This window comes from Bradyrhizobium manausense, from assembly GCF_018131105.1.
Classification (GTDB): domain Bacteria; phylum Pseudomonadota; class Alphaproteobacteria; order Rhizobiales; family Xanthobacteraceae; genus Bradyrhizobium; species Bradyrhizobium manausense_B.
Genome location: NZ_JAFCJI010000002.1, coordinates 1,137,992 through 1,336,366 on the forward strand (window position 1 = coordinate 1,137,992; position 198,375 = coordinate 1,336,366).

The following is a 198,375-nucleotide window of genomic DNA, read 5'->3' on the forward strand; positions in this document are numbered from 1 at the left end:
TCAAAACTCGTTGGCGATCTTCGAGAGCATCTCGATCAGGGCTTCGCGGTTGGCTTGCCCGAGCAGCTCGTTGAGCCGCGATTCGTGCTTTGTGGCGACGAGTTTCTTCGCGCGCGTCAGCACGGTCTTGCCCTTGTCGGTCAGAACCAGGATGTGCGAGCGGCGATCGTTGGTGGAACGGATCCGGGCGCAGAGGTCGCGGCTCTCGAGATTGTCGAGCATGGCGACGAAATTCGGCCTGAGGATACCGAGGGTGGAGGCGATCTCGGTCTGGTTACGACCCGGGTTCTTCTCGACCAGCAGCAGCACCGAGAACTGCGCCGGCGTGAGCTGGAGCGAGGCCATGCAGCGCAGAAAGTTCTCGAACACCTTGAGCTGCGCACGCTTCAGCACGTAGCCGAGCTGCTCCGAGAGCTCGCCGAGCTGGAGGGCTTCGGCCAGCCCCTCGGGCGCATCCTTGCGGCCCTTGGTCGCCTCGGAAGGCTTTTCAGCGGTTTTGGAAACGGTCATCGCCTCGTGCTCGCAATCCCGCTAAATTCGGGACGGGTCGTTCGCCCGCCCTTGATGTTATATTTGATAATTGTTATGGACCATATCAAATATCGTCAGCGCATTTCAATGGCTGTGAGGGGACCATCCACCGCAATCGCGGAGACCGGTCCCTCATCTTAAGGGGGAGCGTCCGGTCTTGAACACCACCATCATGCTGTTCCTGCTACAGGACGGCATCACCAATGGCGCGATCTATGCGCTGCTCGGATTGGCACTGGTGCTGGTGTTTGCCGTCACCCGCGTCATCCTCATCCCCCAGGGCGAATTCGTCACCTATGGCGCGCTGACCTACGCATCGCTGGCCTCGGGGCAGATGCCGGGCACCGCCCAGCTGGCGCTGGCTATGGGCATCGCCGCCTGCGCCTTCGACCTGTTCGTGGCGCGCAAGACGCTGCACGCCCGGCTGATCCTGCGCAGCGTCCTCGCCAACATCGTGCTGCCCGCCATCGTGCTGGTGCTGACGATCTACTTTGCGGCCCAAAAACCGCCGGTCGCGGTCTGCATCGCGCTGTCGCTGGTGATCGTCGCGATGATCGGCCTCTATCTTTACCGCATCGCGTTCCAGCCGCTGGCGCACACCTCGGTGCTGGTGCTGCTGATCGCCTCGGTCGGCGTGCACCTGGCGCTTCAGGGGCTGGGCCTCTTGTTTTTCGGCGCCGAGGGCCAGCGCGGACCGGCGGTGCTCTCCGGTGCCTTCACGGCGGGCTCGCTGCGCTTCACCGGCCAGAGCCTCACCGTCTACGGCATCACCATCGCCTTCATCGTCGGCCTCTGGCTGTTCTTCGGCCTGACGCTGTACGGCAAGGCGCTGCGTGCCACCGCCGTCAACCGGCTGGGCGCGCGGCTCGCCGGCATCCGCACCACGCTGTCAGGCCAGATCGCTTTCCTGCTCGCCTCCGTCATCGGCGCGCTGTCTGGCATCATGATCGTGCCGATCACGACGCTCTACTATGACTCGGGCTTCCTGATCGGCCTGAAGGGCTTTGTCGCGGCGATCATCGGCGGCCTCGTCAGCTATCCCCTCACCGCCGTCGCCGCCCTGTTCGTCGGCATCGTCGAGGCGTTCTCGTCCTTCTATGCCTCCAACTACAAGGAGGTGATCGTGTTCATGCTCCTGATCCCCGTGCTGCTGCTGCGCTCGCTCGCCGCGCCCGCGGTCGAAGAAGAGAAGGACTGAGGCCACGATGCAGAGCCGGCTTCCCATCCTCGTCTTCGCAGCTCTCATGGCGGCGATCCCGTTCATCCCGGGCATGCCGCCGTTCTGGATCGTGCTGCTCGACAATATCGGTCTCGCCGCACTGGTCGCGATGGGCCTTGTGCTGCTGACCGGCGTCGGCGGCCTCACCTCGTTCGGACAAGCCGCCTTCGTCGGCTTCGGCGCCTACACCACGGCGGTGCTGACGACGTCCTATGGCCTGTCGCCGTGGCTGACGCTGCCGCTGTCGCTGGTGGTCAGCGGCCTGTTCGCGGTGCTGCTCGGCCTGATCACGGTCCGGCTCTCCGGCCACTACCTGCCTCTTGGCACGCTCGCCTGGGGGCTCGGCCTGTTCTATCTCTTCAGCAAGCTGGCATTCCTCGGCCGCAACGACGGCATCTCGGCAATTCCACCGCTGTCGATCGGCACGCTCAGGATGCTCTCGCCCGGCTCGATCTACTATGCGATCTGGGTCGCCGTCCTGATCTCGGCCCTGCTCACCATGAACCTGCTGGACTCCCGCACCGGCCGCGCCATCCGCGCGCTCAGGCGCGGCCATGTCGCAGCCGAGGCGTTCGGCGTGCACACGCCGCGCGCCAAGCTTCTGGTCTTCATCCATGCCGCCGTGCTCGCCGGCCTCTCCGGCTGGCTCTATGCCCATCTCCAGCGCGCCGTGACGCCGACGCCGTTCGGCGCCCACGCCGGCATCGAGTATCTCTTCATCGCGGTGGTCGGCGGCGCCGGCTATGTCTGGGGCGGCGTGCTGGGCGCGGCGATCGTCGTGATCCTGAAGGAGGTGCTGCAAAGCTACCTGCCGCTGATCCTGCCCGGCTCCGGCCAGGTCGAGACCATCGTGTTCGGCATCATGCTGGTGGCGCTGCTTCAGCTCGCCCCTGGCGGCGTCTGGCCCTGGCTGATGTCGCTGCTGCCCGAGCGCAGCGACGGCGAGAAGCCCGACACCTCGCTGCAACTGGAGCAGCGTCCGCGGTCGCCCGGCCAATCCAACATCCTTCTTCAGGTCGAGAAGGCGCGCAAGCAATTCGGCGGCGTGGTCGCGGTCAACAACGTCTCCTTCGACGTCCAGGCCCGCGAGATCGTCGCGCTGATCGGGCCTAACGGCGCCGGCAAGAGCACCACCTTCAACCTTATCACTGGCGTGCTGTCGGCGACCTCGGGCTCGATCTCGGTGCTCGGCAACAAGGTCGACGGCGCACCGCCGCAGGAGATTGTCAAGCTCGGCATCAGCAGGACCTTCCAGCACGTCAAGCTCGTCCCCGACATGACCGTGCTGGAAAACGTCGCGATCGGCGCACACCTGCGCGGCCAATCCGGGCCGCTCGCCTCGATGCTGCGGCTCGACCGCGCCGACGAGGCAAGACTGCTTGCGGAGGCCGCCCGGCAGATCGAGCGCGTCGGCCTCTCTGACCAGATGCATCAGCTCGCAGGATCGCTGTCGCTCGGCCAGCAGCGCATCGTCGAGATCGCGCGTGCACTGTGCGTCGATCCGATGCTGCTGCTGCTCGACGAGCCCGCCGCGGGCCTGCGCCACATGGAGAAGCAGCAGCTTGCCAAACTGCTGCGCGACCTGCGCGACGGCGGCATGTCCGTTCTTTTGGTCGAGCACGACATGGGCTTCGTGATGAACCTCGCCGACCGCATCGTGGTGCTCGATTTCGGCACCAAGATCGCGGAAGGATCGCCCGCCACGATCAAGACCAATCCCGAAGTGATCAAGGCCTATCTCGGAGTGGCGGCATGAGCGCGCTGTTGTCCGTCACCGACGCGCATGTCGCCTACGGCAAGGTGGAGGCCGTGCGCTCGGTGGCGCTCGAGGTCGGCGAGAACGAGATCGTCACCATCGTCGGCGCCAACGGCGCCGGCAAGACCACGCTGCTCTCGGCTATCATGGGCATTCTGCCGTTGAAGGGCCGCGTGACCTTTGCCGGTCAGGATCTTGCCCGGCTCGACATCGAGGATCGCGTCGCGATGGGGCTCGGCCTCGTGCCGGAGCATCGCGAATTGTTCGTCACGATGAACGTCGAGGACAATCTCGAGCTGGGCGCTTTCCGCATCGAGCGGAGCAAGGCGAAAGCCTCGATCGAGCGCATCTACACGCTGTTTCCGCGCCTCAAGGAGCGTCGCAAGCAGCTCGCCGGCACCTTGTCCGGCGGCGAGCAGCAGATGCTGGCGATGGGGCGCGCGCTGATGGGCGAGCCGAAACTCCTGATGCTGGACGAGCCGAGCCTCGGCCTTGCGCCGATCATCGTCGCCGACATCTTCCGCATCGTCACGGAGCTGCGCGCCAGCGGGGTGTCCGTGCTGCTGGTCGAGCAGAACGCGCAGGCTGCGCTGAAGATCGCGGACCATGCCTATGTGATGGAGCTCGGCGAATTCGTGCTCAGCGGCAAGGCCAGCGACATCGCGGCGAACGAGCGGGTGGCGGCGAGCTATCTCGGCTTCCAGCACGAAGGCGCGAGCGTGATCTAGGCTCCTTGTTTGAGCATGATCTTTTCGGAGAACCGCTTCGCACTTTGCGCCAACGCGGCCCTCCGGGTCCGGATCATGCTCTAGCGGCTCGCGGTCCGCGCAAAGCCCCAAGCGGCAATCGCGGCCATCAGCAGCGAGATCAGCACATTGTAGCCGGCGAGCGAGAGGCCGAGGAAGCGCCACTGCACCTCGTCGCAGCGTACCACCTTGACGGTATCGAGCCGCGACAGCAGATCGCCGGCGTTGCCGAGATTGACGACTGGACCGGAGCAGTCGGTCGGTCCCTTCCAGAACCCCCATTCGACGCCGGAATGGTAGGTGCCGAGCCCGGCATTGGCGAGCGCCGCCAGCGCGAGGATCGCCAGACCGGCCAGCAGCAGCGGCCGTGGCGCGCCGCCTCGCGCCGCAAGCACCATGAGCACACCGAGCGGGACCGCGAGGTAATAGGCGTAGCGCTGCTCCAGGCAGAGCGGACAGGGCACGATCCCCAAGACGAGCTGGAAGAACCAGGCGCCCGCAATCGTCGCCGCCGCAATCAGGGTGACGGCCAGCGCAGCCGTCAGGGCGGGGTTGCCGGCAGTCGGTCCGAAAGCGGGCATTGCGGCACTCTGGGTCGTCACGGCGGCCTCTTCATATCGGTGCGTGGCTTTAAGCCTCTAACCCCGCCCCAAGCGCCTGTCGAGAACGTCGGGGATCACTTTGGCGCGGGTTGACCCCGCTTTTTCCATGGCTATAGTCCGCCGGCTTCGCGAGGCTCCTTCCAGGGACCGACCGAGGGCCCCTGTGGCGGAACTGGTAGACGCGCTCGACTCAAAATCGAGTTCCGCAAGGAGTGCTGGTTCGATTCCGGCCAGGGGCACCACGCTTCGCCCGTTGGGCTTCGCGTGGCGCGGCCGTGCCAAGCCCAACGGGCAAAGCGTGTCCGGCGAAGCCTCTTGGCGAAGACGCGGGTTCAGCATAGCTGCCTCTCTCTCCTTTCCCTCCCAATCGTCGCGTCCTCACTGTATAAGTCCGTAGCTTCTTCTCTCACTCGAAGGAGCTCATATGAACGACCTGCACGCGTGGCTTTCCGAACAGCACCACGGTTTGCGGACCTTCCAAAACTTTCAGCAGAAGCTCGAAACGCTCGGCCGGGACGATCCCGCCCAGCGCGGTCTATGCCGGCTGCTCAGCGAACTCGTCGGCAGCTATGTCGAGGCGTTTGATGAGGCGCCGCTGCCGGTCGAGGTTGCCGACAGCACCTATCATCGCCTGCTGACGCTGGTCGCAAGCCTCGACCTCCGCGGCGATGCCGAGCGCCGCCTGATCGACATCAACCGGGTTGCGACGTGCGAGCTATGGCGGTGACGGCGGCAACGCACCGCGCGTGTAGCTCGTGATCATCGTGTAGTCCTTGCGAGGGCCCGACACGACATGACGAATGACGAAGCCACCGTCGACGCGGAACGTGTAGGTCGACTGATAATGGTCGAGATTGCAGACATGGCCGGCGCTTCCGCTCAAGGCGCCGTCGCCGGATGCGGACAGTAAGATTGCGTGGAAGAGCCGCGGCGGGGTCTCCTTGAAGAAGACGTCGAATCCGCAGTCGCCGTTGCGGAAGACGTACTCGCGCTCGGCCTCGAGCTCGGTGCCGTTCAGCAGCTTTAGCCGTCCCTGCTCGCGGTAACCGAGGCTCTCCGGGTCCAACGGCGTGAGGGTCGCGATGCCCTGCATGCTCCCCTGACCGTCGATCACCCGGTCGAACAACCAGGCGCCGGCCAGCCGCGCCATCACCTGCGATGCATCACGCCAAGCATCGATCAATGTTTCGCTCATGCTCTCTGGACCCAAGCGCCCCGTCGATCGGCGGCTTCGCGGCGTTCGACTTCGCCGCGGCAATACCTATATCCTGAGCTGAGCGCGTGTCGATGCAGTGAGTATGTGATGGCCAGGAGACCTACGACCGCTACGGACGCCGACGACCTGCCGCGCTATTTCGTCTGGGTGCGCGGCCTCGACGGGCCCGAACCTCAGAAATGGATCGACATGGATTTCGGCGTCGGCGACTGGAAGCGACCGCTGGTGCTGGCCTGGCGGGAGCTGCTGGCCGACGAGCGGCGCCTGTCGCTGTCGATGCTGGCGCGGCGCTATCCGCCGCCGAAGGCGGAGCCGCTCTAAGCGCACTCTCACTTGCCCCGCGCCGCGGTCGGGGTCAGGCCGAACCTGCGGCGAAAGCAGCGGTTGAAATATGAGAGGTCGTTGAAGCCGCAGGCGAACGCGATGTCGCTGATGCGGCCTTCGCGATGGGCGAGCAGGTCGGCCGCCTTGCGCAGGCGCAGCTCGGTCAGGCGCGTGGTGAAACTGGCGCCGGCCTCGAACAGGAGTTCATTGACATAGCGCTCGGACAGACCGGCCGCGGTAGCGAGCTTCTGCGCGGAAAAATCCGGCTCGTGGAAGCGTGCTTCGAGGATCGACAGCACGGCCTTGAGCCGCACCACGCGCAGCCCCCGGCGGCGCGCCGCGGTGGCGACGTCGCTGCGGGCCCCGAGACCGATCGAAGCGAGATCGAGCAGATGGGACGCGATCGCCATGCCGGCCTCGTCGGCGGCCGCGGGGTGACGAAGCAGCAGATCGCTGTAGTCCATCACCAGCGACAATGCGCCGCCGGGCTCGAGCTCGCAGCCGACGAGCTCATCGACGTCGGCGACCATCGCGCGCAGTGAATCGACCGGCAGATGCACGTTGGTGAAACGCTTCTGGCTCGCGCCGTCGGCGGCGAAGAACGGCTCGTCGAGCTTGAGCAGCACGATCGATCCCGGCCGCAGAATGAATTCGCGGCCGCGATGGATCACCTGCGAGGAACGATCGCCGGTGTTGCGTACGAGACAGAAGCGATCGTCGCCTGTCTCGATCACCTGGCGCTTTTCCCGCCGCACCGTGACGAAGCTGCCGTCGCAACGGCCGAGCATGGTGGTGCCGATATGGATCGAGTTCATCGCGGCACGAAACGGCACGTCGGACGCCGGGTCGAGCTCGCCGGTGTTGGAAAAATGCTCGAACAGCTCCGCGAAGCGGATGAAGCGTTGCCGGTCGGACAGATCCTGCGGCAACATCTCGGTCGAGAGCGACTTCCTGATGACAGACATCGAGAACGACTTTTCGAGAATGGTTTTTCTAAGTTTCTTTAAAAAAAACGCTTAGGCGCTCGCAAAACGTCGCAGGCCGGACATGAACGCCCGCTGAAGTCAGGCGCGCGCAAGCTATCAGCACGCTGACGTGAATCAAGCTGCGCCGGTCAGTCCAAGCAGCAGGGCCTTCGGCGCCGGACAGTCCAAGACGGCGTGCACACCCCCATCCTATTCAATCACAGGATGCGACATCCCGCCACACGCGAATCGCGTCCGGGCAATCGGGCGGCCCCGGCCTGACGCCCGCTGGAGGAGACATCGACATGCGAACCTCTCTACCCCGCAGCCTCGTGCTCGGCGGCGCCATCGCGACCAGCCTCTGCATCGGCTACGCGCTCGGCGCGCAGCCGCACATGGACCAGGCGGTGGCGATCCTGCAAACGGCCCGCGCCGAGCTTGCCAAGGCCGAGCCCAACAAGGGCGGTCATCGCGAACGGGCGCTGGGATTGATCGACCAGGCGATCACCGAAGTGCGCGCCGGCATCACATTCGCAGCCACTCACTGACACGACAGCATCAGGGATCAAGACGCATGATACGAATCGCTTTTGCCGCGGCGCTCGCGCTCGGCGCCATTGTGAGCTCCGCCCAGGCCATGCCGCTGGCGCCGTTCGGCGCACCGGCCAGTGACGTTGTCATCCCCGTCGCCGGCGGCTGCGGCACCGGCTGGCACCGCGGCCCCTATGGCGGCTGCCTGAGAAACTATGCCAACCCCGCCGCGCATGCCTGTCCGCGCGGCTATCATATCGGCCCCGGCGGCGCCTGCCGCGGCAACGGCAAGTAGCGGCCGGCCGCACCGCGCAAGCGCGATCGCTTCGCAAACAGGAAAATGCCCGGCCTTGCCGGGCATTTCTTTTGCCGATTGTGGCGCAGATCATAGACGCTGGTGGGGACGGCATGATCCCTATTGCTACCTCGGCGCGCTTATGGGCGAAATACATCTATTACTTCATATCGCAATCACTGATTGAATTTTTGGGATGCCGCCCGAGGGGACTTCAGGCATCCCCAACTGAATTTTCGGAGGAGTCCATGACGCACCAGGACGCGGCGCTGCATGGCGGTGCTGCAAGGCCAGACCCGACGCACGACGAACTGGATGCCGCGACGCCCGCGGCCGGCGCGCAGGAAGGACGCAAGCTGGTGCTGTTCGCCGACGGCACCGGCAACGCCTTCACGACCCAGGAATCCAGCGTCTGGCGTCTCTACGAGGCGCTCGACCACACCCAGCCGGACCAGATCGCCTACTACATCAAGGGCGTCGGCACCGCCGGCTGGGCTCCGCTCGCGGCCCTCGACGGCGCCACCGGCATCGGCGTGCCGGCCAACGTCCGCAAGCTGTACCGCTTCCTCTGCTTGAACTGGCGCGAGGGCGACGAGATCTACATCTTCGGCTTCAGCCGCGGCGCCTTCACCGCGCGCACGCTGGCAGCCCTGATTGCGAGCCAGGGGCTGGTGCCCGCGGTGATCGGGGGCGAGCCGGTCTCGCATGAGGAGATGGCGCGCAACGTCATGTCCGCGTGGCGGGAATATCGCCGCGAGACCGTGCCATGGAAGAAGAGCCTGCCGACGATCTGGATCGCACGCTTGATCCGCGACATCGTGCTCTATGTCTACCATCTGATCTGCCGACATCGCCCCTACACCGATGTCCGCGCAGCGATGAACGGCCGCAAGGACGTCAACATCGAATTCCTCGGGCTGTTCGACACGGTCGAGGCCTTCGGCGTCCCGATCGAGGAGCTGCGTGTCGCGATCGACTGGGCGATCTGGCCGATCTCGTTCCGCAATCACCGGCCTTCACACAAGGTGAAGCACATCTGTCACGCGGTCGCGCTCGACGACGAGCGCACCACCTTCCATCCGCTGCGGATCGACCAGAGCCATCTGGCGGCCGACCAGACGGTCAAGGAAGTCTGGTTCGCCGGCGTCCATTCCGACATCGGGGGCGGCTATCCGGAATCCACGTTGTCCTTCGTACCGCTGGTCTGGATGACCGATCAACTCGGCGAAGATCTCCGATTCCAGGACGGTGAGATCGAGCATTTCAGGGAGTATCAATCGGCGATCGGCCCGATGCACGATTCGCGCAGCGGCGCGGCGATCCTCTATCGCTACGGACCACGCCCGGTCCTCGCGGGTGCGGTCAATGGCGGGCTGCCGGTCGTGCACTTCGCCGTCATCGAACGCATGCTGTTCGGCTGCGACGACTACGCGCCGATCATGCTGCCGGCGGAATCGCTGGTGCTGATGCCTGATGGCACCAAGCTGAACCTCACCGACGACACCACGCGCGAAGCGATGAAAGAGGCCTATCTGGCGGTAGCCGATGGTGCGCGGCGCACGGCGGAGGCCGAAGCGTTTACGCTCATGAGCACGCCAAGCGCCGAGATGGCGAAGCTCACGCGCGACACTGTGTGGTGGCGGCGCGTCGCTTATTTCTCGCTCGTGTTCATGGTCGGCGTGATTGTGGTCTGGCCGTGGATTGCGCGCAGCCTGGTCGGCGTGTCGAAGGACCACGGCTTGCAAGGCACCCCCTTGCTCCACATCGTCGCCGCCATCGATTGGGTCGTCGGCGGGGTCCTGGGACCGCTCGCCAAGCTGGTCGGAAACATCCTGCCGTCCTATGCGGCGCCGTGGCTCAACATCACGCTGTATTACCCGACCATCACGGCGATCGTGCTGATCATCACCTATCTGGTGTGGCGCAGGAATACGGTGCTGCGTGACGCCATTCAGGAACGTGCGCGCCTCGCCTGGAGCCGGCCGCGACGAATGGCAAGCCAGAAACACGTCGACGAGCCTGGAATGCTGCTCCGCTTCGCCCGATGGATGCGGCTGAATGCGGAGCCCGCGCGCTGGCTCTTCTCCAGACTCGTGCTGCCCTTCATCTTCCTGTTCGCCATCTATTACGCTGCCCTGCTCATCGGATCGACAAGCATCTTCACGGCCCGCGTCGCGACTGGAAACGTCTGCACCGCTCCGACGATCAAGGCTTCAGCCCCGCCGGTGCCCGAAGTCGGAACACCGGTTCTCGACGAGCCGACCGACGCCCGCGGCCTGTTCGAAACGAAGGCGTTTTGCTGGTGGAGCGGCCTCGCGGTCGAGAAGGGCCGCAAATACCGCGTCTGGGTCCAGATCGAGGACCCCTGGTTCGACAGCACCATCATGAGCGGGACAGACGGCTTCACGACCTTTTCCCTGCCGCATTATCTCGCGTTGCCGACCCTCCGGCAGTTCGGCGCTGACTGGTTCCAGCCCGTGGTGCGCATCGGCACGAAGGGCATGAGCGACATCCCGCTGAAGGCCATCAACGTCATGTCGGCGGAGGAGCTGCCGCGCCGCCTCAATCCAACGATTCCACCCGAAGACGATCCGCCGACCGACGATGTCGGCAACAGTCGAAGATATCCGGTCCTGCTTGAGGACACGAAGGAATTCGCAGCGCTTCCCGCGAGCGATCCTTTCAAGACCGCGGTGAACGAGCTTGGGCATTTCAAGTCGATGCCGAGGGATCCCACGGCGCGCGCAATCTGGCAGAGCCAGAAACTGGAAGGACGGCTGGTCGCGGAATTCGTCGCGCCCGACGCCGGCGACCTATTCTTCTACGTCAATGACGCGGTCCAGATTTACCCAACCCTGCTCCCGTCGCGGCTGCGCCCGGCGTGGCTGGACCCGCTCCAGGGGCCGTACGAGCAGTTCTACAAGAACAATGGCGGCACTGCGCGTATCATCGTCCAGCGGCTGCCAGGTCCGCCCATGCCGCCGGAGAAGCAGGCGGCGAAACCGTAGGTACAGGCGGCGCCCCGCTGCCGTCTCGATGAGCGCCGAAGCGAGCTTCGGCCATGCCGCTCCGTTCGCGTGCGCGACGGCGTAAGCTGCTAGTCATCGTCGTCGGGGCCAAACAGCTGGATTTGCGGGCCGCGCGGGCGGCTGCCATAGTCGCGCGCGTCGGAATCCTCGCGGACGCTGCGCGCGACATCATCCCAATTGGTCTGATCGCGCGTCGCGCGTGCATCACGTTGGTCATAGCGATGGCGCTGGGCCCAGCGCTCGTGCCGGCTCGCCCGCCGGCGCTCGGATGCGGCGCGCTTCACATCAGAGCTGCTGGCCTTTGCATAGGCGTTGTCAGGAGAGGAGGCCGGTTCGGTCGAGGCCTGCTGCTCGGCAGGCTTTGTCGCTTGCGGAGACGGTGAAGGCGTTGGCTTTGGTGGTTCGACTGCGGCCGTAGTCTGCGCGGGTGGCGCCGGCGGTTCAGCATTGGCCTGGGTGGTCCCCACGCCAGCCTTGGCGACGGGTTTCGCTTCGCCCTGCGCTTGCGCAGGTGCCGCGATCATCGTGCTGAACGCCTGCGAGCCCGTGACGTACTGCACGCGCTCGGATGGCGCGTTGGTCGTGGCCGGCGCGTTGGCTTCCGCGCGCTGCGCCATCTTGCTGGTGTCGGGCCCCTGCTTGGGCGCGATCGGATTCATGATATTGCCGGCAACGATGCCGCCGCCGAGACCAATGGCAATGGCGGCGATGATCGTTCCGGCACCGACGAAATAAGCTGTCGCTGCGCGCATTGGTCCACTCCCTGTTCGGAGCGAGCAACGCCCGACGATTGCCGGATGTTCCTGATAGAAGAGGTTCCTGAGAGGGAACGCCGTATCAGATCTGCTGCGCGACTTTCTCAAGCCCGATGACGCGGGCGAGCTTGCGCACTTCTTCCTTCTGATCGTCACGCAGCTGGAACAGCAGCGGCATCGCGGCCGACTTCAACTGCTGCACCTCGTCGCAATTCGGATCGATCTGCACGTTTGGTCCGTTCGGATTGGACAGCTTGTTCGCCGAGATCTTGCGAACGACATTGCGCAGCGCAGTCTCGACCGACGGCCAGTAATATTCCTGCGACGACGACAGCTTCAGGCGATCCCTGATGCCGGCGATCTGCACGTCGGAGAGCAGCGAATAGGTCTTTTGCGGCTGCGGCTTCGCGACGGCCTTCGGCTTGGCCGGGGCTTCGTGGAGCGAGCCGGTCGGCACCTCTGCGGTGACTGATGGTTCCAGCGAGGCAACCTTGACCTCGCCAGCTTTTGACTCAGCCGGCTTGGCTTCAGCCGTCTGGGGCATCGGGAAATCGGACGGGGTCGCCGCGGCAAAGGCCTGGCGCAGCGGCTCGGTCAAAACGGGGGCTTGGAACAGCCTGTCGGCCGGCACCTGAACCGGGGTGATCGCGGCGGAGGCGAGCGCCAGCGTCGGAACCAGCCGGTCGGCCTTGGCGGCGCGGTTGGCGGCAAGCGGCTTCGGCGGGGCCTCGGTGATCATCTCGGCACCGACGCTGGGCACGCTGTCACGGCCGAGAATTGCAGTGGTGGCGGCACCGAGGACGAGGAAACAGGTCAGCACGATGATGGTGATGGCTCTGGACAAACGTCCCTCCGGGAGGCCGCTTCACGATGTTGTTAGAGATGCCCGGCAAAAAGGCACGAATTAAGGCTTGAGTGTGCCTTTAGGGCGACAATCACCTTGCCTGCCGCGACAAAGACAAAATAGCCAATGAAATCAGGCGGCTAGCGTCAGATCATAGGCGTCCTGGATGTCGGCGACGATCTCCGAGGCCTCCCAGACCGCGCGCGGCTCGACCGATTGCAGCGTCACCGTCCAATTGCCGCCCCGGCGGGTGCGCGCGACGCTGACGATGTCGAAGCGGACATTGCGGCACAGCGGGTGACGAGCCAGCGCGTGGGCGACGCGGACGCGAATTTCATCCAGCGTTGCGGCTGTCTTGCTGTTGAGAAAATCGAAATCCATCGCCTGTCCCTCTCGTCCTGATTGGCGGCCGTGAGGGGATTCTTGGCGGGCGATGGTTAATCTGGCGTTAAGTGCCGGCTTGCGGAGCCATGCGGGATTAACCGTGCTGGGCGGCGCTGGACCTTAGCGACCGCGTGCCTTGCGGTATTCGGCGACCGTCCGCGCAACGAGGTCATCGACGTCATTCACGTCGGTCACACCCGATGTCGAATGGCCGCCGCTCCAGATATCGCGCCAGCGCTTGGGCCTGTTCTCGCGCGCGGTGACGTCGATGTCCTTGCCGATGTCGATCGCACCGCGCGCCGGCAGGTCATTGGGGTCGAGCCCGGCAGCGACGATCGACGGCGTCAGCATGCTGGTCTGCAGACCCGTGAACGCCGTGGTGAGCAGGATGTCGTCGGCGCTGCTCTCGACCAGCATCTGCTTGTGGCGCTCGTCCGCCATGCTCTCGCGCGTCGCGATGAACTTTGTGCCCATGTAGCCGAGATCGCAGCCGAGCACTTCGGCGGCATGCAGTGCGCAGCCATCGCTGATGCCGCCGGCGAGCACGATGATGCCGTCGTAGAACGCGCGCACCGCGCGGACGAAGGCGAAGGGATTGAGCCAGCCGGTTTGTCCGCCGGCGCCTGCGGTCAGCAGAACGAGCCCGTCCGCGCCAGCTGCCGCTGCGCGCTCAGCGTGGCGAATGGAAGCGACATCCGCAAACACCATCGCGCCGGCGTCATGCAACGGCTTCAACACCGGTGCCGGCGAACCGACGGAGGTGATGACGATCTCGGGCTCATGCCGCAGCAGCACGGCGAGATCCTGCTCGAGCCTCACATTGGAACGATGCACGATCAGGTTCGGACAGAGCGGCGCGGCCTTGCGGCCGGTCTGATCTTCGTGCTGCCGCAACCGCGTTGCGATCCCGGTGAGCCAATCATCGAGCTGTTCCGTGCTGCGGCAATTCACGGTTGGGAAGCTGCCGATCACGCCGCTGCGGCAGGCCGCGACCATGAGTTCGACGCCTGAGACGAGAAACATCGGCGCTGCGATCAGCGGCAGGCTGAGGCGATCGCGGAAGCGTTGCAATCGATCGGATGTCACTCACGCCTCCTGATCACTCTTGTCTCTCGCCGGGGCTTTGCCGTTCCATCCCGCATTCTCTGTGCTAGCGTCGTCAGCAACATTGGCACGCGAGAAGCCGATGACAAAGCAACGAGGAAACATATGTCCGATCCGCTCCACGCATCGTCCCCGACTTGTGCGCAGACGCTACGGGCGCTGGCACGCTATCCCGGCCGCACTGCTTTTGCATGGCCCGGCGGATCGCTGAGCTATCAGGGCACACTCGATCTGATCGGACGCATCCAGGGCGTGTTGATGCGGCTCGGCCTGCAGCCCGGCGCACGCGTCGCCTTTCTCACCGCGAACCGCGCCGACACCTGGTGCGCCGGTGTCGCCGCGCAATTGTCGCGATGCTGCACCACCTGGCTGCATCCGCTCGGATCGCAAGCAGACCAGCTGTTTCAGCTCGAAGACTCCGAAGCCGAAGTGCTGGTGGTCGATACAGCCGCCTTCCGCGATCGCGGCGGCGAGCTCGCCGCGCAAGCGACGTGGCTCAAGGCGGTCTTCACCATGGGGCCGGCCGACTACGGCGTTGATCTGCTGGCGACGGTCGAAAGCGCGGGGCATGCCAGCGCGCAGTGCCTTGCAAGTCTCGACGATCTCTCCACGCTGAACTACACCGGCGGCACGACCGGCAAGTCCAAAGGCGCGCTGCGCTACCACCGCGAAAACGCCGGAGCGGCCGGCGCGATCCTCGCCGACTTCGAGATTCCCGACGCGGCGCGCTATCTCACGGTCGCGCCGATCAGCCACGTCGCCGGCACGAAAGTGCTGCCGACGCTGATGCGCGGCGGCACCGTGCATATGCTGAAAGGTTTCGATCCCGAGGCCGTACTGACGACGATCGCGCGCGAGCGCATCAACTTCACGCTGTTCGTGCCGACCATGATCTACATGCTGCTCGATCATCCTGCGCTTGATAAAACCGATCTCTCCTCGCTCGAGCTCGTGCTCTACGGGGCGTCGGCGATGTCGCCGAGCCGGCTGGTCGAGGGCATCGAGCGCATCGGTCCGGTGTTCTCGCAACTCTATGGCCAGACCGAATGCTATCCCGTCTCGGTGTTGCGCAAGAGGGATCACGATCCCAGGACGCCGGAGCTGTTCCTGTCCTGCGGCTTCCCGATCGCGGCGTGCGAGGTCAAGATCCTCGACGACAACGACGATGAGGTGAAGACGGGCGATGCCGGCGAGATCTGCGTGCGCGCGCCGCATGCGATGGCGGAATACTGGAAGCGGCCCGATATCACCGCCGAGACGCTGAAGAATGGCTGGGTGCACACCGGCGACATCGCCCGCCAGGACGAGCGCGGCTACATGTTCATTCTCGACCGCAAGAAGGACATGATCGTCACCGGCGGCTTCAACATCTTTCCGCGCGAGATCGAGGACGTGCTGTCGCAACATGCAGACGTCGCAATGGTCGCGGTCGTCGGCATCCCCGACGAAAAATGGGGCGAGGCTGTCACCGCGATCGTCGTGCCGCGCGAAGGCGCCAAGCCCGATCCGGACGAGCTGATCAACATGGTGCGTGTGCGCAAGGGCTCGGCCCATGCGCCGAAGCAGATCCAGTTCGTCAAGCAGCTACCGATGACCGGCGTCGGCAAGGTCGACAAGAAAGTGCTGCGCGCCGGCTTCTGGAGCGGCCGGGACCGGATGGTGGGGTAATCTCCCTGATTGCAGCGACGGGTTCGGAATACACGCATCGCGCGAAATTCCGGGATCGAGCAGTGCTTTACCCGGGGTTTTACGGTGTGATTGTGGCCCCGGCACCACAATGCGCGACGGAGTGCACGTCCGCAGCGCCTGCGCGATTGTCGGCGAATCAGGGAATCAAATAGACCGCTGATGGGGCTGGGAAGCGGAGTGGGACATGAGAGTCGCTTCCCTGGAAAGTGCAGTCGCCGCGGTCACGTTGATCACGGCTATCATCGTGGTGTTGTGGGAGATCAAGATCTTCTACGGACTATGACAAGGCAGGATGGCAAGCATCCCTTCCGCGGCGGCGGAAGCCTGCCGTTCCATCGACCCTCGAGTGGTCGCAGCGCTAGCCGGCACTCTCACCGCTTCTCAATCACCAGGCTCTGAACCGCGCGGCCGAAATAGCCATGCCGATCGGCCAACCGCGACATCGCGAGCCCGACACCGCGAGGGCCGATCCAGGATTCACCGTCGAGCAAAATCCAGTCACCAACCGGCTGACGCGCCATGCTCACCGTGAGGTCTGCGTTGATGTAGGTCCAACTGCGGAAGTCGAGCGTCGAGGCGGTGCCGTTGGAGAAATCGGCGGCGACCACGGCGCGCATCGCCTGCGAGACCGCTTCGCCCGCGACCAGCGGATGGTCGAGCCGAAACCAGATCGCGCCGGCGCCGGCCTGGCCAAAGCGGCCGCGCGCGGCACGCATCGACATCATTCCCGCGAACGGACTGGTGGCGCCGTGGCCGTCCTCGACCAGCGAGTCCTCGGGCGACGGCAGCGTGACCGGCAATTCCTTGACGTCATCTGGCAGCGGTTGTGACTGCTGCTTGATCTTGAGCACGGTGGCGCCGACGACCTGCACGTCATCAGCAAACAACTTGACCTCGCAAAGCTGGATCTTGCGACCCTCACGCAAGACTTCAGTCTCGATCGCGAGCGGCGCGACAGGCACCGGGCGCATCAGGTCGATGGTGACGCGCGCGACGTTCATCGGCACCGGGGTCGCAATCCGCTCCGCCGCCCACGTCACCAGCGCCGATGGCGCCGAGCCGTGCTGCATCCGCCGGTCCCATGGGCCGGCGGCATCGGGGCTGGTGACGACGCTGTTGCCGTCGACGCGGTAGATGGCGGGCATGGCGACGGCCATCACAACGGCAGATCAACCGCCTCGTCGTATTCCCTCTTGAAGCGCGCGATCATTTCGGCGGCGGGGACGATGCCCTCGACGCTGCCGATGCCCTGGCCCGAGCCCCAGATTTCCTTCCAGGCCTTCGGCTTGGCCCGTTCGCCGGAGGCATCGGTGCCGAAATTCATCTTGGAGGGATCTGACGTCGGCAGGTTCTCCGGATCCATGCCGGCGGCGAGGATCGAGGGCTTCAGATAATTGCCATGCACGCCGGTGAAGAGGTTGGAATAGACGATGTCGTCGGCCGTCGAGCCCGCGATCATCTCCTTGTACTTCTCGACCGCGTTGGCTTCCTTGGTCGCGATGAAGGCCGAGCCGATATAGGCGAAGTCGGCGCCGAGAATGCGCGCGGCGCGGATCGCCTTGCCGTTGCCGATGGCGCCCGACAGCGCGATCGGACCGTCGAACCATTTGCGCGTTTCGGCAACGAAGGCGAGCGGCGAGATGGTGCCGGCATGACCGCCGGCGCCGGCCGCAACCAGGATCAGGCCGTCGGCGCCCTTCTCGATCGCCTTGTGGGCGAATTTCTGGTTGATCACGTCGTGAAAGACGATGCCGCCCCAACCATGAACGGCCTGGTTGAGCTCCTCGCGCGCGCCGAGCGAGGAGATGATCATCGGCACCTTGTACTTGGCGCAGAGTTGCATGTCGTGGTCGAGCCGGTTGTTCGACTTGTGCACGATCTGGTTGACCGCAAACGGCGCCGACGGCTTGTCGGGATGGGCACGGTCGTAGGCGGCGAGCTCTTCGGTGATCCGCGCCAGCCATTCGTCGAGCAACTCCGGCGGCCGCGCGTTCAGCGACGGGAACGAACCGACCACGCCGGCCTTGCACTGCGCGATCACGAGGTCGGGCACCGAGATGATGAAGAGCGGCGAACCGATGACGGGGATCGACAGTCGTCCCTTGAACAGAGCAGGCATGGACATTGCGGAGCGATCCTTTGCTGGCAGACGCATGAGAGGTTGGGACCATACCAACAAGGCAATCTTTCCACTGTCAAGTATTGCGTTTTGGCGCCGTGGCGGACGCCGTTACCGCAATTCCAACGCGCGGAATTCCTTCGCTGTCATTCCGGGACGACGCGCAGCGTCGAGCCCGGAATGACAGCGAGCACCTATCCCACCAGATCCGGATTGATCAGCCGCTCGAACGAGAACATCTCGTCCCATTTCTCCTGCGTCAGCAGATTGCGCTCGGTCACCACGATCTGATGCAGCGACTTGCCGCTCTTGTAGCCCTCGCGCGCGATCTCGGCGCATTGCTTGTAGCCGAGCAGCGGCTTCAGCACGGTGACGATGCCGAGCGAGTTCAGCACCATGTTGCGGGTGTGCTCTTCGTTGGCGGTGATGCCGACGACGCAGTTTTCGCGCAGGCTGTTGACTGCGCGCTCCATGGTGCGGATCGAGAAGAACAGCGCGAACGAGATCACCGGCTCCATCACGTTGAGCTGGAGCTGGCCGGCGGAAGCGGCCAGCGTCACCGTGGTGTCGAGGCCGATGACGAGGAAGCTGGTCTGGTTGACGACCTCGGGGATCACAGGATTGACCTTGCCCGGCATGATCGAAGAGCCCGGCTGCAATTGCGGCAGGTTGATCTCGTTGAAGCCGGCGCGCGGGCCCGAGGCGAGCAGGCGAATGTCGTTGCAGATCTTCGTCAGCTTGCTGGCAGTGCGTTTCAGTACGCCGGAGAGCTGCACATAGGCACCGGTGTCTGACGTCGCCTCGACCAGATCGCCGGCGAGGATAAAATCGACGCCTGTCAGCGCGCTCAAATGCCGGACCGCGAGCTTGGGATAGCCGACCGCCGCGGTGACCGAGGTGCCGATCGCGGTGGCGCCGAGATTGATCTCGCGCAGCAGCGCGCGTGCCTCCGAAATGCGATCGACCTCCTCGCCGATCGTTGTGCCCCATCCCCTGAATTCGGCACCGAGCGACATCGGCACCGCATCCTGAAGATGCGTGCGGCCCATCTTCAGCACGCGGTCGAATTCGCGGCCCTTGGCGAAGAAGGCCTCCTGAAGCTGGCGCAACGCCGTCATGTAGCTCTCGAGCCGCAGGATCAGCGCCAGCCGGAATGCGGTCGGATAGGTGTCGTTGGTCGACTGGCCGTAATTGACGTGGTCGTTCGGGCTGACGTGCTGGTAGTCGCCCTTGTTGAAGCCAAGCGACTCCAGCGCGAGGTTGGCAATCACTTCGTTGGCGTTCATGTTGGTCGAGGTACCGGCGCCGCCCTGGATGAAGTCGGTGACGAATTGATCCATCATGTCGCCGGCGATGACGCGATCGCAGCCGAGGATGATCGCATCGGCCACCTTGGCGTCGATCGCGCCGAGGTCGCGGTTGGCCATCGCGGCGGCCTTCTTCACGTAACCCAGCGCCTTCACGAAGTAAGGCTCCTGGTTCATGGGAATGCCGGTGATGTGGAAGTTCTCCTTACCCCGGATGGTCTGGACGCCGTAATAGATGTCGTCGGCGATCTCACGCTGTCCGAGGAAGTCCTGCTCGTAGCGGCTCATGGGCGCTCCTTGCTGCTCGCGCGACGTCCTCAGTTCTGGCACAGCGCGCTGGTGACGACGGTATCGGTGCGGCAATCGTCCGGTTTGCGTTGCCTGCCCGGAATGAGAACCTTGGCCGAGCACTTCTCAGTGGCGTCGGTGTTGAGGCTCCTGCCTTCCTTGTAGCCCTTGCTCTGGCATAGCTGGACGGCAGCCGGCTTGCAGTCGGGCCCGCCGCCTGGCGAGACCGGGCAGGCCACGCGCCCGGAAACCATGGTCGACGGCGTTGCCAGCCGTGACAAGTCGTTCATGGTCTCGCGCGGGCTTTTGATCGGCGGCAGGATCGAGGGCAGCTTGTCGAACAGCTTGCCCATTTCGTGGATCAGACCGGGATTGTCCTCACTCGCCGGCGGTGCGGGCGCCGAGGGTGGCGGCGCGGCCTGTGGTTCCTGCGCCTGGAGACCGAGCGTGGGTGGTGCCGATTGCGCCCACCCCGTCCCGCCGTCGCCGAGCAGGAGCGAAAGCGCCGCAAACATCAACGTCGCCAGTCGCAGGACCGGATTGCCGGATCGAGCCATCATGCGGCCAACCGTAACCGAAGCCGGCGCGGCGTCAAAGTGCTCTGGATCCAGGCCTCAGATCAACTTGATCGCCACCACGAAGCCGAGCACCAGCACCGCCGCGCCGAGCGCGACCCACAGGCCGAGATGCTCCTCGAGCTTGTGCCGGATCCAGTCGCCATAACGGTTGAGCAGGATTGCCACGATGAAGAAGCGCCCGCCGCGCGCGACGATCGAGCACAGGATGAAAAGAACGAGATTGTAGCCGGCAAAGCCCGAGGTGATGGTGACGAGCTTGTAGGGAATCGGCGTCAGCCCCTTCAGCAGGATGATCACCGCGCCCCACTCCGCATAGGAGGCGCGGAAGGCATCGACCTTGTCGCCGAGGCCATAGACCTGGATCAGCCAGTGGCCGACCGAGTCGAACAGCAGCGCACCGATGGCGTAGCCGAGCAGGCCGCCCAGCACCGAGGTCGCGGTGCAGACCGCCGCATAGACCCAGGCGCGCTGCGGGCGCGCCAGCGACATCGGGATCAACATCACGTCCGGGGGAACGGGAAAGAAGGAGCTTTCTGCGAAAGCCACGGCACCCATGATCCAGAGCGCATAGGGCTTGTGAGCGGCGTCGATGCACCAGTCGTAGATACGTTTCAGCATGGCGCCGCGATGAAGCACCATGGGACGGATTTGTCCATCGCGAGTTTTATGACGATTTAGTGCCGTTTCCGGGTCGCTCGGCCCTCGAGAGCGACAATCGGCCGCCGGGCAGAGATGCGCGGTGAGGCGACTTTGGGCAGCTTCACCGACGATTTCGGCAGCTTTTCCGCGATACCGAGCATGTCTTCACGACGCGACATTTCACGCCAGACGTCCTCGGGGCGCACGCCGGCGGAGGCCCAGAGCACTGTGAGATTATAGAGCAGGTCGGCGCTCTCCCGAACCACGGCTTCGGTGTCGCCGTTGACCGCATCGATCACGACTTCGATGGCCTCTTCGGCCAGCTTCTTCGCCATTTTGGAGGGGCCGCGCTGAAATAGCCGCGCGGTGCGCGATGTTGCCGGATCAAGATCCCTGGCCGCGAGCACAGCCAGATATAGCCGCTCAAGCGAATCACTCATGGACTCAAAACTACTCTAAACAAATGGTCGACGCGTTAATGCTTGACAATAAGAGGCAAAAAGGGCGGGCGCGGCAAGCACGCCCGCCTTTCGTGGTCAACGGCTCACCAACAGCCCGCGCCGCTTCGGCTGCACGAGGCAAAGGGGTCGCGACTGCCACTACCATTGTTGCCCAAATATTCGTGACCGTTCCTGTAGTAGCCCGGGCCACCATAGTAGACGGGGCCTTCATCGTAATAGACCGGACCACCGCCATAATAGGCCGGGGCATCGTAGGCGTAGGCGTCACGGGTCGCGGCGATCGCAAGCCCGGTGCCGATGGCGGCAATCGCCGCACCAGCGAACGCCGCGCCGCCGCCACCATGCCAATGGCGGCCGCCGGCAAACGATGCGGTCGGAGCGACTGATGTCAGCGCCAGCACCGTGGCGGTGGCGAGAACGGCCTTGCGGCCGGCAAACTTCGAAAATCGGTCAAACATGACGTGGACCCTCCTTGGGACCTTCAATGGTGCCTCGAGACAGGCTCATGTCCTTCAAAACACCCGTAACCTAAGTTAGGTTCCCCAACCCCAACACAAGCTGAACGGGCTTGCGTGATCATGACGCAACCCCTGCTCATCTGCCGTTCAGGTTGGACGATGCACGTCGTCGTCCCGGCCCGCGCCAGCTTCGCCGCGCCCACAAGACATCAACCGAAGATACCAAAAGCTTCCGCTGTATCTCGCTGACGATCCCTGCTTAAAATGTAGCCCCACCGCGACATCGTTTGTCTGGATCAGCGCCCGCCTCATGCCCATCCTCCGCCTCTACACCCGCGTTCTCGAACTGCTCGGCAAGGAGGCCCGGCTCGGCTGGCTGCTTGCGGTGGCCAATCTTCTGCTGGCGGCTTCGCAGTTTGCCGAACCCGTGCTGTTCGGCCGGATCGTCGACGTGCTCTCCGGAAAGACCGTGGCGGGCTCCAACTCGGCCTGGCCGTTCCTCGCCGCCTGGGTGGCGTTCGGACTGTTCACCATCGGCTGCAGCGCAATCGTGGCGCTCCAGGCCGACCGCCTGTCCCACCGCCAGCGCCAGGCGGTATTGACCAGCTATTTCGAGCATATTTTGCAGCTGCCGCTGACCTTTCATTCCGGCACCCATTCGGGCCGGCTGATGAAGGTGATGCTGAACGGCACGGATGCGCTGTGGCGGCTCTGGCTCGGCTTCTTCCGCGAGCACTTCGCCGCAATCCTGTCCGTCGTGGTGCTGCTGCCGCTGTCGCTCTATCTGAACTGGCGGCTCGCGATCCTGCTGTTCGTGCTCTGCGTCGTCTTCACCGCGCTGACGACCTTCGTCGTGCGCAAGACCTTCGGCATGCAGATGGCGGTCGAGGAACAATACAGCGAGCTTTCCGCGCGCGCCTCCGATGCGCTCGGCAATGTCGCGCTGGTGCAGAGCTTCGTTCGCGTCGAGTCCGAGGTGCAGGGCCTGCGCTCCGTCGCCGACCAGCTGCTCGCCGCGCAAATGCCGGTGTTGTCCTGGTGGGCGGTCGTCACCGTGATCACGCGCGCTTCCACCACCATCACCGTGCTCGCGATCTTCACACTCGGCATCGCGCTGCACGACCAGGGCAAGACCTCGGTCGGCGAGATCGTGATGTTCGTGAGCTTCGCGACGATGCTGATCCAGAAGCTCGAGCAGGTCGTGAGCTTCATCAACAACGTTTTCATGGAAGCGCCGCGCCTGCGCGAGTTCTTCAACGTGCTCGATGCCGTGCCGGCGGTGCACGACCGGCCCGATGCCATCGATGCGGGGCGGCTCTCCGGCCTCGTCGAGTTTAACGACGTCACCTTCTCCTACGATGGCAAGCGCCCGGCGATCGAGGACCTTACCTTCACTGCGCTGCCGGGCCAGACCATCGCGCTGGTCGGCCCGACCGGCGCCGGCAAGTCGACCGCGATCGCACTCCTGCATCGCGCCTTCGATCCGCAATCCGGTTTCATCAAGATCGACGGCATGGATGTCCGCGGCGTCACGCTGACCTCGCTGCGTCGGAACATCGGCGTGGTGTTCCAGGAAGCGCTGCTGTTCAACCGCTCGATCGAGGAGAATCTGCACGTCGGCAAGCCGGATGCGACCGAAGCCGAGATGCGCAAGGCGGCGGAACGCGCGCAGGCGCTCGACTTCATCGAGCGCAGCGGCGGCTTTGGGACCAATGCCGGCGAGCGCGGCCGCATGCTCTCCGGCGGCGAGCGGCAGCGGCTGTCGATCGCACGTGCGCTGCTGAAGGATCCGCCGATCCTGATCCTGGACGAAGCGACCAGCGCGCTCGATGCCGTCACCGAGGCCAAGGTGAACGCCGCTCTCGATGAAGTGATGAAGGGCCGCACCACCTTCGTGATCGCGCACCGCCTCTCCACCATTCGCAATGCGACGCGGATCCTCGTGTTCGAGAACGGGCGCGTGATCGAAAGCGGAACTTTCGATGAACTCGTGGCCAAAGGCGGCCATTTCGCCGAACTCGCCAGAGCCCAGTTCATGGTGCAGGAACAGGCACAAGCAGAAGCGAAGGCCGGCGTCAGTGCCGCCGAGGCTGCGGCGTCTGCCGTCAGATCCCCTTAACAAGTCCCGGTGGCACCGTCGAAATTCGGCCTATTTCATTGCGGAATACGCAAGGGAAGCCCCTATTCTCGACGCACGAGCCGGTATAGGTTTGCGACGCCGCAAGCGGCGGCGCTGGATTTCAGAACCGAACATCAGATCACGAGAACCGTCGGGAACCGCCGGATCTCCAAGGACCGGAATCGGATAGTGCACGCCTTTCGCCCGCTGCTTCGCAAATCCCTGTTCAACCTCTTCGCTGCGACGCTCGCCGTCGGCGCGCTTGTCGTGCCGCGCGTCGCCAATGCCGAAGCGCTGCTGCTGATCGAAGCCGACAGCGGCAAGGTGCTCCAGGCCGACAACGCCACCATCCCTTGGTATCCGGCATCGGTCACCAAGATCATGACCGCTTATGTGACGCTGAAGGCGGTGAAGGAGGGCAAGATCACGCTCGACACGCTGTTGACGGTGTCGCCGACAGCCGCCTCGCAGGCACCTTCGAAGATGGGCCTCCGTCCGGGAACACAGCTCACCGTCGACAATGCGCTGAAGATGATGATGGTCAAGTCGGCGAACGACATGGCCGTGGTGCTGGCCGAAGGCATCGGTGGCTCGATCGACGGCTTCGCCGCGATCATGAATGACAATGCGAAGCGGCTCGGCATGACGCAGACGAACTACGTCAATCCGAACGGCCTGCCCGCTGACGGTCACGTTACCTCGGCGCGCGACCTCGGCATTCTCGCGCGCTCGTTCCTGCGCGACTTGCCCGAATACGAGTCTTACGTGCACATCCCGGCGATCCGCTTCGGCAAGCGCGTCACCGGCAATTTCAACAAGCTGATCGGCCGCTATCCCGGCGCCGATGGTTTCAAGACCGGTTTCATCTGCGCCTCCGGCTACAATCTGGTGGCATCGGCCACGCGCAACGGTCGCCGCCTGATCGCGGTCGTGCTCGGCGCCAACTCCGGCACCGCGCGCGCGGTGAAGGCGGCGCAGCTGCTCGAGCGCGGCTTCAGCCAGGACAGTCTGTCGTGGCTGCGCCCCTCGCTCGGCACCGTCGAAAACCTCGTGCCGGTCGACGCCTCGCCGCCGAATCTGCGCGAGGAGATGTGCGGCGGTCACCGCAAGCGTCCGGCCAGCGACGACGACGATGCGCTGATCGCGACCAATGGCGCTGCCGGCGGATCCGGCGCCTTAACCGGCGGCGCGGCGCAGGTGACCTTCTTCACCGCAGGCCTCCAGCCGCCGCTGATGAAAGCGTCCGAGCTGATGGCCTCGGCACCTGCGGCCGCGGAGCCCGTGGTGGTGTATACCGGCCCGACCCGCACCGGCGCAGCCCTGGTCGCGGCGGTCGCAGCCGACAGCGATCAGCAGAACCCGCCGAAGGCGCGTGGCAAGAAGTCGCGTGTTGCCAAGAAGCCTGACGCCAGCAGCGATGCCAAGACGGCGGCCGCGAAGCCTGACGCCAAGAGCGATGCCAAGAGCGACGCCAAGAGCGACGCCAAGACCGCGGCGAAGCCGGCGGCACGTAAGCATGCCGCGGCCAAGCCCGACGCGGCGGCCAAGCCTGCTGCGAGCAGCGATCAGGCGGCCGCCAAGCCGGCCAAGCCCAAGGCTGCCACCAAGCCGAAGCCCGCGCCCAACAACAGCTAGGGTCACGGACCAAGCCCTTCAGGTCGCGACCGTACTTCGCAGGTGCGGCAGCCGTCTGCGCCGATTCCGGTAGCCACTCTCCAGCCTTTGCCCTAAGCCTCGGCCCAAAGCCTCGACCGCTTGCCAGCCGTTCCGGCAGGCTCGATACTGCCGGCAATGAGGCAAGCCCGAGACACAACGGGCTCCGAAGCCAAGAGAGGGGAGTTTCCATGGAGCGCATCTGGCTCAAGCAATACCCGCCCGGCGTGCCCGCTGATATCGAGCCGACGCAATACGCATCGCTGGTCGATCTCCTCGAGGAGAGTTTTGCGAAGTTCGCCGACCGCAAGGCGTTCATCTGCATGGACAAGGCGATCAGCTATCGCGACCTCGACCAGATGTCGCTGGCGCTCGCATCCTATCTGCAGGGCCGAGGTCTCCAACGCGGCGCCCGCGTCGCGATCATGATGCCGAACGTGCTGCAATATCCGGTGGCCACCGCCGCCGTGCTGCGCGCCGGCTTTGCCGTGGTCAACGTCAACCCGCTCTACACCCCGCGCGAGCTCGAGCATCAGCTCAAGGATTCAGGCGCCGAAGCCGTCATCGTGCTGGAGAACTTCGCCCACACCGTCGAACAGGTGATCGCGAAGACGCCGGTCAAGCACGTCATCGTCGCCAGCATGGGCGATCTGCTCGGCTTCAAGGGCATGATCGTCAACCTCGTCGTGCGCCGCGTGAAGAAGATGGTGCCGGCCTGGTCATTGCCGGGAGCCGTGTCGTTCAACGATGCGCTCGCGGCCGGCCGCGGTCAGACCTTCAACAAGCCGAAGCTGTCGCCCGGCGACGTCGCCTTCCTGCAATATACCGGCGGCACCACCGGCGTCTCCAAGGGCGCCACGCTGCTCCACCGCAACATCGTCGCCAACGTGCTGCAGAACGACGCCTGGCTGCAGCCGGCGCTCAATGCGCCGCCGCATGTCGAGCAGCTGATGATCGTGTGCGCGCTGCCGCTCTATCACATCTTCGCGCTGACCGCCTGCTATCTGCTCGCAGTCCGCGCCGGCGGCTGCAATCTGTTGATCCCGAACCCGCGCGACATCGCCGGCTTCGTCAAGGAGCTGGCCAAGTATCAGGTCAACAGCTTCCCCGCCGTCAACACGCTCTACAACGGCCTGATGCACCATCCTGATTTCAAGAAGCTCGACTTCTCCAAGCTGAAGATCTCGAACGGCGGCGGCATGGCGGTGCAGCGCCCGGTGGCCGAGCAGTGGAAGAACGTGACCGGCTGCTTCATCGCCGAAGGCTACGGCCTGTCGGAGACCTCGCCGACGCTGACCTGCAATCCCGCGACCACGACCGAATTCTCGGGATCCATCGGCATCCCCGTGCCGTCGACCTGGATCTCGATCCGCGACGATGACGGCAATGAGCTCCCGCTGGGCCAGGCCGGCGAGATCTGTGCCAAGGGCCCGCAGGTGATGTCGGGCTATTGGAACAGGCCGGAGGAGACGGCGAAGGTGATGACGCCGGACGGCTATTTCCGCACCGGCGACATCGGCGTGATGGACGAGAAGGGTTTTACCAAGATCGTCGACCGCAAGAAGGACATGATCCTGGTCTCCGGCTTCAACGTCTATCCGAACGAGATCGAGGAAGTGATCGCGAGCCATCCGGGCGTGCTCGAATGTGCCGTGATCGGCGTCCCCGACAGCGGGTCCGGTGAAGCGGTCAAGGCCTTCGTGGTCAAGAAGGACCCGAACCTTGCGCCGGAGGACGTCATCAAGTTCTGCCGCGAGCAGCTCACCGGCTACAAGGTGCCCAAGCAGATCGAATTCCGCACCGATCTGCCCAAGACCAATGTCGGCAAGATCCTGCGCCGCGAGTTGCGCGACGAGAAAAAGGCTCAGGCGGCCTGAGGCCGCCTCGCGTTCATGACCGGGATCGACGACGTCACGCCATCAGGCATCCTCGCGTTCTGGCGCGAGGCCGGCCGCGAGCGCTGGTACAAGCGCAATGATGCTTTCGACGCGGAGGTTCGACGCCGCTTTCTCGCGCTCTGGCAGCAGGCCACCGCCGGCGAGTTGGCCGCATGGGAAGACAGCGATGACGGCGCGCTCGCGCTCGTCATCGTGCTCGACCAGTTTCCCCGCAACATGTTCCGCGGCACACCGCAGGCCTTTGCCAGCGATGCGCTGGCGCGCGACGTCGCTCACCGTGCCATCGCGCGGGGTGTCGATGTCAGGATCGATCCCGTCCTGCTCGAATTCCTCTACATGCCCTTCATGCATTCCGAGCATTTGCCCGACCAGTTGCATTGCGTCGCGCTGTTCGAAAACACCGACAATGCCGAAAACCTGAAATACGCCCGGGAGCACGCCGACATCATCCAGCGGTTCGGCCGCTTCCCCCACCGCAACCGCCTGCTCGGCCGCGACACCACCGCGGAGGAGCAGGCCTTCCTCGACGGCGGCGGTTTTGCCGGCTGATGACATAACGGTGAAGGGCTAAAGCCCCCGCCAGCAATGTTGTGCGGGCCCGCGCCACGGTCTAAAAAGCGGGACCGATTTTCAAGGAGACAGACGATGGCGATCCAGACTGGCGACAAGCTGCCCGAGGCGAAATTCCGCGTGATGACGGCGGAAGGCCCGCAGGTGAAGACCACCGACGATATCTTCAAGGGCAAGAAGGTGGCGCTGTTCGCGGTGCCCGGCGCCTACACCGGCACCTGCCACAAGATGCATCTGCCGAGCATCTTCCTCAACGCCTATGCCATGAAGGACAAGGGCGTCGACACCATCGCGATCGTCTCGGTCAACGACGCTTTCGTCATGAACGCCTGGAAGCGCGACACCGACCAGCGCGACGAGGCGATCTTCCTCGCCGACGGCAATGCCGACTTCGCCAAGGCGATCGGCATGGAGCTCGACGCCTCCGGCAACGGTCTCGGCATCCGCTCCAAGCGCTACTCGATGCTGGTCGAGGACGGCGTGGTCAAGAAGCTGAACCTCGAAGCGATGCCCGGCAAGGTCGAGGTGTCGGGCGGCGATACGCTGCTGGGGCAGCTGTAAGCTTTACGCGCAATTGTTTCCAAGGACGACGTCATGCCCGGGCTTGTCCCGGGCATCCACGTTCTTGGTGCTAGCGGGAAGACGTGGATGGCCGGGTCAAGCCCGGCCATGACGAGCGGAGAGACAGCGCCGTAGGGTGGGCAAAGGCGCGTGAGCGCCGTGCCCACGATCTGTTCTTGATTTGAAAGGGGCCGTGGGCACGCTTCGCTTTGCCCGCCCTACGAAACCTGAGAGTGGAGCGCCGTCGACGCCCTACTCCGCCACCCGCTGCTGCGTCCTGGCCTTCACGATCCCGTCACGCGCCAGCTGATCGGCCCGCTCGTTCTCGGGATGCCCCGCGTGGCCTTTCACCCAGTGCCAGCGCACGTCATGCGCCTTCAGCGCGGCATCGAGGCGCTGCCATAGCTCGACATTCTTCACCGGCTTCCTGTCGGCGGTGCGCCAGCCGTTGCGCTTCCAGCCGTGGATCCAGCCGGTGATGCCCTGCCGGACATACTGGCTGTCGGTGTAGAGATCGACGGTGCACGGCTTCTTCAGCGCTTCCAGCGCGGAGATCGCCGCCATCAATTCCATCTGGTTGTTGGTGGTGTGCGGCTGGCCGCCGTTCAGCTCTTTTTCCTTGTCGCCAAACTTCAGGATCGCGCCCCAGCCGCCGGGCCCGGGATTCCCCGAGCACGCGCCGTCGGTGAAGATCGTGACATTGGGAAGCTCGCTCACGCGACCAGTCCTGACGGCATCAGCCCGTAATCGCGCACGCTGGAGACGCTCTGGTGGAAGCGCAGCTTGCGGACATATTCGAGCGGATCCTTCGGCTTGACCAGCGCGCCCGGCGGCACGTTGAGCCAGTCGACCAGCCGGGTCAGCAGGAAGCGGATCGCAGCACCGCGCGCCAGCAGCGGCAGCGCGGCCTCTTCCGCCTCCGAGAGTTTTCGCATCCGGCCATAGGCGTTGAGGAAAGCGCGCGCCTTGGTGACGTTGAAGGAATGATCCGGCTCGAAGCACCAGGCGTTGAGGCAGATCGCGACGTCATAGGCCAGCATGTCGTTGCAGGCGAAGGTGAAGTCGATGATCCCCGACAGCTTGTCGCCGAGAAAGAAGACGTTGTCGTTGAAGAGGTCGGCGTGGATCACGCCTTCAGGGAGACTGGTCGGCCAGACGCCGCCCGAGAGATAGTCGAGCTCGGCGGCGAGAAACGCGCGCAGGCCCGGCTGCACTTCATCGGCGCGGTCGGCCGCCGCATCGAACAGCGGCCGCCAGCCGGCAACCGAAAGCGCGTTCGCGCGCTTGATCGCAAAGTTCGTGCCTGCCAGATGCATTCTCGCCAACCCCTCGCCGACGCCGGCGCAATGGGTTGCATTCGGCTTGCGCGGCCAGATGCCTTCGAGAAAGGTGATGATCGCGGCGGGACGTCCCTGCAACTCGTGCAGTGCCTCGCCGTCTTTCGCCCGCACCGGCAGCGGGCAGTTCACGCCGTGCTCGGCGAGATGCGTCATCAGCGCGAGGAAGAACGGCAGATCGTTCTTCGCCACGCGTTTCTCATAGAGCGTGAGGATGAACGCGCCTTTGCTGGTGTGCAGCAGGAAGTTGGTGTTTTCGACGCCCTCGGCGATGCCCTTGTAGGAGAGCAATTCGCCGAGATCGTACTGTCTCAGGAAATCCGCGAGCTCATCGGCGGCAACGTCGGTGTAGACCGCCATCAAAGCTTACTCGGCGGCGGCTTCGGGGCGCACCTGACGCGGCAGCGGGAAGAACTCGTTCTCTTCCGCGGCCGAGACCGTTTCCACGTGCAGCGTGTAACGCTCGGCGAAGGCGTCCATGATCTCCTCGACGATCACTTCCGGCGCGGACGCGCCCGCAGTGATGCCGAGGCTCTTGATGTTGCCGAACTTGTCCCAGTCGATGTCGGAGGCACGCTGCGCCAGAACCGCGATTCCGCAGCCCTCGCGCTCGGCGACCTCGCGCAAACGCTGCGAGTTCGACGAATTGGGGGCACCGACAACGATGAGCGCGTCGACCACCGGCGCCACCTTCTTCACCGCGAGCTGGCGGTTGGTGGTGGCGTAGCAGATGTCTTCCTTGTGCGGCCCGTTGATGTTCGGGAAGCGCTCCTTGAGCAGCGCCACGATCTCCGCGGTGTCGTCGATCGACAGCGTGGTCTGGGTCACGAAGGCGATGTTGTCGGGGTTCTTCGGGACGATGGTCTTGGCGTCCTCGGCGGTCTCGATCAGCGTGACCGCGCCGACCGGCAACTGACCGAGCGTGCCGACGACTTCGGGATGATGCGAATGGCCGATCAGGAAGATCTCGCGGCCGCGCTTGAAGTGGATCGCGGCCTCGCGGTGCACCTTGGTCACCAGCGGGCAGGTCGCATCGAGCGAGAACAAGTTGCGGGACGTCGCGTCGGCTGGAACCGACTTCGGCACGCCATGGGCCGAGAACACCACCGGCGCGGTGGTATTTTCGGGGATTTCGGCCAGCTCCTCGACGAAGATCGCGCCCTTCTTCTTCAACCCGTCGACGACGTATTTGTTGTGCACAATCTCGTGGCGAACATAGACGGGGGCGCCATACTTATCGAGCGCCCGTTCCACGGTGTCGATCGCCCGGACCACCCCTGCACAGAAGCCACGGGGAGAACAAAGCACGATCTTGAGGTCTGGTTTGGCTGACATTGAGTGATCTCGGGACCGAATCACCCATCGCCTTCTGGCGGGGGACGGTCGATGGAATGGAAAAGGGCCTAAAACGGTCTGCTTGGACGTTATAGCGACTTGAGAGGGAATTGGGCCCCCTTTCGGGCGCTGTCAAGGCACTATCTATAGCAGAACCATTGCGTGGCTACCCCCTCCGGGCTTATATAGCGCGAATTCCCTGTCATCGCTGATGACCACCGGTTTCGCCTCCAAAAGGGGTGGGCGAAGCACAAAGGAGATTTGCCATGAGCAACGCACCTCTGATGCCCAAGGCGACCGCCGTCTGGCTGCTCGACAACACCGCGCTGACCTTCGACCAGGTCGCCGATTTCACCAAGATGCACCCCCTCGAGGTGCGCGCGATCGCCGACGGCGACGCGGCGCAGGGCATCAAGGGCAGCGACCCGATCTCCAACGGCCAGCTCACCCGCGAGGAGATCGAGAAGGGCGAGAAGAACCAAGACTACCGGCTCCGTCTCCAGGAGAGCAAGGTCGTGCTGCCGCCGCAGCCCAAGCGCAAGGGCCCGCGCTACACCCCGGTGTCGCGCCGTCACGAGCGCCCCAGCGCGATCCTCTGGCTGCTGCGCAGCCATCCGGAGCTCAAGGACGCCCAGGTCATGCGCCTGGTCGGCACCACCAAGAGCACCATCGCAAGCGTCCGCGACCGCACCCACTGGAACACGTCGCAGCTGACCCCGATCGATCCTGTGACCCTCGGCCTCTGCTCGCAGATCGAGCTCGATTTCGAAGTGGCGCGCGCGGCCAAGGAAAAGCCGATCGACGCAGCCTATGGCGGCGCGACGCTGCTGCCGGCTTCGGAGACCACCAAAAAGGACGAGTACGAGACGTCGGAGAAGTCGAGCGACGACCTCAACGTCGACGCCGTGTTCGCCAAGCTCAAGACCCTCGGCGGCAAGAAGCACGAGGAAGAGGAGGAGTAATCCTCGCTCCCTTTCGTCATCGAAACACAAAACGCGGCGGGAAAATCCGCCGCGTTTTTGTTTTGGGCTGCTCCCACACCTTCCACTGTCGTCCCGGCGAAGGCCGGGAATCATAATCACAGGGAGGAGTTTTGGCGACGATCCGCAGTTCGGTACAGCTACTGCCCACAATCGATAGATCACGCGGTATGGGTCCCGGCCTTCGCCGGGACGACAGAGTGATCTACGGCCGGTCCGGATGGTTCAGCATGTATTCGCCGAGATCGCGCTGACGGCGATCGGCGCGGGAAATCGCCGCATTGCGCTGGACGTCGCGGTCCTTGCGGCAGGCCACGTATTCGGGCGAACCGGACGCATAGCCGCGGCTCTGGCACACCGCGTCATCGTCGTCACCGCCCATGGCGACCGGCGTCTGGTAACGCGCGGAGCAGGCGGAGAGGGCCATGGCGAGCAGGACAGCTGCAAGCAGGCGCGGCGCGGTGGCGAGTGGCATACGTGGTCCTTTGCTGACCAAGCCTGTTTAGCGCGGAATGAGGAGATTGTAAGTCCCTGACGCTATCCCTCACGCGCCGTCATTTCCCGCGAAAGCGGGTGATGACGGCGGTGATCTCCTCACACCCTCCCCTTCAACGCCTCCCCGATCTCGTCCAGCACCTTGGGATCCTCGATCGTGGCCGGCATGGTCCAGGCCTCGCCGTCGGCGATCTTCTTGATCGTGCCGCGCAGGATCTTGCCCGAGCGCGTCTTGGGCAGACGACCCACGGTGATGGCGAGCTTGAACGCGGCGACCGGGCCAAGCCGGTCGCGCACCAGCGCGACGATCTCCTTCTCGATCTCGGCCGGCGCACGTTTCACGCCGGCTTTCAGCACCAGGAAGCCGCAGGGCACCTCGCCCTTGATCGAATCCTTGATGCCGAGCACGGCGCATTCGGCGACATCAGCGTGCGACGCCAGAATCTCCTCCATGCCGCCGGTGGAGAGGCGGTGGCCCGCGACATTGATGATGTCGTCGGTGCGGCCCATGACGAAGATATAGCCGTCCTCGTCCTTGTAGCCGGCGTCCGAGGTTTTGTAGTAGCCGGGGAATTCGCTCAGATACGCTTCCTTGAAGCGCGCATCCTGATTCCACAGCGTCGGCAAACAGCCCGGCGGCATCGGCAGTTTGATCACGATCGAGCCCATGGTGTTCGCAGGCAACGGCTTCGATGCCTCATCCACCACGTCCACCTGATAACCCGGCATCGGCACCGTCGGCGAACCATGCTTCACCGGCAGCATCCCGAGACCCACCGGATTGCCGGCGATGCACCAGCCGGTCTCGGTCTGCCACCAATGGTCGATCACGGGCACTTTCAGCTGCTGCTCGGCCCATTCCACCGTCGGCGGATCGGCGCGTTCGCCGGCAAGGAATAGCGTGCGGAAGTTCGACAGATCGTATTGCCGGATGAACTTGCCGTCCGGATCCTCTTTCCGGATGGCGCGGAACGCGGTCGGCGCGGTGAAGAAGGCGACCGCCTTGTGCTCGGAGATCACGCGCCAGAACGCGCCGGCGTCGGGCGTGCCGATCGGCTTGCCCTCATACATGATCGAGGTCGCCCCATGCAGCAGCGGGCCATAGATGATGTAGCTGTGGCCGACCACCCAGCCGATATCGGAGCCGCACCACCAGACCTCTCCCGGCTTGACGCCATAGAGGTTGAACATCGACCATTTCACCGCGACCAGATGCCCGCCATTGTCGCGCACCACGCCTTTGGGAATGCCGGTCGTGCCCGACGTGTAGAGAATGTAGAGCGGGTCGGTCGCCGCGACCGGCACGCAAGCCGCCTTCTTGCCGTCATTCATCGCCTTGCGGCGCAGGCTCGCCCAATCATAGTCGCGCTTCGGCGCGAGATCGCAGATCAGTTGCGGACGCTGAAGCACGATGCAGGCCTTGGGCTTCGCCGTCGCGAGCTTGATCGCCTCGTCGAGCAGCGGCTTGTACTGCACGATCCGGCCGGGCTCGACGCCGCAGCTCGCCGAGAGAATGAGCTTCGGCTGCGCATCGTCGATGCGGGTGGCGAGCTCCTTCGCAGCAAAGCCGCCGAACACCACGGAATGCACCGCGCCGATCCGGGCGCAGGCCAGCATCGCGACCACGGCCTCCGGCACCATCGGCATATAGAGGATGACACGATCGCCCTTGGCGACGCCGAAATCCTGCATGATCGCAGCGAGCGCCTGCACTTCGTGCAGCAGTTCGCCATAGGTGAATTTGGTGACGCTGCCCGTCAGCGGCGAATCATGGATCAGCGCGACCTGATCGGCACGGCCGCGATCGACATGGCGATCGAGCGCGTTGTAGCAGGTGTTGACGACGCCGCCGGCGAACCAGCGGCCGTAGACGCCCTGGGTGGCATCGAAGATTGTCTTCGGTGGCTCGATCCAGTCGATCTCCTTCGCCGCCTCGGCCCAAAAACCTTCGGGATCGGCCAGCGAGCGCGCATGGACCTCGTGATATCGACTCTTTCCCTGGACGTTCATTCCCGGCGCTCCCGTTCCCTTTGTTCGCCTGGCCTCGACCTGACCGGCAGGACGAGCCTCCCGCCATGACTGGGATCAAGGACCGGCGTCATTTGAGGGGTATTTTCCCGGGAACGGGCCGCGGTTCAAGCTGAAAAGGATGAGCCTTTTGGAGGAGGCGCAGCGGTTGCGCGGATGGTGTGCTCCTCGCTCGGCTTGCTGGAAGAGGCGAAGAGCCCCTAGCCCGCCATTGCATTCAACCGCTGCAACCGGTCCTGCATGACCTTCTTCAGATCGTAGCCGGGACGGCGGAAGCTGGCGTCGCGGATGGCGAGGAACTCGTGCTGGGATTTGCGCAGATCAGCGGCCGAGCGCCGGCTCATCGATTTCAGCACCCGCTCATAGGTCTCGGCGAGTTGGCGGTCGAGCGCGCCCAACTGCGGATCGGCGCAGATTACCTTCTCGACCTCGCGCTTGGCATCGGCGCAATCGAATGACGGGCCGTTGCCTGAATTCGCGGCCAGCGGCTGCGGCGGCGCGGCGCCGAATTTCGCGATCTCCGCCATCATGGTGCGGCGGCCATCCGCGGCATTCGTGTTACCGGGGTCGAGCCGCAGCGCCGTCTCGTAATCGGCCAGCGCCTTCTTGCGGTCGCCCATCTTGGAATAGAGCACGGCGCGGTTGTTGTAGGTCTTCGCGAAGTTGGGATCGAGTTTCAGCGCGGCCTCGTAGTCGCTGAGCGCTGCGCCGAACTCGCCCTTGAACTGGTAGGAATCGCCACGGTTGGTGAAGAAGTTCGGCCGCGGGGCCAGACGCAGCGCCTGGTCATAGTCGGCGATCGCCTTGTCGTAGTCTTTCATCGCGGCATAGGAGAGCCCGCGATTATCATAATACTCCGGCACTTTCGGATCGAGCCGGATCGCCTCGCTGTCGTCGGCAACCGACTTGTCGAGCTGGCCGAGCTTCTTGTAGGCGGCGCCGCGATTGGTGTAGCTGCGCGCCCGGTTCGGATCGAGCAGCAAGGCCTGGCTGAGATCGGCAACCGCCTTGTCGTTGTCGCCGTTGAGGTAATAGGTCGCGCCGCGATCGGACCAGGCCTGCGCGTAGTCCGGCTTCAGCTTGATGGCCTGATCGTAATCGGCGATCGCCCGATCGAGCCGGCGCTGGTTGGTGTAGGCGACGCCGCGCAGCTCATAGGCCTCGGCGTCCTGCGGATCGAGCTCGATCGCCTTGCTGAGATCTGATGTGGCGCGGTTGAGATCGCCGCCGGCCTCGCGCAAAAGGTCTCCGCGCAGGCGCCAGGCGCGCGAATTCTTGCCATCGAGCGCGATGGCGCGGTCGATATCCCGCAGCGCCTGCGTGAGACCACCGGAGGTCCTCGCATTGGCGTCGGCCCGAACCAGTAGCGCTGCAACGCGGTCGGAATTCGGATTTGAGGCCTGGTCAATGATGGCGCTGCACGCCGAAATGACGTCCACCGGAGCAGCTTTGCTGCCCGTCGCGCAGTCGGCCGCCGATGCCGGCGCGGCGAAGGCAAGGCTGATCGCCGCGCCGAGGAGAAAGGTGCGTAGCGGGCTATTTGCGAGCGAGGACATTTGCGCGGAAGAACGCGTGCCGCACATGGCGAAAACTCCGTGACATCAGGTTTTCCAATTGTCGCGGCGGGCATGGGATGGGTTCAAATTGGGGCGTTTCTCACCGTCATGGCCGGGCTTGTCCCGGCATGACCACCTCCTATGGGGTCAACTTAATACCCGTCCACCCCATTCAGTCGCTGCAGCCTGTCCTGCATCGCCTTCTTCAGATCATATCCTGGCCGGCCGAAGCCGGCGTTGCGGCGGGCGATGAAGTCATCCTGCTCGTGCTGGAGCTTCTTCGCCTCGCCCGCGTTGCGCGCCTCGCGGATCACGCGCGCATTGGCGGCATATACCTCCCTGTCGAGATCCGCGAGCTCGCGATTTCCGCAGATCGCCTTCTCGACGGGGCGGCGCACGCCCGAGCAAGGGAAGCTCGGCTTGCCGGCGACCGCCATCTGCGCGCCGATCCGCTCGATCTCGCGCGCCATCGCCTTGTGATTGGCTTTTTTCGTGGTTCGGATCGATCCGGAGCGCCGCGCCGAAATCCAGCACCGCCTTGGGCTTGTCACCCTTCTTCAGCCAGAGCTCGCCACGCGCATTAAAGACGTCGGCCAGCGCCGGATCGAGCAGCAATGCGCGGCTGTCATCCGCGATGGCGCGGTCGATCTGGTCGTGCAGCGCCAGCAGCGCGCCGCGCGCAACCAGCGCCTTGATCAGATCGGGCTTTGCGGTCTTCTCGTTGTCGATGACGGCGGCGCAGGCCGGGCCTGCCTTGTCCATGTCGTCGGTGGCCGTCGCGGCGAGGCATGCCGCGATGTCGACTTGCACGACGGCGGCCGGCTCGCCCCCGGTTGCGGCATGAGCCGCGTCGGACGAGAGCATAATGAGCACAACGGCCCCTGACATCTGAATGAATTTCTGAAAACGCATGCTCGCTGCAGTCGGAAGGTCTTGCTTTCTGGCTGCACTATCCACCATACGGCCGGATTGGTGCTAGCCTGTGGCGCCGCTCACATCGGTTTCGGGGACCCACTTGTCGACATTCGAATGGATCATCGTGCTTCTGCTCGGCGCCGTTGCATTATCGGCGCTGGCACGGCGGATCAAGGTCCCCTACCCGACCTTTCTCGCCATTGGCGGCGCGCTGATCGCCTTCGTGCCGAACAGCCCGTCCTGGACGCTCGAACCCGATCTGGCGTTGGCCCTTTTTGTCGCACCGGTCCTGCTCGATGCCGCCTTCGACACCTCGCTGCGCGATCTGCGCAAGAACTGGGTTCCGGTCTCGACCCTGGTCGTGGCCGCGGTCGGTCTGACCACGGTCGGCGTGGCCTATGTCGCGCATCGACTCTTCCCGGACATGCCCTGGGCCGCCGCAGTGGCGCTGGGCGCCATCGTCGCGCCGCCGGATGCTGCGGCTGCGGTCGCGATCCTGAGCCAGGTGAAGCTGCCCTACCGCATGGTCAAGGTGCTGGAGGGCGAGAGCCTGCTCAACGACGCCAGTGCGCTCCTGATCTATCGCATCGCGGTCGGCGCGGTCGTCATGGAGCACCTCAAATGGAGCGAGGTCGCGCCGACGATTGCGCTGGGGCTGGTCGGCAGCGTGATCGCCGGTCTTGTCGCGGGCCGCATCATTCCGCTGTTCATGGAACGCGTGAAGGAAGCGCCGAGCGCGATCATCGTGCAGTTCGCCACCACTTTCATGGTGTGGATCGCCGCCGAGCATCTCGGCCTCTCCGGCATCCTCACCATCGTCGTCTACGCCATGACGATCGCGCGCTCGGCAGGGCTGCGCATGCCGGCGCGGCTGCGGGTGCCCTCTTATGCGGTGTGGGAAACGACGGTGTTCGTGCTCAACGTGCTCGCCTTCATGCTGATCGGCATGCAGATGCGGCCGATCTGGACGAAGCTCGACGCTGACGTCCGCTGGGAATATTGCGTGGCTGCGGCCTGGATCCTGGCGACGGTCATTCTGGTCCGGCTGCTCTGGATCACATTCTATCGCACCACGCTGCGCTTCCTGATCGCGCGGGGCATCTATCATCCCAAGGATCCCAAGCAGGTCGCCTCGCCCAAGGGCGGCCTCATCATCTCCTGGTGCGGCATGCGCGGCCTGGTCACGCTCGCAACCGCCTTTGCGCTGCCCGAAAACTTTCCCTATCGCGACTTCATCGTCTTCATCGCCTTCGCGGTGGTGCTGGGCTCGCTGGTGATCCAGGGCCTGACACTGCGGCCGCTGATCCTGGCCTTCGGCCTCAAGGACGACGATCCCGTCGGTATCGAGGTCGCGCGCGCCCGCGCGATCGCCTATCGCGCCGCGCTCGACGCGATCGAGGACGATCCGTCGGAGGAAGCCGAAATCCTCAGGCTCGAGTACCGCGCCATCCTGATGCAGGCCGACGACGATCCGCACGGCGGCATCGCCAACGGCGAACTCCCCGCCGATCCCCTGCGCCGTCGCGCCATTGAGGCCGCGCGCAAAACGATCTTCGATCTGCGTGCCACCGAAGTGATCGGCGATGATGCGTTTCACCGGATCGAGGAAGAGCTGGATCGGGCGGAATTGAGCGCGGGGGGATAGCGGAGCGTGGGGCGGAGCTTAGGCCCCCGCCTTGCTCGTGATCCCGCCGTCGACCACCAGCTCGATCCCCGTCACATATTTCGACTCGTCCGACGCCAGGAACAGCGCAGCGTTGGCGACGTCGAAGGCGTCGCCCATGTGGCCCATCGGCACCTGCGCATCGCGCGCACGCCACATCGCCTCGACATCGCCCTTGGCGTAGCTGTTGGCGAGGCCGGCGGAATGCTCGACCATCGGCGTCTTCATCAGGCCGGGCAGGATCGCGTTCACCCGCACATGATGCCGCGCGAACTCGATCGCGGTGGTGCGCGTCATCTGGTTCATTGCCGCCTTGCTGGCGTTGTAGCTGACATAGGAGATCCCGACATGGCGAATCGAGGCGATCGAGGAGATGTTGATGATCGAGCCGCCGCCCTGCTTCACCATCACGGGGATGACGTGCTTCATGGTGAGAAAGGCACTCTTGAGATTGACGGTGAAGACGCGGTCCCAGCTCTCCTCGCCGGCGTCGACCACGCTGCCCATCTCGGCGATACCGACATTGTTGTCGAGCACGTCGATGCGGCCATAAGCCTTGAGGCACGCAGCGACCATCGCCTCGATTTCGCTCGCGCGCGAGACGTCAGCCGTGAACGCGGTCGCCTTGCCGCCTTCGCCGGTGATGATCCCGGCGGTCTCCTCGGCGGCAGCGCCGTTGCGGTCGACACAAAACACCTGCGCGCCCTCGCGCGCAAAGGTCACCGCGGTCGCCTTGCCGTTGCCCCAGCCGGGCCCGATCGAGCCGGCGCCCACCACCATCGCAATCCTGCCCTTGAGCCGGTCCATCGCGCGTCTCCTTTATTTCTGCTGTTCGTCGCAGATGCTCATCTTCGTCACGTTAGCACCGATGGGATGGCCGACAATGTCCGAAAGCGTCCGGCACGTGCCGTCATGGCATAGCCGCCATTCGCCGGCCGCGCCGGAATTGCCGAGGATCACTTCCTGCATCGGCGCGCGTTTCGGTTGCCATTGAAACCAGCCATCGACCAGCCGCGCCTCGGGCGGCGGCTCCATGCCGGGACCGGTGCCCTTGACGCGGGCCTGCACCAGCTCGAGGCCGGCCGGCGTCACGCGCCAGTCTTCCTGCCAGTCGACCTTCGCAATCGAATGCGTCCACACCAGCGTGAACGCGGAGAGCGCCAGCGCCTTCACGCCGCCGGCTGTCGCGAAGCAGAGGCTCACGCGGCCTCGATGACTGCAGGCGGACGCTGCCGCCATTGCCACAGCACGATCGCTGCGGAGAGAATGAAGCCCGCAGTGTCGCTGAACGGAAAGTCGCCGAGCAGGCACATCGCGGCGCCGAGCGCGACGACGCGTTCAAGCAGCGACAGCCGCGTAAACAGGAAACCGATCGCGACCATCCCGAACAGCGCGATCGCCACCAGCGCCTTGAAGGTCGCCAGCGCCACCGCGCCATAGAAGCCGAGCGTGGCCACCATGGGATCGCCCGCCTGCAGCATCAGCGCCGGCGAATAGACGAAGATGAAGGGGATGACGTAGCCGGCAAGCGCGATGCGCATCGCCTCCCAGCCGATCTTGTCCGGATTCTCCTTGGCGATCGGTGCGGCAGCAAGCGCAGCCAGCGCAACCGGCGGCGAGAGGTCGGCCATGATGCCGTAGTAGAACGCGAACATGTGGCTCGCGATCAGGGGCACGCCGAGCTTCGCCAGCGCGGGCGCTGCGAGCGCGGCGGTGATGATGTAGGTCGGGATCGTCGGAATGCCGGTGCCGAGCAGGATCGACAGCAGCATGGTCATGATCAGCGCCAGGAACAGGCTCTTCTCGCCGAGCCCGATCACCCAGCTTCCGAAGATGGTGCCGACACCGGTCTGCGACATCATGCCGATGATGACGCCGACGATGGCGCAGGCCATGCCGACGGTGATCGCGGATTTAGCGCTCTCGGCGAGAGCATCGCGGCATTCACGCAGGGCCTTGAGACCGCCGCGGATGAAGGCCGTGATCACGATCAGTCCGACGACGACACTGGCGACCGGCACGATCTGGAGGCCGTCGCGCGACAGCGCGGCCACGACCAGCGCAAGCCCGACCCAGAAAATGGTACGGATCACCATGGAGGACGCGCCGGCCGTGATGCTGGCGCCGAGAATCAGCGTCACCGTCAGCGCAAGCCCCATGCTGCCGGCATAGAGCGGGGTAAAGCCCTCGAACAGCATGTAGACCAAAGCTGCAAGCGGCAGCACGAGGTACCAGCGCGTCACCAGCGCCTTCCAGGCGCTCGGGATCTCCGAGCGCTTCATGCCGACGAGCCCGTGCTTGCCGGCTTCTAGATGCACCATCCAGAACGCGGAGGCGAAATAGAGCACCGCAGGGATCGCGGCCGCCTTCACGATCTCCGAGTACTGGACGCCGAGCGTCTCCGCCATGATGAAGGCGACCGCGCCCATCACCGGCGGCATGATCTGCCCGCCCATCGAAGCCGTCGCCTCGACGCCGGCGGCAAACGCGCGGCGGTAGCCGAACCTGATCATCAAGGGAATCGTGAACTGGCCCACGGTGACGACGTTGGCCACGCCGGAACCGGAGATCGTGCCCATCATGCCCGATGCAAACACCGCGACCTTGGCCGGACCGCCGCGGGTGCGGCCGAACAGGCCGAGCGAGACGTCGGTAAAGAGCTGGATCATGCCGGCGCGCTCCAGGAACGAGCCGAACAGGATGAACAGGAAGATATAGGTCGCCGAGACGTAGATCGGCACGCCGTAAAAGCCTTCGGTGCCGTAGGACAGATGCGTGATGATCTGGTCGAAATCATAGCCGCGATGATTCAGCGGCGACGGCAGATACTGTCCGAAGAACCAGTAGACCAGACACGCACCGCACATCAGCGGCAGCGCCGCGCCCATCAGCCGCCGAGTGCCCTCGAAGATCAGCACTGCGAGCAGCGTGCCGACGACGAGGTCGAGCCTGGTCGGATCGCCGTCACGCGCGATCAAATCGGCGTAGAATATCCATTGATAGAGGCCGCAGAAGAATCCGGCGCCGCCGATCAGCCAGCCGAGCGCGCGGCCGGCGTTGCTCTTCGCGGTGAAATTGGCGATCAGGCCGAAGGTCAGCAGGACCAGGAAGCCGACATGGACACCGCGCACCACCTGGCTCGGCAGATAGTTGAACGCCGCGACATAGAGCTGGAAGGTCGCAAAGGCGATACCGATCCAGTAGGAGAGCGTGCCCCACCAGCCCGGGCCAAAGCCTTCCGGAAAACCGTGCTCGAAATTGTCGAATTCAACCTTGATGGGCGCCGCGTCGGTACCCTCTGCCTTTTCCAGCATTTTTCGAATCGCCCCAGTCCAGCATGACGTCTAACGACTTTGGCACGGTGTCCCCCGCGCCGTCATGCCCGGGCTTGTCCCGGGCATCAATGAAACTTCGCAGTATGGCTTCAGAACGTGGATGGCCGGGACAAGCCCGGCCATGACGCGTCCTGTTGAGAGAACTGACCCTACTTGATCAGGCCCTTTTCCTTGTAATAGCGGATCGCGCCGGGATGCAGCGGGATCGGGCTGCCGGTGGCCGCCGTCTCGAGCTTGATCTCCTTGCCCGCCGCATGCGCGTTGGCGAGCTCCGGCAGCGATTCGTAGACCAGCTTTGTCATCTGATAGGCGAGATCGTCCGACACCGCCGAAGAGGTGACGAGGTAGTTGACCACGGCCGCGGTCGGCACGTCCTTGTCCTGGCCGGTATAGGTGTTGGCCGGGATGGTCGCCGAGATGAAGGGCGGGCCGATCTTGTCGACGGCCTCCTTCGGGACCGCCACCACCGTGATCGGGGCCGAGGTCGAGAGATCCTTCAGCGAGGCCACGCCGAGGCCGGCCGATTGCAGGGTCGCTGCGAGCTGGCGGTTCTTCATCAGATCGACCGATTCGGCGAACGGCAGATATTCGACCTTGCCGAGATCCTTGTAGGTCATGCCGGCGGCGGCCAGGATCGCGCGCGAGTTCAGTTCGGTGCCCGACTTCGGCGCGCCGACCGAGAGGCTCTTGCCCTTGAGGTCGGCCAGCGTCTTGATGCCGCTCTCGGCGGTCGCGACGATCTGGATGTAGTTCGGATAGATCGCGCCGATCGTCCGGAGCTTGTCGAGCTTGGTCTTGAAGCCCGCTTCCTCGTCGCCTTCCCAGGCGGCTTTCAGCGAGTCGCCCAGCGTGAACGCCAGCTCACCGCGGCCCTGCTGGAGCAGAATGAGATTTTCGACCGACGCCTTGGTGGCCTGCACCTGCGTCTTCACGTTCGGAATCTTGTCGCCGTAGATCTTTCCGATCGCGACGCCCAGCGGATAGTAGACGCCGGAGGTGCCCCCGGTCAGCACGTTGATGAAGGATTGCGCTTGCGCGCAAGGTGCCGACGCCGCCAGAGCAAGAGCCGCGGCCGCGCCGAAAATCGTCCGTTTCATGGTTGTTATTCTCCCCAAACCGGCGGCGAAATTGGCCGGATGAGGCGAGCGGGTCAACCCATCCAAAAGGCAAAACAGGGCTGCGGAAGCATTTGTTTTAGCTGGGTTTTGATGGAACCCGGCGGGTGCGGCGACGTGGCGCAGCCGATCGCCGGCCTGCGCCTTGCCGACGTCGAGGCCCTCACTGGAAGGTCATGTCCAGGCACTTGGAGATGTCGGAGCCGAGGCCGGAGGAAATGGTGATGCAGCCGCGGATCTTCTGCGCCGTCATATCAGCCGCCCAGACCGAATAGCCGCCGGGGCCGAAGAAGGAGTTGGTGTTCGGCGGCTCGGTTTCGGTCGCGTCGAAATCATACTTGCCGTCGGTCTCGAAGATGCGCGGCTTCTTGGTGCAGCCGCCGTCGGTCTGGACGTTGATGACCTCTTTGTTGTCGCGGGTCAGCGCCAGCGAGACCTGGCAGCGGAAATATTCCGAGGTCTTGGTGTTGAAGAGATAGGTGTAGGACTTGCAGGTCGCGGTGTTGAGCTTGCCCGGGGCAAGGCCGCGGCTGCACGAAATGCGCTGGTTGTGGCTGAGCTGGAAGTCATCGGCCCGGGCGGCCGGCGCCAGTGCCGTCAGCGACATCAAAGCGATTCCGCAAAGTTTAATGACATGGCGCATTCGAATCATCCCCACCAATATCTTTGTCGTGTTGCGTTCTAGACTGAAAGCGGAACATAGTCGCGAGGGGACGAAGGGAAAATCACAAACTGCTGGGCAAGACGTGATGCGCTGCGGCGTCATCGCGAATTGACCCGGAGACACCGTTCGTGATTTGTTCAAACGGGCACCCCGCTGGTGGTGAGGATGGATGATGGCATTTTCAATCAAGACATTTGCGATCGCGGCCGCGCTGGGCGCGCTGGTCGCTCCCGCATGCGCACAAAAAGCGGCAACGCCGTGGGAGCTCAAGCCGGACACGGGCTATGCCTATGACAAGGAAGGCAAGACCTTCTCTTACAAGATGGGCACCAGCAATGCCGGTGAGCTGCTGAAGGGCGCCAAGAAGGTGCCCAAGGGCACATTGTTCTTCATCGGCCAGAACGGCCAGCTCTACATGCGCAGCGGGCAATATCTGGAAGGCGACGGCCGGTTCAAGTTCGGGCCGGATCAGTAGGGGCGCGCCGGCTGCACAAACTCGGTGTCGTCCCGGCCTCGCCGGGATGACGGTTTCAAAACGCCGCCGCCAGCTCCCGTGCGCCGGCATTGTTGCTGTTCGAATCCATCCGCGCGTCCGTGACCGCGAGCAGCTTCGCCACCGTGTTGTGGCGGATCGCCACCGGGTTGCGCTCGTAGCCGCCACGCTGGAAGAAATTCGAGGTCGGCACCTGCTCGCGCATCGCCTGCGGCATCGTCACCATGTCGAGGCCTGTGCCGTCGCCGGTGAGGTTCATCATCTCGAGCTCGGCGGCCGTGAGCGGACGGGTGTAGCCCTTGGCGCGGGCGAACAGCACCGAGGTCAGCAGTTTATGAGTCTGCAGCATCGGCCCGATGTCGACGTCGAGCACCATCGCATGCATGGCCCAGCCCTGCGCCGTGTCGCCGATCTTCTCATGCTCCGACCAGGAGTCCGGCACCGACTTCGCGTGCGCCACCATTTTCTTCAGAACAGCAAGCTTGTGCTCGAGCGACTGGCGCGCCGGCCCTGAGCTGCGCGCCACCTTGTCGGACAGCGCACGGATCAACTCATGGCCCTGCTCGGCCAGCAGCTCGACGCTGTTGGTGGTGAGCAGCTGGTTGTAACCCATCGCTGTCGAGATCGCGCGCTTGCCGCCATGCTCGATGCCCGCCTGCACGTCGAAATTGCCGGTACCGCCGGTCTCGAACGAATAGACGCGCACGGCTTGTTCGCGCGTGAGCCCGGAGGCCAGCGCGTAGCGTGCATAGGCGCGCTTGAACTCGACCTCGGAGGTCGGTCGCTGCGGCGTGAATTGATACAGGTCCTGCGCGGCGCGGAGCAGATCGGAGGCGACCGGAAGCGGCTTGCGGGGCGGACGGGTCGGCGTTTCCTCCGGCTCCGGATTCACCGGCCGCTTCGGCCCGGTATAAACCGGCGGCTGGTCCAGCACGTAATCGTCGAGCGTGATCTGCTGTCCGCTGCGCCGTTTGGCGTTACGCCCTTTGCGCTTCTCCGTGACCTGGCTCCAATAGGCGCCGGCCTCGGCATCGAAGGCGCCGCGGATCTGCTGATACTCGGCCAGCTTGCGACGATATTCGAGCACGGCGGGCGATGCGCCTCCGCCTTGCGCAAAAAACTGCGACAGCAGCTGGGCGTTGGCATTGCGGACGGCTGATGGCAGCGCATCGGCCTCGCCGCCACGCGCAGCGGGGACGAGCAGGACGAGCGCGAGTGGAACCAGCGCCAGATGTATTCGAATCGAATGATGCATGCTGCCCTCTTAGCAGGCATCCGGTAACCGTCACGTTAACGTGCCGTTTACCATCGCTATTTCCAGGCGAACACCGGCTGTTCCAGATCGGTGACGCGGGTGTGGCGGCCCGCCAGCACCTCGCGGAACTGGTAGATCAGCGCCGCGGTCGGCGCGTGAATAAGGCTCATCTGGTGATGGAAGCGGATCACGCGCCGGGTGCTTTCGGGAATCGCGGTGAAGTCGAAGGCGTCGTCGCGCTCGATCGTGTCGAGCGCGATGCGATGCACGGAGGCGACTTCGTCCGGGTTCGGCTTGATCGCGGCACTGTTCGCAGCCCAGACCACGACCGGCGTGATCAGATAGCCCGAGCGGGTCGGATAGTCGTCGAGCAAGCCGAGCACGGCGTCGGCGGGAAGCCCGAGCGCGAGCTCCTCGTCGAGTTCGCGCAGCGCCGCCTCGACCGGCGTCTCGCCGGCATCGCAGCGTCCGCCGGGCAGTGCCCACTGGCCGCGATGGGAGCGCAAGCTCGATGCGCGTCTGGTCAGCAGAAACGCCGTGTCGTCGCCGTCGTTCGCTTCGGTCAGCGCCAGCACCACCGCGGCGCGCTTCAGCGTCGACGGCTCGGCCGCATCCGGCAGCCGCGCAAAGGAGGCGCAGGCGTCCGCGATATTCCGTCTGGTGGCATCGCCGAAGGCTCTCATGATGCTTGACTACACCAGGACCGCGCTCGATGAAACGAGGAGAGATCAAGCGTTGCAAGGATGAACGGAGCGATGACCAGCAAGACCGCCGCAAAGCTCAAATCAGACGGCTGGACCATCATGGAGACCACAGGCTTCATGCACCTGGTCGGGCCGTTGTGGGAGCGCAAGGTCGATGGCCAGTACGAGTTCGCGCTCGCGACCGAAGACAAGCACCACAACCGCCGCGGCATGGTCCAGGGCGGCGTGATGATGACCTTCGCGGACCGCACCTGCGGCATGACCGCCCGCTACGTCTCGGGCAAGGAGTATATGGCGACGGTGCAGCTCGACACCCATTTCGTCGAGGCCGGCCAGATCGGCGACATCCTGATCTCCCGCCCCCACGTGGTGCGCTCGACCCGCAGCCTGATCTTCATGAGCACCGAGGTGACCGTCGACGGTCGCTGCGTGGTGATGGCCAATGGTGTGTTCAAGATTTTGAAGGGGCCGGCGTAGGGCACGTTCGGCGAGACTGCCACCGCTGCACATCGCACACTCCGCTGTCGTCCCGGCGCAGGCCGGGACCCATAACCCCAGGCAGTAGTTGTAGCGCGAAACAGGCAACTCCGAGTCTTCGCCAAACCTCTCCCTGTGGTTATGGGTCCCGGATCTGCGCTTCGCTTGTCCGGGGCGACGAGAGAAAGCAGCATTGCTGGATTGCTTCGCTGCGCTCGCAATGACGGAACCGGGCGGCTATGGTGAGCCACAACAGAAGCCTCGAGGAAACCGTCCATGCAATACCGCCAACTCGGCCGCAGCGGCCTGAAAGTCTCGCCGATCTGTTTGGGCTCCATGATGTTCGGCGGGCCGACGGACGAGGCGGCATCAAAGCGGATCATCTCGAAGGCGCATGAGGCCGGCATCAACTTCATCGACACCGCGGACGCCTATTCGAAAGGAGCGTCCGAGGAGGTCGTCGGCCGTGCCATCGGCAACGTCAGGCACGCCTGGGTGCTCGCCACCAAGCTCGCGAACCCCATGGGCAGTGATCCCAATCGCGTCGGGCTGTCGCGGCGCTGGGTGTTGCAGGCGGCCGACGAGAGCCTGAAGCGGCTCGGCACAGACCACATCGACATCTATTATCTGCACAAGGAAGACCATGCGACGCCGCTGGAGGAGACGGTGCGCGCGATGGGCGATCTGATCCGATCAGGCAAGATCCGCTATTTCGGCGTCTCCAACTATCGCGCCTGGCGCGTCGCCGAAATCTGCAACATCTGCGACCGGCTCGGCATCGACCGTCCCGTGGTGAGCCAGCCCTACTACAACGCGATGAACCGGATGCCCGAGGTCGAGCATTTTCCGGCCTGCTCCTATTACGGCCTCGGCATCGTCCCCTATAGCCCGCTGGCGCGCGGCGTGCTCACCGGCAAGTACAAGCCTGATGCTGCTCCCGACAAGGAGACACGCGCGGGCCGCAACGACACACGCATGATGCAGACGGAATGGCGGCCGGAATCGCTTCAGCTTGCACAGGAGATCAAGGTTCACGCCGAGAAGAATGGCATCACCGCCGGCCAGTTCGCGGTCGCCTGGGTGCTCAACTCCGCCTTCGTCTCGTCGATCGTCGCGGGCCCGCGCACCGAGGAGCAGTGGGACGGCTATATCCGCGCGCTCGACTACCGCTTCACCGCGGAGGACGAGGCGTTGATCGACCGGCTGGTCGTGCCTGGCCATCCGTCGACGCCGGGCTACAATGACCCCGCCTATCCGATCGAGGGACGTCGCGCGCGGACGGCGTGAGAGCGGGAGACGGCAATGGCGTTTGAAGACCGCTACGGACTGCCGCTCTCCACCAGCTCCGATCAGGCTGCGTCCGCCTATCGCGAAGGCGTCGATCTCATGCTTGCCGGCTGGACCGGCACGGCGGAAATGCTGGAGCGCGCGATCGCCGCCGATCCGGATTTCGCGCTGGCCCACATCGCGCGCGCCCGGGTGCACGCGTTCTACCAGCAGGGCGAACTTGCGCGGCAGAAGGCGGCACTGGCGCGCGAGGTTGTGGCCACGCGCGGCACCGAGCGCGAGCGATCGCATGTCGAGACGCTGGCGCTTGCGATCGAGGGACGCGGGCCCGACGCGATCGCAGCCATGTTCAGGCATATTGAAAGCTGGCCGCGCGACGCCGTCGTGCTGTCGCTGCCGCTCGGCGCGTTCGGCCTGTTCGCGTTCTCCGGCATGGCCGACCACGACCGCGCGCGGCATGAGCTGTGCGAGCGCGTCGCGCGTCACTACGGCGAGGACTGGTGGTTTCTCACCATGTCTGGCTGGGCGATGACCGAGAATGGCGACGTCGCGCGCGGCCGCACTGTTACCGAGCGCGGTTTTGATCTGCGCCGGGCCAATGCTCATGCAGCGCACGCCGTGCTGCATGCAATGTTCGAGGATGGCTCGATCGACGCGGCAGACCGCCTCGTCGACGAATGGATCCCGACCTATGACCGTGCCGGAATCCTGCACGGCCATATCCTCTGGCACCAGGCACTCGGTGCGCTCGAGCATGGCGATGCGGCGCGTGCGCTCCAGATCTATGCCGACGTGCTCCAACCCGCCGCCACGCAGGCGCCACCGCTCAATGTCGTCACCGACAGCGCCTCGCTGCTCTGGCGTCTGTCGGCTTATGGCCACGCCGTGCCGAAGCCGCTCTGGGTCGAGGCCGACGCCACCGCGCAAAAGCTGTTCCCGAAGTCGGGCCTGCCCTTCGCCGACGTCCACATGGCGCTGTTCGCGGCCGCGACGCGGAACAACGATGCGCTCGCCGCGCGCCTTGCCGTGATCGAGCAGCGCCTTGCCGACGGCAAGCTGCCGGCCGGCCCCGTGGTGCCGGCGATCTGTCGCGCGCTGGCGGCCTTCGCGGATGAGAATTACGCCGCTTGCGTGCGCGAGCTTGCGCCTGTCCTCCACGAGGTCGTTCGCATCGGCGGCAGCCACGCCCAGCGCGAACTGGTCGAGGACGCGTACCTCGTCGCTCTCATGCGCAGCGGCGAGCTGCCGCGCGCCCGCAAGCTCCTCGACGCCCGCCTGCACCGCCGCCCGTCCTTGCGCGATACGCGCTGGCAGACGGCGATGGCCTGAGGCAGGATGGAGCAAACACGACCGGAGGACGCCCATGACCGAGATCGTCGCGCTGGAGGCACTGGCCGCGCGCGTTACGCCAGGACAGTCGCTGGCAATCCCCGTCGATGGTTCGGGCGTGGCGATGGCGGCGACCGCGACCCTGCTCGAAGCGGGCATACGTGGCCTCAAGCTGATCTGCGTCCCGATCTCCGGCATGCAGGCCGATCTCCTGATCGGCGCAGGCGCGATTGCTTCGCTGGAGACCAGCGCAGTGTCGCTCGGGGAAGCCGGCGCCGCGCCGCGCTTCACTGCCGCCGTCAAGAGCGGCGCCTTCACCATGCGCGATTCCACCTGCCCGGCGATCTATGCCGGTCTGCTCGCCGCGCAAAAGGGCGTGCCGTTCATGCCGATTGCCGGCATCATCGGCAGCGACCTCCTCAACGTGCGGCCTGACTGGCAGGTGATCGACAGTCCGGTCGGCGAAGCGCGCAAGGTGGTCGTGGTGCCCGCGATCGCGCCTGATGTCGCGCTGTTTCACGCGCCCGAGGCCGACCGCGCCGGCAATGTCCGCATCGGCCGGCATCGCGAGCTCGCCGACCTCGCTTATGCAGCGAAGTGCACGCTGGTCACCGTGGAGCGCATCGTCGACCGCAATCTGCTCGGAAACGAGGATTCCGCCGCCGGCGTGCTGCCCTCGCTCTATGTCGACAGCATCGCGGTCGCCGCACGCGGCGCCTGGCCGTTGGCGCTGTGGGACGAATATCCCGCCGACGAGGCCGAGATCGCGCGCTACGCGACGATGGCGCGCAGCGAGGACGGCTTTCGCGCCTATCTCTCGGCCTTCCTGACCCATCGCAAGCAGGTGGCCTGATGTCGACTGAGCGCGAGCGCCGCGAGATCCTGATCGCCACCATCGCCGATCTGCTGGACGGCATCCGTCACGTCGCAGTCGGCGCGTCGTCACCGATTCCCGCGGCCGGCGCCATGCTGCTGCGCGCCCGCAACGAACGCGACGGCAAGCCGCCGGTGCGCATCTCGATCCTGGGATCGCAGGCGAATAATTTCTTCACCAATGGCGGCATCGAGCTGTTCGACTGCGCCGCGCAAGGCAGGGTCGACGCCTTCTTCCTCGGCGGCGGCCAGATCGACGGCCAGGGTAACATCAATCTGGTCGGCACCGGCGAGTATCCGACGACCAGCGTACGCTGGCCCGGCTCGTTCGGCTCGGCCTATCTCTATCATCTCATCCCGCGCGTGATCCTGTTTCGCGAGGAGCATTCGCCGCGCGTGTTCGTGCCCAAGGTCGATTTCGTCAGCGCGCGCGCGATCACGCCGGAGGTGCCGCGCCGCGGCGGGCCGCATGCGCTTCTGACCAACATGGCTCTGTTCGACTTCGACCGCGAGGCGGGCGGCTTCGCGCTGCGCTCGGTGCATCCGCCCTTCACCCCGGCCGACATCAGGGAGAATACCGGCTTCACCTATCGGGAGCCGGATGTCGTGCGCGAAACGCAGCGGCCCGATCCAGCAACGCTGGCGCTGCTGCGCGGGCAGGTTTTCGACGCGCTGGCCGAGACTTATCCGGCCTTTGCGCGGACCATGAAGCAGGCGGCGTGACGCCGTCTGCCTCGAAAAAAACATCGGCCTGGCGGCAAGTGCCTGCTAGGACGGTTAGGGCGATCGGGGGCGAGTCGCCGATGGGTGGCGCGGTGGTATTCAAGACGAGGTTGGCCGGGCAAACGGGGTCGCAACCAATTTGCGATTCGACGGTTATAGGGCGGAACTTTCGCCCGTCCGTGGCCCTCTGGCACATGAGCCTGACGATGCGTCTCCGCCAACTGATCCTGGCCGCCCCCCTCGTTGCTCTCGTAAGCCCTTGTTTTGCCGACTCTTCCACCGCGATCCCGGTGAACAGCGCACCAGCCCGGCAGAATTCTCTTGTCGACATGCTCGCGTTGATCTCGGGCCACTGCAAGACGCTGAAGGTCGCCGGTCGCCCCTTTGCCTGCAAGACCGTGGCCTTTGCCCATGACGCCAAGGGCCGGGTCAATTTCGCGGTCGCCGTCGACGACCCCAGCGACGAGAACCACGTCGTCTCGTTCTCAGGTGAGAACGGCAAGCGCGCTGACGACAATTCCTACGAGTTGCCGATCGACCGCATGCTGCTCAACTCCAAGAACCGACCCAGGGTCGACGGCCTTCCGGTACCGGCGGAGCAGACCTCGATTGGCGTCTGCCGCCAGACTGGCAACTTCGCCGCTAGGAAGGTGAACGACGTCACCTGCTCGGCGACCGACAACGAGGGCCGGACCTACGAACTGCTGTTCGTCTCTGACGGCAAGCCGGTCAGCGTGCGCCGCATCAGGCAGTCGTCGCCCTCGATCCAGGATCCGTTCAAGTAACGGTCCTTCGCATCGCCGTTCGTTCATCGGGCGAGGCGCACATCCTTCCGTTGAATCTCCGTCTTAGGTGGGTATGCTCCCTCGTGTGTCCTCATGAGGAGGCGCGATTGCAACCCGAGGCGGGGCCGAGCGTCCAGCAATGCGTATCATCACCGGGCTCGCGCGCGTCCTGATCGTCCTGCTGTTCGCTTGCCTGTCGCGTGAATGCATTGCAGCCGACGGTGCCCGGCAACGCTCCATCCTGGTTCTCGAAGAAGCCGATTTTCGCTCACCATTTTATTCGGAGATCTTCGCCGGAATCCGCGCCGCTGCGAAGCAGAACGGCCATCCCCACACCGTGATCTACGGCGAGAGCCTCGATCTCGCACGCTTCCCTGGGCCGGATTACGAAGAGAGTCTCGTCGGTCACCTCAAGACCAAATATGCGCAGCGGCCGATCGACGTCATCGTTTCGATCGGCGTCGCATCGGCGAAATTCCTTCAGAAGCGCAAGCAGGACATCTGGCCCGCCGCACCCGTCGTGTACGGCTTCGTGCCCGATCTGCCCGAGGTGAGCGCGTTGTTCCTCCCCAACACGACCGCAGTTTTCTCAAGAGTGAGGCCGCTCCATCTGCTGACCGCAGCCCGCGCGATCGTTCCCAACCTAACCCGCGTCGTTCTTGTCGGTGACGCCTGGAAGAATCCGCTGGTCTATGGACACTGGAAGCAGGATTTTGCTGCGGCAATGCCGGATATCGAGGTCACCGATCTTTCGGACACCGTGTTGCGTGAGGTCCGCAAGCAGGTCGCGACGCTTCCCGACCGCTCCGCTATCCTGACTTCGGCGATATATTCCGACGGCGAAGGCACCTATTATTCTCCGGCCGCGGCACTCGCACGTATTGCCGAGAGCGCGAACCGTCCGGTCATCATCACATCGGATACATTTCTTGGAAAGTCGGGCGTGGGCGGCTTCCTGCTGCTGCCCGACATCATCGGGCGGGAAGCCGGCGATGTCGCGATGCGGATTCTCAATGGCGAAGCGCCGTCGAGCATTGCGTCTTTCAACGGCGATAACGTCAAGCCGATCTTCGACTGGCGGGAACTCAAGCGCTGGAATGTCGACGAAGCCAGTCTGCCACCCGGCAGCGAGGTGCGTTTCCGAGAACTGACTTTCTGGGAGCAGCACTACTGGCATGTGACCATCGTCGTGGGCGTGATGCTGACACAGGCACTGATGATCACCTTTCTGCTGCGCGAGCGCCGGCTGCGCTTCCTGGCCGAGGTCGAAGCACGTCAACGCATGTCGGAGCTCGCCCACATGAACCGCCGCGCTACCGCAGGCGAGATGTCGGCCTCGATCGCACACGAGCTGAACCAGCCGCTTGCCGCGATCCTGCTCAACGCCGAGACGGCCGCGCAGATGTTGCAGGGTCCCGCACCCGATCTCGTCGAAGTCGGAGACATGCTGGAGCACATCCGCCGCGACGATCATCGGGCAAGCGAGGTCCTCGGCCGGCTGCGCATGTTCCTGAAGCGGGATCCGACCGAGCGGCGCGACATCGACCTCAATGCGACCGTCGATGAGGTGTTTCGCTTCCTCTCCGTGCAGGCGCTGACCCACGATGTCGGGCTCGCGACGGAGCCGTCGTCCGCCGGCATCCGTGTCAAGGCCGACAGAGTGCAGCTCCAGCAGGTCATCCTGAATCTGGTCGTGAACGGCATGGATGCCGTGGCGCATCTTCCGGCGGATCGGCGCCGCGTCGTTGGTCGGACCAGCCTCACCGAGGGCAATCTGGCCCTGGTCTCCATCACCGATTCAGGCGACGGCATTCTTGCGGAGAAGGTGACCGAGATCTTCAAGCCGTTCTTCACGACCAAGGCGCAAGGCATGGGCATTGGTCTCTCGATCGCGCGCACCATCATCGAGGCGCATGGCGGCCGCATCTGGGCCGAGAATGCGCCATCGGGTGGCGCCGTATTTCACATCAGCCTGCCGCTGGTCGCGCCGGGATAAGCGCGAGCGCGGTCTCACGAATTCATCGTTTCCTCCCGGAGGGTCCCATGACGTGCGATCGCCTGTTTCTGCTGCGCCCCGGTTTCGAAGATCCGGCCTATCTCGGCCAGCGCTTCTTTTGCTCGCATTGCGCGCTGATCGAGGGTGTGCTGGCCTCGTTTCCGGCGCTGGCCGAAAAGCTCGACATCGCGCGCATCGCCTGGCCGAAGCCGAGGCAGGCCGTGATCGAACTTGTCGGCGAGGAGAACCAATGGCTGCCGCTGCTTGTGCTGGCCGACGGCGCGACCTCACCGCACCAGACCGGCAGCCATCAGGGGCGCGGCTTCATCGCTGACAAGGACGCCATCCTCGCCGCGTTGTCGGAGCGGCATGGATTTCCGGTTCCGCATCCGTAAGGCGACCGTCCCGAAACGAGGGAAGATCGGCATTGCGCGCTTTCCCTTCCGTCTCGCATATTCGGCTCGGCCCGCAGTCCGAAAGATTCGCCTCATGCCTCATCCCTTCCCCGCCCTCATCGTCATCGATGTCCAGCGCGCATTCGATGAATGGGAGGCGGCGGGCAAGCGGCGCAACAATCCGGATGCCGTGGCGCGCATCGTTGATCTGCTCGCAGCGTTCAGGGCGAGCGGCGCGCCGATTGTCCATGTCCGCCACGAGGGCACCAAGCCGAACTCGACGTTCCTGCCCTCGCACACCGGCTACGCCGTCAAGGACGAGGCGCGCGAGCACGCCGGCGAGCCCGTGATCGTCAAGCGCGTCAACAGCGCCTTTCATCGGCACCGACCTCGAAAGGCGCCTGCGCGGCGATGACATCGCCACGGTCGTGATCTGCGGCGCCACCACCAATCATTGCGTGGAGACGACGACGCGGATGGCCGGCAATCTCGGCTTCGACGCACGCCTCGTGCGCGACGCGACCTGGACTTTCGATCGTGTCGGCCCCGACGGCGACACCCATTCGGCCGAATCCATTCACGCGATGACGCTGTCGAATCTCAACGGCGAATTCGCCCGCATCGTGACCACGAACGAGGTGATCGCGTCGCTTGCAGCGATGCGACAATAAACCTCAGTGCGATTCTCACGTTGATCGTCTGCGTCGTTTCGACGCCCGCGCTCACCGGAACGCGAGGGATGCCCATCTGTTGTCACTCGACATCTCAACTGGAGTGATGACATGAAGTATCTCTTTGTCGCGATGGCTGTCGGCGCTGCGGCGTTGGCCGGTGGATCCGCGGCCAACGCGGCCGACGGAACGGCCAAGCCGAACGCGCAAACGCGCCAATCGACCGACATCAGCGCGCAGCACCGGCACGGCCATCACGGTTATCGCCATCACCACTGGCGTCATCACCATCATGGCTATTATCGTCCGTATTATCGCAGCTACGGCTATTATCCGCGGCACCACCGCTATTATGGTGGCGGTCCCTACGGTTATTACGGCGGCGGCGGTCCCGGCGTGACGTTCAGCTTCGGCGGCGGTCGCTGGTGAGACAAAAGGCCCGCAGAGATGCGGGCCTTCCTCTCATCCCTGCAGGATCATCCCGGCGGTCTCCAGCCCGCTCGCGAGCGCGGCTTCCACGGTGCCCATGTCGCGGCCGCGATAGAGCGCTTCGCCGGAGAACAGCACCAGGCCATCGGCGCGCGCCAGACGCTCCTGCGCCGTACGTGTCCGCAGCGTCGCCCAGGAATAGGCACCGCGGGCAAAGGGATCGTGCGCCCAGTTGACGGCGGAAGCCGCGATGAGGTCCTGCGCGATGGTCTCGCGTGGCCGACCAAAGATGGCCGCGAGCGAATCGAGCCCGCTCTCAATTAGCCCCTGCGGATCAAGGTGCGACAGTTCCGCCGTCCGCGGACCCCCGAACCATCCCGTCAGCACGGGATGCTGATCCGGTTGCCGTGTCCACCACACAGGAATCGTTTCGTCCGACAACAGGAAGAGCATGTCCGCAAGCCCTCCGCGCTCGCGCCACCATGGCCGTTTGAAGCGCAGTAGGATTTTGATGACGTTGCCGAAGCCAATATCGTCCGCGGCCGCGGCCTTCGCGCGCGCGGCTGCAGGCAGCGCGATCTCGCGCAGCAACGGCAGCGGCACGGTGACGATCACACGATCGCAAACATGCACCGCGCCGTCTGCACCGCGGACAGTGAGCCTGCCGTCGCTGTCCTCGATCGCAGAGACCACGGCACCGAAGCGAATTGCAACGCCGGACTTGTGGCACCCCGCCGCCAGGAAGTCGATCAGGCCGCCATAGCCGCCGTCGATGCGCGCCGATTTGGCGTGTCCGTCATTCATCCATTCATCGCGCAGCGCCAGCGTCGAGGCGCGCTCGGGGTCGGCCGCATCGTAGCCCTCGACCATACGTTCGACGGCGTGCCGCAACCGCGCGTACTCAGGCCCGGCAAAATGCCGGCGAAGGAAGTCGGCGACGGTGAGATCGTCAGTCAGATCCTTCACGACGGCATGAAGCTGGTCGTCATAGGGATCGCGGGGGTTCTCCCGCGAGAAGTCCGTGCCGTCAAAGCTCCATTGCGCGCCGCCGATCGGCCGCACCGTGAGCCCCGCCTCGCGCGCGAGGCCGCGCGTGACCGGCGCCTCGCCATGGACGAACTCGGCACCGCCATCGGCGGGATAGCCGAAGCTGGATGCCGGAAGCGGATGGATGCGTCCGCCGCAGCGCTCGCGTGCTTCCAGGATCGTGACGCGTTTGCCGGCGCTCCCGAGCTCGCGCGCAGCCATCAGGCCGGCCGCGCCCGCGCCGACAATGACGATGTGCTCTGACGTATCAGACATGCGGGTCGCTACCGGCCCGCGGCATCGTTCTGGATCAGATAGCGCAGCAACAGGACGCCGCCGCCGAGATCCCGCGTGCTCTCCAGCGTCATCGCGGTGAGCGGCGCGCGCTTGTCGCCATCGGCCTCGGTCGAATCGAACACGAAGGGCGCGCCCCTGGCGCCGTCGATCGCGGGACTGAGGATCAGGTTGAATTCGTCGATCAGGCCGGCACGCAGGAACGCGCCATTGGCGACGCCACCGCCCTCCACCAGCAGGCGCTTGACGCCAAGCTCGCGATTGAGGATCTCGACCGTCAATGCGAGATCGATCTCGGATTTGCCGGCGAAGAAGTAGGAGATACCCTCGCCGCGCAAGCCGGCGAGATGCGAATCCGGCACGCTCTCGGTCAACACGACGACGATGGGATCGCCGCCGATATCCGAGCGGCCCCAACCGATCTTGCCGTGCGCGTCGAGCACGACGCCATAAGTTTTGGCATCGCGCCGCGCGAACCAGTTTTCGCGCGGAAATCTTTCGCCCGAGGTCTCGGGATAGGGTTTGCCCTTGGCGAACTCCGAGCCGGTGACGCGGCCGATCACCCAGGCGTCACCGCCGAGATTGTCATGGATCTTCTCGAACCAATCGGTGCCGGCGCCCTTCGGCCGCCAGCGGCTCGGATGGGTGCGGCCGTCGAGGCTCGAATGCATCAGGCAGATGACATAGGGCTTCATGCAGGATCTCCGCGCCGGCTTCTCAGGCCGGCTTGTTGTTCTTCTCGCGATCGTTGACGATCACCGCGAGCGGATTGAGTTTTGGCGGCGCGACCAGCTTGAGCGTGTTGCTGTCGTGATGGTTGAACGGCGCGCCACGGACGAACAACGCAGTCTGGATCGCATAGCTCCAACCACCATCGTCATTAAAGCTGATGTCGCAACGGTAAGAGTCGGTACGAAAGGCTTGTTCCAGGAAGTCGGTCGAGCAGATCCCGTAGGCGGTGTCGCCGCGCTTTGCCATGACGGAGATCTTTTTGTCGTCCGGCTTGGCGTGGCCCGAGGCCAGCAGCACCTGCCCGCGCGGGATCGCCAGCGTCTGCATGATCAGCCCGGTCGCAGGCTCCCACAGCCAATAGCCGACCTGATCGTGGAAGGTGATGTCTTCCTCGGGCGTGTTGATGTGGATGTGATAGCGCAAGCCATAGAACAGTTGCGGCCCGTTGGCCTGCGGATCGATCGGGTCCATCCGGATGTGCTCGATGAAGATCCGCCGCTCGGGCCCCTCCGCCTTCGGATTGATGTCGATGCCCTTGTCGGCCTGCCAGGTGCCGGCGAGCCGGCGGAGCGGTCCGAGATTGGCAAGACTGTCAGGGGAAACGTCCTCGGGCTCGGTGAAGATGTCGGCGGGAAGGGGCAGCATGGAGACCTCGCATCGTTGCGCGCAGCAGCAATAGCACAAGGGCGGCGCCAAGCACTTGTCACGGAACCGGAAGGCTGCCCCGCGCGTTATGGGGCGTTGAGTACGAGTCCTCGAAATCCGGACTCGAATGGGCAAGGATGCCCATGTCATGCGTCACGAGGGGGTCCGGTGCTGTCGGAGACAACTGCTCGGCAGTCAATCGATCTGGGCTTCCCCTCCGACGGAGGCGGGCTGGGTGCGATGATGCGTGCCCTCGACTGGTCCGACTCGCCGCTCGGCCCTCCCCGACAATGGTCGCTGGCCCTCAAAACGACAGTCGGCATGTTGCTGGCCGCACAGGCCCAGATCGTGCTGTTCTGGGGCCCTGACTACGTCGCACTCTACAACGACGCCTATGCGCCGGGCATCGGCGCCAATCATCCCCGCGCACTCGGCCGGCCCGCGATCGAGAACTGGGGCGAACTGTGGGACGATCTCGAGCCACTCCTGTCGGGCGTGCGCCAAACGAGAAAGACCTTCGCGGCGAAGGATCGTCCCTTCTACGTCGAGCGCCACGGTTACGGCGAAACCAGCTATTGGGACGTCTCCTACTCGGCCGTGATTGACGACGACGGCTCGGTCGGCGGCGTTCTCTGCATCGTATCGGAGACGACCGAGCGCATTCTCGGCGAGGCGCAGCTGCGGGCGAGCGAAGCGCGTTACAAGGAGCTGACCGCGACGCTCGAGCAGCGCGTCGCCGAGCGCACGGCCGAGCGTCACCTGCTCGCTACCATCGTGGAAACCACTGACGGCCAGATCCAGGCGCTCGACCTCGACTATCGCTGGCTCGCCATCAACGCGTCCTGCGCCGACGCCTATCAGCGCATCTATGGCAAGCGGCCGAGGATCGGCGATTCGCTAAACGAATTCCTCGCCGACCGGCCCGAGCATCTCGCGGCGGCCAAGGCAATCTGGGGCCGCGCGCTGGCGGGCGAAGCCTTTACCAATATCGAGGAGTTCGGCGATCCGCATTTCGAGCGCCGCGTCTACGAGATGAAGTTCGAGGCATTGCGTGCGCCCGATGGCGCGCGCATCGGCGCATTCCTGACCGGGATGGACGTGACGGATCGCCTGGAGGAGCAGGCGCGCCTCGCGCAGGCCGAGGAAGCGCTTCGGCAGGCCATGAAGATGGAGGCGATGGGCCAGCTCACCGGCGGCGTCGCGCACGACTTCAACAACCTGCTGACGCCGATCGTCGGCCTGCTCGACATGTTCCAGCGCAAGGGCATCGGCGGCGAGCGCGAGCATCGCCTGATCGCCGGCGCCGCACAGGCGGCCGAGCGCGCCAAGACGCTGGTGCAGCGCCTGCTTGCGTTCGCGCGCCGGCAACCGCTTCAGGCGATATCCGTCGACATCGGCCGGCTCGTCGCCGACATGGGCGAGCTGATCTCCAGCACGACCGGGCCGCAGATCGAGGTGACGGTGGATACGCCCGAAGGGTTGCCCGAAGCCATGGCCGATCCCAACCAGATCGAGATGGCGATCCTGAATCTCAGCGTCAACGCGCGCGATGCCATGCCCGAGGGCGGCAAGCTGCGCATCTCGGCCAAGGCGCGGACGATTGAATCCGCGCAAGCCTATAGCCTGGAACCGGGTACCTATGTCTGCATCTCGGTTGCGGACAACGGCATCGGCATGAGCGAAGAGACCCTGGCTCATGCCGTCGAGCCGTTCTTTTCGACCAAGGGCATCGGACAAGGCACCGGTCTCGGCCTCTCGATGGTCCACGGTCTTGCCTCGCAGCTCGGCGGCGCGCTGATGATCAAGAGCGCTGTGGGTGCAGGCACCACAGTGGAGTTGTGGCTGCCGGTCAGCCACGCCGCCGCCGGCGCGATCGATGCCGTCCCCGAAGCCAAACTGCGACCGCTCCCCGCCGGCACGGCGCTGCTGGTGGACGACGAGCCGCTGGTGCGCATGAGCACCGCCGAGATGCTGAGCGAGCTCGGCTACCGGGTCGTCGAAGCCGGCTCCGCGGAGGATGCGCTTCAGCGCGTCAGGGACGGCCTGCGGCCGAACCTGCTCGTCACCGACCACCTGATGCCCGGCATGAACGGAACGGACCTTGGGCTCGCGCTGCGCGACCAATATCCCGACCTCCAGATCCTCGTCGTGTCAGGCTATGCCAACAACGAAGGCATCACGCCGGACCTGTCGCGACTGACGAAGCCGTTCCGAAGCGATGAGCTGGCGGCGAGCCTGGCAAATCTGGCGAAGACGGGGCGGTGAGGATCACGCATGGTCATGTCCTGACCGCGCCCCTGACTGCATCGGCCGGCAAATTTCTTCTGAAGGATCGCAGCCGGCTGGTGTTCTGACTAAATCAGCGGCGCACCCTGCCGCAGATTCATGTGCCGGTTGACGTCCTTGTAGAGAAGATAGCGGAATCGGCCGGGGCCGCCCGCGTAGCAGGCTTGCGGGCAGAACGCGCGCAGCCACATATAGTCGCCGGCCTCCACTTCCACCCAATCGCGATTGAGACGGTAGACCGCCTTGCCTTCGAGGACGTAGAGCCCGTGCTCCATGACGTGCGTCTCCATAAAGGGGATCGTTCCCCCCGGCTCGAGCGTCACGATGGTGACGTGCATGTCATGCCGCATGTCTGAGGGATCGACGAAGCGCGTGGTGGCCCACCGCCCCTCCGTATCAGGCATCGGCACCGGCGCGATGGAACCTTCGTTGGCCACGATTGGCTCGGGCTCGGCCAATCCAGGCACACGCTGATAGAGCTTGCGGATCCAGTGGAGCTGGGCCGGGCCCGGGCCGCGATTGCGAAGGCTCCACTCGCACCCCGGAGGCATATAGGCGAAGCCGCCGGCCTTCAGCTCGCTCTCCTTGCCTGCCAGCTTGAGAATGACCTGCCCGCCCACGACGAACAGCGCACCCTCGGCGTCCTTGTCGGGCTCGGGGATATCGCTTCCTCCGGCCGGTGCGATCTCCATCAGATAATGGGAGAACGTCTCGGCGAAGCCGGAGAGCGGCCGCGCCAGCACCCAGACGCGCGTATTGTCCCAGTGCGGCAGGTAACTGACGACGATATCGCGCTGGACGTTGCTCGGAATGACGGCATAGGCGGTTGTGAAGACCGCGCGGCCGCTCAGAAGGTCCGTCTGCGGCGGCAGACCGCCCTGCGGGACGTGATAGGTTCGCGATGACATCGTCAGGCCTCGTGGTGTTCAGGCATGAGTTCGAGCTGCGTGGACTCGTCCAGCCAATATTCTTCGAGATTGTTACCATCGCCCTTTCGGTCGACGACGAGGAACGCGCTTGCGTCCTTGAGCACCAGCAGCGGGTGGTGCCAGCAATTGCGCGCATAGTTCACGCCCTGATGCCCCGTCGCCGCGAACGCACGATAGCTCGCGGCGTTGCGCGGGTCCGTGCAAACCACGATCAGCCAGTCGGTGCCGCCAAGCGGCATGAACAACTGGCTGCCGAGCGGATGGCGCTCCATCAGGCGAATCGCGATGGGCGCAGGACGCATGGAGGCGACAAACCAGCTGATGCTGGTCTGTCCGCCTTCCGCGGCGACATCGATATTGGCGATGTCGTTGAAACGCTTCGCGTAACCCTGGTTGATCGACAGGGGGACCACCCCGTTCGTTTCGATGACCTCACCAAACGGCGCGAACGCCTGCTTCGTCAGGGGCTCGATCGAAAGCGTCGCCATGCCAACCTCGCGTATTTCCGCGCTCAAAGCGTTTGCAGACCCGCGACGGGAGCAACCGCACCATCAGGCTCGACCTGCAACGTCTCGCCTGAGGGAACGATCTCACCGTTCAGGATGCGATGCGCCTTGGCGCGATCGAGGTCGCCTTCCCACGAGGCGACAACGACCGTTGCGACGCAGTTTCCGACATAATTGCCGAGCGCGCGAGCGATGCCGATGAACCAGTCCACCGAAAGAATCAGCACCAGTCCGATCGCCGGAATGGCCGGGATCGCTGACAGCGTCGCGGCGAGGACGACGATGGCCGAGCCAGGAACGCCATGGGCGCCCTTGGAGGTGAGCAACGCGACGCCGAGGATCGCCAGAAGGTCACCCAGCGCCAGCGGCGTATTGGTCGCCTGCGCAATGAAGACCGCCGCCAGGGTCAGGTAGATCGAGAACGCATCCAGGTTGAAGGAATACCCGGTCGGGATGACGAGGCCGACGGTCGATCGCTTGATGCCCAGCAGCTCGAGCTTGCGCATGGTCTGCGGCAGCACGCTGTCGCCCGCGGCCGTGCCGAGCACGATCATCAGCTCCTCGCGCAGATAGGCGAGCAGCTTGAACAGGCTGAAGCCGGACAGCCGCATGATCGATCCGAGAACGATGACCACGAAAAGGACCACCGCCAGGTAGAACAACCCGACAAGGCCGCCGAGCTGCTTGAGCGAACCGATTCCGTACTTGCCGACGGTGAAGGCGATCGCGCCGAACACGCCGATCGGGGCGAGGCGGACGACGAAGTTCATCATCTTGAAGATGATCTCGTTCACGCGCTCGATGAAATCGACCACCGGCCTTGCGCGCTCGCCGCACAATGACACGGCGCAGCCGAACATGATCGAGACGATCAGGACTTGCAGCACGTCGCCGGAGCTGAACGCGCCGACGATCGTCGAGGGAATCAGCTTCATCAGGAATTCGGAGACGCCGCCGCCGGCGACCTGGGCCGCGGTCTGGCTGAACCCGCTCAGCGCCTTGGCATCCAGCGTCGCGGGATCGATGTTCATTCCGGCGCCGGGCTGGAAGTAGTAAGCCAGCGCGATGCCGAACACCAAGGCGACGGTCGTGACGGCCTCGAAGTAGAGCAGCGAGCGGATGCCGACCCTTCCGACCTTCGATAGGTCTCCGGCCGCGGAAACTCCCTGCACCACGACGCAGAACACGATGACGGGCACCAGCATCTTGATCAGCTTGATGAAGCCGTCGCCCAGCGGCTTCATCTGCAAGGCAGTATCAGGATAGGCCATGCCGAGCGCAATACCGAGCGCAAGTGCGACGACGACCTGGAAGAAGAGTGACTTGAAAATCCTGGGCATGGCGTTCCTCGCTTGCTTGTGTCTGTCTGGCTTGGTCGGCTCGAAGCCTTTCGCCATTCTTGTCATTGGCAGCGGCGCGACGCCGCTGCGTACAGGGCATCGCCGGCTGCGGGGCGGACGAACGCGCTATCCGTCATTCGTTGACCAGGTGCGACATCAAGTCCAATATATAGAACGACACGATTGATAGGCTTTCCCTATGGATGTTCGTCAGCTCCGGTACTTCATTGCGGTGGCCGAAGAGCGCAGCTTCACGCTCGCCGCCCGGCGGCTGAACCTGTCGCAGCCGCCGCTCAGCCAGCACATCCAGGCCCTGGAGGCAGAGCTCGGCACCCAGTTGCTCTACCGGACCAGCCGCAAGGTCGAGCTGACGCAGGCCGGCGAAGCGATGCTCTTGCGCGGGCGCGCCATCCTGCAACAGGTCAAGTCAGCGGAAGACGAGGTGCGCTCGATCGGCGCCGGGCTGGTGGGAACGCTGGATCTCGGCGCGACCGGCTCCATCCTGCGCGGTCGTCTCGCGGAGCTGCTTGCGGCCTACCGGAAGGTCGCGCCCCTGGTCAGGATGACGGTGCACGAGCAGGCGCCGGCGCGACAGATCGCGGCCCTGCTCAACCGGACCACCAACATTTCGCTCATTCGCGGCGTTCCCGACGAGCGCGACCTGACCAGCAAGCTAGCATGGCGGGAAGAGGTCGTGCTCGCCGTGCCTCGCAGCCACCGGCTGGCGCAACGCAAGCGCGTCGCGCTTGGCGATCTGGCGTCGGAAGAACACGTCATCCTCGACCCCGACAGCTCCGATTTCGCGCGCTATGTGCAGACATGCTGCGTCGATGCCGGCTTCCTGCCGAAGGTATCGCAGCAGGTCATCGACGCGCAGTCGATCCCGAGCCTGATTGCGGCAGGCTTCGGCGTCGCGCTGGTGCCGCAGTCGATCGCGCGTTTCACCACAGCCGATATCGCGTTTCGCCCCATCCGGCCGTCACCGCCCGCGGCCGACGTATTCCTGGTGTTCAGGGCGGACGAGACCTCGATGGTCGTACACAATTTCATCAAGCTCGCGCTGCGCTATTTGGGGCAGAGGAAGTGGGTGAGCTAGGCCGTGTACTCATTAAGCAGGCTGGCAACCCGATCTCCGCTCTCCCCCCAACAGCGGCGAAAAACCGGACATCTCCCGAGGTCGCTGAAGGGTCATGAGGCGACATTTCGGGCAAAGCTTGCTATGTTCGACGGGCTATGGCGACAAAGAGATTGGCTCGCGCAGAGACGGTTGAATATCTCGGCTTCCTGCTACTCACTACGCTGCTTGCAGGCATATTCGCCGTTTTTTGGGGGCTATCGCCTCTGGGATTTGGGTTTGCCGCCGGACCGACCAACCCGACAACTAAGATAATCGCCGTAGCGATGATCTCGGTCTCGTACTTTGGTGGAATACCCGCGCTCCTCATAGGGCAAATCGCTTCACCAATACTTTGGTTTTACGGCCGCACACGCGGCGCGTATCTCGTCCCGGTCTTAAGCATGGGATCGTTCTTGCTTTGCACAATCGCAGCGTATTTTGTCTTCACTAGATTTTAGTGTGCCTCCTCCGCATTGAACGTGTGACGTGTTCTCGCTTCGCAATGTTCGCTTCGGGTCACTCGCGTCGTTTTTGGCCCGCACCACAGATGTCCGCTTCTCCCCCGACAGCTGCGAAATAGCGGAAATCCTCCGACCGCCGCTTAGGGCCACATTCGGACATCATGTGCTAGAGTAGCCTGACCATCTTTTTGTGGACATGAGATTATGGAGCGACGGCTGGAACTGTTCGAGAGCATTGTTGGCGAAAAACTCAGCGCGATCACGTTCGTGCTGGACTACTGGCAACTGCAATTCGACGGACCGACCATCAATGCGCTCACCCGCTTGAAGGTCAGCGCCAACGGGTTAGACCTAAGCGACGAACATGGTCAGTTTAGAAATCTCATCTGTGGTCAAATCGGGAAAGTCGTTGCGGGCGTTGCGCTCGTGCAGCCAGAATCCTTCACAATCACGTTCATGGACCACTCCTCGATAAAAATCTCGCTGCGGTGGCAGGATTATCGAGGTCCCGAAGCGATGGTTTTCCATGGCCCTAACCAATCATCGCTCGTTGTGGTCCGGGCAGACTTTGGGTCCACAAGCTGACGTACCCGCAGCTTTCGAGCATGTCCGCTCTACTCCCGAAACCGGAGCCGCGGCATCTATGAGTACACGACTTAGATCGTTTGGGCGGAAGAATGCTGGATGGGATCGCGCGTGTCGAGGCCGTGCCAGCGTCTACCCCCGTGTCGCCACGCCCGCTGATAAACGGCGGTGATGACGTGCGGCAGAGACGAAGGTGCGAGTGCTGCCGCTTGCGCCTCACTTCCCCCTGAGCACGAGCGCGCTGGTCAGGTCGCCAAGCGGTTTCTGCTCGTGAGCAGCGATCGCGGCGTCACGCACGGTGATGCCATGAAGGGTCGGCAGCTCGAAGCGTCGCGTGATGAAGCGCAGGATCGACGTCGTGTCCATCGGCGAATGGTCGACATAGCCGCGGCGTGCATAGGGAGAGATGATGATGGCGGGAACGCGGGAGCCGGGGCCCCAGCGGTCGCCTTTGGGCGGCGGCACGTGATCCCACAGGCCGCCATTCTCGTCATAGGTCACGACGACAAGCATGTGCGGCCATTGCGGGCTCTTCTCGAGATGCGCGACCACGTCGGCGATGTGGGTGTCGCCGGCCTGGATATCGGCGTAGCCCGAATGCTCATTGAGATCGCCTTGCGGCTTGTAGAAGGCGACCTGCGGCAGCTTGCCGTCGTCGATCGCCTTGATGAACTCGGTGCCCGCAAGGCCACCATCGCGCAGATGCTCGGCACGCGCCGCGGTGCCGGGCGCAAAGCTCGCATAATAATTCAGCGCTTGATGGTGATACTGGAAGTTCGGAACCGGCGACTTGTTGCCATGGTCGAGTACGTCCTGCCACGCTCCGCCGTACCAGGCCCAGTTGACACGCTTGAGACTGAGCAAATCGCCGATGGTCGGTTCGGTCTGCGGCGGCAGCGTCGTCGGCTTCATGGGATCCGCATAAGCCTTGTCGCCATCCTTAACCGGAGCGTTGCCGCTGGGCTGATAAGGCGGCTGCATGGTGTTCACGGCGTAGAAGTCGGGCGTGAGGTTGCCGTCGCTGACATATTTCGGAATGCCGTCCATCGCCGATTTCGGCGAGTTGGCGGCCTGCTTCAGCGTCACGCCATCGGGCTCGACCACGGCGATCGACGGCTTCGCCGGGCTGGTGTCGGCCTTGGGATAGGTGGGGACGCAGGCGCAAACCAGCCATTGATGGTTGAGGAACGAGCCGCCGAACGCGCCCATGAAGAAATTGTCGGCCAGCACATATTTCTCGGCGACCTTCCACATCGCCGTCTTCGACCCGTCCCAGAGACTCATGACCAGCGCGCCCGAGTCGGCATGCGCGACGAATCTGTCGTTACGCCCACCGTTGATCTGCATCTGGTTCTGGTAGAAGCGGTGCCAGAGGTCGTGCGTGATGGTGCCGTAGCTGAGGTTGAAGCCCTTCTGGTCATCCAAACGAAAGGGACGATTGGGCAGATGCTCGGTCTGGGCCTGGGTCACCGGCGGCGTCACGCCCTTGGCGGTCAGGCCGTCCCAGATCGGCGGCAGTTCACGGAACGGTTTGCCATCGCGATCTCGCTGGGTCCGCGTCCAGGCCGGTGCCTTCGCCACGCCGTTCGCACCCGGAAAACTGCCATAGAGATTGTCGAAGCTGCGGTTCTCAGCAAAGATCACTACGACCGTGTCGATCAGTGTCAGATCGTCGGCGGCATTCTTCTGGGGACCCGGACCGTTACCCCCTGCCAGCGCCGGATCGAACGCACCGATGAAGACACTCGATGCACAAAGGACAAGTGTCGATTTCGTTCGCATTCAAAGCCCCCCTGCTTTCACTGATCGCCGTTATCTTTCCATCCGTCATAGCCCAGACGCTCACCGAAGGCACGCCCGGATCGCCATGACGATGTCTCGCCGTAGACCCGGTTTGCAACATGCAGATTGAGCGCTGGCTTTTCGCAGCCGCTGTCGTCCTCACGGCCCTGACCGTCGATCCGGGCCGGGCAGGTGCGGAGATGTCACGCAGCGAGGCACGTCGGCAGGCCACGCTTCTCGGGGCCCTTGGCAAGGCCTTGTTTTTCGATCCCTCTCTCTCGGGATCCGGCAGTCTCGCCTGTTCATCGTGCCACGATCCCGCCCGCGGCTTCGGCCCGGCCAACGACCGCGCGGTGCAATTGGGCGGCGGCGACATGCACCAGCTTGGGACGCGAGCCGTCCCTTCCTTGAAATATCTGCAGGTGGTGCCTTCCTTTACCGAGCATTTCCATGATTCCGAGGACGAGGCCGACGAAAGCATCGACAACGGTCCGACAGGGGGCCTCACCTGGGATGGACGGGTTGACCGCGGCGCCGACCAGGCCAGGATTCCGCTGCTCTCGGATTTCGAGATGGGCAATCGGGATGAGGCCGAGGTGGCTCGCCGGGTCATCGCTGCGGGCCATGGCAAGGCAATCGCCGCCATCGCCGGGTCCCGCGCGATTGCCAATCCCGCCACCGTCTACAAGACGGCCCTCAAGGCGCTCGAGGTCTTCCAGCAGGACCACGAGACCTTTTATCCCTATTCGAGCAAGTATGACGCGGTGCTGGCCGGCAAAGCCGAGCTCACGGCCGAAGAAGCGCGCGGGCTCGAGCTGTTCAATGCCGAGAACAAGGGCAATTGCGCGTCCTGCCATATCAGCCGCCGGGGCAATGACGGCACCCCGCCGCAGTTCACGGATTACGGCCTGATTGCGCTCGGCGTGCCGCGCAATCCCGACATTCCCGCCAACAGGAATCCGGCCTATTTCGACCTCGGCCTGTGCGGTCCCTTGCGCACCGACTTCCTGAAACGCGAGGATTATTGCGGCCTCTTTCGGACGCCGACACTTCGCAATGTCGCCCTCCGCCAGACCTTCTTTCACAACGGCGCCATGCATTCGCTGCGAGACGCCGTGCGGTTCTATGTCGAGAGGGAAACCCGGCCCGAACGTTGGTACCCACGCAAGGCTGACGGCAGCATCGATAAATATGACGATCTGCCGGACGGACCCAAGGCCAACGTCAACATGGAGCCGCCGTTTGACCTGAAGGCCGGCGATACGCCGGCGCTGACCGCGGCTGAGATCGACGATGTCGTCGCCTTTCTCGGTACGTTGACCGACGGATATCAGCCAGCGAAGTGAGGACGCAGATAGCGCGGTCGTCGACGCTCCTCAGGTCGCAGCCCTAGGCTTTGCCGGGCAGACCAAGAAGATTTGCGACCGCGTCGGCTCCCTTTCCGGACGCAGACATTTCCCCCTTGTCCCCGACTTCGAGGATGGCGCCGTTGGAGAAACTCAGGGTCCAACCATCATCCGTGCCGTTCCGGCGCCGATCGGTGAGCTCCAGCCCGGCAGCGGAAATCAGTGCGGTGGCCTTGTCGACGTCCATGGTCGTCACCTCTCGCAGGATGTCTCGAATATTGTTGGGTGGCTTATGCGCCACACGCGAAGCCTAGGCTCTTTGAGCCGTTCTGCACAGGGCAGGAGGTGTTGGACGCCGACACGGACGAGATCGCGCCGAGCCATCATGACCCTGTGCGAGGGATCTCCGGGGAAGGATTGTGCTTTAGCGGGGAAATGGTGCCCAGGGGCGGAATCGAACCACCGACACTGCGATTTTCAGTCGCATGCTCTACCAACTGAGCTACCTGGGCGTGCTCCACGAGAGGGGCCAAAGCCCATCGAGCGGGCGGTTTATAGTGGGCTCGCAGCGGCCTGTCTACCCACGCTTCACCGTCGACTTCGCGGGGCGCGGCACGGCTGTGCACAAGCCGCAGCGGCTTGCCGGGGGCAAGCCGCCACTCGCATAAGACATTGATATTACTTATTATTACTCGTCATCCACGTCGTCGTCCCGGCCGGGGATGACGTAGGAGCCTTTCAGCCAGCGGTTCAGATCGACATCGCGGCAGCGCGACGAGCAGAACGGACGGGTGGCCTGCGCCTGCGGCTTGCCGCAGATCGGGCAGGTTTTGAGGGGAGCGGCGGGTTTTTTTACGTGGTCGTCCATGATGCCGGCAGTCTACACGAAGTGACGAGGCTCAAGCGCCTCTCGGGCAAACGGGTTCCTGCCGAAGAGGCGCAGGCGTGCCGCCAGCCGATTCTACTGTGCATGGGGTTGTTTTCGAGATTTTTGTCAGATGGCCGTGGCGTTGAGCCAGCCGAAGCGAATCGGAAAGCCCTCTCCGCCGAGCAACGTCGTGGTCTCGTACAGCGGCAGGCCGACCACGTTGGTGTAGGAGCCCACCATCTTCACCACGAACGAGCCGGCGATGCCCTGCACCGCGTAGCCGCCGGCTTTGCCGCGCCATTCGCCGGAGCCGATATAGGCCTGGATATCGTCCTCCGAGAGCCGCTTGAAGCGGACCCGGGTCTCGACCAGGCGCTGGCGGAACGCCTCGCGCGGCGTCACCAGCGTGACCGCGGTGTAGACGCGGTGGTTGCGGCCCGAGAGCAACCGCAGGCACTGCGCGGCCTCGTCCACCAGATTGGCCTTGGGCAGAATGCGGCGGCCGACCGCCACCACGGTATCAGCGGACAGGATGAAGGCGCCGCGCAGTTCGTCGTCGAGCTGCACTGATTTGAGCGCCGCGTCGGCCTTGGCCCGCGCGAGCCTGTTGGCACAGGCACGCGGCAGCTCGCCCCGTCGCGGCGTCTCGTCGACATCGGCCGGCCGGAGTGCGTCCGGGTCGATGCCGGCCTGGTTGAGCAGCGACAGGCGCCGCGGCGAACCGGAGGCAAGAACGAATTTGGGGCGGCCGAGCATCAGCTGATTTTTGGGAGACGAGGCAGGGGGTGAATTGCGCGCGGAACCTATCGGAAGGGGGCTGATTTCACAACCCGGGAACCCGGACTTTGGTGATTCGAAGTCTCCGACATGCGTGTGCCCTTCATCTGTGACGCGGGTGTTACGCCCGCCCGTTGCTACCCGCTCGCGGCGCCCGCCTTGGCGAAACGCCGGCGGATCCGCATCAGCAAGAGGTCGCAGACCTCGCGATAGGCGGCAAGCTTCTGGTCGCGGCTGCCCTCGATGGTGGTGGGATCGTGCGTCGGCCAATATTCGACGTCGGCGGCGAGCGTCCGCGTCAGCTCCAGCGCCTTGTGGTGCGCCTCCGGCGAGAGCGTGATGATGAGGTCGAAATTCAGCCCCTCCCAATCCTCCAGCTCCTCGAAGGTCTGCGGCCTGTGAGCGGAGATGTCCTGGCCGAGCTCGGCCATCACGGACACCGCGAACGGATCGAGCTCGCCTTTTCTCGCGCCGGCCGACTTCACATAGAGGCCCTGCGGAAACATGTGCTGCAGCAGGCTCGCGGCCATCGGCGAGCGCACGCTGTTCATCGCGCAGGCGAACAGCACCGATTGCGGATCGCGTGTGCGTGGCGGACCCGCCATCGCACCTAGCCCTTCCAGTGCAGGACGGTGATAAGCGTGAACAGCCGGCGCGAGGTCTCGAAATCGACCCTCACCTTGCCCTTCAGTCGCTCCTGCAGCGTACGCGATCCCTCGTCATGAATGCCGCGGCGGCCCATGTCGATGGCCTCGATCTTGTCCGGAGTCGCGGTGCGGATCGCCTGGTAGTAGCTGTCGCAGATCATGAAATAGTCCTTCACGATCCGCCGGAACGGCGTCAGCGACAGCAGATGCGCGACCACCGGCGTGCCGTCCTCGCGGCGGATGTCGAACATCAGGCGGTTGCCGCTGATGCCGATATGCAGCGTGAAAGGTCCCTTGCCGTCGGCACCATTAGGCGCGAACAGATTCTGCTCGATCAGATCGTAGATCGCGATCGCACGCTCATGCTCGATGTCGGGCCCGGAACGGCCGATCGAGTCCTCGTCGAGGGTGACCGCGACGATGCGATTGGTCGAGTCGTCCTGTTCGGGCGGCTGTGTCATGGCAGATTGAGGCGCAATCCAATCGAGCGCGAATGGGCATCCAGCCCTTCCGCTTGTCCAAGCGTCATCGCGGCCGGTCCCAGCGCACGCAGCTGGTCCGGGCCGCATTTCAGAATCGAGGTGCGCTTCATGAAATCGGCGACCCCAAGGCCTGAGGAGAATCGCGCCGAGCGCGCCGTCGGCAGCACGTGGTTGGAGCCGCCGACATAATCGCCGATCGCCTCCGGCGTGTGTGCACCGAGGAACACAGCACCGGCGTTGCGGATCTGTGCGGCGAGCGCATCGGGATCGCTGGTCATGATCTCGAGATGCTCGGCCGCGATCGCGTCCGCGAGCGGAATGGCCTCAGTGAGATTCTTCACCATGATGACGGCCCCGAAATCGGCCCAGGACTTGCCGGCAATCGCGGCGCGCGGCAGCGTCTTCAGCTGTGCTTCGACGGCCTTCTCGACATCGGACGCGAGCCGCGCGGAATCGGTGATCAGGATCGATTGCGCGCTGGCATCGTGCTCGGCCTGCGCCAGCAAATCAGCAGCGATCCAGTCGGCGTTGCCGGTGTCGTCTGCGATGACAAGCACCTCGGAGGGACCGGCGATCATGTCGATGCCGACCTTGCCGAACACCAACCGTTTTGCGGCGGCAACATAGGCATTGCCGGGGCCGACGATCTTTGCGACCGGCGCAATCGTCGCGGTGCCATAAGCGAGCGCGGCCACCGCCTGTGCGCCACCGACACGGTAGATCTCGCTGACGCCGCCGAGCGATGCGGCCGCGAGTACCAGCGGGTTGAGCTTGCCGTCGGGCGACGGCACCACCATCACGAGGCGCGAGACGCCGGCGACCTTGGCCGGCACCGCATTCATCAGCACCGAGGAGGGATAGGCCGCGGTACCGCCGGGCACGTAGAGGCCGGCGGATTCGATCGCGGTGTAACGCCAGCCGAGTTCGACGCCGAGCGGATCGGTGAAGCGTTCGTCCTTCGGCAACTGGCGGCGATGGTAGGTCTCGATGCGGTCGCGCGCGAGTTTCAGGGCGTCCAGCGTCGCAGCGTCGCAGGCCTTTTTCGCGGCTTCGATCTCGGCGGCTGAGACGCGCAAGCCGGATGCATCCAGCGTCAGCCGGTCGAACTTTGCGGTGGCCTCGAGCAGGGCGGCGTCGCCTCGCTTGGCAACGTCGTCGACGATGGTGCGCGCGGCGGCTTCGACGTCGGCCGACACTTCGCGCTTGGCGGCGAGGAAGGCCTGGAATCGCTGGTCAAAATCGGCGCTGCTGCGGTCGAGACGAACGGGCATTTTTGGCTTGGCTTCTGCTGGTTTTGGGGGGCGCAGTCCGGCTCACCGGCCCCCCTGCTCAATGGCGCGGCGGGGAAGCTGCGTCAACCCTTGGCGGTCAACCCTGGACGCTACCGATCCCGCGACGGCCCGAGCCGGTTCGGCTGGTATACAGGCGACCTCACGCCTCCCCCTCGATCGCCAGCCCTGTTCCCAGTTCGTCCGTCCCCAGATCCGTCAGTTCGCATTCCAGGCATTCGACGTCGAGCCGGATGGCGCCGCCTTGGGCGAACAGCAACAGCGCGCTGCCGCCAGGCTCTTCGTCGTGACCGTCCCGGGGATGAAATTCGATGCCGACGAGGTCCAGGACCGCCTCGGGTGTCGCGAGATCGATATTGCGCGACTTGCAGGCGAGCACGCGGTCAAAGCGGAGCGCTGAGACCAGCCGGCGCGGCTCGGTCTCGCCCGCCAGTGTCTGCTCCCAGTCCAGCCGGCTCATGCCGACCACCAGGCGCTTCTCGCCCTGCCGCCAGATGATATCGGACGGCTGGACGCGGGCATCCTGCACATGGGTCGAGATCACGGCGAGATCGTCGGCATCGAGCGCAATCAGTTTGAGCTGGGGAGACATCACCAACACTTCTCCTCGGGGGCTGATACGGCTCAACGCGCGGGCCTGCCGAAATTTCCGCGCAAACTAGCGGCCCCGGGGACGACGGACTAGAGGCTATTGATATCCCTCATCTCCAGCACTCGGCGGGGATAGCCGACCCGGGCGACGTGGATCATGGCGCGGCCCATCTGCTCGGTCGAGGTGACGAGCCCCGGCGAGATCCGGCGCAGCACCGACCACAAGGGCCACGTCACGTCATAGACCGCCTGCACCCAGGCCGTCTTTGAGCGGATTCCATGCAAGGGCTGGATCGCGCCGGGACGGAACATGTAGGCGGCCTTGAACGGAAGCTTGAGCAGATCGTTCTCGGTCTTGCCCTTGACGCGCGCCCACATTCGCGAGCCCTGCTCGGTGGAGTCGGTGCCGGCGCCGGTAACATAAGTGAATGTCATCTGCGGATTGAGCCGCGCCAGCGTCGTCGCCGCCGCGAGCGTGATGTCGTAAGTGAGATGGCGGTAGCGCTCTTCGTTCATGCCGATCGAGGAAACGCCGAGGCAGAAGAAGCAGGCGTCATAGCCGGTGAGTTGCGCTTCGATCGGCGAATAGTCGGTGAAATCGCCGTGGACGATCTCGGTCAGCTTGGCGTTCCGCACGCCGGTCGGGCTGCGCCCGACCACGAGCACGCGCTCGATACCGGCATCGACCAGGCACTCGCGCAGCACACCCTGCCCGACCATGCCGGTCGCGCCGAAAATAATGACACGCATCGGGACGTCCCCACCGCGGCTCATGCAGCGGCCGCGATCTCATCGAAAGATACACCCGTCAACGTCGCCGAGACATCCCACAGCATGGCGGCCGACGCGAAATCCTTCGCCTGCGGCATGATCCGCGCCGCGACGGGCGGGCCCTTCAATTCGTAGAACCCGTTCGGGCCGTAATAGCCGCTGGGCTCCGCAGCAGAGGAGGTCGCCGCGAACAGCGTCGGTAGCGCGCCTTCGGCCGCGGATTGGCTCATCAACGGCTGGAGCAACCGGCCCACGCGCCACTGCAAGGTGTTCGCGCCCGGACCATTCGAAATGAGGTCGGTACGCGCATAGCCGGGATGAGCGGCAATGCTCTTCAAGCCCCAACCGGACGCATCGCTGCGCCGCTGCAATTCGAGCGAGAACATCAGCATGGCGAGCTTGGACTGGCAGTAAGCGCGCCAGGGACGGTAGGATCGCTGGCTCTGAAGATTGTCGAAATTGATCGCACCGGAGCGATGGGCAAGGCTCGAGAGGTTGACGATCCGGGGCGCCTTCGCGCGGCGAAGCCGCGGCAACAGACGAGCAGTCAACGCGTAATGACCGAGATAGTTGGTGCCGAGCTGCATCTCGAAACCGTCCTCGGTCTGCTGCCGCTTCGGCAGCGCCATCACGCCGGCATTGTTGACGAGGAGGTCGAGCTGGTCGTTGCTGGCGGCGAAGCGCCGGGCGAAATCGGCGACTGAGGACAGGCTGGCTAGGTCGAGAGGCTCATAGGCGATCAGGGCGTTGGGAAATCGTTCGCAAATGCCCTCGATCGCCCTCAAGCCCTTTGCGTCGTTGCGTCCGGTGAGTATGACGAAAGCTCCGGCGCCCGCCAGCGCCAGCGCCGTCTCGTAGCCGAGGCCCCCGGTTGCCCCAGTGACGACGGCGGTCATGCCGCTGAGCGAGGGGATGTCTGCCGTGGTCCAGTCGGTCATGCCATATCTCCGGTCGGGGCTGGAACGAGGCCCGCGACGGGTCTAAATGTGCACTGAGTGCAAGTTTGCAAGAGGTGAAATCATTTGAAGGTTTCGAAGCCCGCCGCGAAATCGGTCAGGACAAGCGCCAAGCCATTGCCGGCAGGGACAAAAGCCGCTGCCGGCCCCGGCCTGCGCCAGCGCAAGCAGCAGGAGACCCGCGAGCGGTTGAAGCGCGCGGCGATGGCGCTGTTCCTGGAGCGCGGCTTCGAGGCCACGACCCTCGACGATATCGCCGATGCGGCCGACATGTCGCGGCGGAGTTTTTTCCACTACTTCGCCTCCAAGGAGGACGTGGTTGCCGCCTGGCAGGAGGATGCCCAGGCGGCACTGGTCACCGAAATTCTTGCCCGGCCAGCGGACGAATCCATGCTGACGGCGGCCGAGAACGCCATCGCCACGGCGATCAAGCGGATCGATCCGACCGAGGCGGCGGCCATGTCGCGGCTCAAGCGCGACAATCCCGCGCTTCAGGCCCGCGACCAGCTCAAATACGAAAAGCTGGAGCGCGCGCTGGCGGATGGTCTTGCGCAACGCTCCGGCCGCAAATCGGATCGGCTGAAGGCCCGGCTCGTCGCCATGATCGCCACCGGCGCAATGCGCGTCGGCGGCGAGAGCTGGCTCAGCGAAGGCACGCGCGACAAGCCGGAAGCGTTCGTCAAACGGACCTTCGATGCGATCCGGGCGATCCTGGAGTGAGCGCGTCCCTCAGCTCTTGAAGAACGCGAGCAGATCCGCGTTGATGGTTTCGGCGTGCGTGGTCGGCATGCCGTGCGGAAAGCCCTTGTAGGTTTTCAGCGTGCCGTTCTTGAGCAGCTTGGCCGACAGCGGCGCGGAATCGGCGTAGGGCACGATCTGGTCGTCGTCGCCATGCATCACCAGCACCGGCACGTTGATCTTCTTCAGATCCTCGGTGAAGTCGGTCTGCGAGAACGCGACGATCCCGTCGTAATGCGCCTTCGCGCCGCCCATCATGCCCTGGCGCCACCAGTTCTGGATCACCGCTTCCGACGGTTTCGCGCCGGGACGGTTGTAGCCATAGAACGGGCCGGCTGCGACGTCGCGGTAGAACGCCGAGCGGCCGGCGGCGAGCGTGGTCTGGAAGCCGTCGAACACGTCCTTGGGCAGGCCGCCGGGATTGGCTTCGGTCTTCACCATCAGCGGCGGCACCGCTGAAAGAATCGCAGCCTTCGCCACACGAGATTCGCCGTGACGGGCGATGTAATGCACGACCTCGCCGCCGCCGGTGGAGTGGCCGACATGGATCGCGCTCTTGAGATCGAGATGCGCGGTCACCGCCGCGAGATCGTCGGCATAATGATCCATATCGTGACCGTCGGCGACCTGCGTCGAGCGGCCATGGCCGCGGCGGTCATGGGCGATGACGCGATAGCCGCGGGTGACGAAGAACATCATCTGCGCGTCCCAGTCATCGGACGACAGCGGCCAGCCATGGCTGAACACGATCGGCTGGCCCGAGCCCCAATCCTTGTAGAAAATCTCGACGCCGTCCTTGGTGGTGATCATAGGCATTGGGGACTCCCTGAAGTTCGGAAAACGATCAGGCGAACGCCATCGGCCTGTAGCGGCGCCAGGCGCCGATGGTCAGCAGCACGAAGAACACCAGCACGACACCCTGCACGACGGCGAACACCGGACCCGACGGCGGCGCCGGCGGCACGGCCGGTGCGAGCGCGGCGAGCGCCGGCACTTTCAGGAACGACTGGATCACCAGCACGAAGACGTTGAAATAGAGCGAGATCATCGCGGTCACGATGTAGATCGGCCGCCACGCGCCTTTGAGCTTCATGCCGTAGAGCGCGATGCAGGCGATCGCGAGCAGCACCAGCGAGATTCCGGCGATGATGTAGGAGGGCAGCAGTTCCTTGAACGGAAACAGGAAACCCGTCGCATTGGTCAGGATGGTGAAGAGCAGGAAGATCGCGGTGAGGCCCGGCATCGGCTTCGAGCCCAGCAGCCCGAACATCACGACGAGCCCGGCGGCGATCGCGATCAGGCTGATGACGACATGGACCAGTGTGAAGGCTTGCAGGCTCATTCCGAGAACCATGACATCTCTCCTACTCTCTGCATCGAGATCGGAAGATTGATATTATGGTCCTCATCGAATTGCCACATGCGGCACGATCACACATGCGCGTCCAGCCATGCATCATCGTGCGAATCGACAAATGCATGACTGAATTTTTTGCAGCGCTGTCACAAACGTCGGCAGCTTTCGACGAAAGTTGAATCGGGTCTTCACACCACCTTGGTGTCGAAGATCAGCAGGTCGGCGCCGCCGGTGGCGAATTTGCCTACGTCGCCCGCGGCCGCCTTGCCCGCTTCGCTGCCGAAAGCCTTCTGGATGTCGCCCACGCTGTCGAACGAGAGAATGGCGACGAGGTGAACGCCTGACGGTCCGGCGGGCGAGCCGACCGCGCCGGTGCTGACGGCGTATTTCTTCAGGCCGGGAAGTTTCTTCGCGAGCGGAATGTGGGTCTCGGCATAATGCTTGTCGAAGGCGGCGGCGTCCTTGGGCGTCTTGTAGAGCACGACGAGTTCGGCCATTTAGTCCTCCCTGGTGAATCCTTGTTTTCCACGCGCGATTGCCCTCGCGGCCGGGTGATAGTCAGGCATCACACGGCAAGATGGCAAGTCACATTCGACTTGCCGTCCGCTTGTCATATCCTTGACTAAAGCGCCGGTTTTGCGGCGTCGCCAAGATAGCCGTGGAGGGAGGCCACGACCTGCGCACCTTCGCCGATGGCGCCGCCGACGCGCTTGACCGAGCCGGAGCGGACGTCGCCGACGGCGTAGACGCCGGGCACGGAGGTCTCGAGCGGCGCCACCAGCCTGCCCTGATTCAGCTCGGACTGCGCGCCCGTGACGACGAAGCCGCCGCGATCGAGCGTGACGCCGCAGCCGTCGAGCCAGCCGGTGGCGGGATCGGCGCCGACGAACAGAAAGAGATTCTTGATGTCGGCGGTCTCTTCGTCATCAGACAGGCGGCTCTTCAAGCGAATGCGCCGCAGCAGCGAGGCCTCGTCGCCCTCGAGCGCGGAGATCTCGGTGTTGAACAGCAGCTCGATGTTCGGGGTCGCCTCGATCCGCTCGATCAGATAGCGCGACATGCTGGCGCCCAGACCCCCGCCGCGGATGATCATCAACACGCGTCTGGCGTGCCCCGACAGGAACACCGCAGCCTGCCCGGCCGAATTGCCGGCGCCGACCAGCGCCACTTCCTCGCCAGCGCACAGCTTCGCCTCGACCGGAGAGGCCCAGTACCAGACGCCACGCCCCTCGAACTTGTCGAGGTTCTCGATCTCAGGCCGGCGATAGCGTGCCCCACTTGCGACGACGATCGAGCGCGAACGCAAGGCATCGTTGCCGTCGAGCGCGACAGCGAACGCACCGTCCTTGCGCGTGCAATCAAGCGACTTCACCGTCACCGGAATCATGATATCCGCGCCGAATTTCTGCGCCTGGTTGAACGCGCGCGCGGTCAGAGCTTGTCCTGAAATGCCCGTCGGAAAGCCGAGATAGTTTTCGATGCGCGCGCTGGCGCCGGCCTGGCCACCGAAGGCTCTGATATCGAGCACGGCGACCGAAAGCCCTTCGGACGCCGCGTACACGGCAGTCGCCAGCCCTGCCGGGCCGCAGCCGACGATCGCCACATCGTAGATGCGGTCGTTGCGCGGGCCGCCGATCATGCCGATCGCGCGTGCAACCTCGGTCTCGCTGGGATTGCGCAGCACCGCGCCGTCAGGGGTGACGACCAGCGGCCAATCTTCGGGCTTCGGCGAATAGCGCGCGATCACCTCGGCGGCGTCGCGGTCGCGCTCGGGATCAAGCAGATGATGCGGCTGGCCGTTGCGGGTGAGGAAGCCTTGCAGCCGCACCACGCCGGCCGAATGCGACGGGCCGATCAGCACGATACCGCCGACGCCGGCCTGCAGCAGATTGACCCGGCGCAGGATCAGCGCGCGCATGATGCGCTCGCCAAGTTCGGCCTCGGCAACCAGCAGCGCGCGCAGGCGCTCCGGGGGCAACAGCAGCGTCTCGACCTCGCCTTCGGCGCGGCCATCGACCAGCGCCGGACGGCCGGAGAGCTGGCTGAGCTCGGCCAGAAATTGGCCGGGGCCCTGGTCGATCAGAGGGGTGACATGACCGAGACCGTCACGCTGGGTGATGGCGACATGGCCCTTCAGCACGACAAACATGCCCGGCCCCGGCTTGCCGGTCTCGAACAGCAGTTCGCCGTCCCTGTAGGTGCGGAGCTCGCCGAAATGCCTGAGCCGCTCGATTTCGGCTGACGTCAGCGCGGGAAAGGTCTGTTCGGGGCGGGTGAAACGCGCCATCTGCGCGTCCTTGCCGATCTGATCCTGTTCGTTCTGCCCCATGGCCACGTTCACGCACTCCAAAAAATTCTAGCTGCCGGCCTTGCCGGCGGTCCCCTCATCTAGGGAACCATCGCCATCTTGCGAGGGGTCGGCGCTTGCGGCGCGCTCGCGCGCCTGCGCCTTGCGCCGCTTCAGGTTCTCCCGCAGCGCCGATTTCAGGCGGTCGTCCCGCGATGTGCGGTCCTGTCTCGCGGTCTTGTCGTTCTCGTCAGCCATCACGGGTCCATACAGCGGTGGCGATAACATGCCCAGGGATTGCGGCAGCTCAAGAGGCCCCGATGGTCCCGATCGTGCGAAATCCAAAATGGGTCGAATCCGCCGCAGCGGCCAACTGGCCAGTTGGTGGGGGACGCGGAACCAAAATCGACGGAAAGCCGGTCATTTCCGGGCCAAACAGCCGTATAATCCCCGATATCGTCCCGATTTTCTCGTTTTGGCCGTCCTTGCAAGCTTGCACAGCGGGGAGGCCTGTGGCAGATATCGGCCCGCTTGGTAGGCCCCTGTGGCGGCCGATTCTTACCCCAGCATTGCTGCCGTAGCTCAGTGGTAGAGCACTCCATTGGTAATGGAGAGGTCGACAGTTCAATCCTGTCTGGCAGCACCATTTCATCTTCTTGAAGCAAGCACGGATCGGCATTCTCGCGGCACTGGACGCCCGAGTTTTGCGCGTGCCATTGCCCTCCTCGTTTGAAGAGGGCGCAGGGAAGACCGGGTGCCGACGGGCACCCGCGGTCCGCTGCGCGAAGGTGTAGCGCAAGGAGACCGCACAGCAGCATACAGGTGACGCCGAACACTCGGCCTTCCCTGCGCGATGGTTGGACGGCTTATGCCGCGCTCTCCCCGGAGACGAATTCCCTTTGCCTCCGTCGCCTCACGGAATTCACCGACACCGCGCCGGTTGACGCCAGTGCCGCCTCCGCAAGACTTGACCGTAGCGACGACGGCCGGGACCACACGGTTTTGCCGTACGCAGCGTTTCCGTCTCCGCCCTGTGGGCTTCGCCGGACACGGCCGGCTCGAGCCCAAAGCGTCTTCGGATACAGGCGCCGTTCGTTCGCCACGGCTTGCTCGGGCTCACGGGGTTCGGCTCAATCCTCTGCCCGCCCTGCCCTCGCATCCGCGCCGGCGCTGCCGCGTCCACCGCATCCCCGGCCCACGTTCGTGACGACGTACGATCGCCCCTCTCCTCGGGCCGGGATGGCGAGAGAATGCCGCAATTCCGAATTTCGGTAAAGTGGAATATTTTTATGGAGGAGGGTTGACGGCGATGTGCGGGAAACCGGGTGTTTTGCCCGACGGGCAATCGGCGTGCATGGCAAGCACAAGCAGTCGACATATCCAAAGACTTGATGCCGAGGCTCTTGCCGTTTGGACCCCGCAGGTAAGGTTAATTCTTCCTTTCGATTGTCGGTAAAATTTTATCCATTATCGTCTTCGTCATTGAAGACGAACCAGAGGCTCCAATAGTGATTGCGTGTTGCCTGATCGTGGCCGGGACTGCGTTGCTTCTCGCCGGCTTGATTGCCTTCGGCTTTCACAGAAACTCGCTGCACTCGTTGGCGCTGCTGTAGCGGCGTAGCCCGGAGGGAGCGAGGCTCACCCGATCCTGCGTCTCTATCGATTTCTTCGCCCGCCTAGTGCCCTGTGAACCGATCGTCTGCGCGACGCAGCCGGCGGCACAGCTCGCGATTGATGTTCTGCAGCACGATCACATAGGCGTGGATGTCGGCCTTGTAGCAGGCATAGAGCTTCTGGGCGGTCAGCTCGTAGAGCACGGTCGGAGACTCCGCGACCACCGTGGCGGAACGGTTCTGCATTTCGATCAGCGTCATTTCGCCGAAGAAATCGCCCGGCTCCAGAACCGAAATCGGGATCACGCTCCCCGACTCCGCCCGCTTGCTGACCGCAAGCCGGCCGGACTTGACGATGAACATCGAGCGTCCCGGCTCGCCTTCGGCCACGACAGTCGCGCCGCCATCGAAGGGACGCTCGACCAGCATCGAAATCAGGAGGTCGAGACTTGCGTCCGCGAGGCCGCCGAAGAACGGCGTGGCGAGCAGGAACGCTTTCAGATCGGGGGTGCTCACGGTCATGGCGCGAGGATATCTTCCATCGACAACGGCGGCAATCGGCCGGCGGGATGGGATCAAGCCTACGCCCTCTCGCCCCGCAATGCCCGCTTTCGCCAGAGGTCGACCATCACCTTGATCGTGGCCAACAGGACCAGCGCGCAGAGCGCCGCCTTCGAGATCGTCTCCATCGTCCCCTCGATCAGCAGGCAATGGATCACGCTGCATGCGACGATGACGATTGCGAGCGGGATATGGACGATGCGCCAGGTTTTCAGGCGCAGGCCAAGCCGCCGGCGGAGAGCCGCCAGCAGCGCAACCGCGACGATGGCCCACATCGCGATCACGCCGAAGGGGGAGAACGGCGTCGGCGAGGCGAAGGTGAGCGCATCGATCATGTCGGGCGGGCTGGTGAACCAGAGGCCGGCGACGTGGATCACCACGGCCAGAGCCAGCGCGCCACCGATCCAGTGATGGGCGCGCCTGTTACGATAGGCCGAAAGGCCCGGCAGATACCCGCCGATCAGCAGCGGCTGTACCAGCACCAGAGCGAGGGCCACAATCCCCGCGAATCCGGCGAGGATGTAGACCGGGCCGCGCCACGCGAGCTGCTCGCTCGTCGCAGCAAGCGCGACGGGCACGCCGATGGCGACAGCAAGGGCAGACCAGATCAGGGATTTCCAGCTCTGCACTTGCAACGCGGTCAGGTCGGCTGAAGCACGAAGTGCGCCTCGAGGCTGGTTTCTTTCGGGCTCCGCATGATCGGCCGCAGGAAGACGGTTTTGAACTCACCGCTGTCATAGGCGAGGTGACCGTGCGGCTGGCCGAAGATCGGAATGATCTGCGGCATCTCGAGCCGGAACGCACCGTCCTTGTCGGTCAGCGTGGCGCCGTGGCTCTGCGGCTCGTGCTCCTGGCCTTCGACCGTGTGCGCCCAGATCTGGATGCGCTGCCCGGCCAGCGGCGCACCGTCGCCGGCGCGACGCACGGTGCCGCTCATCACGAAGCCGCCTTTTCCGATCCGCTCCACGATCGGCGCGCCCTTGCGGTAGTTGTTTGCGCCACCGGTCATCGATTCCGTCGGCGCAAGACCTTCCGCATGCGCAGGCAGCAGGAGCCCGGAAGCCCCGGCGCCCAAAACGCCCGATGCAAGGACGGAGCTACCGGCAATGAGGAGGTTGCGGCGGTTGAGTACGACAAGGGTCATGTCTGTCCTCCTGGCAACCGTGCGGTTGTTTGCCCGAGGATACAACATCAAGCACGAAACGCACAGCCAAGACGACGGGCGCGACGGGGCGCTATAACAGAGTTGTGAAGCGGGCAACCGGCTCGCAGGATCGGCAGAGCGAAGCGAAACCCATCAAAGTTTCTGGTGAGGAGACATGATGGGTTTCGCAAGTGCTCTACCCATCCTACGCGGTGACATTACATGTCTTGCTTCCAGACACGCAGCCCTTCCACTCCGGTAGCTCTCTCATGATCCCCTTCTCCGTGCTCGACCTCGCTCCCATCAAGCAGGGCTCCGACGCCGCGCAAGCGTTTCGCAATTCGCTCGATCTCGCCCGGCATGCGGAAGCCCTGGGTTTCAAACGCTTCTGGCTGGCCGAGCATCACAACATGACGGGGATTGCGAGCGCGGCGACGTCGGTAGTGATCGGGCATGTCGCGGGCGGCACGAAGACGATCCGCGTCGGCTCCGGCGGCGTGATGCTGCCGAATCATTCGCCACTTGTGATCGCCGAACAGTTCGGCACGCTGGAGTCGCTCTATCCCGGGCGGATCGATCTCGGGCTCGGACGTGCGCCGGGCACCGACCAGCTCACCGCGCGGGCGATGCGGCGCGACCTTGCAACGGCTGCCGAGAACTTTCCGCATGACGTGCTGGAACTGCAGGCGCTGCTCGGTGACGTGCAACCGAACCAGGCCATCCGCGCCGTGCCGGGCATGGGGACGAACGTGCCGCTGTGGATCCTCGGCTCCAGCATGTTCGGCGCCCAGCTCGCGGCCATGCTGGGATTGCCCTTCGCGTTCGCCTCGCATTTTGCGCCGCAGATGATGATGCCGGCGCTGCGCGAATATCGCGCGCGGTTCGAGCCCTCGGCGCAGCTCGACAAGCCCTATGCGATGGTCGGCGTCAACGTATTCGCCGCCGACAGCGACGTCGAGGCGCAGCGCATGTTCACCTCGTTACAGCAGCAGTTCATCAATCTGCGCCGCGGCACGCCGGGCCCATTGCCGCCGCCGGTCGACGATATGGACGTGCTGTGGTCGCCGGCCGAGAAGGCCGGCGTGGCCCAGTCGCTCGCCTGCTCCGCCGTCGGCTCGCCCGCCGCTGTCGAAGACAAGCTGAAGGCGCTGATCGCCGACACCGCGGCGGATGAGCTGATGACGACGGGGCAGATCTACGATCACGCCGCGCGCCTGCGCTCGTTCGAGATCGCGGCCGAGGTACGGGATCGGCTGGCGAGGGCGGCTGCCTAGTCGTCATGCCCGGGCTTGTCCCGGGCATCCACGCCTTTCATCTTCACGCCAAGAACGTGGATGGCCGGGACAAGCCCGGCCATGACGGCGATCCTTGAGAAGCGTCGCTTACGCCGCCCTGATCGAGCTCATGAAGCTGGCGACGCCGCGCTTGAGGCGCGCGCTCTCGCCCGCCAGCGACTGCGCGGCCGACTGCACCTGGGCGGAGGCACCGCCGGTCTCGGACGCACCGCGCTGCACGTCGGCGATGCTGGTCTCGACCTGAGAGGTGCCTTCGGCAGCGCGCTGCACGTTGCGGGAAATCTCCTGCGTGGCGGAGCCCTGCTGCTCGACCGAAGCCGAGATCGCGGACGAGATCTCAGAGATCTTGCCGATCGTCGCGCCGATCTCCTTGATCGCCGCGACCGAGTCGCGCGTCGCCGACTGGATGTCGGCGATCTGCTGACTGATCTCACCGGTCGCCTTCGCGGTCTGCTCGGCCAGTGACTTCACCTCGGACGCGACGACTGCGAAGCCGCGGCCCGCCTCACCTGCGCGCGCGGCCTCGATGGTCGCGTTCAGCGCCAGCAAATTGGTCTGGCCGGCGATGGTCTGGATCAGATCGACGACGTCGCCGATGCGGCTGGCGGCCTGCGACAGCTCGCTGATGCGGGTGTCGGTTTTCTGCGCCTGGCTGACGGCCTCGCCCGCGATCCGCGCCGAGGTCTCGACCTGGCGGGAGATCTCACCGATGGAGGAGGCAAGCTCCTCGCTCGCTGCGGCGACCGAATGCACGTTGGCCGAGGCTTCGCCCGATGCCGTCGAGGCGCGACTGGAGACCTGTGAGACGGTGTCGGCGGTCTTCGACAGCGTCGTCGACGATGTCTCGAGCTGGCCGGCGGCGACCGAGACCAGCTCGATGATCTCGCCGACCTCGCGCTCGAACTGATCGGCGAGCCGGTTCATGTCGACCTTGCGCGCTTCGCCTTGGCGCTGCTCGGCAGCGGCCTGCTCCTCGCGGAGACGATTGGTCTCCATCATGGCGTCGCGGAACACTTGCACCGTGCGCGCCATCTCGCCGATCTCGTCGCGACGATCGGCATGAGCGACGGGCGCATCGAGCTGACCGGCGCTGAGCGAGGCCATGCGCTCCTTCAGGCCGGTGAGCGGCTTGACCACGCTGCGGCCGACGGCCCAGGCGATCATGATCGAGATCAGCATCAGGACGGCAATGACGATCGAGGCCGTCTGCGCCATCGACCAGAAGGAATTGTCGACCTCCGACATGTACTCGGCCGAAGCGATCATCAGATTCCACGGCGCGAAGCCGCGGGTGAAGGCCACCTTCGCCAGCGGGGTCGGATCGGAGCCGCTGCGGCGGAACGAATAGCGCAGTGTGCCTTGCCCCTTCTTCGCGATGCCCATCAGGGTGACGGCGAAGAAATTGCCGTCGGCGTCCTTGTTCGGACGCATGTCCTTGCCGACGAATTGCGGAATGCCGGGATTGGAGACGCAAAGGCCCGTCTCGTAATCGTAGATGTAGGCGTAGTTGCTGTGGTCCTCGTACCAGACGTAATTATTGGCTTCCTGGAAGCGCTTCTTGGCTTCTTCCTCGGTCATCTGCCCGGCCTTGTAGGCCTTGTAGTAGCCATCGGCCAGGTTCCAGACGATATCGACGGCAGCATGCGCCTTCTCGACCCGCTCGTTGACGAGCTGATTGCGTGCCAGCCACAGGATCGTGGAAGCGACCAGAGCCATGCAGATCGCGGCAACCAACGTCATGAGCGCGAGCTTGGCGCCGATCGAGCGCAGCGAAAACAGATCCTTGAGAGCCGGCATTCTGCCTCTTCGGGTTTTGTTGGGCGGCGCGCACCTTAAGGATAAGGCGACAAGCCATCACGAGGTGGGAATGCGCAAATTAGAGGCGATTCGTTAAGGAACTCATTTGCGCCACGAAGGCGACGCGGGCGTTATCGAAGGCTTAAACTGGGCCCCGCCCACCAGCGCGAGCGGCGCGAGTGCCAAGCCCTGTGCGCCCCTTCGACGCTGTCAATGGGCTGACGTCACCAGCGTTTTTATGGCACAAGAGCGCCATCGCCGACCGACCAACGAGGCCACGCATGCCCGCGCCCAAACCGCCTGCCTTCGAGACCCTGAGCCTGCATGCGGGCCAGCATCCGGATCCCGTGACCGGGGCCCGGGCGGTGCCGATCTACCAGACCACGTCCTACGTCTTCCAGGATTCCGATCACGCCGCAGCGCTGTTCAATCTGGAGCGCGCCGGGCACATCTATACGCGCATCTCCAACCCGACGACCGGTGTGCTGGAGGAGCGGCTCGCGGCGCTGGAGGGCGGCGTCGGCGCGATCTGCACCGCGAGCGGCATGGCCGCGCTGCATCTGGCCATCGCGACGCTGCTGAACGCCGGCGATCACATCGTGGCGTCGAGCTCGCTCTATGGCGGCACCATCAACCTGCTGGCGCACACGCTGCCGCGCTTCGGCATCACCACCACCTTCGTGAAGCCGCGCGATCACGATGCATTCCGGAAAGCGATCAAGCCGAACTCGAAGCTTGTGATCGGCGAGACCATCGGCAATCCCGGGCTCGAGGTGCTCGACATTCCCAAAGTCGCGGCGATCGCGCATGAAGCAGGGATTCCGCTGCTGATCGACAACACCTTCGCCACGCCCTATCTCAGCCGGCCGATCGAGCTCGGTGCCGACATCGTCATGCATTCGGCGACCAAATGGATCGGTGGCCACGGCATCGCGATCGGTGGTGCCATCGTCGACGGCGGCCGCTTCGACTGGCGGGCGTCCGGCAAATTCGGCGTGCTGACGGAGCCCTATGGCGGCTATCACGGCATCGTCTTCGACGAGCAATTCGGCACGGCGGCCTTCATCATGCGCGCGCGCACCGAGGGCCTGCGCGATTTCGGCGCCTGCCTGTCGCCGACCAATGCGTTTCAGCTCCTGCAGGGCGTCGAGACGCTCGGCGTGCGCATGGACCGGCACATGCAGAACACGCTATCCGTGCTGGAGGCGCTGAAATCCAACAAGGCTGTCGACTGGGTGCTGCATCCCTCGCTGGAGAACCACCCCGACTATCAGCTGGCCAAGACGCTGCTGCCGCGCGGCGCGGGCTCGATCGTCTCGTTCGGCATCAAGGGCGGCCGGCCCGCGGGCCGCAAGTTCATCGAGTCGCTGCGCATGATCAGCCACCTCGCCAATGTCGGCGACGCCAAGACGCTGGTGATCCACCCCGCCTCGACCACGCATCAGCAGATGGATGCCGAGCAGCTCAAGGCCGCCGGTATCGGCGAGGAGCTGGTGCGGCTCTCTGTCGGCATCGAGACCGCCGGCGACATCATCGACGATCTCGCGCAGGCGCTGCGCATCTCGCAGAAGGTTTGACCCGATGAAGCTCTCCGTCAACGGTGTTGAGGTGTTTGCCGCAACCGGCGGCCGCGAATTCGACAAGTCCCTGCCGACGGTCGTCTTCATCCATGGCGCCGGTTTCGACCATTCGACCTGGGCGCTGCATACGCGCTGGTTCGCCCATCACGGCTTTGGCGTGCTGGCGCCTGATCTGCCCGGCCATGGCCGTTCGGCCGGGCCCTCGCTCGGAAGCATCGCCGAGATGGCCGACTGGACCGCGGCGCTGCTCGATACGGCCGGCAGCGCCAAGGCGCACCTGATCGGCCACTCCATGGGATCGCTGATCTCGCTGGAGACCGCGGCGCGTCACCCCGACAAGGTGTCCGCGCTGAGCCTGATCGGCACCGCCGCGACGATGACCGTTGGCCCGGATCTGTTGAAGGCCGCCGAAGCCAATGAGCAGGACGCCAACGATATGGTCTCGATCTGGGGCCTCGGCTTCAAGGCCGAGCTCGGCGGCAGCCTCGCGCCGGGCCTGTGGATGCATGGCGGCGCGCAGGCCGTGCTCAAGCATTGCGAGCCGGGCGTGCTGTTCAGGGATCTGTCGGCCTGCAATGCCTATGCAAACGCGCTCACGGCCGCTGCAAGCGTGAAGGTGCCGACGACGCTCATCCTCGGCGAACGCGACATGATGACACCGATGAAAGCCGGCAAGGCGCTTGCTGCCGCCATCCCGCACGCGAAGACGGTGGTGGTGCCGGGCGCCGGACACATGATCATGGCCGAGCGCCCGGATGAACTGCTGGTGGCGTTGAAAGGCTGAACGAATCAATCAGGATCGATCGGAGATCCCATGGGCAGCGAGACCTTGAAAGGGCGGACGGCACTCGTCACCGGCGGTTCGCGCGGGATTGGCGCGGCGGTTTGCAGGGCGCTGGCTGAGGCTGGCGCGGCCGTCGCGATCAACTGCCGCGAGCAGATCGGGCAGGCCGAGAAGCTGGCAGGCGAGATCGGCCGGCAGGGTGGACGTGCCATCGTCGTGGCGGCCGACGTCTCGCAACGCGAGGCGGTGACTGACATGGCCGAACGCGTCACGGGCGCGCTCGGGCCGATCGACATTCTCGTCAACAATGCCGGCATCGCCATCACGCGCGGCGTCGACGATCTCACGGAGGACGATTTCGACCGCACCATCCTGGTCAATCTGAAGTCCGTGTTCCTGTGCACGCAGGCGGTGCTGCCGTCGATGCGTGCGCGGAAATGGGGCCGCATCGTCAACATCTCCTCGGGTGCCGCACGCGGCGCCGGCTCGATCGGGCCGCATTACAATGCCTCCAAGGCCGGCATGGAAGGCCTCACGCGCGGCTATGCGGCGCGTCTGGTGAAGGAAGGCATCACCGTCAACGCGGTGGCGCCCTCGCTGATCGAGACCGACATGATGAGCGGCCAGCCGCAACTCGTCAGCCGCATCCCGCTCGGCCGCTTCGGCACCGCGGACGAGGTGGCGAAAGCCGTGATGCTGCTCGTCGACAACGCCTACATGACCGGGCAGACGATCGCGCTGAGTGGCGGGATGGCGTTTAATTGAGAGGCGGACTCATCTTCCTTCTCCCCTTGCGGGAGAAGGTGGCGCGAAGCGCCGGATGAGGGGTATCTCTCCGCGAATGCAGATCGTGAGAGACGTACTCGCGGAGAGATACCCCTCACCCGTCTCGCCGCTACCGCGGCGAGCCACCCTCTCCCGCAAGGGGAGAGGGTAAGGTACTCACCACATCGTCGCGGCGGCGCGCTCGGGCCAGATGCGATCATACTCCGCACCGCCGACCTTGTTCGCGCTCATCTCGGCGAGGATCTGGCCCGGTGTCGGCAGCGTCTTCGGGTCGATGCGCTTGTCGGGATTCCAGAGGTCGGAGCGGACGATGGCGCGGGCGCACTGGAAATAGATCTCGTCCACGTTCATCACCATGACGCTGCGCGGCGCCTTGCCTTCGACCTTGAACGAGGCAAGCAGCTCCGGATCGATCGAGAGATGCGCGCGGCCGTTGGCGCGCACCGCGTTGCCCGAGCCCGGGATCAGGAACATCAGCGACACCCTGGGGTCACGCACGATGTTGCGCAGGGAATCGACCCGGTTGTTGCCGCGGCGATCCGGCAGCATCAGCGTCCTGGGATCATGGATGCGGACGAAGCCGGGAAGATCGCCGCGCGGCGAGCAATCGATGCCTTCAGGACCGATGGTGGCGAGCGCGGCGAACGGCGCCTTCTCGATGAAGATCCGATAGAGCGGGGTGACGTGGTCGGCAACTTTCACGGTCGAGGCGTCGTTGGTGGCGCCGTAGATGGCTTCCAGCTGTTCGACCGTTTCGATCACACACATTCCGCTCTCTCCTGTTCCACCAGCTACTCGCGCCAGCATTCGTTCCTGATCACGCGCAGGAGGTGGCGGCTGTGATACTCCGCGCTGCCCGCATTGAGGATGGTGACATCGGCATTGGCCGATGCGTCATCGACGCTGCGCGCGAGCCGTTCGGCGATATTGCCGTCGCTGTGACGCGCGCGGGCGGCGAGGCGCTGCGCCAGCACGTCCGGCGGCGCCGTGATCGCGACCACGACGACATTGGCGTAGGCCTGGCGCAACGTAGCGATGACCGTGCGCGAGACATTGGCGACGACGGCGCGCCCGGCACGGATGTCGTCGTTGATCTCCAGCGGCAGCGCATAGGAATGCCCGTGCGCATCCCATTGCACGGCGAAATCGCCGTGATCACGCGAGCGGGCGAATTCGTCGGGGCTCAGCGCAATGTTGTCTTCGTCGGCAGAGGACGCACGCGTCACGACACGACGCGGGAAGACGATGTCGTGATCGTCGATACAGGCCGCCTGCGCCAGCCGCAGCAGCGTATCCTTGCCGGCGCCGGACGGGCCGACCACGAGCACCAGTCGCCCGGGCCCGATCGCAGCCGCCGCGTCCCTTGCCGTCACGACGGTATCGCTCATGCGACACGGCCCCCTTCGCGCCAGACGCTGCGAACCACGGGAACGCTGCCGGCAACGTGCACGCGGATCAGATCGGCACGCTTGCCGATCGCGATCTCGCCGCGATCGGTGAGGCCGACCGCGTCGGCGGGCGCCTTCGTCACGGTGCGAACGGCCGCCGGCAGGCTGATCGAGGGCGCATGTTCGGGCAATTGCAGCGCGCCCATCAGCAGGCTGGACGGAATGTAGTCCGACGACAGGATGTCGAGCAGGCCTTCGCGGGCGAGATCGACCGCGGCGATGTTGCCGGAATGCGAGCCGCCGCGCACGACGTTGGGCGCGCCCATCAGGATGTCGATGCCCGCTTCGTGCAGACCGCGTGCAGCCTCCAGCGTCGTCGGGAACTCCGCCACCGCGACGCCGTCACGCACGGCATCCGCGACGTTCTCCTCGGTGGTATCGTCATGGCTCGCGAGCGGAATCCTGTACTGATGCGCCAGCGCCACGATCTCGCGCATGTTGGTCGGCGCATAGAGCTTCTGGTACTCGAAGCGCTTTGCGAAGAGCTCATCGAGCTCGGCATCGGTCTTGCCGCCGCCCTTGCCGCGGTAATAGTCGCGCAGCTTCACTTCATCGCGGAACTGGCGCTGGCCAGGCGTGTGATCCATCAGCGACATCAGCTTGACGTCGGGCCGGTCGATCAGCTCCTTGGCTTCCTCGACCACGCTCGGCATCGGGATCTCGCAGCGCAGATGCAGGAAATGATCGGCGCGCAGCAGCTGCGAGTCACGTGCGGTCGTGATCGCTGCGGCAAGCACCCCGGCGCGGCCGTCGACTTCCTCGGCGCCGTCCTCGCGCCAGACCCGAAGCGAGTCGAACACGGTGGTGATGCCCGAGGTGGCGAGCTGACCGTCATAGGAGACCACGGCCGCAACAGGATTCCAGAACACCTTCGGCCGCGGCACGTAATGCGCTTCGAGATGGTCGGTGTGAAGCTCGATCAGGCCGGGCATGATGAGATCGCCGCCGGCGTCCTCTGCGCCCGCGGGCGCCCTGCCCTCGCCGATCTCGGCAATGCGCCCGTCCGCAAGAGCAAGCCAGCCCTGCTCGATCACCCGGTCCGCCAGCACGATCCTGGCGTTGGCGATCACGGTATCCTTCGGCTTGGCGTTCATGTCCCTCTTCCTTCAGGCCGCGGCGGCAAAGTTGGTGACATCGACGATGCGGTCGGCAATCAAATGGCGGATTTCGTCGTCATGGACAATGGCGACCATGGCCACGCCCCGGCGTTTCTTCTCGGCGACCAGTTCGACCACGACGGCGCGGTTGGCAGCATCGAGTGACGCGGTCGGCTCGTCCAGCAACAGGATCGGCAGGTCCGAGATGAAGCCGCGCGCGATGTTGACGCGCTGCTGCTCGCCGCCGGAGAAGGTCGCGGGCGGAAGCTGCCAGAGTCTTTCGGGTATGTTGAGTCGGTGCAGCAGTTCGCCGGCGCGCGCCTGTGCATCAGCGCGCCCCATGCCGTTGACGATCAAAGGCTCGGCAACGACGTCGATGGTCGCGACGCGCGGCACGGCCCGCAGGAACTGGCTGACATAGCCGATGGTGGCGCGGCGGACATTGAGGATCTGACGCGGCTCGGCGGTGGCGAGGTCGATCACCTCGCCGCGATGGCGAATGCCGATGCGGCCGGAGTCGCAGCGGTAATTGCCGAAGATCATCTTCAGGATCGACGATTTGCCGGCGCCCGATGGCCCCGACAGCACGACGCATTCACCGGGTTCGACCTGGAAGGTCACGCCGCGCACCACCGGCAGCTCGATGCCGCCCTGCAGATGCATCGTGAAGGTCTTGTTGGCGTCGGCGATTTCGATCATGGCGGTCATCGGAGAACTCATTTTGAAAAGCTTATGGCGGCAGAATCGAGGAGACCAGGAGTTGCGTATAGGGCTCGCGCGGATCGTCCAGCACCTGGTCGGTGAGACCTGTTTCGATGACGCGACCGCCCTTCATCACCATCACGCGGTGCGACAACAGGCGCGCGACCGCGAGATCGTGGGTGACGATGACGACGGCGAGATGCAATTCGGCGACGAGGTTGCGCAGGAGGTCGAGCAGGCGGGCCTGCACTGAAACATCAAGTCCACCTGTCGGCTCGTCCATGAACACCAGCCGCGGCCCGGTGACGAGGTTGCGCGCGATCTGCAGGCGCTGGCGCATGCCGCCCGAATAGGTGCGCGGCGCATCGTCGATGCGCGCGACGTCGATCTCGACCCGCGTGAGCCAGTCGGAAGCCGACTCGCGAATGCGGCCGTAATGGTTCCAGCCCACGGCCATCAGCCGCTCGCCGACATTGGCGCCGGCCGAGACCGCCATGCGCAGACCCTGCGCCGAATCCTGATGCACAAAGCCCCAATCGGTACGAAACAGCAGGCGCCGCTCAGCCTCGCCGAGCGCCGCGAGATCGCGGGTGACGCCATCGCGCATCCGGTATGACACCTGCCCGGCGCTCGCGGCGAGCTGGCCCGAAAGGAGTTGCAGCAACGTCGACTTGCCGGAGCCGGACTCGCCGACGATCGCCAGCACTTCGCCGGGATAGAGCGAGAACGACACGTCGCGGCAGGCCGCGATGCGGCCGTAGGACTTGCTGAGGCTATCAGCAACCAGCAATGGCTGATCGGTTTCGAGCAGATCCTGATCAGCCATTTGCTTCACCTTGCGCCTTGTCCTTGTAGGGCGCAGCGCTCATGCTGCCGTGATGGCCGTCGGCCTGACGTCCCTCGCAATAATCGGTGTCCGAGCAGACGAACATGCGGCTGCCCTTGTCGTCAGTGACGATCTCGTCGAGATAGGAGTTTTCGGCGCCGCACAGCGCGCAAGGCGCGTTGAAGCGATACGGCTCGAACGGGTGATCCTGGAAATCGAGCGATACCACCTGGGTATAAGGCGGGATCGCATAGATGCGCTTCTCGCGGCCGGCGCCGAACAATTGCAACGCCGGGCAATTGTCCATCTTGGGATTGTCGAATTTCGGCGTCGGCGACGGGTCCATCACGTAGCGCGCGTTCACCTTCACCGGATAGGCGTAGGCGGTCGCGATGTGGCCGAAGCGAGCGATGTCCTCGTACAGCTTCACATGCATCAGGCCGTATTCGGCAAGCGCGTGCATGCGCCGCGTCTCGGTCTCGCGCGGCTCGAGGAAGCGCAGCGGCTCCGGGATCGGCACCTGATAGACCAGCACCTGGTTCGCGTGCAGCGACGTCTCGGGGATGCGATGGCGGGTCTGGATCACGGTCGCCTCGTCAGTCGAGGTCGTCGTGGCAACGCCGGCGGTCTTGGCGAAGAATTTGCGGATCGAGATCGCGTTGGTGGTGTCGTCCGAACCCTGGTCGATCACCTTCAGCACGTCCTGCGGCCCGAGGATCGCAGCGGTGACCTGCACGCCGCCGGTGCCCCAGCCATAGGGCATCGGCATTTCGCGGCTGGCGAACGGCACCTGATAGCCGGGGATCGCGATCGCCTTCAGGATCGCGCGGCGGATCATCCGCTTGGTCTGCTCGTCGAGATAAGCGAAGTTGTAGGAGGGCGCGTTCATTCCGCGGCCTCCTTCATGGCACCGGGCGCGTTGGCTTCAGTGGACGCTTCGGCGAATTCCTTGCGCAGCTTGCGCAAGAGGCCGAGCTCGGACTGGAAGTCGACGTAATGCGGCAGCTTCAGATGCTCGACGAAGCCGGTCGCCTGGACGTTGTCCGAATGCGACAATACGAATTCTTCATCTTGCGCCGGGGCCAGCGCCTCTTCACCGAGCTCGCGGGCACGTAGAGCACGATCGACCAGGGCCATCGACATGGTCTTGCGCTCGCTCTGGCCGAAAGCCAGGCCATAGCCGCGGGTGAAGCACGGCGCTTCCGTCGCCGAGCCCTTGAACTGGTTGACCATCTGGCACTCCGTGAGCTCGATCGAACCGAGCGGCACGGCAAAGCCGACGTCTTCGGCGGCGAACTCGACCTCCACCTCACCGAAGCGAATCTCGCCAACGAAGGGATGGTTGCGGCCATAGCCGCGCTGGGTGGAGTAGCCCATCGCCAGCAAAAACCCTTCGTCACCACGCGCGAGGTTTTGCAGTCGCAAGTCGCGGTCCGCCGGGAAGTTCAGCGGCTCGCGCGTGAGGTCGCCGACGCTGGCGCCCTCTTCGGCTTGAGGCGAGGATTCGATCAGCCCATCGCGGCCAAGAATGTCGGTTACGCGCGGCGTCGCCGTGGTCGAAGCCTCCGATATCGCCGGCGCTTCAGGTACAAAGCCCTGGGCGAGCGAGGGATCGAGCAGGCGATGCGTGTAATCGAAGGTCGGCCCGAGGATCTGGCCACCCGGAATGTCCTTGAAGGTCGCGGACACCCGCCGCTGCACACGCATCGCACCGGTGTTGACGGGCTCGCTGTTGCCGAAGCGCGGCAAGGTGGCACGGAAGGCGCGGACGAGGAATATCGCCTCGATCAGATCACCACGTGCCTGCTTGATCGCGAGCGCCGCGAGTTCGCGGTCATAAAGCGAGCCTTCGCTCATGACGCGGTCGACGGCGAGTCCAAGTTGCTCCGAGATCTGGTCCAGGGAGACTTCCGCAACGCCTTGGTCGCCGCGCCTGATATTGGCGAGCAGCCGATGGGCATTCTCGATGGCGCGTTCGCCGCCTTTGACTGCGACATACATGCCTCTAGCCTCCCTTGCTCACGACACGCGTGGTGCGCGGGATCGCGACCACGGCATCATCGGCGACCAGCACCACGTCGATTCCCCGCGGAAACAGCGTCTCGTTGACACGCAGGCGCTCGAACAGGTCGAACGGCTTGATCGAGGCATGGAGCGTCGCGACGCCATCGATGCCGGGGCCACGCAGCTCGAAACCGCGACCTGAATCCAGGCTGTCGGCCTGAATGATCACCGTGGTCGAACGATCGGGATATTCGTTGGTGCCGAGCGCAAAGCGCTCGAGCGGAAGCAACGCACCGCCGTCACTGACCAGCGCGAATGATGCGATCGACGTATCCTGCACCACCGGCGCACCGGTGTGGAACTTGAGCCATTTCAGGACGTCGGTGCTTTCCGCCATCCGCGCATCGAGCCAGAGCGGCGTGTCGTGGTCGAACAGCGTCAGCGCGATCGCGGCGGTACCGCGCATCATCGTATCAGGCGCTCCCGCCACCGGCACGATGCGCTGGACCGAGCCCGGCCGCGCCATCGCGTCCATGACCGAGCGAAAGGTCGATTGCGCCGACAACACCTTGTCGGCGAACCCTGGCGGCAATTCCGCAATCGTGGTCATGGCCTCACCCCTCACCGCGCACCATGGTGTAGAAATCAACCTTCGTCGCCGCGGTCTCTTCGGCCGCACGGCTGCGCCGGACCATAAGCTGCTCGCGCAACGGTGCGATAACGTCGCGCTCGACGGCGGCACTGAAATCGTGCGATTGCACCAGCGCATCGCATAGCGCGATCAGCCGCGCCTTCTCGCCGTCACGGCCGAGCGTGTAGCCGAAGCCGACCTCACCGCTCGCGAGCCGCACCGCCGCGCGCGACACCGTGGCTTCGCCGAGATTGAACGGCGCACCGTCGCCGCCGACCCGGCCACGCAACATCACCAGACCGTTTTCCGGTGCGCGCAAATCCTGATGGCCGGGCAAGGCAATCGTGCGGAGGCGGGCGGCGATCTCGCCCGCCTCCGCGTGCGCCAGCACGGCCATGGCGGCCTGGCGCTGGGCTTGGGTGTTGTGCTGGGTCACCGAATCCACCGAACTTTTCCAGAGAACTTGCCGAATTCAAGTTGTCTATGATAATAGACAACTTGATACGGACGCGCCATGACTGTTTCGTGACAAGCGTGTGATTTCCGGGCTAGGCTGATCGCCGACATGAGCATGCAGGACACCGCCTCTTCGGGCGTCGCGCTGTGGCGCCTCGTTGCCGACGGCATCGAGCGCGGCATCGCCGACGGCCGGTTTGCCGCGGGCGACAAGCTGCCGGGCGAGATGGAGATCGCCGAGACCTATCGCGTCAATCGGCACACTGTGCGGCGCGCGCTGGCGGCGCTGGCCGAACGCGGCATCGTGCGCGCCGAGCGCGGCAGCGGAACCTATGTCGAGGCGCAGAAGCTCGCTTATCCCTTGCGCTCTCGCACGCGCTTTTCCGAGATCGTCGGCGCCGAAGGCCGCGAGCCGCAAGGCCGGTTGATCGAGGCGTCAGACGATGTCGCAACCCGCGAACTCGCACGGGAGCTGGGATTGAAGACCGGCGCGCCACTGGTGCGGATCGAGGCCATTCGCCTCGCGGACCGCACGCCGATCTGCGTTTCCACCACCTGGCTCTCGGCAGAGCGGTTTCCGGGCGCGGGCACGGTGTTCGCCGAGACGCGCTCGATGACGAAGATGCTCGAGCATTACGGGATCCGCGATTATCGCCGCGGCGCCACCAGGATCACCGCCGGCATCGTCGACGCCACCGATGCCACGCGGCTCGACCTGCCGCTGGGGCGGCCGATCCTGGTGGTCGATGCGACCGACCTCGATCTCGAAGGCAAACCGCTGGTGACCAAGCACTCGCGATTTGCAGCCGAGCGGGTGGAGTTTTTAGTGGAGCCGTAGGCTTCTTCCCCTCCCCCCTTGCGGGAGAGGGTGGCTCGCCGCGGAGCCGCGAGACGGGTGAGCGGTTCTCTGCGCGGGCCCAACTCTTATCCGAATGCGCGGAGAGAACCCCTCATCCGGCGCTTCGCGCCACCTTCTCCCACAAGGGGAGAAGGCAAGACAGAAACTCAGGCTACCGCCCTGCGCCCGATAATCGCAAAGCGCAGCTTGCCCGAGATGAAATCGATCGCGGCGACCGCGACCAGGATCATCAGGATCAGGAACGACACCCTCTGCCATTCCAGCACACGGATCTGCTCGGCGAGCTGGAGGCCGATGCCGCCGGCGCCGACGATGCCGATGATGGTGGCCGAGCGTGTGTTCGACTCGATGAAATAAAGCACCTGACCGGCGATGACGGGAAGCACCTGCGGCATCAGACCGAAGCGGATCTCATGTAGTGCACTGCCGCCGGAGGCACGGATGCCTTCGACCTGCTTCTGGTCGGCGCTTTCAATCGCCTCCGAAAACAGCTTGCCGAACGCACCGAAATCCGACACCGCGATCGCGAGCACGCCGGCGAACGGGCCGAGGCCGACCACGTTGATCCACACCAGCGCCCAGATCAGCGTGTCGACGCCGCGGATCGAATCGAGGAAGCGCCGCACCGGAAAACGCAGGAAGATCGAGGGCACGACATTGCGCGCCGCAAGCAGGCTGACCGGCAGCGCCATCAGCGCAGCCAGCGTGGTACCCAGCAGCGCGATCGACAGGGTTTCGCCCAGCGCCCTCAGATAGAGCGGCAAGGACGACCCGGGATCTGGCGGGATCATCATCATGCTGATCCAGCCGAGCTGGCTCAGCCCCGAGATGAAGCGCGACGGCGAGAAATCAAGATCGACGAGGCCGAACAGGAAGATCGCGAGGGCAGCAGCGAGCACCATTGGCGTCGCCAGCCGCGACGACGTCGGGCGGTCGAAGACATCGGGATAGCGTGCGCGGAGCTCCGCGGTGTTCACGTCCTGCGGCTTGCTCATTTCCGCGCCTCCTTGCCGAACAGGCGGCCGCGGACCCAGCCGGTCGTGATGTCGATCAGGAAGACCGTGACGATGATGGTGACGAGGATGGCGCTGACGTCGGAGTAGTAGAACTTGCGGATCGCGACGATCAGTTCCTGCCCGATGCCGCCGGCGCCGACAAAGCCCATCACGGACGCCTCGCGCACATTGATCTCGAAGCGCAGCAGCGCGTAGCTGGCATAGCCCGCCGAGACCTGCGGCAGGATCGCAAAGCGCATGCAGGAGATCCAGCTCGCGCCTGTTGAGCGGATGCCCTCGACCGGCTTCATGTCGGCGTTCTCGACGATCTCGGAGAACAGCTTTCCGAGCGCCCCGGTGGAGTGGATCGCGATCGCGAGCACGCCGGCCATCGGCCCGAGGCCGAAGGCGATGACGAAGATCAGCGCGAACACGATGCCGGGCACCGTGCGGGCGAATTCGAGCAGGCGCCGCACCGTGAAGCGCAGCCACGTCGCAGGCGAGGTGTTCTCGGCCGCGAAGAAATTGAGGCCGAAGGCGAGGACCGCACCGATCAGGGTGCCGACATAGCTGATCAGCAGCGTCTCGCCGAGCAGCCTGAGCCATTTGTGCCAGCCCCAGAACCACTCGCCAAAATTGATCCAAACCCGCTGGCCGCTATCGAGGGTGAAGATGCGGTCGAAATAGCTGACGAAATGGCCGAAATAAGTGAAGAGCGTGCGCAGGTTCACCTCGGCACCGATCGAGACCACGATCAGCGCGGCGACGAAGACGACGAGGCCCGCCAGCAGGCGCAGGCGTTTGCGCGCCACCGCCTTGCGGTAAGCGGCATTGAGGACAGCAAGCTGCTGCTCGGGGAGAAGCGAAACCGCAACGGTCATGGGTTCAGCGGAAAGGATCCCTCAAGAGAAGAGCCGGGTCCATCGACCCGGCTCCAGCAAATCGTCCCGACGAGATCAGGACGCCTTCTTGCGCAGATTGTCGACGAACTTAATCAGCTCGATGGTCTTGTTGTAATCGTCATTTGCGATCGGCTCCCACGGCTTGTTCTTGCCGTCGGAAAGCTTCTTGAACGCCTCGGGATCCTTCTGCGCGGCATCCAGGAAGGCCTTCTTGATCGCGGCCTTCATGTCCTCGGGCAGATCGCTCAGGTAGGCGTAGGGCGAGTTGATGATGAGGTCGGACTTCCCGATGATGCGGAAGTCCTCCTTCTTCATCGGCGTGCCGTCGGCCGACTTCACCATGCCCTTGTTGAGCATGCGGGTCAGGTTGGAATCGTCGTCGGCGTTCCACCAGTTGGCGGCGACGTCGACGGTGCCCTGGGCCAGCGCCAGAACGGCGTTCTCGTGGCTGCCGGTGAAGACCACCTTGGAGAAATAGGCATCGGGATCGATGCTCATCGCGTTCAGCTTGAAGCGGGGCATGTTGTTGCCGGACGTGGAGTTCGGATCGACAAGCCCGAGATTCTTGCCCTTGAGGTCCTCGATCTTCTGGTACGGCGATTTCGCCAGCACGTAGAAGACGGAGTAGTAGCCCTTCGAGCCGTCGGAATTGACGTCGATCACGAAGGCATCGGTCTTGACGCCGGTGAGACGGGCGCGCGCAAAGGAAGCCGGACCGTAATAGCCGATCTGGATGTTGCCGGCGCGCTGGCCCTCGATGAGGGCAGCGTAGTCATTGGCGACACGCAGCGTTACCTTGATGCCGAGCTCCTTCGACAGATAGTTGATGAAAGGACCGTAGCGCTCGGTCACGCCCGAGCCGTTCTCGGCCGGGATCGCGGCGAAGGTGATCTCCGGATATTTCGTCTTCCAGTCTTCGGCGGAAGCGGATCCGGCAAGGGTCAGCGCGGCTGCGCCGGCAAGAACGAGTCTGCGAGTGATCATGATGTCCTCTTCATCTGATAGGATCGGTTGACGCAAGAAACTGGAAATGACGGATGCGCGGCGGCTCAAGCCGCCGCGGCCGTTCCGAGTGCCGGGACGCCCTCCGGCAACGGCGCAGATGTGCCGCCCATGACGTCGGCGGCCTCGAGATCGTAGAGCTCACGCGCGACGAGATCGGTCAGCGCGGACGGCGCGCCGTCGAACACTACGCGGCCCTGGGCCATGCCGATGAGGCGGTCGCAATAGCTGCGCGCCAGATCGAGCGAATGCAGATTGCAGATCACCGTGATGCCGAAATGCTTGTTGATGCGCAGAAGCGCATCCATGACGATCTTGGTATTGCGCGGATCGAGCGAGGCAATCGGCTCGTCGGCGAGGATGATATCGGGCTGCTGCACCAGGGCGCGGGCAATCGCCACGCGCTGCTGCTGGCCGCCGGAGAGCTGGTCGGCGCGCTGGGCGGCGAGCGGGGCGATGTCGAACTGTTCCAGCGCGGACATCGCCAGCGCCTTGTCCTGCTCGGGCCAGATCTGCGAGAGCGAGCGCCAGGCCGGCATGGTGGCAAGACGCCCCATCAGCACGTTGGTCAGGACATCGAGGCGGCCAACCAGATTGAATTGCTGGAAGATCATCGCCGAGCGCGCCCGCCACTGCCGCAGCTCCTTGCCGCGCAGCGCGGTGACGTCGAGGCCGTCGAACAGGATACGACCCTGCGTCGGCGTCACCAGACGATTGATGGTTCGCAGCAAGGTCGACTTGCCGGCGCCGGAGCGCCCGATCACACCGACGAATCCGCCGGGGGAGATTTGAAACGACGCGTCGTCCACCGCGGCTTTTGCGCCGAAGCGGCACGTCAGACCTTCCACCACCAGCATGCAGGGCTCCAGAGTAGCTGGGGCCCACCGCTATCCCTGACGGTTGACACTTGTGTGACATGCGCAATGCAGTGCGGCGATCCAACCCACCTCATCCCCTGTCATGTCGTCGTCATGATGATGTCATCAAGCCACTCGAAGACGAGCGCCCGCCCTCGAACTCCGGATGCAACATGGCCAAGGTGCTATCGGTCGAGCCGACCATCGATGCTTCGGCGAAGCTGCACGAAACCAGGCTCGGCGCCTACACCGAGGTCGGCGCGCGCACCATCCTGCACGAGGTCGCGATGGGCGATTACTCCTACGTCGTCAACGACGCGCAGATCACCTACACCACCATCGGAAAGTTCTGCTCGATCGCGGCGATGACGCGGATCAATCCCGGCAATCATCCGATGCATCGCGCGACCCAGGCGCATTTCACCTACCGCTCCAGCGCCTACTTTCCGGACGAGAGCGACGATACAGACTTCTTCGACTGGCGGCGCCAGCATCACGTCCATATCGGCCATGACGTCTGGATCGGCCATGGCGCGGTCGTGCTGCCGGGCCGCAACGTCGGCACTGGCGCGGTGATCGCGGCCGGCGCCATTGTCACCAAGGACGTGCCGGCCTACACGATCGTTGCCGGCAATCCGGCGCGGATCGTGCGGCGGCGGTTCTCGGAAGAGGTTGCCGGACGGCTTGCAAAGCTGGCATGGTGGGACTGGAATCACGACAAATTGCGTGAGGCGCTGCCTGATTTCCGCAAGCTCACAATTGAAGATTTCCTGTCGGCATACGAAGCAAAGGCAAATTCCTCTTCCAGCAAACGAAGCGCGGTCGCGTGACAGACATTTTCATCGAGGGAGGCCGGGCCCTGGTCGGCTCCGAGCTCACCGAAACTTCACTCGCAATCTCTGGAACGGACATCGCGCAGATCGACGCGTCTCGCGGCCGCGCGCGGTTGGCGATCGATGCGCGCGATTTGCTGGTGCTGCCCGGCATCGTTGATCTGCACGGCGATGCCTTCGAGCGGCAGATGATGCCGCGGGCCGGCGTCGATTTCCCGATCGACATTGCGCTCGCCGACACCGACCGGCAGGTCGTCAGCAACGGCATCACCACGGTGTTCCACGCCACCACATGGTCGTGGGAGCCGGGCCTGCGCAGTGGCGACAATGCAAGACGCCTGCTTGAGGCAATCGAACGGCAGCGTCCGCACTTCGCCGCCGACACCCGCTTTCATTTGCGGCACGAGACCCACAATCTCGATGCCGAGGACGAGATCAGCGAGTGGCTCGCCGAGGGCCGTGTCGATTTGTTCGCCTTCAATGACCACATGGACGGGGTCGTTGCCGACATCTCCAATCCTCGCAAGCGCAACCGCATGGTGGAGCGCACCGGCCTGTCGAGCGAGGATTTCGACAAGCTCGTCGCGCATATCGTCTCGCGCGCCGCCGATGTTCCGGCCTCCATCATCCGGCTCGCGGCCGCGGCCCGTGCGGCCGGGGTGCGGATGCTCTCGCATGACGACGCGACGCCGGCGATGCGCCAAAACTTTCGCGCCATGGGCGTGACGCTCGCCGAATTTCCGATCAACGAGGAGACGGCGCGCGAGGCCGCGGCTGCCGGCGACGCCATCGTCTTCGGTGCGCCGAACGTCGTGCGCGGCGGCAGCCACACCGGCTGGACCAAGGCGTCGGACATGATCGCGAAGGGGCTCTGCTCGGTACTGGCCTCGGACTATTACTATCCGGCGCCGCTGCTCGCTGCGTTCCGCCTCGTCGCGGACGGCGTGCTGCCGTTGACCGAGGCCTGGAAGCTGATCTCGGCGGCGCCGGCCCAGGCCATCGGCCTGACCGATCGCGGCACGCTCGCCGCAGGCCATCGCGCCGACATCCTGCTGGTCGACGACAGCATGCCATTGCGTCCGCGGCTGGTCGCGGTGATCGCGGCCGGCAAGCTCGTGCATCTCACCGATGCGCCCCGATTGCTCGGCGCGACGGCAACACCGCGCGAGACTGTCGTCGCGGCATAAATTGGCTATGCTCAGGCAATGACAGGTTTTCCCCGCTACGCGATCTATTTTGCCGCCGGCGCCGACAATGCGCTATCCCGCTTCGGTGCCGAGTTGCTGGGCTATGATGCCTATCGCGGCGACGAGATTTCGTTTCCGCAGGACGCATTGCAAGTCGCCCCGGACTGGCGCGACATCACTGCCGATCCCCGCAAATACGGCTTTCACGGCACACTGAAGGCGCCGATGGGGCTCGCGTCCGGCAAGACCGAGGCCGAGCTGATGGGCGCCTGCGCGACCTTTGCCGAAAAGGCGCGGCCGATTCCGGTGATCCGCCCGGTCGTCGATTCCATCAGCGGCTTCATTGCTGTCATTCCGGCTGAGCCCATCGACACGCTCCAGCAATTCGCCGCCGATTGCGTCCGCCATTTCGATTCGTTCCGTCCGCCCCTGACCGCGGAAGATCGCACGCGGCGCAAGCCCGAGAAGCTTACCGAGCGCCAGCGCGACTATCTCGACCGCTGGGGTTACCCTTACGTGATGGAAGAATTCCGCTTCCACATGACGCTGACGGGGCTGCTCGATGCGGAGCGGCGCGGGCCGATCCTGGAGATGCTGCGGGCGAAGTTTGCGGGGCTGAAGCTCGAGACGCTTGCGATCGATCGCATTACGCTGTTCAGGCAGGATGATGCGAAGGCGCGTTTCCGCATCATCGGCGAGTGGGTACTGGCGAGTTAGCCGGGCTCACGCGTCTCATTCAGCTCGTGTAGGGTGGGCAAAGGCGCGAGGCGCCGTGCCCACGTTCTTTCTCGACGACACGCAAATCGTGGGCACGCTTCGCTTTGCCCACCCTACGACAGTGGAGATTCTGACCGGCAGCGAGGTCTACTCCCCCCACCGCAGCGCCAGCGCGTCGCGCTCCTTGGCGAGCTCCAGCAGCCCTGCCTTGGTCGCCGGATGCAGCGGTTGCAGCGGATGGCGGACCGCGTCCGACTTGATCACGCCGCCGGCCTGCATCATCGCCTTGCAGGCGATCAGGCCGCACTGGCGGTTCTCGTAGTTGATCAGCGGCAGCCAGCGTTCATAGGCGGCTTTCGCCTTCTCCCGATCGCCCGCGAAATAGGGATCGATGATCTGGCGGATACCGTCGGGGTAACCGCCGCCGGTCATCGCACCGGTCGCGCCCGCATCGAGATCAGCCATCAGGGTGATCGCCTCCTCGCCATCCCAGGGACCCTCGATGTCCTTGCCGCCGGCCTCGATCAGGCTGCGGAGCTTTGACGCCGCGCCCGGCACCTCGATCTTGAAATAGCGGATGTTGGAGAGTTCACGCGCCAGCCGCGCCAGCAGCTCGACCGACAGCGGCGTGCCCGCGACCGGCGCATCCTGGATCATGATCGGAATGTTGATCGCGCCCGAGAGAACCTTGAAGAATTCGACGACGCCCTTCTCCGGCACGCGGAAGGTCGCGCCGTGATAGGGCGGCATCACCATCACCATGGCCGCACCGGCGGCCTCGGCCTGCTTGCTGCGCGCCGCGCACTCCGCCGAGCTGAAATGGGTGGTGGTGACGATGACCGGCACGCGGCCAGCGACGTGGTCCAGCACCGCATGCATGACGCTCTCGCGCTCGGCATCGGTCAGCACGAACTGCTCGGAGAAATTGGCGAGGATGCACAGGCCATTCGAACCGGCATCGATCATGAAATCGATGCAGCGGCGCTGGCCCTCGAGGTCGAGCTCGCCGCGTTCGTTGAAGATGGTGGGCGCGACCGGAAACACGCCGCGATAGGGGCGCTGGGCCTTGTGTGAGGTGACCGGCATCGAACTCTCCATCCCTGATATGCACTTACAGCTGTCGCCGCTTTCGCGGGGCGCCACAGGTGTACTCGGCGCGGGGAGCGGCGGCAATGCCGATCCTCGCGCCGCTGGAACAGGGCAGAAAGCCTAGGCGGTCTTCACCGCGCCCAGGAAGCCCTCGACCGCGACGCGGAGGCGGTCGGCATCGGCCGACATCTTGGTCACGGACTGGGACAGCACCGAGCCGGCATTGCCGGTCTCCTGGTTGAGCTTGGCGACGCTGCCGATCGTATCGGTGACCTCGCGGGTGCCCTGGGCGGCATGCTGGAAGTTGCGCGAGATCTCGGTGGTGGCCGCGCGCTGCTGCTCGACCGCGGCGGCAATGGCGGTCATCTTCTCGTCGATGCCGCTGATGGCACCGCCGATCGAACGGATCGCGGCGACCGCCTGTCCGGTTGCCCCCTGGATTTCCTCGACCTGGCGCGAGATTTCCTCGGTCGCGGTCGCGGTCTGTGCGGCGAGGCTCTTGACCTCGCCGGCAACCACAGCAAAGCCGCGGCCGGCTTCGCCGGCGCGGGCCGCCTCGATGGTGGCGTTCAGGGCGAGCAGGTTGGTCTGGCCGGCGATGGCGTGGATCATCTTCACGACTTCGCTGATGCGGCCCGCGGTCTGGTCGAGGATCTCGACGGTGGCGTTGGTCTGCTCGACCTGCGACACCGCTTCGCGCGCATCGCGCGCGCTCGACTGCACCTGCGCTGAAATTTCGCCGACGGATGCCGAAAGCTCCTCGGTGGCAGCCGCGATGCTTTCGAGATTGTTGGTGGCCTGCTCGGCGGAAGCAGAGACCGCGGCCGTCTGGCTGCCCGATTCCGAGACCAGCGTGCGCACATCGGTCGCCGTCGCATCGAGTTCCCTGGCCGACGCGGCGACGCTGTGGATCACGGCCTGCACGGTGTCGTCGAAACTACGGCACGCGTCGTCGACGGTACCGGAGCGGGCGAGTTGCAGCGCCTGCTGCGATTCGCGTTCCTGGCCGAGACGTTCGGCGGTCGCCGCGCTCTCGCGCAGGCTTTCGAGCGCGGCGGCCATGGTGCCGAACTCGTCGGGATAGCGGGATTGCGGAACCGGCGTCGCATAGTCGCGGGCGCCGATGCGGGCAATGGCGTCAAGAATGGCGCGCACCGGGCGCATCAGGCGATTGCGCACGACGTACACGCCGGTCAGGGTCACGGCGAGCGCCAGCAGGAACGCAAGCGACTGGACGACGAGGTTGGTGAGCGCCCTGGCTTGCACGGCCTCGGCGCGCGCGATCGACTGATCGAGCGCCATGGTCGCGACCCCGACGATGAGCGGGAACGGCGACTGGCAGAGCGTATTCCAGTCCGCCGCCGCCATCGCGGGCTTGCCGCTGCCGTCAAAATTCCTGGTGAGCTCGCTGATCTGCTTGAGAACGCCGTCGGTCTTGGCCCGTGCTTCCTTTGCAGCAGTGACCAGGTCCGCGGCCACGTCGGGCGCCGCGAGCACCTCGGTCATGCCGACCCAACCGGAATTGATGGTGCCGTCCCACTGTGCCACTGACCGCTTCTGGTTGTCGTCGAGCGGCTTGCTGCTGTTGACGTTCGAGCGCAGTGCTGAACAATGGATTCCATAGCGATCGCGCACCTGCCAGGCGAAGCGGCGGACCTGGATCATGCGGGCGATGAAGGGATCGTTCATCCAGGCGCGGTTCGACACTGCGGTTGAGGCCAGGTTCGCCGTGTCGATGACCTTGGTGACGGCGTCATACCAGGAGCTGGTCCGCTCGATCTTGCGCTCGGCGCGCGGACGCTTGGCCTCGTCATAGAACAATTGGAACTGTGGTGCGGCTTCGCCCCAGCGCTGCTTCAGCGTGCTCGCGAGTTCGTCGCGGCGCGCGAAATTGGCGGTCGCGAGCGCTGCGTTGATGCCGTCATAGCCGCCCTGCTCTGCCTTCTCGGCATCGGCAAGCTTTGCGCGAGGATCGTCGTCGCCGAGCAGCGCGCTCTGGGCGTCGCCGCGATTGTTGCGCAGCGACAGCACGCCCTGGAAGATCGCCTTGTCGGCGGCGGCAAGCCGCGCGGTCTCGATACTGTCGTTGTAGCGGCCGAAGGCCCCGACCATCTGGATCGCCGTAGAGGCGAGCGCACCGGCCGCCAGCAAGGCCATCAACACCAGGAGAAGCGAACTTACCGATTTCTTAAACATTGCCATGAGTCACAAGGGGCCTACTTCCAGGAAGTGGCCACCTTGCATCGCGACATGCCAATGTTCCGTTAAGCTTTTAGTCAAATTGCGGGAGTTCCCGCTTTCTCGGCGTCACGAAACTTTCGTGAAATCCGGCGGACGCCGCTCGGCGAACGCCGTGAACGCTTCGCGCGCCTCGGCGGTGCGCAGGCGCTGCGCGAACTGCTCGCCTTCGGCCTGCATCTGAGCAACCAGCGCCTCGCCGTTGCGCATCAGTTTCTTGGTCGCGGTGAGCGCGCCTGCCGGCTGTCGGGCGAGACGCTGAGCGAGCGCGAGCGCCTCGGCATCGAGCTTGTCGAGCGGCACCACGCGGTTCGCCAAGCCCCATTCCAGCGCGGCCCTGGCCGCCACGGTCTCGCCGAGCGCAAACATCTCGTAGGCGCGCGCATAACCGATGCGCGCCGGCATCAGGAGGCTCGACGCGGCCTCCGGCACCAGCGCGAGACTGACGAAGGGCGTCGACAGCAGGGTGTTGTCAGCGAGGATGACGAGATCGCAATGGAGCAGCATCGTTGTGCCGACACCCACCGCGCGGCCCTGCACCGCCGCAACCAGCGGACGCGTGCAGCGCGCCAGCGACTGGATGAAGCGGCCGACATTGCGGCTGCCTTCGGACTTGCCGCTGGCCACGGCGGCAAACTCGCCGACATCGTTGCCGGCGGTGAACATGTCGCCCTCGCCCCGGATCAGGATCACACGCGCCGACGGGTCGAACTCGGCGGATTCGATGGTGTCGGCGAGCTTGCCGTACATCGCGTCCGTCAGCGCGTTCTTCTTGTCGGGACGCGCCAGCGTGATCGTGAGGATTCCCTTGTTGTTCTCAACTCGCACATGCTCGGTCATGAGTATCTCCCTCTATTCCTCTGGATCCCTTGGAAACTTGTCCTGAATGCTCGTCAGCCAGCGCGCGACGACGTCGATCTCCGCTGCCGTAAATCCCTCGGTCAGCGCTGCATTGACCGCCGCCGCGTCGGTCTTCGCCTGCGCCAGCACAGCGCGGCCCTTTGGCGTCAGCCACACCCGCCAGGCGCGACCGTCCTCACGATCGGCCCGCCGCTCGACCAGTTTTGCCGCGGCGCTGCGATCGACGAGTCCCGAAATGCCGGCCGGCCCCATGTCGAGCGCCCCGCCCGCCTCACCCATCAGGACGCCGTCTCGCTTGCCGAGGATGAACAACAGCCCCGCCTGCGCCGGCGTGACCTCATTCTGGGGCTGCGCGGCCATCCAGCGCTGCAAGCGGCGTTGTGCGACGTTGAGCAGGTAGATCAGCCGGTGATGCCTCGCCGCGCCCAATTTATTTCGCATGCGAAGCATTTAGGCGAAATGAGAGCCATTGTCAAACGGACCGCTAGGACGAACTGGCGCGGCAGCCGTCGAGGAACAGAGCCGCGCAAGTCTCCACGCGACGTTCGATCTGCTTGCGCGACGGCAAGGGCGCGCCGCCATAGATCGCCGCGCGCTGCGGCGCCGACGCGACCATGCCGATCAGCATGCCGGCGACTTCCTCGGCGTCGTCAACGACGACGCGCTTGCGCTTGACCTGAAGGCGCAGCCAGCCGGCGAGTGCCTTGGCGGTGCGGGCAATGCCGTTGGTGTAGAAATTTGCAGCGAGCTCGGGAAAGGTGGCGGATTGCTGCAGCACCATGCGCTGCAGCGCCACCACCTCAGGGTCGAGCGCGAGATCGGCGCAGGCCATCAGCGCCGCGCGCAAACCGGTTTCGATATCGACGTCGTCGCTGGCCTGGAGATCGACGGCAGAGAGCAGCCGCTCGAGCCTGTCAGCGCACATCGCCTCGAACAGCGCAGCCTTGCCTGGAAACAGGCGGTAGAGCGTCTTTGTCGAGATACCGGCGCGGCGCGCAAGCTCTTCGGTGCTGGTGGCGGCATAACCTTCGACCGCAAACGTATGCCGCGCGGCTTCGAGGACGATTCTCGTCGTCTCCTCGTCGCTGCGCACCGGAGGCCGTCCGCGCGGGCGGCTGTCATCTGACGGTTTTGCCTGAGCCATGTCTTTACATGATGCCTGTCATTCCATTGACAATTCCGAAGCTAGTCTCATTTTGGAAATCGTCAAGTTTCCTAATTCAGGGAGCCGGCCATGACCGTGCACACCACCCCATCTGCTGCCGCCCAAACTGCCGTTCCGGCTACCGCGCTGGAGGGTGTCCTGCCCGGCACACCGGCCCTCGCCGCCAGGAAAAAACTCAATCTTCGCAAGCTATTACTGATGGGGGCAGCGGTTTTCGCCCTCGCCGGCGCGGGCTGGTACGGCTACGATTACTGGACGGTCGGGCAATACCTCGTCTCCACCGACGACGCCTATGTGAAGGCCGACAACACCACCATCGCCCCGAAGGTCAGCGGCTATCTCAACGGCGTCCTGGTCGCCGATAACGAGCATGTGAAGGTCGGCCAGGTGCTGGCCAGGATCGACGATCGCGACTTCAAGGTCGCGCTGGACCAGGCCCGCGCCGACGTGCAGGCGGCGAACGCGACCATCTTGAGCAAGGAAGCGCAAATCGAGGTACAGCAGGCGGTCATCAAGGCCGCGCGCGCCACGCTCGACGTCGATCAGGCCAACCTCACTTTCGCCGCGCAAGACAACAAGCGCTACACCGATCTCGCCGCGACCGGCTCAGGCAGTGTGCAGAACGCGCAGCAGGCACAGTCACGTATCGCCACCGCGCAGGCGACGCTCGAACGCGACACCGCCAATCTCGCCTCGGCTCTGAAGCAGGTCGACCTGCTCAAGGCGGAGATCGTGCAGGCCAGGGCGGCCGCGGCACGCGCGGAAGCCGCGCAGCACCAGGCTGAGTTGAACCTCGGTTACACCAACGTCGTGTCGCCCATCGACGGTGTGGTCGGCAATCGTTCGCTTCGCATGGGCCAGTTCGTGCAGGCGGGCACGCAGTTGATGTCGATTGTGCCGGCCGAGGGCACCTATGTCGTCGCCAACTTCAAGGAAACGCAACTGACCCACGTGAAATCCGGCCAGGCCGTCGATATCGAGGTCGACATGTTCCCGGGCCAGGTCGTGCACGGCCACGTCGATTCCATCGCGCCGGCCAGCGGGCAGGAATTCGCGCTGTTGCCGCCCGATAACGCCACCGGCAATTTCACCAAGGTGGTGCAGCGCATCCCCGTCAAGATCGCGCTCGATGCCGGACACGGGCCTGCAATCGCGCTGCGGCCCGGCATGTCCGTGATCCCGACCATTGCAACACGTTCGATCGCGCCGACCGCGAATGCGGCCGTGCCGCCCAAGGCGAAGCTCGTTTCCGGAGGGTCGTGCCATGTCAAACAGCCTCTCACTTTCAACGCAGGCAACGTCGGCCGCGACGTCTAATCACGTCGCCATCGATCCCAACCGCGCGAGCGCTGCGACCTGGATTGCCGTACTCGCCGCCATGATCGGCTCGTTCATGGCGATCCTGAATATCCAGATCACCAACGCCTCTCTGCTCAACATCGAGGGCGGCATCGGCACCGGCGCCGACAACGGTTCCTGGATCTCGACCTCGTATCTGATCGGCGAGATCATCGTGATCCCGCTGACCGATTACCTGAGCCGCGTGTTCTCGTTCCGCCGTTACATGCTGGCAAGCGCGACGCTGTTCGCAGCGTTCTCGGTCGCCTGCGCCTTCACGCATGATTTGCCGTCGATGATCGCAATGCGCGGCCTGCAGGGCTTTGCCGGCGGCGTGCTGATTCCGATGGCGTTCACGCTGGTGCTGACCAAGCTGCCGAAACCGCAGCAGCCCGTTGGGCTCGCGATCTTCGCGCTGTCAGTCACCTTTGCTCCCGCGATCGGCCCGACCATCGGTGGCTATCTCACCGAGAACTACGGCTGGCGCACCATCTTCTTCGTCAACGTGATCCCGACCGCTGTCATGGTGGCCGCACTCTATCTGACGCTGGAGCGGCAGAAGATGCAGCTCGGCCTTTTGAAGGAAGGCGACTGGGCTGGCATCGTCACCATGGCGATCGGCCTATCGGCGCTGCAGGCCGTGCTCGAGGAAGGCAACAAGGACGACTGGTTCTCCTCACCCTTCATCCTCAAGCTCGGCGTGATCGCGGCCGTCAGCCTCACCCTGTTCATCGCCATCGAGCTGTCGATTGAGAAGCCGCTGATCCGTCTGCGCCTGCTGACACAGCGCAATTTCGGCTTCGGTACCGTCGCGATGACCATGGTCGGCTTCGCACTGTTCGGCTCGGTCTACATGCTGCCGTCCTATCTCGGTCAGGCGCAAGGCTACAACGCCGAGCAAATCGGCAACGTGCTGGCCTGGACCGGCCTGCCGCAACTCGTGCTGATCCCGCTGATCCCGAAACTGATGCAGCGCTTCGACACACGCTACATCGCCATCACGGGGCTTCTGATCTTCGCCTACAGCTGCTTCATGAACATCAACATGTCGCCCGACTATGCCGGCGACCAGTTCTGGATCCCGAACATCGTGCGCGCGGTGGGCCAGGCCATGGTGCTGACGCCGCTGACCTCGGTGCTGACGGGCGGCATCGCGCCGCAGGATGCGGCTGCGGCCTCCGGCATCAGCAACATGTTCCGCAATCTCGGCGGCGCGATCGGCACGGCGACGCTCGCGACCATCATCACCAAGCGCGAGCAGTTCCACTCCAACATCATCGGCCAATCCGTCACGCTTGGCCGCGAGGAGGTCCGCACCCGCATCGCGCAAATGACCAACTACTTCACGGCCCATGGCGTCCCCGACCCCAACGCCGCGCGCGAGCAGGCCATCATCGCGCTCGGCAAGACGGTGAAACGCCAGGCACTCGTGATGGGCTATTCCGACGCGTTCGCGGTGATCGGCATCGTGCTGGTGATCGCCGCGATCGCGGTGCTGCTGACACGCAGGGTGAAGGCGGCCGGCGGACCGGCACACTAAGACTTCGCCCATCGAATGCACTAGTACTGGTTGCAGCGGAGTTCCTTTCATGACGAAGGATGCGCGCGGCGAACGTGAGCCGGCTCAGCTTGTGATTCACCCCGGCGGCCGGCTCAATGCTCAGTTGCTTGGCGGCGCGCAGGCGATGGCGGCGGGGTAAGTCCACCGCCATCGCGTTCTGGTCATATGCCCTACGGCGCGCAGTTGAAGCTCGCAGCGGCCGTCACCGGGCCGGACTTGTAATGCGGCCAGCCCGGCCAGCGGCAGAGCGGCATCGCGCGCGCGACCGCAAATGACGGCGCTTCGACCTTCTGCTCGGCGACTTCGAGGTCGCCGGGAGCCTTGCCCTTCTCGACCCAGTCGACCAGCGCACTCAGCATGTCGACATTGGCCGGCGCGCCGGAGCCGACATGGTCGACGCCGGGCGCGGTGTAGAGCCGCGCGAACTCGGCCGTCTCGGCCTTGCCGAGCTTGTGCTCGACGCTCTCGAAATAGCGAATGCCGGCATAGGGACTTTGCGCGTAGTCCGCCATGTGCTCCAGCATGATCAGCCGGCCGCCGCGGGCGCGGAAGCGGCTGAGATCGGGATCCGTCGAGTCCATCAGGCTCGAGACCTCGAGCAGCCGCGCCTTGTGCTCTTCGACCTTGTAGGTGGTGACGTCGAGCTTGGGATCCCGCGCGAACACATATTGGATGCCGCCGGCCCCATAGACCCAGGCGATGCCGTTATTGGGCGCGGGCGGCTGCGCCGGCGGCGCTTTGCCGAGCCACCACGCTGTCCAGCCGCCGGTCGGGCCGATCGCCGGCGTATCCTCTCCCGACACGCCCCAGCCCGGATAGTCGTCGAGGCCGTTGGCGAGCGTGAACGGGAATTTATAGGTGGCGTGCAGCGTGTCGATGGCCTTGATCTGCGCGTCGTTGAGGCACTGATCGCCGCTCTTGCCATCGGCGCAACGCAACGTCTCGACCTTGAACGCCGCCTTGCAGCCCACGGGGTCCTGCACCAGCGCATCGTCGGAGCCGTCGGCCTTGTCGCAAGCGGCCCGCACGGCATCGCCGACCAGCTTGACCTGCGCCGGATTGATCCAACCCTCGCCCATGGTCACAAGACCGGAGCGTGTGCCGGCATGCTGCAAGCCGACCCAGTTGATGACGGGCACACGCGCAAAGATCCCGTCGAAATCGTCGGGATAACGCTGCGCCATGGTCAGGGCTTCGCGGCCGCCTTCGGACGAGCCCATGAAGTACATCTTGTCCGGCTTCTTGCCATAGGCGCGCTGCATCAACTCGACCGCAGAGTCGCGCACCTTCTTGTAGGCGCGGTGGGCAAAATTCTCGAACGCCTCGTCATTCAGCGCGAACAACTGCGGCGGCTCGCCCGGCTTGGACTCATGACCAGAGTCGGTGCCGTAGGTGACAAAACCGCGCGCGAGCGGCGACGGCTTGTCGAAAGGATAGGCCGGCGGCAGGCCGAGGCCGGTGATCAGCACGCCGTTAAATCCGCCGCCGCCATACTGCACCGAGCGCCCGTTCCACTCGACGGGCAGGTTGACCTGGAATTTGACCGGCGGAGCCTTGGGATCGACGGGCTCGATATGACCGAGCACCTTGCAGAACGCGGGGTTGGCGGGCGTGATCCGCCCCGCCGGCGTCGGACCGCGCTCGGCGACGGCAAGCTGCGAGGGCGCCTGCAACGCGGCGGAATCGACCTTGACCGCATCGGCGCCGCCGACCAGGCTTTTGCAGACGGTATCCGCATCTTCGGCCAGCGTCGCCGCGCACGCGCCGCTCGCGCCCAGCACCGCCGACGTTCCCACCAGCCAAGCGCACAGCTTCGCCCTCGATCGCGTCATCGTTCCCACCCGTGTCTTCTGTTCTTGTTCAATCCGGCCGCAGGTCGCATTCAATGCGACCTTCTGTCGGCCGTCAACTTGGCTCGAAAGCGCGTCTAGTGCTCGAACACCAGCCGCGCGCCGACCGTACCTTCGAGGCCGCGGATCTGCGCCAGCAGCACGCCTGAATCCTCGCCGTTGAGGTCGGCATCGAGCACGACGTAGCCGAGGTCGCCGGCCGTCTCCAGATATTGCGCGGCGATGTTGATGTCGCGCTGGAGGAAGACCTCGTTAAGCCGGCGCAGCATGCCCGGCACATTGCGATGGACATGGCTGAAGCGTACGCCGGACGGACGCAAATGCAGCTGGACCTCCGGGAAATTCACGGCACCCATGGTCGATCCCGTGACGAAATAATCAACCAGCTTGCGTGCCACCTCGCCGCCGATCCGCTCCTGCGCCTCTTCGGTCGAACCGCCGACATGCGGCGTGAGGATGACGTTGCTGATGCCCTGCACCGGGCTCTTGAAACGTTCCGAATTCGACGACGGCTCGACCGGAAACACATCGATGGCGGCGCCGGCGATGTGACCGTCGCGTAGCGCTCTCGCGAGCGCGTCGAGATCGACCACGGTGCCGCGGCTGTTGTTGATCAGGAACGAGCCCGGCTTCATCGCCCGCAGCTCCTTCTCGCCGATCATGCCCGATGTCTCCGGCGTCTCCGGCACATGCAGGCTGACGACGTCGCTCTGCGCCAGCAGCTCATCTATTTTCTCGACCGGCTCGGTATTGCCGTGACGGAGCTTGTCGGTGCGATCGTAGTAGATTACCCGCATGCCCATGGCTTCCGCGAGAGTCGAGAGCTGCGAGCCGATATTGCCGTAGCCGATGATGCCCAGCGTACGGCCGCGCACCTCGCGGCTGCCGGCCGCGGACTTGTCCCAGCCGCCCTCATGCGCCGACACCGAGCGCGGAAAGATCTGCCGCAGCAGCATCACGATCTCACCGATCACGAGTTCGGCAACGCTACGCGTGTTGGAGAACGGCGCGTTGAACACGGGAATGCCGCGCTTGCGCGCTGCCGAGAGATCGACCTGGTTGGTGCCGACGCTGAAGCAGCCGACCGCGAGGAGTCCGTCGGCGGCTTCCAGCACCTCGTCGGTGATCTGGGTGCGGGAGCGGATGCCGAGCAACGACACGCCCTTGAGCGCCTGGCGCAGCGCCTCGCCATCCAGCGCCTTGGTCAGGCGCTCGACATTGGTAAAGCCCGCGCTCTTGAACAGATCCACGGCGCTGTCGTTGACACCTTCAAGCAGCAGCGCCTTCGCGCTCCGCTCAGGGTTTTGGCCTGGGGCTGGCATACAATCTCCATGAATGGCGGTTTTGTCCGAGCACATAGACCGCGGACGCCGCACAGCACAATAGGCGTGAAACCCGGATTTCGCTTCGCTCCATCCGGGCGCCGCACTACAAGCATACCAAACCCATTGGAACGCCCATGCGCCCGGCCATCTTCTTCGATTGTGACGGCGTATTGAACGAGGAGCCGGGCGGCCATGGCGTATTGGGGCCAAACGACATCCGCCTGATCCCGGGCGCGGGCAAGGCGCTGCGGACGGCGCGCGAGGCTGGCTACCTCGCGATCATCGTCACCAACCGCGCCCAGGTCGCAAAGGGTTTTGTGACTCTCGCCGGCCTGGAGACGATTTTTGAAAGGCTCCGCGAACTGCTGGCCCGGGACGGCGGCATCATCGATGCCATTTATTTCTGCCCGCATCATCCGGAGCGGACGCCGGGCGGAGCGCCGGAGTTCCAGATCGTCTGCGAATGCCGCAAGCCGGGAACATTGCTGTTGCGCCGGGCAATTGCCGATTTCGACATTGATGTCGGCCGCTCCGCCCTGATCGGCGACAGCCTGCGCGACATCGGCGCCGGTCGCGCGATGGGGCTGACGAGCTATGGCGTGCAGACAGGCTTTGCCTGCCGCGATGTCGAGCGCTATCCGGATCGCGCGCCGCCCGAGCCCGACCGGATGTTCGCCGATGTCGGCGAGGCCGTCGCATTCTGCGTGGCCCATCCTTGGAAATACGGACAAGCCGGCCAGCCCGATTGACGCGGTCCGGCCGTTCGCCGATACCGGCATGATCTCGATTCGCGTAGGGACTGGACCGGACGGATGAAGACAGCTCTGGTGATCGGCGGCGGCATCGCCGGGTGCGCGGCGACGCATCAACTCATGAAGCTGGGCGGATGGGACGTCACGATCGTGGAAGCCGCGCCGTTCCTCGGCGCCGGCGTGCGCACCTTCTGGTATGGCGGCCATCCCTACACGTTCGGCCCGCGTCACTTCCTGACCCAGAACCGCGCCGTGTACGATTACATGGATGCGATCGTGCCGCTGCGCTCCTGCGCCGACCACCAGTTCATCACCTATGTCGAGCCGGACAATGCGTTCTACAACTATCCAATCCACGAGGACGACATCGCGCTGATGCCTGATCGCGCCAAGATCGCTGCGGAGCGCCAGTCCGCGCGCGGCGTCGCGGAAGCCAAGAACCTCGAGGAATACTGGGTCGGCTCGGTCGGCCAGACGCTCTATGACAAGCTGATCGACAAGTACAACAAGAAGATGTGGCTGGTCGACGACAACAAGCGCATCGACACGTTCAACTGGTCGCCGAAGGGCGTCACCATCAAGAGCGGCTCGCGCGCGGCGTGGGACACCGCATGGTCGGCCTATCCGCACGCGGAAGACGGCTACAACCGCTATTTCGACGTCGCCACCGAAGGCGCGCGCGTGCTGCTGTCGACGCGCATCGAGCGCTATGATCTGCCGACGCGCGCGGTCTGGTTCGGCGGCGAGAAGCACAGCTACGACGTCATCATCTCGACCATTTCGCCGGACGAGCCGTTCGGCCGCTGCCATGGCGAGCTCGCCTTCATCGGCCGCGACTTCCACAAGATCGTGCTGCCGACCGAGCACGTCTTTCCCGAGCACGTCTACTTCCTCTACTACGCCAATGACGAGGCGTTCACGCGGCTGGTCGAATACAAGAAGTTCACGCACCACAAATCGCCGACCAGCCTCGTCGGCATGGAAATCCCTTCTCACAACGGCAAACACTATCCGCTGCCGTTCAAGTCCGAGCAGGAACTCGCGCGCAAATATTACGCGCTGATGCCCGACCACGTCTATTCGATCGGCCGCGCCGGCAGCTATCGCTACGGTCTCGACATCGACGATTGCCTCGAGCAGGCGATGGTGATGGCGCGCCAGATTGCAGAAGGCGGCCGCGACCATCCGGTGCCGATCGAGGCCTGGCGCTAGATGACCGGGCCCGCCGCCACGCCGCATCGCTGCGTCGTCTGCGGATCGGGCGATGCGGTGACGGTATGGTCGGTGGCGCGCACACCGATGCATGCCGTTCGTCCGGCCGGAATGGCGGATGCAGCAGCCGGCTTCGGCTGTCTGGACATCGCCGCCTGTAGCCGCTGCGGACATCTCTTCAACCGCGCCTTCGACAACGACGCGGCCGACGAGCTCTATGGCGCGCTGGTGTTGACCAACGAGCCGGTGAGCCCGGGCATGATCGCGGCCGTGGACGAGACCGCGGCGCTGATCATGGGACATCTCAAGCCCGGGCCCGCCGTGCTCGAAGTCGGCGGCGGTGGCGGTGCGCTGTCGCTGGCAATGGCGCGCCGGTCAGCGCGTGTCGATCTGGTCGAACCCAGCCGCGCACTTCAGCCAGAACGCTTCGCCGGCACGGGCGTGACATTGCATCGCGCGATGTTCCCGGTCCCGGCGCTGGCGGGGCGCCGCTTCGATGCCGTCGTATGCCGCCAGGTCATCGAGCATGTGCCGGAGCCCGCAGCGTTCCTGGCGGCGCTTCGCGCCAGCCTTGCCGATGACGGCACAGCTTACATCGAGATGCCCAGCGCCGACGATATCCTGCGCCGCCATTCGATCGTCGATTTTCACTATCCACACGTGCACTACTATCGCCGCGCCGAGATGGAATTGCTGCTCGCGCGTGCCGGCTTTGTGGTCGTGGACGTATTCGACATCAAGCAGGGCCACGACATGGGTTTCCTGCTGCGTGCGGCGGCGCCATCGGTGCGGGAGCCCTGGGCGTCGTCCGGTATCTCGCCGCCGGAATTTGCAGTGGCGTTGGCCGAACGGCGCACGCGGGCGGCGCAACGCCTCACTGCGATCGACGGGCCAATTGCGCTCTACGGAGCCAACGCTTATGCGCAGGCGCTGCTCGGCCTCTATCATGAAAGCACGGCGTTTGCGGCTGTTTTCGACGACACCGCCTCCTATGCAGGACGCTGCGTCTACGGCCCTGCGGGCGAGATCGGAATCGAGCCGCCGCGCGCCGAACGCCTCGCCGGCATGGCGGCCATTGTCATCGCGGCCTATCTGCACGATGCCGAGATCGCGCGAAAAATAGCAGCCATGGGATTTCGTGGGCCGGTCTACACGCTGCGCGCCTCAGGCCCCGATACACCCGGCCCCATCGCAAGCCTGTTCGATCCGTAGTGCCGATCAGATCAGATCCGACTCGGTGTCTGCAGCGATGTAGGACCGCCCCCACCAGCCGATGTCGAGATGGCGCACGAAGCGCCAGCGCGAGCGCTCGCGGTATTCGACAAAGGCTTTCGCCAGGCCACGACCGGGATTGCCGCGGTTGCCGACGAAGAGATCGTCGATATAGAGCACCGATCCAGGCTGAAGCAGCGGCTCGATGAAATCGAACACAGGAATGGCGGACTCATAGAGATCGCAGTCGATGTTCGCGAGTGCGATTCTGCGCCCGCTGCTTGCGAATTGCTCCTTCAGCGCCGGCGTGAGTGAATCGCCGTAGAGGCCCTTCACCGTGCGCACCTTGTCCGCAAAGACGCCGTGCTCGCCGATCAGGCGCAGAAACTCCTGTTCGGAGGTCGCGAGCGCGCCTTGCGTCCATTTGCCAACGCTGGTTTCGGTTTCGGGCGCCGGGAGGCCGGCAAAGCTGTCGAACGCCCAGAACGCCATGTCGTGGAGATTCTTGCGCCGCGCTTCGGTCAGCGCCATGCGAAAGGTGCGCGCGCGGTGGCAGCCGAATTCGTGATAATCGCCGGCGATCTCGTTCTCCTTCAGGAAATCGAAGACCTGGCGGAAGAATCTCAGCTTCTCGCTTTGCCTGTTCTGCTGGTTGTAGCGAATCTCGTCCTCCGCCGACCAATTCGCAAGCGCAGCACCGTCTGATATCTCGACCCAGGGCTCACGGGCGAGCGGCTTGATCCCGGTCGCAGAACCTGCGGGAAAATCGTCGGCACGATCGCTGCTCATGGCGCTTCACCGGCTGGAGGTCATTCGTGTTCCACCCCGCGCCCGGCCTCTGCGCGCGCCGGAATGGAATCAGCCCTGATAGCTTAAGCGAGCGGCCGATCAAGGCCAGCGGCCTTCCGTGCCCCCGATCGGCGCCGAACGGGGCCATTCCGGCGCACGACCTGTTGATAACTGCCCCCGGCCTATCGTTCGGGGGCCCCGAATCGACTCAGAACACGGACATGGATCGGCAATGCGCGGACACGGTAAGACTACGGTGGCGCGAATTGCGGCGGTTTTGAACGTGCGTCGGGATTCGCAGCGGGATAACCAGATCAGCGGTGATTCGCCGGTTGGCCCGCACACCGGGCTCGACGAAGCACAAACGAGGCCGGTTGCGAAGGTGGAACACGTCGCCCAATATTTGCGGGAGGTCTGCGACATTGCGCGGGCCTTGCCGACAGGCGAAATCGAGGCGCTCTGCGACGAGCTCGTGGTCCTGCGCCAGCGCGGCGGCCGGCTGTTTATCCTCGGCGTCGGCGGCAGTGCCGCGAATGCGAGCCACGCCGTCAACGACTTCCGCAAATTGTGCGGCATCGAGGCCTACGCACCGACCGACAATGTTTCGGAACTCTCCGCACGCACCAATGACGAGGGCTGGCCGAGTGTGTTCGTCGAATGGCTGCGGGTCAGCCGCATCGGGCCGCGCGATGCCATCCTGGTTCTCTCGGTCGGCGGCGGCAACCTCGAGCGCAATGTCAGCCCCAATATCGTCGCGGCGGTGCAAGAGGCAAAAGCAAAGGACGCCCGCGTGCTCGGCATCGTCGGACGCGACGGCGGCTATGCGAAACAGGCGGGCGACATCGTCGTCGTGATTCCCACTGCGGCAGAGCAGCGCGTCACGCCGCATGCCGAAGCGTTCCAGGCGGTGGTTTGGCATTGCCTGGTCTCGCATCCGAAGTTGCAGCGCAGCGCCACCAAATGGTGAAGCGCTGGCTTGGGGACTCCGTGAGGAGTAGTTTTACGTCGTGCGTGAGTCGCCTTTGCACCGAACGGAACTCGTTCAGTGCAACGGGTGGATGGGTTTGATCTGGCCGCGCTGGGCCGCGTGAAATGGATCCAGCGGGCAACGGGCTGAAGGGGCTTACGCAACATGAACGCACCGAGCATCGACGCGCTCAACATCAGGATATTCGGTGACGGCGCGGATCTCGCGACGATCCAGCGCACGTCGCTCGATTCGCGGATCAAGGGTTTCACGACCAACCCGTCGCTGATGCGCGCGGCAGGCGTCGGCGACTATCGTGAGTTCGGCTGCGCGGCGCTGCGCATCGTGCGCGACCGGCCGATCTGCTTCGAGGTGCTCGGCGACGACCTCGCCACCATCACTCATGAGGCTCGCGAGATCGCCTCGTGGGGGCCGAATGTCTATGTGAAGCTTCCGGTGACGACCACCCGCGGCGAGTTCTGCGGCCCTGCCATTGCGGAGCTGGCGCGCGAGGGCGTGAAGGTCAACGTGACAGCCATTCTCACGCTGAGCCAGGTCGAACGCGTCCGCGACGTGCTCGACGCCAATACGCCGGCCATCGTCTCGGTCTTCGCCGGGCGCATCGCAGACACCGGACGCGATCCCGTCGCGATGATGTCGGAGGCGCTCGATATCCTGTCGGATCGCCCCGCGGCACAATTGCTCTGGGCCAGCCCGCGCGAGCTGCTCAACCTGTTCCAGGCCGACGCCATCGGCTGTCACATCATCACGCTGTCCGCCGACCTGTTGAAGAAATTCGACCTGATCGGCAAGGACCTCGACATCTACTCGCGCGAGACCGTCGCGATGTTCCGCAATGACGCGCTGGCAGCCGGCTACGAGCTGTCGCCGCGCAAGCCGGCCCGGAAGCGCGTGGCCGGTCGTATCGATCGCTAACGACACCGGATTGCAATGCTCAAGAACGTCCTCGTCACCGGCGGTGCCGGCTATGTCGGCCATGTGCTGGTTCCCCGCCTGCTCGCCGACGGCTACAACGTCACCGTCTACGACCTCCTGTTCTTCGGCTCACGGCTGCCGAACCATCCGAACCTGCGCGTCGAGCAGGGCGATATCCGCGACACCGCCAAGCTCGCGACGTACCTCAAGGGCCAGGATGCGGTGCTGCATCTCGCCTGCATCTCCAATGATGCGAGCTTCGAGCTCGACGAGAACCTCTCCAAGACCATCAACTACGATTGCTTCGAGCCACTGGTGGTCGCGGCGCGCAAGGCGGGCGTGAAGCGCTTCGTCTATTGCTCGACCAGCTCGGTCTATGGTGTCAGCGACGCGCCCGACGTCACTGAAGAGCATCCTCTGGTGCCGCTGACGCTCTACAACAAGTTCAAGGGCATGTGCGAGCCGCTGCTGTGGAAGCACAAGGCTGACGATTTCACCTGCGTGACGGTGCGTCCGGCGACGATCTGCGGCTACAGCCCGCGCACGCGGCTCGACCTCTCCGTCAACATCCTCACCAACCACGCCGTGAACAAGGGCGCCATCACCGTGTTCGGCGGCAAGCAGATGCGGCCCAACCTCCATATCGAGGACATGGTCGATGCCTACCGGCTGATGCTGACCGCGCCGCACGACAAGATCCACGGCGAGACCTTCAACATCGGCTTCGAGAACCACTCGATCGCCGACCTCGCCACGATGGTGAAGTCCGTCGTCGAGACGAACGGCCGCCGTGACATCGGCATCGTCACCACGCCGTCGAACGACAATCGCTCCTATCACGTCAATTCCGACAAGATCCGCCGCGTGCTCGGCTATGCGCCGGCGCGAACGATCGAGGACGCGATGCGCGACCTCGCCCGCGCCTTCGTCAACCATCTGCTGCCGAACAGCTTTGACGACGACTGGTACTACAACGTCCGCACCATGAAGAAACTCGGCGCCAGATGAGTGCGCGCCCGACCGCGTTGGTGACAGGCGGCGCCGGTTTCATCGGCAGCCATATGGTCGAGCTGTTGCTGGCGCGGGGATACCGGGTGAGGGTGATCGACAATCTCGTCGGCGGCCGCGAGGCCAACCTCGCCGCGCATCGCCATAGTCCCGATCTCACTTTCGAACGCGGCGACGTCCGCGACCTGCAGCCGGGCGAAGCGCTGTTCCGCGACGTTATCAGCGTGTTCCACTTCGCCGGCATCGGCGACATCGTACCTTCGATCGAGTCGCCGCTCGACTACATGCGGGTGAACGTGCAGGGCACCGCGCAGGTGCTGGAATGCGCGCGCCAGGCGAACGTGCGCAAGCTCGTCTATGCGGCGTCGTCCTCCTGCTATGGGCTGGCCTCAACCCCGACCCGTGAAGACCATCCGATCTCGCCGCAATATCCGTATGCGCTGAGCAAGTACCAGGGTGAGCAGGCGGTGCTGCACTGGCACGCCGTGTACAAGCTCCCGGTCAACGTCATCCGCATCTTCAATGCCTATGGCACGCGCTCACGCACCGCAGGCGCCTATGGCGCGGTGTTCGGCGTGTTTCTGCGGCAGAAGCTCGCCGGCAAGCCCTTCACCGTCGTCGGCGACGGCACCCAGACGCGCGATTTCGTCTATGCCAGCGACGTCGCAGACGCCTTTTTGCGTGCCGGGGAGACTGAGCTGACCGGTCAAATCTGGAACCTCGGCGCCGGCAATCCGCAGTCGGTCAACCATCTGGTCGCACTGCTCGGCGGCCCCGTGATCCACATTCCGAAACGGCCGGGCGAGCCGGATTGTACTTTTGCCGACATCGCGAAGATTCGCCGCGAGCTTGGCTGGGAACCGAAAGTCAGCTTCGAGGAAGGCGTCCGTCGCATCCTCGCCGAGATCGACTATTGGCGCGATGCGCCGCTCTGGAACCCTGATACCATTGCCGCGGCGACGTCGGCATGGTTCAACGCGCTTGCGACCAAGGGAGCGCCGGCATGATGGACGATGCGACGCATCGGATGGTGAGCCACAAGCTGAAGAGCGCGGCCGAGATCGCCGCGCTGATCGGCCGCCGTCCGCGCGCCCGCAAGGTCATCATGTGCCACGGCACGTTCGACGTCGTGCATCCCGGCCATGTCCGCCATCTGCTCTATGCCAAGAGCAAGGGCGACATCCTGATCGCGAGCCTCACGGCGGACGCGCATATCCTGAAAGCCAATTTCCGGCCGTTCGTGCCGCAGGAGCTGCGCGCCTTCAACCTCGCCGCGCTCGAAGCCGTCGATTACGTGATGATCGACCCGAAGCCGACGCCGATCGACAACATCCGCCTGATCGAGCCCGACATCTTCGCCAAGGGTTACGAATACACCGCGGCCGGGCTGCATCCGCGCACCGCCGAAGAGAAGCAAGCGGTCGAGGCCTATGGCGGCGAGCTGATCTTCACGCCCGGCGACATCGTGTTCTCGTCCTCGCACATCATCGAGACGTCGCCGCCCTCGATCGCGACCGAGAAGCTGCTGACGCTGCTCTATGCCGAGCACCTCGATTTCGACAGCCTGCGCGGCGTGCTCGACCGCTTTCACGATCTCCGCGTCCACGTCATCGGCGACACGATCGTCGACACCTATACGCGCTGCGCCGTGATCGGCGGCGGCACCAAGACGCCGACGATGAGCGTGCGCTTCGAGGAGAAGCAGGATTTCGTCGGCGGTGCCGGCATCGTCGCCAAACATCTCGCCAGCGCCGGCACGAGAGTCACGTTCTCCACCGTGCTTGGCGACGATTCGACGGCGGAGTTCGTCAAACAGGATCTCGGCGCCACCAACATCGATTTCCACGCGATCGTCGATCCAAACCGACCGACGACCAACAAGGACGTCATCGTCGCCGCGGGCCACCATCTGCTCAAGGTCGACCGCGTCGACAACCGGCCGATCTCCGAGCGCATCCTGCGCACGCTGGCCGATCGCGTCGCGTCGGTGGAGGCCGACATCGTCGTGTTCACCGATTTCCGCCACGGCATCTTCAACCGCGAGACCATTCCGCATCTGGTCAAGGCGATCCCGAAGACCGCCTTCCGGGTCGCCGATTCGCAGGTCGCGAGCCGCTGGGGAAATATTCTCGAATTCCAGGGTTTCGACCTGATCACGCCGAACGAGCGCGAGGCGCGGTTCGCGCTCGGCGACCAGGACTCCGTGGTGCGTCCGCTCGGCACCGAGCTGTATCGCCAGGCACATTGCAGGACGCTGCTGCTCAAGCTCGGACCGCGCGGCCTGATGGCGTTCCGCGGCGAGCCCAAGAGCGACGAGGACGTTCGTTCCTTCTTTGCCGTCGACAGCTTTGCCGACAACGTCGTCGACGCCGTCGGCTCAGGCGATGCCCTGCTCGCCTATGCTGCACCGGCGATGTATCTCACCGGCAACGCCGTGGTGGCCGCCGTGCTCGGCTCGCTCTCCGCCGCCGTCGCCTGCGAGCACCAGGGCAACGTTCCGACCGAACCGAACGATATCCTCGACAAGATCGACCGTCTTGAGCGGCAGGCACAGTACCGCTGAGGCCGCGATGAAAGTCATCGTCGTCGGGTACGGAGTGCAAGGCCACAAGCGCTTCAAGGTCGCGGGCGAAGACGCAGTCGGGATCGTCGATCCCGTCGCGCCGGAAGCCAATTGGCGCCGGCTTGAAGATGTTCCTGTCGATCGCTTCGATGCGGCTATCGTCTGCACACCTGACGCGCCCAAGATCGCCTTGCTGAACTATCTGCTTGAGCGCGGCAAGCACGTGCTGGTGGAGAAGCCGCTGTTTGCCGTAAACGGCGACGACCTTGGCGCCCTCGAAGCGCTTGCCCGCCGATCTGGCGCGCTGTGCGTGACCGCTTACAATCACCGCTTCGAGCCACACTTCGTGCGGATGCGCGAATTACTACAGTCTGGTCGGCTCGGCTCCGTCTATCGCTGCCGCATGTTCTACGGCAATGGCACCGCCCGGCTCGTGCGCAACTCGGCCTGGCGCGACACCGGCGATGGTGTGCTCGGCGATCTCGGCTCGCATTTGCTCGACACGGTCCGCTTCTGGTTCGGCGACGTCGCCGATCGTTTCCGCATCGTCTCGGCGGAAAGCTTCGAGAATCGCGCACCCGACCATGTGGTGATCGCAGCCGAGGGGCGCCCGCAGATCGAGCTCGAGATGACGCTGTTGTCCTGGCGCAACCATTTCACCTGTGACGTCTTTGCCGAGCACGGCTCGGCGCATATCGAGTCCCTCTGCAAATGGGGCCCGAGCAGCTTTGTTCACCGCACCCGCGTGCTGCCGAGCGGCCGGCCGCCTGAGGAGAGCCAGATCCTGGTGCAGGACGATCCGACCTGGGCGCTCGAATTCGTGCATTTCAAGCAGCTCTGTGAAGCCCGTGCGGAGACTGATCTCTCCAACGACATCTGGCTGCATCGCGCGCTGACGCGGCTCGATCACGAGATTCAAGCGGGGCGTGGCGCATGACCCAGCCCCGCATCGCTTATGCCGGCATGACCCATCTTGGCCTCTGCTCGGCCATCGCTGCCGCAGCCCAGAATTTTGTGACGCTCGGCTTCGATGTCGATGCGCATCTGATCGGGCGCATCGCAGCGGGCGATCTGCCGGTGCGCGAGCCCGGGCTCGACGAGCTCCTGCGCGCGCATCGCGACCACATCAACTTCTCGGCGGACGCAGCGGCGCTGCACGCATGCGACCTCGTCTATGTCGCGCCTGACGTGCCGACCGATGGCACCGGCGCCAGCAATCTCAACGGCATCGATGCGCTGCTCGACCTCGTGCTCGCCAACACCCGCGTCGATGCGACCATCGTCATCCTCAGCCAGGTGCCGCCGGGCTTTACCCGGGAACGGCAGCGTCTCGGCCGAAGTATTCTCTATCAGGTCGAAACGCTGGTTTTCGGCCGCGCCGTCGAACGCGCGACCAGACCTGAGCGCTTCATCCTTGGCTGCCTCGATCCAGACGCGGCATTGCCGTCCGCCTGGCGAAGTTTTCTCGAATCCTTCGGCTGCCCGCTGCTGCCGATGCGGCTCGAGAGCGCCGAGCTGGCAAAAATCTCGATCAACTGCGCGCTGGCGGCGTCCGTCACCACCGCCAACACGCTCGCCGAGCTCTGCGAGCGCGTCGGCGCCGACTGGTCCGAGATCGCGCCCGCGCTCAAGCTCGACGCTCGCATTGGCCCCTATGCCTATCTCGCACCGGGGCTTGGGCTCGCCGGCGGCAATATCGAACGCGACCTCGTCACCGTGATGCGGCTATCGGAGCAGCACAGCACCGATTCCGGCATGATCCGCGCCATCGTCGCCAACAGCATCCATCGCAAGGACTGGGCGCTGCGCGAGCTGCACGAGGCGCTACTGGCGACGGCGCCACAGGCGCGGATCGGCGTGCTGGGCCTCGCCTACAAGGAAAACACCCATTCGGTGAAGAACTCGGCTGCGCTGGCGCTGATCGCACAGCTCGCGACGTGGCCGGTGCGTGCGTTCGACCCGGCTGTGCCTGCGTCCGCCGCCCAGCATCCGAAGCTGACGGCCGCATCGAGCGCGCTCGAAGCCGCACGCGATGTCGATGCGCTCGCGATCATGACGCCCTGGCCGGAATTCCGCGAACTCGCGCCCGCCGATCTGGCTCGCATCATGCGCGGGCGCCTGATTCTCGATCCCTACCGCATGCTCGATGCCGCCGCCGCCCGCGCGGCCGGCCTCGATTACCGCACGCTCGGCGCGCGGGCGTCGTGACACAGACTGGATGATGCCGATGACCGAGGTAAACCTCCTCTCCAAGCTGCCGCGCGGCAAGCGCAATCTCTCCGCGCGCGCCACGGCCAAGACCGAGGAGCACATCCGCATCTCCCGTGAATATGGCGAGGCCTATTTCGACGGTCCGCGCGAATATGGTTATGGCGGCTATCGCTACGACGGACGCTGGGCGCCGGTGGCGCAGGATTTCATCCAGCACTTCTCGCTCAAGCCCGGCGATCGCGTGCTCGATGTCGGGTGCGCCAAGGGCTTTCTTGTCAAGGATTTCATGATCGCCTGTCCCGGGCTCGAGGCATTCGGCCTCGACGTCTCCCGTTACGCGCTGATGCACTGCGAGGCGGAGACGATCGGTCGCCTGCACCTCGGCGACGCGCTGGACCTGCCGTTCCCCGACAACAGCTTCAGGTGTGCGATCTCCCTCAACACCATTCACAATCTCGACCGCGCCGGCTGTATCCGGGCGCTGAAGGAAATCCAGCGCGTCTCGGGTGGCCGCGCCTTTGTGCAGGTCGATTCGTACCGCACGCCGGAGCAGAAGGCCGTCTTCGAGGAGTGGGTGCTGACCGCCCGCTTCCACGATTACCCGCAAGGCTGGATCGCGCTGTTCGACGAGGCCGGCTATACCGGCGACTATTTCTGGACGATCATCGAGTAGGACGAGGACGCTTTCATGACCCAAGCCAGCTTCGATGGTAAAGCTGCGCGGATACGCTGCCAGCGTTACCGCCGGCGCATCCTCGACATCTCGCAACGCGTCTCGGCCCTGCACATCGGCGGCGCGTTCTCGTGCACTGAGATCGTCGATGGCATTTACAATGAGCTGATGCGCAAGCCCGGCCTGTCCTCGCCCGACACCTTCCTGATGTCGAAGGGCCACGGCTGCATGATCCAGTATGTCGTACTGGAGGAGCTCGGCGTGCTGACGCGGGCCGATCTCGATGCCTATTGCACGCCGCACGGCCGCCTCGGCGTGCATCCGGATTACGGCAATCCCGGCATCGAGGCCTCGACCGGCTCGCTCGGCCATGGCTTGTCGATGGTGGTGGGCATGGCGCTGGCCGAACGCGGCAAGCGTCGCGACGGAATGATCTACACTGTGCTCAGCGACGGCGAGACCCAGGAGGGGTCGACCTGGGAGGCGGTGCTGATGGCATCTTCCATGAAGCTGACGAACATCGTCGCCTTCATCGACAACAATGATTTTCAGAGCCTCGGGCGCACCTCCGAGACACATCCCTCGCTCTATCCGCTCGGTGCAAAGTTCGAGGCGTTTGGCTGGGAGACCGCCGAGATCGACGGCCACGATTCCGCGGCGATCGTCCGGGCGGCATCGGCACGCAAGGGCGACAGGCCGCTGATGGTGGTGGCGCGCACCACCAAGGGCAAGGGCGTCAGCTACATGGAAAATGCACCGATCTGGCACTATCGCGCGCCAAACAAGGATGAGTATGCCCAGGCTATCAGCGAGTTGGAGACGCAGGCGTGAGAAACACCTTTTCCGAGACGCTGTACGCGGAGGCGACCGCCAACCCTGACATCTATATCGTCGTCGCCGACATCTCGCCGGCCGGCAGCATGGGAAAATTCTCCAGCGAATATCCTGAGCGATTCATCAACGTCGGCGTTGCAGAGCAAAGCATGATCGGCATCGCGGCAGGCCTCGCACTGAAGGGCTGCCAGCCCTTCGCCTACACCATCGCGACCTTCAGCCTCTACCGTCCGTTCGAGATGATCCGCGACGATCTCTGCTACCAGAACCTGCCCGTCACGGTCGTCGGCATGGGCGCGGGCGTGATCTATTCGACGCTGGGCGGCACACACCATACCCAGGAGGACATCGCAATCGCCTCCGCGCTGCCCAACATGCAGGTGCTCGCGCCCTGCGATCCCCTCGAATGCATCGAGGCCACGCGCTGGTGCGCGCGGCAGAAGAATGGGCCGGTGTATCTGCGTATCGGCAAGGCCGGCGAGCCGGTGCTGACAGCAAACGCCGAACCCTGGCAGTTCGGCAAGCTGCGCTATCTTCGCCGCGGCAGCGACGTCTGCATCCTCACCTATGGCGTGATCACGGCGATGGCGACTGCGATCGCCGACAAGCTCGCCGCGCAAGGACGCTCGGTCTCGCTGGTTTCGGCGCATACGCTGAAGCCGCTCGACCGTGACGGCATCACGACCGCGCTGCAACAGCACAGCCATGTCGTGGTGATCGAGGAACATGCGCCGCAGGGCGGGCTCGCCTCGCAGGTGAAGCAGATCGCGTGGGACGTCCGCGCCACCTGCCGGCTCGATACGTTCACCCTGCAGGATGCCTTCATCCACAATTACGGCTCGACCAATGATCTGCTCGCGGCGCATGGCCTGTCGCCCGAACGGATCCTGGCCACGATCGGCTGAGGGCGAACGATGCGCGTGCTCGTGACCGGCGTCTCCGGCTTCTCGGGCAGCGCCGTCGCGCGTCGGCTCGCGGGCGGCGGCCATGATGTCTTGGGCATCCATCGCCGCGACACGAATTTCCTTACCCCGCTGCGCGGCGTCGCGCGGCTCGAACTGATCCGAACCGATCTCATCGACGCCGGCAAACTTCCCGGCCCGTTCGACGCCATCGTGCACACGGCTGCAACGTCACCCGGCCCGGGCGTCGATGTCACAACGCTCGTTCGCGACAATGTCGATGCGAGCTTCGCGCTGATCGAAACCGCCCAACGCTGGGGCGCCAGCCGCTTCATCTTCTTCTCGTCGCTCTCTTACTATGGCCGGATTGCGCAGGACATCGTCGACGAAGCCACGCCGATACGTGATCCCGACGCCTATGGCGCGACGAAACTCATCGCCGAGCAGCGGCTCGCCGAACTCTCGGCCGAATTTTCCACGCTGGCGCTGCGCCTGCCGGGAATCGTTGGCCCGGGGGCGCATCGGAATTGGCTCGCAGGCGTGGCGTCGCGGCTGCGGGCCGGCGAACCAATACGCGCCTTCCATCTCGACCGCCTCTACAACAATGCAGCCCATATCGACGACATCGCCGCACTCGTCCAGGCCGTGCTGACCCGCGAGCCCTGGCGTGGCTTCGACGCGGCGGTGCTCGGCGCCGCGGGATCGCTGACGGTGCGCGAAATCATTGAACGCCTTGCGCTCGCCCTCGGGGTGTCGGCCAAGATCGAAGAGACCGCCCCGACCAACACATCGTTCACGCTTTCGAGCGCGCATGCGATCACGCGCTACGGTTACCAGCCGTTGGAGATCGGGACGCTGATCGATCGTTACGGCCGCGAGATCGGCTAGGTCCGATCGTCCTCGCGATAGCAGCCCTTGCAGACCTCGGGAATGCGGCCCTCGCGGTGATCCCGGCGAAAGGTCTCGTAGGCCTCGCCGTGCCAGATCGCGACGAGATCCTCGGCATTACCGAGATCGACAACCTCGGGGTTGGCGATGGTGCAGCAGGGAACGGTGCGCATGTCGGAGGAGACATAAAGCCGTTCGAACGGCCAGGGGCAGAGCTTGTCGGTCCTGCGCCAGCTATATTTGTCCGTGACGTTCCAGAACGCTACGCGCACGCCGAGCTCGCGGCCGCGCGCCATCAGCCGCTCGCAGAGGTCCTCGGTGAAGGCATCGTCCGCGACGATGTCGCGCAACGCCGCACCCCATTTGTCCTGGCCCCAATTGGTGAGATCGAGCGAGAAGGCGAGGCTGGTGAAGCCGGCCTCGGCGGCAAGCTCGACGAAATCAGGCAACTGGTGCCGGTTGGACTGTTGCACCACCACCCACATCTTGGTGCGGTCGACACCGATCTCGCGGGAATAGGCGTTGATCAGCTTGCAATTGGCGATGACGCGCGAAAACACCGAACCGCGGCGGATGCTCTCGAACGTCGCCTCGTCGGCGCCGTCGATCGATATCTGCACTTCGTTCGGATCGGCGTCGATCAACCGGCGATAATTCTCGCGCAGATGCAGCAGCGAGGCGTTGGTGGTGGTACGCACCCAGATCTCGCGCTCGCGCGCATGACGCAGCATCGTGAGATAGGCATCGCCCTGCATCAGCGGCTCGCCCATGCCCTGGAGCTTGATCTCGATCAGGCCGTATTGGTGATCGAGCAGCGCCTTGAAGCTCTCGAGCGGCATGTCGCCGGCGCGCTGGCCTTTGTGCCAATCGCTGACCTGACACATGGTGCAGCGAAAATTGCAGCGGCTGACATTCTCGATGTCGAGCTTGATCGGCAGATAATCGACGATGGTGCGGTCGGTCCGCGCGCGCAGATATCTATCGTAGTTCGCACGCCGGCGCGGATCGAAGGCCAGCGCCCGCTCACGCTGGGCAACGTATGCGGCCGAGCCCATCGACGGCTCCGGCGCCGGCAAATTGCGCAGAAACGCAGCGCTTGCGGCAGGTCGTTCGATCGTATCGGCGTCGTGAGCCATTTGCGTCCGTCGCGGCGGGATCCAGGCGACCCCTGATGTCTGGGCAGAACGCAAAACTGATTCGGGTTAAAATCGACCATCATTCGCGCGGCATGGCAAGGCCTGGTCCGGCCGCTCCGTACAAGTCCGGTGGATCAACGCGACCGCGCTCAGATCACATAGAAGCCGTGCGTATCGTCGCGGCGAAGCTGGTCGACGAGGCCGTATTCCCACTCGAGATAGGCCTGCATGGCGCGCTCGGCGATATCGGTTCCCTCGTAGGGGCGGCGGTAGCGATGCGCGGGGTCAGGCTTCGGCAGGACCAGCGGCGGGCCGACCTCGAGCGCGCCGGCATAGCCACCCTCGAGCACGTAAACCTCCCAGCCCATCTGCGCGAGCCAGGACGCCGTCATGTCGGCGCGCACGCCCTTGTCGTCGGTCAGAAGGATGCGCGCACCGCGCACCGGCGCGGCCATATCGGTCTCCTGCACAAGCTGTCCGCCGGGATAGTGGCGGAAGCCCTTGAGGTGACCGGCCGTGTATTCCTCGGCGTCGCGCACATCGAAGCGGTAGAGTGTGCGACCGGTCTCGGCGACCAGCGCCGACATCTCGTTTGCGCCGACATGACGGACGCCGGCGCTGTAGGCGACGTCGCGGGCATTGGCCGGCCCACCCTCGAACGACCCGACGGCACCGCGCCGGTCGGCACCATGAGCCAGCGTGTGCCGCGCCAGCGTCCAGCCGATCGTGCCATTGCGCAGCGCGCGCACCTTGTTGGGCACGCCGGCATTGATCAGCGACTGGGTGCCGATGATCGAGCGGGTGCGGCCGGCGCAATTGATGATGATCGTCGTATCGGGATCCGGCGCAGCCTGACCGGCCCGCAGCACCAGTTCCGCGCCGGGCACGCTGACCGAGCCCGGAATGTTCATGATCGTATACTCGTCGAAGCGGCGAACATCGAGAATGGCGATGTTGGCCTTGTCGGCGATCAGCTTTGCCACTTCGTCTGCACTGAACGACGGCGTGTGGCGGCGCGCCTCGACCAGCTCGCCGAACGCCTTTGAATAGGAATTGACGTCCTCGAACACCTCGTAGCCTGCGGCGCGCCAGGCTTTCAGCCCACCATCGAGCGCACGGACATTGCCGTAGCCAAGTGCCGCAAGGCGCTCGGCTCCCGACGCGACCAGCCCCTCACCGTCATCAAAGAGCACGACCGGCACGTCCTTGCGCGGCAGCCGCACCTCAGCCTCGATCGCGATCCTATCCACCGCCATGTTGGCCGCAAACAGCGGATGCCCGGTGGCGAAGGCCGCCTCATGCCTGAGATCGAGCAGCGCGATCTCTTCGCGCAGCAGCAGCGCGCGGCGGATATCGGCGGGGGTGACAGTCGGAGGCTTCATGGCGTGAACCCAAACAAGGAGGTGCCATGGGCTTTTGAACGATTGTCGAGCTGTTGGCTAGTCGTACCGGGAAATTCGCAGCTTAGGTGAGAGGGGCATCGTCGCAAGCAGTTGGAGCCTACGAGATGAACACACCTGCTCATTGCCGATGGTGACTGCACATGATCGACGACCACGGGGGCAGTACGCCATGCTCACGTCATTTTGAACAGACTAACTGCGCAGCTAACCTTTACAGATTAGCTTCCTATATGCCAGTCAATCTGCCATGATCAATTCGTCGGACCAACGCCCGTCCGCGCGCGCCGGCGCGCTCGCTGAAGACCTCCGTTCGCTGGTCGGAAAGCTGAAGCGCCGACTTCGCGAGCAGACTGGCCCGGAGGACCTGACGCCGTCTCAGGTGTCGATCCTGCTGCGCCTGGAAAAGGACGGTCCCGCCACGGTGTCGAGCCTGGCCCGATCGGAAAAAATGCGCCCGCAATCGATGAGCAGCGCGGTCGCCGCTCTTCTGGCCGCGGGTCTGGTCAGTGGCGCACCAGATCCGGAGGACGGCCGTCAAACCATCCTGTCGCTGACGAAAGCATGCCGCGAATGGATCCGGGTCGGTCGTGCCGCCCGGCAGGACTGGCTCTCACGCACCATTTCGGCGCGGCTGTCAGCGCGGGAGCAGGACGAGCTCGCTGCGGCCGTCTCTCTGCTCAAGCGGCTCGTCGACGATTGACACGGGCGATCATCGCGTTGTTGGCGACAAGGAGCGCGCAGGAATGAACTGGCTTCATCTCGTTTCTTATTTTTGGGGCGGCGCATTTCTTGCGAACGCCGTGCCACATCTCGTGAGTGGCCAACGCGGGGAGCCGTTCCAGACCCCGTTCGCAACGCCGCGGGGCGAAGGGCTGTCCTCGTCGATGGTCAACGTGCTCTGGGGTTCGTTCAACCTTGTCGTCGGATACCTCCTCGTCTGCCGCGTCGGAGAATTTTCCCTCCTGCACTCGGGCGATGTCGTCGCACTCGGGCTCGGCATGCTGCTATTGAGCTTGTTTCTCGCACGGCGCTTCGGCCGGTTCCACGGCGGCAACACGCCAACGGGGGCGTGAGCGTGCCGACCGCGGGCACATTTCGCTCACTGCGCAACTACAATTACCGTGTCTGGGCTGCAGGTGCGCTGGTGTCCAACACCGGAACGTGGATGCAGCGCGCCGCGCAGGACTGGCTCGTTCTCACCGAGCTGACACGGCACAACGCCTCGGCGGTGGGCATGGTGATGGCGCTGCAGTTCGGACCACAGCTGCTGCTGATGCCGTGGACGGGTTATGCCGCCGACCATTTCAACCAGCGGCGGCTGCTGGTCGCGACCCAGGCAACGATGGGCGTGCTGGCGCTGGTGCTCGGTCTTCTCACTGTCACCGGCCTTGTGCAGCTCTGGCACGTTTATGTGTTCGCTTTCCTGTTCGGTTGCGCTGCAGCCTTCGATGCCCCGGTGCGTCAGACCTTCGTGGCCGAGCTCGTCGGCGACGGCGAACTCTCGAATGCGATTGCGCTGAACTCAACGTCCTTCAATGCCGCACGGATGGTGGGGCCAGCGATCGCAGGGATCGTCATCGCCTCGATCGGCACCGGCTGGGCCTTTCTTCTCAATGCCGCATCTTTCATGGCGGTGCTCTGCTCACTCGCCCTGCTGCGCACCTCGGAGCTTCGCCCGAATGCGCGGGCGCACAGGGCACCGGGCGGCATGACCGAGGGGTTTCGCTACGTCTGGTCACGCAGCGATCTCAGGGCGATCATGATCATGCTGTTCCTGATCGGCACGTTCGGGCTGAATTTTCCGATTTTCATCTCGACTATGGCGGTCAGCGTCTTCCACACCGATGCGCGTGGCTTCGGCCTGTTGTCGTCGACAATGGCGATTGGCACCATCTCGGGCGCGCTGCTGGCTGCCGGGCGCGCGCAGCCGAAATTCGTCTCGCTGCTGCTGGGCGCCGCAACGTTTGGCGCCGGCTGCACGCTGGCGGCGCTTGCACCCAGCTACTGGCTGTTTGCCGGCTCGCTCATCCTGATCGGAGTCGCGGCGCTGACGGTCACCAACACGTCTAACGCCATGATGCAGCTCTCCACCGAGCCGCGGATGCGGGGGCGCGTGATGGCACTGCGCCTCGGCGTCGCGCTTGGCGGCACGCCGATCGGCGCACCGATCGTCGGATGGGTCGCGGACAATCTGGGCCCGCGCTGGGCGCTCGGCGTCGGTGCGGCGGCCGGTTTTGCCGCCGCGCTCGTCGCGGCCCGGGCCATGTCGGCGCGCACCGCGGACGATGACAGCGAATGAACCGCGCGCTTAGGCGATGGCGGGGCTGGTCAGCTCGTCCAACTTCGTCTTGAGGGCAGCGCCATCCGACAACGCGCGCAGCGGCGGCCGCACGCGCAGCCAGCCGGAATCGCCGGTCTGAGCGGCGAGAATGGCCTTCAGCGTCGTGAGGAACGATGGCGACTTCACCACGATATCGACCGCAGCCTGCATGCGCGCCTCGACATCCTTGCCGTCGATCATCGCCTTGACCAGCTCCGGCGCGATGTTGGCCATGCCGCAGATGGTGCCCGCGCCGCCGCCGGCGATCGCACGCGCGATGTCGGTTTCATTGCCGACTGTGATGGCCAGTTCAGGCGCCGCAGCGCGGAATGCCTGGAACTGCTTGAAGTCGCCGCTGGAGTCCTTCAGGCCTGCGACCACCTTGCCGTAACGCTTGCGCAGATTCGCAGCGACGCTGGTCGGGATCGCGACACCGGAAACCTGCGGAATGTGATAGAGATAGGCGCGCAGGCGATCGTCCGCGACACCGTCGAAGATCGCGGCGAATGCGTCCTCGATCCCGGCGGGCGGCACGCTGCGATCGAAATAGGGCGGCAGATACAGCACGTGGCAGAGCCCGAGGCCGAGCACGGCGCGCGTCAGCGCGATGCTGTCGCTGATCGCAGAGAAGCCGCCGCCGACGCCGATGCGCTCTGCCGGCACGCCAGCCTTGATTACGGCTTCGATGGTCGCGACGCGTTCGGCGACATTGAACGAGGTGCCCTCACCGGTCGTGCCGAACAGCACGACGCCGTCGACGCCCTTGCCGAAGAGACGCTTCGCATGAGCGGCGAGCTTTGCGGAGTCCACGCTCCCGTCGGTCGCCAGCGGCGTCGCCGACGCCACCCAGAACCCGCGAATTGCCTCCGTCATAGCACCACCCGTTGTTGCGGCTCCCGGCCAAGTCTCTGATCACCAACGATCTTAAGGACCTGCCAAGCCTTGTTTTTGCTTTACTTTTTATCTTGTACCTTACATACAAGGTCGACGCAAATCCTTTCAGCCCTCGCGGTGCGCATGAGGCGCAGCCGAAATTGGAGGAGGTCTCGCATGAACGTGGTGACCCCCGTTGGACATCCCGAGCCATTGCTCGCCGCGCTGCGTAACAAGCTCGGCACCGCAGCCGTGCTGACCGGCAACGACGTGCCCGCACGCAACCGCAACGACTGGAGCGCGAGCCTGCCGCAAACGCCGCTCGCGGTGATCCGTCCGCTCGATGCGCAAGGGGTTGCCGATGCGATCCTGACCTGCCGGCAGGCGCGCCTGCCCTTTGTGCCGCAGGGCGGCTTGACCGGGCTCTGCCGCGGCGCCGCGCCCGAAGCGGGCTGGGTCGCGATCTCGCTGGAGCGCATGACCGGCATCGACGAGATCGATCGCGCCTCGATGACGATGACGGTGAAATCGGGCACGCCGCTCGAGACGATCCAGAAGGCTGCCGACGAGGCCGGCTTCTTCTTTCCGCTCGATCTCGGCTCGCGCGGCTCCTGCGCGATCGGCGGCAATCTCTCGACCAATGCCGGCGGCAATCGCGTGATCCGCTACGGCATGACGCGCGAGCTGGTGCTCGGGCTCGAAGTCGTGCTGCCCGACGGCACCATCATCACCAGCCTCAACAAGCTGATGAAGAACAACGCGGGCTACGACCTGAAGCATCTCTTCATCGGCTCGGAAGGCACGCTCGGCATCATCACCCGCGTGGTGCTGAAACTGTTTCCGAAGCCGCGCTCGACCATGGCCGCGCTCTGCGCGCTGAAGGACTATGCGGCGGTTGTCGCACTGCTTGATGCCGCGCGCAGCGGGCTCGGCCCGTTGCTCTCGGCGTTCGAGGTGATGTGGCCGGATTATTGGGAGGTGATCACGAATCGCGCCGGCGTCAAGCCGCCGGTCGCCGCCGGCCAAGGCCTCTACGTGCTGATCGAGGCTCAGGGCACCGACGAGAGCGTCGATGCGCCGCGCTTCCAGGCCTGGCTCGAAGGTCTGATGGAGCGCGGGCTGCTCGCGGATGCCGCCGTGGCGCAATCGCTGGCGCAGACGCAGGCGTTCTGGCGCGTCCGCGACATCTGCGCCGAGTTCGGCCAGGTGCTGGGGCCGCACATCTCCTACGACATCGGCCTTGCAGTGGCGCGGATGGACGAGTTCGCCACCCGCTGCAAGGCGGCGCTCGCGCAAGGAATCAAAGGCTGCGAGAGCGTCTATTACGGTCATATCGGCGACGGCAATCTTCACCTTGTCTCCTGGGTCACCGGCCTTCCCGTCGAGCAGCAGCCGAAGGAGGAGATGGATGCGATCATCTATGGTCTCGTCCGCGACATGGGCGGCAGCGTCTCAGCCGAGCACGGCATCGGCACGCTGAAAAAGAAGTGGCTGGGACACGCCCGCAGCGAGCCTGAGATCGCGCTGATGCGGACATTGAAGGCCGCACTCGATCCCGATCATCTCCTCAACCCCGGCAAGGTCATCTGAGAGAGCCTATGCGATCGCTGAAGCTCGATGCGCCGAAATCGCTGTCGCAGCGGGTGATGCTGCGGCTGCGGCAGGCCATCATCGACGGCGAGTTCGCGCTCGGCGCCGCGATCTCCGAGGAGATGGTGGCCAATTCCTTCGGCGTCAGCCGCACGCCGGTGCGCGAGGCGATGGGCCAGTTGCAGGCGCAGGGGCTCGTCGTCATCCGGCCGCAAGTCGGCAGCTTTGTGTTCACGCCCAGCGCCGAGGACATCACCGCGCTCTGCACCTTCCGCATTGCGCTCGAACCCAAAGCGGCCGAGCTCGCCTTTCGCCACGACCGCGATGGCGCGATCTCGACCATAAACGGCGCGATCGCGGCGATGGAGCCGGCGGTCGCGGCCAGGGACAACATCGCCTATGGCCGCGCCGATGCCGCCTTTCACGAGGGCCTGTTCGCGCATTGCGGCAACCGCTATCTCGCTGAATCCTACCAGCTCGTCTCGGGCCGTGTCGCCGCGCTCCGCACCAACCTGACCTCTCCGATCGACGTGCGCACCCGCTCGTCGTTTGACGAGCACCGCAAGCTGCTCGATCTGTTCGCGCGCGGCGAGTTTTCGACGTTCGAAGCGGCGATGACCACGCACATCACCAATTCGGGCGTGGTCTACGCCAAAGCGCTCGCGGTGGGCTGAGCCGATCTAACGCGCGTCCCTCGAGCCCGGCCTGTCGAGAAAATCCAGTGCGGTATTGATCTGTTCGAGCTGGTGCTCGATTTTGTCGCGGTCCTCGACCGACGACGCTTTTTCAAGCTGTTCCACAAGCCTTTGCTTCCGCAGCAGCAAGTTCTCTATGACTGTGCTCACAACTCCCCCATCGCCCCGAGGCGAATATCGAGGTCGTCCAGATCCTGGACGCGGGCGCGCGCAAGCCGGGCTCGCTGCGATCCCTTAGGCCAGAATGTGCGCAAAGGCGGATGGTTCCTAAGGATGAACCGCCGAGACGATGGAACTATGTGCTCAATGCGCGGCCACGATCGACGCAAGCTCGGCGGGGGCGACGTGATTGCGCGTGACGGAGATCGAGAATACCGCCAGCAACGCGCACAGCATGCAAAGCCTCATCCGGACCGTCCTGCGATCGTTGATCGGCAGGAACAGAAAAAACATCATCGCCAGGACCAGCAGCACGTCGACCATGATCATCGATCTCTCCTCCGAAGCTGCGCAGAGGATGGCACGCGATGGCCCGCCGATATGTGGTCGGCATCACGCTCCGCTCGGGGAGCTGAATACCGCCCCCTGGAGGTCCGGATCGCGCGTGATCGGGGCGCCGCGGCCGCCGGCTCCGGAACAAGCCCGGATTTGCCTCGTAACGGGGCTTTCACGGTCGCATCAGGACGTACGGTCCGGTTGAATTCGCGCGCCCGGAGTCCTATGCCTGTGCCCATGGACATCCAGATCATCACCGCCGAAAAGCCCCTGATGGCGCAGGCGCGCCCGCGCAAGCCGGCACCGTTCCTGCCCATGAGCCGCGCCGAGATGGACGCACTCGGCTGGGATGCCTGCGACATCGTGCTGGTGACAGGCGATGCCTATGTCGACCATCCAAGCTTCGGCATGGCGATCATCGGCCGCCTCCTCGAGGCGCAGGGTTTCCGGGTCGGCATCATCTCGCAGCCGGACTGGCAGTCGGCCGAGCCGTTCAAGGTGCTCGGCAAGCCAAAAGTGTTCTTCGGCGTCACCGGCGGCAACATGGATTCCATGGTGAACCGCTACACCGCGGACCGGCGCCTGCGCCATGACGACGCCTATACCGCCGGCGGCGAAGGCGGCAAGCGACCGGACCGCTGCACCGTCGTTTACGCGCAGCGCTGCCGGGAGGCCTTCAAGGACGTACCGATCGTGCTCGGCGGCATCGAGGCTTCGCTGCGCCGGATCGCGCATTACGATTATTGGTCGGACAAGGTACGCCGCTCGGTGCTCGCCGACGCCAAGGCCGACCTCCTGCTTTACGGCAATGCCGAGCGCGCCGTCGTCGAAGTCGCGCATCGTCTCGCCGCCGGGGAGGCGCCGCGCGAGCTCGACGACATAAGGGGCGTCGCGCTGTTCCGCCGCGTGCCCGAGGACTATGCCGAACTGCACGCCGACGATCTCGATTCCGCCGACGAGGGCGCGACGCGCCAGAAGGGCGCGACCGTGATCCGGCTGCCGGCGCTGGAGCAGGTCGAGCAGGACAAGGAAGCCTATGCACGCGCCTCACGCGTGCTGCACCGTGAGAGCAATCCCGGCAATGCGCGGCCGCTGGTGCAGCGCCACGGCGATCGCGATCTCTGGCTCAACCCGCCGCCGATCCCGCTGACCAGCGAGGAGATGGACGCGGTCTACGACCTGCCTTACGCGCGCGCCCCGCATCCCTCTTACGGCGAGGCAAAGATCCCCGCCTGGGACATGATCAAATTCTCGGTCACGATCATGCGCGGCTGCTTCGGCGGCTGCACCTTCTGCTCGATCACCGAGCACGAGGGCCGCATCATCCAGAACCGCTCGGAAGGCTCGATCCTGCGCGAGATCGAAAAGATCCGCGACAAGACGCCGGGCTTCACCGGCGTGATCTCCGACATCGGCGGCCCCACCGCCAACATGTACCGGATGGCGTGCAAGGACCCGAAGGTCGAGGCCGCGTGCCGCCGTCCTTCCTGCGTCTTCCCGGAGATCTGCCCGAACCTCAACACCTCGCATGACGACCTCATCAGGCTCTATCGCAAGGTGCGCGAGACCAAGGGCATCAAGAAGGTGATGGTCGCTTCAGGCGTGCGCTATGACCTCGCGGTCGAGAGCCCCGAATACATCAAGGAGCTCGTCACCCATCACGTCGGCGGCTACCTCAAGATCGCCCCTGAGCACACCGAGCGCGGCCCGCTCGACAAGATGATGAAGCCGGGCATCGGCGCCTACAACAAGTTCAAGCGCATGTTCGATGCGGCGGCCGAGCAGGCCGGCAAGAAATATTACCTGATCCCGTACTTCATCGCGGCGCATCCGGGCACGACCGACGAGGACATGATGAACCTCGCGCTGTGGCTCAAGAAGAACCGCTATCGCGCCGATCAGGTGCAGACCTTCCTGCCCTCGCCGATGGCAACCGCCACGGCGATGTACCACACCGGCGTCAACCCCTTGCGCGGCGTGCGCCGCGGCGGCAGCGACAAGGTCGAGGCGATCAAGGGCCTGCGCCAGCGCCGCCTGCACAAGGCGTTCCTGCGTTACCACGACCCCGACAATTGGCCGGTGCTGCGCGAGGCCCTGATCGGGATGGGCCGCCGCGACCTGATCGGCTCGCAGCCCCATCAGCTCGTCCCAGCGCACCAGCCGCCCGGCACCGGCAAGGCCGCCGGCACCAAGCGCCCGCTCCGCCCCGGCGGCAAGACGCATCGGTTTACGACCAAGGGCCTGCGGGTGATGAAGTAGCGGCGAGAGCGGACTCTCGCCTGGGGCTTTCGTGGCTTCGAAATTAAAGTCGAAAACAACCCCATGCACAGTAGCCGGAGTTAGCGGAGCGGGTCGTTCGCGCGAAGAATTTCTTTAAAACCGAAAATCACTTGCGGCGTCGGGCAAAACAGGTGTAGGTTGGCATCATCGCGTTTTGTCGGGTCTGACCCAGACCGCTATTTGGCCGGTGCTGGCCGAGGTCGGCTTATTGGTCCGGAGCCGACATCCCGGCGATCTTCACCTTATATCCCGACACCTATTTCGCGAGTGCCATCGAGAGATAGCCGAACACGGTGAGCAGAACTCCCGCCACCGCGTAACCGATCGGGAAGCCGACCCACGGCACCGAACTGTCGATCTCCTTGGCGGCCTCGCGCGCCGGGCCGGAGTGCGTCCGCGCCCCCGCCACACCGCCCATCAGCACCGCCGCGTTGATGTTCATCAGGTGATAGCCGATCGCCCATACGAGAATGGGCGGGATGGTGGTGGTGATGAAGCCTGCGATGAGAATCTTGAGCGTGATCGCACCGGTCAGCTGTGAGATCAGCGCCGCGCCCGAGTTGACTCCGACCATGGCGATGAAAAGGACAAGCCCGAGATCCTCGATGATGTTGCGGGCCGCGTTCGGCGTGTAGCCGATGAAGCGGATCCGTGACGCGATCGAGGACACGATGACGCCGGAAACCAGCAGGCCGGCACCCGCTCCCAGCGTGACCATCGAGCCCTGAACCCGGAAGCCGAGCAGGCCAATGAGAAAGCCGAGGATCATGCCGACAGACCACATCAGGAGGTCCGTCACGGTGCTCGGACGTGCAGCCTTGCCCAGCAGTGCTGCGGCATGGTCGACCGCGGACTTCACGCCGCCCACAAACAAGACGTCGAGGCGCTGCAGCTTGGTGTGGAGGCCGACCGGGATCGGCACGCCGCCGCGCTCGATCGAGTGAAGTGCGATTTGTCCGGCAAAGTCTGCCTTTTGCAGTTCGCCCAGTTCCTTGCCTTCCATATCCTTGTTCGTGACGAGGATTTCGGCAGAGTCGATCGGAATGTTGAGTGCCTTGGCATCGGGCACTTCCGGCCCGATCAAGCCCATTTTTTCCGTCATGACGTCGAGCCTGCCGCCCAGGGCGATCACGTCATCTTTCTGGAATTTGAGATCGTCCGGCGCGTCGAGGCGTTCATCGCCGCGCCTCACATTGAGCACCTTGTATTGGGGATACTTGTCCAGAAAGTGTCGCACGGACCAGCCGACGATATCGTCGTTTGTCAGCCTGTAGGCGCGCAGCGCAAGAGGACGGAAACCGGTCATCGCTGCGTCATCGACGTTCGGAACGCCGAATTCCTCTTCGTACTTTTTCGCCGCCGCCTTGGCGTCGACACGCCACCAGCGTGGCAGATATTTGCAGATCAGGATGATGCCGACGGTGCCCCAGATATAGGTGAGGCCATATGAAACCGCGATCATGCTGCTGACGCTCTCGGCCGTTTCGCCGGGACGAAGGGTGACAGCTCCCTGTCGCACGGCTTCTTCCGCCGAACCGAGGGCCGCCGACATCGTCATGGCGCCGGCCAGGATGCCGCCGGCTGCACCGGTCGGCAGGTCCCAGAGCTTTGCAAAACCGCTTGCGCCGAGCACGCCGAGCACGGAGCAGAAGACCGCAAGAATGGCGAACTTCAGTCCGTCGCCCTTCAGGCTGTTGACGAACGATGGCCCGGTCCTGAGCCCAACGCCGTACATGAAGAGGTAGTAGAACAGCGACTTCGCGAAGTCGTCGTACTTCATCTTGATGCCGTAGAGTGACGCCCAGGCCGAGATTGCCGCGCCGACGACGATGGCGGAAGCCACCATGCCCAGACTGTAGCCGGCGAGAGTGACCTTACCGAGCAGCACGGCCCCGGCCACAACGACGAACAGCAAAATGTACGGATGCGCCGCCAACCAGCTGAGAACCTGCTCCACGGCCCATCTCCCTCTCGATTGATTCTGCAATCGTCGCGCTTGGCACGGGGACGCCTTGGCAGCGTCTTCTTCATGCGCGTGCGTCACGCCGCGTGGTTGAGATCGAGGTTCTGCGGACCAATAGCTCTCAAGTCTTGATCTCAATCAAAGCTCTACGATTTTGATCGCGGAGCTTGAGGGCTGTGACAGGGGATTGCGCTGCGGCGCAGCACAAGCGGGCGGCATCATCCCGCTGATTGCGCGCATGCTCGACTTTCTCGAATAGCGTCCGAGGGCACCGCGTTGGCTGGGCAGCGATGGAAACATTCGCCGATCTACTGCGAAAGCATCCGGAGTTGGCGCTCTTCCTGAGCGTCGTATTCGGGTATCTGATTGGACGATTTCATTTCAAGGGGGTCGGCTTCGGCAACGTCGTCGGCACCCTGATTGCCGGAATCATCATCGGCATTTTTGCCAAGCCGGCTTTGCCCGACCTGCTTCGCTGGACGTTCTTCTATTTGTTTCTGTTCGCCATCGGCTATTCGATCGGACCGCAATTCTTCGGCGGCTTGAAGCGGGATACGTTGCCGCAAGTGGCACTTGCGCTCGTGGTGACGGTGACCGGTCTCGTAACGGCAGTCGCAGTGAGCCTCCTGTTCGGGTTCGATGAAGGAACGGCGCTCGGCCTGCTCACCGGCGGGTTGACGACCTCGGCGGCGCTCGGGACAGGCATCAGCGCGCTCAACGGATTGCCCATCCCGGCCGAGCTCAAGGCGACCCTGATTGCCAATGCGCCGCTTGCGGATGCCATTACTTACGGTTTTGGCGACGTCGGATTGATCCTGTTCCTGACTGTGGTCGGTCCGTGGCTGATGCGCATCGACCTGAAGAGCGAGGCCAAGGCGCTCGAAGGAAAACTAGCCGCCGGCGGAAACAAAGGGGAGCTGCTATCCAGCAGATTCTTCGGGATCCGCGGCTATCGGGTTTCCAGGCCTGGCGATCTCGCCCTGACGGTGCGCGCGCTGGAGGAGAGGTACTCGAAAGAGCGACTAGCCGTGCAGCGCGTCAAGCGTGAAGCCCAACTCCTGCGGATCGAGCCGGATCTGTCGATCCGCCCGGGCGATGCGATCGTCATCGCCGCCCGGGTCGGTGCCTTCTCCGGCGTGATGGATACGATCGGGCCCGAGATTGCCGACGATCCTGAGTTGTTGTCCGTGCCGCAGACCGGGGCATCGATCGTCGTGACCCGCACTGCGGCCGGCGGCAAGACCCTCGCAGAACTCGGCGGCGCTCCGTTCACCCGGGGCATCTACCTGGAGTCCATCCAGCGAGGACACGAAGTGCTGCCTCGGGAGTCCTGGACAGTGATCCAGCGCGGCGATGTCCTGCGGATCGTGGGAACGCCTGATGACGTCGAACGTGCGGCGGCTCATATCGGCTTCATGGAGCGTGATCTCGACAAGACCGATCTCGCGTTCATTGCCGGCGGCATCTCGCTCGGTATCTTGCTCGGGCTGCCCAAACTGGTCGTCTATGGCGTGCCCGTAGGGTTGGGTCTGGCCGGAGCGATCCTGCTGGTCGGATTGGCCGCTGGCTGGGCCCGTGGACGTTATCCCGTCTTCGGTGCGATTCCGCAGTCCGCGCAGCGGCTGCTCGCCGATCTCGGGCTTGTCGTATTCATTGCCGGTATCGGCCTGACGTCCGGCCCGCACGCGGTGGAAGCGCTCCACCAACACGGTGCGGGTCATTTCGCCAGCATCTTTTTTGCCGGCATGATCGTCACGCTCGTTCCTCCGTTCGTCGGCCTCTACGTTGCGCGGCTGATGGGGATGAATCCGATCATGATCCTGGGTGGCATCGCGGGCGCCCAAACCGTTCCGCCGGCGCTCACCGCATTGCGCGAAGCGAGCGGGAGCAACGTTGCTGCACTCGCCTACACGGTCCCTTACGCCATTGGCTACATCGTCATCACAATGTGGGGCGCGGTGATCGTCGCGATCATGCACACTCTTCGTTGATAAAACGCCGCCGCCCGCGCGCAGACTGGAGGAATGCCATGAAGAAGCCGAGCAAGACTGCGACCTCGTCAGGATATTTGTTCAATGATTCCCACATCCACCTGACCAATTACATTCAGGAAGGACCCGCGATCCGCGACTATCTGAAAATGATGGGTCCGACGATCAAGCGTTCGGTCCTGTTCGGGCTCCCGCTTCAGCAAACCTGGTCCTACATGGAGTCAGGAGACATTCCGCCCGCGTACTACATGCAGGCCGATGCGCCGCTCTATTATTACTCGTTCACCGATGCGCAGATCGCCATGTCGTAGCTTTCGCTCAAGGAAGACGAGCGCGCGCGGTTCGATCCGATGATAAGCGGATTCAATCCGGCCGACATGTATGGCGTTGATCACATTCGCCGTGTTCTGACGACATTTCCAGGCGTGTTCTGCGGCATCGGCGAGTTTTCAGTCTACAAGGAGTTCGTATCGTCGAAGATCGCCGGCGAAAAGGCCAGCCTTACAAATCCGGCGCTCGACCGGATCCTCGAATTCGCGGGCGAGGTCGGATTGATCGCATTGCTCCATACCGACATCGAACGTCCCTTTCCAAAGATGGATCAGCCGCCGCACCTGGCCTTGCAGACAAAGGAGTTGTTCCTGAGGCATCGAAAGACCAAGATCATCTGGGCGCACATCGGACTCGGGCGCGTCGTTCGCCCGCTTGTGCAGCAGGCCGACGCCATTGCACGCGCGCTGAAAAACCCTGACCTCGATCACGTCTACTACGACATCTCCTGGGACGAGGTGTCGAAATACGCGACCGAGTCCGAGGAGAGCGCGAAACGTGTCTCGACCATCATCAATCGTCATGCGGACCGCTTCCTTTTCGGGACCGACTGCGTCGCGCCAAAGAATCGGCAAGCCATGGTCAAAGTGTTCGAAGGCTACGAGAAGATCTGGAAACGTCTGACCCCGGAAGCGAGGCGGATGGTTTGCTTTGAGAACCACGAGCGGCTGTTTGACCAGGCGAAGAAAGATGTCCGGGCCTGGGAGAAGGCCAATCTTGGAGCTGGCTGAACTCATCAAAATTGGCGCATCGCTCAGGCGTGCATAGTCGAAGCTTCGCTTCGATGTTCTTAGGAGACGACCGCCAAGAGCGGCCTATGCTCTCCCGCAAGCGGCAGAGGCCGAACAAACCCGCAGACAATCCTCGTGAAATCCATATGCGATTGCCCTGCCCCCTCACCGGTCCATTGGCACCCCGGCCCCGCGATGATACCGGCTGGAGAAGAACACCAGTGGTATCGTGTCGCGATGGTCGCAGTTCGAGACTTCGGCAATGATCAGCGTGTGGTCGCTGACATCGATTTGACGTGTGACCTCGCAGGCGAACCAGGCCATGCACCCCTGAAGGCGCGGCAGGCCGTCGACGATCTCGTAGTCCGGAGCGGCCCCGCTGTTCGGCTGGCTCGCGAAATGGCGCGAGAGGTCGCGGCCGTGGTCCGGCAGGACGTTGACGCAGTAGCGACCGGTCGCCGAGATCGCCCGGTGCATTCGTCCGGGCATGACCGAGACCAGCACCGTCGGTGGCGACAGGCTGACGGTGACGAAACTGTTCGCCGTCATGCCGCAGACGTGACCGTGCTCGTCCAGCGCGGTCAGCACCGCGACGCCGGTCGCAAAGCGGGAGGCCGCTTCGCGGAATGACGCCGGGTTGGCCCGCGGCATCTCAGTCTCTGCTCGCATCTGAAATCACGCAATCGCCCTGACCGGCTCTGATGGCACCGACATGCGCTCGATCCAGGCCTGGATTCGCTGCGGCGTCGAGATGCGATCCCACTGGCGATCGGGGTAGTTGAAGTTCTCGGTGAACTCGTTGGCGAGCGCCGGATTCTGGCTCATCGCGCCGATCAGCATGCCCAGCGCCTCCGAGGGCGGCTGCAGCATCACGTTGGTCCACCGCGAGGCCGCCAGCACGCGATCCTGCCGCTTCAGATCGATCGTCTCGCACAAGCGCGCGTCGAGCGCATCGGCTTTGACGATCTCCTCACCGAGCACGAAGGCCGCATAGGAGGCGACATTGGCGCCCTGCCCCATCATGGGATCGACGATGGCGTGGACGTCACCGAGCGCGATGGCGCATTTGCCGTCGTCGAACGCGACCACGGTGTTGCGCACGGTCGGAACCACGCCGCCTTGCAGCAGATCCTGCGGCTGCGCGAGATCGAACCGCGCGATGTCGATGCGGTCGTAGGTGGTCGGGTGGTGCTTCTCCAGCTTGCCCAGCAACACCCTCAGGAAGTGCTTCGGGTTGTCGTCATAGCTGAGCGTCGCCAGTTCCTCCATGTCGCCGCCCGGCACGTTCTCCATCAGCAACGCGTTGGCGATGCCGCCGAAGGTGATGGTGGGGATCACGATCATCTCGCCATGGCCAGGCGAGACCGAGAGCGTGACATTCATCGGATCGGGCTGCCGTACGCCGGTGTAAAGCCCGACGCACAGCCGCCGTTGCGGCTGCGAATAGGGCGAGTGCTCCGGACGGTAAGTGAAGAGCTGGCCGAGCGGCCCCTTGCCGGTCGACACGACCAGGAGATCGAAACGCGCGACCAGCGGACGGATGTCGCGCTCCTCGATACGCCGGTACTCGATCTTGCCGCCGCGATTGACGAAGTCGTTCATCAACGCGGGGAGATAGATCCGGTAGTCGACGGCGCGGCTCGCCTTGGAGAAATCACCGCGAAAGCTCAGCGGCTGCGGAAAATTGAAGACATGGTCGTGGTAGTAATAATGATCGTTCGGATCGGTCCAGTGATTGACGCCGAGATAGTCCTCGCGCGCGATCGTCACGTGGTGATGCGCGACGGTGTTGAGGAGCCGGATGTCGCGGTACTCCTCCGGCGGCCGGTCGGTGATGACGGTGGCGTCCACGCCATGCTTCTGCAGGTAGAGCGCGAGATGCAGCCCGGCTATCCCGGCGCCGACAATTCCGATGTTGCGTGCCACGGTCGTCTCCCCCTGTTTTCCCTGATGGCGTGTTTTGAGGAAGCCTAGCGGCACGCCGGATTGCGCACTACGGAATAAATAGGATATAATTTATTCCAAACGGGAATGAACGATGGACCGGATCGATTGCCTGCGTGCTTTCGTTCGCACCCTCGAGGGCGGCAGCTTCTCGGCTGCTGCGAAAGAGCTTGGCATCGGCCAACCCGCGATCAGCAAGCGCATCGCCACGCTGGAGAGCGAATTCGGCGCGCAGCTGTTTTCGCGGACGACACGAACGCTGAAACCGACGGCCGAGGCGCATCGCATCTATGATCTCGCGCGGCAGATCCTCGACAGTTTCGACATGGCGCGGGCGAGTGCGGTGGAAGCGGCGCCCCGCCCCACCGGCACACTGAGGATCGGCGTTCCCTCGTCATTCGGGCGCCGCTACATGATGCCGATCATCGCCGAATATGTGCGGAATTATCCGGAGGTGCGGGTCGACATCCGCTTCAGCGAACGGTTCGTCAATCTGGTGGAGGAAGGCATCGAACTGGCGCTGCGGATTGGCAATCTGGAGGCGAGCACGCTGGTCGCGCGCCGGCTCGGCACCGTGCAGCGCCATCTGGTCGCGACACCCACTTATCTGCACGGCCGGCCGATGCCGCGCACGCCGGACGATCTCGGCTCGCACCAGTGCATCGTCTATTCCAGGATGTCGCCGGCACACCAATGGGCCTTCGAATCCGAGCACGGCCGTCATGTCGCATCCATCAACGGCCCGATTCACGTCGACGATGCCGATGCGATGCAGGAGGCGACGATGCAGCATCTCGGCATCGCCATCCTGCCTGACTGGAATGCCGCGGACGGCCTGCGCAGCGGCGAGCTCGAGCATGTGCTTCCGGACTACAGTATCGCCGCATTGCCCCTGCATGCGGTCTATCCAGAGACGCATTGGATGTCGCTGCGCGCGCGAAGCTTTCTGGATCTGCTGGTCGAACGCGCCGGGCATTTCGTGCTGCCGTCATCGCATACCCAGGCCGCCGGGGCCGGCGGTTGACGCCCTCCCTTCCATCATTAAATGACGCCCATGAAAAAGATCGGATTCCTGTCCTTCGGACACTGGACGCCCTCGCCGCAATCGCAGACGCGTTCGGCGGCGGACACGCTCCTGCAGTCGATCGAGCTCGCCGTCGCGGCCGAGCAGCTCGGCGCGGACGGTGCCTATTTCCGCGTCCATCATTTCGCGCGGCAGCTGGCGTCGCCCTTCCCGCTGCTTGCCGCGGTCGGCGCCAAGACGAGCAAGATCGAGATCGGCACGGCCGTGATCGACATGCGTTACGAAAACCCGCTCTACATGGTGGAGGACGCAAGCTCTGCCGATCTCATCGCCGGCGGCCGGCTCCAGCTCGGCATCAGCCGCGGCTCGCCGGAGCAGGTGATCGATGGCTGGCGCTATTTCGGCTATCGCCCGGCCGAGGGCCAGAGCGACGCCGACATGGGGCGCCGCCACGCCGAAGTCTTTCTCGACCTGCTGCGCGGCGAAGGATTTGCGGAGCCCAATCCGCAACCGATGTTTCCCAATCCGCCCGGGCTGTTGCGTCTGGAGCCCGTCGCCACAGGCCTGCGCGAACGCATCTGGTGGGGCGCCGGCTCGAACGCGACCGCGGTGTGGGCCGCGCAACTCGGCATGAATTTGCAGAGCTCGACGCTGAAGAACGATGAGACCGGCGAAGCCTTTCACGTGCAGCAAGCCGCGCAGATCCGAGCCTATCGCGCGGCGTGGACGGAAGCCGGCCATACAGGCACGCCGCGCGTCTCCGTCAGCCGCAGCATCTTCGCGCTGATGGACGATCGCGACCGCGCCTATTTCGGCAGCGAGCGCGGCGGCGAGGACCAGATCGGCTTCATCGATCCCCGCACCCGCGCGATCTTCGGCCGGAGTTATGCCGCGGAGCCGGATGCGCTGATCGCGCAGCTCAAGCAGGACGAGGCGATCGCCGAGGCCGACACGCTGCTGCTGACGATCCCCAACCAGCTCGGTGTGGATTATTGCGCGCACGCGATCGAGGCGATCCTGAAGCACGTCGCGCCGGCGCTGGGGTGGCGGTGAGACGAACAGCGACATGCTCCAGGCAAGACAATCGCACATGGCATTTCGAGCGACCTGAGCGCGCGCCTCGTCCTTCGAGACGACCGCTTCGCGGTCTCCTCAGGATGAGGCTAAGCAGCTGCGGCGCGGCTTGAAACGAATGCAGCGCACTCCCTCCTCATCCTGAGGAGCCCGCCGAAAGCGGGCGTCTCGAAGGATGGTCGCTGGCAAGCTTCGCGCCACGCCCTTATCACGTGAGATAAGAGCCCCTCACCCCGCCTTCACGCTCGCATCGATCAGCAGCTTCGCCGCCGCGAGCGCCGATTGCGCGGGGCCGTCTTCGGACTGCTGACCGGTGACGTAGATGCCTTCGATCAGCAGCAGCAGCGCATCGCCGAGAACGTTCGGCTGCCGCGCGCCCATTTGGGCGGCGAGTTCGCGCAGGCGCTTGCGGAAGACCTTCTTGTGGGCTTCGGCAACCTGACGCGCGGGATTGTCGCGCGAGGGATATTCCACCGCGGCGTTGCTGAGGCCGCAGCCGCGATAGCCTTTGCTCACGGCGCGCGAGGAGAGCTGGCCGATATAGGCGAGCACATGATCGCGCGCGTTGCCGTAGGCCTTGCCGCCGTGTCGCTCGAAATTGTCCCAGAAGTTCAGATCGTAGTCGCGCAAATAGGCGGCGGCGAGATCGTCCTTGGAGGCGAAGCTGCGATAGAGGCTGGGTTTTGTCACCCCGGCCCGATCCACGACTTCGTCGACGCCGACGGCCCGGATGCCTTCGCGGTAGAACAACTCGCTGGCGGAGGCGCGTATGCGGTCGGCGGCCCGAAGCGGGGCTGCGGCGGGTTTTTCAACTTTTCGCGGCATCTGGCCTGGTCCGGTTTTCGGCATGACTCGTGTCCGGGCTTGACAATGTTACTGACCGGTACGTATTAGTACCGCATCGCAATACGTACCGGTAAGTAACATGCCACCAGCCTCCGTTCAATCCTCCCCCGTCTCGCGGCGGCCGTTCGGCCCGAAATACGCCTTCGTGGTCATCGCCGTGATCTTCCTGGCGCTGCTGGCCTCCGCCGGCCTGCGCGCGACGCCGGGCGTGCTGATGCTGCCGCTGCAGAAAGCCTTTGGCTGGGACGTCAGCGTGATCTCGTCGTCAGCGGCCGTCGGCATCTTTCTTTACGGCCTCGCTGGTCCGTTCGCCGCAGCCGTGATGCAGCGCTTCGGCATCCGCCGCACCGTGCTGGGCGCACTGATGCTGATGTCGGTCTCGACGGCCGCGAGCTACTTCATGACCGCGCCATGGCAATTGTTCCTGACCTGGGGACTGCTCTCCGGCATCGGCTCGGGCGCGGTCGCCAACGTGCTCGGCGCCACCATCGTCAATCGCTGGTTCACGACCAATCGCGGCCTCGTCATGGGACTGCTGACGGCAAGCACCGCCACCGGCACGCTCATCTTCATGCCGGGCCTCGCTTCGCTGGTCGAATGGGGCGGCTGGCAGCCCGTGGTGCTGACGGTGGCCGCATGCTGCGCGGCCCTGATTCCGCTGATCTATTTTCTGGTGCCCGAACGGCCCGCTGCGATCGGCCTGCGCTCCTATGGCAGTCCGCATGAGGACCTGCCGGCAGCACCCGCGCTGGGAAATCCGTTCGTCGCCGCGATCAGCAACCTCGTGCGCGCGGCCAAGGTGCCGACGTTCTGGTTCCTGTTCGCGACCTTCTTCATCTGCGGCTTCACCACCAACGGCCTCGTCGGGACGCATCTGATCGCGTTCTGCGGCGACCACGGCATCTTCGAGGTGCAGGCCGCGAGCCTGCTGGCGCTGATGGGATTCTTCGACCTGTTCGGCACCACGCTGTCGGGCTGGCTCACCGACCGTTTCGATCCACGCAAGCTGCTGTTCTTCTATTATGGCCTGCGCGGGCTGTCGCTGATCTACCTGCCCTACTCCGACTTCTCCTTCGTCAGCCTGTCGGTCTTCGCCGTGTTCTACGGCCTCGACTGGATCGCGACCGTGCCGCCGACCGTGCGCATCGCCAATGAAGCGTTCGGCGACAAGAACGCGCCGCTGATCTTCGGCTGGGTGGTGGCCGGCCACCAGCTCGGTGCTGCCAGCGCCGCATTCTTCGCCGGCTTCATGCGGTCGTCGCAAGGCGATTACATGCAAGCCTTCATGATCGCGGGCGCAACCGGCATCGTCGCGGCCGTGCTGTCGCTGATGATCGGCCGGCGGCCGGTGCAGCCGCAGCTCGCCACGGCGTAAGCGCGCGCCTGTCTCCGCAAGCAAACGCCACGACCTCCCGCCATTCTACCGGAGGTCGTGGTTGACTTCAGCCACTACCCTGACAATGATGCCGTGGGGACATCGGAAGATCAGGGGCTGGAATGCGTGGTGGGGTTCTGGGGATTTTTGTCGTCGCTGCGTTTCTTTCCGGGTGTGCATCGGGTCCAGCGGGCAACGTTGCCCTGACTGATAACGTCAAGCCAAGCGGCTCGCGCCTCGTCATCTATCGTTCGTCGGCGCTCGGATTTGCCGTCATGCCCAACTACGCCGTCGACGGGCGCGTGATTGGCGGCAGTCAGGCCGCCGGGTTCCTGTCGTGCGATCTGCCTCCGGGCCGTCACGAGGTTGCCGTCAACAATCTGCCGCTGAGCACCAATCTGTTCGGGCAGGGAAGCGAGAAGGTCAGCATCGACCTGCGCGCCGGCAGCACCACCTACCTGTCCGCCCAACCGCAGATGGGAATCATAACGCCCGGCGCGATCACCCTGGTCCAGGTCACGGAAGGGGCCGCTCCGACGTCGCCGGCCTGCATCAGAGCCCGGGATCATGCGGCGCGTGATCCTGGCCGCTTCGCAGCCACAGCGCGGATGAATCGACCTGCTGATCTCACGTCTCGATCGCTGCACAGCGATCGCAGCGTCAGCGCTCTGAATATTGATTTCGTTAAGGAAATTTGAAATACTGTTGCCACGACGCGGGCGGTTCGAAGGCACGCGCAGGAGCTGAGAGTTCGCGTTGCGTCCAGCTCCATCTCAATCAACCGAAACAATTTGTGGCGGTCCCGGCGGATGAGCGATTCCCTTCTTGCAACGGTCGGTGACCATTTCTTCATTGGCCTGAAGCCGACCAGCGTTCTCGATGACCGCGATCGCGCGCTGCTGCGAGATCTCAAGCCCGCAGGCGTCATCCTCTACAAGAGCAATTTTCGCCACGACTTGCCCTATCGGGACTGGCTGTCTGTTCACCGGGATCTGATCGCCGCGATCCGCGATGCTTCCCAGCGCGAGAAGCAATTCATCGCCATCGACCATGAGGGCGGACGCGTGTGCCGCACGCCGGCGCCGATCACGCGCTTCTCCTATGCGGCGCGCTGGGCCGGAACCGCGGAACAGGTCGGCGATGCCATGGGCGTCGAGCTCGCCTCGCTCGGCTGCAATCTGAACTTTGCGCCTGATCTCGACATTCACAGCAACCCTGCCAATCCCGTGATCGGCGAGCGCGCCTTCGGCCGCACGGCTGACGACGTGATCAAGTCGATGCTGCCGTTCACCAGGGCGATGGAGCGCCGTGGCGTCCGGGCCTGTGGCAAGCATTTTCCGGGACATGGCGACACGCAGGTCGATTCGCATCACGAGCTGCCGGTGCTCGATCTCGATCTCGACCAGATCAAGGCGCGCGAGCTAAGGCCGTTTGCCGCCGCGATCGATGGCGGCATCGAGATGATGATGACGTCGCACATTCTGTACCGAAAGCTCGACCCGAACGATCCCGTCACCCTGTCGCGCCCGATCACGCAAGGGCTGCTGCGCGAGGCGATGAATTTCCGCGGCGTGATCGTGTCGGACGACGTCGGCATGCGCGCGATGGCCGGGCGGCTCGACGCGCCTGACGCCGGCGCGCGCTTCATGGCAGCCGGCAACGACATGCTGATGATCTGCTCGGCTCTGACCGACACCGAGCGTGCCCGAACCCTGGCGCAGTCGATCATCAACGGCGTGGACTCCGGCAAGCTCGATCCGGCGGTGCTGAAGGCCTCAAGCCAGCGCGTCCACGCGATGCTTGAGGGCACTGCCCAAAACGCGGTGTCGGAGCTGCCCGCCGAAATCCTCGCACGCCACCGCAGCGCCGGCACCCAGTTCGACGCGGCGACCGTCGAAGTCGTGTAGGGCCGCTCCGGGCCGATCCAGCAAAATCCATCGCAAGGCGGACGTTCAGCAACGCCGGCGCCGTTGATCTCGATATGCTACACGTGCTAATGTTACAATCAGTAGCATATAGCCGTGACGGGTTTGAACGTGAAACGCGCAGCAAAACTCCTCATCTGTGCGCTGGTCGTGCTGCCCGCATTCTATGCGGCCTATCATTTCAGGAATGACATCAAGAATACCAAGCTGCCGTTCGCGCTGCCCTTCATGCAGGCGGCCGAAGCGGAGCGCGGTGTCGCCGCTGCAGCTCCGCCAAGGCCGCCGGTCGCGGTGAAGGTCGCCGCCGCGAAGGCGGAGGACGTGCCGATCTATCTGACCGGCATCGGCACCATCCAGGCCTACAACACCGTCAACGTGCAGAGCCGCGTCGACGGCGAGATCGTCCAGATCCTTTTCCAGGAAGGGCAGGACGTCAAACAAGGCGACGTCCTCGCGGTGATCGATCCGCGCCCGTTCCAGGCCCAGCTCGATCAGCAGGTCGCGGTGCGGCAGAAGGACCAGGCGCTGCTCGACGGCGCCCAGATCGACATGGAGCGCTACGACGCGCTGATCCAGAAGGCCGCCGCGATCTCCCGGCAGGTCGTGGACCAGCAACACGCGCTGGTCGAGCAGTACAAGGCGCAAGTCCGAAACGACGACGCGCAGATCGAATATGCGCGCACGCAGCTCGGCTTCACCAATATCCGCGCGCCGCTCAGCGGACGTCTCGGCATCCGCCAGGTCGACCAGGGCAACTACGTGCGCGCGGTGTCGCCGACGACGATCGTCACCGTCACGCAATTACAGCCGATCTCGGTGATCTACACCCTCGCCGCGGTCGCCGTCGGCCAGACCCGGCTCAGCCTCGGCCAGGCCGAGGCGCCCGTCGTCGCGCTCACCGCCGACAATACGACCGAGCTCGACAAGGGCACGATCACGCTGGTCGACAACCAGGTCGATCAGGCCAGCGGCACGATCAAGCTGAAGGCGATGTTTCCGAACAAGGCGCTGAAGCTCTGGCCGGGCAATTTCGCCAACGGGCGCATCACGGTGGACACGCGCAAGAACGCGATCACGGCGCCGGCGATCGCCGTACGGCACGGGCCGCGCGGCGATTTCGTCTGGATCGCGAAGGCGGACGACACCGCGGCCTTCCGCCCCGTCACGGTCGGACAGATCTTCGACGGACGCGCACTGATCGACAAGGGCCTCGCCAGGGGCGAGCGCGTCGTCACCGACGGTTATTACCGGTTGGAGAACGGCGCCCGCATCACCATCGAGGGCGCGACGCCGACGGCCAAGGCGCAGCCCACCACCCAGCCGCGCTCCGAGCCGCGCGTTGACTGAGGTCCGCCATGTCCGCGCCCTTCATCCTCCGGCCGATCGCAACGACGCTGATGATTGTCGCGGTCGTGCTGCTGGGCATGCTCGGCTATCGTGAACTCCCCATCGCGCCGCTGCCGAATGTCGACTTCCCCACCATCCAGGTGGTGACGCGCTATCCCGGCGCCTCCGCCACCGTCGTCGCAACCTCGATCACCGCGCCGCTGGAGCATTACTTCGGCACGATCTCCGGGCTGACCGACATGAGCTCGACCAGCTCCTACGGCTACAGCCAGATCACGCTGCAATTCGATCTCTCGCGCAAGATCGACGCGGCAGCTCAAGACGTGCAGGCGCGGATCAATGCGTCCGCCGGCTGGATCCCCGTCGAGCAACTGCCGAGCCCGCCGACCTATCGCATGGTCAATCCAGCCGATACGCCGGTGCTGATCCTCGCGTTGACCTCGAAGACGATGCCGCTGCACGAGGCCAACGATCACGCCGCGACCATCCTGGTGCCGAAGCTGTCGCAGATCTCAGGCGTCGGCGCGGTCAGCATCGAGGGCGGACAGACCCGGGCGGTGCGTCTGCAGATGAACCCGACCCGGCTCGCCGGGCTCGGAATGTCGCTCGACGACGTTCGTCGCGGCATCGCCGCCACCACCGCCGACAACCCGAAGGGATCACTGGACGGTCCCCGGCAGGCGTTTCACGTCGACACCAACGACCAGCTTTTCACCGCGGAGGCCTATCGCGATGCGGTGATCGCCTATCGCAACGGTGCGCCGGTGCTGCTGCGCGATGTCGGCACCGCCATCGACGGCATCGAGGATGCCGAGCAGGCGGCGTGGTTCCAGGGCGAACGCGCCGTGCTGCTGGACATCCAGCGCCAGCCCGGCGCCAACACAATCGAGGTCGTCAATGCCATCAAGAGCATTTTGCCGAAACTCCAGGATTCGCTCCCCGCGGCGCTGAAGATCTCCGTCGTCAGCGACCGCACCACGACGATCCGGGCTGCGATCCACGACGTGCAGTTCACGCTGGTGCTGACGGTGGCGCTGGTCGTGCTGGTGATCTTCATCTTCCTGCGCAAGCTGTGGGCGACCGTGATCCCGAGCGTCACGCTGCCGGTCTCGCTGGTCGCCACCTTCGGCGCCATGGCGCTGTGCGGCTTCAGCCTCGACAATCTGTCGCTGATGGCGCTGACCATTGCTTCCGGATTCGTCGTCGACGACGCCATCGTGATGATCGAGAACATCGCGCGCTATGTCGAGGACGGCGAGGATCCGCTTCAAGCCGCCCTGAAGGGCGCGCGGCAGATCGGCTTCACCATCGTCTCGCTGACGGTGTCGCTGATCGCGGTATTCATCCCGCTGCTGCTGATGGGCGGCGTGGTCGGCCGGCTGTTCCGGGAATTCGCGATCACGCTGTCCTTTGCCGTCGTGATCTCCGGCCTCGTCTCGCTGACGCTGACGCCGATGATGTGCGCGCAGCTGTTGCAACGCGAGGACCCCGATGCGCAGCACGGCTTTTTGTTCCGCCTCAGCGAGCGCGGCTTCGACGCCTCCGCGAGTTTCTATCTGTGGGGGCTCGACTGGGTGCTGAAGCACCGCAACCTCACGCTGGTCTTCACCGTGCTCACTCTGGTCGCCACCGGGATGTTCTACGTAGCGATCCCCAAGGGCTTTCTGCCCCTGCAGGACACGGGCCTGCTGATCGGCACGACCGATGCGGCCCAGGACATCTCCTTTGCGGCGATGGCGGAGCGGCAGCAGCAGCTCGCGGCCGTCATCGCGCGCGATGGCGACGTCGTCACCGTCGGCAGCTTCGTCGGCATCGGCTCCATCAACACGACGCTGAACAGCGGCCGGCTCTATATCGATATCGGCAGTCCCGATGCGCGGAAATCGTCCGCCGCGGCCGTGATGGCGCGGCTGCAACACGCGGTCGAGGGCGTTCACGGTATCACGCTGCATCTGCAGCCGGCGCAGGATCTCCAGATCGAATCGCGCGTCGCACGAACGCAATATCAGTATGCGCTGCAGGATCTCGACGAGGACGAGCTTCGGCTCTGGAGCCGGCGCCTGGTCGAGGCGCTGCGCAAGCGGCCGGAGCTCGCCGACGTCGCCGACGACCGCCAGGACGAAGGCCTGCAGATGTCTGTTACCATCGACCGCCAGCTCGCGGCGAGTTACGGCGTCAGCCTGAACACGATCGACCAGACGCTCTATGACGCTTTCGGGCAGCGCCAGATCGCAACCGTGTTCGGCCCGCTGACCCAGTATCACGTGATCATCGAGGTCGATCCGGCCCTGCGCAACGATCCTGATATCCTGGGCAAGATCTACCTCACCGCCGCAGCGGCCCAGGCCAGCAGCATCGACCAGCAGACCAGCGGCTTCAGCGGCGCCTTCAGCAAGGCTTCAGCGCCGGTGCCGCTGTCGGCCTTCGCGCGGATCGAGCGGCAACATGCGCCACTGCTGATCTCGCACCAGGGCCTTTTCCCGGCCACGACGATCTCGTTCAATCTCGCCGAGGGTGTGTCGCTGAGCCACGCGACGGAGGCGCTGCGCCAGACCGAGCGCGAGATCGGATTGCCTGAAGCGGTCACGACCAGGCTGATCGGCACGGCGGCGGAGTTCGCCAATTCGCTTGCGGACGAGAAGTGGCTGCTGCTCGCTGCGATCGTGACGGTCTATCTGATCCTCGGCATGCTCTATGAGAGCTACATTCATCCGATCACGATCCTGTCGACCTTGCCGTCGGCGGGCATCGGGGCGCTGCTGGCGCTGATGCTGTACCGGCAGGATCTCAATCTGATCTCGCTGATCGGCATCATCCTCCTCATCGGCATCGTCAAGAAGAACGCCATCATGATGGTGGACTTCGCGCTCGCCGCCGAACGCGAGGACGGCGCCTCCTCGTTCGACGCCATCAGGCAGGCCTGCATCCTTCGCTTCCGCCCGATCATGATGACGACGATGGCGGCGCTGTTCGGCGCATTGCCGCTTGCGATCGGTGCCGGCACCGGCTCGGAGCTGCGCCAGCCGCTCGGCATCGCCATCGTGGGCGGCCTGATCGTCTCCCAGGTGCTCACGCTCTATACGACCCCCGTCGTCTATCTGGCGTTCGCCTCGCTGCGCACCCGGTTCGGATGGCGATCGGCATCCGCAGATGATGTGGCGCTCCCTCGAGCGGAACGGCCGATCTCGTGAGCATCACCGCACAATTCGTGCTGCGACCGGTGGCGACGACGCTGCTGATGATCGGCGTGTTCCTGCTCGGCTGCGTCGCCTATTTCCGTCTGCCGATCGCCTCGCTCCCGGCGGTGGAGCGACCCACCATCGGGATCTTCGCGCCATTTCCCGGCGCGAGCCCGGCGACCGTGGCGAACGCGCTGGCGCAGCCGCTCGAGACAACGCTCGCGCTGATTCCGGGCGTGACGGAAATCACCTCCTTCAGCGCCATGGGCGGCACCAGCATCACGGTGCAGTTCGAGCTCTCCGTCGATCTCGATGCCGCCGCCGGCGCGGTCCAGGCCGCGATCAACTCGGCCGGGCCCAACCTGCCGAAGGGACCGTGGCCGCCGACCTATTGGAAGGCCAACCCGGCGGGCCCCGCGGTCGTCGCGCTCGCGCTGACCAGCGACGTGTTCACACCAGGCGAGGTCTACAGCCTCGCCGACGGCGTGATCTCGCCGAAGCTGTCGCAACTGCCGGGCGTGGCGCGGATCATCGTCAGCGGCGCCGAGCGAAGCGCGGTGCGCATCCAGGTGTCTCCGGGGCGCCTCGCCGCCATGAACCTGTCGCTAGAATCTGCGCGCGTCGCCGTCCTCAACGCATCGCAGAACCTGCCGAAGGGCGCAGTCTCGGTCGACGGCCAGCGCCTCACCATCGAAGCCAACGACCAGCTGCTCCAGGCCTCCGAATATCGCGACATCGTGCTGGCCTGGCGCAACGGCGCCCCGGTCAGGCTCGGCGACGTCGCTGATGTGACCGACAGCGTCATCAACAACCGCCTCGCCGGCTGGTACGGCACCGAGCGCGGCATCGTCCTGTTCGTCTACAAGCAGTCAGACGCCAACATCGTCGAGACCGTCGATGCGATCAAGGCCGAGCTGCCGGAGATCCAGCTCTGGCTGCCGCCCGGCATCAAGCTGCATACGGTCTATGACCGCACCACGCTGATCCGCGCTGCGGTGAACGACGTCAAGCTCACGCTCGTGATCGCCTCGGTGCTCGTCGTGCTCGTCATCGCGCTGTTCCTCAGGCGGTTCTGGGCCACCGTGATCCCGAGCGTCACGATCCCCGTCTCGCTGGCCGCGACCCTGTTCGTGATGAGCCTCTGCGGCTTCAGCCTGGACAATCTGTCGCTGATGGCGCTGACCATCGCCGCCGGCTTCGTGGTGGACGACGCCATCGTCATGATCGAGAACATCATCCGCCGGATGTCCGAGGGCGAGCCGGCACTGCAGGCCGCCATCAATGGCGCCCGCCAGATGGCGTTCACGGTCGTCGCCATCACCGTCGCCCTGATCGCGGCGCTGATCCCGATCCTGTTCATGCCCGACGTCGTCGGGCGCTATTTCCGCGAGTTCGGCGTGACGCTGGTTGTCGCCATCGTGTCTTCGGCGGCGATCTCGCTGACGCTGACGCCGATGATGTGCGGGCATCTGCTCGATCGCGGCCGGCAGCGGCTGCACAACCCCGAAGCGGATCCCGGACGCCGCACGTTTTATACCCGCAGCCTCGACTGGACGCTGCGCCGCCGCTTCCTCACCGCCTTGATGATCACCGCGCTGACGGGCGCCAGCATCTGGCTCTATCTGCAACTGCCGAAGGGTTTCATGCCGACCCAGGACACCGGCGTGATGTTCGTGCGAACCATTGCCCCCTCGAACATCTCGTTCCTGTCCATGGAGGACCGGCAGCGCGCCGTCGGCGCAGTGATCCTCGAGGACCCCGCGATCTCAGGTCTGACGTCCTTCATCGGCGAGGGCAATGGCAACGCGCTCAGCGTCGGGCAGATGCTGGTCGCGCTGAAGCCGCCCGAAATACGAAAGCTGTCGATCCAGCAGGTGATCGCGCGATTGCGCCAGCGCATGAACAGGATCGACGGCGTCCGGGTCTTCTTCGTGCCGCTGCAGGATCTCAATCTCGGCGTTCAGTCCGGCGGTTCGCGCTATCAGTATACGCTCTGGGGTATCGACGAGGAACAGGTGATGCGCGCTGCGGAAAACATGATCCGCCGCGTCCGCGGCATTCCTGAGATTATCGACGTCATCGCGAGCTGGGAGACCGGAGGCCTCCAGGCCGGCCTGACCATCGACCGCCTGCGCGCCGCGATGCTCGGCGTCACGCCTGTGGCGGTCGACAACACGCTCAACGACGCCTTTGGCCAGCGCCAGGTCAATCTGCTGTTCCTTCCGACCAATTATTCGCGCGTGATCTTCGAGGTCGAGCCGCAGGCGGCAACCGGCCCCGACTCCATGAGCCAGATCTACGTGCCCAGCGCCAGCGGCAAAGCGGTGCCGCTCACCGCCTTGACCCGGCCGCAGCGCGCGCACGCGGCGATGTGGGTCCGTCACAGCGCGCAGTTTCCGGCCGCGACGATTTCGTTCGACATCAAGCCCGGCACCTCGATCGGCGACGCGATTGCCTCGATCCGCAAGGAAGAAGCCGCGGCAAAACTCCCTGATGACATCAAGGCGGAATTCCGCGGCGAGGCCAAGGAAGCGGACAAGTCGATCGTCAAGCAGGCCGCGCTGTTCGCGGCGGCCCTGATCGCGATCTACATCGCGCTCGGCATGCTCTACGAGAGCTATGTCCATCCGCTGACCATTCTCTCGACCTTGCCGCCGACCGCGTTCGGCGCGCTGGTGGCGCTGTGGGCGACGGGAACGCAGTTCACGCTGGTGACCACGATCGCCTGCATCCTGCTGGTCGGCATGGTGATGAAGAACGCCATCATGATGGTGGACTACGCCCTCGATGCGGAGCGGCATCGCGGCCTCGATCCCCGCGAGGCCATCCTGCTCGCGGCACGGCTGCGGGCGCGGCCGATCACCATGACGATGCTGGCCGCATTCCTCAGCGCCGTCCCGATCGCCTTCGGCACCGGCCCCGGCTTCGAGATCCGCCAGCCGCTCGGCATCACCATCATGGGCGGCCTCGTCGTGGCGCAGCTGTTCACGCTCTACTCGACGCCGGCGATGTATTTGATCCTCGACAGGCTGCGGCGGCGGAAGAAGGTGGCCGCGGAACGGACGCGCGCTGCCCGCGGTGCCGCGGAGGCGCCGTCGCGAGGCCGGGCCTGACGTGATCGTGGCCGCCATCATTTGCCGCATGCACGCGGGCATATAGAGTTCGTTAACGCAGCAGCCCTAGCCTTTAAGGACTTGGGCAAAATCGCGACATGCTGCCGGATCGTCGATGAGAGAAGACCATGCTACCTCGACTTTGCCGGATGAGGTTCGCGTACGACTCTATGATCAGGCCCTCAATGCCGCCCGCATCGGCGCCTGGGAGTGTGAACTCGAGACGGAGCGCCTGAGCTGGACTCAAGGCGTCTACGACATCTTCGGCTATCCAGCGGGCAACCCGCTGCGGCGCGCCAACATCGTCGATCTCTACATCGACGAATCCCGGCGCAGCATGGAACTCGCACGCGCCGAGGTCATCCGGACCGGTTGCCCTGTTACGCTCGACACCGAGATCAGAACCTGGCGCGGCGAAAAGCGCTGGATGCGCCTCTCGATCAACGCAGTGCGAGAGGGCGGACGACCGCTGCGGATCTTCGGCTCCAAGCAGGACATCACTTCCGACCGGCAAGCAATAGAGAACCTGCGGCAGCAAGCCGAGACCGATCCATTGACGGGGCTGGCCAATCGTTCCGTTTTTCAGGCCGGCTATCGCGAGGTGATCAACGACAGCCTGAATCATGGCTTCGCGTCGGCGCTCGTTCTGATCGATCTCGACGGCTTCAAGGAGCTCAACGATACGTTCGGCCATCTGGCTGGCGACGCATGCCTGTGCGAGGTCGCGCAGCGTTTGCGGCGGGCGTTCCACAATGCCGGCCTGGTCGGCCGGCTCGGTGGCGACGAATTCGCGATTATCCTGCGCGCGCCGACGGACCCTGCGCGGATCGCACGCGTGCTGCAGCAGACCGTCAAGATGTTGAGCCGCCCGCTGTTCTGGAACGGTCTTCGCCTCGAAGTCAGCGCCTCGATCGGAGCCGCCCTGGTTGGCCGCCCGCATCGCCGGCGGATCGTCGAATTGTTCGCGGAGGCCGATATTGCGCTCTATGACGCAAAGGCCGCCGGCCGCAACCGGGTCCATCTGATCGGGGATGAAAAGCGCAACCTGGCAGCCTAGAGCAGGTTGGAATGGCGCGCCCGGAACGATTCGAACGTCCGACCCTCAGATTCGTAGTCTGATGCTCTATCCAGCTGAGCTACGGGCGCGTTTTTCGCTGATCATGCGGGCTAGGCCCGCACGCAGCCTCCGGACAGCGCCGGAGGGGTGCGAAAGAGCGCTCTGACTATCCGCTCTTGCCCCTGTTGGCAAGGTCCGGGATGGCGGTATTTTTCGCGAGCCCGGAATCCATAACCGCCAGCCAGAATTATGGATTCCGGGCCCGGCCCCTTGGGCCGTCCCGGAATGACGAGAGACTGTCGGTCTTTGGCCGAGCCTTACGCCCGCTGCCGCTCGTTGCGGATGGAGAGGAGTTCCACGGGGCGGTCGGGGATGACGATCCGGAAGGTGGCACCGATGGTGCCTTCGACCAGATGGATGTCGCCGCCATGGGCGCGGACCAGCTCGGCGGCGATCGCGAGGCCGAGCCCGCTGCCGCCGGGGCGGCCGGAGGTCTGGAACGCCTCGAACAGATGCTCCCGGGTCTTCTGAGGCACGCCGGGGCCGGTATCGGAGACCTCCAGGATGGCGACGCCGCCTTCGCGTTTGCCGGTGATCCGGATCTGCTGCGGGCCGCCGTCGCCGGAGGCGTGGCTCTCCAGCGCCTGGGCGGCATTGCGCACCAGATTGAGCAGCACACGGAACAGCTGGTCGGGATCGGCATCGACCGCGAGCCCGCGCTCGATCGCGGCGACCCAGGCGATCGAGACGTCGTTGGCAAGGCCCGCGGTCTCGCGCACCTCGAGAACGACGGGCTCGATCATCATCATGCGACGGTCCGGCGCAGCCTCCTGGGCACGGCCGTAGGACAGCGTCGACTGGCAGAAGGCGATGGCGCGCTCGAGCGAGCGCACGAGCTTTGGCGCGAAACGCTGCACGCGCGGATCGGGCACGCTGGCGAGCTGATCCGACAGCAGCTGCGCCGAGGCCAGCAGATTGCGCAGATCATGATTGATCTTGGAGACGGCAAGGCCAAGCGCTGCGAGCCGGCTCTTCTGATTCAGCATCGACATCAGGTCGCGCTGCATGTCCGACAATTCGCGCTCGGCGACGCCGATTTCGTCGCTGCGCTGGCTCGGCACGATGATCCGCGCCGAGCTTTCGGGGTTTTCGTGGAAGCCGACCAGACTCGCGGTCAGCCGCCGCATCGGCCGCACGAACAGATAATGGAGCGCGAGATAGACGAGGCCCGCGGTCAAAACGCCGATGATCAGCGCAACCACCACAACGTTACGGGAGAAGCGGTACATCGACTGCCGCAGCGGCAGATCGTCGGTCACGATCTCGATGAACTGGGCATTGCCGACGCCCGGGCCGACGATGCGGATCGGCTGGTTGCCGGTCTCCAGCATCATCCGGAACGAGCCGGTGATCGCTTCCCATGCCGTCATGTCGCGCAGGTCGATGTCGTGCTCGATCGTGGCAGGCAGATTGTCGCTGGCGAGCAGGCGGCGCTGCTGGCCCATCTTGATCGCCACCGCACGCGCATTGATGCTTTTCAGGATCTGCCGCGACAGCGAATCCGGCACCATGCCGAGTGGCGCCGCATCGAGCACCAGTGCCGCCGTGTTGGCGGCGGCAACGCGGTCGTTGAGCCGGTTGACCCAGAAGTTCGCGATGGCCGGGACATAGAGCAGCACGGCCGCGATCATCACCAGGGGGACGGTCAGCAACAGCAGCTTTCCGGACAGGCCAAGCCCGTCCGGCCCGCGGGACCGCGTCGCCGGCTGGTCCGCCGGCCGATCCGGATCCGGATCTCGATCCAAATCCTGGCTCGGCTGCTGGAGGTCTGTCGCTACCACGAATCTCGCCCCTGCTGGCCTTCTGATAGAGCTCGACGGATGGAGGATGCGACCCGCCCCTGGGGATGGTCAAATTACGGATCGCTAATCTGCCGAGGTCGGATGTAAGCGCTGATACCGCTATCTGCCACCTCAAGGGTTAAAAACCCCAAGGAAACAGCGATATTCACGGGAACTGTGGTGTCCTGCGGCGTTGACGAAAACAAGACGCTCGCTTATAAGCCGCGCAAATTGTCCGCGATGAACCCGGTACGCCACCGGGAGCGGCTCTTCCGGGGCCGGAAATGGCTCATTTGGGGCCGCATCTTCCGGACTTTACCATCAATTCTACAGGCAAATTGCCCGGTCAGCGGAGAAAAACCCGTGAAGCGGACTTATCAACCCAGCAAACTGGTGCGCAAGCGCCGTCACGGTTTCCGTGCTCGTCTCGCCACTGCCGGCGGCCGCAAGGTCCTCGCCGCTCGCCGCGCCCGCGGCCGCAAGCGTCTGAGCGCCTGAGCCGGACCCCCTTTTCCGGGATTTCATCATGGATCGGCTGAGGCAGCGAGCGGATTTCCTCGCCGTTGCCAATGGCGCGCGGGCGAACAGTCCCGCGTTCGTCCTGCAAAGCCGCCGCCGCGACGACTTTGGCCCGATCCGGATCGGCTTCACCGTTACCAAAAAGAACGGCAACGCCCCCGAGCGCAATCGCATCCGGCGCCGGCTTCGCGAATTGGTGAAGCGGCTCGATCCGGTATCGATGCTACCCCATCATGATTACGTGCTGGTCGGCCGCAGGGACGCGCTGTCGCGCGACTTCACGACCATGCTCGACGATCTGCGCATAGCGTTCGCGAAGCCCGCGCGGCATACGCACGCGGGACGCGGCCCGAAAACCGACGGCCCAAGGCCGGGCCCCGCTCCCGCGACCAGCCGCAAACCGAATTGATGACGAGACCATAGTGATGACCGACAATCGCAATACCATCCTCGCCGTCATTCTGTCCGGCCTGGTGCTGATCGCCTGGCAATACTTCTACAACGTGCCGGCAATGGAGAAGCAGCGCGCCCAGCAGCAGACGCAGGCCGAGCTCCAGAAGAAGAACACCCCACAGGCGACGACGTCCGCGACGCCGGGCACCACGCCGCAGGCCGGCAGCACGACGACGCCGAACGCCGCGCCCGGCGCGAACCAGCAGGCCCAGCCGGTCGTGGCCCGCGACACCGCGATTGCCGCCAGCCCCCGCGTGAAGATCGATACGCCGCGCCTCGCCGGCAGCATTTCGCTGAAGGGCGGCCGCATCGACGACCTCGCACTGCTGCAATTCCGCGAGACCGTCGACCCGCAGTCGCCGCCGATCATTCTCTATTCGCCCTCCGGCACGGCAGAGCCCTATTACGCCGAGTTCGGCTGGGTGGCGGCGACGGGCGTGACCTCGAAGATGCCTGATGCCCAGACCGTCTGGCAGCAGGACGGCAGCGGCAGCCTGACCCCGACGACGCCCGTCGTGCTGAAGTGGGATAACGGCGAAGGCCTCACCTTCCGCCGCACCATCTCGGTCGACGACCACTATCTCTTCAGCATCAAGGACGACGTGAGCAATGTCGGCAACGCGCCGGTGACGCTCTATCCGTTCGCGCTGATCTCGCGCCACGGCACGCCGCAGGTCTCCGGCTATTACATCCTGCATGAAGGCCTGATCGGCTATCTCGATGGCCTGCAGGAATACGCCTACAAGAAGATCGACGAAGCAAAGTCGGTCAGCTTCAAGGCCACCAACGGCTGGCTCGGCATGACCGACAAGTACTGGGCCTCGGCGCTGCTGCCCGACACCAGTGCGCAGCTTCAGGCGCGGTTCTCCTCGAACCTCACCGGAAATGTCCACACCTACCAGACCGACTACCTGCTCGATCCCGTCACCGTCGCGATCGGCGGCAGCGCGACCGCAAATGCGCGGCTGTTCGCGGGTGCCAAGGAAGCCGGCACCGTCGGCGTGTTCCCGTTCGCGGGCCTCGGCGGCTACAACAAGGCGCTCGGCCTCAACCATTTCGATCTCTTGATCGACTGGGGCTGGTTCTACTTCATCACCAAGCCGATGTTCCTCGGCCTCGACTTCTTCTACCGCTTCTTCGGCAATTTCGGCATCTCGATCCTGCTCGTGACCGTGATCGTCAAGCTGCTGTTCTTCCCGCTGGCGAACAAGTCCTACGCCTCGATGGCGAAGATGAAGTCGGTCCAGCCGCAGCTTCAGGCGCTGAAAGAGCGCTACCCTGACGACAAGGTGAAGCAGCAGCAGGAGATGATGGAGATCTACAAGAAGGAGAAGATCAATCCGGTCGCCGGCTGTCTTCCCGTGGTGATCCAGATCCCGGTGTTCTTCTCGCTGTACAAGGTGCTGTTCGTCACCATCGAAATGCGGCACGCGCCGTTCTTCGGCTGGATCAAGGATCTCTCCTCACCCGATCCGACCAACCTGTTCACGCTGTTCGGGCTGCTGCACTACGATCCGACCGCGCTGCCGATGTTCGGGCATTATCTGCACCTCGGCATCTGGCCCCTCATCATGGGCATCACGATGTGGTTCCAGATGAAGCTGAACCCGACGCCGCCGGATCCGACGCAGCAGATCATCTTCAACTGGATGCCGCTGATCTTCACCTTCATGCTGGCGGGCTTCCCGGCGGGCCTCGTGATCTACTGGGCCTGGAACAACACGCTCTCCGTGCTCCAGCAGAGCTTCATCATGCGCCGCAACGGCGTGAAGGTGGAGCTGTTCGACAATCTCAAGGCGACGTTCGCGCGGAAGGCGACGTAGTTTTTCCGACAGTGCCCGCTTCCGTGAGGCACAATGTTTCCAAGTCGTCATGCCCGGGCTTGTCCCGGGCATCCACGTTTTGGAAGCGAGTTCAGCAGTAAGACGTGGATGGCCGGGACAAGCCCGGCCATGACGAGGGGTGAGGCCTTCGCATGACCGACGACAAAGATGCGAAGCTGATCGAGACCGGGAGAAAGCTGTTCGCCCGCGACTGGCAGTTCATCTGGGCTTCGCCCTCGATCGAGACGCTGCCGCCGATGGCGGGGCTCGAGATCGCCTTTGCCGGCCGCTCCAATGTCGGCAAGTCGAGCCTGATCAACGCGCTCACGGGGCGCAACGCGCTGGCGCGCACCTCGCATACGCCGGGCCGCACCCAGGAGCTGATCTTCTTCGAGGTCCCCGGCAAGACCGATTTGCGCCTCGTCGACATGCCCGGCTACGGCTACGCCAAGGCGCCGAAAAGCCAGGTCGCGTCCTGGACCGAGCTGATCCACACATTCCTGCTGGGCCGCGCCTCGCTCGCGCGCGTCTATGTGCTGATCGACGCACGGCACGGGCTGAAGGACGTCGATCTCGAGGTGCTCAAGACGCTCGACCGCTCCGCCGTCAGCTACCAGGTCGTGCTGACCAAGGCCGATCAGGTCAAGGCCTCCGAGCTTCAATCGCGGATCGCCGAAACCGAGGCTGCGCTCGCCAAGCATCCCGCGGCGTTCCCGAACGTGCTCGCGACCTCGTCGCGCAGCGCGACCGGCATGGCGGAGCTGCGCGCCGCGATGGCAAGGCTGCTGGAGGAACGGACCAAGTGATGGCGCGCGTGCTGATTGCGCTTGCCGGCTTGATGGGCGCCGCCGGCGTCGCGCTGGCCGCCGCTGCCGCCCACGGCGCTGACGCCGGCCGGCTTGCCTCCGCCAGCGCCATGCTGCTGTTTCATGCAACTGCCATATTGGCCTGCCTCGCCCTGCTCGCCCGCGGCCTTCTGCACGGCGGAATAGGGCTGGTCGCTGCATGCGGCTTCGTGATCGGCGCCGCGCTGTTCGCGGCCGACCTCACCTTGCGGCAATATGCCGGGCACTCGCTGTTTCCGATGGCGGCGCCGACGGGCGGAACGACGATGATCCTGAGCTGGCTGGCGGTGACGCTCGCGGCGGTCGTGCCGCGCGCTGATCCGTAGCGGCGGCATGCCAGCCACACTTTGCGCCTCGCCCGCCAATCAGATAGAACGCTGGCCGCGTTAGTCCCGCCAGCGAGATCCGCCTCATGACCGAAATCTCCCCGCTCGACCAGGCCCGCATCCTGTCCGAAGCGCTGCCGCACATGCAGCAGTACGACGAGGAAACCATCGTCATCAAATATGGCGGCCATGCCATGGGCGACGAGGAGGCCGCGAAGAACTTTGCCCGCGACATCGTGCTGCTCGAGCAGACCGCGATCAATCCGGTGGTCGTGCATGGCGGCGGGCCGCAGATCGCGACCATGCTCAAGCGCCTCGGCATCGTCTCGGAATTCGCAGCCGGCCTGCGCATCACCGACGCCGCGACCATCGAGATCGTCGAGATGGTGCTGGCCGGCTCCGTCAACAAGCAGATCGTCGGCTACATCAACGAAGCCGGCGGCAAGGCCGTGGGTCTCTCCGGCAAGGACGGCAACATGGTGAAGGCGTCGAAGACGACGCGCACCATCATCGATCCGAACTCGAACATCGAGAAGGCAATCGATCTCGGCTTCGTCGGCGACCCCGAGAAGGTCGATCTCACCCTGCTCAACCAGCTGATCGGCTATGAGCTGATCCCGGTGCTGGCGCCGCTCGCGACATCGAAGGAAGGCCAGACGCTGAACATCAACGCCGACACATTTGCAGGCGCGGTTGCCGGGGCGCTGAAGGCCAAGCGCCTGTTGCTGCTCACCGACGTGCCTGGTGTGCTCGACAAATCGAAGAAGCTGATCCCGCAGCTCTCGGTGAAGGACGCGCGAAAACTGATCGCCGACGGCACCATTTCCGGCGGCATGATCCCGAAGGTCGAGACCTGCATCTACGCGCTGGAGCAGGGCGTCGAGGGCGTCGTCATCATCGACGGCAAGATGCAGCATGCGGTGCTGCTCGAGCTCTTCACCAACACGGGCACGGGAACGCTGATCCACAAGTGATGGGCGAGCGCGAGCAACGGAAGAAGGTCGTCATGCCCGGGCTTGACCCGGGCATCCACGCCTCTCCGTCTGCGCGGCCCTACGTGGATGGCCGGGACAAGCCCGGCCATGACGAGTTGAGACAGCTGCGACATCACCGTTCGCCACTGACGCGTCTGCTGATGACGCTGCCGGCGGCCGCCGTCTCGTTGTTCTTCTCCTCCGCCCCGGCCCTTGCTGACCTGAAGATCTGCAATCGCATGTCCTATGTGGTCGAGGCCGCGATCGGCATCGACGACAAGGCAGCGACCGCGACGCGGGGCTGGTTCAGGATCGATCCCGCCACCTGCCGCGTGGTGGTGCAGGGCACGCTCACCGCCGACCGCATCCTGCTCAACGCTCGCGCGCTCGGCGTCTATGGCGCCTCGCCAATCCCGCAGAACGGCAGCGACATGCTGTGCGTGGCGCAGGACAATTTTGTCATCGCCGCCGCGCGCCAGTGCCGCAGCGGCCAGACCCAGGCCGCCTTCACCCAGATCACGCCGACGCAAGGCGATGACGGCAATCTCGTCGCCTACCTCGCCGAGGATTCCGAATATGACGACGAGCAGGCACGGCTCGCCGGCATCCAGCGGCTGCTGGTGATCGCAGGCTACGATGTCGGTGCGATCGACGGCGTCGACGGACCGAAGACGCAGGCCGCGCTCGCCGCGTTCCTGAAGAGCCGCGGACTGTCGTCCGAATTGGTCGGCTCGCCAAACTTCTTCAAGACCATGGTCGACGCGGCGCAGACGCCGTCCCCGAGCGGCCTGACCTGGTGCAACGACACGCCGCACAAGGTGATGGCAGCGGTCGCGACCGACGACGGCAAATCCGTCACCAGCCGCGGCTGGTATCGCATCGATCCCAAGACCTGCCTGCATCCTGACGTGACCGGCCAGCCCAGGCAGATCTTCAGCTTCGCGGAAGCCGTCGACAGCGACAACCGCGCCATCAAGCTGAAGGACAAGCCGCTGAACTGGGGCGGCGACAGGCAACTCTGCACGCGCGAGACCAAGTTCGAGACCAACGAGCAGACCGATTGCGGCGCGCGCGGATTTGCGGCGACGGGGTTTGGTGCGGTGGATATGTCGAGCGGCGGCAAGACGCTGCGATTCGCGATGCCGTGATTGAGAGAGTTGTGATGAAATCCCCCCGCGACTTCAGCCACGTCGACACCTGGGTGTTCGACCTCGACAACACGCTCTACCCGCATCACGTCAATCTCTGGCAGCAGGTCGATGCGCGGATCGGGGAATTCGTGTGCAACTGGCTGAACGTCGGCCCGGAGGAAGCGCGCAAGATCCAGAAGGACTATTACCAGCGCTTCGGCACCACCATGCGCGGCATGATGACCCTGCACGGCGTGCGCGCCGACGATTATCTTGCTTACGTGCACAAGATCGACCATTCGCCGCTGGAGCCGAATGCGGCGCTGGGCGAGGCCATCGCAAAGCTATCCGGACGGAAACTGATCCTGACCAATGGTTCGGTCGATCATGTCGATGCGGTGCTGGCGCGGCTTGGCCTCGCCAGCCATTTCGACGGCGTGTTCGACATCATCGCCGCAGACTTCGAGCCCAAGCCGGCGGCGCAGACCTACCGGAAATTCCTCGATCTGCATGCGGTCGACCCGACCAGATCGGCCATGTTCGAGGATCTCGCCCGCAACCTCACCGTCCCGCACGAACTCGGCATGACCACGGTGCTGGTGGTGCCAGACGGGACCAAGGACGTGGTGCGCGAGGACTGGGAACTGGAGGGCCGCGATGCGGCCCATGTCGACCACGTCACGGATGACCTGGCGGGGTTTTTGGTGCGGTTGTCGCGGTAAAATTGCTGTCGTCCTGGCGAAAGCCAGGACCCATAACCCCGGGAGAGGTTGTGGCAGGCGGCTGATAACCGCGTGTCTTCACAAAACTGCTCCCGTGGTAATGGGTCCTGGATCGGCGCTTCGCCGCGCTTGTCCAGGACGACGGTGGAGGAGGACCGGGGAGCCTTGACTCTCCCTCTCCAAATCCCGAAAAAGCGGCCAATCCATCAAAATTCCCTGATCCGAAGAGGAAATCCCGATGTCCCTGTCCGCCCTGGAAGCCACCATCAACAGCGCCTTCGACGCGCGGGACGGCGTCTCGACCTCGACCAAGGGCGAGGTCCGCGACGCCGTCAACCAGTCGCTGGAGATTCTGGACAAGGGCGAGGCGCGTGTCGCCGAGCGCGGCGCCGACGGCAAGTGGAAGGTCAATCAGTGGCTGAAGAAGGCCGTGCTGCTGTCCTTCCGTCTCAACGACATGGACGTCATTCCCGGCGGCCCGGGCCAGGCGAACTGGTGGGACAAGGTGCCCTCGAAGTTCGAAGGCTGGGGTCCGAACCGCTTTCGCGACGCCGGGTTTCGCGCGGTGCCGGGCGCGGTCGTGCGCCGCTCGGCTTTCATCGCCAAGAACGTCGTGCTGATGCCGTCCTTCGTCAATCTCGGCGCCTACGTCGATGAGAGCACCATGGTCGACACCTGGGCCACCGTCGGCTCCTGCGCGCAGATCGGCAAGCGCGTGCACATCTCTGGCGGCGCCGGCATCGGTGGCGTGCTCGAGCCGCTGCAGGCCGAGCCCGTGATCATCGAGGACGATTGCTTCATCGGTGCGCGCAGTGAGGTCGCCGAGGGCGTCATCGTGCGCAAGGGCGCGGTACTGGCGATGGGCGTGTTCCTGGGCGCCTCGACCAAGGTCGTCGACCGCGAGACCGGCGAGATCTTCATGGGCGAAGTCCCTGAATATTCGGTGGTGGTGCCCGGCGCCCTGCCCGGCAAGCCCATGAAGAACGGCCAGATCGGGCCGAGCACCGCCTGCGCCGTGATCGTCAAGCGCGTCGACGAGCGCACCCGGTCCAAGACCAGCATCAACGAGCTGCTGCGGGATTGAGTTAAAGCGCACTGCCTCAAGGTCGTCCCGGCGACGATCGAACCCCCTCTCTCTCCATCGCGACCAATCTCCGGGCGGCCACTTCCGCCCGGAGCCTTGCGCATGGACTGGACCTGGTACCTCTTCCGCTTCGACGGCCGCATCAACCGCGCCCTGCTGTGGCAGGCGCTGCTGATCGTCGCAGTGTTGGTGGCCCTGCTCGGCGTGATCAGTCAGGTCATCCACCTCGTCAGCGCCACGGGCGCGTTGAAATTCTCCCTGGATCTCGATTTCGACTTCGGTCTCGGCAACGTCTTCAAAGTCCTTGATCCCCGGACCTACCGTTTGGGAGCGTCCGGCGATCGCACGATCCTGGTTCTGAATGCCTCCGCCGCGGCGCTGTTCTTGTGGATTTACCTCGCGACAGCGACCAAGCGGCTGCACGATCGCGACCGGAGCGGCTGGTGGATCGTGCCGTTTTTCTTCGTCCCCAGGGTGCTGTTCTATGTCTGGGACTGGCTTCCCGAGGCCAGCTGGTTTGTGCCATTCGACTGGGCCATCCACGCGCTGTGGGTCTGGGGCATCGTCGAGATGTTCCTTTTGCGCGGCACGTCGGGCGCCAACCGGTTCGGCGCGGATCCGCTGACCGAAATCGAGGACGCATCCACATCCGCGTCCTCCCCTGCGAAAAGCTGGGACCAGAGCAGCGAGATCGAATTTGTCCCGCCCAGCGCTAGCCCACCCGGCGGCATGCATGTTAAGCGGGGCTCATGACCGATGCCCTCTCGATTGCCCGCGACCTCATCCGCTGCCCCTCGGTAACTCCTGAAGATGCCGGTGCACTGGGCGTGCTTGAAAATGTACTCAACGCTGCCGGTTTCACCTGTCACCGCGTGACCTTCAGCGAGGAAGGCATTGCCGACGTCGACAACCTCTATGCGCGGATCGGCACCGAAGGGCCGCACATCACGTTCGCCGGCCATACCGACGTGGTGCCGCCCGGAGACGAGAGCGCGTGGAGCGTCGGCGCGTTCTCCGGCGAGGTGAAGGACGGCTTCCTGCACGGCCGCGGCGCTGTCGACATGAAGGGCGGCATCGCCTGCTCGGTTGCGGCAGTGCTGGAGCATCTCGCCGCGAACGACGGCAAGCCGCGCGCGGACGGAAGTGGCTCGATCTCGTTCCTGATCACGGGCGACGAGGAAGACGTCTCGATCAATGGCACCATCAAGCTGCTGAAATGGGCCGCGGAGCGCGGCGAGACGTTCGATCATTGCGTGCTCGGCGAGCCCTCCAACGTCGAAACGCTCGGCGATATGATCAAGGTCGGCCGCCGCGGTTCGCAGTCCGGCACGCTTTTTGTCGACGGCGTGCAGGGTCACGTCGCCTATCCGCATCGCGCCGCCAATCCGGTGCCGGATATTTCGCGATTGATCGTAGCGATCTCCGACGAGCCGCTCGACCATGGCAGCGCGCAATTCCAGGCCTCCAATCTCGAATTCACCTCGGTCGACGTCGGCAACAAGGCCAACAACGTCATTCCGGGCGAGGCCCGCGCCAAGTTCAACATCCGCTACAACGACAACCACACGCAGGCGAGTCTGCGCGAGCTGGTCGAGACGCGGCTGGCAAAGGCTTGCGGCAACCGTATCAAGGCCCGCATCGTCTGGGAGCCGTCGAACTCCAACGTGTTCGTGACCAAGCCCGGCCCGTTCACCGACCTCGCGGTCTCCGCGATCGAAGAAATCACGGGCCGCAAGCCGGAGCTGTCCACCTCAGGCGGCACGTCGGACGCGCGCTTCATCTCGAGCTATTGCCCGGTGATCGAGTTCGGGCTCGTCGGGCAGACGATGCATCAGGTCAACGAACGCGTGCCGGTGGTCGATCTGGAGAAGCTGACCAAAGTGTATCGCGGGATTCTGACGCGGTATTTTGGGTGAGTGCTTATCGTCACCAAAATCTCCGCCGTCATGCCCGGGCTTGTCCCGGGCATCCACGTTCTTGGCTGCCACTGACAAGAAAAGATCGCGGATGGCCGGGACAAGCCCGGCCATGACGATGTGGCAAGAGCCCGGCCACCTTACTGGACAATCGTGTCGTAGAGATCCTTCCAGTCGGGATTGTCCTTGAGGATCAGCCTGATCTTCCAGGTCCGCGACCAGTGCTTGATATTGTGCTCCCGCTGAATTGCGGTCTGGATGTCTTCATAGCGCTCGAAATAGACGAGCAGCTTGACGCCGTACTTCTTGGTGAAGCCGGGCACGAGCCCGTTTCGATGCTCATAGATGCGGCGGATAATGTCGCTGGTCACACCGACATATAAAATGCCGTTGGCCGCACTTGCCAGGATGTAGACCCATCCACCATGCATGATGGCATGTTGAACCACGTGGATGGCCGGGACAAGCCCGGCCATGACGCCACGGGCGACATCGGGCGCTAATAATCCACCTGCATCAGATACAGCCCATCTGGCGGCGCGACGATGCCGCAGGCGGCGCGGTTGCGCGCTGCAAGTGCTGCGGAGAGATCGTCCGCGGTCCAGCGGCCTTCGCCGACCCAGACCAGCGAGCCCACCATCGAGCGCACCTGGCTGTGCAGGAACGAGCGCGCCGAGGTGACGATGATGATCTCACGGCCGTCGCGCAGCACGTCGAGCTGGTCGAGCGTCTTCTCCGGCGACTTAGCCTGGCACTCGGTGTCGCGAAAGGTCGTGAAATCGTGCTTGCCGAGCAGGCGCTGCGCGGCTGCATGCATCGCATCAGCATCGAGCCGGCGCGGCACGCGCCAGGCATGGCCGATGTCGAGCGCGAGGTTGGCGCGGGTGTTGACGACGCGATAGCGGTAGTGGCGCTTGATCGCCGAGAAACGCGCCTCGAACGTGTCAGGGACGATCTCGGCTTCGAGCACCGCCACCGGATGCGGGCGCAGATGCGCGTTGAGACCATCGCGAAAACGGCCCTGCGGAAACTGCTTGTCGATATCGACATGGGCGACCTGGCCGCGTGCGTGCACGCCGGCATCGGTGCGGCCCGCACCATGCACCCGCGCATCCGCGCCGGTCATCGCCTTCACCGCCGCTTCCAGCGCGCCCTGCACCGACGGCAGCGTCTCCTGCACCTGCCAGCCGAAAAACGGCGCGCCGTCATATTCGATGGTGAGCTTGTAGCGGGGCATCAGGTGAGCCGCATCGGCGGCTCGACCTTCACGCCGCGCAGGAAGTCGGTAGCCTGCATCCGCGCCTTGCCTTCGCGCTGCAATTCGAGAATGCGGATCGCGCCCTCGCCGCAGGCGATCGTGAGTTGATTGTCGAGCACCTCGCCTGGCACGCCGGCGCCCTTCGCGAGCTCGCAACGCAGGATCTTGACGCGTGCATTCTCGCTGACGCCGTCAAGCTCCGCCCAGGCGCCGGGAAACGGCGACAGGCCGTGGATGTGGCGCAGCACCGCGTGGGCTGGCTTGCTCCAGTCGATCCGCGCCTCGGCCTTGTCGATCTTGGCGGCATAGGTGACGCCGTCCTCGCCCTGCTTCTTGAGCTGAAGCCCGCCGCGATCCAGCGCCGCCATCGCGCGCACCATCAGGTCGGCGCCGAGCCGAGACAGCCGATCGTGCAGATCGACCGCGGTCATGTTGTCGGAGATCGCCAGGCGTTCGGCCATGGCGACGTCGCCGGTGTCGAGGCCGACATCCATCTTCATCACCATCACGCCGCTCTCGGCATCACCCGCCATGATCGCGCGGTTGATGGGGGCCGCGCCGCGCCAGCGCGGCAGCAGCGAAGCATGCAGATTGTAGCAGCCGAGTATCGGCGCATCGAGGACCGCCTGCGGCAGGATCATGCCATAGGCAACGACGACGGCGGCATCGGCCTCGAACGCGCTGAATTCGGCGAGCGCTTCCGCGGTCTTCAACGTCTTCGGCGTCAGCACAGGCACGCCGAGCTTTCGCGCAGCTTCCTCGACCGGGGTCGGCTGCATCTGCAGCCCGCGCCGCCCGCCCGGCTTCGGCGCGCGGGTGTAGACGGCCACGATCTCGTGGCCGTGCGCGACCAGCTCGAGCAGCGTCGGCACGGAGAAATCGGGCGTGCCCATGAAGATCAGGCGGAGGGGCATGTGACGCGGCAATCCTCGGAGGCGAACAAGAGTACTCGTCATGGCCGGGCTTGTCCCGGCCATCCACGTTCTTCGTGCTCGCGGCGGCAAAGAACGTGGATGCCCGGCACAAGGCCGGGCATGACGGCGGAGGACTCGGCCTACTCCGCGCGCTTGGCGGCTTTCTCGAACTTCTTGATCACGCGGTCGCGCTTGAGCTTCGACAGATAGTCGACGAACAGCACGCCGTTGAGATGGTCGATCTCGTGCTGGATGCAGGTGGCGTAGAGGCCTTCGGCGTCCTCCTCGTGCACCTTGCCGTCCAGATCGGTAAAGCGCACGCGCACCTTCGCGGGACGTTCGACCTCCTCGTAATATTCGGGGATCGACAGACAGCCCTCCTCGTAGACCGACAGGTCCTCGGAGGTGGCGATGATCTCGGGATTGATGAAGACGCGGGGTTCCTGCCTGGTCTCGCCGTCCTGGTCGGGCTTGGCGAGATCCATGGTGATCAGCCGCAGCGGCTGCGCGATCTGGATCGCAGCGAGGCCGATGCCGGGCGCGTCGTACATGGTCTCGAACATGTCGTCGGCAAGCTTGCGGATCTCCGGCGTGACCTTCTCGATCGGCTTGGAGACCAGACGCAGCTGCTTGTCGGGCAGGATGATGATTTCTCTGAGGGCCATGGCGGGCGATTTAAGCCGCGCGCGACAAGCGGTCAATGCGGCCTGGAACGCGTTAACGATCCGCTAACCATAAAACTTCAGCTTTGGTTAACCATAAAAATTAGGGGGCGGTTAACCGACGCCGTTCCCTCTTCGTTCGCGCCGGCCCGCGAATCGGCTAGAAGGACGGGCATGAACGAGATCATTTTCATGCTGGGCGACTGGCCGGTGCGCGCGATCGATGCGCTGATCGGCTTCGGCGCCCTCGTCCTCATCCTGCTGGTGTTGATTGCCGTCGTGATTGCCCGATCCGGGCGGCGCGGCGCGGAACTCGCGATGGCGCATGCGATCCGGGCCGACGAGCTCGAGGAGCGCCTCGCCCAGGTGCTGCACGCCCAGAGCGAGGCCGCCGGACGCGCCGACGCCATGACCCAGGCCCTGGCGGGGCGCCAGGCCGAGATGGCGCGGGCGGTCAACGAGCGGCTGGATTCGGTGACCCACCGGGTCGGCCAGTCCATGGAACACTCGACCCGCAACACCATGGAAAGCCTGCGTGCCCTGCATGAGCGCCTCGGCATCATCGACAGCGCGCACAAGAACCTCACCGACCTCACCACGCAGGTGACGACGCTGCGCGACGTGCTCGCCAACAAGCAGTCGCGCGGCGCCTTTGGCCAAGCGCGGATGGAGGCGATCGTCCAGGACGGCCTGCCGAAGGGTGCTTACGAATTCCAGTTCACGCTCTCGACCGGCAAGCGGCCCGACTGTGTCGTGTTCCTGCCCGACCAGCGCCCGCTCTGCATCGACGCGAAGTTTCCGCTGGAAGCAATGACCGCGCTGCATGACGCTCGCACCGACGAGGAGAAGCGCGTCGCCACGCAGCGGCTGCGCGGCGACGTGATGAAGCATGTCGGCGACATCGCCGAAAAATACCTCGTCACCGGCGAGACCCAGGAGATGGCACTGATGTTCGTGCCGTCGGAATCGGTCTACGCCGAAATCCATGACGGCTTCGACGACGTGATCCAGAAGGCCTATCGCGCCAAGGTCGTGCTGGTGTCGCCCTCGCTGCTGATGCTCGCCATCCAGGTGATGCAGCAAATCATGAAGGACGCGCGCATGCGCGATGCCGCCGACCAGATCCAGACCGAAGTGATCAAGCTCGGCGACGATCTGGGCCGCCTGCGCGACCGCGTGCTGAAATTGCAGAAGCACTTTGCCGACGCCAACGAGGACGTCCGCCAGATCCTGATCTCCGCCGACAAGATCGAGAAGCGTGCAGGAAGAATCGAGGAACTCGATTTCAGCAAGACGGACGCGCCGGCCGAGGGCCCACGGCTGGTGGCGGGAGCGCCGGAGCTGTTTCCAAGGAAGCTCCAGGCGGGGGAGTGATTCTCAGTCGTCATGGCCGGGCTTGTCCCGGCCATCCACGGCCTTTTCGACGGCAGCAAGAACGTGGATGCCCGGGACAAGCCCGGGCATGACGAGTTTTGTGGCCGAGGCAGCGCCCCCAGAATCTGCTAACACCTCCCCATGACCGCACCCGACGCGACCTCTTCCGCCGCGACCTCCGCGCCTGCGACTTCCTGGCGCGATAGCCTCGCTGTCTACCTGCAACCGCGGGTGCTGATCGTGTTGTTCCTCGGCTTTTCCTCGGGGCTGCCGCTGGCGCTGTCGGGCTCGACGCTGCTGGTGTGGATGCGCGAGGCTGGCGTCGATCTCAAGACCATCGGGCTGTTTGCGCTGGTCGGCACGCCCTACACACTGAAATTTTTGTGGGCTCCACTGGTGGATGCGCTGCATGTGCCACTGTTCACCCGCGCCTTCGGACGGCGGCGCGGCTGGCTGCTGTTCTCGCAGATATTGCTGATCGTCGCGATCCTGCTGCTGGCGATGACCGATCCGGCGCGTTCGCCGTTCTATGTCGCGTTGGGCGCACTTCTGGTCGCCACGACGTCCTCGACGCAGGACATCGTGGTCGACGCCTTCCGCGTCGAGAGCCTTCCCGAGAGCGAGCAGGCTGCCGGCATGGCGGCCTATGTCGCGGCCTATCGCATCGGCATGCTGGTCTCGACTGCGGGCGCGCTGTTCATCGTCTCCGGCTTTGAGAGCACCGGCATCACGCGCAATTCGGCCTGGATGTGGGGCTATGTGGTGATGGCGGCGATGGTGCTGATCGGAACCATCACAGCACTGGTTGCAACCGAGCCCGAGCAATCGGTACGGGCGGAAGCTGCGACGCAAACCGAGACGGCATTCACCCGCGTGCTGCACGCGGCGATCGGCGCCTTCTCGGAATTCCTGTCGCGGAAAGATGCGATTGCGGCACTCGCCTTCGTCGTGCTGTTCAAATTCACCGATGCGTTCTCCGGCACGATGACCGCGCCGTTCGTGATCGACCTCGGCTTCACCCGCAACGACTATGCGGCGATCGTGAAGGGCGTCGGGCTCGCGGCTACCCTGATCGGCGGCTTTGCCGGCGGGTTTGTCGCGCGGCGTTATTCGCTCGCGACCTCGCTCTGGATCGGCGGCGCGGTGCAGGCGCTGGCCAACCTCACCTTCTCCTGGCTCGCTGTGGTCGGCACCAATCAATGGGCGCTGGCGCTCGCGATCTGCGCGGAGAATTTCACCAGCGCCGTCGGCACCGTGATCTTCGTCGCCTACCTCTCGGCGCTATGCCAGAACCCGCTGCACACGGCGACGCAATACGCGCTGCTCACCGCGCTCGCCGCGGTGGGGCGGACCTATCTCTCGTCGGGAGCAGGCTTCGTGGCGGATGCCACCGGCTGGCCGCTGTTCTTCGTGATCTGCGTGCTGGTGGCGATCCCGAGCCTGGTGCTGCTGACCTGGCTGCAGAAGCGCGGGCATTTTGACACGTTGGGGCCAATAAGGGTTTAGGGCTCCGCCTCTCTCCTCGTCACTGCGAGGAGAGAGCAGTGCCTACTGCCCTACTTCCTTACCAAGCTCCACTTCGTGATCACGGCTTCGCTCATCTGGCCGGGATCGCTGGCGCAGGCGATCTCGCCGACCTTCACCGAGATCTCCTTGCCGACGAACGATTTCAGCTGCGTGGCCTGCGCGTCGCTGGAGGTGACGAGCTGGAAGGTCTCAGGCCCGGTCTCGAGATCGCACAGCCCGCTCGGCGCCGGCAGGCGCCGCGGCTCGGAGGTGATCTGGTACATCGCAATCCGCTTGCCGGCGTTCTTGACGTCGCGAATCTTCATGGCGTTCAGCTCGCCCGAAAGCACCTCGCCGGTGCTGATCGGCTTGCCGGGCTTCGAGGCCTGCGCGGCTTCGTCGTCCTGTTGCGCGGAGACGGCTGGTGTCACGACCAGCAGCATCGTCGCGACCAAAGCCAGGCGTGTGGCGAAAAGTTTCGTCATATCGTCCGTTCCGTAAGTCTGGATGAAGATTCTTGTTTTGACGCGTTTCTTCACGCGAACCGGTATCCACTTCGCTTGAAAACGCTCTAGAACAGGGTCCGCTGCCGCATGGCGGCCGATAGCGTGCCCTCATCGAGATAATCAAGCTCGCCACCAACAGGCACACCATGGGCCAGCCGGGTTACTTTTACGTTGGCGTCCTGAAGCAGGTCGGTGATGTAATGCGCCGTGGTCTGGCCGTCGACGGTCGCATTCAACGCAAGAATGATCTCGTGCACCTCGGCCGCATGCGCGCGCGCGACCAGCACGTCGATGGTGAGGTCCTGCGGGCCGACGCCGTCGAGCGGCGACAAGGTCGCGCCCAGCACGTGGTAGCGCCCCTGCGTCGCATTGGCCCGCTCCAGCGCCCAGAGATCGGCGACGTCGGCGACGACGACGATGATGGCGGGATCACGCTTCGGATCGGTGCAGACGGTGCAGGGATTTTGCGTGTCGATGTTGCCGCAGGTCTTGCAGACCTGGACCTTGTCGAGCGCAACCTGCAAGGCTGAGGACAGCGGCATCATCAGCGCTTCGCGCTTCTTGATCAGGTGCAGCGCGGCGCGCCGCGCGGAGCGCGGGCCCAAGCCCGGCAGCCGTGCGAGAAGCTGCACCAGCCGCTCGATTTCAGGACCTGCAACCGCGCCCATCTTACTGGCCGAACAGCCCCGGCGGCAGGCCGAGCCCGCCGGTGAGCGACTGCATCTTCTCCTGCATCGCCGTCTCCGCCTTGCGGCGGGCATCACCGAGCGCGGTGACGAGCAGATCCTCCAGCACCTCAACTTCCTCGGCCTTCATCAGCGAGGGGTCGATCTTGATGCCCTTGACGTCCATCTTGGCGGTCATGCGCACGGCGACGAGACCGCCGCCGGAGATGCCTTCAACCTCCACATTGGCGAGAGACTCCTGCATCTCCTGCATCTTCGATTGCAGCTGCGCCGCCTGCTTCATCATGCCGAGAAAATCAGCCATGGGTGTTCGTCCTTGAAAGGTCGGCTCTAGAGATCGTCGTCGGCGTCGGAACCGTCGGGCGGATCGTCAGAGCCATAGTCGGCGTTAATATTGGTTTCCGGCGTCTCGGGGGCAAGCCTGCGGACCTCGACGACCTTCGCACCGGGGAAGCGCGACAGCACCTCCTGCACGCGCGGATCAGCCTCGGCGCTGCGCGCGTGTTCCTGCTTGGCGGCCTGGCTCACCGAGCGCAGCGTCGCCTCGCCCTGCTCGTTGGAAACAATGATGGTCCAGCGGCGGCCGGTCCACATCTCGAACTTGCGCGCGAGCTCGGAGATCATGGTCTTGGACGCATTCGGCTCGAGCGCGACTTCCAGCCGGCCCTCCTCGAAACGGACGAGCCGCATGTCGCCTTCGAGCGCGCCCTTGGTCATGAGGTCGCGCTTCTGCCCGGCGAGCGCGACGAGTTGAGTGAAACTCGTGACGCGCAATTGGGGCGCCGCCGCTTGCGGATCCGGCGCGGGCGCTGCCATCTGCGGCCGGGCACCGCCGCCGAACGCAGTCGGCGATGACGTCGGCATGCGAACCGGCGCAGCCGAAACGACCGGCGCCGCGGAGGCCATCGGGCCGGCCGGCGCGCCGCTACGTGCGGCACCCCCGCCACCTACGACCGGCGAGCCGCCGCCGTTCTGCTCCAGCATCCGGATGGCTTCGTCCGGCGTCGGCAGGTCGGCGACATAGGCGATGCGCACCAGCACCATTTCGGCAGCCGCCGCGGGACGCGTCGCGGCCTGCACCTCGGTGATGCCCTTGAGCAGCATCTGCCACATCCGCGACAGCACGCGCATCGAAATCTTCGAGGCGAAATCCTTCGCGCGCACGCGCTCGGTCTCGCCATAGGCGACGTTGTCGGCGGTTGCCGGCACGATCTTCACGCGGGTGACGAAATTGACGAATTCGGCGAGATCCGAGAGCACGACGATCGGATCGGCGCCGACATCGTACTGGTCGCGGAACTCCTTGAACGCGGCGGCGATGTCGCCGCGCGCCAGCGAATCGAAGAGATCGATGACGCGGGTGCGGTCGGCAAGGCCCAGCATCTGCCTGACCGCGTCGGCCTTAACCTGGCCTGCCGCATGCGCGATGGCCTGGTCGAGCAGCGACAGCGAGTCACGCACCGAGCCTTCGGCGGCACGCGCGATGATGCCGAGCGCCTCGGGCTCGATCTCGACACTCTCCTTCGCCGCGATGTTGGCGAGGTGCTTCATCAGCACGTCGGCCTCGACGCGGCGCAGGTCAAAGCGCTGGCAGCGCGACAGAACCGTCACCGGAACCTTGCGGATCTCCGTCGTGGCAAACACGAACTTGGCGTGCTCCGGCGGTTCCTCGAGCGTCTTCAGGAAGGCGTTGAACGCCGCCGTCGACAGCATGTGGACTTCGTCGATGATGTAGACCTTGTAGCGGGCGCTGGCCGGCGCGTAGCGCACGCTGTCATTGATCTGGCGGACGTCGTCGACGCCGGTGTGCGAGGCCGCGTCCATCTCCAGCACGTCCATGTGCCGGCTTTCCATGATCGCCTGGCAATGCACGCCAAGGGTCGGCATGTGGATGGTCGGGCCCTTCACCGAACCATCCGGCATCTCGTAGTTGAGCGCGCGGGCCAGAATGCGCGCCGTGGTGGTCTTGCCGACACCGCGGACGCCGGTGAGGATCCAGGCCTGCGGAATCCGCCCGGTCTCGAACGCGTTGGAGACAGTGCGGACCACGGCCTCCTGGCCGATCAGGTCGTCGAAGGAAGAGGGGCGGTATTTGCGTGCCAGCACCCGGTACGGCGCATTCGCAGCCTGGCCGGCGCTATCGGGGTTCGGAGGGGCGCCAGCGTCGGTCATCGGTCGATCCGCAATGAAATGTCTCTCGGCCGGCTTTTGCGGAAAGGAGCGCGCTGGCGGGACACCCGCCGGCGCAATTTGCTCGAAAAAACAGGTAGGAGACTGACGAGCGACCCGATCCGGACCTCGTTAGGGCTGCTTCCTTCCGGACCTGACCCGGTTGGCGAGTGGCTCGTCCACCGCCAATCTCCCGGTCCCTATTTGGGGCCAAAGGAGCGGGAAAGCAAGCGACTATCACTTTGGCCAGCTTGATCTTGCCCAGCATCCGGGCAATTCCGGGTCTGCCCAGCTGATAGGCTATGCTTTCGCTGGCATGGCCGTCTTGGTAAGAACGCTGCCGGAACTCCACCTAACCAGAAAAGCGATTGATCCCAATGGTTACACGTCGTGATGTTGCTTCGATTGTCGGACTTGGCGCCATCGGCGCGGTGACCGCGGGCGCGCTGGCCTCTCCGGCCGTGGCCCAGGCGGCCGATCCCAACGAATCGACCTTCGCCCGCATCCGCCGCACCAAGAAGATGCGGATCGGCGCCGTCGGCGGCGGCGCGCCCTATTACATGAAGGATCTTTCCAGCGGCCAGTGGAAAGGCTTCTACATCGACATCGCCAAGGGGCTGGCCGACGACATGGAGGCCGAGCTCGAGATCACCGAGACCACATGGGGCAATTCGGTGCTCGATCTGCAGTCCAACAAGATCGACATCTTCTTCGGCCTGAACCCGACGCCGAAGCGCGCGCTGGTCGTCGACTTCTCGGTGCCTGTCTTCAACAACGCCTTCGGCATCCTCTGCAAGAAGGACTTCAAGCCGAAGACCTGGGCCGAGCTGAACTCCCCCGACGTCAAGATCGCGGTCGACCAGGGCTCCTCGCATGACCAGGTCGTCAGCCGCCTGACGCCGAAGGCGCAGATCTCGCGTCTCAAGACCGCCGACGACGCGACCGCAGCGCTGCAGACCGGCCGCGTCGACGCGCAATGCCTGATCACCATGCTGTCGCTGACCGTGCTGAAGAAGAACCCCGCGCTCGGCCAGTTCGTGCTGCCGACGCCGATCTTCGCGACGACGTCGAATGCCGGCTTCCGCCGCGAGAACGACAAGACCTTCCGCGACTACGTCAACACCTGGATCGACTTCAACAAGGGCCTCGGCTTCATCCGCAACGCCATCATCACCAACATGGAGCTGGTGGGCGTGACCGAAGCGGACATTCCGCCGGGCGTTTCGTTGTAAGAGCGTCTGACGCGTCCACACCGTCATGGCCGGGCTTGTCCCGGCCATCCACGCTAACCCGCGGCACCAAGAACGTGGATGCCCGGGACATAGGCAAGCGGAAGCGACGCCGTCCTTCGGACGACTACGCCCGGGCATGACGACGAGTTTCTGAACTGACATCGGGTACGAGTTAAACACGCATGTATCAGTGGGACTTCGGCATCCTCTGGAGCTATCGCTGGCTCTTTCTCAACGGGCTTGGCGTCACCGTCGGCTTTACCGTGGTCATTGTGGTACTCGGCCTCGTCTTCGGCCTGCTGGGGGCGTTCGGTACCCTATCGCGCTTCAAGCCCGTGCGGCTGACCGCCCTCACCTTCATCGAGGCGTTCCGCTGCACGCCAATCCTGGTGCAGCTGATCTGGTTCTATTATGCGCTGCCGATCCTCGCCGGTGTCGAGATGACACCGATCACGGCCTCGGCGCTGGCGCTCTCGCTCTACGGCGGCTCGTTCTATTCGGAGATCATCCGCGGCGGCATCATCTCGATCGACAAGGGCCAGTCGGAAGCCGGCGCGGCGCTCGGCATGACGCCGGGGCAGAGCATGCGGCGCATCGTGCTGCCGCAGGCGATCAAGCGCATGATCCCGGCGCTGATGAACCAGTCGATCATCCAGTTCAAGAATACCTCGCTGGTCTCGGTGCTGGCGGTGCCCGATCTGGTCTATCAGAGCCAGGTCGCAGCCCATGACAGCTACCGGCCGCTGGAAACCTACACCGCGGTCGCGGTCGCCTATGCGGCGATCCTGATTCCGCTCACCATCATCGTCCGCCGCGGCGAGAAGCGATTGGCGGTCAGCGAATGAGCGAGCCGTCAAACAGCATTTCGAAAATCGAGATCCGTGGCCTGCGCAAGAGCTTTGGCAGCAACGAGGTCCTAAAGAACATCAATGTCGACGTTGCCAAGGGCAGCGTCGTGGCAGTGATCGGGCCGTCCGGCTCCGGCAAATCAACGCTGCTCCGCTGCATCAATCTGCTGGTCGTGCCCGACGGCGGCAGCGTCCGCGTCGGCGACACCCGCTTTGCATTCGGTGAGGGCACCAAGCTCCCCGATGTGAAGACACTGGCAAAATTCCGTGCCACCACCGGCATGGTGTTCCAGCACTTCAATCTGTTCCCGCACATGACGACGCTTGAGAACGTGATGGAGGGGCCGGTCACGGTGCGGCGCATGGCGAGGGCCGACGCCGAAAAACTCGCGCGGGGGCAGCTCGCCAAGGTGGGCCTTGCCGAGAAGGCTGACCAATATCCGGCGACGCTCTCCGGTGGCCAGAAGCAGCGCGTTGCGATCGCGCGCGCGCTGGCGATGGAGCCTGATGTGATGCTGTTCGACGAGGCGACCTCGGCGCTCGATCCCGAGCTCGTGGGCGAGGTGCTCAACGTGATCCAGCAGCTGGCCTCCGAGGGGATGACCATGGTGATCGTCACCCACGAGATTGCCTTCGCCCGCGAGGTCGCCGACCGCCTGATCTTCATGCGCGACGGAATCGTCGTCGAGGAAGGCCCGGCACGGCAGGTGATCGACAATCCGCAGGAAGCGGCGACGCGTGCCTTCCTCAGCCATTTCCACCGCACCGGCGCGCTGCCGCCGGCCAACGCGACGCCGTGATGCCAGATATCGATCGCGTCTATCTCGTTACCGGTGCCGCCAGCGGCATCGGTCGCGCCACCGCAAAACTGCTCGCGGCGCCCGGCACCGCGCTGCTGCTGCACACGCGCTCGAACGTGGAAGGTCTCGACGCCACCGCTGCGGAAGCCGAAGCGAGCGGAGCGGTGGTGGCAAAATGCCTCGGCGATCTCGCCGTGCAAGCAGCCGTTGCCGACGCCATCGCCGCCACGCAACGCGCCTTCGGACGGCTCGACGGATTGATCCTGGTCGGCGGCCACGCCCGCCGCGGCAGCGCGATCGGCACGCCGGCGGATCAATTCCGACAGGCCATGGATGAATCGGCGCTGGCATTCACGCGGATGGTCGAGGCGGCGCTTCCGCTGCTGCGCGCGGGGCAAAACGCACGCATCGTCGCGATATCCTCCTTCGTGGCGCATGCGATCCGGCCCGAATTCGCCCCGTTCGCAGCGACCGCCGCAAGCCGCTCCGCACTGGAAGCGCTGGTGCGGCTGACCGCAATCGAACTCGCGAAGGATGGCATCACCGTCAACGCAGTCGCGCCGGGCCTCATCGTCAAGGACAAGCCTAGCGAGAGCCGGCTCTCGCCCGAACAGATCGCCGCGACCGAGGCGCTGATCCCGATGCGCCGCCGCGGACGGCCGGAGGAAGTCGCCGAGATCATCGCCTTCCTGGCGTCACCAAAAGCATCTTACGTCACCGGCCAGGTCTGGCACGTCAATGGAGGCCTGACATGACCGAAGCAACCGTCGAACGCATCAGGCTGTTCCTGATCGAAAGCCCGATCAAGATGGCGCGCCTGCAAGGCGTTGGCAACGTCAAGGGCACGGTCAAGCGCGTGCTGATCGAGCTGACGTCGAGCGACGGCGTGACCGGCTGGGGCGAAGCGGCGCCGTGGGAGGTGTTCACGGGAACGCCAGAAGCCGCGTTCGCCGCGCTCGATATCTATCTTCGGCCGATCCTGCTCGGCAAACCTGTGCGCCGCATCCGCGCGCTGGCGGCCGAACTCGACCGCGCGCTGGTTGGACATGCGGAAGCAAAGGTCGCGATCGAGATGGCGCTGCTCGACATCGTCGGCAAATCGTCGGGGCTGTCGGTCGCCGACCTGCTCGGCGGTCGCGTGCGCGACACGATCCCGCTCTCCTTCTCGATTGCCGATCCTGATTTTGCCGCCGATCTCGATCGCATGCGGAAAATGGTTCCGGACGGCAACGTCATCTACAAGGTCAAGACCGGCGTCAAACCGCACCGCGAGGATCTCGATCACCTCGAGGCGATCCGCAAGGAATTCGGCGACAAGGTCGATCTGCGCGTCGATTACAACCAGGCGCTGGCGCCGTTCGGTGCCATCAAGATCCTGCGCGATGTCGAGCAGTTCGCGCCGACCTTCATCGAGCAGCCGGTGCCGCGCAAGTTTCTCGACGTGATGGCGCAGCTCACCGCCGCGCTGGAAACGCCCGTGCTCGCCGACGAGAGCTGCTTCGACCGCCGCGACATGATGGAGGTGGTGCGCCGCGAGGCCGCCGACGCCGTCTCGATCAAGCTGATGAAGGCCGGCGGCCTGTTCGAAGCGCAGGCGATCATGGCGATCGCCGATATTGCCGGCCTGCCCGGCTACGGCGGCACGCTGTGGGAGGGCGGCATTGGCCTTGCCGCCGGCACGCAGCTGATCGCGGCGACGCCGGGCATCTCGCTCGGCTGCGAGTTCTACATGCCCCATCATGTGCTGACCGAGGATGTGCTCGAGGAGCGCGTTGCAAACCGCGCAGGTCACGTTGTCGTGCCTGACGGTCCCGGCCTCGGCATCCGCGTCAGCGAAGCCTCGGTGCGTGCGAACGCGCGGGTGTTGGCGGAAGCGTAATTCCATCCTTCCGGGGCGCGCAACGCGCGCCTGGAATGACGATCGTGTATGCAGTTGCCATCCTTCCCCTGACTGACCTCGTATCGTATGGTTCGGCCAAACGCGCCCGTTCCCACCGGGCAATCTGGAAACCTCCATGTCCGATCCCGCCTGGTCGCTGCACTCCCGTCTGAAAGAGGACACCATCGATATCGGCGATCTGCCGCTGTCGAAGGTGCTGGTCATCAAGGACGCGCATTATCCCTGGCTGCTGCTGGTGCCGCGGCGCGCCGATGCGGTCGAGATCATCGATCTCGACGAAGTCCAGCAGGCGCAATTGATGACCGAAATCTCCCGCGTCTCGCGCGCGCTGAAAGAGATCACCAAATGCGACAAGCTCAATGTCGCAGCGCTCGGCAATCTCGTGCCGCAGCTCCACGTTCACATCATTGCGCGTCGCACAGGTGATGCCGCATGGCCGCGGCCGGTCTGGGGCGTGATGCCGCCTTTGGCGCACGACGCCAACGAGGTTCAGACTTTCATCAGCGCGCTTCGCAAGAAAATCTGGTTGGGTTGAAAGAACAAGAAATGTCAGCATTCGACTCGTTTCCGCTGGGGCAGCCGGCCTTCGTCACCAACATCCTCGATCGCGCCGCGCATCTGCGCCGCGATGACGAAAAACTGTTCGCGATGGAGCAGAAGCCGTCGTCGCGCGCCTATGTCATCTACCGCGACTCGCTGCTGGTGAAGCGCGATGGCGACAAGACTCGCGCGCTGCTCTCGATCGACGAAGCGCTGAAATCCGGCGCCAATCCCGGCACGATCTTTTTGGGGCTGCGCGACGGTGCCGCGATCTTCGGCATGGGTCTCGCGCAGGCGGCTGCCGAAAAACTGATCGGCCGCGAGGACTTTGCCGTCACCGAGCTGCGCGGCATGGCGATGCAGGGCGCGATCCCGCCCGAGGAATTGTCGGCCATCGCCATGGCGAAATCGATGGTCAGCTGGCATCAACGCCACGGCCATTGCGCCAATTGCGGCACGCGCAGCGCGATGAAGGAAGGCGGCTGGAAGCGCGATTGCCCGGCCTGCAAGGCCGAGCATTTTCCGCGCACCGATCCGGTCGTGATCATGCTGGTGGCCTCAGGCGACAAATGCCTGCTCGGGCGCCAGAAGCAGTTTCCGCCGGGCATGTATTCCTGCCTCGCCGGCTTCGTCGAGGCCGCCGAGACCATCGAGGATGCGGTGCGCCGCGAGATCCTCGAAGAATCGGGCATCCGCTGCGCCGACGTGCAGTACTACATGACCCAGCCCTGGCCCTATCCGTCGTCGCTGATGATCGGCTGCAGCGCGCGGGCTTTGAACGAAGACGTCGTCGTCGATCACTCTGAGCTCGAGGATGCCCGTTGGTTCACGCGCGAGGAGGCGGCCTTGATGCTGAAGCGAACGCATCCCGACGGGCTCGCCGGCCCACATCCCTTCGCCATCGCGCATCACCTGCTTGGCCGCTGGGTCCACGACAAGAGCTGACCGCCGATGGCGCCATCCGAGATCGCGCCGCGCGTCCTCTGCATCGGCATTCCCGTGCGCGACCTCACCTTTCGCGTCGAGGCCGTGCCGGAGCGCGGCAGCAAGGCCAACGCCACGCATCTTGCCGAGATCTGCGGTGGCAACGCGCTCAATGCCGCCATCGCGATGGCGCGGCTCGGCGGACGCGTCGCGTTTGCCGGACCGATGGGCGATGCGCGGGAGACATCGAGCGGCTTCATTCTCGAGCGGATGACTGCCGAAGGGATTGAGACCGCGCACATCGTGCGCATTCCGGGCGCGGCCACGCCCGTCTCGGCGATCATCATCGACGCATCAGGCGAACGAACGTTGACGATCTATCGCGATCCCGCGCTGTGGACGGTGCAGCTGCCAGATGCAGAAGAGCTGCTCGCCGATTGCCAGGCTGTCCTCGTCGAGAGCCGCTGCGGCGCCTTCTGCGTCGATGTCTGCGCCGAGGCACGGCGGCGCGGCATTCCCGTCATCGTCGGCGTCGATCGCGCGATGGCGTTGACCGACGGCTTGCTTACGACCGCCTCGCATCTCCTGTTCTCCAGCGAGCAGGTGCAGGAAACGGCCGGCATCGCTGACGACGGCGAGGCCTTGAAGCATCTCGCCGGGCTGACGCCCGCCTTCCTCGCCGCCACCCGCGGCCCGCGCGGTACGATCTGGCTGAACGAGGCGGCCACGCGGGAGGAGACGCCGGCTTTCCCGGTCGAAGCCGTGGATACGCTCGGCGCCGGTGATGTCTTCCATGGCGCGTTCACGCTCCGGCTCGCCGAGGGCGGCGGGGTGCAGGAGGCGCTGCGATTCGCCGCGGCTGCCGCAGCCCTGAAATGCACCCGCCATGGCGGCGGCCCGGCTGCGCCCCAACGCATTGAAGTTGAAGGGTTTTTGCGCGACCGCGTTTAGAATCATTCCGCTCACGCGCCGCGACTTGGGGCTTGCGATAGAAGATTTTCCTCTATATCACGGAAATCAGCCCTCATATTGGAACAAAGTTCTTCAAATGACCGATGTCGCTGTCCAGATCCCCGAGACCAGCCGCCGCCTCGACGCCATCGACCGCAAGATCCTGATGGTGCTGCAGGAGGACGCCTCCCTGTCCGTCGCCGAAATCGGCGACCGCGTCGGGCTGTCCTCGACCCCCTGCTGGAAGCGTATCCAGCGCCTGGAGGCGGATGGTGTGATCCTGAAGCGGGTGGCGCTGGTCGATCAGAACAAGATCGGGCTCGGCATTTCCGTATTCGTCTCGGTAGAGAGCTCCGATCATTCCGACGTTTGGCTCAAGAAATTCGCCGAAGCCGTCAGCGCCATGCCCGAGGTGATGGAATTCTACCGCATGGCCGGCGACGTCGATTACATGCTGCGCGTCGTGGTTGCGGACATGCAGGCCTATGACGTCTTCTACAAGAAGCTGATCGCCGCTGTACCGCTGAAGAACGTCACCTCGCGCTTCGCGATGGAGAAGATCAAGTCGGTGACGGCGCTGCCGATCCCGGCCGTGGTCGCGGCCTAGGAATTCGTGTCCCGGTTCAAACAGCACTGAGATCGGCGACACATTGCCGCTGATGACCGTTTCGCGGCGGAGCTCGTCCGATTCGGTACCTCGGTAAGGAAGCATTTACCGAGAATTAGCCCTCGCCGCCTACCGTCCCCTCATGGAAGGGAAAGCGACGAATCCGTCCCGGCGGTGGCCCGTCTGGGCGAATGCGGCCGTATTGCTGGCCGCAGGCTGGATCGCGCTCGCAATCCTCACCTTGCAGGTTCGTCCGGGTGCGACGGTTGTCGCAGTTGCGTTTCCATTCTGGTGGAGCACGCAGCAGGTATTTCAGGCTGCGGGATCGGCGCAAGCGTCGATCGTGAGGGCAACCGCCCTTCCCACTCTCCTCGTCGTCCGCCCGGATGACCATGATGGACTTTCCCGCCTCCGCGAGGCCGGCGCATGGTTCGTCATGGACGCGCAAGCGGTTTCAGCATGCTTTGGTCGATAGCTTTTGGGGGTAACGAAATGATTGCCGAGAACGACGAACTGGAATCGCTGCGCCAGACCACCAGCAAGGTGCTCGCCGCAGTGCTCTGGCTGCATGTGCCGATCAGCATGGCGATCGGGCTCGCGCTCGGCAACGGCTGGATCGTGCCGACCATCTTCATGACGATCTTCGCGCTCGCGGCGACCTTGTCCTGGCGCCTGTCGGGCAACGGCCTCTCCACCCGTCTCGTGTTCGCTGTCGCCCTGATGAGCGGCGTGTCGATGTTCGCCTACCAACTCGAGGGACATGCCTGGCAGATCGACATCCACATGTACTTCTTCGCGGCGCTGGCGTGCACCGTCGCCTATTGCGACTACCGCCCGATCGCCGCCGCGACGGTGGCGGTCGCGCTGCATCATCTTGCACTGAACTTCCTGCTGCCCGCGGCGATCTATCCCGGCGGTTCCGATTTCGGCCGCGTCGTCTTCCATGCAGCGATCTTGCTGATCGAGGCCGGCGTACTGATCGCGCTGGCGCACAAGCTGCAGGAGCTGTTCGAGACCACGGCCGTGAAAACAGCCGAGGCACAGGCGGCGATGGCGGCGGAAGCGCGCGCCAACGAGGAGCGCAGCGAAGTGGAACAGCGCGTCAAGCGGGAGCGCGAAACCGCCAAGCAGCGGCTCGCGGCCAATTTCGAACGCAGCATCGGCGGCATCGTCGACGCCGTGGCGATTGCCGCCGGCGAGGTGCAGCAATTGTCGTCTGCGATGAGCAGCAACAGTGCCGATACCGCGCGCCAGACCGCGGCGGCCGCCGCAGCGTCGAACCAGGCATCGAGCAACGTCGAGACGGTTGCGGCTGCGACCGAAGAGCTCACTGCATCGGTCAGCAGCATCACCCAACAGGTCGCCCGCTCCGCCGAAATCGCGACCAAGGCCGCCGGCGAAGCCCGGCGCACCAACCAGGTCGTCGAAGGCCTCGCCAGCGGCACGCAGAAGATCGGCGAGGTCGTCACCCTGATCCAGACCATCGCCAACCAGACCAATCTGCTCGCTTTGAACGCCACCATCGAGGCCGCGCGCGCCGGTGAGCACGGCAAGGGCTTCGCGGTGGTCGCGAGCGAGGTCAAGGCGCTGGCGAACCAGACCGCGAAGGCGACCGAGGAAATCTCGGCGCAGGTCCAGAACATCCAGAGCGCGACCAGCGATGCCGTCCACGCGATCCAGGCGATCGGCGCGACGATTGCCGAGATCGACCAGATTTCCGGCCAGATCTCGACCGCAGTCGATCAGCAGGGTCTTGCGACACGCGAGATCGCCGGCAGCCTGCAGCAGGCCGCCACCGGTACGCGCGAGGTGAACGACAACATCGTCGGCGTCAGCACGGCGTCCGAGCAGGCCGGAGCCGCCGCCTCGAAAATGCATCAGGCCGCCGCCGGACTGTCATCGCAGTCCGAGCGTCTCAAGGCCGAGGTCGACGGTTTCCTGGGCTCGCTGCGAACGGCGTAAGATCACCACACGGACACGGTCATCGCCCGGCTTGACCGGGCGATCCGGCACACCGTGACGCCAGTGATTGAAGCGAGAGGCCGCGGCGTACTGGATCACCCGCTCCGGTGCGCAAGTGCGCACAAGGCGGGTGATGGCAGCGGTGGATACGGCAAGCGCAGGCGCTGCGGCCGCGGCTCAGATCTTCTGATTATACTCGCCGACCTCGGGATGGGTGCGCAGCACGCTGTTCACCATCTCGAACATGTCGTGCATGCGCTGCTCGGAGACAGGGCTCTCGACCACGACCACGAGCTCGGGCTTGTTGGAAGAGGCGCGCACCAGGCCCCAGCTGCCGTCCTCGACCGTGACGCGCACGCCGTTGACGGTGACGAGGTCGCGGATCGCCTGGCCGCCGATCTTGGCGCCCTTGGCCTGCATGCCTTCGAAATGCTTCACCACGGCGTCGATGACGCCGTACTTGGTCTCGTCGGCGCAATGCGGCGACATGGTCGGCGATGACCAGGTTTTTGGCAGCGCGTTCTTGAGATCGGCCATCGACTTGCCGGGCGCACGATCGAGCATGTCGCAGATCGCGATCGCCGAGACCAGGCCGTCGTCGTAGCCGCGGCCATAGGGCTTGTTGAAGAAGAAATGGCCGGACTTCTCGAAGCCCGCGAGCGCGCCCGTCTCGTTGGTGCGGCGCTTCATGTAGGAATGGCCGGTCTTCCAATAGGCGACTTTCGCGCCCTGCTTCTGCAGGACGGGATCCGTGATGAACAGGCCGGTCGATTTCACGTCGACGATGAACTGCGCATCCTTGTGGATCGCCGACATGTCGCGCGCCAGCATGACGCCGACCTTGTCGGCAAAGATCTCCTCGCCGGTGTTGTCGACGACGCCGCAGCGGTCGCCGTCACCGTCGAAGCCCAACCCGACATCGGCCTTGTGATGCAGCACCGCGTCGCGGATCGCGTGCAGCATCTCCATGTCCTCGGGATTCGGATTGTATTTCGGAAAGGTGTGGTCGAGTTCGGTGTCGAGCGGGATCACCTCGCAGCCGATCGCCTCAAGCACCTGCGGCGCAAACGCGCCGGCCGTTCCGTTGCCGCAGGCCGCGACGACCTTGAGCTTGCGCTTGAGCTTCGGGCGGTTGGTGAGATCGGCGATGTAGCGCGCCGGATAATTCTCGTGGAACTGGTAGGAGCCGCCGGCCTTGTTCCTGAAATCGGCGTTGAGCACGATCTCCTTCAGCCGCGTCATCTCGTCGGGGCCGAAGGTCAGCGGGCGGTTGGCGCCCATCTTCACGCCGGTCCAGCCATTGTCGTTATGCGAGGCGGTGACCATGGCGACACAGGGCACGTCGAGATCGAACTGCGCGAAATAGGCCATCGGCGTCACGGCGAGCCCGATGTCGTGCACCTTGCAGCCCGCCGCCATCAGGCCGGAGATCAGCGCATATTTGATCGATGCCGAATAGCCGCGGAAATCATGGCCGGTGACGATCTCCTGGCTGACACCGAGTTCGGCGATCAGCGCGCCCAGCCCCATGCCGAGCGCCTGCACGCCCATCAGGTTGATTTCCTTCTGGAACAGCCAGCGCGCGTCGTATTCGCGAAAACCGGTCGGCTTCACCAGCGGCTCGGATTCGAAGGCGTAGGTATTGGGCAGCAACACGGATTTCGGCTTGGGAAACATGGAAACGGTCTCGGGCAAAGGGCAGGAATTGATGCAGCCTTAGCGAATGCCGGGCCGCAGCGGAAGGTGGGAATGAAGGCTTATGGCCGACAATTGCGGCAGTTTGGCATCGATAAAGGTTGCCGGCCGCGGGCCCGATCCGAGCAATATGAGTTCGTCCGGGTGCCAACCACCCGGACTTACTGCTCCAGCACCATCTGGCCGTTGGCGTACTCAAACCGCTTCAGGCGGGACAGGAAAGAGAGGCCGAGCAGGTTCTCCGACAGCGCTGCGTCGGGCAGCACCATGGCGTCGACGTCGCGCACGACGAGGCCGCCGACATCAAGCATCGCGATGCGCGTACGCGCGGCCTTGATGGTGCCGTTCGCGGTGGTGACGGTGGCGTTGTATTCGCTGCGCGAGGGACGCAGGCCGAAGCGCGCGGCCGAGGTCTCGTTCAGCGCGACCACAGAGGCGCCGGTGTCGACCATGAAGCCGATGCGCTGGCCGTCGATATGACCTTCGGTCTGGAAATGGCCACGGCTGTCGCGGGGGATGTTGAGGCTGCGGGCGCCGGCTGGCGCCGTCGTCGCAACCGCGACCGTCGCGCGCGGCGCCGACGTGGCGGAAGCGGCGCTCATCTTATCCGCCAACTCTGCCATGAATGTACCGAGGCCGATCATCACGGCCGCGAAGATCAGAATGTTACGCATCACACCACTTCCGAGCCGGAAAGCTCGATTTCACCACGCGGCCGGCGCGTCCGCGAGCAAGACTGCGGCAGGGCCGGTGCTATTTTGACGAAAAGGATGAGCAGACGGTTAATACGCCGGCGCGCCCTGTCAGGTGCCGCGCGGCTTGACCCGCCGGGTCGGCAGCGCATTCGCCGGATCCTCAGGCCAGGGATGGCGCGGGTAGCGGCCACGCAGGTCTGAACGCACCGCCGCATAGCTGCCGCGCCAGAAGCCCGGAAGATCGCGCGTCACCTGCACCGGGCGCTGCGCCGGCGACAGCAGTTCCAGCACCAGCGGCACCTTGCCGGCGGCGATCGAGGGATGGATGTTGAGGCCGAACAATTCCTGGAGCCGCACCGCGATGGTCGGCCCCTGCTCGGCCTCGTAGTCGATCGCGAGCACGCTTCCGGTCGGCGCCTCGAAATGCGTCGGCGCCTCGCGGTCGAGCCGCGCGCGCATCTCCCAGGGCAATAGCGCCATCAGCGCATCGGAGAGATCGCCGAGTGAGATGTCCTTAAGCCCAATCTTGTCGTAGAGCGCGGGCACCAGCCAGTCGTCGCGCCGCGCGATCAATCCGTCGTCGGTGAGGTCAGGCCAGCTCTCGCCCTCGGCCTTGCGCAGGAACGTCACCCGGTCGCGCCACTGCTTTGCGGCCTTCGACCAGGGCAAGCGGTCGAGGCCGACTGCGATCAGGCCATCAGCAAGGATGCGTGCGGTCTCTTCCGATGGCGACACCGCAAGCGTGGCCTCGGACAGTGTGATCGCATGCAGCACGCGCTTGCGCCGTGCGCGCAGCGCCATCGCCCCGCGGTCGAAGGAAATTTCGTTGGTGGTGTCGATATGCTCGGCAAAATGCCGCTCGATGTCCTCTTCAGAGATCTGTGCGGCGAGCAGGATGCGTCCGCTCGCGGCCGTGCCCGTCATCTCGCCGATCGCGATATAGGGCGCGCGGGCGAGCGACGAGGTCTGTTCCACCGCCGCGCCGCGGCCATTGGCAAGAACGAAACTGCCATTGCCGCGGTTGCGTGCGACGCGGTCCGGGAAGGCATAGGCCAGCATCAGCCCCGTCGAGAGATCCTCCTGCTGCCCCGGCTTCTCGGTCGCTGCGACCTGCGAGGCCCAGCGTCGCGCGAGATCCCGCGCGCTTGCGGCCCGCGGCGAACGGTCACGGCGAAACTGATCGCGCCGATGCTCGAGATCGGCGCCGTCGCCGCCGAGCCCGCGCTCGGTCAGGATGGCTGCGATCTCGGCCGCTTCCTCGCCGCTGCCTGCACGATGCGAATCCACGATCATGCGGGCCAGCCGCGGCGGCAACGCCAGTGCGCGCAGGCTCTTGCCCTCGGCAGTGATGCGGCCGTCGCCATCGAGCGCGTTGAGCTCGGAGAGCAGGCTTTTGGCTTCCTTCCAGGCCGGCGCGGGGGGCGGATCGAGGAACGACAACGCAGCGGGATCGGCGACGCCCCATTGCGCGAGATCGAGCACGAGCGAGGACAGATCGGCGCTGAGGATTTCCGGCTGGGTATAGGGCGCCAGCGAGGCCGTCTGCGGTTCGTCCCAGAGCCGGTAGCAGACACCGGGCTCGGTACGGCCGGCACGGCCGCGGCGCTGGTCCACGGCGGCCCGCGCGGCACGGACGGTCTCGAGCCGGGTCAGGCCGATGTCCGGCTCGTAGCGCGGCACACGCGCGAGACCGGAATCGACCACGATGCGCACGCCTTCGATGGTGAGCGATGTCTCGGCGATCGAGGTCGCCAGCACGACCTTGCGCATGCCCTTGGGCGCGGGGGAAATGGCGCGATCCTGCACGGCGGCATCGAGTGCGCCAAACAACGGCACGATCTCGACGCTGGCATCCTGCACGCGCTCACCGAGAAAGTTCTGGGTGCGGCGGATTTCGGCGGCACCCGGCAGGAACGCCAGCACCGAGCCGCTGTCGGCGCGCAGCGCCGAGGCGATCGCATCCGCCATTTGCCGCTCGATCGGCGCATCCGCCTTGCGGCCGAGATAGCGCGTCTCGACCGGAAAGGCGCGACCCTCGCTTTCGACGACGGGGGCGTCGCCAAGCAGCTTTGCGACACGCGCGCCGTCGAGCGTGGCCGACATCACGAGGATGCGCAGATCCTCGCGCAGGCCGGTTTGCGCGTCGCGTGCCAGCGCGAGGCCCATGTCGGCGTCGAGCGAGCGCTCGTGGAATTCGTCGAACAGGATGGCGGCAACGCCTGAGAGTTCGGGGTCATTGAGGATCTGGCGCGTAAAGATTCCTTCGGTCACCACCTCGATGCGCGTTGATCGCGAAATCTTCGAGCCGAAGCGGACGCGGTAGCCGACAGTCTCGCCGGCGCGCTCGCCGAGCGATTTGGCCATGCGGTCGGCGCTGGCGCGCGCGGCGATGCGGCGCGGCTCCAGCACGATGATCTTCTTGCCCTTGGCCCAGGGCGCATCGAGCAGCGCCAGCGGCACGCGCGTGGTCTTGCCCGCGCCCGGAGGGGCCACCAGCACGGCCGCGTTGTTGGCCTCCAGCTTGCGCGAGAGGTCGTCGAGCACGGCGTCGATCGGGAGGGGCGTGTCGAAGGTACGGGGCAAGTATCTATCCGTTCGTCATGCCCGGACTTGTTCCGGGCATCCACGCGTCTGCTCCGTCTAGAAAACAGACGTGGATGGCCGGGACAAGCCCGGCCATGACGGAATTATACGCAGTGGTGGATCTTCAGCCCTTTGCCGGTGGCCTGCCGACGCTCTCATAGGTGAAGCCGGCGGCGGCCATGTCTTCGGGGCTGTAGATGTTGCGGAGGTCGACGACGACGGGCTGAGCCATGGTCGACTTCAGACGGTCGAGATCGAGGCCGCGAAACTGGACCCATTCGGTGACGACGACCAGCGCATCGGCACCTTCAGCGCAGGAATAGGCGTCTTCACAATAGGTGATGTTCGGCAGTTCGCCCTTGGCCTGCTCCATGCCGACCGGATCGAAGGCCTTCACCTTCGCGCCCATGTCGATGAGCCCGGTGACGAGCGGGATCGACGGTGCGTCGCGCATGTCGTCGGTGTCGGGCTTGAAGGTGAGGCCGAGCACGGCGAT

General features: G+C 64.7%; 191 protein-coding genes, 4 tRNA genes, 1 other RNA gene and 2 pseudogenes. 99 read left to right on the top strand and 99 right to left on the bottom strand.

Annotated elements, in window-relative coordinates; genetic code table 11:
* The gene (locus JQ631_RS25650) at window positions 1–510 is read right to left on the bottom strand and encodes a MarR family winged helix-turn-helix transcriptional regulator (RefSeq protein ID WP_212330746.1); all 510 of its coding nucleotides are present in this window, start codon (window positions 508–510) and stop codon (window positions 1–3) included.
* Window positions 511–688: 178 nt separating this feature from the next.
* Here JQ631_RS25650 and JQ631_RS25655 point away from each other — a divergent pair, with 178 nt between their 5' ends.
* From JQ631_RS25655 to JQ631_RS25665, 3 genes are read left to right on the top strand one after another with little or no spacing between them, the layout of a single operon-like run.
* Window positions 689–1,729, top strand: coding sequence for a branched-chain amino acid ABC transporter permease (locus JQ631_RS25655; RefSeq protein ID WP_212330749.1), 1,041 nt, complete (start codon window positions 689–691; stop codon window positions 1,727–1,729).
* Between the two features lie 7 nt (window positions 1,730–1,736).
* Window positions 1,737–3,506 (top strand): branched-chain amino acid ABC transporter ATP-binding protein/permease, encoded by a 1,770-nt coding sequence (locus JQ631_RS25660; protein ID WP_212330752.1) that lies wholly within the window; start codon window positions 1,737–1,739, stop codon window positions 3,504–3,506.
* Window positions 3,503–4,234, top strand: coding sequence for an ABC transporter ATP-binding protein (locus tag JQ631_RS25665; protein ID WP_212330766.1), 732 nt, complete (start codon window positions 3,503–3,505; stop codon window positions 4,232–4,234). Before JQ631_RS25660 ends, JQ631_RS25665 begins: the two co-directional genes overlap by 4 nt.
* An 80-nt stretch (window positions 4,235–4,314) precedes the next feature.
* On the opposite strand, the gene JQ631_RS25670 is transcribed toward JQ631_RS25665, so the two are convergent.
* On the bottom strand, window positions 4,315–4,854 hold the full coding sequence (locus JQ631_RS25670) for a disulfide bond formation protein B (protein WP_212330769.1): 540 nt from the start codon (window positions 4,852–4,854) through the stop codon (window positions 4,315–4,317).
* A 157-nt stretch (window positions 4,855–5,011) separates the two neighbouring features.
* Here JQ631_RS25670 and JQ631_RS25675 point away from each other — a divergent pair.
* Together JQ631_RS25675 and JQ631_RS25680 are read left to right on the top strand one after the other, a co-directional pair.
* Window positions 5,012–5,096: transfer RNA gene (locus tag JQ631_RS25675), tRNA-Leu, on the top strand.
* Window positions 5,097–5,278: 182 nt separating this feature from the next.
* Window positions 5,279–5,581 carry a hypothetical protein gene (locus JQ631_RS25680; protein WP_212330771.1) on the top strand — a complete coding sequence of 101 codons (303 nt, stop codon included), beginning with the start codon at window positions 5,279–5,281 and terminating at the stop codon, window positions 5,579–5,581.
* On the opposite strand, the gene JQ631_RS25685 is transcribed toward JQ631_RS25680, so the two are convergent.
* Complete coding sequence (locus JQ631_RS25685) at window positions 5,570–6,049, bottom strand: DUF6314 family protein (protein WP_212330774.1); 480 nt, start codon at window positions 6,047–6,049, stop codon at window positions 5,570–5,572. The genes JQ631_RS25680 and JQ631_RS25685 overlap by 12 nt on opposite strands.
* 108 nt (window positions 6,050–6,157) lie before the next feature.
* On the opposite strand from JQ631_RS25685, the gene JQ631_RS25690 reads away from it, so the two are divergent.
* Window positions 6,158–6,391, top strand: a complete 234-nt coding sequence (locus tag JQ631_RS25690; protein WP_212330777.1) for a hypothetical protein — start codon at window positions 6,158–6,160, stop codon at window positions 6,389–6,391.
* Window positions 6,392–6,399: 8 nt separating this feature from the next.
* Here the strand turns inward: JQ631_RS25690 and JQ631_RS25695 are convergent, their stop codons facing one another.
* A complete protein-coding gene (locus JQ631_RS25695; RefSeq protein ID WP_212330780.1) occupies window positions 6,400–7,359 on the bottom strand; it encodes an AraC family transcriptional regulator in 960 nt (319 codons plus the stop codon).
* A gap of 305 nt (window positions 7,360–7,664) precedes the next feature.
* Here JQ631_RS25695 and JQ631_RS25700 point away from each other — a divergent pair, with 305 nt between their 5' ends.
* The 3 genes from JQ631_RS25700 (at window position 7,665) to JQ631_RS25710 (ending at window position 11,193) form a co-directional block, all read left to right on the top strand.
* Window positions 7,665–7,907: a hypothetical protein gene (locus JQ631_RS25700; RefSeq protein ID WP_212330784.1), complete on the top strand. Its 243-nt coding sequence runs from the start codon at window positions 7,665–7,667 to the stop codon at window positions 7,905–7,907.
* A 26-nt stretch (window positions 7,908–7,933) separates the two neighbouring features.
* Complete coding sequence (locus JQ631_RS25705) at window positions 7,934–8,185, top strand: GCG_CRPN prefix-to-repeats domain-containing protein (RefSeq protein WP_212330787.1); 252 nt, start codon at window positions 7,934–7,936, stop codon at window positions 8,183–8,185.
* Between the two features lie 248 nt (window positions 8,186–8,433).
* Window positions 8,434–11,193 carry a T6SS phospholipase effector Tle1-like catalytic domain-containing protein gene (locus tag JQ631_RS25710; protein WP_212330790.1) on the top strand — a complete coding sequence of 920 codons (2,760 nt, stop codon included), beginning with the start codon at window positions 8,434–8,436 and terminating at the stop codon, window positions 11,191–11,193.
* A gap of 89 nt (window positions 11,194–11,282) precedes the next feature.
* Here the strand turns inward: JQ631_RS25710 and JQ631_RS25715 are convergent, their stop codons facing one another.
* The 4 genes from JQ631_RS25715 to JQ631_RS25730 form a co-directional block, all read right to left on the bottom strand.
* Window positions 11,283–11,966: a hypothetical protein gene (locus tag JQ631_RS25715; RefSeq protein ID WP_212330793.1), complete on the bottom strand. Its 684-nt coding sequence runs from the start codon at window positions 11,964–11,966 to the stop codon at window positions 11,283–11,285.
* Window positions 11,967–12,051: 85 nt separating this feature from the next.
* Window positions 12,052–12,813, bottom strand: coding sequence for a hypothetical protein (locus tag JQ631_RS25720; RefSeq protein WP_212330796.1), 762 nt, complete (start codon window positions 12,811–12,813; stop codon window positions 12,052–12,054).
* 132 nt (window positions 12,814–12,945) lie between these two features.
* Complete coding sequence (locus tag JQ631_RS25725) at window positions 12,946–13,194, bottom strand: hypothetical protein (RefSeq protein WP_212330799.1); 249 nt, start codon at window positions 13,192–13,194, stop codon at window positions 12,946–12,948.
* A gap of 123 nt (window positions 13,195–13,317) precedes the next feature.
* Window positions 13,318–14,283 carry an NAD(P)H-dependent flavin oxidoreductase gene (locus JQ631_RS25730; protein ID WP_212330802.1) on the bottom strand — a complete coding sequence of 322 codons (966 nt, stop codon included), beginning with the start codon at window positions 14,281–14,283 and terminating at the stop codon, window positions 13,318–13,320.
* Between the two features lie 123 nt (window positions 14,284–14,406).
* Here JQ631_RS25730 and JQ631_RS25735 point away from each other — a divergent pair, with 123 nt between their 5' ends.
* Window positions 14,407–15,969: an AMP-binding protein gene (locus JQ631_RS25735; protein WP_212330805.1), complete on the top strand. Its 1,563-nt coding sequence runs from the start codon at window positions 14,407–14,409 to the stop codon at window positions 15,967–15,969.
* 392 nt (window positions 15,970–16,361) lie between these two features.
* Here the strand turns inward: JQ631_RS25735 and JQ631_RS25740 are convergent, their stop codons facing one another.
* From JQ631_RS25740 to JQ631_RS25770, 7 genes are all read right to left on the bottom strand, one after another.
* On the bottom strand, window positions 16,362–17,135 hold the full coding sequence (locus JQ631_RS25740; RefSeq protein ID WP_212330808.1) for a thioesterase family protein: 774 nt from the start codon (window positions 17,133–17,135) through the stop codon (window positions 16,362–16,364).
* 11 nt (window positions 17,136–17,146) lie between these two features.
* Window positions 17,147–18,115, bottom strand: a complete 969-nt coding sequence (locus tag JQ631_RS25745) for an NAD(P)H-dependent flavin oxidoreductase (RefSeq protein ID WP_212330811.1) — start codon at window positions 18,113–18,115, stop codon at window positions 17,147–17,149.
* Between the two features lie 188 nt (window positions 18,116–18,303).
* Complete coding sequence (locus tag JQ631_RS25750) at window positions 18,304–19,704, bottom strand: aspartate ammonia-lyase (protein ID WP_212330814.1); 1,401 nt, start codon at window positions 19,702–19,704, stop codon at window positions 18,304–18,306.
* Between the two features lie 29 nt (window positions 19,705–19,733).
* Window positions 19,734–20,264 carry a hypothetical protein gene (locus JQ631_RS25755; protein ID WP_212330817.1) on the bottom strand — a complete coding sequence of 177 codons (531 nt, stop codon included), beginning with the start codon at window positions 20,262–20,264 and terminating at the stop codon, window positions 19,734–19,736.
* A gap of 54 nt (window positions 20,265–20,318) precedes the next feature.
* Complete coding sequence (locus tag JQ631_RS25760) at window positions 20,319–20,921, bottom strand: YqaA family protein (RefSeq protein ID WP_212330820.1); 603 nt, start codon at window positions 20,919–20,921, stop codon at window positions 20,319–20,321.
* A gap of 35 nt (window positions 20,922–20,956) precedes the next feature.
* Entirely contained in the window at window positions 20,957–21,361 is a 405-nt protein-coding gene (hisE, locus tag JQ631_RS25765; protein WP_212330823.1) for a phosphoribosyl-ATP diphosphatase, read from the bottom strand.
* A gap of 104 nt (window positions 21,362–21,465) precedes the next feature.
* Window positions 21,466–21,840, bottom strand: a complete 375-nt coding sequence (locus JQ631_RS25770; protein ID WP_249160923.1) for a hypothetical protein — start codon at window positions 21,838–21,840, stop codon at window positions 21,466–21,468.
* A gap of 310 nt (window positions 21,841–22,150) precedes the next feature.
* On the opposite strand from JQ631_RS25770, the gene JQ631_RS25775 reads away from it, so the two are divergent.
* The 5 genes from JQ631_RS25775 to JQ631_RS25795 all read left to right on the top strand — a co-directional run bounded on the left by JQ631_RS25775 (window position 22,151) and on the right by JQ631_RS25795 (window position 28,641).
* Window positions 22,151–23,959: a glucan ABC transporter ATP-binding protein/ permease gene (locus JQ631_RS25775; protein WP_212330838.1), complete on the top strand. Its 1,809-nt coding sequence runs from the start codon at window positions 22,151–22,153 to the stop codon at window positions 23,957–23,959.
* A gap of 189 nt (window positions 23,960–24,148) precedes the next feature.
* Window positions 24,149–25,594 carry a D-alanyl-D-alanine carboxypeptidase family protein gene (locus JQ631_RS25780; RefSeq protein WP_212330841.1) on the top strand — a complete coding sequence of 482 codons (1,446 nt, stop codon included), beginning with the start codon at window positions 24,149–24,151 and terminating at the stop codon, window positions 25,592–25,594.
* Between the two features lie 209 nt (window positions 25,595–25,803).
* Window positions 25,804–27,489, top strand: a complete 1,686-nt coding sequence (locus JQ631_RS25785; protein ID WP_212330844.1) for a long-chain fatty acid--CoA ligase — start codon at window positions 25,804–25,806, stop codon at window positions 27,487–27,489.
* A gap of 15 nt (window positions 27,490–27,504) precedes the next feature.
* Window positions 27,505–28,059 (top strand): DUF924 family protein, encoded by a 555-nt coding sequence (locus tag JQ631_RS25790; RefSeq protein ID WP_212330847.1) that lies wholly within the window; start codon window positions 27,505–27,507, stop codon window positions 28,057–28,059.
* A 96-nt stretch (window positions 28,060–28,155) separates the two neighbouring features.
* Window positions 28,156–28,641: a peroxiredoxin gene (locus JQ631_RS25795; RefSeq protein ID WP_007597501.1), complete on the top strand. Its 486-nt coding sequence runs from the start codon at window positions 28,156–28,158 to the stop codon at window positions 28,639–28,641.
* Between the two features lie 252 nt (window positions 28,642–28,893).
* On the opposite strand, the gene rnhA is transcribed toward JQ631_RS25795, so the two are convergent.
* The 3 genes from rnhA to ispH are packed head-to-tail and all read right to left on the bottom strand — an operon-like array spanning window position 28,894 to window position 31,313.
* Window positions 28,894–29,358: a ribonuclease HI gene (gene rnhA, locus JQ631_RS25800; RefSeq protein WP_212330849.1), complete on the bottom strand. Its 465-nt coding sequence runs from the start codon at window positions 29,356–29,358 to the stop codon at window positions 28,894–28,896.
* Window positions 29,355–30,338: a homoserine kinase gene (locus JQ631_RS25805; RefSeq protein ID WP_212330852.1), complete on the bottom strand. Its 984-nt coding sequence runs from the start codon at window positions 30,336–30,338 to the stop codon at window positions 29,355–29,357. The genes rnhA and JQ631_RS25805 overlap by 4 nt, the downstream gene beginning before the upstream one ends.
* 6 nt (window positions 30,339–30,344) lie before the next feature.
* Window positions 30,345–31,313 carry a 4-hydroxy-3-methylbut-2-enyl diphosphate reductase gene (gene ispH / locus JQ631_RS25810; protein ID WP_212330855.1) on the bottom strand — a complete coding sequence of 323 codons (969 nt, stop codon included), beginning with the start codon at window positions 31,311–31,313 and terminating at the stop codon, window positions 30,345–30,347.
* A 266-nt stretch (window positions 31,314–31,579) separates the two neighbouring features.
* On the opposite strand from ispH, the gene JQ631_RS25815 reads away from it, so the two are divergent.
* Window positions 31,580–32,275, top strand: coding sequence for a DUF1013 domain-containing protein (locus JQ631_RS25815; RefSeq protein ID WP_212330858.1), 696 nt, complete (start codon window positions 31,580–31,582; stop codon window positions 32,273–32,275).
* Between the two features lie 223 nt (window positions 32,276–32,498).
* Here the strand turns inward: JQ631_RS25815 and JQ631_RS25820 are convergent, their stop codons facing one another.
* From JQ631_RS25820 to JQ631_RS25835, 4 genes and pseudogenes are all read right to left on the bottom strand, one after another.
* Window positions 32,499–32,768, bottom strand: a complete 270-nt coding sequence (locus JQ631_RS25820; RefSeq protein WP_212330861.1) for a hypothetical protein — start codon at window positions 32,766–32,768, stop codon at window positions 32,499–32,501.
* A 119-nt stretch (window positions 32,769–32,887) separates the two neighbouring features.
* On the bottom strand, window positions 32,888–34,798 hold the full coding sequence (locus JQ631_RS25825) for a propionyl-CoA synthetase (protein ID WP_212330864.1): 1,911 nt from the start codon (window positions 34,796–34,798) through the stop codon (window positions 32,888–32,890).
* Window positions 34,799–35,016: 218 nt separating this feature from the next.
* Complete coding sequence (locus JQ631_RS25830; protein WP_212330867.1) at window positions 35,017–36,399, bottom strand: tetratricopeptide repeat protein; 1,383 nt, start codon at window positions 36,397–36,399, stop codon at window positions 35,017–35,019.
* 125 nt (window positions 36,400–36,524) lie between these two features.
* A pseudogene (locus JQ631_RS25835) lies at window positions 36,525–37,284 on the bottom strand (hypothetical protein).
* Between the two features lie 70 nt (window positions 37,285–37,354).
* Between JQ631_RS25835 and JQ631_RS25840 the strand changes: the two are divergent.
* Complete coding sequence (locus JQ631_RS25840; protein ID WP_212330871.1) at window positions 37,355–38,932, top strand: cation:proton antiporter; 1,578 nt, start codon at window positions 37,355–37,357, stop codon at window positions 38,930–38,932.
* A gap of 18 nt (window positions 38,933–38,950) precedes the next feature.
* Here the strand turns inward: JQ631_RS25840 and JQ631_RS25845 are convergent, their stop codons facing one another.
* The 5 genes from JQ631_RS25845 to JQ631_RS25865 form a co-directional block, all read right to left on the bottom strand.
* Window positions 38,951–39,757: an SDR family NAD(P)-dependent oxidoreductase gene (locus tag JQ631_RS25845; RefSeq protein ID WP_212330874.1), complete on the bottom strand. Its 807-nt coding sequence runs from the start codon at window positions 39,755–39,757 to the stop codon at window positions 38,951–38,953.
* Window positions 39,758–39,769: 12 nt separating this feature from the next.
* Window positions 39,770–40,189: a DUF1850 domain-containing protein gene (locus tag JQ631_RS25850; RefSeq protein WP_212330877.1), complete on the bottom strand. Its 420-nt coding sequence runs from the start codon at window positions 40,187–40,189 to the stop codon at window positions 39,770–39,772.
* Complete coding sequence (locus tag JQ631_RS25855) at window positions 40,150–42,264, bottom strand: TRAP transporter permease (RefSeq protein ID WP_212330880.1); 2,115 nt, start codon at window positions 42,262–42,264, stop codon at window positions 40,150–40,152. The genes JQ631_RS25850 and JQ631_RS25855 overlap by 40 nt, the downstream gene beginning before the upstream one ends.
* Before the next feature lie 170 nt (window positions 42,265–42,434).
* Window positions 42,435–43,382, bottom strand: coding sequence for a TAXI family TRAP transporter solute-binding subunit (locus JQ631_RS25860; RefSeq protein WP_212330883.1), 948 nt, complete (start codon window positions 43,380–43,382; stop codon window positions 42,435–42,437).
* Window positions 43,383–43,563: 181 nt separating this feature from the next.
* Window positions 43,564–44,043: a hypothetical protein gene (locus JQ631_RS25865; RefSeq protein WP_212330886.1), complete on the bottom strand. Its 480-nt coding sequence runs from the start codon at window positions 44,041–44,043 to the stop codon at window positions 43,564–43,566.
* A gap of 193 nt (window positions 44,044–44,236) precedes the next feature.
* Between JQ631_RS25865 and JQ631_RS25870 the strand changes: the two genes are divergently transcribed.
* Window positions 44,237–44,539 carry a hypothetical protein gene (locus JQ631_RS25870; RefSeq protein ID WP_212331606.1) on the top strand — a complete coding sequence of 101 codons (303 nt, stop codon included), beginning with the start codon at window positions 44,237–44,239 and terminating at the stop codon, window positions 44,537–44,539.
* 55 nt (window positions 44,540–44,594) lie between these two features.
* On the opposite strand, the gene JQ631_RS25875 is transcribed toward JQ631_RS25870, so the two are convergent.
* Window positions 44,595–45,812 (bottom strand): hypothetical protein, encoded by a 1,218-nt coding sequence (locus JQ631_RS25875; RefSeq protein ID WP_212330889.1) that lies wholly within the window; start codon window positions 45,810–45,812, stop codon window positions 44,595–44,597.
* Window positions 45,813–45,868: 56 nt separating this feature from the next.
* Window positions 45,869–46,495 (bottom strand): NUDIX hydrolase, encoded by a 627-nt coding sequence (locus JQ631_RS25880; protein ID WP_212330892.1) that lies wholly within the window; start codon window positions 46,493–46,495, stop codon window positions 45,869–45,871.
* 72 nt (window positions 46,496–46,567) lie between these two features.
* Between JQ631_RS25880 and JQ631_RS25885 the strand changes: the two genes are divergently transcribed.
* From JQ631_RS25885 to JQ631_RS25930, 10 genes and pseudogenes are all read left to right on the top strand, one after another.
* Window positions 46,568–46,993 carry a PaaI family thioesterase gene (locus tag JQ631_RS25885; RefSeq protein ID WP_212330895.1) on the top strand — a complete coding sequence of 142 codons (426 nt, stop codon included), beginning with the start codon at window positions 46,568–46,570 and terminating at the stop codon, window positions 46,991–46,993.
* Between the two features lie 276 nt (window positions 46,994–47,269).
* Complete coding sequence (locus JQ631_RS25890) at window positions 47,270–48,280, top strand: aldo/keto reductase (protein ID WP_212330898.1); 1,011 nt, start codon at window positions 47,270–47,272, stop codon at window positions 48,278–48,280.
* A gap of 15 nt (window positions 48,281–48,295) precedes the next feature.
* The gene (locus JQ631_RS25895) at window positions 48,296–49,609 is read left to right on the top strand and encodes a tetratricopeptide repeat protein (protein ID WP_212330901.1); all 1,314 of its coding nucleotides are present in this window, start codon (window positions 48,296–48,298) and stop codon (window positions 49,607–49,609) included.
* 34 nt (window positions 49,610–49,643) lie between these two features.
* The gene (locus JQ631_RS25900; RefSeq protein WP_212330904.1) at window positions 49,644–50,462 is read left to right on the top strand and encodes a CoA transferase subunit A; all 819 of its coding nucleotides are present in this window, start codon (window positions 49,644–49,646) and stop codon (window positions 50,460–50,462) included.
* Complete coding sequence (locus JQ631_RS25905) at window positions 50,462–51,205, top strand: CoA transferase (RefSeq protein ID WP_212330907.1); 744 nt, start codon at window positions 50,462–50,464, stop codon at window positions 51,203–51,205. Before JQ631_RS25900 ends, JQ631_RS25905 begins: the two co-directional genes overlap by 1 nt.
* Window positions 51,206–51,411: 206 nt before the next feature.
* Window positions 51,412–51,990 (top strand): hypothetical protein, encoded by a 579-nt coding sequence (locus tag JQ631_RS25910; protein WP_212330910.1) that lies wholly within the window; start codon window positions 51,412–51,414, stop codon window positions 51,988–51,990.
* A gap of 139 nt (window positions 51,991–52,129) precedes the next feature.
* Entirely contained in the window at window positions 52,130–53,986 is a 1,857-nt protein-coding gene (locus JQ631_RS25915; protein WP_212330912.1) for a sensor histidine kinase, read from the top strand.
* A 47-nt stretch (window positions 53,987–54,033) separates the two neighbouring features.
* Window positions 54,034–54,381, top strand: coding sequence for a DUF3088 domain-containing protein (locus tag JQ631_RS25920; RefSeq protein ID WP_212330915.1), 348 nt, complete (start codon window positions 54,034–54,036; stop codon window positions 54,379–54,381).
* Window positions 54,382–54,475: 94 nt separating this feature from the next.
* A pseudogene (locus JQ631_RS25925) lies at window positions 54,476–55,052 on the top strand (cysteine hydrolase family protein).
* A gap of 111 nt (window positions 55,053–55,163) precedes the next feature.
* Entirely contained in the window at window positions 55,164–55,481 is a 318-nt protein-coding gene (locus JQ631_RS25930; protein WP_212330918.1) for a hypothetical protein, read from the top strand.
* Between the two features lie 33 nt (window positions 55,482–55,514).
* Here the strand turns inward: JQ631_RS25930 and JQ631_RS25935 are convergent, their stop codons facing one another.
* From JQ631_RS25935 to JQ631_RS25945, 3 genes are read right to left on the bottom strand one after another with little or no spacing between them, the layout of a single operon-like run.
* Window positions 55,515–56,783 carry a flavin monoamine oxidase family protein gene (locus JQ631_RS25935; RefSeq protein WP_212330921.1) on the bottom strand — a complete coding sequence of 423 codons (1,269 nt, stop codon included), beginning with the start codon at window positions 56,781–56,783 and terminating at the stop codon, window positions 55,515–55,517.
* Between the two features lie 8 nt (window positions 56,784–56,791).
* Window positions 56,792–57,496 (bottom strand): RibD family protein, encoded by a 705-nt coding sequence (locus tag JQ631_RS25940; protein WP_212330923.1) that lies wholly within the window; start codon window positions 57,494–57,496, stop codon window positions 56,792–56,794.
* A 22-nt stretch (window positions 57,497–57,518) separates the two neighbouring features.
* Window positions 57,519–58,178 carry an FABP family protein gene (locus JQ631_RS25945; protein WP_212330926.1) on the bottom strand — a complete coding sequence of 220 codons (660 nt, stop codon included), beginning with the start codon at window positions 58,176–58,178 and terminating at the stop codon, window positions 57,519–57,521.
* Between the two features lie 240 nt (window positions 58,179–58,418).
* On the opposite strand from JQ631_RS25945, the gene JQ631_RS25950 reads away from it, so the two are divergent.
* The gene (locus JQ631_RS25950; protein WP_249160927.1) at window positions 58,419–60,443 is read left to right on the top strand and encodes a hybrid sensor histidine kinase/response regulator; all 2,025 of its coding nucleotides are present in this window, start codon (window positions 58,419–58,421) and stop codon (window positions 60,441–60,443) included.
* A gap of 89 nt (window positions 60,444–60,532) precedes the next feature.
* On the opposite strand, the gene JQ631_RS25955 is transcribed toward JQ631_RS25950, so the two are convergent.
* From JQ631_RS25955 to JQ631_RS25965, 3 genes are read right to left on the bottom strand one after another with little or no spacing between them, the layout of a single operon-like run.
* Window positions 60,533–61,372, bottom strand: a complete 840-nt coding sequence (locus tag JQ631_RS25955) for a bifunctional allantoicase/(S)-ureidoglycine aminohydrolase (RefSeq protein ID WP_212330929.1) — start codon at window positions 61,370–61,372, stop codon at window positions 60,533–60,535.
* Window positions 61,373–61,374: 2 nt separating this feature from the next.
* Complete coding sequence (locus JQ631_RS25960) at window positions 61,375–61,881, bottom strand: ureidoglycolate lyase (RefSeq protein ID WP_212330932.1); 507 nt, start codon at window positions 61,879–61,881, stop codon at window positions 61,375–61,377.
* Window positions 61,882–61,904: 23 nt separating this feature from the next.
* Window positions 61,905–63,239, bottom strand: coding sequence for a C4-dicarboxylate transporter DctA (locus JQ631_RS25965; protein ID WP_212330934.1), 1,335 nt, complete (start codon window positions 63,237–63,239; stop codon window positions 61,905–61,907).
* Window positions 63,240–63,438: 199 nt separating this feature from the next.
* Here JQ631_RS25965 and JQ631_RS25970 point away from each other — a divergent pair, with 199 nt between their 5' ends.
* Both JQ631_RS25970 and JQ631_RS25975 read left to right on the top strand, forming a co-directional pair.
* Complete coding sequence (locus JQ631_RS25970) at window positions 63,439–64,335, top strand: LysR substrate-binding domain-containing protein (RefSeq protein ID WP_212330937.1); 897 nt, start codon at window positions 63,439–63,441, stop codon at window positions 64,333–64,335.
* A gap of 686 nt (window positions 64,336–65,021) precedes the next feature.
* Window positions 65,022–65,402: a hypothetical protein gene (locus tag JQ631_RS25975; RefSeq protein WP_212330940.1), complete on the top strand. Its 381-nt coding sequence runs from the start codon at window positions 65,022–65,024 to the stop codon at window positions 65,400–65,402.
* A gap of 216 nt (window positions 65,403–65,618) precedes the next feature.
* Here JQ631_RS25975 and JQ631_RS25980 read toward each other — a convergent pair whose 3' ends face one another.
* Window positions 65,619–67,184, bottom strand: coding sequence for an acid phosphatase (locus JQ631_RS25980; protein ID WP_212330955.1), 1,566 nt, complete (start codon window positions 67,182–67,184; stop codon window positions 65,619–65,621).
* Window positions 67,185–67,303: 119 nt separating this feature from the next.
* Here JQ631_RS25980 and JQ631_RS25985 point away from each other — a divergent pair, with 119 nt between their 5' ends.
* A complete protein-coding gene (locus tag JQ631_RS25985; RefSeq protein WP_212330958.1) occupies window positions 67,304–68,530 on the top strand; it encodes a cytochrome-c peroxidase in 1,227 nt (408 codons plus the stop codon).
* Between the two features lie 43 nt (window positions 68,531–68,573).
* Here JQ631_RS25985 and JQ631_RS25990 read toward each other — a convergent pair whose 3' ends face one another.
* The 10 genes from JQ631_RS25990 to JQ631_RS26035 form a co-directional block, all read right to left on the bottom strand.
* A complete protein-coding gene (locus JQ631_RS25990; protein WP_212330961.1) occupies window positions 68,574–68,777 on the bottom strand; it encodes a hypothetical protein in 204 nt (67 codons plus the stop codon).
* Window positions 68,778–68,966: 189 nt separating this feature from the next.
* A tRNA-Phe gene (locus JQ631_RS25995) sits at window positions 68,967–69,042 on the bottom strand.
* Between the two features lie 176 nt (window positions 69,043–69,218).
* Entirely contained in the window at window positions 69,219–69,398 is a 180-nt protein-coding gene (gene yacG / locus JQ631_RS26000) for a DNA gyrase inhibitor YacG (RefSeq protein WP_212330964.1), read from the bottom strand.
* Window positions 69,399–69,524: 126 nt separating this feature from the next.
* A complete protein-coding gene (locus JQ631_RS26005) occupies window positions 69,525–70,154 on the bottom strand; it encodes a Maf-like protein (RefSeq protein WP_212330967.1) in 630 nt (209 codons plus the stop codon).
* A gap of 158 nt (window positions 70,155–70,312) precedes the next feature.
* Entirely contained in the window at window positions 70,313–70,780 is a 468-nt protein-coding gene (locus JQ631_RS26010) for an arsenate-mycothiol transferase ArsC (RefSeq protein ID WP_212330970.1), read from the bottom strand.
* Between the two features lie 5 nt (window positions 70,781–70,785).
* Complete coding sequence (locus JQ631_RS26015; protein WP_212330973.1) at window positions 70,786–71,283, bottom strand: UPF0262 family protein; 498 nt, start codon at window positions 71,281–71,283, stop codon at window positions 70,786–70,788.
* The gene (hisD, locus tag JQ631_RS26020) at window positions 71,280–72,575 is read right to left on the bottom strand and encodes a histidinol dehydrogenase (RefSeq protein WP_212330976.1); all 1,296 of its coding nucleotides are present in this window, start codon (window positions 72,573–72,575) and stop codon (window positions 71,280–71,282) included. Before hisD ends, JQ631_RS26015 begins: the two co-directional genes overlap by 4 nt.
* A gap of 160 nt (window positions 72,576–72,735) precedes the next feature.
* Window positions 72,736–73,185 carry a DUF2948 family protein gene (locus JQ631_RS26025; RefSeq protein ID WP_212330980.1) on the bottom strand — a complete coding sequence of 150 codons (450 nt, stop codon included), beginning with the start codon at window positions 73,183–73,185 and terminating at the stop codon, window positions 72,736–72,738.
* Window positions 73,186–73,274: 89 nt separating this feature from the next.
* On the bottom strand, window positions 73,275–73,934 hold the full coding sequence (locus JQ631_RS26030) for an NAD(P)H-binding protein (RefSeq protein ID WP_212330983.1): 660 nt from the start codon (window positions 73,932–73,934) through the stop codon (window positions 73,275–73,277).
* A 20-nt stretch (window positions 73,935–73,954) separates the two neighbouring features.
* Complete coding sequence (locus JQ631_RS26035) at window positions 73,955–74,893, bottom strand: SDR family oxidoreductase (protein ID WP_212330998.1); 939 nt, start codon at window positions 74,891–74,893, stop codon at window positions 73,955–73,957.
* 84 nt (window positions 74,894–74,977) lie between these two features.
* Here JQ631_RS26035 and JQ631_RS26040 point away from each other — a divergent pair, with 84 nt between their 5' ends.
* Entirely contained in the window at window positions 74,978–75,631 is a 654-nt protein-coding gene (locus tag JQ631_RS26040) for a TetR/AcrR family transcriptional regulator (RefSeq protein ID WP_212331001.1), read from the top strand.
* Between the two features lie 9 nt (window positions 75,632–75,640).
* Here JQ631_RS26040 and JQ631_RS26045 read toward each other — a convergent pair whose 3' ends face one another.
* The 5 genes from JQ631_RS26045 to JQ631_RS26065 all read right to left on the bottom strand — a co-directional run bounded on the left by JQ631_RS26045 (window position 75,641) and on the right by JQ631_RS26065 (window position 79,551).
* A complete protein-coding gene (locus JQ631_RS26045; protein WP_212331003.1) occupies window positions 75,641–76,465 on the bottom strand; it encodes an alpha/beta fold hydrolase in 825 nt (274 codons plus the stop codon).
* Window positions 76,466–76,493: 28 nt separating this feature from the next.
* A complete protein-coding gene (locus JQ631_RS26050) occupies window positions 76,494–77,003 on the bottom strand; it encodes a hypothetical protein (protein ID WP_212331006.1) in 510 nt (169 codons plus the stop codon).
* A gap of 191 nt (window positions 77,004–77,194) precedes the next feature.
* Complete coding sequence (locus tag JQ631_RS26055) at window positions 77,195–77,503, bottom strand: EthD family reductase (RefSeq protein WP_212331009.1); 309 nt, start codon at window positions 77,501–77,503, stop codon at window positions 77,195–77,197.
* A 125-nt stretch (window positions 77,504–77,628) separates the two neighbouring features.
* On the bottom strand, window positions 77,629–79,335 hold the full coding sequence (locus JQ631_RS26060; RefSeq protein ID WP_212331012.1) for an FAD-dependent oxidoreductase: 1,707 nt from the start codon (window positions 79,333–79,335) through the stop codon (window positions 77,629–77,631).
* A gap of 27 nt (window positions 79,336–79,362) precedes the next feature.
* Entirely contained in the window at window positions 79,363–79,551 is a 189-nt protein-coding gene (locus JQ631_RS26065; RefSeq protein ID WP_212331015.1) for a hypothetical protein, read from the bottom strand.
* Window positions 79,552–79,864: 313 nt separating this feature from the next.
* On the opposite strand from JQ631_RS26065, the gene JQ631_RS26070 reads away from it, so the two are divergent.
* Window positions 79,865–79,939 (top strand) — tRNA-Thr (locus tag JQ631_RS26070).
* 1,030 nt (window positions 79,940–80,969) lie between these two features.
* On the opposite strand, the gene JQ631_RS26075 is transcribed toward JQ631_RS26070, so the two are convergent.
* Genes JQ631_RS26075 through JQ631_RS26085 form a run of 3 tightly spaced genes read right to left on the bottom strand, consistent with a single transcriptional unit; the run spans window position 80,970 to window position 82,611 of the window.
* On the bottom strand, window positions 80,970–81,428 hold the full coding sequence (locus tag JQ631_RS26075) for a Crp/Fnr family transcriptional regulator (protein ID WP_212331018.1): 459 nt from the start codon (window positions 81,426–81,428) through the stop codon (window positions 80,970–80,972).
* A 59-nt stretch (window positions 81,429–81,487) separates the two neighbouring features.
* Complete coding sequence (locus JQ631_RS26080) at window positions 81,488–82,096, bottom strand: ferric reductase-like transmembrane domain-containing protein (RefSeq protein WP_212331020.1); 609 nt, start codon at window positions 82,094–82,096, stop codon at window positions 81,488–81,490.
* A gap of 11 nt (window positions 82,097–82,107) precedes the next feature.
* Complete coding sequence (locus tag JQ631_RS26085) at window positions 82,108–82,611, bottom strand: peptidase associated/transthyretin-like domain-containing protein (protein ID WP_212331023.1); 504 nt, start codon at window positions 82,609–82,611, stop codon at window positions 82,108–82,110.
* Window positions 82,612–82,880: 269 nt separating this feature from the next.
* Here JQ631_RS26085 and JQ631_RS26090 point away from each other — a divergent pair, with 269 nt between their 5' ends.
* Window positions 82,881–83,885, top strand: a complete 1,005-nt coding sequence (locus tag JQ631_RS26090; protein ID WP_212331026.1) for an LLM class flavin-dependent oxidoreductase — start codon at window positions 82,881–82,883, stop codon at window positions 83,883–83,885.
* Window positions 83,886–83,993: 108 nt separating this feature from the next.
* Here JQ631_RS26090 and JQ631_RS26095 read toward each other — a convergent pair whose 3' ends face one another.
* Entirely contained in the window at window positions 83,994–85,703 is a 1,710-nt protein-coding gene (locus JQ631_RS26095) for a methyl-accepting chemotaxis protein (protein WP_212331029.1), read from the bottom strand.
* A 281-nt stretch (window positions 85,704–85,984) separates the two neighbouring features.
* On the opposite strand from JQ631_RS26095, the gene JQ631_RS26100 reads away from it, so the two are divergent.
* From JQ631_RS26100 to JQ631_RS26110, 3 genes are read left to right on the top strand one after another with little or no spacing between them, the layout of a single operon-like run.
* The gene (locus JQ631_RS26100; protein ID WP_212331031.1) at window positions 85,985–87,280 is read left to right on the top strand and encodes an O-acetylhomoserine aminocarboxypropyltransferase; all 1,296 of its coding nucleotides are present in this window, start codon (window positions 85,985–85,987) and stop codon (window positions 87,278–87,280) included.
* Window positions 87,281–87,284: 4 nt separating this feature from the next.
* The gene (locus JQ631_RS26105) at window positions 87,285–88,067 is read left to right on the top strand and encodes an alpha/beta fold hydrolase (RefSeq protein ID WP_212331034.1); all 783 of its coding nucleotides are present in this window, start codon (window positions 87,285–87,287) and stop codon (window positions 88,065–88,067) included.
* Between the two features lie 30 nt (window positions 88,068–88,097).
* Window positions 88,098–88,832 carry an SDR family NAD(P)-dependent oxidoreductase gene (locus JQ631_RS26110; protein WP_212331049.1) on the top strand — a complete coding sequence of 245 codons (735 nt, stop codon included), beginning with the start codon at window positions 88,098–88,100 and terminating at the stop codon, window positions 88,830–88,832.
* Between the two features lie 177 nt (window positions 88,833–89,009).
* On the opposite strand, the gene JQ631_RS26115 is transcribed toward JQ631_RS26110, so the two are convergent.
* The 9 genes from JQ631_RS26115 to phnG are packed head-to-tail and all read right to left on the bottom strand — an operon-like array spanning window position 89,010 to window position 96,006.
* Window positions 89,010–89,621 (bottom strand): pyridoxamine 5'-phosphate oxidase family protein, encoded by a 612-nt coding sequence (locus JQ631_RS26115; RefSeq protein ID WP_212331052.1) that lies wholly within the window; start codon window positions 89,619–89,621, stop codon window positions 89,010–89,012.
* A 23-nt stretch (window positions 89,622–89,644) separates the two neighbouring features.
* Complete coding sequence (gene phnN, locus JQ631_RS26120; protein WP_212331083.1) at window positions 89,645–90,241, bottom strand: phosphonate metabolism protein/1,5-bisphosphokinase (PRPP-forming) PhnN; 597 nt, start codon at window positions 90,239–90,241, stop codon at window positions 89,645–89,647.
* The gene (locus tag JQ631_RS26125) at window positions 90,238–91,395 is read right to left on the bottom strand and encodes an alpha-D-ribose 1-methylphosphonate 5-triphosphate diphosphatase (protein WP_212331086.1); all 1,158 of its coding nucleotides are present in this window, start codon (window positions 91,393–91,395) and stop codon (window positions 90,238–90,240) included. Before JQ631_RS26125 ends, phnN begins: the two co-directional genes overlap by 4 nt.
* Window positions 91,396–91,407: 12 nt before the next feature.
* Entirely contained in the window at window positions 91,408–92,106 is a 699-nt protein-coding gene (gene phnL / locus JQ631_RS26130; protein WP_212331089.1) for a phosphonate C-P lyase system protein PhnL, read from the bottom strand.
* A gap of 22 nt (window positions 92,107–92,128) precedes the next feature.
* Window positions 92,129–92,926 carry a phosphonate C-P lyase system protein PhnK gene (gene phnK, locus JQ631_RS26135; RefSeq protein WP_212331093.1) on the bottom strand — a complete coding sequence of 266 codons (798 nt, stop codon included), beginning with the start codon at window positions 92,924–92,926 and terminating at the stop codon, window positions 92,129–92,131.
* The gene (locus JQ631_RS26140) at window positions 92,919–93,815 is read right to left on the bottom strand and encodes an alpha-D-ribose 1-methylphosphonate 5-phosphate C-P-lyase PhnJ (RefSeq protein ID WP_212331096.1); all 897 of its coding nucleotides are present in this window, start codon (window positions 93,813–93,815) and stop codon (window positions 92,919–92,921) included. Before JQ631_RS26140 ends, phnK begins: the two co-directional genes overlap by 8 nt.
* Window positions 93,812–94,927 (bottom strand): carbon-phosphorus lyase complex subunit, encoded by a 1,116-nt coding sequence (locus tag JQ631_RS26145; RefSeq protein ID WP_212331099.1) that lies wholly within the window; start codon window positions 94,925–94,927, stop codon window positions 93,812–93,814. Before JQ631_RS26145 ends, JQ631_RS26140 begins: the two co-directional genes overlap by 4 nt.
* Before the next feature lie 4 nt (window positions 94,928–94,931).
* Window positions 94,932–95,540: a phosphonate C-P lyase system protein PhnH gene (phnH, locus tag JQ631_RS26150; RefSeq protein WP_212331102.1), complete on the bottom strand. Its 609-nt coding sequence runs from the start codon at window positions 95,538–95,540 to the stop codon at window positions 94,932–94,934.
* 4 nt (window positions 95,541–95,544) lie between these two features.
* Window positions 95,545–96,006, bottom strand: coding sequence for a phosphonate C-P lyase system protein PhnG (phnG, locus tag JQ631_RS26155; protein ID WP_212331105.1), 462 nt, complete (start codon window positions 96,004–96,006; stop codon window positions 95,545–95,547).
* A gap of 120 nt (window positions 96,007–96,126) precedes the next feature.
* Between phnG and phnF the strand changes: the two genes are divergently transcribed.
* Window positions 96,127–96,855 carry a phosphonate metabolism transcriptional regulator PhnF gene (gene phnF, locus JQ631_RS26160; protein WP_212331107.1) on the top strand — a complete coding sequence of 243 codons (729 nt, stop codon included), beginning with the start codon at window positions 96,127–96,129 and terminating at the stop codon, window positions 96,853–96,855.
* Window positions 96,856–97,022: 167 nt separating this feature from the next.
* On the opposite strand, the gene phnE (JQ631_RS26165) is transcribed toward phnF, so the two are convergent.
* The 4 genes from phnE (JQ631_RS26165) to phnC all read right to left on the bottom strand — a co-directional run bounded on the left by phnE (JQ631_RS26165) (window position 97,023) and on the right by phnC (window position 100,632).
* Window positions 97,023–97,871, bottom strand: a complete 849-nt coding sequence (gene phnE / locus JQ631_RS26165) for a phosphonate ABC transporter, permease protein PhnE (protein WP_212331110.1) — start codon at window positions 97,869–97,871, stop codon at window positions 97,023–97,025.
* A complete protein-coding gene (phnE, locus tag JQ631_RS26170) occupies window positions 97,868–98,752 on the bottom strand; it encodes a phosphonate ABC transporter, permease protein PhnE (protein ID WP_212331113.1) in 885 nt (294 codons plus the stop codon). The genes phnE (JQ631_RS26165) and phnE (JQ631_RS26170) overlap by 4 nt, the downstream gene beginning before the upstream one ends.
* A 75-nt stretch (window positions 98,753–98,827) precedes the next feature.
* Window positions 98,828–99,757: a phosphonate ABC transporter substrate-binding protein gene (phnD, locus tag JQ631_RS26175; protein WP_212331116.1), complete on the bottom strand. Its 930-nt coding sequence runs from the start codon at window positions 99,755–99,757 to the stop codon at window positions 98,828–98,830.
* A gap of 65 nt (window positions 99,758–99,822) precedes the next feature.
* A complete protein-coding gene (phnC, locus tag JQ631_RS26180; RefSeq protein WP_212331119.1) occupies window positions 99,823–100,632 on the bottom strand; it encodes a phosphonate ABC transporter ATP-binding protein in 810 nt (269 codons plus the stop codon).
* 173 nt (window positions 100,633–100,805) lie between these two features.
* Here phnC and JQ631_RS26185 point away from each other — a divergent pair, with 173 nt between their 5' ends.
* The 3 genes from JQ631_RS26185 to JQ631_RS26195 are packed head-to-tail and all read left to right on the top strand — an operon-like array spanning window position 100,806 to window position 103,369.
* Complete coding sequence (locus JQ631_RS26185) at window positions 100,806–101,462, top strand: transferase hexapeptide repeat family protein (protein WP_212331122.1); 657 nt, start codon at window positions 100,806–100,808, stop codon at window positions 101,460–101,462.
* A complete protein-coding gene (locus JQ631_RS26190) occupies window positions 101,459–102,652 on the top strand; it encodes an alpha-D-ribose 1-methylphosphonate 5-triphosphate diphosphatase (protein WP_212331126.1) in 1,194 nt (397 codons plus the stop codon). Before JQ631_RS26185 ends, JQ631_RS26190 begins: the two co-directional genes overlap by 4 nt.
* 18 nt (window positions 102,653–102,670) lie before the next feature.
* Entirely contained in the window at window positions 102,671–103,369 is a 699-nt protein-coding gene (locus JQ631_RS26195; protein ID WP_212331128.1) for a DUF1045 domain-containing protein, read from the top strand.
* Window positions 103,370–103,516: 147 nt separating this feature from the next.
* Here JQ631_RS26195 and JQ631_RS26200 read toward each other — a convergent pair whose 3' ends face one another.
* From JQ631_RS26200 to JQ631_RS26220, 5 genes are all read right to left on the bottom strand, one after another.
* On the bottom strand, window positions 103,517–104,455 hold the full coding sequence (locus JQ631_RS26200; RefSeq protein WP_212331131.1) for a dihydrodipicolinate synthase family protein: 939 nt from the start codon (window positions 104,453–104,455) through the stop codon (window positions 103,517–103,519).
* A 123-nt stretch (window positions 104,456–104,578) separates the two neighbouring features.
* A complete protein-coding gene (locus JQ631_RS26205; protein WP_212331146.1) occupies window positions 104,579–106,660 on the bottom strand; it encodes a methyl-accepting chemotaxis protein in 2,082 nt (693 codons plus the stop codon).
* Between the two features lie 105 nt (window positions 106,661–106,765).
* Complete coding sequence (locus tag JQ631_RS26210; protein ID WP_212331160.1) at window positions 106,766–107,536, bottom strand: enoyl-CoA hydratase; 771 nt, start codon at window positions 107,534–107,536, stop codon at window positions 106,766–106,768.
* Between the two features lie 12 nt (window positions 107,537–107,548).
* Entirely contained in the window at window positions 107,549–107,998 is a 450-nt protein-coding gene (locus tag JQ631_RS26215) for a MarR family winged helix-turn-helix transcriptional regulator (RefSeq protein WP_212331162.1), read from the bottom strand.
* A 43-nt stretch (window positions 107,999–108,041) separates the two neighbouring features.
* A complete protein-coding gene (locus tag JQ631_RS26220; RefSeq protein ID WP_349645023.1) occupies window positions 108,042–108,650 on the bottom strand; it encodes a TetR/AcrR family transcriptional regulator in 609 nt (202 codons plus the stop codon).
* A 141-nt stretch (window positions 108,651–108,791) separates the two neighbouring features.
* Here JQ631_RS26220 and JQ631_RS26225 point away from each other — a divergent pair, with 141 nt between their 5' ends.
* Together JQ631_RS26225 and JQ631_RS26230 are read left to right on the top strand one after the other, a co-directional pair.
* On the top strand, window positions 108,792–110,039 hold the full coding sequence (locus tag JQ631_RS26225) for an HlyD family secretion protein (protein ID WP_212331165.1): 1,248 nt from the start codon (window positions 108,792–108,794) through the stop codon (window positions 110,037–110,039).
* Window positions 109,987–111,600, top strand: a complete 1,614-nt coding sequence (locus JQ631_RS26230; protein WP_212331167.1) for an MDR family MFS transporter — start codon at window positions 109,987–109,989, stop codon at window positions 111,598–111,600. The genes JQ631_RS26225 and JQ631_RS26230 overlap by 53 nt, the downstream gene beginning before the upstream one ends.
* A gap of 191 nt (window positions 111,601–111,791) precedes the next feature.
* On the opposite strand, the gene JQ631_RS26235 is transcribed toward JQ631_RS26230, so the two are convergent.
* Both JQ631_RS26235 and serA read right to left on the bottom strand, forming a co-directional pair.
* The gene (locus tag JQ631_RS26235) at window positions 111,792–113,453 is read right to left on the bottom strand and encodes a tannase/feruloyl esterase family alpha/beta hydrolase (RefSeq protein WP_212331169.1); all 1,662 of its coding nucleotides are present in this window, start codon (window positions 113,451–113,453) and stop codon (window positions 111,792–111,794) included.
* A gap of 95 nt (window positions 113,454–113,548) precedes the next feature.
* Complete coding sequence (gene serA / locus JQ631_RS26240) at window positions 113,549–114,793, bottom strand: phosphoglycerate dehydrogenase (RefSeq protein WP_212331172.1); 1,245 nt, start codon at window positions 114,791–114,793, stop codon at window positions 113,549–113,551.
* A gap of 137 nt (window positions 114,794–114,930) precedes the next feature.
* On the opposite strand from serA, the gene JQ631_RS26245 reads away from it, so the two are divergent.
* The 3 genes from JQ631_RS26245 (at window position 114,931) to JQ631_RS26255 (ending at window position 117,972) form a co-directional block, all read left to right on the top strand.
* Entirely contained in the window at window positions 114,931–115,545 is a 615-nt protein-coding gene (locus tag JQ631_RS26245; protein ID WP_212331174.1) for a D-glycero-alpha-D-manno-heptose-1,7-bisphosphate 7-phosphatase, read from the top strand.
* A gap of 63 nt (window positions 115,546–115,608) precedes the next feature.
* Entirely contained in the window at window positions 115,609–116,760 is a 1,152-nt protein-coding gene (locus JQ631_RS26250) for a UDP-galactopyranose mutase (RefSeq protein ID WP_212331176.1), read from the top strand.
* Window positions 116,761–117,972, top strand: a complete 1,212-nt coding sequence (locus JQ631_RS26255; protein ID WP_212331179.1) for a class I SAM-dependent methyltransferase — start codon at window positions 116,761–116,763, stop codon at window positions 117,970–117,972. It abuts the gene before it with no gap.
* A gap of 6 nt (window positions 117,973–117,978) precedes the next feature.
* Here JQ631_RS26255 and JQ631_RS26260 read toward each other — a convergent pair whose 3' ends face one another.
* Window positions 117,979–118,761, bottom strand: coding sequence for a TylF/MycF/NovP-related O-methyltransferase (locus tag JQ631_RS26260; RefSeq protein ID WP_212331194.1), 783 nt, complete (start codon window positions 118,759–118,761; stop codon window positions 117,979–117,981).
* Window positions 118,762–119,143: 382 nt separating this feature from the next.
* On the opposite strand from JQ631_RS26260, the gene JQ631_RS26265 reads away from it, so the two are divergent.
* The 11 genes from JQ631_RS26265 to JQ631_RS26315 all read left to right on the top strand — a co-directional run bounded on the left by JQ631_RS26265 (window position 119,144) and on the right by JQ631_RS26315 (window position 129,743).
* Window positions 119,144–119,728, top strand: a complete 585-nt coding sequence (locus tag JQ631_RS26265; RefSeq protein ID WP_349645024.1) for an SIS domain-containing protein — start codon at window positions 119,144–119,146, stop codon at window positions 119,726–119,728.
* Window positions 119,729–119,893: 165 nt separating this feature from the next.
* Entirely contained in the window at window positions 119,894–120,664 is a 771-nt protein-coding gene (locus tag JQ631_RS26270) for a transaldolase (RefSeq protein ID WP_212331199.1), read from the top strand.
* Between the two features lie 15 nt (window positions 120,665–120,679).
* Window positions 120,680–121,672, top strand: a complete 993-nt coding sequence (locus JQ631_RS26275) for an NAD-dependent epimerase/dehydratase family protein (protein WP_212331202.1) — start codon at window positions 120,680–120,682, stop codon at window positions 121,670–121,672.
* On the top strand, window positions 121,669–122,679 hold the full coding sequence (locus JQ631_RS26280) for an NAD-dependent epimerase/dehydratase family protein (protein WP_212331204.1): 1,011 nt from the start codon (window positions 121,669–121,671) through the stop codon (window positions 122,677–122,679). The genes JQ631_RS26275 and JQ631_RS26280 overlap by 4 nt, the downstream gene beginning before the upstream one ends.
* Window positions 122,676–124,235, top strand: coding sequence for a PfkB family carbohydrate kinase (locus JQ631_RS26285; protein ID WP_212331206.1), 1,560 nt, complete (start codon window positions 122,676–122,678; stop codon window positions 124,233–124,235). Before JQ631_RS26280 ends, JQ631_RS26285 begins: the two co-directional genes overlap by 4 nt.
* A gap of 7 nt (window positions 124,236–124,242) precedes the next feature.
* Window positions 124,243–125,172, top strand: coding sequence for a Gfo/Idh/MocA family protein (locus JQ631_RS26290; RefSeq protein WP_212331208.1), 930 nt, complete (start codon window positions 124,243–124,245; stop codon window positions 125,170–125,172).
* Complete coding sequence (locus tag JQ631_RS26295; RefSeq protein ID WP_212331217.1) at window positions 125,169–126,443, top strand: nucleotide sugar dehydrogenase; 1,275 nt, start codon at window positions 125,169–125,171, stop codon at window positions 126,441–126,443. Before JQ631_RS26290 ends, JQ631_RS26295 begins: the two co-directional genes overlap by 4 nt.
* A gap of 19 nt (window positions 126,444–126,462) precedes the next feature.
* Window positions 126,463–127,119, top strand: a complete 657-nt coding sequence (locus JQ631_RS26300) for a class I SAM-dependent methyltransferase (RefSeq protein WP_212331220.1) — start codon at window positions 126,463–126,465, stop codon at window positions 127,117–127,119.
* A gap of 15 nt (window positions 127,120–127,134) precedes the next feature.
* Window positions 127,135–127,950 (top strand): transketolase, encoded by an 816-nt coding sequence (locus tag JQ631_RS26305; RefSeq protein ID WP_212331224.1) that lies wholly within the window; start codon window positions 127,135–127,137, stop codon window positions 127,948–127,950.
* Window positions 127,947–128,858: a transketolase family protein gene (locus tag JQ631_RS26310; protein WP_212331229.1), complete on the top strand. Its 912-nt coding sequence runs from the start codon at window positions 127,947–127,949 to the stop codon at window positions 128,856–128,858. Before JQ631_RS26305 ends, JQ631_RS26310 begins: the two co-directional genes overlap by 4 nt.
* A gap of 9 nt (window positions 128,859–128,867) precedes the next feature.
* Window positions 128,868–129,743 carry an NAD-dependent epimerase/dehydratase family protein gene (locus tag JQ631_RS26315; protein ID WP_212331232.1) on the top strand — a complete coding sequence of 292 codons (876 nt, stop codon included), beginning with the start codon at window positions 128,868–128,870 and terminating at the stop codon, window positions 129,741–129,743.
* Here the strand turns inward: JQ631_RS26315 and JQ631_RS26320 are convergent.
* Both JQ631_RS26320 and JQ631_RS26325 read right to left on the bottom strand, forming a co-directional pair.
* Complete coding sequence (locus tag JQ631_RS26320; protein WP_212331247.1) at window positions 129,740–130,879, bottom strand: radical SAM protein; 1,140 nt, start codon at window positions 130,877–130,879, stop codon at window positions 129,740–129,742. The two genes, JQ631_RS26315 and JQ631_RS26320, sit on opposite strands and share 4 nt — an antisense overlap.
* A 149-nt stretch (window positions 130,880–131,028) precedes the next feature.
* Window positions 131,029–132,261, bottom strand: coding sequence for a rhodanese-like domain-containing protein (locus JQ631_RS26325; protein WP_212331249.1), 1,233 nt, complete (start codon window positions 132,259–132,261; stop codon window positions 131,029–131,031).
* Window positions 132,262–132,529: 268 nt separating this feature from the next.
* Between JQ631_RS26325 and JQ631_RS26330 the strand changes: the two genes are divergently transcribed.
* From JQ631_RS26330 to JQ631_RS26340, 3 genes are read left to right on the top strand one after another with little or no spacing between them, the layout of a single operon-like run.
* Window positions 132,530–132,982 (top strand): MarR family winged helix-turn-helix transcriptional regulator, encoded by a 453-nt coding sequence (locus tag JQ631_RS26330; RefSeq protein ID WP_212331259.1) that lies wholly within the window; start codon window positions 132,530–132,532, stop codon window positions 132,980–132,982.
* A gap of 43 nt (window positions 132,983–133,025) precedes the next feature.
* Entirely contained in the window at window positions 133,026–133,355 is a 330-nt protein-coding gene (locus JQ631_RS26335) for a hypothetical protein (RefSeq protein ID WP_212331261.1), read from the top strand.
* Window positions 133,352–134,581, top strand: a complete 1,230-nt coding sequence (locus tag JQ631_RS26340) for an MFS transporter (RefSeq protein ID WP_212331263.1) — start codon at window positions 133,352–133,354, stop codon at window positions 134,579–134,581. The genes JQ631_RS26335 and JQ631_RS26340 overlap by 4 nt, the downstream gene beginning before the upstream one ends.
* Window positions 134,582–134,590: 9 nt before the next feature.
* Here the strand turns inward: JQ631_RS26340 and JQ631_RS26345 are convergent, their stop codons facing one another.
* A complete protein-coding gene (locus JQ631_RS26345; protein ID WP_212331265.1) occupies window positions 134,591–135,475 on the bottom strand; it encodes a dihydrodipicolinate synthase family protein in 885 nt (294 codons plus the stop codon).
* Window positions 135,476–135,652: 177 nt separating this feature from the next.
* Between JQ631_RS26345 and JQ631_RS26350 the strand changes: the two genes are divergently transcribed.
* Together JQ631_RS26350 and JQ631_RS26355 are read left to right on the top strand one after the other, a co-directional pair.
* Window positions 135,653–137,065, top strand: coding sequence for an FAD-binding oxidoreductase (locus tag JQ631_RS26350; RefSeq protein ID WP_212331267.1), 1,413 nt, complete (start codon window positions 135,653–135,655; stop codon window positions 137,063–137,065).
* A gap of 8 nt (window positions 137,066–137,073) precedes the next feature.
* Complete coding sequence (locus JQ631_RS26355) at window positions 137,074–137,739, top strand: GntR family transcriptional regulator (protein WP_212331270.1); 666 nt, start codon at window positions 137,074–137,076, stop codon at window positions 137,737–137,739.
* A 324-nt stretch (window positions 137,740–138,063) separates the two neighbouring features.
* On the opposite strand, the gene JQ631_RS26360 is transcribed toward JQ631_RS26355, so the two are convergent.
* Window positions 138,064–138,243: a hypothetical protein gene (locus tag JQ631_RS26360; RefSeq protein ID WP_212331272.1), complete on the bottom strand. Its 180-nt coding sequence runs from the start codon at window positions 138,241–138,243 to the stop codon at window positions 138,064–138,066.
* Between the two features lie 249 nt (window positions 138,244–138,492).
* Between JQ631_RS26360 and JQ631_RS26365 the strand changes: the two genes are divergently transcribed.
* A complete protein-coding gene (locus tag JQ631_RS26365; protein ID WP_212331613.1) occupies window positions 138,493–140,514 on the top strand; it encodes a YgiQ family radical SAM protein in 2,022 nt (673 codons plus the stop codon).
* Window positions 140,515–140,791: 277 nt separating this feature from the next.
* Here the strand turns inward: JQ631_RS26365 and JQ631_RS26370 are convergent, their stop codons facing one another.
* Entirely contained in the window at window positions 140,792–142,492 is a 1,701-nt protein-coding gene (locus JQ631_RS26370) for an aspartate:alanine exchanger family transporter (RefSeq protein WP_212331275.1), read from the bottom strand.
* Between the two features lie 296 nt (window positions 142,493–142,788).
* Here JQ631_RS26370 and JQ631_RS26375 point away from each other — a divergent pair, with 296 nt between their 5' ends.
* The 3 genes from JQ631_RS26375 to JQ631_RS26385 are packed head-to-tail and all read left to right on the top strand — an operon-like array spanning window position 142,789 to window position 145,550.
* On the top strand, window positions 142,789–144,489 hold the full coding sequence (locus JQ631_RS26375; RefSeq protein ID WP_212331277.1) for an aspartate:alanine exchanger family transporter: 1,701 nt from the start codon (window positions 142,789–142,791) through the stop codon (window positions 144,487–144,489).
* Between the two features lie 38 nt (window positions 144,490–144,527).
* A complete protein-coding gene (locus JQ631_RS26380) occupies window positions 144,528–144,800 on the top strand; it encodes a hypothetical protein (protein WP_212331280.1) in 273 nt (90 codons plus the stop codon).
* Window positions 144,801–144,839: 39 nt separating this feature from the next.
* Window positions 144,840–145,550 (top strand): amidohydrolase family protein, encoded by a 711-nt coding sequence (locus tag JQ631_RS26385; protein ID WP_212331283.1) that lies wholly within the window; start codon window positions 144,840–144,842, stop codon window positions 145,548–145,550.
* 165 nt (window positions 145,551–145,715) lie between these two features.
* Here JQ631_RS26385 and styB read toward each other — a convergent pair whose 3' ends face one another.
* Both styB and styA read right to left on the bottom strand, forming a co-directional pair.
* Window positions 145,716–146,219: a styrene monooxygenase NADH-dependent flavin reductase subunit StyB gene (styB, locus tag JQ631_RS26390; protein WP_249160929.1), complete on the bottom strand. Its 504-nt coding sequence runs from the start codon at window positions 146,217–146,219 to the stop codon at window positions 145,716–145,718.
* A 6-nt stretch (window positions 146,220–146,225) separates the two neighbouring features.
* The gene (styA, locus tag JQ631_RS26395; protein WP_212331285.1) at window positions 146,226–147,476 is read right to left on the bottom strand and encodes a styrene monooxygenase subunit StyA; all 1,251 of its coding nucleotides are present in this window, start codon (window positions 147,474–147,476) and stop codon (window positions 146,226–146,228) included.
* A gap of 112 nt (window positions 147,477–147,588) precedes the next feature.
* Between styA and JQ631_RS26400 the strand changes: the two genes are divergently transcribed.
* Window positions 147,589–148,518 carry a LysR family transcriptional regulator gene (locus JQ631_RS26400; RefSeq protein WP_212331287.1) on the top strand — a complete coding sequence of 310 codons (930 nt, stop codon included), beginning with the start codon at window positions 147,589–147,591 and terminating at the stop codon, window positions 148,516–148,518.
* Between the two features lie 30 nt (window positions 148,519–148,548).
* Window positions 148,549–149,571, top strand: coding sequence for an LLM class flavin-dependent oxidoreductase (locus JQ631_RS26405; protein WP_212331289.1), 1,023 nt, complete (start codon window positions 148,549–148,551; stop codon window positions 149,569–149,571).
* Between the two features lie 249 nt (window positions 149,572–149,820).
* On the opposite strand, the gene JQ631_RS26410 is transcribed toward JQ631_RS26405, so the two are convergent.
* Window positions 149,821–150,417 (bottom strand): TetR/AcrR family transcriptional regulator, encoded by a 597-nt coding sequence (locus tag JQ631_RS26410; protein ID WP_212331291.1) that lies wholly within the window; start codon window positions 150,415–150,417, stop codon window positions 149,821–149,823.
* A gap of 100 nt (window positions 150,418–150,517) precedes the next feature.
* Here JQ631_RS26410 and JQ631_RS26415 point away from each other — a divergent pair, with 100 nt between their 5' ends.
* The 7 genes from JQ631_RS26415 (at window position 150,518) to JQ631_RS26445 (ending at window position 162,434) form a co-directional block, all read left to right on the top strand.
* Window positions 150,518–151,813 carry an MFS transporter gene (locus JQ631_RS26415; protein WP_212331293.1) on the top strand — a complete coding sequence of 432 codons (1,296 nt, stop codon included), beginning with the start codon at window positions 150,518–150,520 and terminating at the stop codon, window positions 151,811–151,813.
* Window positions 151,814–151,935: 122 nt separating this feature from the next.
* Window positions 151,936–152,511, top strand: coding sequence for a DUF2846 domain-containing protein (locus tag JQ631_RS26420; RefSeq protein ID WP_249160931.1), 576 nt, complete (start codon window positions 151,936–151,938; stop codon window positions 152,509–152,511).
* Window positions 152,512–152,622: 111 nt separating this feature from the next.
* Complete coding sequence (locus tag JQ631_RS26425; protein ID WP_212331294.1) at window positions 152,623–153,720, top strand: glycoside hydrolase family 3 N-terminal domain-containing protein; 1,098 nt, start codon at window positions 152,623–152,625, stop codon at window positions 153,718–153,720.
* Between the two features lie 114 nt (window positions 153,721–153,834).
* Window positions 153,835–155,085, top strand: coding sequence for an efflux RND transporter periplasmic adaptor subunit (locus JQ631_RS26430; protein WP_212331295.1), 1,251 nt, complete (start codon window positions 153,835–153,837; stop codon window positions 155,083–155,085).
* An 8-nt stretch (window positions 155,086–155,093) separates the two neighbouring features.
* Entirely contained in the window at window positions 155,094–158,276 is a 3,183-nt protein-coding gene (locus JQ631_RS26435) for an efflux RND transporter permease subunit (RefSeq protein ID WP_212331296.1), read from the top strand.
* Window positions 158,273–161,377 carry an efflux RND transporter permease subunit gene (locus JQ631_RS26440; RefSeq protein ID WP_212331298.1) on the top strand — a complete coding sequence of 1,035 codons (3,105 nt, stop codon included), beginning with the start codon at window positions 158,273–158,275 and terminating at the stop codon, window positions 161,375–161,377. Before JQ631_RS26435 ends, JQ631_RS26440 begins: the two co-directional genes overlap by 4 nt.
* 115 nt (window positions 161,378–161,492) lie before the next feature.
* Entirely contained in the window at window positions 161,493–162,434 is a 942-nt protein-coding gene (locus JQ631_RS26445) for a sensor domain-containing diguanylate cyclase (protein WP_212331300.1), read from the top strand.
* A gap of 12 nt (window positions 162,435–162,446) precedes the next feature.
* Here the strand turns inward: JQ631_RS26445 and JQ631_RS26450 are convergent.
* Window positions 162,447–162,523: transfer RNA gene (locus tag JQ631_RS26450), tRNA-Arg, on the bottom strand.
* Window positions 162,524–162,751: 228 nt separating this feature from the next.
* Entirely contained in the window at window positions 162,752–164,275 is a 1,524-nt protein-coding gene (locus tag JQ631_RS26455) for a sensor histidine kinase (protein ID WP_212331302.1), read from the bottom strand.
* Between the two features lie 363 nt (window positions 164,276–164,638).
* Between JQ631_RS26455 and rpmH the strand changes: the two genes are divergently transcribed.
* The 11 genes from rpmH (at window position 164,639) to dapE (ending at window position 174,067) form a co-directional block, all read left to right on the top strand.
* On the top strand, window positions 164,639–164,773 hold the full coding sequence (gene rpmH / locus JQ631_RS26460) for a 50S ribosomal protein L34 (protein ID WP_008542748.1): 135 nt from the start codon (window positions 164,639–164,641) through the stop codon (window positions 164,771–164,773).
* A 28-nt stretch (window positions 164,774–164,801) separates the two neighbouring features.
* Complete coding sequence (gene rnpA, locus JQ631_RS26465; protein ID WP_212331303.1) at window positions 164,802–165,203, top strand: ribonuclease P protein component; 402 nt, start codon at window positions 164,802–164,804, stop codon at window positions 165,201–165,203.
* A 16-nt stretch (window positions 165,204–165,219) separates the two neighbouring features.
* Complete coding sequence (gene yidC / locus JQ631_RS26470; RefSeq protein WP_212331304.1) at window positions 165,220–167,070, top strand: membrane protein insertase YidC; 1,851 nt, start codon at window positions 165,220–165,222, stop codon at window positions 167,068–167,070.
* 152 nt (window positions 167,071–167,222) lie between these two features.
* Window positions 167,223–167,876 (top strand): ribosome biogenesis GTP-binding protein YihA/YsxC, encoded by a 654-nt coding sequence (gene yihA / locus JQ631_RS26475; protein ID WP_212331305.1) that lies wholly within the window; start codon window positions 167,223–167,225, stop codon window positions 167,874–167,876.
* On the top strand, window positions 167,876–168,241 hold the full coding sequence (locus JQ631_RS26480; RefSeq protein WP_212331306.1) for a DUF423 domain-containing protein: 366 nt from the start codon (window positions 167,876–167,878) through the stop codon (window positions 168,239–168,241). The genes yihA and JQ631_RS26480 overlap by 1 nt, the downstream gene beginning before the upstream one ends.
* A gap of 86 nt (window positions 168,242–168,327) precedes the next feature.
* A complete protein-coding gene (gene argB, locus JQ631_RS26485) occupies window positions 168,328–169,215 on the top strand; it encodes an acetylglutamate kinase (RefSeq protein WP_212331307.1) in 888 nt (295 codons plus the stop codon).
* 32 nt (window positions 169,216–169,247) lie between these two features.
* Window positions 169,248–170,363, top strand: a complete 1,116-nt coding sequence (locus tag JQ631_RS26490) for a DUF1036 domain-containing protein (protein ID WP_433995527.1) — start codon at window positions 169,248–169,250, stop codon at window positions 170,361–170,363.
* A gap of 14 nt (window positions 170,364–170,377) precedes the next feature.
* On the top strand, window positions 170,378–171,067 hold the full coding sequence (locus JQ631_RS26495; RefSeq protein WP_212331308.1) for a pyrimidine 5'-nucleotidase: 690 nt from the start codon (window positions 170,378–170,380) through the stop codon (window positions 171,065–171,067).
* A gap of 238 nt (window positions 171,068–171,305) precedes the next feature.
* Complete coding sequence (dapD, locus tag JQ631_RS26500; RefSeq protein ID WP_212331309.1) at window positions 171,306–172,151, top strand: 2,3,4,5-tetrahydropyridine-2,6-dicarboxylate N-succinyltransferase; 846 nt, start codon at window positions 171,306–171,308, stop codon at window positions 172,149–172,151.
* Between the two features lie 102 nt (window positions 172,152–172,253).
* Window positions 172,254–172,904, top strand: a complete 651-nt coding sequence (locus JQ631_RS26505) for a DUF805 domain-containing protein (RefSeq protein WP_212331319.1) — start codon at window positions 172,254–172,256, stop codon at window positions 172,902–172,904.
* Window positions 172,901–174,067 (top strand): succinyl-diaminopimelate desuccinylase, encoded by a 1,167-nt coding sequence (dapE, locus tag JQ631_RS26510; protein WP_212331322.1) that lies wholly within the window; start codon window positions 172,901–172,903, stop codon window positions 174,065–174,067. Before JQ631_RS26505 ends, dapE begins: the two co-directional genes overlap by 4 nt.
* Before the next feature lie 140 nt (window positions 174,068–174,207).
* On the opposite strand, the gene JQ631_RS26515 is transcribed toward dapE, so the two are convergent.
* The 4 genes from JQ631_RS26515 to def all read right to left on the bottom strand — a co-directional run bounded on the left by JQ631_RS26515 (window position 174,208) and on the right by def (window position 176,904).
* Window positions 174,208–174,543, bottom strand: coding sequence for a GIY-YIG nuclease family protein (locus JQ631_RS26515; RefSeq protein WP_212331336.1), 336 nt, complete (start codon window positions 174,541–174,543; stop codon window positions 174,208–174,210).
* A gap of 23 nt (window positions 174,544–174,566) precedes the next feature.
* Window positions 174,567–175,304, bottom strand: coding sequence for a tRNA pseudouridine(38-40) synthase TruA (truA, locus tag JQ631_RS26520; protein ID WP_212331338.1), 738 nt, complete (start codon window positions 175,302–175,304; stop codon window positions 174,567–174,569).
* Window positions 175,304–176,239, bottom strand: coding sequence for a methionyl-tRNA formyltransferase (gene fmt, locus JQ631_RS26525; RefSeq protein WP_212331340.1), 936 nt, complete (start codon window positions 176,237–176,239; stop codon window positions 175,304–175,306). Before fmt ends, truA begins: the two co-directional genes overlap by 1 nt.
* 140 nt (window positions 176,240–176,379) lie before the next feature.
* Window positions 176,380–176,904 carry a peptide deformylase gene (gene def / locus JQ631_RS26530; RefSeq protein WP_212331342.1) on the bottom strand — a complete coding sequence of 175 codons (525 nt, stop codon included), beginning with the start codon at window positions 176,902–176,904 and terminating at the stop codon, window positions 176,380–176,382.
* Between the two features lie 171 nt (window positions 176,905–177,075).
* Here def and JQ631_RS26535 point away from each other — a divergent pair, with 171 nt between their 5' ends.
* Window positions 177,076–178,275 (top strand): DNA recombination protein RmuC, encoded by a 1,200-nt coding sequence (locus JQ631_RS26535; RefSeq protein ID WP_212331344.1) that lies wholly within the window; start codon window positions 177,076–177,078, stop codon window positions 178,273–178,275.
* Between the two features lie 141 nt (window positions 178,276–178,416).
* Complete coding sequence (locus JQ631_RS26540; RefSeq protein ID WP_212331346.1) at window positions 178,417–179,781, top strand: AmpG family muropeptide MFS transporter; 1,365 nt, start codon at window positions 178,417–178,419, stop codon at window positions 179,779–179,781.
* A 50-nt stretch (window positions 179,782–179,831) separates the two neighbouring features.
* On the opposite strand, the gene JQ631_RS26545 is transcribed toward JQ631_RS26540, so the two are convergent.
* From JQ631_RS26545 to ffs, 5 genes are all read right to left on the bottom strand, one after another.
* Window positions 179,832–180,266, bottom strand: coding sequence for a hypothetical protein (locus JQ631_RS26545; RefSeq protein WP_212331348.1), 435 nt, complete (start codon window positions 180,264–180,266; stop codon window positions 179,832–179,834).
* A gap of 86 nt (window positions 180,267–180,352) precedes the next feature.
* Window positions 180,353–180,955: a recombination mediator RecR gene (gene recR, locus JQ631_RS26550; protein WP_212331360.1), complete on the bottom strand. Its 603-nt coding sequence runs from the start codon at window positions 180,953–180,955 to the stop codon at window positions 180,353–180,355.
* Between the two features lies 1 nt (window position 180,956).
* Window positions 180,957–181,277 carry a YbaB/EbfC family nucleoid-associated protein gene (locus JQ631_RS26555; RefSeq protein ID WP_212331362.1) on the bottom strand — a complete coding sequence of 107 codons (321 nt, stop codon included), beginning with the start codon at window positions 181,275–181,277 and terminating at the stop codon, window positions 180,957–180,959.
* 26 nt (window positions 181,278–181,303) lie between these two features.
* Complete coding sequence (locus JQ631_RS26560; RefSeq protein WP_212331364.1) at window positions 181,304–183,145, bottom strand: DNA polymerase III subunit gamma/tau; 1,842 nt, start codon at window positions 183,143–183,145, stop codon at window positions 181,304–181,306.
* Window positions 183,146–183,239: 94 nt separating this feature from the next.
* Window positions 183,240–183,336, bottom strand: an RNA gene (gene ffs / locus JQ631_RS26565) — signal recognition particle sRNA small type.
* A gap of 183 nt (window positions 183,337–183,519) precedes the next feature.
* Between ffs and JQ631_RS26570 the strand changes: the two genes are divergently transcribed.
* From JQ631_RS26570 to JQ631_RS26615, 10 genes are all read left to right on the top strand, one after another.
* Window positions 183,520–184,374, top strand: coding sequence for a transporter substrate-binding domain-containing protein (locus JQ631_RS26570; RefSeq protein ID WP_212331366.1), 855 nt, complete (start codon window positions 183,520–183,522; stop codon window positions 184,372–184,374).
* A gap of 182 nt (window positions 184,375–184,556) precedes the next feature.
* The gene (locus tag JQ631_RS26575; RefSeq protein ID WP_212331368.1) at window positions 184,557–185,219 is read left to right on the top strand and encodes an amino acid ABC transporter permease; all 663 of its coding nucleotides are present in this window, start codon (window positions 184,557–184,559) and stop codon (window positions 185,217–185,219) included.
* Window positions 185,216–186,022 (top strand): amino acid ABC transporter ATP-binding protein, encoded by an 807-nt coding sequence (locus tag JQ631_RS26580; RefSeq protein WP_212331370.1) that lies wholly within the window; start codon window positions 185,216–185,218, stop codon window positions 186,020–186,022. Before JQ631_RS26575 ends, JQ631_RS26580 begins: the two co-directional genes overlap by 4 nt.
* Window positions 186,022–186,777 (top strand): SDR family NAD(P)-dependent oxidoreductase, encoded by a 756-nt coding sequence (locus JQ631_RS26585; RefSeq protein WP_212331373.1) that lies wholly within the window; start codon window positions 186,022–186,024, stop codon window positions 186,775–186,777. The genes JQ631_RS26580 and JQ631_RS26585 overlap by 1 nt, the downstream gene beginning before the upstream one ends.
* The gene (locus tag JQ631_RS26590) at window positions 186,774–187,901 is read left to right on the top strand and encodes a muconate cycloisomerase family protein (RefSeq protein WP_212331375.1); all 1,128 of its coding nucleotides are present in this window, start codon (window positions 186,774–186,776) and stop codon (window positions 187,899–187,901) included. Before JQ631_RS26585 ends, JQ631_RS26590 begins: the two co-directional genes overlap by 4 nt.
* A 136-nt stretch (window positions 187,902–188,037) precedes the next feature.
* Window positions 188,038–188,457 (top strand): HIT domain-containing protein, encoded by a 420-nt coding sequence (locus JQ631_RS26595; RefSeq protein ID WP_212331394.1) that lies wholly within the window; start codon window positions 188,038–188,040, stop codon window positions 188,455–188,457.
* A gap of 11 nt (window positions 188,458–188,468) precedes the next feature.
* Window positions 188,469–189,407 (top strand): NAD(+) diphosphatase, encoded by a 939-nt coding sequence (gene nudC, locus JQ631_RS26600; protein WP_212331409.1) that lies wholly within the window; start codon window positions 188,469–188,471, stop codon window positions 189,405–189,407.
* Window positions 189,408–189,413: 6 nt separating this feature from the next.
* The gene (locus JQ631_RS26605) at window positions 189,414–190,337 is read left to right on the top strand and encodes a sugar kinase (RefSeq protein WP_212331412.1); all 924 of its coding nucleotides are present in this window, start codon (window positions 189,414–189,416) and stop codon (window positions 190,335–190,337) included.
* Between the two features lie 97 nt (window positions 190,338–190,434).
* Window positions 190,435–190,944: an Lrp/AsnC family transcriptional regulator gene (locus tag JQ631_RS26610; RefSeq protein ID WP_212331422.1), complete on the top strand. Its 510-nt coding sequence runs from the start codon at window positions 190,435–190,437 to the stop codon at window positions 190,942–190,944.
* 492 nt (window positions 190,945–191,436) lie between these two features.
* Complete coding sequence (locus JQ631_RS26615; RefSeq protein WP_212331425.1) at window positions 191,437–192,906, top strand: methyl-accepting chemotaxis protein; 1,470 nt, start codon at window positions 191,437–191,439, stop codon at window positions 192,904–192,906.
* 177 nt (window positions 192,907–193,083) lie between these two features.
* Here JQ631_RS26615 and JQ631_RS26620 read toward each other — a convergent pair whose 3' ends face one another.
* The 4 genes from JQ631_RS26620 to JQ631_RS26635 all read right to left on the bottom strand — a co-directional run.
* Entirely contained in the window at window positions 193,084–194,583 is a 1,500-nt protein-coding gene (locus JQ631_RS26620; protein WP_212331440.1) for a phosphomannomutase/phosphoglucomutase, read from the bottom strand.
* 179 nt (window positions 194,584–194,762) lie between these two features.
* Complete coding sequence (locus JQ631_RS26625) at window positions 194,763–195,275, bottom strand: TIGR02281 family clan AA aspartic protease (protein ID WP_212331443.1); 513 nt, start codon at window positions 195,273–195,275, stop codon at window positions 194,763–194,765.
* A gap of 129 nt (window positions 195,276–195,404) precedes the next feature.
* A complete protein-coding gene (gene hrpB / locus JQ631_RS26630; protein WP_212331446.1) occupies window positions 195,405–197,879 on the bottom strand; it encodes an ATP-dependent helicase HrpB in 2,475 nt (824 codons plus the stop codon).
* A gap of 124 nt (window positions 197,880–198,003) precedes the next feature.
* The coding region (locus JQ631_RS26635; RefSeq protein WP_212331449.1) for a UDP binding domain-containing protein at window positions 198,004–198,375 on the bottom strand (372 nt) is incomplete at its 5' end.

What these genes read in the sequence shown, in the direction of transcription:
- JQ631_RS25860 (WP_212330883.1), bottom strand. Translation starts at nt 43,382, where the DNA reads ATGAAACGGACGATTTTCGGCGCGGCCGCGGCTCTTGCTCTGGCGGCG.
- JQ631_RS25785 (WP_212330844.1), top strand. Translation starts at nt 25,804, where the DNA reads ATGGAGCGCATCTGGCTCAAGCAATACCCGCCCGGCGTGCCCGCTGAT.
- JQ631_RS26035 (WP_212330998.1), bottom strand. Translation starts at nt 74,893, where the DNA reads ATGACCGACTGGACCACGGCAGACATCCCCTCGCTCAGCGGCATGACC.
- JQ631_RS26410 (WP_212331291.1), bottom strand. Translation starts at nt 150,417, where the DNA reads ATGCCGCGAAAAGTTGAAAAACCCGCCGCAGCCCCGCTTCGGGCCGCC.
- JQ631_RS26195 (WP_212331128.1), top strand. Translation starts at nt 102,671, where the DNA reads ATGACAGGTTTTCCCCGCTACGCGATCTATTTTGCCGCCGGCGCCGAC.
- JQ631_RS26030 (WP_212330983.1), bottom strand. Translation starts at nt 73,934, where the DNA reads ATGCGTGTCATTATTTTCGGCGCGACCGGCATGGTCGGGCAGGGTGTG.
- ispH (WP_212330855.1), bottom strand. Translation starts at nt 31,313, where the DNA reads ATGTCAGCCAAACCAGACCTCAAGATCGTGCTTTGTTCTCCCCGTGGC.
- JQ631_RS26245 (WP_212331174.1), top strand. Translation starts at nt 114,931, where the DNA reads ATGCGCCCGGCCATCTTCTTCGATTGTGACGGCGTATTGAACGAGGAG.
- phnK (WP_212331093.1), bottom strand. Translation starts at nt 92,926, where the DNA reads ATGGCTGATCAGGATCTGCTCGAAACCGATCAGCCATTGCTGGTTGCT.
- JQ631_RS25830 (WP_212330867.1), bottom strand. Translation starts at nt 36,399, where the DNA reads ATGTGCGGCACGCGTTCTTCCGCGCAAATGTCCTCGCTCGCAAATAGC.
- JQ631_RS26085 (WP_212331023.1), bottom strand. Translation starts at nt 82,611, where the DNA reads ATGACCCTTGTCGTACTCAACCGCCGCAACCTCCTCATTGCCGGTAGC.
- phnE (WP_212331113.1), bottom strand. Translation starts at nt 98,752, where the DNA reads ATGACCGTTGCGGTTTCGCTTCTCCCCGAGCAGCAGCTTGCTGTCCTC.
- JQ631_RS25910 (WP_212330910.1), top strand. Translation starts at nt 51,412, where the DNA reads ATGCGTCTCCGCCAACTGATCCTGGCCGCCCCCCTCGTTGCTCTCGTA.
- JQ631_RS25815 (WP_212330858.1), top strand. Translation starts at nt 31,580, where the DNA reads ATGAGCAACGCACCTCTGATGCCCAAGGCGACCGCCGTCTGGCTGCTC.
- JQ631_RS25850 (WP_212330877.1), bottom strand. Translation starts at nt 40,189, where the DNA reads ATGGCGGCAGCGTCCGCCTGCAGTCATCGAGGCCGCGTGAGCCTCTGC.
- truA (WP_212331338.1), bottom strand. Translation starts at nt 175,304, where the DNA reads ATGCCCCGCTACAAGCTCACCATCGAATATGACGGCGCGCCGTTTTTC.
- JQ631_RS25665 (WP_212330766.1), top strand. Translation starts at nt 3,503, where the DNA reads ATGAGCGCGCTGTTGTCCGTCACCGACGCGCATGTCGCCTACGGCAAG.
- JQ631_RS26345 (WP_212331265.1), bottom strand. Translation starts at nt 135,475, where the DNA reads ATGACGGAGGCAATTCGCGGGTTCTGGGTGGCGTCGGCGACGCCGCTG.
- JQ631_RS26320 (WP_212331247.1), bottom strand. Translation starts at nt 130,879, where the DNA reads ATGGCTCACGACGCCGATACGATCGAACGACCTGCCGCAAGCGCTGCG.
- JQ631_RS26215 (WP_212331162.1), bottom strand. Translation starts at nt 107,998, where the DNA reads ATGCGAAATAAATTGGGCGCGGCGAGGCATCACCGGCTGATCTACCTG.
- JQ631_RS26360 (WP_212331272.1), bottom strand. Translation starts at nt 138,243, where the DNA reads ATGGTCGACGTGCTGCTGGTCCTGGCGATGATGTTTTTTCTGTTCCTG.
- JQ631_RS26230 (WP_212331167.1), top strand. Translation starts at nt 109,987, where the DNA reads ATGTCAAACAGCCTCTCACTTTCAACGCAGGCAACGTCGGCCGCGACG.
- JQ631_RS26625 (WP_212331443.1), bottom strand. Translation starts at nt 195,275, where the DNA reads ATGCGTAACATTCTGATCTTCGCGGCCGTGATGATCGGCCTCGGTACA.
- JQ631_RS26095 (WP_212331029.1), bottom strand. Translation starts at nt 85,703, where the DNA reads ATGCCGGCTCTCAAGGATCTGTTTTCGCTGCGCTCGATCGGCGCCAAG.
- JQ631_RS26385 (WP_212331283.1), top strand. Translation starts at nt 144,840, where the DNA reads ATGATAAGCGGATTCAATCCGGCCGACATGTATGGCGTTGATCACATT.
- JQ631_RS25660 (WP_212330752.1), top strand. Translation starts at nt 1,737, where the DNA reads ATGCAGAGCCGGCTTCCCATCCTCGTCTTCGCAGCTCTCATGGCGGCG.
- phnD (WP_212331116.1), bottom strand. Translation starts at nt 99,757, where the DNA reads ATGATCACTCGCAGACTCGTTCTTGCCGGCGCAGCCGCGCTGACCCTT.
- JQ631_RS26055 (WP_212331009.1), bottom strand. Translation starts at nt 77,503, where the DNA reads ATGGCCGAACTCGTCGTGCTCTACAAGACGCCCAAGGACGCCGCCGCC.
- JQ631_RS25740 (WP_212330808.1), bottom strand. Translation starts at nt 17,135, where the DNA reads ATGCCCGCCATCTACCGCGTCGACGGCAACAGCGTCGTCACCAGCCCC.
- JQ631_RS25650 (WP_212330746.1), bottom strand. Translation starts at nt 510, where the DNA reads ATGACCGTTTCCAAAACCGCTGAAAAGCCTTCCGAGGCGACCAAGGGC.
- JQ631_RS26400 (WP_212331287.1), top strand. Translation starts at nt 147,589, where the DNA reads ATGGACCGGATCGATTGCCTGCGTGCTTTCGTTCGCACCCTCGAGGGC.
- JQ631_RS26615 (WP_212331425.1), top strand. Translation starts at nt 191,437, where the DNA reads ATGATTGCCGAGAACGACGAACTGGAATCGCTGCGCCAGACCACCAGC.
- JQ631_RS25755 (WP_212330817.1), bottom strand. Translation starts at nt 20,264, where the DNA reads ATGATGGCTCGATCCGGCAATCCGGTCCTGCGACTGGCGACGTTGATG.
- JQ631_RS26570 (WP_212331366.1), top strand. Translation starts at nt 183,520, where the DNA reads ATGGTTACACGTCGTGATGTTGCTTCGATTGTCGGACTTGGCGCCATC.
- JQ631_RS25820 (WP_212330861.1), bottom strand. Translation starts at nt 32,768, where the DNA reads ATGCCACTCGCCACCGCGCCGCGCCTGCTTGCAGCTGTCCTGCTCGCC.
- JQ631_RS26275 (WP_212331202.1), top strand. Translation starts at nt 120,680, where the DNA reads ATGCTCAAGAACGTCCTCGTCACCGGCGGTGCCGGCTATGTCGGCCAT.
- JQ631_RS26260 (WP_212331194.1), bottom strand. Translation starts at nt 118,761, where the DNA reads ATGAGCAGCGATCGTGCCGACGATTTTCCCGCAGGTTCTGCGACCGGG.
- JQ631_RS26145 (WP_212331099.1), bottom strand. Translation starts at nt 94,927, where the DNA reads ATGTATGTCGCAGTCAAAGGCGGCGAACGCGCCATCGAGAATGCCCAT.
- JQ631_RS26065 (WP_212331015.1), bottom strand. Translation starts at nt 79,551, where the DNA reads ATGGCTGACGAGAACGACAAGACCGCGAGACAGGACCGCACATCGCGG.
- JQ631_RS26350 (WP_212331267.1), top strand. Translation starts at nt 135,653, where the DNA reads ATGAACGTGGTGACCCCCGTTGGACATCCCGAGCCATTGCTCGCCGCG.
- JQ631_RS25970 (WP_212330937.1), top strand. Translation starts at nt 63,439, where the DNA reads ATGGATGTTCGTCAGCTCCGGTACTTCATTGCGGTGGCCGAAGAGCGC.
- JQ631_RS25790 (WP_212330847.1), top strand. Translation starts at nt 27,505, where the DNA reads ATGACCGGGATCGACGACGTCACGCCATCAGGCATCCTCGCGTTCTGG.
- JQ631_RS25805 (WP_212330852.1), bottom strand. Translation starts at nt 30,338, where the DNA reads ATGGCGGTCTACACCGACGTTGCCGCCGATGAGCTCGCGGATTTCCTG.
- JQ631_RS25680 (WP_212330771.1), top strand. Translation starts at nt 5,279, where the DNA reads ATGAACGACCTGCACGCGTGGCTTTCCGAACAGCACCACGGTTTGCGG.
- JQ631_RS25875 (WP_212330889.1), bottom strand. Translation starts at nt 45,812, where the DNA reads ATGCATCATTCGATTCGAATACATCTGGCGCTGGTTCCACTCGCGCTC.
- JQ631_RS25685 (WP_212330774.1), bottom strand. Translation starts at nt 6,049, where the DNA reads ATGAGCGAAACATTGATCGATGCTTGGCGTGATGCATCGCAGGTGATG.
- JQ631_RS26140 (WP_212331096.1), bottom strand. Translation starts at nt 93,815, where the DNA reads ATGAACGCGCCCTCCTACAACTTCGCTTATCTCGACGAGCAGACCAAG.
- JQ631_RS25725 (WP_212330799.1), bottom strand. Translation starts at nt 13,194, where the DNA reads ATGGATTTCGATTTTCTCAACAGCAAGACAGCCGCAACGCTGGATGAA.
- fmt (WP_212331340.1), bottom strand. Translation starts at nt 176,239, where the DNA reads ATGCCCCTCCGCCTGATCTTCATGGGCACGCCCGATTTCTCCGTGCCG.
- JQ631_RS26045 (WP_212331003.1), bottom strand. Translation starts at nt 76,465, where the DNA reads ATGCCTATGATCACCACCAAGGACGGCGTCGAGATTTTCTACAAGGAT.
- JQ631_RS25930 (WP_212330918.1), top strand. Translation starts at nt 55,164, where the DNA reads ATGAAGTATCTCTTTGTCGCGATGGCTGTCGGCGCTGCGGCGTTGGCC.
- JQ631_RS25985 (WP_212330958.1), top strand. Translation starts at nt 67,304, where the DNA reads ATGCAGATTGAGCGCTGGCTTTTCGCAGCCGCTGTCGTCCTCACGGCC.
- dapD (WP_212331309.1), top strand. Translation starts at nt 171,306, where the DNA reads ATGTCCCTGTCCGCCCTGGAAGCCACCATCAACAGCGCCTTCGACGCG.
- JQ631_RS26255 (WP_212331179.1), top strand. Translation starts at nt 116,761, where the DNA reads ATGACCGGGCCCGCCGCCACGCCGCATCGCTGCGTCGTCTGCGGATCG.
- JQ631_RS26090 (WP_212331026.1), top strand. Translation starts at nt 82,881, where the DNA reads ATGATCCCCTTCTCCGTGCTCGACCTCGCTCCCATCAAGCAGGGCTCC.
- JQ631_RS26335 (WP_212331261.1), top strand. Translation starts at nt 133,026, where the DNA reads ATGAACTGGCTTCATCTCGTTTCTTATTTTTGGGGCGGCGCATTTCTT.
- JQ631_RS25825 (WP_212330864.1), bottom strand. Translation starts at nt 34,798, where the DNA reads ATGAACGTCCAGGGAAAGAGTCGATATCACGAGGTCCATGCGCGCTCG.
- JQ631_RS26050 (WP_212331006.1), bottom strand. Translation starts at nt 77,003, where the DNA reads ATGGTTCTCGGAATGAGCCTGCAAGCCTTCACACTGGTCCATGTCGTC.
- JQ631_RS26305 (WP_212331224.1), top strand. Translation starts at nt 127,135, where the DNA reads ATGACCCAAGCCAGCTTCGATGGTAAAGCTGCGCGGATACGCTGCCAG.
- JQ631_RS26595 (WP_212331394.1), top strand. Translation starts at nt 188,038, where the DNA reads ATGTCCGATCCCGCCTGGTCGCTGCACTCCCGTCTGAAAGAGGACACC.
- JQ631_RS25750 (WP_212330814.1), bottom strand. Translation starts at nt 19,704, where the DNA reads ATGAGCCGCTACGAGCAGGACTTCCTCGGACAGCGTGAGATCGCCGAC.
- JQ631_RS26105 (WP_212331034.1), top strand. Translation starts at nt 87,285, where the DNA reads ATGAAGCTCTCCGTCAACGGTGTTGAGGTGTTTGCCGCAACCGGCGGC.
- JQ631_RS26075 (WP_212331018.1), bottom strand. Translation starts at nt 81,428, where the DNA reads ATGACCGTGAGCACCCCCGATCTGAAAGCGTTCCTGCTCGCCACGCCG.
- JQ631_RS25890 (WP_212330898.1), top strand. Translation starts at nt 47,270, where the DNA reads ATGCAATACCGCCAACTCGGCCGCAGCGGCCTGAAAGTCTCGCCGATC.
- JQ631_RS25955 (WP_212330929.1), bottom strand. Translation starts at nt 61,372, where the DNA reads ATGTCATCGCGAACCTATCACGTCCCGCAGGGCGGTCTGCCGCCGCAG.
- JQ631_RS26325 (WP_212331249.1), bottom strand. Translation starts at nt 132,261, where the DNA reads ATGAAGCCTCCGACTGTCACCCCCGCCGATATCCGCCGCGCGCTGCTG.
- JQ631_RS26200 (WP_212331131.1), bottom strand. Translation starts at nt 104,455, where the DNA reads ATGCCGGTCACCTCACACAAGGCCCAGCGCCCCTATCGCGGCGTGTTT.
- JQ631_RS26560 (WP_212331364.1), bottom strand. Translation starts at nt 183,145, where the DNA reads ATGACCGACGCTGGCGCCCCTCCGAACCCCGATAGCGCCGGCCAGGCT.
- JQ631_RS26210 (WP_212331160.1), bottom strand. Translation starts at nt 107,536, where the DNA reads ATGACCGAGCATGTGCGAGTTGAGAACAACAAGGGAATCCTCACGATC.
- JQ631_RS26355 (WP_212331270.1), top strand. Translation starts at nt 137,074, where the DNA reads ATGCGATCGCTGAAGCTCGATGCGCCGAAATCGCTGTCGCAGCGGGTG.
- JQ631_RS26585 (WP_212331373.1), top strand. Translation starts at nt 186,022, where the DNA reads ATGCCAGATATCGATCGCGTCTATCTCGTTACCGGTGCCGCCAGCGGC.
- yidC (WP_212331304.1), top strand. Translation starts at nt 165,220, where the DNA reads ATGACCGACAATCGCAATACCATCCTCGCCGTCATTCTGTCCGGCCTG.
- JQ631_RS26515 (WP_212331336.1), bottom strand. Translation starts at nt 174,543, where the DNA reads ATGGCCGGGCTTGTCCCGGCCATCCACGTGGTTCAACATGCCATCATG.
- JQ631_RS26060 (WP_212331012.1), bottom strand. Translation starts at nt 79,335, where the DNA reads ATGGGGCAGAACGAACAGGATCAGATCGGCAAGGACGCGCAGATGGCG.
- JQ631_RS26290 (WP_212331208.1), top strand. Translation starts at nt 124,243, where the DNA reads ATGAAAGTCATCGTCGTCGGGTACGGAGTGCAAGGCCACAAGCGCTTC.
- JQ631_RS26605 (WP_212331412.1), top strand. Translation starts at nt 189,414, where the DNA reads ATGGCGCCATCCGAGATCGCGCCGCGCGTCCTCTGCATCGGCATTCCC.
- JQ631_RS26435 (WP_212331296.1), top strand. Translation starts at nt 155,094, where the DNA reads ATGTCCGCGCCCTTCATCCTCCGGCCGATCGCAACGACGCTGATGATT.
- JQ631_RS25690 (WP_212330777.1), top strand. Translation starts at nt 6,158, where the DNA reads ATGGCCAGGAGACCTACGACCGCTACGGACGCCGACGACCTGCCGCGC.
- JQ631_RS26235 (WP_212331169.1), bottom strand. Translation starts at nt 113,453, where the DNA reads ATGACGCGATCGAGGGCGAAGCTGTGCGCTTGGCTGGTGGGAACGTCG.
- JQ631_RS25855 (WP_212330880.1), bottom strand. Translation starts at nt 42,264, where the DNA reads ATGCTGGAAAAGGCAGAGGGTACCGACGCGGCGCCCATCAAGGTTGAA.
- JQ631_RS26445 (WP_212331300.1), top strand. Translation starts at nt 161,493, where the DNA reads ATGAGAGAAGACCATGCTACCTCGACTTTGCCGGATGAGGTTCGCGTA.
- JQ631_RS26025 (WP_212330980.1), bottom strand. Translation starts at nt 73,185, where the DNA reads ATGTCTCCCCAGCTCAAACTGATTGCGCTCGATGCCGACGATCTCGCC.
- JQ631_RS26480 (WP_212331306.1), top strand. Translation starts at nt 167,876, where the DNA reads ATGGCGCGCGTGCTGATTGCGCTTGCCGGCTTGATGGGCGCCGCCGGC.
- JQ631_RS26590 (WP_212331375.1), top strand. Translation starts at nt 186,774, where the DNA reads ATGACCGAAGCAACCGTCGAACGCATCAGGCTGTTCCTGATCGAAAGC.
- phnN (WP_212331083.1), bottom strand. Translation starts at nt 90,241, where the DNA reads ATGAGCGATACCGTCGTGACGGCAAGGGACGCGGCGGCTGCGATCGGG.
- JQ631_RS25915 (WP_212330912.1), top strand. Translation starts at nt 52,130, where the DNA reads ATGCGTATCATCACCGGGCTCGCGCGCGTCCTGATCGTCCTGCTGTTC.
- JQ631_RS26115 (WP_212331052.1), bottom strand. Translation starts at nt 89,621, where the DNA reads ATGTGTGTGATCGAAACGGTCGAACAGCTGGAAGCCATCTACGGCGCC.
- JQ631_RS25965 (WP_212330934.1), bottom strand. Translation starts at nt 63,239, where the DNA reads ATGCCCAGGATTTTCAAGTCACTCTTCTTCCAGGTCGTCGTCGCACTT.
- JQ631_RS26575 (WP_212331368.1), top strand. Translation starts at nt 184,557, where the DNA reads ATGTATCAGTGGGACTTCGGCATCCTCTGGAGCTATCGCTGGCTCTTT.
- JQ631_RS26015 (WP_212330973.1), bottom strand. Translation starts at nt 71,283, where the DNA reads ATGACACAGCCGCCCGAACAGGACGACTCGACCAATCGCATCGTCGCG.
- JQ631_RS26005 (WP_212330967.1), bottom strand. Translation starts at nt 70,154, where the DNA reads ATGCTCGGCCGCCCCAAATTCGTTCTTGCCTCCGGTTCGCCGCGGCGC.
- JQ631_RS26250 (WP_212331176.1), top strand. Translation starts at nt 115,609, where the DNA reads ATGAAGACAGCTCTGGTGATCGGCGGCGGCATCGCCGGGTGCGCGGCG.
- phnH (WP_212331102.1), bottom strand. Translation starts at nt 95,540, where the DNA reads ATGACCACGATTGCGGAATTGCCGCCAGGGTTCGCCGACAAGGTGTTG.
- JQ631_RS26330 (WP_212331259.1), top strand. Translation starts at nt 132,530, where the DNA reads ATGATCAATTCGTCGGACCAACGCCCGTCCGCGCGCGCCGGCGCGCTC.
- JQ631_RS26225 (WP_212331165.1), top strand. Translation starts at nt 108,792, where the DNA reads ATGACCGTGCACACCACCCCATCTGCTGCCGCCCAAACTGCCGTTCCG.
- JQ631_RS25895 (WP_212330901.1), top strand. Translation starts at nt 48,296, where the DNA reads ATGGCGTTTGAAGACCGCTACGGACTGCCGCTCTCCACCAGCTCCGAT.
- yihA (WP_212331305.1), top strand. Translation starts at nt 167,223, where the DNA reads ATGACCGACGACAAAGATGCGAAGCTGATCGAGACCGGGAGAAAGCTG.
- JQ631_RS26205 (WP_212331146.1), bottom strand. Translation starts at nt 106,660, where the DNA reads ATGGCAATGTTTAAGAAATCGGTAAGTTCGCTTCTCCTGGTGTTGATG.
- JQ631_RS25870 (WP_212331606.1), top strand. Translation starts at nt 44,237, where the DNA reads ATGGCATTTTCAATCAAGACATTTGCGATCGCGGCCGCGCTGGGCGCG.
- JQ631_RS26270 (WP_212331199.1), top strand. Translation starts at nt 119,894, where the DNA reads ATGAACGCACCGAGCATCGACGCGCTCAACATCAGGATATTCGGTGAC.
- hisE (WP_212330823.1), bottom strand. Translation starts at nt 21,361, where the DNA reads ATGAGTGATTCGCTTGAGCGGCTATATCTGGCTGTGCTCGCGGCCAGG.
- JQ631_RS26495 (WP_212331308.1), top strand. Translation starts at nt 170,378, where the DNA reads ATGAAATCCCCCCGCGACTTCAGCCACGTCGACACCTGGGTGTTCGAC.
- JQ631_RS26110 (WP_212331049.1), top strand. Translation starts at nt 88,098, where the DNA reads ATGGGCAGCGAGACCTTGAAAGGGCGGACGGCACTCGTCACCGGCGGT.
- JQ631_RS25885 (WP_212330895.1), top strand. Translation starts at nt 46,568, where the DNA reads ATGACCAGCAAGACCGCCGCAAAGCTCAAATCAGACGGCTGGACCATC.
- JQ631_RS25845 (WP_212330874.1), bottom strand. Translation starts at nt 39,757, where the DNA reads ATGGACCGGCTCAAGGGCAGGATTGCGATGGTGGTGGGCGCCGGCTCG.
- JQ631_RS25975 (WP_212330940.1), top strand. Translation starts at nt 65,022, where the DNA reads ATGGAGCGACGGCTGGAACTGTTCGAGAGCATTGTTGGCGAAAAACTC.
- phnF (WP_212331107.1), top strand. Translation starts at nt 96,127, where the DNA reads ATGAGCATGCAGGACACCGCCTCTTCGGGCGTCGCGCTGTGGCGCCTC.
- JQ631_RS26300 (WP_212331220.1), top strand. Translation starts at nt 126,463, where the DNA reads ATGACCGAGGTAAACCTCCTCTCCAAGCTGCCGCGCGGCAAGCGCAAT.
- phnL (WP_212331089.1), bottom strand. Translation starts at nt 92,106, where the DNA reads ATGACCGCCATGATCGAAATCGCCGACGCCAACAAGACCTTCACGATG.
- argB (WP_212331307.1), top strand. Translation starts at nt 168,328, where the DNA reads ATGACCGAAATCTCCCCGCTCGACCAGGCCCGCATCCTGTCCGAAGCG.
- JQ631_RS26610 (WP_212331422.1), top strand. Translation starts at nt 190,435, where the DNA reads ATGACCGATGTCGCTGTCCAGATCCCCGAGACCAGCCGCCGCCTCGAC.
- JQ631_RS25900 (WP_212330904.1), top strand. Translation starts at nt 49,644, where the DNA reads ATGACCGAGATCGTCGCGCTGGAGGCACTGGCCGCGCGCGTTACGCCA.
- JQ631_RS25980 (WP_212330955.1), bottom strand. Translation starts at nt 67,184, where the DNA reads ATGCGAACGAAATCGACACTTGTCCTTTGTGCATCGAGTGTCTTCATC.
- hisD (WP_212330976.1), bottom strand. Translation starts at nt 72,575, where the DNA reads ATGCCCGTTCGTCTCGACCGCAGCAGCGCCGATTTTGACCAGCGATTC.
- JQ631_RS26580 (WP_212331370.1), top strand. Translation starts at nt 185,216, where the DNA reads ATGAGCGAGCCGTCAAACAGCATTTCGAAAATCGAGATCCGTGGCCTG.
- JQ631_RS26535 (WP_212331344.1), top strand. Translation starts at nt 177,076, where the DNA reads ATGAACGAGATCATTTTCATGCTGGGCGACTGGCCGGTGCGCGCGATC.
- JQ631_RS25745 (WP_212330811.1), bottom strand. Translation starts at nt 18,115, where the DNA reads ATGTCCATGCCTGCTCTGTTCAAGGGACGACTGTCGATCCCCGTCATC.
- nudC (WP_212331409.1), top strand. Translation starts at nt 188,469, where the DNA reads ATGTCAGCATTCGACTCGTTTCCGCTGGGGCAGCCGGCCTTCGTCACC.
- JQ631_RS26420 (WP_249160931.1), top strand. Translation starts at nt 151,936, where the DNA reads ATGCGTGGTGGGGTTCTGGGGATTTTTGTCGTCGCTGCGTTTCTTTCC.
- JQ631_RS26490 (WP_433995527.1), top strand. Translation starts at nt 169,248, where the DNA reads ATGCCCGGGCTTGACCCGGGCATCCACGCCTCTCCGTCTGCGCGGCCC.
- JQ631_RS26405 (WP_212331289.1), top strand. Translation starts at nt 148,549, where the DNA reads ATGAAAAAGATCGGATTCCTGTCCTTCGGACACTGGACGCCCTCGCCG.
- JQ631_RS26505 (WP_212331319.1), top strand. Translation starts at nt 172,254, where the DNA reads ATGGACTGGACCTGGTACCTCTTCCGCTTCGACGGCCGCATCAACCGC.
- JQ631_RS25735 (WP_212330805.1), top strand. Translation starts at nt 14,407, where the DNA reads ATGTCCGATCCGCTCCACGCATCGTCCCCGACTTGTGCGCAGACGCTA.
- JQ631_RS26545 (WP_212331348.1), bottom strand. Translation starts at nt 180,266, where the DNA reads ATGACGAAACTTTTCGCCACACGCCTGGCTTTGGTCGCGACGATGCTG.
- JQ631_RS26555 (WP_212331362.1), bottom strand. Translation starts at nt 181,277, where the DNA reads ATGGCTGATTTTCTCGGCATGATGAAGCAGGCGGCGCAGCTGCAATCG.
- JQ631_RS26125 (WP_212331086.1), bottom strand. Translation starts at nt 91,395, where the DNA reads ATGAACGCCAAGCCGAAGGATACCGTGATCGCCAACGCCAGGATCGTG.
- JQ631_RS25950 (WP_249160927.1), top strand. Translation starts at nt 58,419, where the DNA reads ATGATGCGTGCCCTCGACTGGTCCGACTCGCCGCTCGGCCCTCCCCGA.
- JQ631_RS26540 (WP_212331346.1), top strand. Translation starts at nt 178,417, where the DNA reads ATGACCGCACCCGACGCGACCTCTTCCGCCGCGACCTCCGCGCCTGCG.
- phnC (WP_212331119.1), bottom strand. Translation starts at nt 100,632, where the DNA reads ATGCTGGTGGTGGAAGGTCTGACGTGCCGCTTCGGCGCAAAAGCCGCG.
- rnpA (WP_212331303.1), top strand. Translation starts at nt 164,802, where the DNA reads ATGGATCGGCTGAGGCAGCGAGCGGATTTCCTCGCCGTTGCCAATGGC.
- JQ631_RS26280 (WP_212331204.1), top strand. Translation starts at nt 121,669, where the DNA reads ATGAGTGCGCGCCCGACCGCGTTGGTGACAGGCGGCGCCGGTTTCATC.
- JQ631_RS26425 (WP_212331294.1), top strand. Translation starts at nt 152,623, where the DNA reads ATGAGCGATTCCCTTCTTGCAACGGTCGGTGACCATTTCTTCATTGGC.
- JQ631_RS26295 (WP_212331217.1), top strand. Translation starts at nt 125,169, where the DNA reads ATGACCCAGCCCCGCATCGCTTATGCCGGCATGACCCATCTTGGCCTC.
- JQ631_RS26365 (WP_212331613.1), top strand. Translation starts at nt 138,493, where the DNA reads ATGGACATCCAGATCATCACCGCCGAAAAGCCCCTGATGGCGCAGGCG.
- JQ631_RS26100 (WP_212331031.1), top strand. Translation starts at nt 85,985, where the DNA reads ATGCCCGCGCCCAAACCGCCTGCCTTCGAGACCCTGAGCCTGCATGCG.
- JQ631_RS26185 (WP_212331122.1), top strand. Translation starts at nt 100,806, where the DNA reads ATGGCCAAGGTGCTATCGGTCGAGCCGACCATCGATGCTTCGGCGAAG.
- recR (WP_212331360.1), bottom strand. Translation starts at nt 180,955, where the DNA reads ATGGGCGCGGTTGCAGGTCCTGAAATCGAGCGGCTGGTGCAGCTTCTC.
- JQ631_RS26285 (WP_212331206.1), top strand. Translation starts at nt 122,676, where the DNA reads ATGATGGACGATGCGACGCATCGGATGGTGAGCCACAAGCTGAAGAGC.
- JQ631_RS26010 (WP_212330970.1), bottom strand. Translation starts at nt 70,780, where the DNA reads ATGGCGGGTCCGCCACGCACACGCGATCCGCAATCGGTGCTGTTCGCC.
- yacG (WP_212330964.1), bottom strand. Translation starts at nt 69,398, where the DNA reads ATGGACGACCACGTAAAAAAACCCGCCGCTCCCCTCAAAACCTGCCCG.
- JQ631_RS25945 (WP_212330926.1), bottom strand. Translation starts at nt 58,178, where the DNA reads ATGCTGCCCCTTCCCGCCGACATCTTCACCGAGCCCGAGGACGTTTCC.
- JQ631_RS25710 (WP_212330790.1), top strand. Translation starts at nt 8,434, where the DNA reads ATGACGCACCAGGACGCGGCGCTGCATGGCGGTGCTGCAAGGCCAGAC.
- JQ631_RS26315 (WP_212331232.1), top strand. Translation starts at nt 128,868, where the DNA reads ATGCGCGTGCTCGTGACCGGCGTCTCCGGCTTCTCGGGCAGCGCCGTC.
- JQ631_RS25940 (WP_212330923.1), bottom strand. Translation starts at nt 57,496, where the DNA reads ATGAAGCCCTATGTCATCTGCCTGATGCATTCGAGCCTCGACGGCCGC.
- JQ631_RS25795 (WP_007597501.1), top strand. Translation starts at nt 28,156, where the DNA reads ATGGCGATCCAGACTGGCGACAAGCTGCCCGAGGCGAAATTCCGCGTG.
- JQ631_RS25775 (WP_212330838.1), top strand. Translation starts at nt 22,151, where the DNA reads ATGCCCATCCTCCGCCTCTACACCCGCGTTCTCGAACTGCTCGGCAAG.
- JQ631_RS25715 (WP_212330793.1), bottom strand. Translation starts at nt 11,966, where the DNA reads ATGCGCGCAGCGACAGCTTATTTCGTCGGTGCCGGAACGATCATCGCC.
- serA (WP_212331172.1), bottom strand. Translation starts at nt 114,793, where the DNA reads ATGCCAGCCCCAGGCCAAAACCCTGAGCGGAGCGCGAAGGCGCTGCTG.
- JQ631_RS25770 (WP_249160923.1), bottom strand. Translation starts at nt 21,840, where the DNA reads ATGTTTGACCGATTTTCGAAGTTTGCCGGCCGCAAGGCCGTTCTCGCC.
- JQ631_RS26620 (WP_212331440.1), bottom strand. Translation starts at nt 194,583, where the DNA reads ATGTTTCCCAAGCCGAAATCCGTGTTGCTGCCCAATACCTACGCCTTC.
- JQ631_RS26415 (WP_212331293.1), top strand. Translation starts at nt 150,518, where the DNA reads ATGCCACCAGCCTCCGTTCAATCCTCCCCCGTCTCGCGGCGGCCGTTC.
- JQ631_RS26375 (WP_212331277.1), top strand. Translation starts at nt 142,789, where the DNA reads ATGGAAACATTCGCCGATCTACTGCGAAAGCATCCGGAGTTGGCGCTC.
- JQ631_RS25920 (WP_212330915.1), top strand. Translation starts at nt 54,034, where the DNA reads ATGACGTGCGATCGCCTGTTTCTGCTGCGCCCCGGTTTCGAAGATCCG.
- JQ631_RS25700 (WP_212330784.1), top strand. Translation starts at nt 7,665, where the DNA reads ATGCGAACCTCTCTACCCCGCAGCCTCGTGCTCGGCGGCGCCATCGCG.
- JQ631_RS25760 (WP_212330820.1), bottom strand. Translation starts at nt 20,921, where the DNA reads ATGGTGCTTCATCGCGGCGCCATGCTGAAACGTATCTACGACTGGTGC.
- JQ631_RS25865 (WP_212330886.1), bottom strand. Translation starts at nt 44,043, where the DNA reads ATGCGCCATGTCATTAAACTTTGCGGAATCGCTTTGATGTCGCTGACG.
- phnE (WP_212331110.1), bottom strand. Translation starts at nt 97,871, where the DNA reads ATGAGCAAGCCGCAGGACGTGAACACCGCGGAGCTCCGCGCACGCTAT.
- JQ631_RS25935 (WP_212330921.1), bottom strand. Translation starts at nt 56,783, where the DNA reads ATGTCTGATACGTCAGAGCACATCGTCATTGTCGGCGCGGGCGCGGCC.
- styB (WP_249160929.1), bottom strand. Translation starts at nt 146,219, where the DNA reads ATGCGAGCAGAGACTGAGATGCCGCGGGCCAACCCGGCGTCATTCCGC.
- JQ631_RS25905 (WP_212330907.1), top strand. Translation starts at nt 50,462, where the DNA reads ATGTCGACTGAGCGCGAGCGCCGCGAGATCCTGATCGCCACCATCGCC.
- JQ631_RS26380 (WP_212331280.1), top strand. Translation starts at nt 144,528, where the DNA reads ATGAAGAAGCCGAGCAAGACTGCGACCTCGTCAGGATATTTGTTCAAT.
- dapE (WP_212331322.1), top strand. Translation starts at nt 172,901, where the DNA reads ATGACCGATGCCCTCTCGATTGCCCGCGACCTCATCCGCTGCCCCTCG.
- def (WP_212331342.1), bottom strand. Translation starts at nt 176,904, where the DNA reads ATGGCCCTCAGAGAAATCATCATCCTGCCCGACAAGCAGCTGCGTCTG.
- JQ631_RS25960 (WP_212330932.1), bottom strand. Translation starts at nt 61,881, where the DNA reads ATGGCGACGCTTTCGATCGAGCCCCTGACGAAGCAGGCGTTCGCGCCG.
- JQ631_RS25990 (WP_212330961.1), bottom strand. Translation starts at nt 68,777, where the DNA reads ATGGACGTCGACAAGGCCACCGCACTGATTTCCGCTGCCGGGCTGGAG.
- JQ631_RS25705 (WP_212330787.1), top strand. Translation starts at nt 7,934, where the DNA reads ATGATACGAATCGCTTTTGCCGCGGCGCTCGCGCTCGGCGCCATTGTG.
- JQ631_RS25880 (WP_212330892.1), bottom strand. Translation starts at nt 46,495, where the DNA reads ATGAGAGCCTTCGGCGATGCCACCAGACGGAATATCGCGGACGCCTGC.
- JQ631_RS25695 (WP_212330780.1), bottom strand. Translation starts at nt 7,359, where the DNA reads ATGTCTGTCATCAGGAAGTCGCTCTCGACCGAGATGTTGCCGCAGGAT.